Below are 224480 nucleotides of genomic sequence, written 5' to 3'. Positions count from 1 at the left end.
TGCTGCGCGACGTCTTCAACCGCGGCAACCAGGCCGCAGGCACCCAGAAGCAGGCCCTCGCCGGCTCCATCGCCGCCTTCGCCACCCACCTGCTGGAGCACCCGGACCGGCGGCCGGACGCCCTGCTGAGCCGGATCGCCCACAAGCACGCCTCGCTGGGCGTGGCCCCCGAGCAGTACCCGGTGGTCCACGAGCACCTCTTCGCCGCCATCGTCGAGGTCCTGGGCGAGGCCGTCACGCCCGAGGTCGCCGCCGCCTGGGACGAGGTGTACTGGCTGATGGCCAACGCGCTCATCGCCATCGAGAAGCGGCTGTACGAGGAGAGCGGCAGCACGCGACGGCGGCCCTGGGAGGTCGTGGAGCGCGTCGAGGAGACGGCGGACGTCGCGACCTTCCGGCTGCGGCCCGCCGACGGCGGCCCGGTGCGCGGCTTCCGCGCCGGCCAGTACGTCTCCGTCCAGGTCGAGCTGGCCGACGGGGCCCGGCAGATACGGCAGTACAGCCTGTCCGGCGCGCCCGGCGAGTCGCTGCGCCAGTTCAGCGTCAAGCGTGTGCAGGGCGACGACACGACGCCCGACGGCGAGGTGTCGAACCACCTTCACGCGCGCGTGCGCGAGGGCGACGTCCTCGACCTCTCCGAGCCGTACGGCGACCTCGTGCTCGGCGACAGCGCCGGCCGGCCGCTCCTGCTCGCCTCCGCGGGCATCGGCGTGACCCCGATGATCGCGATGCTCGCCGCACTGGCGGCCGACGGCCACGGCGCCCCGGTCACGGTCGTGCACGGCGACCGCTCCCCCGCCGACCACGCCCTGCGCGCCGACCACGAGGCGTACGCCGCCAAGCTCCCGGACGCGTCCACGCACTTCTTCTACGAGCGTGACGCCGAGCCCGGCACCCGCACCGGCCTGGTCGACCTCGCCGACGTCCCCGTGCACCCCGGCACACGCGCGTACCTGTGCGGACCGCTGCCGTTCATGCGCGCGGTGCGGTCACAGCTGATCGAGCAGGGCGTGGCTCCGGCGGACATCCACTACGAGGTGTTCGGGCCGGACCTCTGGCTCGCCCAGGGCTGATAGGGCGGCGCGGGCCACCGCCACGCGGGCCGTGCGTGGCGGTGGCCCGCGGGTTCTCAGGCCCCGAAGCGCCGTGCCCCCTCCCGGCCGATCTCCTGGTTCTCGGTCACGTACGGGCGCAGTTCCTGCTCGTAGGACGCGAAGGCCTTGGCGTGGTCGTCACAGGCGGCGAGGTGGCGGGCGAGGGTGCGGGCGCCGATCAGGGCCTGGGAGGTGCCCATGCCGGAGGTCGGGGCGGCGCAGTGGCCCGCGTCGCCCACCAGGACCACGCGGCCCTCGGACCAGCGGTCCAGGTGCACCTGGCAGGCCGAGGAGAAGTAGAAGTCGGTGGCGGCGGACATGTCCTCCAGCAGGCGGGGCAGCAGCCAGCCCGCGCCGGCCATCCGGTCCCGGGTGATGCGCTCCTGTTCCGCGCGGTCCAGCAGGTCCAGCGCCGGGGAGTCGCAGGCGAAGGACAGGCTGACGGACATCCGGTCCCGGTCCGCCGCGCTGAACATGTAGACCGCACGGCCCGGGGTCTGCCACAGCGCTCCCCGGTGGTCCAGGCCGAGGTGGTTGGCCGTGCTGAAGCCGACGCCCGAGAGGCCGAGGTGGCGGATCGCCTCGGAGTGCGGGGCGAAGACCAGGCGGCGCACCACGGAGTGGACGCCGTCGGCGCCGACCACCAGGTCGTACGTGTCCGGGGCGGCCCGCTCGAAGCCGACCCGGACACCGGTCGTGTCCTGTTCGATGCGGTTGATCGAGTCGTCGAAGACGTATCGCACCGTCCGAGCCGTGTGCTCGTGGAGGATGCGGGTCAGCTCGCGCTTGGGGACCTCCAGCTCACCGGCGAAGGTCTCGGGCGGCAACGCGCCGACGCGGTCGCCGTCGGCGTCCAGGAGGTCGGTGCCCGTCATCCCGGTGGCGTGCGCGCGGACCTCCTCCAGGATGCCCAGTTCCTCGAGCACCTCGAAGGCCGGCCCCCGGAAGTCGACGGCGTAGCCGCTGTCGCGCAGGGCCGGGGCCCGCTCGACGACGGTCACCTCGTGACCGTCACGGTGCAGGAACCAGGCCAGGGCAGGACCGGCGACACTCGCGCCGGAGATCAGGATCTTCATACGTACCCCCGTTGTCGATCCATGCGGAGGTCCCAGCTTTCACGAGGCCCGAGCCGGCGATCAACGGCCGTTTCCGGTCAAACGGCGGCCCTTCAGTCGCCCCGCGGTCCCCTGGAGATGCCCAGCAGCAGGGGCCCGGTCGGTTCCGCCACCATGTCCCCCACCGTCACCGGGTCCAGCGTCGCGAAGAACGCCTCCTGGGCCCGGCGCAGGGCGCCCCGCAGGCGGCAGGCGGAGTTCAGGGGGCAGGGGGTCGTGCCGCCCTCGCAGTCGACGACGTCACCGTCCCCCTCGAAGGTGCGCACGACCGTACCCACGGAGGCCGTACGGCCCCGTTCGGTGAGGGCGAGGCCGCCACCCCTGCCGCGGCGGGCGTCGACCAGGCCCAGATGCTGGAGTTCCGCCACGACCTTCGCGGCGTGCGTGTACGGCACGTCCATGTCCGCCGCGACCTGGCGGGTCGTGGGGGTGGCGTCACCGGCGACGGCGAGCCGCATGAGGACTCGCAGGGCCAGGTCGGTGGAGCGCAGCAACCGCATACCGCGAGGGTAGGTAATGCGCATCCTGGGTTCAAATTATCCGGTTGCGGCGCCCTCCCTACGGACAGGCGCTCCTTGCGCACTACGATCAGCGAGCCCCACCGTCCACGTCCGTTTCCCCCAAGAAGGACACCTCATGGGTTCCGCCAAGAACAGCAGCAGCGCGGCGCGCAAGGCGCGCATCGAGGAGTTGCGACGCGCCGAGCGTGCCCGGGAGCGCCGCAACCGAGCGCTCACCATCGCCGCCAGCGTGGTGGTCGTCGGCGGTCTCGTCGTCGGCGGTGTGGTCCTCGTGAACTCGCAGTCGGACAACTCCGGCAAGAACAACACGGTCTCCAGCGGTGACGCGAAGAACTCCGGGGACTCCGGGCACTTCACCACCGGCAAGGACGGCGTGAAGACCTGGTCCGGGAAGCTGGCGCGGACGCACGTGACGACCAAGGTGTCGTACCCGATGCACCCGCCGGTCGGCGGCAACCACAACCCGGTGTGGCTCAACTGCAACGGCGACGTCTACACCAAGCCGGTGCAGGACGAGAACGCCGTGCACGCGCTGGAGCACGGCGCGGTCTGGGTGACGTACACCGGCAAGGCGCAGAAGGCCGACGTGGACGCGCTCGCGGCCAAGGTGAAGAAGACGCCGTACTCGCTGATGAGCCCGTACGAGAACCAGGCCGCCCCGCTGGTCCTGTCGGCCTGGGGCCACCAGGTGAGCGTGAAGAGCGCGAGCGACCCGGAGGTGGACAAGTTCTTCGCCGCCTACGTTCAGGGCGCCCAGACGCCCGAGCCGGGCGCCTCGTGCACCGGTGGGGTCATGAAGTGAGGCGGCAGCACATCGGCTGGGTGGCGGGCGCCGCGGCGGCGGTGCTCGTAGCGGCCGGGGCGATCACGTACGCGGTCGCCGAGGACGGCGGATCGGACCCGAAGACGCCCACGGCCGCGTCCGCCGACGCCGGGTTCGCGCGGGACATGGCCGTCCACCATCAGCAGGCCGTCGAGATGTCGTACATCGTGCGGGACCGCACGAAGAACGAGGAGGTGCGGCGGCTCGCGTACGACATCGCGCAGACGCAGGCCAACCAGCGCGGGATGCTGCTGGGCTGGCTGGATCTGTGGGAGCTGCCGAAGGTGTCGGCCGATCCGCCGATGACCTGGATGGGCATGGGCGACATGCCCTCCGGCAAGGACGGCGCGCTGATGCCGGGCATGGCGACCAACACCGACCTGAAGAAGCTCCAGTCGCTGAGCGGGAAGCAGGCGGAGATCCTCTATCTCCAGCTGATGACGGACCATCACAAGGGCGGTATCCACATGGCCGAGGGGTGTGTGGCCAAGTGCACCGTCGGGGTGGAGAAGCGGCTCGCGCAGGGCATGGTCGACGCGCAGCAGTCGGAGATCGAGCTGATGGCCGGCATGCTCAAGGAACGGGGCGCACAACCCCGTTCGTAAGCCGCCGTACGGACGAAAGCCTCAAATCACCCTGGATTACGGTTACTTGAGCTTCTCTTGACCTTTGCGTTCCCCTGGCATGAACGGTTCATCGAAAGAGTGGCCCCCATCGTGTGATCCCTTCGCGGGCCGACGCCGCCGCGGGCCGGTGTGCGGATCCACGACGTACCGACCACTACATGCATGCGAACCGCATCGCAGGGGGTTCTATGAGATCCAACCGCGCCAAGGTGCGCGCCGGCGTGAGCATGGCAGCGACACTGCCCATGATCGCCGGGGCGCTGGCGTTCGGTATATCCGCGGCGCACGCCGCGGACACCCCGGCCCGTGACGCACTGGCGGGCACCAAGCCCGCGTGGGCCACGGCCAAGGCGGACAAGGGTGCAACCGCCGACAACGCCCAGGTCAAGGCCCGCGTTTACCTGGCCGGCCGGGACCGGGCCGGACTCGCCGCCTACGCCAAGGCCGTGTCCGACCCCAGCTCGCCGCAGTACGGCAAGTACCTGAGCGCTAAGAAGGCGCAGGCCCGCTTCGGGGCCACCAAGGCCCAGGTGGCCGCGGTCAAGTCCTGGCTGAAGGCCGCCGGGCTCCAGGTCACCGAGGTCACCTCGCACTACGTGGCCGTCTCCGGTGACGTCGCCGCCGCCGAGAAGGCGTTCGGCACCCAGCTGCACAACTTCGTCAAGGGGTCCAAGACCTACCGCGCCCCGGCGAAGACCGCCTCGGCGCCGGCCGGTCTGCAGGGCGCCGTCCTGACCGTCACCGGTCTGGACAACGCCCCGCACAAGTCGACCCACGACGACCAGCTGCCGCCCCCGGACGCCGTGTTCAAGAACTCCGGGCCGTTCTCCTCGTACTTCGGCTCGAACATCGCGACCACGCTGCCGGACGCGTACGGCCAGAAGATCCCGTACGCGATCAAGGGCTACACCGGCAAGCAGCTGCGTGCCGCCTACGGCGCGGGCGACTACACCGGCAAGAACGTGCGCATCGCGATCACCGACGCGTACGCCTCGCCGACCATCGCCTTCGACGCGGGCAAGTATGCGCTGAAGAACGGTGACGCGGGCTGGAAGACCGGCCAGCTGCACCAGGTGCTGCCGAAGAACTACACCAAGACCAAGGAGTGCGGCGCGGCCGGCTGGTACGGCGAGGAGACCCTCGACGTCGAGGCCGTGCACGCGGTCGCGCCGGCCGCCGACGTCACCTACGTGGGCGCCGCGTCCTGCTACGACGACGACCTGCTGGACTCGCTCAGCAAGGTCGTCGACAACCACCTGGCCGACATCGTCTCCAACTCCTGGGGCGACATCGAGGCCAACCAGACGCCGGACCTCGCGGCCGCCTACGACCAGGTCTTCCAGCTGGGCGCGGTCCAGGGCATCGGCTTCTACTTCTCCTCCGGTGACAACGGCGACGAGGTCGCCAACACCGGCACGAAGCAGGTCGACACCCCGGCCAACTCGGCGTGGGTGACCGCGGTCGGCGGTACCTCGCTGGCCGTGGGCAAGGGCGACACGTACCAGTGGGAGACCGGCTGGGGCACCGAGAAGGCTCTGCTGTCGGCCGACGGCAAGAGCTGGACCAACTTCCCCGGCGCGTACACCTCGGGCGCGGGCGGCGGCACCAGCAAGACGGTGGCGCAGCCGTACTACCAGAAGGGCATCGTCCCGGACAAGCTCGCCAAGGCCAACAGCGCCGACGGCAACCGCGTCGTCCCGGACATCGCGGCCATCGCCGACCCGAACACCGGCTTCCTGGTCGGCCAGACCCAGACCTTCCCGGACGGCACCGAGCAGTACAGCGAGTACCGCATCGGCGGCACCTCGCTGGCCGCCCCGGTGATCGCCGCGGTCCAGGCCCTGGCTCAGGAGGCGCACGGCGGCAAGGCGCTCGGCTTCGCCAACCCGGCGATCTACGCCAAGTACGGCAAGAAGGGCGCGTACCACGACGTCACGGACAACCCGACCGGCTCCGGCCTGGCGGTGGCCCGTATCGACTTCGTGAACGGCCTCGACGCCTCCGGCGGCCTCGCGACCTCGGTCCGCAGCCTCGGCAAGGACAGCTCGCTGTCCGCGGTGAAGGGCTACGACGACGTCACCGGCGTGGGCTCGCCCGCGGGCGGCTACGTCCAGTCGTACCGCCGTCACTGATCCGCTGACGCGGTAGGCCCGCAGGGGGGGCGTGGGGTATACAACACCCCACGCCCCCCATTGCGTCGCTCTGACGATTACACTGGGCGCGTGCCTCCGTTGAACTTCTGGTCGATCTATCAGCATGGCTTCGCACGCGTCGCCGCGTGCACGGGTCACACCGTCATCGCCGACCCGCACGCCAACGCCGAAGCAGTCCTGCGCCACGCGCGCCGGTGCGCCGGGGAGGGAGTCGCCGTCGCCGTCTTCCCGGAGATGGTGCTGTGCGGCTACTCCATCGAGGACCTGCTGCTGCAGGACGCGCTGCTCGATCAGGTGGAGGAGGCGTTGCAGCAGGTGGTCGCCGGGTCGGCCGAGCTGCTGCCGGTACTGGTCGTCGGTGCCCCGCTGCGCCACCGCAACCGGATCTACAACTGCGCGGTGATCGTGCACCGCGGCCGTGTCCTCGGTGTCGTGCCCAAGTCGTACCCGCCGAACTACCGGGAGTTCTACGAGCGCCGGCAGATCGGCGACGGCGCCGACGAGCGCGGCGGGTCGATCCGCGTCGGCGGCGAGGCCGTACCGTTCGGCGTGGACCTGCTGTTCGCGGCGGACGACGTTCCCGGTCTCGTGCTGCACGCGGAGATCTGCGAGGACATGTGGGTACCGGTGCCGCCCAGCGCGGAGGCGGCCCTCGCCGGTGCGACCCTCCTCGTCAACCTCTCGGGCAGCCCCATCACGGTCGGGCGGGCCGAGGACCGCAAGCTGCTGTGCCGCTCGGCGTCCTCCCGCTGCATCGCCGCGTACGTCTACGCGGCGGCCGGACTGGGCGAGTCGACCACCGACCTGTCCTGGGACGGCCAGACCATGATCTACGAGAACGGCGCGCTGCTCGCCGAGACCGAGCGGTTCCCGCTCGGCGACGAGTACGCGGTGGCCGACGTGGACCTCGACCTGCTGCGGCAGGAGCGGCAGCGGACGGGCACGTTCGACGACAACCGGCGTACGCACCGCGCCCGGACCGACGACTTCCGGACGGTCGGGTTCGAGCTCGATCCTCCGCACACCGACCTGGGGTTGCGCCGCCGTCTGGAGCGCTTCCCGTTCGTGCCGGCCGACGCCGACCGTCTCGCTCTGGACTGCTACGAGGCGTACAACATCCAGGTCGAGGGCCTCCAGCAGCGACTCGCGTCGATCGGCGGCCCGAAGGTGGTCATCGGGGTGTCCGGCGGCCTGGACTCCACGCACGCGCTGATCGTCGCCGCCCGGGCGATGGACCGCGCGGGCCGCCCGCGCAGCGACATCCTGGCCTGGACCCTGCCCGGCTTCGCCACCAGCGACCACACCAAGGACAACGCCCACGCGCTGATGCGGGCGCTCGGTGTGACCGCGGCCGAGCTGGACATCACGCCGACCGCGCGACTGATGCTGAAGGAGATGGAGCACCCGTTCGCCTCCGGTGAGCCCGTGTACGACGTCACCTTCGAGAACGTGCAGGCCGGACTGCGCACCGACTATCTGTTCCGGCTCGCCAACCAGCGCGGCGGCATCGTGCTCGGGACCGGTGACCTGTCGGAGCTGGCGCTCGGCTGGTCCACGTACGGCGTGGGCGACCAGATGAGCCACTACAACGTCAACTCGGGTGTGCCGAAGACACTGATCCAGCATCTGATCCGCTGGGTCATCAGCAGCGGACAGTTCGACGAGGAGACCGGCAAGATCCTCGCCGCGATCCTCGACACGGAGATCAGCCCGGAGCTGGTGCCGGGCGAGGAGATGCAGTCGACGGAGTCGAAGATCGGCCCGTACGCGCTGCACGACTTCACGCTGTTCCATGTGCTGCGGTACGGGTTCAGGCCGTCGAAGATCGCCTTCCTGGCGTGGCACGCCTGGCACGATGCGGAGGACGGCGCCTGGCCGCCGGGGTTCCCCGAGGCCAAGCGGGTGGCGTACGACCTGCCGGAGATCCGGCGCTGGCTGGAGGTCTTCTGTCGCCGCTTCTTCGGGTTCGCGCAGTTCAAGCGATCGGCCATGCCCAACGGGCCGAAGGTCTCGGCCGGCGGTTCGCTCTCACCGCGCGGCGACTGGCGCGCGCCGTCGGACAGTTCGGCACGGGCCTGGCTGCGGGACCTGGCCCGGTTCGACATCCCGGAGGCCTGAGGGTACGGGCCCACTGGGCCCCTGGTTCACCTCTTGAGCGAGGCGACGAAGGGGGCCCAGGCGGTGGTGGTGAGGACGAGGGCGGGGCCGTGGGGGGCCTTGGAGTCGCGGACGGGGACGAGGTTGGGGATGTTGGGGGCGACTTCGACGCAGTTGCCGCCGGCTTCGTTGCTGTAGCTGCTCTTGAAACCAGAGAGCTTCACTCAAGTCGATCCGGTTGCTTGCCATTTCGGTAATCCTCTACCGCTGCCTTGATCATGTCGACCGAACCTGTCAAACAGGCGAAGGACCAGGCCCGAGCGGCAGGCGACGTGCCGATCATCTGGTACGTCTCTGACGAGAGAGCGGAGCGCAGTGGACCCGGGCCGTCGTCGACCTGTGCGACGCCCGGCTGTCCACGGCAACGGACGTACGCCCGCTCACCGGTGCGGACACCGAGGACGGCATGGCCTGCCTCGACGCGGTCGTGGCCGAGATCGAGGCAACCCGGTTCCTGGCTCCTGACGTGCGGGCGGCGCTCGTCGACTGCGCGCGCCGGTGCACTCCGGACCTGGCCTTCCGGGTGCTGCTGAGAGCGATCAGCTGCGCCACGGATGTCTCGCTGTCCCCCGACCAGTACACGAGGTTGGAGGCCATCGGATCGGCTCTCCAATACGGCGAATTCGTCGTGGACTTCGTCAAGTACCTGGTCGAGAACGACTAGCCGGCGGCTGGAACCTGGGCGTGTTACGCCTAGTCGTGCGGCGTCAACAAGCGCGTAGCCCGTCCCGTACGCAGATGCAGCGCCGTACGCCCCCTCCGCTGCGTCGTCACCAGCCCCGCTCCCCGCAGGGCCCCCAGGTGCTGTGACACCGCGCTCGGGGTGATGCCCAGGCGCTCGGCCAGGGTCGCTGTCGTCAGGGGTTCGGCCAGGGCCGTGAGCAGGGCCGTCCTGGTGCGGCCCAGGACCGGGACGAGGCCCGCCAGGGTCGGTGGGGGCGGTTCCCAGAGCAGGCCGACGCCCACGGCCGGGTAGCGGATCGACGCGGCGGTGAGCGGTGACTTGTCGACGCCCACGTGCGGCCAGTTGAAGACACTGGGCAGCAGGACCAGGCCGTGCCCGCCCGTGTCCACCGTCCAGACCGAGTGCGGGGTGCGCCGGCCGTGCACCACCAACTGGCCGCCGTCCCATGCGATGTCCCGGTGCAGCTCGGCGAAGAGCGCCTGGACCCCGCCGTCCACCAGGGTGAGCGCGCGCCTGCCGATGTCCGCCTCCAGAACGGCCCGCATCCGGGCCCAGTGGGGTGCAACGACCAGTTCGTAGCAGCGGTGCAACGCTGCGGCGAGCAGCGGCAGTACGGCCTCCGGCTCGGGTGCCTCCTCCTGCGGGACGCCCAGGACCGCCGCGTACTCGCGCCGGAAGAAGGCAGCCTCCGTGGCCCGCAGCACCTCCAGCTCCGCCGCCATCGACGGCAGCCGCTCCTGCGGCACCGGGAACAGGAACGACGGCAGCGGCCCGGCGATCAGCGCCCGCAGCAGCGGCAGCTCGCGCTCGCCCGCCAGCAGCGGCCGGGCCCCGCGCACCCATGGCTCGTGCACCGCGTGGCCACCCGTACCGAGCAGGATCCGCAGCGCCAGCACCGTCTCGCCCAGCGGCGAGAGGGCGAACCGCACCTTCGCGACCGAGGCCGCGGTGAACCGGATCTCTACCGCCATGCCGCCATCCGTGCCGTCCCATCGTCCCCATCATGTAGCCGGAGCTAAAAGATAGTTGGAAGCCGATCGTCGGCCCCAGGCTGCCCGGCATGGACTTCTTCACCTCGTACGACGGCACGAAGCTCGCCTACCACGCGACCGGCGACGGCCCCGCTCTCATCTGCCTGCCCGGCGGGCCGATGCAGGACTCCGCCTGTCTCGGCGACCTCGGCGGTCTCACCGCCCACCGCCGGCTGATCCGGCTGGACCTGCGCGGTACCGGGCGGTCGGCACGGCCCGAGGACTCCGCCACCTACCGCTGCGACCGGCTCGTCGGCGACGTGGAGGCCCTGCGCCGCCATCTCGGCCTCGACCGGATCGACCTGCTCGCGCACTGTGCCGGCGCCAATCTGGCCGTGTCGTACGTGAGCCGCCACGCGGAACGGGTCGGCAGGCTCGTGCTGGTCACGCCCAGCGTCCTGGCCGTCGGCGTCACGATCGACGGAGAGGACCGACTCCGGGCCGCGCGGCTGCGCAGCGACGAACCCTGGTTTCCGGAATCGTTCGCAGCCCTGGAAGCGGTCGTCGCCGGGCAGGCGACGGACGCTTCCTGGCAGGCCGTCGCCCCCTTCTGGTACGGCCGCTGGGACGACACGGCACGCGCCCACCAGGCCGTGCAGGACGAGCAGCGCAACGCCGAGGCAGCGGCCGTCTACGCGGCCCCCGGCGCCTTCACCCCGGACACCACGCGTACGGCCCTGGCACGCTTCCGCTCGCCGGTGCTGGTCCTCGCCGGGGAGGCCGACGTGGCGGGCCCGCCCCACGCGATGGCCGAGGTGGCCGCGCTCTTCCCACAGGGCCGGCTGGTGGTCCAGCCCGCGACCGCGCACTTCCCCTGGCTGGACGACGGGGACCGGTTCACGGCGACGGTCGGGGGTTTCCTGGGAGGTTCTTGACCGACCGGGACGGGTGGGCGGGCAGACTCAGTGCTGCAGCGCGCCCGACTGCTCGGGTACGTGAGCAGCGACGACCCGGCCCGCCGAAGCAACCTCCCGACGCCGGTCCACCAGGTGGGCCGCACTCGCCACACCCAGTCCGAGGACAGCCAGCGCCGCCCCGGCAACCGCAGGCGACGTGACCCCGAACCCCGCCGCCAGCGCCAGCCCCCCGATCCAGGCGCCGCCGGCATTCGCCAGGTTGAACGCCGCCTGGTTGGCGGAGGAGGCGAGGGAGGGAGCCGCGGCGGCCTTCTCCATGACCATCAGCTGGAGCGGGGATCCGGTGACGAACGCCGCCATGCCGAGCAGCGCCACGGCGAGGGCCGCGCTCCACTCCGCCCGCATCAGCAGGGGGAACAGAAGCAGTACGGCCACCAGCGAGGCCAGCCCGCCGAACAGCGTGCCCCGCATCGACTGGTCGGCGAGGCGGCCCCCCAGCAGGTTGCCCGCCGTCGCGCCCACGCCGAACAGCGCCAGCAGCACCGTCACGCTGCCCTCGGCGAACCCGGCGGAGTCCGTCAGCATCGGGGTGACGTAGCTGTACGCCGCGAAGAGCGCGCCGAAGCCCGCCACCGTCGTACCGAGGGCCAGCCAGACCGGCAGGGACCGCAGGGCGGCCAGTTCGCCGCGCAGGCCCGTGGCGGGGGCGGCGACGCGGTCGTGCGGGATCAGGAGGGCCAGCGAAGCTATCGCCGCGAGGCCGATCGCGCTCACGCCGAGGAAGGTCGCCCGCCATCCCAGGTGCTGTCCCATCAGCGTGGCGACAGGAACGCCCGCGATGTTGGCGACGGTCAGGCCGAGGAACATCAGCGACACGGAGCGGGCCTTGCGCTCCGGCGCGACCATGTTCGTGGCGACGACCGCGCCCACGCCGAAGAAGGCGCCGTGCGGCAGGCCGCTGAGGAAGCGGGCGGCGAGCAGGGAGTCGTAGCCGGGAGCGAACGCCGAGAGCGCGTTGCCGGCGACGAACAGGGCCATCAGACCGATGAGCACCGTGCGGCGGGACATGCGGGCGGTGAGCGCGGCCAGCAGCGGGGCGCCGATGACGACGCCCAGCGCGTACGCCGAGACCAGATGGCCGGCGGTGGGGATCGAGATGTGCAGGTCGTCCGCGACGTCGGGCAGCAGGCCCATCATCACGAACTCGGTGGTACCGATACCGAAAGCGCCGACGGCCAGTGCGAGCAGGGCCAGGGGCATGAAGGGCCTGTGCCTTTCGAAGTAAGAGAGCGGAGTTCCGTCACCAGTTTATGTTCAACTGCGGAACAAAGTCTCTCGGGCCCAGTATTCCAGCCGGTTACGAGGACGTGTCCACCTTCACACGAGCAGCCACCGGGAAGTGGTCACTGTTCGTGCGCGGCAGCGTCCAGGAGCTCTCCGGCTCGACACCCTTGACCATGATCTGGTCGATGCGCGCCATCGGGAACGACGCCGGCCAGCTGAACCCGAAGCCGCTGCCCGCCGCGCCCTGGGTGGAGCGCAGCTGGGAGGTGACGGCGTTGAGCGAGCGGTCGTTCATCGTGCCGTTCAGGTCGCCGAGCAGCACGACCCGCTGCAGCGTCTCGTGGGCGATGGCCTCGCCGAGCGCGTCGGCGCTCTTGTCCCGCTGCCGGGCGGTGAAACCGGCCTCCACCTTCACCCGCACCGAGGGGAGATGCGCGACGTAGACGGCGATCGGGCCCTTGGGGGTCGTCACGGTCGCGCGCATCGCGCGCTTCCAGCCGAGCTTGATGTCGACGTCCTCGACGTCGGTCATCGGGTACTTGCTCCACAGGCCGACCGTGCCGACGACCGAGTGGTACTTGTACGTGGACGCGAGCGCCTTCTCGTACACCGGGACGGCGGACGCGGGCAGTTCCTCCAGCGCCAGCAGGTCGGCCCCGGACGCGGCGACGTCCTGGGCGGTCGCGGCCGGGTCGGGGTTGTCGGCGTTCACGTTGTGGGTGGCGACCATCAGGTCGCCGCCGGCGGCCGTCCTGTCGGTGAGCAGTCCGCCGAAGAGGTTCAGCCACACGATCGCCGGGAGGAGGATCGTGAGCAGGGCGGTCGCCGACTTCCGGAGCACGCCGAGGACCAGCAGGACCGGGATGGCCAGGCCCAGCCAGGGCAGGAAGGTCTCCGTGAGGCTGCCCAGGTTGCCCACCCGGTTCGGGATGTGCGAGTGCAGCAGCAACACCAGGGCGAGCAGCAGCGCGAAAACGGCGAGGACGATGCCCCGGCGCCAGATGCGTGGATCACCGCGCCAGCCGCCGAACAGGCGGTGCATCAGGCGCCGAAGCCGGGATCCCGGTCGCTCGGGCCCCGAGCCGCCGTTGTCCGTCTCCGTCATGTACGCCTGCTGCGCCATACCGTCTGCCTCACTGCCTGCCGTGCACACCGTCGTTCCCCTGCGTTCATCCGACCCTAGGGGATGATCGACCCTGATCCCGCCGTCCCATGACGGCCGTACGGAAGACGAGGACGAACGAGTCGGCGCCCGGGGTTCCGGTTACCCCCGGGAGCGGCGTGGTCTGTGACGAAACGTGCACATACGTGCTACGAGCCTGTCGAGCTGACGGGTCGTAGGCCTTCCAGGACGGTGTCGACGATCTGTTCCGCGAGTCCTTCGGGCAGATCGTCGTCCGGGCGCATGACGGAGCGCACGAGCATGGGGCCCATGAACATGTCGTTGGCCAGCTCCAGGTCGACGTCCGCCCGCAGTTCGCCGCTCTGCCGTGCGCGGCGCAGCACTTCGAGGGAGAGGGCGCGCCGGGGCGCTATGACGTTGGCGTGGTACGCCGCCCAGATCTTGGGGCTGCTCTTCATCTGGGCGTACACGTTGTGCAGGATCGCCGACGAGCGGCTGGCGAGGCCGCGTTGGCGCAGGGACTCCAGCAGCACGACCAGGTCGTCGCGCAGGGAGGTGCCGGGGAGCACGGGGTCGGGGGGTTCGGCGGCGCGCACGACGTCGACGAACAGCTCCTCCTTTCCGCTCCAGCGGCGGTAGATGGTGGCCTTGCCGACCCCGGCCGTGCGCGCGACGCGCTCGATGGAGAGTTCGGCAAGGGGTACGCCGTCCTCCAGGAGCTTCACGACACCCTCCAGGATGGCGCGTTCCACGGCCTCACTGCGCGGTCGGCCCCGCACGGGCCCGTCCGGCCGGGGCTTGCTGTCGGCAAGGCTCACTCGTCCGTCCTTTCACTGTGCTGCGGGAATTCTCCCGCAACAGCCTCCTTCCCCCGTGGACCAGTCGGTTTCGGTCAGTCCGCGGCTACGACCAACTCCTGTTCCTTCTCGCCCTCCTGACCGACCGGCGGCTTGCCGGGCAGGAAGAGGGCCGTCACCAGGGCGCCGACGAGCGCCACGCCCGTACCGCACAGGGCGGTGACGTGCATGGCGTGCAGGAAGGCGTCGTTGGCGGGGGTGACGAGGGCCCTGCCCGGCGCGCCGAGCTTCTCGGCGACGCCGAGCGTGGCCTCGATGGACTCGCCGGCCGTGTCCCTGAGGCCGGGCGGCAGCAGGCCGAGCTTGCCCTCGATGCCGTTGCGGTACGAGGTGGAGAGCACCGAGCCGAGCACGGCGATACCGAGGGCGCCGCCGACCTGCCGGAAGGTGTTGCTGAGCGCGGAGGCGGAACCGGCCTTCTCGCGGGGCAGGGCCTGCATGATGACGACGGAGGTCGGCGTCATGATGTGCGCCATGCCGGTGCCCATGAGGAAGAAGACGACCTCCAGCACCCAGATCGGCGTGTCGGCCTCGAAGGAGGAGAACGCGGCCAGCGTCGCCGCGATCAGCACCAGGCCCGCGGTGGTCGTGGCCTTGTTGCCGAACCGGTCGACCAGCAGCCGGGCCCGCGGCGCGAAGATCAGCTGGGCGGCGGCCAGCGGGAGCAGCAGCAGACCGGACTGCAGCGGCGAGTAGCCGCGCACGCTCTGGGTGTAGAAGACCGAGAAGAACGTCACGCCCATCAGCGCGAAGAAGACGAGCGCGATGGCGGCCATGGCGGACGAGAACACCTTGTTCTTGAAGTAGGTGACGTCCAGCGACGGGTGGTCGCTGCGCTTCTCGAAGATCACGAAGCCGGTGAGGACGGCGAGACCGGAGACGATGGTCGCCAGCACCTTGGCGTCGGTGAAGTCGGCCAGCTCGCCGCCCTTGATGATGCCGTAGACCAGCAGGACCAGACCGACGACGGACAGGACCACGCCGACGGGGTCGAGCCGGCCCGGCCGGGGGTCGCGCGAGTCGGGCACGAGCCACACCATCAGGGCGAGCGCGATGATCACGATCGGCACGTTGATCAGGAAGACCGAGCCCCACCAGAAGTGGCCGAGGAGGGCGCCGCCGGTGATCGGGCCGATGGCGATGGCGAGGCCGACACCGCCGGCCCAGATACCGATGGCCTTGGGCTGCTCCTCGCGCTCGAAGACGTTCATGAGCACGGCGAGGGTGGCGGGCATCACGAAGGCGGCACCGAGGGCCATCAGGGCACGGTAGGCGATCAGCTGGCCCGGGGAGCCGGACTCGGCGGCCAGGGCCGAGCCGATGCCGAACACGACGAGGCCGCCGAGCAGGACCTTCTTGCGGCCGAGGCGGTCGCCGACGAGGCCGGCGGTGAACAGCAGGCCGGCGAAGACCAGGGTGTAGGCGTTGATCGCCCACTCGATCTCGCTCTGGGTGGCGCCGAGGCCGGTGGGCGCCGGGGTGGAGATGGTCTTGATCGCGACGTTCAGGATCGAGTTGTCGAGCACCACGATGAGCAGGCTCAGCATGAGCACGCCGAGGATCGCCCATCGGCGCCGGTGCACCGCTTCCGGTATCCGGGAGGCAGGGACGGAACTTGTCATGCGTTCGAGCCTACGGCCATTTCAATACGGAACCGTCTCGTATCTTATTCCTTTACCGATGCCTTACACAGCGGGGCCGCAGCCGTGACTCGCCGAAGGGATCACAGGGGGCTCCTCTGGCCCTCACTGGCACGAGGTGCCACCATGGAAGCGATCCGGGGACGCCGTCAGGGCGCCTCGAGATGACTGAAGGAGCCGTTGCCATGACGCAGCTTTCGGCTGCCCAGAACAAGCCTTCCGACGGCAGCAAGGCGCTGTACGGGGGGAAGGGCACCCGCCGCATCACCGTCCGCGACATCGCCCTCGCCAAGGAACGCGGCGAGAAGTGGCCCATGCTCACCGCCTACGACGCGATGACCGCGTCCGTCTTCGACGAGTCCGGGATCCCGGTGATCCTGGTCGGCGACTCGGCGGGCAACTGCCACCTCGGGTACGAGACCACCGTGCCCGTCACCCTCGACGAGATGACCATGCTGTCGGCGGCCGTCGTACGCGGCACCCAGCGCTCCCTGATCGTGGGCGACCTGCCCTTCGGCTCGTACCAGGAGGGTCCGGTGCAGGCGCTGCGCTCGGCGACCCGGCTGGTGAAGGAGGCGGGCGTCGGAGCGGTCAAGCTGGAGGGCGGCGAGCGCTCGCACGAGCAGATCCGGCTCCTCGTCGAGTCCGGCATCCCGGTGATGGCGCACATCGGGCTGACCCCGCAGTCCGTCAACGCGATGGGCTACCGCGTGCAGGGCCGGGGCGAGGAGGCGGCGGCGCAGCTGCTGCGCGACGCGAAGGCCGTGCAGGACGCGGGCGCGTTCGCGGTGGTGCTGGAGCTGGTTCCGGCGGAGCTGGCGGCCGAGGTGACGCGGGTGCTGCACATCCCGACCGTGGGCATCGGCGCCGGGCCGGAGACGGACGCACAGGTGCTGGTGTGGACCGACATGCTGGGGCTGACGTCCGGTCGCGTCCCGAAGTTCGTCAAGAAGTACGCGAACCTGCGTGAGGTCATGGGCAACGCGGTGAAGGAGTTCGCCGAGGACGTCGTCGGGGGGACGTTCCCGCTGGAGGAGCACTCCGTCCATTAGCCATTGCGGCACCACCCTCGGACAGCCCGTCGATCTTCCCCCGTCGACGGGCTGTCCCCTTGTGGGGGCTGATGTCCCTGGGGCTCCGCCCCAGACCCCGCCTATGCCCACCCACCACCCGACTCGGTCGGCTGAAATCAGTGCGACGGCTTGTCGGCACCTTGTCGGTGGCTGTCGGTCAGCTGTAGGTGGTTTGTCGGTGGGGCCTGACACCTTCATGGGCATGACGCGAATCGATGACAACCCCGCCGGCGGGCGTGCCGCCGTGGCCGTTCGGGGACTGGTCAAGCACTACGGCGAGACCAAGGCGCTGGACGGGGTCGACCTGGATGTGCGGGAGGGCACCGTGATGGGGGTGCTCGGGCCGAACGGCGCCGGGAAGACCACCCTCGTACGGATCCTCTCCACCCTGATCACGCCGGACGCCGGGCAGGCCACCGTGGCCGGCTACGACGTCGTACGGCAGCCCCGGCAGCTGCGCCGGGTGATCGGGCTGACCGGGCAGTACGCCTCGGTCGACGAGAAGCTGCCCGGCTGGGAGAACCTCTACATGATCGGGCGGCTGCTCGACCTCTCCCGCAAGGACGCCCGCGCCCGCGCCGACGAGCTGCTGGAGCGGTTCTCGCTGACGGAGGCCGCCAGGCGCCCGGCGAGCACGTACTCCGGCGGTATGCGGCGGAGGCTGGACCTGGCCGCATCGATGATCGGCCGGCCGGCCGTCCTGTACCTGGACGAACCGACCACCGGGCTCGACCCGCGCACCCGCAACGAGGTGTGGGACGAGGTCAAGGCGATGGTCGGTGAGGGGGTCACCGTGCTGCTCACCACCCAGTACATGGAGGAGGCCGAGCAGCTCGCCTCCGAGCTGACCGTCGTGGACCGCGGGAAGGTCATCGCGAACGGCGGCATCGAGGAGCTGAAGGCCAGGGTCGGCGGGCGCACGCTGCGCGTGCGGCCGTTGGACCCGCTGCAGCTGCGGCCCCTCGCCGCCATGCTGGACGAGCTGGGCATCACCGGGCTCGCGGCCACCACCGTGGACCCCGAGTCCGGGACGCTGCTGGTGCCGATCCTCAGCGACGAGCAGCTGACCGCCGTGGTCGGCGCGGTCACCGCGCGCGGCATCACGATCTCCTCCATCACCACCGAACTGCCCAGCCTGGACGAGGTGTTCCTGTCCCTCACCGGCCACCGTGCCGGTGCCCCGCAGGACGCCGCGCCCGCCGACACCCGCGAGGAGGTCGCCGTATGAGCGCCGCCACTCTGACCCCGACCGCCGCTGCGTCGAAGGGCGACACGCCCATCCCGCTGCGCGCCCACCTGCGCCACACCGGCGCGCTCATCCGCCGCAACCTGCTGTGGATCCGGCAGGACCCGGAGTCGATGTTCGACGCCATCCTGTTCCCGGTCATCTTCACCCTGCTGTTCGTGTACGTCTTCGGCGGCTCCATCGGGCAGTCCCTGGGCGGCGGTCAGGACCGGTACGTGCAGTACGTCGTGCCCGGCCTGATGGCCATGATGGGCATGAACATGGCCCAGGGCGTGGGCACCGGCTTCAACCAGGACTTCAACTCCGGCGTCATGGACCGCTTCCGGTCCCTGCCGATCGGACGCGGCTCCGTGCTGTTCGCCAAGATCGCGGTGGAGCTGATGCGGATGCTCTTCGCGACCGTCGTGCTCATGATCGTCGGCGTGCTCGTGGGCTTCCACATCACCAACTGGCCGGGGCTGCTCGCCTCGGTGGGCCTGTCCGCGCTGTTCGGCTCTGCCCTGATGTGGGTGTTCCTCACCCTCGGCGTGGTGATGAAGAGCGCGCAGTCCGTGCAGGCCATGGGCTTCCTGGTGCTGATGCCGCTGCAGTTCGGCTCGTCGATCTTCGCGCCGACCGCCTCGATGCCGGGCTGGCTGCAGAACTTCACCGACTACAACCCGCTGTCCGCCCTGGCGGACGCCGCACGCGGCCTGATGGTCGGCGGACCGGTCGCACACGGCCTGTGGGTGACCCTGGTCTGGTCGGCCGGCCTCACCGCGGTGATGGCCCCGGTCGCGATCCACAAGTTCCGCACGAAGAGCTGACGCACGAAGAGCAGACGTACGAAGAGCCGACGCTCAGCGGCTCACAGCAGGGCGGTGGCCTCCGCGAGGGAGAGGCCGCCGCCCTCGGCGTACGCGGCCGCGTACGCGGGGCCGTCGAGCGTCTCGCGGATCCGGGACTCGGTCAGCTCGTACGTCCGGCGCTCCACACCGGAGGAGACGTGCTCGGCCGGGAGCAGGGCGTCCGCGGCGGCCAGGCAGCGGGCGGCGTCCGCGGCGCGGGTGCCGCCGTCCACGCTCGCCAGGGCCATCGCCCCGATGGTGAGGCAGATGGAGCCCAGATGCGGGGTGACCACCTGGGACAGCGGATCGTCGGCGCGCTGCAACGCCGTGCGGACGCGGTCCAGGGACTCCTCGGAGCGGCGGTCCAGGGCGTCCAGCCAGGCCTCCTGAGCGAGGATCATGGCGTCGAAGACGACGAAGTGGGCGATCGTGAACTCTTCGCGCAGCAGCCGGAGTTGCTCGCGCGCCTCCTCGGTGCGCTCGGTCAGGCCGAGCCGGGCGGCGAGGAAGAGCCGGGCGGCCGGCATCGCCTCGTTGACGGCGCCCTCCTGGCGGGCGATGACGTCCCGCAGCATGCGTTCGCCGCGTTCGGCGTCGCCCCCCTCCAGGAGCACGCTGCCGAGCCGGGCGCTGAGCACGGCCATCTGGGCGCGGGCGCCGAGGCGTTCGGCGTGGACGATGGCCGCCTCGTAGTCGGCGGCGGCCGCGCGGTAGGCGCCCGTACGCTCGTTGGCCTCGCCGCGCGCGGACAGCGCCTCGGCGATGCCCCACTGGTCGCCGAGGCGGCCGTAGATCTCCAGGGCCTCGTCGGCGTCGCGGGTCGCGTCGCCCGCCCAGGCGGTGCGGTTGGCCAGCAGGTTGGCGCGCAGCTGCAGGGCGCCGGCCAGCTCCCACTCGAAGCCGGGGGTGTCCCGGCAGGTCCGTATGGTGGCGTCGGAGATCGTGCGCATCCGGTCCGCGCCGTCGGTGAGGATGACGGCGTAGAACCATATGGCGCCCGGGGCGCGGCAGGTCTGCGGCAGGCCGGGCTCGTAGACCTGGGCCATGACCCGCAGCTTGGCCTGTGCCTCGGGGGTCTGCCAGCTGTTGATCTCGGTGTCCATGCAGGCGAGATGGGCGAGGTGGACGCCTCGCCGGGCCTCGGCGAGGAGTTCGCCGGTGAACGGGGGCGGGGTGTCGGTGCAGCGCTCCCAGACCGGGAGGGCGGGGCGGGCCGGCTCGGCGAACGGGTCGGGGCCGAGGGCCATGGCCTCCTCGCACCAGGTGCGGCACTCGAGGCGCAGGTCGCGCATCTGCCAGTACCAGACCAGGGACAGCACCAGGCTGAGCGCCTCCTGCTCGTCGCCGAGGGCGACGGCGTGCCGCAGGGCGGTGCGCAGGTTCTCGTACTCCAGCTGGAACCTGTCGATGGCGGCGCGCTGTTCGCCGCCGCGCAGCAACGGGTCGGTGGTGCGGGCGAGTTCGCGGTAGTACGTCAGATGGGCGCGCTCGGCCTCGGCCCGGAGCCCGGTCTCGTCCAGCCGTTCGGCCGCGTACTCGGCGACCGTCTCCAGCAGCCGGTAACGCATCCCGCCGTCCGCCGACGGGGAGGCGACGACCAGGGACTTGTCCACCAGGGAGCCGAGCGCGTCCAGGGCTGAGCGGCCTCGGGATGCGGGGGCGTGCTCCACATCCCCGAGGCCGCTCAGCGGGCCGCACACACCCTCGGCGGCGGCCAGGTCGCAGCCGCCCGCGAAGAGCGACAGGCGGCACAGGACGTCCCGTTCCTCCGCGTCGAGCAGGTCCCAGGACCAGTCCACGACGGCGCGCAGGGTCTGCTGGCGGGGCAGCACCGTGCGGCTGCCACTGGTGAGCAGCCGGAAGCGGTCGTCCAGCCGGTCGGCTATCTGGCGCGGGGTCAGCATGCGCAGGCGGGCGGCCGCCAGCTCGATGGCGAGAGGCAGCCCGTCCAGTCGCCGGCAGATCTCGGCACAGGCCTCGGGGTCTTCCTCCAGGCGGAATCCGGACCGGGCCGCCGCACCCCGGTCGGCGAACAGCCGCAGCGCGACCGGTTCGGGCAGCGGCTCCACGGGTCGCACCAACTCCCCGGGCACGCCGAGCGGTTCGCGGCTGGTGGCGAGCACGGTCAGCTGCGGGCAGCGGGCCAGCAGCCGCTCGGCCAGCCGGGCGGCCGCCTCGACGACGTGCTCGCAGTTGTCGAGGATCAGCACCATCCGGCGGCGGGCGCAGTACTCCACGAGCCGGTCGACCGGGTCGTCCACGTCGGTGATCGCGCGCATGGCCTCGACGCCGGCGCCGTGCAGCACGGTCTCGCGGGCGCCGATCGCGGTCAGCACGGCCTGCGGCACGGCGTCCGGGTCGTCGACGGGTGCCAGTTCGGCCAGCCACACCCCGTCCCGGGCGGTGTGCCGTACGGCCTCGGCGGCCTCCTGGGACAGCCGGGTCTTGCCCGCTCCGCCGGGCCCGAGCAGGGTGACCAGCCGGGCGGCCGCGAGGTCGGCGCCGATGGCCGCGATGTCGGCCTCCCGGCCGACGAAGGAGGTGAGCCGGGCGGGCAGGTTGCCGAGGGCGGCGGGCGGCGCGGGCTGCGGCTCCCGCTCGGCCTCGGTGAGCAACGCTGCGTGCAGGGTGCGCAGTTCGGGGCCGGGGTCGGAGCCGAGCCGGTCCGCGAGGAGCTGTCGTACGTCCTCGTAGGCGGCCAGCGCCTGGGCCGGGCGGCCCGCGTCGCGCAGTGCGCGCAGCCGCAGCGCCTGGAGCGGCTCGTCCAGGGGATGGCTGTCGCACAGCGCGGCCAGCTCGGGCAGGGACTGCTCGGCGTGGCCGAGGGCGAGGGCGGCGGTGTGCCGGGCGCGCAGGGCGTCCAGGCGGCGGGTCTCCCAGCGGGCCGCGTCGGCGGTGTGGTCGGGCAGGTCGGCGAGGGCGGGCCCGTGCCACAGGGCGAGCGCGTCGTCCAGGACGGCGGCGGCCTTGGCGGGGTCGCCGTCGGCCAGGGCGCCGAGGCCCTCACCGGTCAGCCGGTCGAACCGGCCCAGGTCCACGTCGTCGGGGGCGGCGGCGAGCCGGTAGCCGCCCTCGGCGGAAGCGACCGCGTCGGCGCCGAGGGCCCTGCGCAGCCGGCCGACCAGCGCCTGCAGCGCGCCCGTGGCGTCGGCGGGCGGCTCGGCCCCCCACACCTCGTCCACCAGCAGATCGGTCGGGACGGTCCGGCCGGCCCGCAGCGCGAGCACGCTCAGCAGGGCACGCAGGCGCGCCCCGCCGACCGGGACGGGCGTGCCGTCGGGGCGGAGTGCCTGGGTGGGGCCGAGGAGGCGGTAGCGCACGGGGTTCATTGTCTCCGGAGCGGTCGGTACGGGTCACCGGGTTCAGGCGGCGTGCCGCCCGGGACCGCCGGGGTCGTCCGGGATTTCCAGGGTGACGAGGACGCCGACGGCGCGGCGGACGCGGTACGGGACCTGGCGCGGAGGCTGTTCCTCCTCCTCGAAGCCCCCGAACCACTTCGGACACTTGTCGACGGGCTCCAGAGTCCGTGCGCCGGGCACCGGCTCCAGTCTGCGCCCGGTCGACCGGAAGATCACCGTGCCGGGCTCCGCGTCGGCGAGCTCGGCGGGTTGCGTGGCGCGCGGGTCGTGGTGGGCGGCGTACTCCTGGTGCACCACGTCGATGGAGCGTACCCGGCCGACGGTCTTCTGCTTCGGGCCGCCGTGGTTCTCCACCCACGCCTCGGCGCCGTACGTGTGGCCGCCCCGGGCTTCCTCCTCGTCGACGGCGACCAGTCGCCAGCCGACTTCCTGGCCCACGCCGAACGGCCTGCCGCAGCACTCCATCTGCCAGTCCTCGTAGAACACCCTCATCTGTGCCATTCCCCCACCCTCCTGGAACCGGACGGCCACCGCGAGACGTTTTCCTCCCGAGTTCCCGGCCGGTACGGTCGGCCTCCCGACCGTACCCGCCCACAGGAGCCGCTCATGACGACCGCCACCACCCGCCACGGCGAGCGCCGGATCAGCCCCGTGTTCGTCGGGATCCTGGCCGTCACGGCGGTGACCGGCTGGGCCACCTGGACCGGGTTCGCCGAGCAGCCGGGTATCGCGGTGTTCCTGTTCGTGACGGCGGCCTGGATCGTCTCCCTGTGCCTGCACGAGTACGCGCACGCGCGCACCGCCCTGCACAGCGGGGACATCACGGTCGGCGCGAAGGGCTACCTGACGCTGAACCCGCTGAAGTACACGCACGCGCTGCTGAGCATCGTGCTCCCGGTGCTGTTCGTGATCATGGGCGGGATCGGCCTGCCGGGCGGTGCGGTCTTCATCGAGCGGGGCCGCATCCGGGGCCGCTGGCGGCACAGCCTGATCTCGGCGGCGGGCCCGCTGACGAACGTGCTGTTCGCGGCGGTGTGCACGGCGCCCTTCTGGTTGCACGCGCTGGACGGGGTGCCCCGCGACTTCCGGTACGCGCTGGCGTTCCTCGCCCTGCTCCAGGTGACGGCGGCGATCCTGAACTTCCTGCCGGTGCCGGGCCTGGACGGGTACGGGGTGCTCGAGCCGTGGCTGTCGTACCAGGTGAAGCGGCAGGTGGAGCCGTTCGCGCCGTTCGGACTGCTGTTCGTGTTCGCACTGCTGTGGGTGCCGTCGATCAACAGCGTGTTCTTCGACGCGATCGACGCGATCCTGCGCGGTCTGGGCATCGACGACTTCAACCGCTACTGCGGCCAGGAGCTCTACCGCTTCTGGCGCGGCACCCCGGAGATCTGCACGATCAGCCCGTGACCGACTTCTGCTGCGCCGCGGCGGCCCGGCCGCGCTTGACGTAGTACCAGGTCATGTTGGACGACAGGCCCGCCAGCAGCACCCAGACGATCCCCAGCCAGCTGCCCTGGGCGAACGAGACGACCGCGGCGGCCACGGCGAGGAGGCAGACGACGAGGGTGTAGAGAGCGATGCGGGGCATGGGGGTCGGCTCCTTGCGGGGGACACTGCTACGACGACCAGTGTCCCCCATGCCCTCAGACGTCCGTGACGCGGAGCCCGGCGTGTGCCTTGTAGCGGCGGTTGACGGAGATCAGGTTCGCCACCAGTGACTCGACCTGGTGGGCGTTGCGCAGGCGGCCCGCGAAGATGCCGCGCATGCCGGGGATGCGTCCGGCCAGTGCCTGGACGAGCTCCACGTCGGCGCGCGCCTCGCCCAGCACCATCACGTCGGTGTCGATCTCCTCGATGTCCGGGTCCTGGAGCAGCACGGCCGACAGGTGGTGGAAGGCGGCGGCGACCCGGGAGTCCGGCAGCAGGGCGGCGGCCTGCTGCGCCGCGCTGCCCTCCTCCGGCTTCAGCGCGTAGGCGCCCTGCTTGTCGAAGCCGAGCGGGTTCACACAGTCGACGACGAGCTTGCCCGCCAGCTCCTCGCGCAGGGACTCCAGCGTCTTGCCGTGGCCGTCCCACGGTACGGCGACGATCACGATGTCGCTGCGGCGCGCGGTCTCGGCGTTGTCGGCGCCCTCGACGCCGTACCCCAGCTCCTCGGCGGCGGCCTGGGCGCGCTCGGTGGCGCGCGAGCCGATGATCACCTTCTGGCCGGCCCGGGCGAGCCGGTAGGCGAGGCCCTTGCCCTGCGGGCCGGTGCCGCCGAGCACGCCGACGACCAGCCCGGAGACGTCGGGCAGGTCCCAGGGGTCCTTGGCGGGGGCCTTCGCGGGAGTCTGTGCGCTGTCGGTAGAGGTCATGGGCCGACTCTAGTGCCCCGGCAGGCAACGTTCGCCCGTCAAGGAGCGGCGTCCGGTGCGTGCTCTCGGCGTGCCGGCCGGAAGTCCTCGTACTGGACGTACTTGGGCTTTCGGCCGGTGCGGCGAGAGGGCGTGCCGGGCGTCGCGACGGGGCGAACGTTGCCTGTCGGGGCACTGGTCCGTGGGGCGGGCGGCACCGGGTCAGGTGAGCCGCGTCACGGGCACCCGGCGGAAGGTGATGGTCTCGTAGGCGCTGAAGTCCCCTGTCTCGTAAAGGAGTCCGACCGTGCCCCGGTCGATGCGGACCAGGTCGGAGTAGGCGGCGGGCAGTCCGTCGACGGAGAGGGCCTTGCGCCAGGTGGTGCCGCCGTCGCCGGAGGCGCGGATGGTCATCAGGGCACGGGCGGCGGGGTCCGCCGGGGCGGAGAAGAGCAGCAGGTCGGGATCGCGGAGCTGCAGGACGGAGGCCTCGCAGACCGGGGTGGTGAGCCCGGCCTGCGGGCGGAAGGGCTTGACCAGCGTCCTGCCGCCGTCCTTGGAGTGGGCGTCGGCGCGGTTGCCGGGCGAGGGCGAGTCGTTGCGGGTGTTGAAGTAGACGCGGCCGTCGGGGAGTTCGGCGGCGGTGGTCTCGTTCACGTTGATGTAGCCGTCGGTGTTCTCGTCCAGGTAGCCGAGGAACCAGGTCTCGCCGCGGTCGTCGCTGAGCAGGCAGTGGCCGCTGTTGTACCTGGCCTCGGCGCCGGTGTCGGTGCCGGTGGGCGGCAGGGTGTGGTTGCCGGGGACGAGCACACGGCCGGAGCGGAGCTGGAGGGCGTGGCCGGGGGTGGTGGCGTACCAGCGCCAGCCGGGCTTCTTCACCTGCGCGGTGATCTCCTTCGGCTCGGACCAGGTCGCGCCGTCGTCGTCGCTGTGCTGCACCCACACCCGGCGGCCGTCGGCGTCGCCGATCCGGCCGCGCAGGATGGCGGCCTCGGTGGCGTCGGCCGCGGCACGCACGTGCACGAGCAGGATCCGGCCGGTGTCGAGGACGACCGGGGCGGGGTTGCCGGCGAGGTTCTTCCCGTTGCTCGCGGCGATCTTCAGCGGGCCCCAGGTACGACCGCCGTCCGTGGACCGCTTCAGCACGATGTCGATGTGCCCGTGGTCGGCGGCGGAGTCGACCCGCCCCTCGCAGAAGGCGAGCAGCGTGCCCTTGCCTGATGCGACGACGGCCGGGATACGGAAGCCGGCGTAGCCCTCCTGGCCGGCACGGAAGGGGACGGACACATCGGTCATGGGGGGCGGCTCCTCACGCAGAAACGGACGGTGACGGGCCGTCAACATCCCCAGGTTGGGCGAATTCGGGGTGAACTCCGCGTCACGAGTGACCGGCTGGGGCAGGATGCGGTCGCATGGACGCCGTACGGGTCGCGCTGCTGCGCGAAGTGCTCGCCGGGACCGAGTGGTTGGGGGCCACCCGGCGGTTCGCGGGCATGTTGCGCGGGTCCGTGGTGGCGCACGGGGGCGGGCTGCTGCTGGTGGGCACGCCCGCGTACGAGCCCTGGCATCTGGCCGCGCATCTGGTGGACGAGGCGGCCTGGTCCGGCACTCCGGAGCTGGCTCCGACCCTCGTACGACACCACGCGCGCCCCTCCGATCCCGCGCACCTCGCGGTCGGACCCGGTCGGATCGAGGAGGCACGGCGCGGCGAGACCCTGCTCGTGGTCGCCCCCGAGGAGCCGGCGGAGCTGCTGGAGCGGGTGCACGCGGCTCGGCGGGCCGGGGTCACGGTGCTGGCCCTCGGTGCGGGCGGGCCCGAGCTGTCCGCGATGGCCCACGACACGCTGGCCGTACCCGAGGGGGCGGAGCTGGACCTGGACAGCGTGCAGCACCTGGTAAGCGCAGCGGCCGGCGAAAACGGAGGCGGGGCCTCTCCGAGGGTTCGGCGGGGTTTCCGTGACCGTCTGTCGAGACTGGCGGAAATCCTGACGGCACCGCCGGCTGCCCCCTGGTGATTGCCCGCCCACCCGCCTGACTCGGTCGGCTGAAATTCGCTCTACCGAAGGCAGGTTGTCACCCGAGACGGGCGAGCGAGTGAGCGAGTGGGGAGACCGATCTGGCCCCCTCCCAGCCAACCGAGACGGCCGGTGAGCGGGAAAAGAAGTTGCCCCCGGCTCCCCCCGAGCCGAGCATGCCGCAGTGGCTTCAGCTCTCCTCCCCGACCTCGCCCCCTGGAAGGCCTCCGCCGACTTCCGCAGACTCTGGGCATCCGGTCTGATCAGCAACTTCGGCAGCTTCCTGACCTTCGTCGCCCTGCCGGTCCAACTGAAGGACCTCACCGGCTCGGCCGCGGCCGTGGGCGCGATCGGAGCGGTGGAACTGATCCCCCTCATCGTCTTCGGCCTGTACGGCGGCGCCCTCGCAGACGCCCTCGACAAGCGCCTGCTGATCGTGTGGACGGAGGCCGGCCAGGGCCTGCTCAGCGCCGCCCTGCTGGTCAACGCCCTGCTGCCCGGCCCCGCCGTCTGGCCGCTCTACCTCATCGCCGCCCTCTCCTCCGCCCTGGTCTCGGTGCAGCGCCCCGCCCTGGACTCCCTGCTCCCCCGGATCGTCGCCCACGACGACCTCCCCGCGGCGTCCTCCCTGAACTCCCTGCGCTGGACGGTCGGCGGAGTGGCCGGCCCGGCGGTCGCGGGCGTGGTCGTCGCCTACGCGGGCCTCGGCTGGGCCTACGCCGCCGACCTGCTGACGTTCGCCGTGTCCCTGCTGTTCGTCGTCCGCATCGCCCCCTCCCCCGCCGCATACGAGGCCGCGAGACCGGACCTGCGGGCCATCGCCGAGGGCGCCCGCTACGCCTGGAGCCGCAAGGAACTCCTCGGCACCTACATCGTCGACCTCGCCGCGATGTTCCTGGCCATGCCCCTCGCCGTCCTGCCGTTCCTCGCCGACGAGCTGCACGCCGAGTGGGCGCTCGGCCTGATGTACGCGGCCGTCCCGCTGGGCGCGATGGTGGTCGGCCTGACCAGCGGCTGGACCTCCCGGGTGCACGGGCACGGACGCATGGTGGTGCTGTCGGCCGCGCTGTGGGGCGTGGCGATCGCGGCCGCGGGAGTCGTCGGCAACGTGTGGCTGGTGCTGCTGCTCCTGACCGTCGCCGGCGGCTGCGACATGGTCAGCGGGGTCTTCCGGGCCGCGATGTGGAACCAGACGATCCCCGACGAGCTGCGCGGCCGCCTCGCCGGCATCGAACTGCTGTCGTACTCGGTGGGCCCGACGCTGGGCCAGGTCCGCTCGGGCGGGGTCGCCGCGTGGGCGGGCGTACGCACGTCCGTGTGGTCGGGCGGACTGCTGTGCGTGGGCGCGATGGGGCTGCTGGCCCTGTGTCTGCCGGGACTGATGACCTACGACGCCCGGACCAACGAGCACGCGGTGCGGCAGCGCGAGCAGCGCACCGTCACCGCACCCACGCAGGTGTGATCAGTCCTGGTCGGCGTCCTGGTCACCGCGTGCCGAGGCGTCGTGCCAGCGGGGGTCGGTGTCCCACTCCAGGTTGCGCTCGGCCGCCGTCTCCATGGCGTGCTGGGCCTCCGCCCGGGAGGCGTACGGCCCGAAGCGGTCCTTGCCCGGGCACTCCGGGCCCTCTTCGACCTTCTTGTGCTCCAGGCAGTAGTACCACTCGCCCGGCTTGCCGACGGTGCGCTTCTTGAACAGGGCCATGGACAGCTCCTCTCGCCACGGACATGTTCCCCCATGCCCGCTGGTTAGACTCGCTGGCATGTCTGGCCAGTCGCTGCTCGTACCAGGGGAGCTGTCTCCCACCCGTTCGGTACCCGGAAACATCCGTCGCCCCGAGTACGTCGGCAAGCCCGCGCCGACGCCGTACACCGGACCGGAGGTGCAGACCCCCGAGACCGTCGAGGCGATGCGCGTCGCCGGCCGTATCGCCGCGCAGGCGATGGCGGAGGCCGCGAGGATCATCGCGCCGGGTGTGACCACCGACCAGCTGGACAAGGTCGCCCACGAGTACATGTGCGACCACGGGGCCTACCCGTCCACGCTCGGCTACCGCGGCTTCCCGAAGTCGCTGTGCACCTCGGTCAACGAGGTCATCTGCCACGGCATCCCGGACTCGACGGTCCTCAACGACGGCGACATCGTCAACCTGGACGTGACGGCGTACATCGGCGGGGTGCACGGCGACAACAACGCCACGTACCTCGTCGGTGCCGTGGACGAGGAGTCGCGGCTGCTGGTGGAGCGGACCCGGGAGTCACTCAACCGGGCGATCAAGGCGGTCCGGCCGGGCCGGCAGATCAACGTCATCGGCCGGGTCATCGAGTCGTACGCCAAGCGCTTCGGCTACGGGGTCGTACGGGACTTCACCGGGCACGGCATCAGCTCGTCCTTCCACTCGGGCCTGATCATCCCGCACTACGACAGCCCGCACGCGACGACCGTCATGCAGCCCGGCATGACCTTCACCATCGAGCCGATGCTGACGCTGGGCACGCACGAGTACGACATGTGGGACGACGGCTGGACGGTCGTGACCAAGGATCGCAAGCGGACGGCCCAGTTCGAGCACACGCTGGTCGTGACGGACACAGGTGCGGAGATCCTCACCCTGCCGTAACCCACCGCCGCCCTCCCCCGGCCCGCAGCCCGCCCTGACCGCCAGGGCGGGCTTTTCTCTGCCCCGATGCCTTTCCGACAGCCTGTCGGTAAACTTACCGACAGCAGGTCGGCAAACCGAGGAGAGCCCATGGAGTCGTTCTCGTCCCTCATCCGCACGGCGTCCCACGAGCAGCACGTGGAGGCGGAGACGTCGACGTTCATGAGCGACCTGCTCGGCGGCCGGCTGTGCGTGACCGCGTACGCCCGTTACACGGAGCAACTGTGGTTCGTGTACGAGGCGCTGGAGAGCGCGGCCGAGCGGCTGGCGGCGGATCCGGTGGCGGGGCCGTTCGTACGCCCCGAGCTGTTCCGGCTGGCCGCGCTGGAGCGGGACCTGGCGCATCTGCGGGGGTCCGGCTGGCGGGCGGGACTGAGCGCCCTCCCGGCGACGCGGGCGTACGCGGACCGGGTGCGGGAGTGCGCCGGGCGCTGGCCGGGCGGGTACGTCGCCCATCACTACACCCGCTACCTCGGCGACCTCTCCGGCGGGCAGATCATCCGCGACCGGGCGGAGAAAGCATGGGGCTTCGCCAGGAAGGGCGACGGGGTCCGCTTCTACGTGTTCGAGGGGATCGCCAACCCGGCGGCCTTCAAGCGTGACTACCGGGACCTGCTGGACGGCGTCACCGCGGACGACCTGGAGAAGCAGCGGATCGTGGCGGAGTGCAAGAAGGCGTTCACGCTGAACACCTCCGTCTTCCGGGCCCTGGGCGAGGAGTTCCCGCTGAGCGCCTAACGCTCCAGGAAGACCCGCCCCCCGATCTCCACCCATCCGTGCGGCTGAGGTGCCGTGAGGATCTGGGACCCCTTGCCCTGCGTGATGTTCAGCGCCCGCCCCAGCCGGTCGGTGAGGAGCAGCGCGGCCGCGCCGGTCGCCTCGTCCTCCTCGATCCCGTCGCCGCGCCCGGGGAAGCCGCGGGCGCGGATCCGGCCGGCCGCCTCGTCCTCCCACGCCCAGGCGTAGACCCACTCGCCGGGCGACGGCACGTCGAGGGCATCGACCTCGGCGGCGGTGGGGTACTGGCGCAGGGTGCGCGGCGGCGCCCACTCCGCGCGGGCCTCGATCCAGCTGAACTCGCCGTCCAGCCGGGCACCCACCACCCCGGCGGGCGTGACCAGTTCGGGCACGTCCAGCAGCCAGGCCGCACCGACGCACGGATAACCGGCGAAGGGCAGCCGCAGGGTGGGGGTGTAGATGTCGATCACCCCGCGCTCGGGGTCGTCCACGAACACGGTCTCGCTGAAGCCTAGCTTCGCGGCGAACTCCTGCCTCTCGCTCCGCTCGGGCAGCACCGATCCGTCCCGGACGACACCGAGTTCGTTGCCGTAGCCGCCATTCGGCGCACAGAACACGCGGAGCACGTCGTAATCAGTCACTCCGGAATTGAAACATCGCGGCACCGGTGAACTCACCCTTGACCATCTCTTTACTTTTCCTTGGGGTCCCTTTTGAGCCGTCGAGATCAAGCCGTGCCTGTGAGATTTCCGTGAGAGCTGAATCACGACCCGGGCGGGTAGTGGTGAGGTAAGCCTCATGTAAGTTAGGCCAGCCTCACCACACCGTTCCCGCTTGGAGCCTGCATGCGAGCCGTCCGACTCACCGTCACCGCTGCCGCCACCGTGGCCGCTCTGACCGCCCTCTCGGCGTGCACGGCAAAAAGCGACGCCAAGGACGGTGACGCGATCCAGGTGACCGCCGCCGACTCGAAGTGTGAGACCTCCGCCAAGTCGGTCCCGGCCGGGCAGGTCACGCTGAAGATCGAGAACAAGGGCTCGAAGGCCACCGAGGTCGAGATCCTGTTCCCGGACGACCGGATCGTCTCCGAGAAGGAGAACATCGGCCCGGGCACCAAGTACACGCTGACCGCCGAGGTCAAGGCGGGCTCGTACGAGATCGCCTGCGTCCCGGGCATGAAGGGCAAGGGCGTCCGGCAGAAGCTCACGGTCACCGGCTCCGGCAAGGCCGCCGAGCGGGACCCGCAGCTGGACAAGGCGGTCGCCGACTACCGCGCCTACGCCCAGGAGCAGGCCGACGCCACGCTGCCGCTCGTCGAGACCTTCGTGAAGGCGGTCAAGGACGGCGACGTCGAGGCCGCCAAGAAGGCGTACGCCCCCTCCCGCCTCGGCTGGGAGCGCACCGAGCCGGTCGCCGAGTCCTTCGGTGACATCGACCCGAAGGTCGACGTCCGCGAGGACGGCCTGGAGGACGGTCAGAAGTGGACCGGCTGGCACCGCCTGGAGAAGGCCCTCTGGGCGGACAAGAAGATCGGGGCCGAGGAGAAGACCCTCGCCGACCAGCTGGTGACCGACCTCAAGGACTGGCAGGGCCGGGTCGGCAAGGCCGAGATCACCCCGACCTCCATGGCCAACGGCGCCAAGGAGCTGCTCGACGAGGTCGCCACCGGCAAGGTCACCGGCGAGGAGGAGCGCTACTCGCACACCGACCTGGTCGACTTCAAGGGCAACGTCGAGGGCGCGCAGAAGTCGTACGAGCTGCTGAAGCCGGTCGCCTCGAAGAACGACGCCGCGCTGACCAGCGAGCTGGACAAGCAGTTCGCGGCACTGAACACGCTGCTCGACAAGTACCGCACGGACAAGAACTCGTACGACTTCACCTCGTACGACAAGGTCGGCAAGGACGAGCAGAAGCAGCTCTCGGACGCGGTGAACGCGCTCGCCGAGCCGCTGTCCAAGCTCGCCGCCGCGGTTGTGAAGTAAGGGGAGGAACGTCATGACCGAGACCCAGGAAAGCCAGGACAGCCAGAGCGGCTCCTCCCCCTCGCGCCGTGCGCTGATCGGCTGGGGCGGTGCCGGCCTCGCGCTCGGTGCCGCCGCGGCCGGCGGTGCCGTGGCGGCGGCCAAGGCGGGCAACGACGTGGAACCGGCCGCCGCCGAGGTGGGCGCGGCCGTGGAGTTCCACGGCGCCCACCAGGCCGGCATCGCCACGCCGGTGCAGGACCGGCTGCACTTCGCCGCGTTCGACGTGAAGACCGAGGACCGCGCCGAGTTCGTGCAGATGCTGAAGGACTGGACCGAGGCCGCGCGCCGGATGACCGCCGGGAAGGCGGTCGGTGAGGGCGCGTACGGCGGGCTCGCCGAGGCGCCGCCGGACGACACCGGTGAGGCCCTGGGTCTGAAGCCCTCGCGGCTGACGCTCACCATCGGCTTCGGACCGTCGTTCTTCGACAGGTTCGGGCTGTCCGGCAAGCGGCCCGAGGCGCTGGTCGACCTGCCCAAGTTCCCGGGCGACAACCTCGACAGGACGCGCACCGACGGTGACCTGTGCGTCCAGGCCTGCGCGGACGACCCGCAGGTCGCCGTGCACGCCATCCGCAACCTGGCCCGCATCGGCTTCGGCAAGGTCGCCATCCGCTGGTCCCAGCTCGGCTTCGGCAAGACCTCGTCGACCACTCCGGACGCCCAGACGCCCCGCAACCTCATGGGGTTCAAGGACGGCACCCGCAACATCGCGGGCACCGAGACGGACCGGCTGAAGAAGTTCGTGTGGGTCGGCGAGGGCGACGGCACGAAGTGGATGACCGGTGGGTCGTACCTGGTCGCCCGGCGCATCCGGATGAACATCGAGACCTGGGACCGGACCTCGCTGCAGGAGCAGGAGGACGTCTTCGGTCGCGACAAGGGCGAGGGCGCCCCGGTCGGCAAGGTCAAGGAGCACGACAAGCCGTTCCTGAAGGCGATGAAGCCGGACGCGCACGTGCGCCTCGCGCACCCCGACTCCAACAACGGGATCACGATCCTGCGCCGCGGCTACTCCTTCACGGACGGCACGGACGGCCTCGGCCGCCTCGACGCGGGTCTGTTCTTCCTGGCCTACCAGCGTGACGTGCGCAAGGGGTTCATCCCGCTGCAGCGACAGCTGTCGGCCAAGGACGCGCTCAACGAGTACATCCAGCACGTGGGTTCGGCCGTCTTCGCCGTCCCGCCCGGCGTCCGGGGCAAGGACGACTGGTGGGGCCGCACGCTGTTCTCCGAGGAGGCGTAGCCGTGTTCTCCAACTACCTGATCGGCCTGCGCGAGGGCCTGGAAGCGTCGCTCGTCGTCTGCATCCTCATCGCCTACCTGGTGAAGACGGATCGCAGGGACGCCCTGAAGCCGATCTGGATCGGCATCGGCATCGCGGTCGCCATCGCGATGGGCTTCGGCTGCGCCCTCGAATTCGGCTCGCAGGAGCTGACGTTCGAGGCGCAGGAGGCGCTGGGCGGTTCGCTGTCCGTCGTCGCCGTCGTCCTGGTGACCTGGATGGTGTTCTGGATGCGGCGCACCGCCCGGCACCTGAAGTCCGAGCTGCACGGCAAGCTGGACGCGGCCCTCGCCATGGGCACGGGCGCGCTGGTCGCCACCGCGTTCCTGGCCGTCGGCCGGGAGGGCCTGGAGACCGCCCTGTTCGTGTGGGCCTCGGTGCACGCGGCGAGCGACGGCACCCCGCGCCCGCTGATCGGCGTGGCGCTCGGCCTCGCCACGGCGGTCGTCCTCGGCTGGCTGTTCTACCGGGGCGCGCTGAAGATCAACCTGGCCAAGTTCTTCACCTGGACCGGCGGCATGCTGGTCGTGGTCGCGGCGGGCGTGCTCGCGTACGGCTTCCACGACCTGCAGGAGGCCAACTGGATCCCGGGCATCCGGGACCTGGCCTTCGACATCAGCGACACGATCGAGCCGGACAGCTGGTACGGCACGCTGCTGAAGGGCGTGTTCAACTTCCAGCCCGACCCGACCGTGGTCCAGGTCACGGTGTGGCTGCTGTACCTGATCCCGACACTCGCGGTCTTCCTCGCCCCGGTAGGGTTCCCCTCCGGGAAGGGGAAGGTGAAGGCACCTCATGACCAGGGAACGCAGCCGTCGAACGCTCCGCAGGCGTGACCGGAACGCACTCATAGCGGTCTCACTGACCGCCATGTCACTGACGGCGAGCGGATGTGTGGTGGTGCACGGGGAGCGCGAGATGCTTCCCGCCACCACCCGCGCCGAGGCCGCCAAGGCGCTCACCCAGTTCACGGACGCGTACAACAAGGCCGACAAGGCCTACGACCGCTCCCTGGACGAGGACCATGTCACCGGCGCCCTCGCCGGCATCGACGGCGCGCGGCTGAAGGCCGGGCACGCCAACAGCCCGTCGGGCAACGCGCATCACGTGCAGCTCACGCTGACCGACGCCGACTTCACGATCCCGAAGAAGGCCGGCTGGCCGCGCTGGTTCGTCGCGGACGCCAAGGGCAACCTGGGGAGCAGCAACGCCCGTTGGCTGCTGGTGTTCACCCGCGACGGCCTCGGCGATCCGTGGCAGGTGGCCTATCTGACGCTGGTCGCGGCCGGTGACGTACCGGAGTTCAAGAAGGACAAGGACGGCTGGGCCGAGGCCGTGCCCGCCGACTCCACGCAACTGGCCGTGCCGCCCGCCGACCTGAGCAAGAACTACGCGGCCTATCTGAAGAACGCCGGGACGACGTTCGCGGACGGCCGGTACACCAGCGGCCTGCGCACGGACCGCAAGAAGCAGACGACGAAGCCGGGCCTGGTCCGGCAGTACATCGACGAGCCGCTGACCCACGGCGACTACGCGCCGCTCGCGCTGCGCACGGCGGACGGCGGGGCGCTGGTCTTCTTCACCACGCACCACTACGAGAAGCAGACCGCCGCCGCGGGCACCTCCGTGCCGACCCCGAACAAGGACGTGCAGGCCCTGACCAAGGGCGAGATCAAGCAGTCGCTGACGCTGGAGATCATCTCCAACGAGGCCGCCCTCGACCCGGCGGGCAGCGGTCCGGTGTCGATCCTGGGGCGGGTGCAGGGCCTGACGGCGGCACAGGGCGAGTAAAGCGCCCTAAAGGGGCGCGGGGAACTGCGCGACCAGCCACAACGGACCCTCCGCCGCCCGACGGCCTATCGCGGCACCCCGTGAAGCGCCCGCCTCTCCCCGCGGAGCGCTCAGTGCCGCAGCGGCCAGGCGGCGCTCGTGTGGTCGGCCTCGGCGCCGGCGTGGCGGGCGCAGGCGTCCGTGAGCGTCTCCAGCAGGCTCAACGGGTCGGGCAGCGCGTGCTCCGGGCCGCGGGCCCAGCGCACCTGCTGGTCGTCGCCGGGCAGCCGGGCGGGCGGTACGAGGACGTAGGAACCGCGGCAGTGCCAGCGCAGCCCCGGATGCTCGTCCATGGTCTCCGGGTGGCAGTCCAGCTCGCAGGGCCACCACTCGTCCTCGTCCTCGGGGGTGCCCCGGGTGAGGGTGAAGAACAGCATGCGGCCGTCGTCGCTCTCGGCGACCGGACCGACCTCCACACCGGTGCCGAGGAGGCGGTCCAGCGCCTCCCGGCCGGCCTCCAGGGGCACGTCGAGGACGTCGTGCACCATGCCGGTGGCGGTGATGAAGTTGGCCTGCGGCTGGTGCCGGGCCCAGCGCTCGATCTGCGCGCGGTCCGTCGTGGACTGGGTCTGCCAGGCGAACGACACCGGGTGCCGGGCCGGGGTGGGACAGCCGACGCGGTCGCAGGAACAGCGGTAGCCGGGGGCGGGGTGCGCGGCGGGTGCCAGGGGCAGTCCCGCTGCGGCGGCGGCGAGCAGCAGGGCCTCACGGCCGCCGTCGTCGGCGGCGGTCTCCTTCGGGCGGCGTCCGAGCAGCCACTGGGAGAGTTTGCCCTGCCGGCCGGTCCGGCCGCCGAACGTCGCGCTCATCTAGCCCCTCAGACTCGTGGTCGCCTCGATGGTGTGCGGACAGCATGCCCTATCGTCCCATCTTCCAATGCTTCGGGGGGTCGGAGCGGCGATCCGGAGGAACCGGACGAGACGTACCTCACCGCACCTCAGCGGGGGGCGAGGCCGTGCAGGGCGTAGTCGACCAGGGTGTCCGTGTACGCGTACGAGATCGGCCCGGTGTGCTGCAGCCAGCGCTGGGCGAGCGGTGAGACGAACAGCTCCAGGGCGATGCGCGGGTCGACGTCGGGGCGCACCGCGCCGCTGTCCTGCGCGGAGCGCAGCCGGTCGACGTACAGCCGGAGCTGGGGTTCGAGGAGCTTGGTGACGAACTCGCGGCCGAGCTGCTCGTTGACCACGCCCTCGGCGGCCAGCGCGCGGCTGGGTGCCTCGAAGCGGGGGTCGTACAGCTCGTCGACGGTGGCCCGCAGCACCGCCTTGAGGTCGGCGGCGAGGTCGCCGGTGTCCGGGATGGCGTACGGCTCCTGCCCCGCCGCCCGGGCCGCCTGCTCGCCGAGGTCCAGGAAGGCCTCCATCAGCACGTCCGCCTTCGACGCCCACCACCGGTAGATGGTCTGCTTGCCGACCCCGGCACGGGCGGCGATCCCCTCGACCGTGGTCTTCGGGTATCCGACCTCGGCGACCAGGGCGAGGGCGGCGTCGTAGATCGCTCTGCGGGACTTCTCGCTGCGGCGGGTGGCGTCGGGGGCGGGCTTCTTGACCATGGGGTGACGCTACAAGCTCCGCCGGTTCAGCAGTGCGGTGGGAAGTGCCGTGCTGTGCCGTCGATCGGCTGCGGCGTCACCGTGGCTGGTCGCGCAGTTCCCCGCGCCCCTTCAGGGCGCTTCCTTACCGCGGCGGCCAGGCGTCGCCCCAGTCGGCGTCCCGGGCCACCTTGTACAGGTCGCCGTGGCGCTTGGTGACCGTCGTGCGGCGCAGCTGCTCGTCGGCCTCGCACAGGTCGAGGAGTACCTGGCCCTTGCGGATCTGCGGGCGCCGGACCACCCGGGCGGGGGCCGGCTCGGCGGGCAGTCGGGTGGCGGCGACGTAGCTGAACTTCTCGTCCTCGTACGCCAGGGAGCCGCCCTTGACCTGGCGGTGCAGGGAGGAGCGGCTGACCCGGGCGGAGAAGTGGCACCAGTCCGTGCCGGGGACGATGGGGCAGGCGGCGCTGTGCGGGCAGGGCGCGGCGATGCGGAACCCGGCGCGGACGAGGCGGTCGCGGGCCTCGATGACCCGGGCGTAGCCGGCAGGGGTGCCGGCCTCCACGATCACGACGGACTGCGCGGCGGCCGCGGCCGCGTCGACGAGGGCGGTGCGGTCGGCCTCGGCGAGTTCGTTGAGGACGTACGACACCGTGACGAGGTCGGCGTTGTCGAGGGTGAGCGCCGTGCCGATCCGGGCCCGCTGCCAGCGGGCGTCCCGCAGCGCGGGGTTGGCTTCGGCGATCTCCCGGCCGAGGGCGAGCGCGGGTTCGGCCCAGTCCAGCACGGTGACGCTGCGCTCGCCGGGCCAGGTCGCGGTGACGGCCCAGGTGGCGGCGCCGGTGCCACCGCCGACGTCGACGTGGCTGCCGGGCGTCCAGTCGGGCACGGCGTCCGCGAACGCCTCCAGCGCCGAGCGGACCGCCTCGAAGGTGGCCGGCATGCGGTAGGCGGCGTACGCGGCGACGTCGGCGCGGTCGCGCAGGATCGGGGCGTCGGTCGGGGTGGCCCCGCGGTAGTTGGCGATCAACCGTTCCACGGCGCCGGCGGCTTGCTTGGGCGGAAGTCCGTCCAGGAGGTGGGCCAGGGAGGCGCGGAGGGCGTCGGCCGGGTCGGCGGGGGCGTTCACCCTGCGATTCTCTCAGGTACCCGACGAGGTCCGAGCCACGCGTCGGTCAGGCACCACGTACCGCTCGCGCCAGGTACGTCGCCGCAGCCGCTCTCGGCCTGCTGTTCGGAGACCGTCTCCTCGGATGCACCGTGTTGGCCAGCAGCACCAGGAACGTGTCCGTCGCCGGATCCAGGACCAGCGAGGTCCCCGTGAACCCCGTGTGCCCCGCCGCTCCCCTGCCCGCCAGCTCGCCCATGAACCACGGCTGGTCCAGCGCGAAGCCCAGGCCCGGCGGGGTGAACAGGAGTTCCACGAAGTCGGGGCCGAGGACGCGCGCGGGGCCGTACGCGCCGCCCGCGAGCAGGGCGCGGCAGAAGACCGCCAGGTCGTGCGCGGTGGAGAAGAGGCCGGCGTGGCCCGCCACCCCGCCGAGCGCCCAGGCGTTCTCGTCGTGGACCTCGCCGCGCAGCATTCCGCGGTCGGCCTTGGCCCAGGGCCGCCGCTGGTCCTCGGTGGCCGCCGCGCCGGGGCAGGGGCCGAAGGCGGTCGCCGTCATCCCGAGCGGGCGGGTGATGCCGTCCTCGATCAGGACGTCGAGAGGACGGCCGGTGATCCGCTCCAGGACGAACTGGAGCAAAATCATGTTCAGGTCCGAGTAGAGGTACCGGCCGGGCTCGGACGTGGGGGCCTCCGCGCGGAGCATCGCGAGGCGGGCCATGGCGTCCGGGCAGTCGTACAGCGGGAGTTCGGGGCGCAGCCCGGAGGTGTGGGTGAGCAGCTGCCGTACGGTGACGCCGTGTTCGGCGGCCGCGGTGAACTCGGGCAGGTAGGCACCGATCCGGGCGTCCATGCCGAGGGTGCCGCGCTCGATCTGCTGCACGGCGGCGACGGACGTGCACAGCTTGGTGAGGGAGGCCAGGTCGAACGGGGTGTCGACGGTCATCGGGACCCGGGCGGCGGGCGGCAGTTCGACGCCGGTGTCGGTCTCGGGGTCGTAGGAGGCGTAGCGGACCGCCCAGCCCGCGGCCTCGGCCACCGCGATGACGGGCCCGCGTCCGGCCATGACGACGGCACCGGCGGCCCAGGGGCGTGCTCCGGTGGTGAGGGCGTGCACCTCGCCGACCAGATGCTCGAGTTCCTCGGGGTCGAGCCCGGCGCGTTCGGGTGTGCCGGCGCGCAGTCTGGGTGCGCTCAGTTGTCCTCTCCCTCCGACCCCGCACGGGTGTTCCAGGGACGGCACATTCCCACGAAGCAGGCCGCCGCTACCAGTGCTCCCGCCAGTTGGACGACCGCCATGGGCACGGCGGTGTGCTCCCCGGCGACGCCGACGAGCGGGGAGGCGACCGCTCCGACCAGGAAGGAGGTGGTGCCGAGGAGGGCGGAGGCGGAGCCCGCGGCGTGCCGGGTGCGCAGCAGGGCCAGGGACTGGGCGTTGGGCAGGGTGATGCCCATCGCGGACATGAGGACGAACAGGGCGGCGGCGATCGGCGCCAGGCCGACCTCGCCGAAGGTGCCCGTGGTCATCAGCAGCAGGGCGGTCGCGGCCAGCACGATGATCGCGAGGCCGGTGCCGAGCACCTTGTCCAGGCTGACCCGGCCCACCAGGATCCGGCCGTTGACCTGCCCGGCGATCATCAGCCCGACCGAGTTGACGCCGAAGAGCAGGCTGAAGGTCTGCGGGGAGGCGCCGTAGATCTCCTGGACGACGAAGGGGGAGGCGGATATGTAGGCGAACAGCGCGGCGAAGGCGAAGCCGCCGGCGAGCGTGTAGCCGGTGAAGGGCAGGTCGGCGAGCAGGCCGCGCATCGAGCGCAGTGCCTGCCCCACTCCCCCGCCGTGCCGATCGGCGGGCGGCAGGGTCTCGGGCAGCCGCAGCCAGACGAGGGCGGCGAGCGCGGCTCCGACCCCGGTGAGGACGACGAACACGCCCCGCCAGTCCGTCACGCGGAGGATCTGCCCGCCGATCAGGGGCGCCACGATCGGCGCGACCCCGGAGATCAGCATCAGGGTGGAGAAGAAGCGGGCCATGGCCACGCCGTCGTAGAGGTCTCGTACGACGGCCCGCGCGATGACGATGCCGGCCGCTCCCGCGAGACCCTGGGCGAGGCGGAAGGCGACCAGCGCCTCGACATTGGGCGCGAACGCGCACAGGGCGGTGGCGAGGAGGTAGACGGCGAGGCCGGTGAGCAGCGGGCGGCGACGGCCCCAGCGGTCGCTCATCGGGCCCACGACCAGCTGCCCGAGTGCCATGCCGGCCAGGCACGCGGTGAGGGTGAGCTGGACGGTGGCGGCGGGGGCGTGCAGGGAGCGGGTGACCTCCGGCAGGGACGGGAGGTACATGTCCATCGCCAGCGGGGGTGTGGCGGTGAGACCGCCGAGCACGAAGGTGACGAGCAGTCCGGTGCGGCGGGTGGCGGCGACCGAGACGGGTGCGGTGGTGGACTGGCGCTCCGTCTCCGGTGTCGGTGCCGCCGCGTGCTCGGGCATGTGTCCCTCCCTCTCCTACTGGATCGGCCTCTATGCTCGCAGCTCGTACACACTGCCGTGGCACACATGAACGAGGGCGGGGCGGGATGGCGGAGCAGAGCGTGCGGTGGGGGATCCTGGCTACCGGCGGGATCGCGGCCGCGTTCGCGGCGGACCTGGTGGACCTGCCGGACGCGGAGATCGTGGCCGTGGCCTCGCGCAGCCAGGAGTCGGCCCGGGCGTTCGCCGAGCGGTTCGGGGTGACGCGGGCGTACGGCGACTGGGAGTCCCTGGCCGCGGACGCGGACATCGATGTCGTGTACGTCGCCACCCCGCACTCGGCGCACCGGGCGGCGGCCGGGCTGTGCCTGGCGGCCGGGCGGAACGTGCTGTGCGAGAAGGCGTTCACGCTCAACCTCCGCGAGGCCGAGGAACTGGTGGCGCTGGCGAAGGAGCACGACCGCTTCCTGATGGAGGCGATGTGGATGTACTGCAACCCGCTGGTGCGGCGGTTGAAGGCGCTGGTGGCGGACGGGGCGATCGGCGAGGTGCGCACGGTGCAGGCCGACTTCGGTCTCGCGGGCCCCTTCCCGCCGGCGCACCGGCTGCGGAATCCGGCACTGGGCGGCGGGGCGCTGCTGGACCTCGGTGTGTATCCGGTGTCGTTCGCGCACTTGCTGCTGGGCGAGCCGGACGAGGTCGTGGCACGGGGGGTGCTGTCCGACGAGGGCGTCGACCTCCAGACGGGCGCGCTGCTGTCCTGGGAGAGCGGGGCGCTGGCCTCGGTGCACTGCTCGATCGTCGGCGGTACGGGGGTCACCGCCTCGGTGACCGGCTCGCGCGGCCGCATCGACATCCCGTCCGGCTTCTTCCACCCCGACCGCTTTGTACTGCACCGCGACGGCCGTGCCCCCGAGGAGTTCACCGCCGACCCGGCCGACGGCCTGCGCACCAGCCTCCGGCACGAGGCCGAGGAGGTCATGCGGGCGCTGCGGGCGGGCGAGAAGGAGTCGCCACTGGTGCCGCTGGCGGGCAGCCTCGCGGTGATGCGGACGCTGGACGCGATACGGGAGCGGATCGGGGTGCGGTATCCCGGGGAGGCTCTCGGGGAGGCCGTGGCCACCGTCACCGGGTAGCCGTATGGCGGACATTGCATTCCGCATCCCGGACTTCCCGCCTACGCTGCGGACCCATGACTGACAGGCAATCGAAGATCGCGGTGGTGACCGGCGCCGGCTCCGGCATCGGGCGGGCCGTCGCCGTGGAGCTGTTGCGCGCCGGCTGGACGGTGGCGCTGGCCGGCCGGCGGGTCGAGACGCTGGAGGAGACGGCGGCGCTGGTGCCCGGGGCGCCCGCGCTCGCCGTGCGCACCGACGTGTCCCGGCCCGAGGACGTGGAGGCGCTGTTCGCGGCGGCCGTGGACCGGTTCGGGCGCATCGACCTGCTGTTCAACAACGCCGGGACGTTCGGCCCGGGCGGGGTGCCCGTCGAGGACCTGCCCTACGAGGCCTGGCGGCACGTGGTGGACACCAACCTCAACGGGGCGTTCCTGTGTGCGCAGGCGGCGTACCGGCGGATGAAGGAGCAGGATCCGCAGGGCGGCCGGATCATCAACAACGGCTCCATCTCCGCCCACACGCCCCGCCCGCACTCGGTCGCCTACACCGCGACCAAGCACGCGCTGACCGGCCTGACCAAGTCACTGTCGCTGGACGGGCGGCCGTACCGGATCGCGGTCGGGCAGATCGACATCGGCAACGCCGCGACCGACATGACGGCCCGGATGCAGACCGGGGCGCTGCAGGCGAACGGCGAGGTGGCCCCGGAACCGGTGATGGACGTGGCCGACGTGGCCCGCACGGTGCGGCACATGGCCGAGCTGCCGCTGGAGGCGAACGTGCAGTTCGCGACGGTCTTGGCGACGGCGATGCCGTACATCGGGCGGGGCTGACGACGGACCGGAATCAAATTCCTCAAGTTACACAAACGGAATTTCAACGTCCGCACTATTGCGGCCCGTCGGCCGCATATGCTCAACTTTCCTCCACAAGAGCTTCACACTTGGAGCACAGGAGTTCCGTAGCCACACCGAGGGGGGAGTCGGCAGCCGTTCCACCGGACCGGAGTTGGGGGTGGACCTCGCGTGGGACCGCGGGGTACGCACCGGTCGGTGGAACGGCTGCCGCTGTACGCATCCCGGCCGCTCAGCGCCGGTGCCGCCCCCCGGACTCGGACTCCGACCCCGTCTCCATCTCCATCTGCGCCTCGGCCGCGGCCTCCGCCCGAGCCGCCTTGACTCGCACCACGCGCCGCCGCAGTGCCCACGCACCCGCTCCCAGCAGTGCCACGGTCCCGGCCGCGCCCTCCAGCAGCCGCCACGACGAGGGGTGCCCGGAGGACGCCGAGGCGGGAGCACCGGCCGCGGCCCGGGCCGCCTTCCCCGCGGGCGCCGGGCTCGCGCTCGCCCCGCCCTCGCTGAGCGGTTCGACGAGCGTGCCCACCGCCTGCGCCGAACGCCCGGCCCCGAAGCCCCAGTCGAGCAGCGCGGCGGTCTGCTCGTAGACGGCGTTGCTGCCCTCGGTCGGATGCATCACGGTGACCAGCAGGGTGCGGCCGTCCCGGGTGGCCGCGCCGGTGAAGGTGTTGCCGGCGTGGCTGGTGTAACCGTTCTTCACGCCGATCAGGCCGTCGTACGTGTGCAGTCCCCAGGCCCCCGTGAGCAGCCGGTCGGTGTTCTGGATCTGGAAGGTCTTCTTGCCGCCGGCCGGGAAGTCGGCGGTCCTGGTGCCGCAGTAGCCGCGGAAGTCGGCGTTCTTGAGGCCGTGCCGGGCGAAGAGCGTGAGGTCGTACGCCGAGGAGAGCTGGCCCTTGTGGTCGAAGCCGTCGGGGCTGACCACATGGGTGTCCAGGGCCTGCAGGTCCTCGGCCAGGGCCTGCATCTCGGCGACCGTCTTGGCCACACCGCCGTTCATGTGCGCGAGCACATGCACCGCGTCGTTGCCGGAGCGCAGGAACACGCCCTGCCACAGCTGCTCGACGGTGTAGGTGATGCCGGGCTTGACGCCGACGAGGCTGGAGCCGGCCGGGATGTCGGCGAGGTCGGCGTCGGTGACCTTGTACCGCTCGGTCCGCTCGAACTTCTTCAGCACGGTGTCCGCGAACAGCATCTTCAGCGTGGACGCGGGCGCCAGGCGCCGGTGCGCGTCGAACGAGGCGAGCACCTCACCGGTCTCGCCGTCGGCGACCAGCCACGAGCGTGCGGTGAGCTTCTTGGGCAGGCCGCCGGCGCCGCGCACCTGGACTCCGGTACGGGCCAGCCGCTCACCGCCGATCACGGTCGCGGCGGAGGCGGGGGCGGCCACGGACAGGGGGAGGGCGGCGGCCGTCAGCCCGAGGGCGGCACGCCGGCTGAGCCGGGAACATTCACGCACCCGGGGACCGTACACCGCACCCAACAGGCATTTCCTGGCAGGAGGCCCTCCCTGGCATAGGAATTTGCTGTCTTATGAAAATTTGACCCCCCATCCTGCTTTCTCAGCTCTGACACATCCTTTACTCAGCGCGCCTCAAAGGTTCCTCCCTAGCTTGTGGCCGCGCCCACAGCGGGCGCCAAGAACCTTCGAGGAACGGGATGTTTGGCATCTATCTCAAGCGTGAGCTGAGCCGCCGCAAGAAGGCCGCTCTGGTCATCGCGATGGGTCTGGCGCTCGGTATCGCGCTGGTCATCACCGTCAACTCGGTGTCGGCCGGTATGACGCAGGCGCAGGACAAGGTCCTGAAGTCGCTCTACGGCCTCGGCACCGACATGACGGTCACCAAGGCGCAGTCGGCGCCCGAGGCCGGCGGCTCGCAGGGCCCGAACTTCAAGTTCGACGCCAAGTCCAGCAGCAAGAGCTCGCAGAGCTCGGACCGGGTGATGACACAGGGCGGTCAGGCCCTGAAGTCCTCGCTGGTCGAGAAGGTCGCCGCGCAGAAGGGCGTGGCGAGCGCGGTGGGCGCCCTCTCCCTGAACGTCACCAAGGTCGACGGCTCCTTCACCCAGGGCAAGGCGAAGTCGTCCACCTCGTCGTCCGGATCCCAGCAGCAGGGCGGCCCGGGCGGCGGCAGCGGGCAGCCGCAGGTCCAGGGCGGCGGCGCCAACTTCGACGTCAACAGCTACTCGGTGGCCGGCGTCGACGTCACCGACCAGGCCCTCGGCCCGCTGGCCACGATGAAGATCACCTCCGGGAAGACCTTCACCTCGGCGCAGACGAACGCGAAGGTCGCGGTCGTCAGCAAGTCGTACGCCAAGGAGAAGAAGTACAAGGTCGGCACGGCCTTCAAGGTCTCCGGCACCAAGTACACGGTCATCGGCATCGCCACCCCGGACAGCAGCGAGTCCACCACCGACGTCTACCTGCCGCTGAAGCAGGCCCAGTCCCTCGGTGACGCCAAGAACAAGGTCACCACGATCTACGTCAAGGCGACCGACTCCAAGCAGATCTCCACCGTCAAGAAGACGATCCAGAGCAACATCTCCGGTACGACGGTCACCACCTCCTCCGACCTGGCCTCCACCGTCTCCGGCTCGCTGTCCACGGCCTCGAACCTGGCCGGCAGCGTCGGCAAGTGGCTGTCGATCACCGTCCTGGTCGCCGCCTTCCTGGTGGCCGCGCTGCTCACCTCCTCGGCCGTGTCCCGGCGGGTGCGCGAGTTCGGCACCCTGAAGGCGCTCGGCTGGCCGAGCCGCAAGGTGACCCGGCAGGTGGTCGGCGAGTCCATGGTCAACGGCCTGATCGGCGGCGGCCTCGGCATCGCCCTGGGCCTCGCGGCCGCCTACACGGTCACCGCGATCAGCCCGAAGCTGCAGGCGGAGCTGGGCAGCAGCGGCGGTGGCGGCATGGGCGGTGGCATGGGCGGCGGCCCCGGCCGGCAGGCCACCAAGAACACCCTGGAGATCGCGCTGACCGCACCCGTCTCCCTGACCACCATCGCCCTGGCCGTCGGCCTCGCGGTCGCCGGCGGCCTGATCGCCGGCGCCATGGGCGGCTGGCGCGCCTCCCGGATGCGCCCGGCCGACGCCCTGCGCAGCGTCTCCTGACCCACCCTTCTGTTCACTCACGGAGCACCCATGTACAGACTCACCGGCGTCACCAAGCGGTACACGCGGGGCAAGGAGACGGTGGAGGCGCTGCGCGGCGTCGACCTCACCATCGCCGACGGCGACCAGCTGGTCATCCAGGGCCCGACGGGCGGCGGCAAGTCCACCCTCCTGCAGATGATCGGCGGCCTCGACCGCCCCTCGTCCGGCAGCGTCGAACTGGACGGCGTCGACCTCGCCACGATCAGCGAGGCCAGGCTGACCCGGCTGCGCGCCGAGAAGATCGGCATCATCTTCCAGGCGTTCAACCTCATCCCGACGCTCACCGCGCAGGAGAACGTGGAGACGGCCCTGGTCCCGCTCGGCGTGAAGCCGGCGGAACGGCGCGAGCGGGCGGCCGAGGCGCTGCGCTCGGTCGGCCTCGGCGAACGCCTCACCCACGTCCCGTCCGAGATGTCCGGCGGCCAGCAGCAGCGCGTCGCCATCGCCCGCGCCCTGGTGAAGAAGCCGAAGGTGCTGCTGGCCGACGAGCCCACCGGCAACCTCGACGAGGGCACCCGCGACGACATCATGGCCCTGCTGGAGGGCCTGTGGCGGGAGCACGGGCTGACCTTCGTCATGGTCACCCACGACTCCTCCATCGCCCGCCGCGCCCCGCGCCTGGCCACCATCAAGGCGGGCCGGATCACGCTCACCGAGCAGGGCGGGGGTGGGGCGGCACGGCAGCAGGCGTACGGCGGGCAGGCTCACGGTCAGCACGCGTCGCAGGAGCAGTACGCGCAGCAGCAGTACGGCGGTTACGGCTACTGACCCTCAGTCGTACGGCCCGTCGGGGCCGCTCGTCGCCCGAGCAGGCGGTCGATCTCGGCCAACTGTTCTGCGGTGAGCGGCCCTTTCGCGATCGCGCCGGCGTTGTCCTCGGCCTGGGCGACGGACCGGAAGCCCGGGATCGGCACGGTACGCGGGCTACGCGCCCACAGCCAGGCCAGGGCGCCCTGGGCGGGGGTACGGCCGTCACTGGTGAGGATGTCCCGCAGGGCTTCGACCCGGCTCACCCACTCGGGATCGGCACCGGACCCGTCGCCCCCGAAGCCCTGGAGCCAGGAGGGCGGCCTGCTCCGGATGTCCCCGGCCTCCAGGGAGGTGTGCCGCTTCCCGGTCAGCAGCCCCATGGCAAGCGGACTCCGGTTGATGCTGGCGAGCCCCGACTCCTCGCACAGGGCCAGCATGTCGGGCGCGTCCTGGAGCACGTTGAGCGCGTGCTGTACGGCCGCGCAGTGCTCCCCCTCGGCGAAGACGGCGGCGCGGGCGGGGTCGTCGGTACTCCAGGCGTAGGCCCGGACGAGCCCCTCCTTGACGAACTCCTCGCATAGATCACGGAGTTGAGCCGCCTGCTCCGGCTCGGCGTCGGAGAGGTGCAACTGGTAGAGGTCGACGTGGTCGGTACCGAGACGGCGCAGGGAAGCGGTCAGGGCCCGGCGGGCGTAGGCCGGGGAGTCGTCGGCACCAGTGAGGGTGCGGGTGTCCGGGTCGAAGACGTTGCCCCACTTGGTGGCGACGACGACCTGGTCCCTCCGCTTCCCCAGCGCACGACCGAGGATCTCCTCGCTGTGCCCGGTGCCGTAGACATCGGCGGTGTCGAAGAAGGTGATGCCGAGGTCGAGGGCACGGCGGATGGCCCGCACCGACTCCTCGTCGTCGACCTTCCCCCACCCGAGGGGCTGCCCGTCGGGTGCCTGCCACTCACCACCGATGGCCCAGCACCCGACCCCGAGGGCACTCACTTCGATCCCGCTGCGTCCCAGTGTCCTGCTGGTGGTCTCCATGCCGCAGAACGCTAGGAGTTGGAGCGCACACGAGGGCAAGCGGTTTCACAGGGGGATTACTCGGGGGGATTACTCAGGGGAGGATTACGCCTGCCCGGTCTCGAAGCGAGAGATCCTGCCGTCGTCCTCGATCTCGAAGTGCCACTTGGTGCGCATCTCGCCCCAGGCGTCGTTGCGGTAGCGGGCGATGAGGTCGCGGCCGCCCCGGGACTCGTTGTCGACATCGATGTGGCCGTTGGAGGTGAAGATCTCCCGGTCGATCCACTCGGCGAGGTCGCGGTCCGAGCCGTCGTCGGACATCGTCGCGCCCGGCGAGAGGAGGGACATGAAGCCCTCGCGGTCGTGCGAGTTCACGGCGTTGACGAAGGCCCGGACGGACGGATCGCTGAGCTTGGCTGGCTGAATCGTCATGGCGCCAGACTCACACCGCTCCCCCGCCCCCGCCACCCGAACGCCATCCACGACGAGCCCGCAGGAGCACGGGATGCGACGGTGACAAGGGACTTCATAGGCGCTGACAGGAGTGACGACCGTGACCTGTTACGACCGACGTGATCTGGGCCTGCTGCTGCTCCGGCTGGGGACGGGCGGGGTGCTCGTCGCACACGGCACGCAGAAGCTGTTCGGCTGGTTCGGCGGCCACGGCCTGGAGGGCACGGGCCAGTTCATGGAGTCCGTCGGCTACGCGCCCGGCAAGGCGAGCGCGACGGCGGCAGGCCTGGCGGAGGCGGGCGGCGGCACCCTGCTGGCGCTGGGCCTGGCAACCCCGGCGGCGGGCGCGGCGGCGGCCGGCGCGATGGCCGGAGCGGCGGCGGTCCACCAGCCCAACGGCTTCTTCGCCCAGGAGGGTGGCTACGAGTACGCGGCCAGCCTGGGCCTGGCGGCAGCAGGCCTGGCGATCGCCGGCCCCGGCCGCCTCTCCCTCGACCACGCGTCCGGGCATGTTTTCGACCGGGGGTGGATGGTGCCGGTGGCGCTTGGGGTGACGGCGGCGGCTACGGCGGTAGTAGTCGGGGCACGGAACCGGCGGGTGCGGGCGAAGGTGGAGGGCGAGCAGGAGGTCCTGTTCGAGGACTAGCCCCCCGGGGCATGCCAAGCTTCGGGGCATGAGCGACCAGGACACCTCCCCCGCCCTCTGGCCGACGATCGACGAACTCTGGGACCGCCTGGAGGCGACTCGCAGGCACGCCGGCCCGGAGGGCGTACTGCTCCGCATCCTCAAGCTGTCGGAGGAGGTGGGCGAGGTGGCCGAGGCGGTGATCGGCGCGACCGGCCAGAACCCACGCAAGGGAGTCACCCACACGTGGGAGGACGTCCAGGGCGAGCTGTGCGATGTGGCGATCACGGCGCTGGTGGCGCTGCGGACGTTGACGCCGGAGGCGCGAGAGGTCTTCGACGCACACTTGAAGGGTGTACGGGAACGACCGCTGACTCCTCCAGTCTGAGCACGCGCCCACGGCTGACCTCGGCCAACGAGGCAGCCCCGCGCTGACCGAGGGTGCCCGGCGCGTGCTCACCCCTTGACCGACCATTCCCCTCGAAGGAGCGCGTCGTCTCGTGTGGGCGGGAGATCGTGTAGAGCCTGATCAGCAGCGTCATCGAGAGGCGTCCAGGGAGCGTGCCCGGGGTCAGGGCACGGCCTGGAGGTGGCCGCTGGTGATGACGCCGTCGCTGACGTTGTAGATGCCGGTGAACCGTTTGACGGAACCGTCGGTCTGGGTCGCTGTCAGGTCGACGGAGGACTGGGTCGGGCCTGTGTCCTGCGCGGTGACGGCGTCGTGGGTGGTGGTGGCGAAGCCGTGGACGAACGAGGCGAAGCTGCCGCCGAGGTTGTCGCCGCCGAGTTTCCAGGCCGTGGTGTAGTCCTGTTTGTTGATGGCGGCGTAGTAGGCAAGGACGATGCCGGAGGGGCTGGTCGCGGAGGCCGATTCCGAGGGGCTCTTGGGAGAGGACGTCCCAGGGGAGAGCGACGGACTCGGTGTCGGCGGGATGGTGGTTGCCGCGGGGGCAGGCACTGGGCTGGTGACAGCAGGGGCGGGCGTGGTGGGGAGGGCGCGTGGGCGCTGCGTGTGGGCGCGGCTCGGGTGGTCGTTCGGCAGTAACCAGTGCACGACACCGATGGTGATGCCGGTTGCCGCGACGACCGCTGCGACTGCCGGCAGCCAGACGCTGCGGATGCGGAAGCCGCCGCCTCGTGGGGGCAGTGCGGGGATGCCGTGGCTGCTCGGCCCGGGGGTGACGGAGCCGGCTGTTGATCCCCCTTTTCGGAGGAGGGCGAGCCGGTCGTGCGCCGGCCCGGCGGTGACGGTCCTGGCATCGGCGAGCGCGGTGCGCTCCGCTGAGGGCGATGGGAGTGTGGACGCCTCCGTGACTTCCTCGCGGCTGACGTCACGGCCGTCGGTCGCAGGTGCGGCCCGGTGTCTGAGTGTGTCGGGGTGACAGGTGTGCGCCGGCGGGGTGCCGTCGGGCGCGGCCGCGCCCAGTACCGCCGCCGCGCTCAACGCCGCGGCGGCGAGTTTGGCCGCCGGGTCGGCGAGGTGCAGCGTGACGTCGGGCACGGGCACCGTGCCGGAGGCAGACGCAGGGATCTCCCGCGCGGCGGGCAGGCGGAACCTCGCGTCGTCCGGCGGTACGAGCGCTCCCAGCGCGGCCGCCTCCTCGGGGCGGTCACAGACGAAGGCCGTCAGTCCCAGCTCGGTGCGCACCCGGTCGGCCGCACCCGGGAGCAGCGCGGCCTGCCCGGTGAGGTAGACCGCGGCGAGTCGTCCCGGCCCCAGGGCCGCGTGATCGATGCCGGACGCGCTCTCGTCGATCACCCGGCGGCGGGCCTGGTCGAGTCGGCCGGGCCCGGCATCGTCCGGCGTCATGCCCGGGAAGATGTCCTGGGCCACCGGCTGCAGGCCGGTGGCCGTATGGCTCTGCACGGAGACCTCGGCGGACTTGCGGCGCGCGTCGTAGACGGCGAGGCAGGCCCCCTCCGGCAGGGCGAGCCGGGCGCGGAAGTACCTGGCCAGCGCCGACGCGCCCGACGTGAAATGTGGATCGGGCAGATCCGCGGCGCGCGCCTGAAGCTGCGCCTGGCTGAACTCCGCCTCCGTCCAGCCGAGCGGGTGCACGATCACCAGTCCGGCGACCGTGTGACCGCCGGCCGCGGCCGTCTCGGCCGCGGTGCGAAGCAGTTGCTCAGCCGTGGCCACCGGGCCGTTCAGGTCCAGCGCCGTGATCCGTCCGTGCGCCGCGATGGCGGCGCACGGACGGAGTGCGGTGGCATCCACGGCGAGCTTCCACTGAGCCATCGCGCTCGTCCCCCCAGAGTGGTCGATGGTGTCGGCGGCCTCAGCCGCCGAAGAGCCTGAGGACGACCGCCTGCAGTTTCGCCAGCGAGTCGACCAGGGTGGTGGCACTCGCGGCCAGGGTGCCGCCGGCCGTGGTCAGCGAGGTCGCCGAGGTCAGGGCGTCCACCGCGAAGGAGAGGTGACGCCGGATCACACCGGGCCGTGGTTCCTCCTGAACCACCTCGTCCCCCACCCGGTCGAGCGAGCAAAGGGCCTCGTCCGCCTCGTCGTCCGGGAGGGCGCCGACGCCCGTCTCCCGCAGCCGCGCCAGATCGTCGCGTACGGCCTGGAGCGCGGTGAGCAGGTCAGCGACGGTGACCTGCTCGGGCAGGGTGGGCGGGGCGGCGAAGTGCTGGGTGAGGGTGTTGCGCTCCCCGACAGCCTGGTTGCCCTGGTTGGGGGAATCGATGTTGACGATGCCGGGCTGGTGCTGCCAGCCCGGTGCGGTCGGGTCGGGATGCACGAAGCTCCTCCACGCGGGGGATCGAATCAAGGGACCTTGGTCTGGCGCAGGTTGTTGACCTGGCCGACGGCCTGGTTCCCGGAGTTGGGCGAGTTGACGTTCTGGATCCCGGTGCTGATGTTCATGTTCCCGGCGACGAGCAGCTGGACAGCCTGCTCGAACTCCGAGGTGTCGTACCCCGCACGCCGTAGCTCCGCGAGGACCGCGGTGAAGGCCCGCTCTCGGATGCTGGTGAAGAACCTGCGCACGTCCAGCTCCTGGAAGAGCTGCTGGTAGTACGGCTCGGCACCGAGCTCGCGCAGGCTGACCTGGGGGCTGTGGTCGACCGGCCGACCGAGCTCGTGCATCCGCCGGTACCAGCGGCGGCGGCCGGCGGTACGGACCGCCGACCGGAGTATCGCCCAGGGCTCCACGGCGGCGGTGCACACGTCCAGGGCGAAGGAACGCACCGCACGCCACAGCGCGTAGCCGCCGTCCTCCAGCGGACGGGGAGGCAGGATGTCGTCCACCACACGGTACCGCTCGGCCACCGGCGGCAGGAGAAAGGCCAGGCCCTCTACCTGGAGCAGGCCGCCCTGGACGTTGGCACGCAGGAAGAGCGCCGCGACCAACTGACGCTGCCACAGCTCGGCGCGCACCTCGAGGAAGTGCCGGATCCGCTCGTGCGATCCGAGGTCCAGCAGGTCGGCCCAGGCAGGCGCGAGTGTCTGCACGCCGGATACCGGGTCGGCGACGCTGAGGGCGCCGTACCAGTTCTCGGGCGCGTCCGGTCGTCGTCCGGCGCGGAAGACCCGGTCCCGCACCGTCAGATGGTGTAGGAAATCCCCGGGGTAGAGGTCACCCTGCGAGAGCTCGGCCACAGCCGCGGTGATGCTGCGGTGCAGGGTGGGAAGTTCGAGGGGTACCAGTGGGGCACTCCCGTTGCGCTGCTGTGTGCTGGGGCGCAGCTCGATGGGGAACGACCACCCCTCGTGCTCCAGACGCAGGCCGGCACCGACGAACGGGGAGAAGTCGCTGTAGAGAGTCTCGGCCTCGGCAGGGCGTTCCTGGAGGCGGGCGAAGACCGGCGAGAGACGTGTGGACTGCGGGCCGGGCTTGGTGCCGCCGGGCTCATGCAGGGCGGCCAGGTGGAGGTGCCGGCGGTAGCGCAGGACGGTGCCGATGGCGACCCACGCCAGCAGGAAGGCGGCGATGCCCAGCAGTGACGGGTTCCACGTTGCTTCTCCGGCCACCGCTCCGCCCGAGTCCGGGGGCACTCCGGTGGTCGTTGAGGAGAGTCCTTGGCCGATGGCTGCGATCACCAGGAGGACCAGGCCGGCCGAGAAGAGGAGGCACAGGCCCAGAGCGGCCAGGCCTCGGCGGAGCAGCAGCCGCCAAAGGGTGCCCCGGTCGAATCTGCCCTTGCCGATGAACGGTCCGAACGACCAGGTGACGGCGCGGACGAGGAGCACCACGAGCAGTGCGAGGGCGAAGTCGGCACGGTCGGTGAGCAGTCCGACGAAGGCGACCAGGATGATCAGGCCGCCGGCCACCGCGCCCTCCCACCGCGCCCGCAGGCAGGCGGCGAGCACCGCCGCCATGTCGACCCCGGGCGACGCGGCCGGCACCCGGTGCTGCTCCTCCACCAGTTCCCTGATGGCCGCCTGACGGAACGTCCGGTCCAGGAAGGCCGCCGCGCACAGGTGCCGCGTCGCGTCCCCGCCGGGTGGTCCGGCCTGGTGTTCCAGCAGATCGCGCGCGTCTGCGGGACCGGGCCACCCCGAAACGGTCCCCATTGGCATGCCCATAGGTCGGTACCCCCGCATCCCCATGGTGCGCACACGCGTGACGCACACAGAACAAATCGCCTGATCCCCGCGAAGAGGACGGGTTCGGCCAACTCAGAGTAGAACCGATCTGTGGGCGCAGAGAGGGATTCGACGCACTTTCCGTCCCAGATGGAACACCGCGACGCCGAGTGGTGCCCTGTGGCGGCGCTTTCACGCACCGTCGATCTGACGGGACACCAGATCCTTTATGAAAAACCGGTGTTGGGCCGGTTCTTGGGCAGGAAGGCACTGGAGCGCCTGTCTGCCACAGGCCGCGTCGGTGCAGCCGATCGCGTATACCTGGCAGGAACCGGGAGTCGGCGGCGGTGACCTGAGCGGTCGCCACGTCCGTGCTCACGTTGACGCCGTCGGCCGTGCAGGTGCGCAAGCGAGGTCCGTGGTCCTCAGTACCGGATCTGGACGACGCGCCCTTCCACGTCCAGCTCGGGCATCTCAGGAATCCGCCCCGCGACCCCCAGCCCGATCCGGTACGCCGACCAGGCCGCCGCAGCGGCATCGAGGACATCGTCCACCGGAACACGATCCGCCTCGCCGAGTTCATCCGGCAGCACGATCCCAGCTGCGGCCAGCAGCCGGCGACGTGCACTCTGCCCACGCCACGTCTTCTTGGCGTGGTCCAGCGGCACCCCTCCGGCCAGGGCGCAGAAGGACACCTCGGGGTGGACCTCGTGGATCCGTTCGTCGGCGAGCCAGCACGCGCGGGCCTCGAGGAGTTTCGGAGCCAGCGCCCACGCTTGTCGGCTCAGTCGATGGCCGGTGAGTTCATGGCAGCGGTCGCCGGCCGTCGCGTAGTCCGGCTCTCGCCATGCCGGGCGCGGTGCCACGAGGAAGACGCTGTTGCGCCGTGCCCTCAGGAGTGCCCTCGCGCCGAGATCCGCTGCGCGCCAGCCCTTCTCGATCAGGCCCAGCGGCATGTCCACCGCGATCGCCTCCACCCCGGCGGCACGCTCGATCAACGCATCGAGACGGACGTCCACGAGGCTGCCCGCGAACGTGCCGTCCGTGAGTCTGATCCCTGTCCAGCCCTGCCTGCCGCAGGCATCGACCCCGAGGACTTCCATCCCGCCTCGCCTCTCGTGCAAGAGGAACGACTCGTGCAAGAGGAACAAGAGAAAGAGGCAGACGAGTCGGGCTGTACGCCGGGTTCTGTTCTCCGGGGTCCTCGCGGACCTCGAAGCGACGGCCATCCATCTAGGACCGACGTTGCCGTCGGCCTCGTGCGGTCTACCCGCGGACTCGGGCGGGCAGCCCTCGAACGTCCGCGCAGAGCCGCCTTTTACAGCGGCTCCTCTTGACCTTGCTCCGGGTGGGGTTTACCTAGCTGCCCAGGTCACCCTGGGCACTGGTGGTCTCTTACACCACCGTTTCACCCTTACCGAGGGCCGAAGCCCCCGGCGGTTTGCTTTCTGTGGCACTGTCCCGCGGGTCACCCCGGGTGGCCGTTAGCCACCACCCTGCCCTGTGGAGCCCGGACGTTCCTCGGGAAGCCCCCTAGGGGGACTCCACGCGGCCGTCCGCCCGGCTCGTCTGCCGTGTCGACCATGGTACCGGGCGTGCGGGGCGGCGTGGGCCGGCGGTCGCCGTGGCCAGTACCGAGCCCGCCAGGATCAGGGTGAAGGCGACCGCGATGCCCGTCGTCAGGGATTCGTCCAGGAACAGCGCGCCCGCCGCCACCGCCACCGCCGGGTTGACGTACGTGATGACCGTCGAGCGGGTCGGGCCGACCTCCTTGATCAGTTCCAGGAACGCCACGAAAGCCAGCGCCGTGCAGATGACGCCCAGGCCGGCGAGGGAGGCCAGGACCTGGCCCGACGGTACGGCGGACGGCCAGGTGGCCGCTGCCGCGGGGGCGTAGACCAGGGCGGCCAGGGTCAGGCACGGGGCCGTGAGCTGGAGGGTGGGGACGTCCTTCAGCCACCGCGCGGCTATCAGCGGGGCCGTCGCATAGCCCAGGACGGTCAGCAGGACCTCGCCGAGCGAGCGAGCGTCGCCGCCGGTGAGGTGGGGAACGGTGAGGACCGCCACGCCGGCGAGGCCCAAGGCCAGGCCCGCGACCCGCCGCACGCCGAGGCGTTCCGTGTCGCCGAAGAAGCGGGCCAGGAGCACCCCGCCGATCGGTACGCCTGCGATCAGCAGACCCGCCGTGGAGCTGGACAGGTGCCGTTCGGCGTCGGTGAGGGTGAACCACGGGCCGATGATCTCGATGCACGCGAAGGCCAGCATGGGACGCCAGTGAGCGCGGACGACACGGATCAGGTCGCCCTGGCGGATCGCGAACGGGAGCAGGAGGAGCGCGCCGAGCGCACAGCGCGTGAACACCACCATGGCGGGGGACAGGTCACCCACCGCCACCTTGATCATCAGATAGGGAATGCCCCAGACCACTCCCATCAGGGAGAACAGGAACCAGCCACGTGCAGTCATGGGGTCGAGTTTCGGTCGTCCCCTCGTCAGGTGTCTTGAACGCTGTTGCGGTACGCCGCCGGGGTCACCCCCAGTACGCGGCGGAACCAGCGGGTCAGGTGCGCCTGGTCGGCGAAGCCCACCAGGCCCGCCACCTCGGCCGGGTGCAGTCCGGCCTCCAGCAGGCCTCGTGCCCGCGTCACCCGGTGCTGGGCCAGCCACGCGTACGGCGGTACCCCCATCGCCGTACGGAACGCCCGTAGGAGCTGGTAGCGGGAGAGGCCGAGGTCGGACGCGAGTAGGGCCAGGGAAGGCGGGGCCGTCAGTTCGTCCGCCAGGCGGTCGCGGACCGTCAGGGCAAGGGTGGCCGCGCCGGGGATGTGGTGCGAGACCGGTCTTGCCGTGGAGTGGCGGTGGGACAGGGCCGTCAGGAGCCAGGGGAGGCGGGATTCGACTTCCAAGGGGTCGGGGCACGCGCTGAGTTCCGTGTGGGTCACGCGCAGGGCCTTGGCCAGTTCGGGGTCCTCCAGGAGTGGTTCGCGGAAGTGCGGGAGGGTGCCCAGGGTGCCGTCCGCCAGTAGGGACGGCTCCGCGTACAGGGCTCGGTACGCGTAGCCGTCGGTGGGGGTGCCTGGGCCGCCCGTGTGCATCTCGCCGGGTTCGAGGACGACGATCGTGCCGGGGCCGGTGCGGATGTGGCCGCCGCGGTAGTCGATCACCTCGGAGCCGCCCACGCAGACGCCGATCGTGTACTCGTCGTGGGCGTGCGGGGCGTAGGTGTGCCGGTGGAAGTTCGCGGTCAGGAGGTCGAGCGGGGGGCCGCAACGGCCCAGTCGCGCTCTCGTCCACAGCGCCTGTTCCGCCATCGCACGCTCCCCTGCCGTACTTCCTGCTAAGGGTGCAACGCCTTCAGGCCCCGCTTCCATGCCGCGTCCAGGTCGGCGTCGGCCGGAAACCGGCCGTGGATCTCCAGGATCACCATGCCGTGGGCGAAGGCCCAGGCCGCGCGGGCCAGGTCCAGGTCCCCGGCGCAGGCCCGCAGCAGGGGAAGGGCGGCCCGGTCTTCGAGGCCTTCGGGGAGTTCGGTGCGCGGGAGGGGCTGTTCCGTGGCCAGGCAGTACAGGTGGGGGTGGGTGAGGGCGTAGGCGCGGTAGGCCTCGGCCAGCGCTTCCAGGGAGCCGGGGGTGTGGGCCTCGGCCGCCTCCAGGGCCTCGGCCGATTCCGTCAGCATCTGTGCCGTCAGCTCGACCTCTACTGCGTGCTTGTCGGGGAAGTGCTTGTAGAGGGACGGGGCCTTGATACCGAGGCGGTCGGCCAGGCTGCGCATGGTGAGGGCGGCGGCCCCGGACTCCTCCAGGAGGGCCCGCGCCGCCGTCGCGATCTCTCGTGCCCTCGGCGTCAGACGCTCAGCCACGCTGGAAGCCCTCCTTCGTCCGCAGTCCGTATCCGAAGGCGCGATCGTACGAGATGTGGGCCAGCCAGCCGCACAGCGCCGCGAAGGCGGGGGCCCAGGTGAAGGGGCCGAACGCGTACGCCGCCATGAGCGCCAGCGGGACCAGGGCCCGGTGCATCGCGTTGTAGTACGGCACCGCGCGCGGCGCCAGTTGACCCTTCGCCATGTGCGGTGCCGCGTCCAGCGCGACCAGGAAGGTGAGGTCCGGCAGGACGAGGAGGACGAGCGCGAGGGTGCCGGCGAGCCAGCCGTGGTTCATGGCCTCCAGCACCGCGAAGGCGGACCAGAACAGGGCTCCCGCGAGCCAGGCCGTGCGGCACAGGACGGTGAGGGGTGAGGTGGCACTCGTGGTCGTGGCGGACATGGCTGCCTCCGGGGTCGTACGGCGCGGGGCCGGATTGGCTAACGTCGTTAGCCATGACGGTATGGCTAACAGCGTTAGCCGTCAAGGGGGCGGCGGCCAGGGGTCGACCGAGGGAGTCGACCGAGGGAGTCGACTAGGAGGTCGCCCGCTCCAGCGCGGCGAACGCAGCCTCCAGCCGGGCGTGGTGATCCTCCGCGACCTCCTCCACCGGATCCCCGGCCATCAGCCGGCGCGCCGAGGTGACGTACACCGTGCGGTACGCGGCGACCGTCAGGGCGGCCAGCAGGTACGGGTCGGCCACTTCCGTTTCGGCCAGGGCCGCGGCCAGGGCGGACTCGACCTCCTCGACCCCCTCGCGGGCGCGGGCACGCAAGGCCGGTGAGTCGATGACGACCCGCCAGAAGTGCACGAACCTCTCCGCCACGGCACTCAACGGGTGCCGCTCGTCGAGGAGTCGGAGCGCGAGGCGGTGCAGGGCGGCCAGCGGGGGCTCGCCGGGGGCGCGGTCGCGTACGGCCACGGCGAACAGTTCGGCCGCCTCGGGGATGCGGTCGAGGAACAGGTCCTCCTTGCGCGGGAAGTAGTTGAAGACGGTCATGGTGGACACGCCTGCCTCGCGGGCCACCTCGGCGACCGTCACCGCGTCGAAGCCGCGTTGCGCGAAGAGCAGCGTGGCGATGTCCGAGATCCGCTGCCGCGTCTCCCGCTTCTTGCGCTCCCTCAGAGAAGGCTCTGGACCCCGGCCCTTGTTCATGGAAAAAACTATAGCCGCTCGAAATTTTTAGTGACTACAGTGAAACCATGACGGCGAGCGAGAACATGACGACGGATTACGACGTGGTGGTGGCCGGCGCCGGCCCGGTGGGGCTCTTCCTCGGCTGTGAGCTGGGGCTCGGCGGGGCTCGGGTGCTGGTCGTGGAGAGACTGACCGAGGTCGACGAGACGATCAAGGCGGGCGCGGTCAACATCCCGAGCGCGGTGGCGTTCTACCGGAGGGGCCTGCTGCCGGAGATGGCGGCGGTGTGGGAGGCGGCGCTGGAACGGATGCGCACCTTCCGGAAGGACGGCGGCGAAGGCGACCGGCCCCGCGTGCCCCCCAAGTTCGCCGGGCACTTCGCCGGGATCATGATGGACCCCGATCTTTTCGACGGGTCCGACCCGCTGTGGGCCGAGGTCGGCCCGGCCGCCGAGGCCGGTCTCGGTGTGCCGCAGGCCGAGCTGGAGCGGATCCTGGCCCGGCGGGCCGCACAGCTGGGCGTCGAGGTGCGCCGGGGCGTGGAGCTGACCGGCTTCACGGCGGACGCCGACGGGCACTCGGACGGGGGCGGGCACGGCCACGCGGAGGGGGACGCGGACGGGCACGGGGCGACCGTGCACATCCTTGATCGCGAGAGTGGCCCCGAGGAGATCCGGGCCCGCTGGCTCGTGGGGTGCGACGGCGGTCGTAGCACCGTCCGCAAGCTCGCCGGGTTCGACTTCCCGGGTACGGACCCGGAGATCACCGGCTACCAGGCGGTGGTGGAGATGACCGGCACCGAGCGACTGGGCGCGGGCTGGAACACGACCGACGTCGGGACCTACGTCCACGGGCCCTTCCCGGGCCGCGTCCTGAGTGTGGAGTTCGACGGGCCCCCGGCCGACCGGTCGGCGCCCGTCACCGCCGAGGAGCTGCAGGCCAGCCTGCGCCGGGTGTCGGGCGTGCCGGAGGTGAGCATCACGAAGGTGGTCACGGCGACCCGGTTCACCGACAACGCCCGCCAGGTCACGGACTACCGCAGGGGCCGGGTGCTGCTCGCCGGCGACGCGGCGCATGTGCACTCGCCGTTCGGCGGGCAGGGGCTCAACCTCGGCATCGGGGACGCGATGAACCTCGGCTGGAAGCTCGCTGCCGTGGTGCGCGGCCGGGCGCCCGAGGCGCTGCTGGACACCTACACCGCCGAACGGCACCCGCTCGGTGCCTGGGTGCTCGACTGGACCCGCGCCCAGATCGCGCTGATGCGCCCCGACCGGCACGCCCGGGCCCTGCGCCGGGTGGTGACCGACATGGCCCTGACCACCACCGGCACCACCTATCTGGTCACGCAGATCTCCGGGGTCTGGCAGCGGTACGACCTGCCCGGCGACCATCCGCTGACCGGCCGCAGCGCCCCCGACCTGGAACTCGCCGACGGCACCCGGCTCGGCGAGCATCTGCACACCGGCCGGGCCCTGCTGCTCGACCTCGCGGACGACTCCGAGCTACGCGCCCGCGCCGAGGGGTACGGCGACCGGCTGGACATCCTTACCGTTGCCTGCCCGGGCCGGCCGGACCTGGCCGCGCTGTTCATACGGCCCGACGGGTTCACGGCATGGGCGACGGACGGACAGGAGGGCGGCAAGGCCCTGCCCGAGGTCCTGGAGCGCTGGCTCGGCGCACCCACCGACACCGCCCGGCCCGCCGCTTGACCCTGCCGCGACGTCAACGCCTGTACGGGTCCCATGCGGATCGGAGAACTCGCCTCCGCCGTCGGCGTCACGACACGCGCGGCGCGGCACTACGGCGAGCGTGATCCGTCTGCACGCCGAGGACCCGGACGGCCTCGTACGGGCCCTCACGCGGGTGTGAACAGGATCTTCGCCCTGCCCGGATCCGCTCGGACGAGGCGGACCCGCAGGCGTTCGCCGAGCGGCAGGTGCTCACCCTCGATCCGGCCGATCACGGCCGGGGACTCCAACTGCACGGTGCCGACGGTCGGTTCGTGGTCGGAGAGGTCGACCACGCAGCCGTCGAAGACGTCTCCGACCCGGTCCTTGAGGAGGGCTGCCTCGACGATGTCGACGCACTCCCGCTCGACCGTGCCCGCGCGGCGGGTGCCGTCGGCCATCTGCTGGGGCAGGGCGTCGAGTGCGGCAAGGACCCAGTCGGGCGGGGTGCGGCCGGCGGCGGCCGCGAGGCAGAGTTCGGCGGCGTAGCGGTCGGCGAGGCGGCGCAGCGGGGCGGTGCAGTGGGCGTAGGGGGCGGCGACGGCGGCGTGGGTGGTGATCGCGGGCAGGTTGCCGTCCCGGAAGACGGTGTAGCCCGCGCCGCGCAGCAGGGTCGTGCACTCCTGGAGGAAGGCCGCATGGCGCGGGTCGTGCGGGTCGAGGGTGCGGATCAGCGCCGCGTACGACACATGGTGCGGCCAGTCGATGCGCAGGGCGACCGCGGTACGGCGCAGCCGGGCCACGGCGCCGTCGGGCGCGGCTGGGAGGGTGCGCAGGATGCCGGTGCCGGTGGCCGTCATCAGGTCCGCCGCGGCCATGCCGGTGAGCAGGGAGAGCTGGGCGTTCCAGCCGTCGGCGGGCAGCGGGGCGCGAAAGGCCAGCTCGTAGCCGTGGTCCCGTTCGGTGATCTCCTGCTCGGGGACGCCCAGCGAGATGCCGCCGCGCTCCACCTCCAGGCGCTCCCGGGCCAGCCCGATCTCCTTGAGCAGCGCGACCGGCTCCTCGGCCGTGCCGCTGTCGATCTGCCGCTGCACGTCCGCGTAGTCGAGCTTCGCCCGGCTGCGCACCAGGGCCCGGCGCACGTCGACGGCGACGGTACGGCCCTCCGCGTCCAGGTCGAGCGTCCACAGCACGGCGGGCCGGGTCCGGTCGGGCAGCAGGCTCCCGGCACCCTCGCTGAGCACGGCGGGGTGCAGCGGGACCTTCTGGTCGGGGAAGTAGAGGGTGTTCACCCGCTTGTGCGCCTCCGAGTCGAGGCGTCCGCCGGGTACGACGAAGGCGGCGACGTCGGCGATGGCGTACCGGACCCGGAAGCCGGTGCCCTGCCGGGAGAGGTGCGTCGCCTGGTCGAGGTCGGTGGAGCCGGGCGGGTCGACGGTGAAGAAGGGGAGGTCCGTGGCGTCGTACGACGGGAGGGTGGGCGCCTGTGCCGACCGCTCGGCCTCCGCCTGGACCTCGGCCGGGAAGACGTCCGGTATGCCGAGTTCGGCGCGGAGCGCGGCGAGGGCGGCCCGGAGAGGGACCTCGGGGGCGCCGGTCACGCGGATCTTGCGGCGGGGCATGTGTCGAGCGTAGGTCGAAGGCGCTGGGGCAGCACCCCGTACCCTGGCGCAGAACCGGAGAGAAGGAGTACCACCCGTGCTTGTCCTGCTGCCGCCCTCGGAAGGCAAGGCGTCCTCGGGCCGTGGCGCCCCGCTGAAGCTGGAGTCGCTGTCCCTGCCGGGGCTGAGCGACGCGCGGGAGGCGGTGCTCGCGGAGCTGGTCGAACTGTGCGCCGGGGACCCCGAGCAGAACGAGAAGGCGCGCGAGGTGCTCGGGCTGAGCGAGGGGCTGCGCGGCGAGGTCGCGAAGAACGCCGGACTGCGCACGGCCGGGGCCCGGCCCGCCGGGGAGATCTACACGGGTGTGCTGTACGACGCCCTCGACCTGGCCACCCTCGACGCGGCCGCGAAGAAGCGGGCCGCACGGTCTCTGCTGGTGTTCTCGGGGCTGTGGGGCGCGGTGCGCGTCAACGACCGCATCCCCTCCTACCGGTGCTCGATGGGCGTGAAGCTGCCGGGGCTCGGGGCGCTGGGCGCCCACTGGCGGACGCCGATGGCCTTGGTGCTGCCCGAGGCCGCCGGGGACGGGCTCGTCCTGGACCTGCGTTCCGCCGCGTACGCGGCCGCCTGGAAGCCGAAGGGTGAGGTGGCCGGGCGTACGGCGACCGTACGGGTGCTGCACGCGCCGACCCGGAAGGTCGTCAGCCACTTCAACAAGGCGACGAAGGGGCGGATCGTACGGAGCCTGCTGTCGGCCGGAGCCGCGCCGAAGGGTCCGGCCGAGCTGGTGGAGGCGCTGCGGGACCTCGGGTACGTCGTGGAGGCCCAGGCGCCGGCGAAGGCGGGGCAGGCATGGTCGCTGGACGTGCTGGTGGAGGAGATCCACTGAGCCTTCCCTGACACCCCCCTTGAGTGTTGCAACATATGCAATGCCCTTTGCGTAGCCTGCATCACGTCGGCAGGATGAGCGGCATGCCCTCGTCTGTGCTGGACCTCGCGCCCGTCGTGCCCGTCGTCGTCATCGAGGACGCCGCCGACGCCGTACCGCTCGCCCGTGCGCTGGTGGCCGGCGGGCTGCCCGCGATCGAGGTGACGCTGCGGACGCCGGCCGCGCTGGACGCGATCCGCGCGGTCGCCGGTGAGGTGCCGGACGCGGTGGTCGGGGCGGGCACGGTGATCGCGCCGGAGCAGGTGGGCGCATGTGTGGCGGCCGGGGCGCGGTTCCTGGTCAGCCCCGGCTGGACGGACGTGCTGCTGACGGCGATGCGGGCGTCCGGGGTGCCGTTCCTGCCGGGGGTGTCGACCACCTCGGAGGTGGTGGCACTGCTGGAGCGCGGGGTGCGCGAGATGAAGTTCTTCCCCGCGCAGGCGGCGGGCGGTACCGCCTACCTGAGGTCCCTGGCCGGTCCGTTGCCGCAGGCCCGCTTCTGCCCGACGGGCGGGATCGGGCCCGCGACCGCGCCGGAGTATCTGTCCCTTCCCAACGTCGGCTGCGTGGGCGGGAGTTGGATGGTCCCGGCGGACGCGATGGCCGCCGGGGACTGGGCCCGGATCGAGGAGCTGGCGCGGACCGCCGCCGGGCTCAGGGACGCAGGTGGGACGTGTCGTTGAACAGCCGCACGCTCGCGTTGCCGTCCGCGTAGTAGGCCACCGCCGACAGGGAGGCGGCGGAGAGTTCCATGCGGAACAGCGATTCGGGCGGGGCGCCCAGGGCAAGGCGCACGAGGGTCTTGATCGGGGTGACGTGGGTGACCAGCAGGACCGTGCGGCCCGCGTGGGCCGCGACCAGCTTCTCCCTGGTGGTCTCCATCCGGGTGGCGGTCTCCGCGAAGCTCTCGCCGCCGCCGGTGGGGTGGGCCTCGGGGTCGGCGAGCCAGGCGTTCAGGTCGTCCGGGTGGCGCTCTCGGACCTCGCCGAAGGTGAGGCCCTCCCAAGCACCGAAGTCGGTCTCCCGCAGGCCGTCCTCGATCGTGACGTCCAGGCCGAGGCGGGCGGCGACGATGCCGGCGGTCTCGCGGGTGCGGGCGAGAGGGGAGGCGAGGATCGTCTGGATCGTGCCTCGCCTGGCGAGTGCCTCTGCTGCTCGGTGGGCCTGCTCGCGGCCCGCGTCCGAGAGGGAGGGGTTGGTGCCGCCGCTGCCCGAGAAGCGTTTCTGGGGGGTGAGGGGGGTTTCGCCGTGGCGGAGCAGGACGAAGGTGGCGGGGGCGCCGAGGTCGGGAGCGGCGCTCCAGCCGGGGGTGCTGGTGCGGTGCTGCTCGTCGGGGGTGGTAGGTCGCTGCTCGCTGGGAGGTGCGCCTTCCTTTGGGACGGGCGCCGCCCCAGCGGCACGGCTGCCCGCAGCTGCGTCGGCTGCACGGCTGCCCGTAGCTGCGTCGGCTGCTGCGGCATCGGCTGCCCGGCCTTGCGCCATTGCCGCCCGCGCCTTCGCCGCGCCCGCTGCCGCGTCCCCCGGTGGGCCCGAGGGCTCGGGGACGGGGCGCGGGGTATCCAGGGCAGCCCTGGACCCGGACGAGGACCACTGGCCGCCCTTGGCTCCCGCGTCCATGGCCTCGTTGGCCAGGCGGTCGGCGTATTTGTTCTGTTCGCGGGGGATCCACTCGTAGGTGATCCGGTCCGCGGGGAAGACCTGGCCCGCCTCCGCCGCGAGGGGCTTCATGGAGGGGTGCTTGATCTTCCAGCGGCCCGACATCTGCTCGATGACGAGCTTGGAGTCCATGCGGACGTGGATCCGGGCGGTGGGGTCGAGAGCGTGCGCGGCGCGCAGGCCGGCCAGCAGGCCCCGGTACTCGGCCACGTTGTTCGTGGCGATGCCGATGTACTCCGCGACCTCCGCCAGGGCCTCCCCCGTCGCCGCGTCGATCACCACGGACCCGTAGCCCGCGGGCCCCGGGTTGCCCCGCGACCCGCCGTCGGCCTCGACGATGAACTCCCGCACCGCCCCGGCCCCTTACAGACCCGACTCGGCCGTACGCACCAGGATGCGGCGGCAGTTCTCGCAGCGGACCACCGTGTCCGGCGCCGCCGAACGGATCTCGTTCAGCTCGGTGATGGCCAGCTCCTGGCGGCAGCCCTGGCAGGTGCGGGCGTACAGCTTGGCCGCACCGATGCCGCCCTGCTGCTCGCGCAGCTTGTCGTACAGCTTGAGCAGGTCCGCGGGGACGGAGGCGGCGATGACCTCGCGCTCCTTGGTCACCGAGGCGACCTCACCGTCGATCTCCTCGAAGGCCGAGTCCCGGCGGGCGCCCGCGTCGTCGATCTTCGACTGCACGGACCCGACCCGCCCGGTCAGCTCGGTCACCCGCTCCTGCGCGCTCTCCCGGCGCTCCATGACCTCGAGGACGATGTCCTCCAGGTCGCCCTGACGCTTGGCGAGGGAGGTGATCTCGTGCTGGAGGTTGGACAGGTCCTTCGGCGAGGTCACGGCGCCGGAGTCCAGGCGCTGCTGGTCGCGGGCGGCGCGCTGGCGCACCTGGTCCACGTCCTGCTCGGCCTTGGTCTGCTCGCGGGCGCAGTCGCTCTCCTCGGTCTGCGCGGCAACCAGCAGGTCGCGCAGCTGCGTCAGGTCCTTGTTCAGCGACTCGATCTCGGCGTGCTCGGGCAGCGACCTCCGCTTGTGTGCCAGCTGCTGCAGGCGGACGTCTAGGGCCTGGACGTCGAGGAGTCGGATCTGGTCGGCGGGCGCGGCGTTCAGTTGGGGGCTCCCGGTTAGCTAGTGGTGACGTTGGACGCCGCGTGGGCGGTCCAGGGGTCGGTGACCGTCTTGGACACGTGGACGCGCAGGTCCCAGCCGTGGCGGTCGGAGATCTCGTCGAGCTGGGTTGCGGCCAGCTCGCACCAGGGCCACTCGGTGGCCCAGTGCGCCGCGTCGAGCAGCGCGAGGGGGCCGTGGGCCACCGCCTCGGAGGCGGGGTGGTGGCGCAGATCGGCGGTGAGGAAGGCGTCGACACCGGCCGCGCGGACCTGGTCGAAGAGGCTGTCGCCGGAACCGCCGCTGACGGCGACCGTGCGGACGACGGCCTCGGGGTCGCCGGCCACCCGGATGCCCTGGGCGGTGGCGGGCAGCCGCTCGGCGGCGCGGGCGGCCAGCTCGCGCACGGTCAGCGGGTGGTCGAGTTCGCAGACGCGACCCAGGCCCCGGCGGCCCTCGGGGTCGGTCGGGTCCGGCACGAGGGGGCGTACGACACGGAGGTCGAGCGCGCCGGCGAGGGCGTCCGAGACGCCCGGGTCGGCGGTGTCGGCGTTGGTGTGGGCGACGTGCAGCGCGATGTCGTTCTTGATCAGCTTGTGCACGATCCGGCCCTTGAAGTGCGTGGCCGCGACCGTGGTCGTACCGCGCAGGTAGAGCGGATGGTGGGTGACGAGCAGGTCGGCGCCCAGCTTCACCGCCTCGTCGACGATGTCCTGCACCGGGTCGACGGCGAACAGGACCCGGGTGACCTCCTGGTCGGGGTCGCCCACGACCGTGCCGACCGCGTCCCAGGACTCGGCCCGCTCGGCGGGCCACAGGTTCTCCAGCGCGGCGATGACTTCAGACAGACGGGGCACGGGGAAAAGGCTACCTGGCCGTTCTGCCGGGCTGTACCGCATCCGCTCCCGCTGGTCCCGCTCAGCACAAACGCCCCGACCTCCTCAGAGGAATCGCTTCTGCACCACCCGTATGTGTGAAGCCGGGGCCGGGCGATCCCACGCCTGCGCGTGCGATAACTAGCTTCGTCGCCGGAGGTGACCGAACGATGACTGCCTGTGCGATCGAACCCCCCTCCACCGGCGAGGACGACGGTGTGCCGGGGAAGCGGTGCGCCATCACGGCGGACGGCGCGTACGCGGCCCGTCTCGCGCTGGGCGGCGACTCCTGGTTCCCGGAGCGCTGGACCCTGGACGGCCCGGAGCCGTACGCGGTGCCGCTGCCCGGCAACCAGCCGGAGGAGCCCGGCACCCAGGTGCAGCCGATGGCGGACGGACGGGTGCTGATCCAGCGGCTGGTGGAGCGCCGGCACACCTTCTCGCTGCTGTACCCGACCGGCCCCGACACCGGCGAGCTGCCGCTGGGCGCGGTGGAGTGTCCGGAGCCGGGCACCCGGCTCACGCTGCTGCCGCCGGCGCCGGGCGGGGTGCGCGCGTACGCCCTCGCGGTCGGTCCGCGTGCGAGCGCGGTGTGGCTGGTGGCTGGCGGCACCTTCGGGCCCGAGCAGCTGGCGGAGGTGCCGGGGCGCTGCTCGGGCGGGGTCTGGCTGGACCGTGGCGGGCGGATGCTCGCGGTGGACCGGGAACTGGGCGGGCGCACCAAGACGGTCGTGATCGACCTGGAGCGCGGCGGCGAGATCTCGCCCCTGCTGCAGATCACGGAGGGCAGCGACGACCGGTTGCTGCTGGCCGACCCGGACAGCGGGCTGCTGCTGATCTCCTCGGACGCGCCCTCCCCCGGGCAGGAACGATTGGGCTGGGGGGTCATGGGCAGCATGTTGCCGGTGCGCTTCCCGGAGTGTCTGCGGCTCCAGGACTGCGCGGTGACGCCGTTCGCGATCCAGCCGGGGCAGGTGCTGATGCCGGAGAGCTGCGCGGTGGCGCTGCGTATCGAGGGGCCGTTCGGCGGCTGGGTCGGCATCTGGCGGCCGGCCGAGCGACAGGTGCGTCATCTCCCAGCGCCCGAGGGGTGGTTGACCGGGGCCGGGCTGTGGACGCAGGACGGGGTGCTGCGGCTGCCGTACGCCACGGGGGAGGTCCCGTGCGGCGTGGCGGAGCTGACGGCGCCCATGGAGGACGCGGGTCCGGGGGATCCGGTCCGGAACGGCACGGCTGCCGGGGTGCCCGAGGCGCCCTGGGAGGCGGCGGAACCGGAGCCTCCGGGACCGGTGACGGTCCGTCCGGTACCGCTGCAACAGGCGCCTCTCGGGGGCGAGTAGAAACCGCGCGGAGAGCGCAGTTCGGCGTCACATGATGTGGCACCCGGGCTGACGGCTGGTCGCTGTGGCGCGTGGATGAGGTGAGTGCCCCAAGGGTGGGGTTCGTGCGCTCGGATGTGGAGCGGTTCTCGGAGCGGTACAGCAGAGTGTGCCCTGCGTCCGCGAGGCGCGGGGCGAACTGGTGACCGAGGAGCCGGAACAGGCCGAAGATCATCGGTCCAGGAGCGCCGTCATCTGCGCGACCGGCAGCGACGGGCTGGTGGCCCCGGCCCCGCCCACGTGGGGCAGTGCGCACGCGGCCACCGCGTCCGAATGGCTCACCGCACCGGGCCTACAAGAGGCGCGGGCCGACGGTGGCACCTACCTTCACCAGAGGGCGACAGCTCCCGCAATTCTGACAAAGGTGCAAGGGGCGCGAGGAGACGGGACATGGCGGAGAGACGACCGGGTGCTCGCCGGGGGAGAAGACGGCTGAGCCGCACCACAGGGGCCTGCGTGCTGGCCGCGGGGTTGGCCTTCGCCATCTGCTCGCCCCCCGCCGCGGCCGGTCCCCGACCGGACCGGCCGCGGCTGTGCGCGACGAAGCCCGCTCCCCCGACCGGCAGTGCGACCACCCCGCCGCCGATCACTTCGGGCAGCGACGTGTGGAGCTTCGTCTCCGCGCCGGAGCTTCACCCTCAGAAGGTCACGGTGACTGCGCACAAGCCCGGAACGGCGCCCGGCAAGATCTTCGTCGGCCCCTATGCCATCGGCGCCCCCGTGGTCGGTCAGACGGGGGCACTGATCTCCGACAACTCCGGCGATCCGGTCTGGTACCGCCCCCTGTCCTCCCCCGACCTCCAGAACGCCGACTTCAAGGTTCAGACCTATCACCATCCCGAGAGCGGCAAAGCTCAGCCGGTGCTGACCTGGTGGCAGGGATCCATCGCCATTCCGCCCACGTACACGAACCTGCCGGGCGGCGCTCCCGAACCGGGCGGGTGCTACTACATCTACGACAATCACTACCGCCTGATCACCACGGTCTCCGCCCAGCACGGCTTCAACGCGGACGAGCACGAATTCCTCCTGACCCGCAGGGGGACCGCACTGTTCATCGCGACCAAGCCGGTCCCCATGGATCTCCGCCCCTACGGGGGTCCGAAGGACGGGGCCATCCTGGACAGCGAGATCCAGGAAGTCGACCTGAAAACAAGGAAGCTCGTCTTCTCATGGGACCTGCTGGACCACCTGGACCCCGCCGATTCCGAGGTGCCGGCCTCCGACGCGGCGACGTCAGGCGGGGTATGGGACGCCTACCACCTGAACTCGGTCGACGAGGGTTCCGGAGGTGAGCTGTTGATCTCGGTCCGGAACTTCTGGGCGATCTACGACATCTCCGGGAGGACGAAAAAGATCCGGTGGCAACTCGGTGGCAAGAAGAGCGACTTCACCTTCGGACCCGACGCGAAATTCTACTGGCAGCACGACGCGCGATTCCGGCCGGGAAACCGGATCAGCCTGTTCGACGACGGCTGCTGCAACCAGCCGGGCGGCTCACCGGAACAGGAGTCCCACGGCCTGATCCTGGACCTGGACTTCGACAACCACACCGCGACCGCCGCGCGGACCTACTATCACCAGCCACCGCTGTTCTCGGCATCCCAAGGGAACACCCAGGCCCTCGCCAACGGCAACGAGTTCATCGGATGGGGCCAGAGTTCGTACTACTCGGAATACGCCCACGCGGGGAACACGGAGGGCAACGGCTCGAAGAACCTGCTCTACGACGTGAAGCTGCCGGGTTCGAACATCTCGTACCGGGCCTTCCGGAACACGTGGGTGGGCGAGCCCTACTATCCGCCGAGCGCGGCGGCGAAGACCGACGGCGGGCACAGTGTCGTCTACGCCTCCTGGAACGGTTCGACGCAGACCAGAGCGTGGCGGGTGCTCGCGGGACCGGACCCCGCTTCCCTGTCGGTGGTCGAGCGGCACGCCGCGCGGACCGGGTTCGAGACGGCGGTCCCGACGGCCGATCCAGGACCGTACTTCCAGGTCAAGGCGTTGGATGAAGAGGGGCACGTCCTCAAGTCCTCCGACGTCGTGACCCTGACCCGTTGACGGCCGGCCCTTCGAAGACGGCGATCCTGCTCGGCGACGACCGCCCTTCTCGGCCGACTTGTAACGAAGTAGCACCGGTCGGCGTGCCCGCCTGGATTCGGCCCGCGGTGTGCCGGTTACACTCGCCGCGCTGTAAGAGATCTTGTTGACGGGGTGAATTCTTCCGATGAGCGACACCAGCACGACTCAACCGCTGTCTGCCGACTCTCAGGACGCGGCCGGACACGGCCGACACCGGGGCCCGATCGCGGCCCAGGACGGAGAGACGGCGCCGCGTGGGCGTCACCGTAAGCCGGCTCAGGAGACCGCCGAGGCGGCTGCCTGACGGTAGTGGAAAAGAGGGGGTGCCCGTCGACCGGCGGGCACCCCCTCTCCCGTTCTCCCGTTCTCCCGTTCTCCCGTTGTGTCCAGCCGCGCTCGAGGCCCGGTCCTCAGCCGCGTTTGAGACCCAGCACCTCGGCCGCGGCGAACGTCTCCTGCGGCGGCCGCTGCGCGTAGTGCGGGGTGAGCAGCGCGTCCAGCTCGTCGTGGGTGAAGGTCTCCTGCTTGCTGTCGAACTTCGCCTGCACCCGCGGCCGTTCCACCACGGCGACCATGCCGCCGTGGACGACGAGCAGCTGCCCGTTGACCCGGGCGGCGGCGGGTGAGGCGAGGTAGCAGACGAGCGGCGCGACGTGCTCGGGGGCGAGCGGGTCGAGGCTGCCCTCGTCCGGTTCCTGGAAGCCCTCGAAGACGTCCGCGGTCATCCGGGTCCGGGCGCGCGGGCAGATCACGTTGGCCGTGACGCCGTACTTGGCGAGGGCGAGGGCGGTGGAGGTGGTCAGACCGACGATCCCGCCCTTTGCGGCCGCGTAGTTGGGCTGTCCGGCCGAGCCGGCCAGGAACGCCTCCGAGGAGGTGTTGACGATCCGCCCGTACACCTCCGCCCCGGCCGCCTTGGCGCGGTCCCGCCAGTGTGCGGCGGCGAAGTGGGTGGTGTTGAAGTGTCCCTTGAGGTGGACGCGGATCACCGAGTCCCACTCGTCCTCGGTCATGGAGAAGATCATGCGGTCGCGCAGGATGCCCGCGTTGTTGACGAGGATGTCCAGCTTGCCGAACTCGGCGATCGCCAGGCCGACGAGCTCCCGGGCCTGCTGGAAGTCGGCGACGTCTCCGGTGTGCGCGACCGCCCGGCCGCCGCTCTCGCGTATCTCGGCGGCGACCTCCGCGGCGGGGCCGGCAGAGGACTCGCCGGAGCCGTCGCGGCCCGGCTGTCCGTAGTCGTTGACGACGACGGCCGCGCCGAGCCGGGCGAGTTCGAGTGCCTCGGCCCGGCCGAGACCGCGCCCGGCGCCGGTGACGACGGCGGACAGTCCCTCAAGTGGCAGTGGCATTCCGTTCCGTCCTCAGATCTCGATGCACGTACGCAGGGCCGTCCCGGTACGCATCTGGTCCAGGGCCTCGTTGATCTCCGCCAGCGGCACCCGGTGGGTGATCAGGCCCTCCAGGTCGACGCGGCCCGCCCGCCACAGGGCGATGGTGCGCTCGTAGGAGCTCAGGACGTCCCCGCCGCCGTACATGGACGGCAGGATCCGCTTCTCGTCGAAGAACAGCTCGAACATGTTGAGCTGCAGGAAGTCGTCCATGGCGCCCGCGCCGACCACGACGAGGGTGCCGCCGCGCCGGGTGTTCTCGTACGCGGTGCGGGCGGTGGCGGACCTGCCGACGACCTCGAAGACGTAGTCGAAGCCCTCACCGCCGGTGACCTGCTGCTTGGCGTCGGCCAGCTCCTCCGGTGAAACGGCCTTCGTGGCACCGAACTTCAGCGCGGACTCGCGCCGGGAGGCGACCGGGTCCACGGCGACTATCTCGGCGGCGCCCTTGAGCCGCGCCCCCTGCACCGCTGAGATGCCGACGCCGCCGCAGCCGATGACGGCGACCGACGAACCGGCCTCCACGTCGGCGGTGTTGAGGGCGGCACCGAGTCCGGTCGTCACCCCGCAGCCGATGAGGGCGGCGATGTCGAAGGGCACGTCGTCCGGGATCGGCACCGCGCAGCCGGCGTCCACCACGACCTCCTCGGCGAAGGTGCCGGTGCCGGCGAAGCCGAAGACGTCACCGCCGGGGCGCTTGAAGTTGGGGGTGCCCGCGTTCATGAACCCGGCCAGGCACAGCTCGGTCTGGCCGCGCTTGCAGGCGGGGCAGGCGCCGCAGGCGGGCAGCCAGCAGATGACGACCCGGTCGCCGGGCTTCAGGCGGGTCACGTTCTCGCCGACTTCGAGGATCTCGCCCGCGCCCTCGTGACCGGGCACGAAGGGGGCCGGCTGGGGCAGCACCCCGTTCATCGCGGACAGGTCCGAGTGGCACAGTCCGGTGGCCCGCACCCGGACCCTCACCTTGCCGGGGCCAAAGCCCACCGCCTCGATGTCGTCGAGGATCTCCAGCTTTTCCTGGCCGATCTCGTGCAGTACGGCTGCGCGCATGGTGCGGCTCCCCTCGGAGGCTCTTCAGGAGTGCTGAACGATGGTGTCGGCCAGGACGGGCGCGTCCTCCCGCTCGAGTGCGCTCACCGCGACCCGCACCTGGCCCTGCTCGCGCCACATCCGGATGCGCAGGGTCTCGCCCGGGTAGACGACCCCGGCGAACCGCGTGGTGTACTCGCGCACCCGGGTCACGTCGCCGCCGAGCAGCGTGTCCACGACCGCCTTGAGCGTGATGCCGTAGGTGCACAGCCCGTGCAGGATGGGCCGGTCGAACCCGGCGAGCTTGGCGAACTCCGGGTCGGCGTGCAGGGGGTTGTAGTCGCCGGAGAGGCGGTAGAGCAGCGCCTGGTCGGCGCGGATCGGGCGCTCGACGGTCCGGTCGGGCTCGCCGGTGGGCGGCTCCGGTCGGGTGGAGGGGCCGCGGTCGCCGCCCCAGCCGCCTTCCCCGCGTACGAAGATCTGGGCGTCGTTGGTCCACAGCGGGCCCTCGGCGTCGGCGACCTCGGTGCGCATGACGAGGACGGCGGCCTTGCCCTTGTCGTACACGGCGGCGATGCGGCCGGTGGCGGTGGCGGTGCCCTCGGCCGGCAGGGGCCGGTGGATCCGCAGGGTCTGGCCGCCGTGCAGGACCCGGGCCAGGTCCACGTCGACACCGGGCACGGACAGGCCGCTGATCACCCCGGGCGAGCCGGCGCCGGCGACGGTGGCGAAGCTGGGCAGCACGTGCAGCCGGGACTCCAGGGTGTAACGCAGCTCGTCGGGGTCGGTGGCGGGGCTGTCCTTGTCCGGGTTCGCGCCGGCGCCGATGCCGAGGTGGTAGAGCTGGACGTCCTTGGTGGTCCAGGTGATCTCACCGGTCCGGGGCTCGGCGGCGAGGGCCAAGGCTGCGTCGATGGGCATGGGGCTCCTGACGGGTCTCAAGACCTCGGTGCGGACGTCCGCACCGTCGGCCGCACCGAGGTCGTCCACGGGCGGATCTAGAACGCGTTCCAGTCCGGCGCCCCCTGTATAGCCCAGCACTCCGCACTTGTGAAGGCTACTGACACTGTGTCAGGTGATCGGGCGATGACATTTGTACTGCCCGAGTGCGGACATCCGCATCTGCCGGGGACCGGTCCCGGACTCCTACCGTCGTAGGCATGACCCGGACGCAGCGTGCCGCGCCCGGTGCGATCATCGTGCTGACCAACTGGCCGCCGGCGTTCGCTTCGTACGCTGTGCTGCCGCACCGCCGCGAGGCGGGGACCATCTGATCGGGGGACGAAGAGATGTCGTGGTGGACGCGGGTGAGATGCCGGATCCGGGCCGTACGGGAGGCACGGGCCCGGTGGCAGGCGGACATGGAGCGGTTCCGGGTCGCGCAACGGGCCGCCCGGAAGAACGGGAACGCCGCGGACGTCGACCATCCGGGCCCGCCGCCCACCGGCTTCGCGCTGCTGCCCTGGCTGCTGATGGGGATGGGGTCCTTCTCCAACCTGCTGCAGGGCAGGACCCCGAACCCGTGGATCGGCGGCCTGGGGCTGCTCGCCTTCAACTCGCTGTACGTCTACGTCACCTTCCGCGCCTTCGACCGGGAGAAGCGCGAGGCGGTCTCCACCCGGGTGGCGCTGGGGCTGATGGGCCTGCTGACCACGGGCCTGGCCGTCGGATACGGCGGCAACTGGCTGATGTTCTTCCCGCTGCTGGGCCTCGCGACCGGCGCCACCCTGCGCGGCCCCTGGCTGGGCCGCACCGGCGTGCTGCTCTCGGTGTACGCGGGAGCCGTCTCCGGCGTCCGCGACGGCTGGGGGGACGCGACGAACATCGGCTACGCGACCTTCCTGTCGAGCATGGTGACCGCCGCGATCCTCGGCCTGTCCGAGGCCGTGCGGGAGCTGCGCGCCGCCCGGGAGGAGCTGGCCCGGCGGGCGGTGGAGAAGGAGCGGCTGCGCTTCTCCCGCGATCTGCACGACCTGCTCGGCCACACCCTGTCGGTGATCGTGGTGAAGTCGGAGGCCGCCCGGCGGCTTGCCCCGCGCGACATGGACGCGGCGCTCACCCAGATCGGCGACATCGAGTCGGTGGGCCGGCAGGCGCTCACCGAGATCCGCGAGGCGGTGACCGGCTACCGCGAGGGCAGCCTGGCCACCGAGCTGACCCGGGCCCGCTCGGCGCTGTCCGCGTCCAGCGTGGAGCCGGTGGTGCGCCAGTCCGGGACGCCGCTGGCCCCGCAGACCGAGGCGCTGCTCGGCTGGGTGGTGCGCGAGGCGGTCACCAACGTGGTCCGGCACAGCGATGCCACCCGCTGCGAGATCACCATCGAGAGCACGACCGAGCAGGCCCGGCTCACCGTCACCGACAACGGCACCGGCAAGGCCGTCACGCGCCCTGCCGAGGGCATCGGCGGCACCGGTCTGACGGGCCTGACCGAGCGCCTCGCGGCGGCGGGCGGCTCCCTCAGGGCCGGCCCGTCGCCGCGCGGCGGCTTCGCGGTCACCGCCGAACTCCCGGTGGAGCCGACGGAACTGACCGCCGTGGGTGCGGCTACGGCGCCCAGGGCGGGCTGACCGCCCAGCTGACGTCGTCGCTCCACGAGGTGCTGCTGTCCCAGGCGTTGGAGCCGCCGTTGCTCGCTATGTAGACGTTGAGGTTGTAGTGGCGCAGGTATCTCGTCGGGTAGTTGTACGAGGCGAACGAGGTGCCCGTGCCGCTCCTGCCGGTCTGCGGGCAGAAGGTGGCGTCGGCCCGGAACTGGCTGGTGCCGTCCATGGGCTGCCGGTAGAGCCGGTAGTTGTAGTGGCGCAGGAAGTCGCCGGGGTAGTTGCGCGACTCGAAGGAGACACAGGAGCTGTCGGCGAGCCCCCGGCGCACGATCCAGGTCGCGTCGCTCTTGTCGAGGGACGAACTGCCGGACGTGACCGAGGAGATGACGGCCGCGTCGTTCTGGTGGCGAACGTAGTCGGTGGTGCAGCAGGAGGTCGTCGCGCGCAGCGAGATCTCCGAGCCGGCACTGAGCGTGCCGGTGCTGCCGGTCGGGCCGCCGTAGCCCACGGAGACGATGTCGGACTGGACGGCGTCGTCGGCGGCGTCCGTCGGGATGCCGGAGGTCATCACGCCCTCGAAGAAGGACCCGATGGAGCCGTTGCTGTTGTCGCCGCCGGTGCCGAGGACGATCGCGCCCTCCTGGTGCATCGGCGAGTAGCCACTGGTGGTCGGCTCACCGCCGGAATAGGTGGTGGTGAGCCCGCCGGATTGCGCATTGCCGTATTTCAGCGCGAAATGGTTCTGCCCGTTGTTCTTCAGCAGCGCGGTCACGAACGGCAGCGGTCCGGTGCCGGTGTTGGACGTGTTCTTGCTGTACCCGGCGTCGGACTGGAACAGCCCGTTCTCCAGGTCGGCCTGCACCCACGGCCCCTGCCCGTAGCAGGGCGAGAACCAGCACTCGGTACCGAAGTTGATGGCGTCCATGTGGCCGTTGCCGGTGTCCAGGTTGTTCGTCTCGGCGTTGCCGTAGTCGAAGCAGCAGCGACCGTTGACGTGGGTGCCGGAGGTCACCATGTACATCCCCTCGGCCTGCCCGTTCACGGCCACACCCGAGGTGGAGTTGTCGCGGTAGCCCATGCCGGCGGAGATCTCCAGGCCGTAGACCTGGTGTCCGCCGACAGTCACCGGCAGGGCGTCCGCGGGCGCCCCGACGTCGGCCGCGCCGGCCCCGCCCGCACCCTCGACGGTGAGGTCGTTGTGGCGCGGGGACTGGTCGTAGATCTCGGTGATGATGCAGGTCGTGCCGGAGCAGAACGAGTCCTGGGCGGCCGCGTCGGCGTAGCCGCCGGTGGCCAGCAGGCCGATGTTCGCGGTGGCGCCGTCGGAGGCTCGCTTCACCTGGTAGAGCGAGCCGCTGTACGACGAGTACAGCGCCCGGACCAGGCTGTGCGCGGCGACGCAGGGCGTGCCCGCGGCCGCGTAGACGTCACAGGGCAGCGAACTCGCGGCGGCGGCCTGCGGGGCGCCGACGCCGACGACGAGCGCGGCGATGGTGGCGAAGGCCGCGAGTACGGACAGGGCGGCTTTTCTGAGCCGCCGCGGACATGAGCGCAGGAGTGTGGGGAGCACGTGCACCTCTTCGGTTCCTCGTAGGGCGGTGCGGGGGGGGAGCGGCCGAGTGGGTCGATATACCGAACGTCGTTCGATCGAAATACCGAACCCATTCGACGTCGAAATGCCGAACAATTACCGGAAATGCAGAGGCGATTGTTTGCGGGCCCCCGTGGGCCGTCAACCCCTGCGGACTCGAACCATGACGATTCTTTAATTTCCCGCCCTTGGCTACGCTGGGGCCGTGAAGAACATCCGGGTCCTCCTCGCCGAGGACCAGGGCATGATGCGCGGCGCGCTCGCCCTGTTGCTCGGCATGGAGGACGACATCGAGGTGGTCGCCCAGGTCGCGACCGGTGACGCGATCGTGGCGGCCGCACTGCTGCACCGGCCGGACGTGGCTCTGCTGGACATCGAACTCCCGGGCATCAGCGGCCTGGACGCGGCCGCCGAGCTGCGCGAGCAGGCGCCGGACTGCCGGGTGCTGATCCTGACGACCTTCGGCCGGCCCGGCTATCTGCGCCGGGCCATGGAGGCCGGAGCGGCCGGATTCCTGGTCAAGGACGGGCCTGTGGAGGAGCTGGCCCAGGCGATCCGGCGCGTGCTCACCGGGGAGACCGTGGTCGATCCGGCGCTGGCCGCGGCCGCGCTCAGCGCCGGGCCGAATCCGCTGACCGCCCGGGAGTGCGATGTGCTCAAGGCCTCGGCGGACGGGGCGACGGTCGCCGACATCGCCGGCCGGCTCCATCTGTCCGAGTCCACGGTCCGCAACTACCTTTCGTCCGCCATCGGCAAGACGGGTACGCGGAACCGGGCGGAGGCGGTGCGGGAGGCCCGGCAGCAGGGGTGGCTTTGAGCACCGCCCCGCCCGGCTCGCCCTACTGGATCACCTCCGCCGACTCGTAGCTGGTCCCCTCCGGCGCCACGCACCCGAACCAGCTCATCGGAAAGCCGGCCGCCCGCTGAGGCAGATCCACGGTGCTCGTGCCGTCCTTCCAGGTGCACTTGACCTGCTGGGCGGTGTTGGCGACCATGCCGATCACCAGACGGCCGGAGCTCTCGGGTTCGTACCCCAGACGGGTCGCGGCGGCCTCCAGGTCCTTGCCCGAGAAGCGCTCCAGCTTCTTCACCGTGTTGAACATCACCTGCTGCGGGCGGTGGTCGCCGTAGGCCCGGGTCACGAAGAACGAGACCTTGCCGATCAGGTCGGCGGGCTTGTGGACCTCCGCCGGCTCGAGCCCCAGCCTGTCCATGGCCTGGAACTGCCGGGCCGCTTCCGCCTGGTCGCGCGGCGCTCCCCACAACTCGACGGCGGCAAGCCACTGCTTGCCGCGATACATCCCCCGGGCCAGCTCGGTCCGCTGCGGCTCGTACACATGCCGCTCCTTTGCCGTCGGCGGCCGAGTGGCCACCACCGCCCCCCGGTCGCCGTGACCGCTGTCCCCGCCCGGCAGCCCCGTCACCGCCAGGGCCCCCGTCGACCCGGCCACCACCAGCGCCGTGGCCGTCGCCACCGCCCAGCGCCGTGCTCTGCGCCGCCGGCCGCCGCGCATGACCGCCTGCACCGGGGCTATACCGATCTCGACCTCGTCCGCGGCGTCCGCGAGGAGGAGGGCGATGTCCGTCTGGCTCATGTCGTGGTTCCTGTTCCGGTCCGCGCTCATCACTTCCGCCCTCCCTGCGTCACCATCTCGGCCAGTCCCGGTATGGCGCGGAGTTTCGCGATCCCCTTGGCCGCGTTGCTCTTCACCGTGCCGACCGAGCAGCCCATCGCCTCCGCCGCCTGGGTCTCCGTCAGGTCCTCCCAGTAGCGCAGGACGACCGCCTCCCGCTGCCGCGGGGGCAGTTGGGCGAGCGCCTTGAGCAGGGCGCTGCGGTCGTCGGCCTGCGCGATGCGGTCGCCCGTGTCGGGCACCTCGTGCACCAGGCCCGAGTCGTCCCTCGGTGCGAGGAACTCCTTCAGCCTTCTTCTGTGTTTGCGCGCATGCGCGTTGATCATCACGCGCCGTACGTACGCCTCCGGGTCGTCGGCCGAGCCGACCCTGCGCCAGGCCACGTAGACCTGTTCGAGGGTCGACTGGACCAGGTCCTCCGCGGCGTGCTGCTCCCCCGTGAGGAGAAATGCCGTACGCATCAGCCGGGGCCAGCGGCCGATCATGAAGCTCTGGAACTCCTCGTTCCGAGCCTGCTTCCCGTCCCCCATGGGCACCTCCTAGATGTCAAAAGGAGTCCATGGGCCGCCCGGACCGTTGCCTCACCTCACGGAACTCGCCGAAATTTTCTTCGGCAGCCACAGCAGCATGAGCACCACCCCGCCCAGCAGCACCCCGGTCCCGGTCCGGAAGGCCAGCGCGTACCCCTCGGTCAGGGCCTCGGCCCCGACGCCGCTCCCGGTGTGCGCCGTACGCGTCGCCGCGATCGTCGACATCACCGCGAGCCCCAGCGAACCGCCCATCGTGCGGGAGGTGTTGACCAGACCGGACACCAGCCCGGCGTCGGAGGGCGACGCCCCCGAGGTGGCGAGCGCGGCCAGCGGCGTCGCCGAGAGCCCGGCGCCCAGCATCATCAGGATCCCCGGGCCCATGACGGAGGTCAGGTAGGCGCCGTGCGCGGTCATCGTCGACTGCCACGCGAACCCGGCGGCCGCGATCAGCGCCCCCACCACGGCCACGGTGCGCGCGCCCAGCGTGGGCAGGAAGCGGGGTGCCAGCTTGGAGCCGAGCACCACCGCGAGGGAGCTGGGCACCAGCGCGAGTCCGGCCACCAGCGGCGAGTAGCCGAGCACGTTCTGCGCGTACAGCGTCATGAAGAACCACATGCAGAACATCGCCGAACCGCTCAGGAACATGGCCGTGTTCGCCGACGCCACCGAGCGCAGCCGGAACAGTCCGAGCGGCATCAGCGGGGCCGGAGTGCGGGCCTCGACGGCGAGGAACAGCCCGACCAGCGCGAGCCCGGCGACCAGCGGCACCAGCGTGGCCGCCGCCGTCCACCCCTCGCTCTCGGTCCGCGAGATGCCGTACGCCAGCGTGGCCAGACCCGCCGTCACCAGCAGCGCGCCCGGCAGGTCGAGCCGCCGCCCGTCCCCCGCGCGGCTCTCCGGCAGCCACCGCAGCGAGCCGGCGAGCACCACCGTGCCGACGGGCACGTTGATCAGCAGTACCCACCGCCAGTCCAGCACGTCCACCAGGGCCCCGCCGACCAGTCCGCCCGCGGCACCGCCGCCGGCGCCCACCGCGGTCCAGGTCGCGATCGCCCGGGCCCGGGCCGGCCCCTCGGGCACCGCGGCCGTCAGCAGCGTCAGGGTCGAGGGCGCCAGCACTGCCGCGCCCAGCCCCTGCACGGCCCGCGCCAACAGCAGCTGCCAGCCGTCCTGGGCCAGCCCGCCGCCCAGCGACGCCAGCGTGAACAGGCCCAGCCCGACGAGGAACATCCGCTTGCGGCCGTAGAGGTCACCGGCCCGCCCGCCGAGCAGCATGAACCCGGCGAAGGCGATGGCGTACGCGTTCACCACCCACTGGAGGCCCGCCGTGCTCAGCCCGAGGTCGGTGCGCATCGACGGCAGGGCGACGTTCACCACGGACACGTCGAGCACGACCAGGAACTGTCCGGCACAGGCCAGCGTCACCACCAGCCAGGTGGGCAGGGCGACGCGGCGGGATATGAGGGGCGAGGTGTCGGCGGCTTCCAGCATGGGTGTCATGCTCTCAACCCAATTACGGTCCTTGCATCGGCATTTCGGACCACCGGGTCCTGGGTCGTACGACCTACACCCGGCCTACGCCGCCCGCAGCAGTGTGACCACCGCCGCCCCGCCCAGACCGATGTTGTGGGCGAGGCCGACCCGGGCTCCGCGCACCTGCCGCTCCCCCGCCTCGCCGCGCAGTTGCCAGACCAGCTCGGCGGCCTGGGCGAGGCCGGTCGCACCCAGCGGGTGCCCCTTGGAGATCAGCCCGCCGGAGGGGTTCACCACCCAGCGGCCGCCGTACGTCGTCGCCCCCGACTCCACGAGCTTGCCGGACTCGCCCACCGGGCACATGCCGAGCGCCTCGTAGGTCAGCAGTTCGTTGACGGAGAAGCAGTCGTGCAGCTCCACGACGTCCACGTCCTCGATGCCGAGCCCGGCCCGCTCGTACGCCTGCCGTGCCGCCTCGCGGGACATCGGCTGTCCGACGACGTCGATGCACGAGCCGGACGCGAACGACTCCTCGGTGTCGGTGGTCATGGCCTGCCCGGCGATCTCGACCAGGCCGGTCAGCGAGCGCTCCTCGGCGAACCGCTCCGACACCACCACGGCCGCCGCCGCGCCGTCCGAGGTCGGCGAGCACTGCAGCTTGGTCAGCGGCCGGTGCACCATGCGCGCGGCGAGGATGTCGGCCACCTCGTACACGTCACGGAACTGGGCGTAGGGGTTGTGTGCCGAGTGGCGGTGGTTCTTGGCGGCGACCCCGGCGAGCTGGGCCTCGGTGGTGCCGTACCGCTCCATGTGCTCGCGGGCCGCGTCGCCGAAGATCTGCGCGGTCGGCGGGGTCATCTCGAAGCCGTGCCGCGCGGCCATGATCCCGTAGTGCCGGGCGACGGGGGACGTCGAGAAGTCGCCCCCGTCCGCCCCTCCCCCGAGCGCCCCCTTCTTCATCTTCTCGAAGCCCAGCGCCAGGACGCAGTCGGCCGCCCCGCCCTCCACCAGCTGGCGGGCCAGCATCAGCGCGGTGGCGCCGGTCGCGCAGTTGTTGTTGACGTTGTAGACGGGGACTCCGGTCAGGCCGAGTTCGTAGGCGGCGCGCTGGCCTGCGGTCGAGGGCTGGAAGCAGTAGCCGACGGGAACCTGTTCCACATCGGTGTACGCGACCCCGGCGTCGGCGAGCGCCACACCACCCGCCTCCCGCACCATGTCCCAGTACTGCCATTCCCGGGTCTCGGGCTTCTCGAAGCGGGTCATCCCGACCCCGGCGACATAGGCCTTCATGGCGCGCCAGAGTAGAACGTGTTCCACCAACACACCAGAGCCTGACGCCAGATCAGAAACCCATGAGCCGGTCAAGGATTCATTAGAGGCCCGAAGCAACGGAATAGTTGCCTGTGCATACGAGGTTTACCCACCACTTATGTCACGCGGGAGGCCTCACTCAATGACGCACACGACGACCGCCCAGCCCCACCGGAGGGCCGGCGGAGCCGTGGTCCCGGTGCTCGCCTTCGCGGGCATCGTGGTCGCGGTGATGCAGACGCTGCTGGTACCGGTCATCAAGGACCTGCCGCAGCTGCTGGACACCGCCCCCAGCAATGCCACCTGGGTCCTCACCTCGACCCTGCTGTCCGGCGCCGTGGCCACCCCGATCATGGGCCGGCTCGGCGACCTCTACGGCAAGCGGCGCATGCTGATCCTCAGCCTCTCCGTGATGGTGGTCGGCGCCCTGGTCAGCGCACTCACCAGCCAGCTGCTCACCATGATCGTGGGCCGCACCCTGCAGGGCTTCGCCATGGGCGCGATCCCGCTCGGCATCGGCCTGATGCGGGACATGCTGCCGCGCGAGAAGCTCGGCTCCGCCATGGCCCTGATGAGCTCCTCGATCGGCGTCGGCGGCGGCCTCGCGCTGCCCGCCGCGGCCCTGGTCGCCCAGCACATGAACTGGCACGCCCTGTTCTACGGCGCCGCCGGCCTCGGCGCCCTCTCCATCGTCGTGACCCTCCTCGTCGTACCGGAGTCCCCGATGCGCGCCGAGGGCTCCTTCGATCTGCTGGGTGCGATCGGCCTGTCGACCGGCCTGGTGCTGCTCCTGCTGCCCATCACCAAGGGCAGCGACTGGGGCTGGTCCTCCGGCACGACGCTCGGCCTGTTCGCCGCGTCCGTCGTCGTCCTCGTCCTGTGGGGCCTGTTCGAGCTGCGCGTCAAGGCGCCCCTGGTCGACCTGCGCACCACCGCCCGCCGTGAGGTGCTGCTCACCAACCTCGCCTCGATCATGGTCGGCGTCAGCTTCTACGTCGTCTCGCTCGTCCTGCCCCAGCTGCTCCAGCTGCCGAAGGCGACCGGCTACGGCCTCGGCCAGTCCATGGTCGTCGCGGGCCTGTGCGTGGCCCCGCTGGGCCTGACGATGATGTTCACGGCGCCGGTGTACGCCCGCCTGTCGGCACGCTTCGGCCCCAAGGTCACCCTGATCATCGGCCTGCTGATCATCGCCATCGGCTACGGCGGCGGCCTCGGTCTGATGGACGCGGCCTGGCAGACCATCGTCACGTCCGTGGTCCTGGGCGCGGGCATCGGCCTGGCCTACTCCTCCCTCCCCGCGCTGATCGTCGGCGCGGTCCCGGCCTCGGAGACCGGCGCGGCCAACGGCCTGAACACCCTGATGCGCTCCATCGGTACGTCCGTCTCCAGCGCCGTCATCGGCATGGTGCTGGCCAACACGGCGAACAACGTGGGCGGGCTGGAGATCCCGACCATGCACGGCTTCCACGTCTCCTTCCTGATCGCGACGGCCGCGGTGGCGGTGGGCCTGCTGCTGGCCCTCTTCCTGCCGAAGCCGGACCGCGCACCGCAGCTGCGGGCGAGCAGCGAGGAGGACACGAACCTGAAGCGCGCGGAAAAGGTCCTGCGCGGGTTCCGCGGGAGGGTCCTTGACGCCGAGGGGAATCCGGTCGCCCGGGCGAAGGTCACGCTGATCGACCGTCGGGGCCGGCAGGCGGGCGCCACCCTCTCCGCGGAGGACGGCACCTACGCCCTCGGCGTCCCGGCCCAGGGCGCCTACGTCCTGGCCGCGAAGGCCACCGGGCACGGGCCGCACGCCTCGTCCGCCACCCACACCGGGGACGAGCGAGCGGTGGAACTGGACCTCTCCCTGCCCGGTGAGACGGTGACCGCCTGAGAGACATGCCACTCGTACCCCCTGTCGCTTCGGTGCCAGGGGGTACGACAGCATGGGGCGCCGAACACATCAGACACCCCTGACACGTCGTGCAGCCTCGACACGTCGCACAACCGAAAGGCCCCCCATGCCCGCCGCACCCAAGCCCCAGATCCTGGCCGCGTTCGAGGCGGCGAAGGGTTTCATGCCCGTGGACGAGGGGCTGGCGCTGTACGCGGCCGCGGTGGAGGCGGGCCGGCTGGGGCTGCCCCTGCTGGAGGTCGGGACGTACTGCGGACGCTCGACGGTCCTGCTCGCGGACGCGGCCCGGGAGGCCGGCGTCACCGCGCTCACCGTCGACCACCACCGGGGCAGCGAGGAGCAGCAGCCCGGCTGGGACTACCACGACCCGGAGACCGTCGACCCCGAGATCGGCCTGATGGACACGCTGCCGACCTTCCGCCGGACCCTGCACAAGGCGGGCCTCGAGGAGCACGTGGTGGCGCTGGTCGGCCGCTCGCCGCAGATCGCGGCGATCTGGAACTCCCCCCTCGGTTTCGTGTTCGTCGACGGCGGCCACACCGACGAGCACGCCACCGCCGACTACGAGGGCTGGGCACCGCACGTCGCCGAGGGCGGCCTGCTCCTCATCCACGACGTCTTCCCGCACCCCGAGGACGAGTTCACCGGCCAGGCGCCGTACCGCGTCTACCTGCGCGCGCTGGAGTCGGGCGCGTTCACGGAGGTCTCCGTGACCGGATCGTTGCGCGTACTGCGGCGGACCGGGACGGGCATCTGACCTGGGCTCGCCCTTGATCACCGGGGGATCCGCAGCGGAGGGATGCGACTGCGGACTTTCTGATCGGCGTGTACCTGGCCGTCCTCGTCGTCGCCGGGTGGCTGATCGACCGTAGTTTCCGAGTCGTCCGCGGTGTCCGATGCGTCCGGGCCACCCGCTCGGCCCTCTCGGCCATGTGAAGGGCCTGAGTGGCCGCTAGGGTGGCAGGCGTGTCGTACGTAGGCCCGGACTTCGATCCCCCGCAGCCCCGCCGGCCCAGGCGAGGGCCGCTGACCGTCGCGCTCGCAGCGCTCGTGCCCGGTGCTCTGCTGGGCTGGCTGGTGTACGAGGCGGTGGGCGGGTCCGGGAGTTCGGGCTCCGGCTCGGACACGGCGGCCCCGCAGACCTCCACCGCCGCGCCGAGCACCGCCAAGCCCTGGTCGGCGCCGGCCACCGACGACGGCAAACAGAAGAGTCCCTCGCCGTCGCACACGTCGCCCACGTCGACCGCCGACGGCCCCCTCAAGGGCAAGGTCGTCGTCATCGACCCGGGCCACAACCCCGGCAACTTCTCTCACACGGCCGAGATCAACCGCCAGGTGGACATCGGCACGAACAAGAAGGAGTGCGACACCACCGGCACGTCCACCAACTCGGGTTACACAGAAGCCCGGTTCTCACTGGACGTGGCCCACCGGCTGCGCACGATCCTGGAACAGCAGGGCGCCACGGTGAAGTTGACGCACGACGGCGACTCCCCGCCCTGGGGCCCCTGCGTCGACGAGCGGGCCCGGATCGGCAACACGGCGCATGCGGACGCCGCCATCTCCATCCACGCCGACGGCTCCGCGGAGGGCGACCGCGGCTTCCACGTCATCCTCCCGGCGTCCGTGCACGCGGGCGCCGCCGACACCCGCCCGATCGTCGCCTCCTCGCGTGACCTCGGCGAGCGCGTCGCGGGCAACTTCCTTCGTTTCACCGGTGAACCGCCGTCCAACTACGTCGGCAAAGGTACCGGTCTCGTCACACGTCAGGACCTGGGCGGTCTCAATCTGTCAACGGTTCCCAAGGTCTTCATCGAGTGCGGCAACATGCGCGATAGCAAGGACGCGGCACTGCTGACCAGCGGCGCCTGGCGGCAGAAGGCCGCGCAAGGGATCTCTGAGGGAATCGTGAGTTTCCTGCGCGAGTCGTGACCGGCGGGCGGAACCGGCCGGACAGCGGGATCTTGTGGACGATAGTGTCTACCGACGACGAGACGACTCACGAAGGACCTGTTGTGAATATCCGCTCCCTCACTAGAGGCGACGGCGTGGTGATCGGAGCAGCGGTGTTGCTGTTCATCGCGTCGTTCCTCGACAACTACTCCGTGGACGGCGCACCGGACGACTACGATCTCCCGAACCTCTGGGCAAGCGGACCGGTCCTGATGAGCGTTGTCCTGGCAGGGATCATCGGCGCCGCGCTCGTCGTCGTCGCCCGGGCCCTGCCGCAGCCGCCCAAGGTCGTTGGCCTGGACCTCGGTCAGTTCGGCGTCGCCTTTGCGGTGTTCGCCGCGTGGAGCGCCCTCGGTAACATCATCGACCCGTCCGGCGGTGCGAACAACGTCGGCGGCGGCTCCAGCGGCGGCCCCAGCGCCGGCACGGGCCTGATCCTCGCCCTCATCGCCACCCTGGTCATGGCCGCCGCCGCCATCGCCACCCCCCTGGTCCCGGCCCTGCAGGCCGGCCTGGTCCCGGCTCCCAAGCCGACCGCCCCGCAGCCCTACGGCGCCCAGCCGCCCGGTGGTTACGGCTACCCGGGCGCCGCCCAGCCGCAGCAGCCGTACGGTGCCCAGCCGCAGCCGGGCCAGCCGTTCGGTCAGGCGCCGGCCCCGCAGGCCGCCGCCGCCCCGGCGCCACAGCCGGCCCCCGGCGCGGACTTCTCGCCGTTCTGGTTCGCCGTGCCGGTCCCCCGGCAGCTGTTCGCCGAGGACGGTTCGCCGACGCCGATCGCCGAACTGGCGCCGGGCACCTGGTACTTGGCCGTCGAGCAGCGCGGTGCCGCGCTGGTGGCGCAGACCCAGGACGGTCGCCGTGGCGTGCTGCAGGACGCCTCCGGGATCCAGCGCGGCTGAGTCCCACCCGTACCGTCGCCGACGGCCCCTCGCCCTTCCGGGCGGGGGGCCGTTGCCGTACAGTCGCCTCCCGCGCATTGACTGACGGAGCGTCAGGAGGCAGGCATGCGGCTCGGTCTCGCACTCGGCTACTGGGGCCGCGGTCCTTCCCCGGACCATGTGCCCCTCGCGCAGGAAGCGGAACGGCTCGGCTATCACTCCGTGTGGACGGCCGAGTCCTGGGGCTCGGACGCCTTCACCCCGTTGACCTGGATCGCCGCGCAGACCTCGACGATCAGGCTGGGTACGGCCGTTGCCCAGATGGCGGCGCGCTCGCCGACCGCCACCGCGATGCACGCGCTCACCCTGGATCATCTCTCCGGGGGGCGGATGATGCTGGGGCTGGGGCTGTCGGGGCCGCAGGTGGTGGAGGGCTGGTACGGCCGTCCGTTCCCGAAGTCGCCGCTGAGCGCGACCAGGGAGTACGTCGACGTCGTACGGCAGGTGCTGCGGCGGGCGGCGCCGGTGGAGTCGGACGGCCGCTTCCACCCGCTGCCGTACCGGGGGCCGGACGGCACGGGACTGGGCAAGCCGCTGAAGTCGATCACCCATCCTCTGCGGCACGACCTGCCCGTCCTGCTGGGTGCGGAAGGCCCCAGGAACGTGGCGCAGACGGCCCGGATCGCCGACGGTTGGCTGCCGCTGTACTGGGCGCCGAGCCGACCCGAGGTGTACGGGGACGTGGTGCGGGAGCTGCCCGAGGGGTTCCTGGTGGCGCCGATGGCCCGGGTGAAGGTGTGCGACGACGTGGCCGAAGGTCTGCTGCCGGTGAAGGCCATGCTCGGCTTCTACATCGGCGGAATGGGCCACGCGGCCCGCAACTTCCACGCCGACCTCATGGCGCGCATGGGCTACGAGGAGGAGGCCCGGCGGATCCAGGAGCTGTTCCTGGCCGGGCGCCGTGAGGAGGCCGTGCTGGCCGTGCCGGACGCCTTCGCCGACGAGATCTCCCTGGTCGGCCCGCGCGAACGGGTCGCGGAACGCCTGGAGTTGTGGCGCAAGGGTCCGGTGACGGACCTGCTGGCCCTGTCACCGGACCCGCACACCCTCAGGGTGCTGGCGGAGCTGAACGCCTAGCCGCCGCTCAGCTGCGAGGCGGACGGCACCTTCTCCTTGACGGTGGCGCCGGCGCTCTGGCCCGCGTCCTTCACCTTGTTGATGACGTCGTCGAAGGCACCGGCCGCGCCCTCGTCGCCGCTGCGCAGCTTGGACGGCAGGCTCTTCAGGCTCTCGATGCCCGCGGTGAGCGGCGCCAGGGCCTTGGAGAGCAGCGGATCGCCCTGGGCGTTCTTCTGGGCGGCCTTGAGCCGGTTGTAGGCGAAGGCGCCGGCCAGGCCGGCCTTCACCAGGGTCAGCTTGCGGCTCTTGGCGCCCTTCTTGAACTTGCCCGCCTTCCAGGGCTTGACGATCCACTGGTAGACCGCGCCGGCCGCCAGGCCCGCGTTCGCCACGAACCGGGCCTTGGCGAACTTCTGGCGCTCGGCCGACGTGCTCGGACTGGGCGTGGCCGCATCGAGGGCGGCCACCTGCGAGGTGTCCTTCGTAGTGGTCTTCTCGCTGCTGCCGCAGGCGGCGGAACCGGCCAGCAGGGCGCAGCACAGGGTGAGCGCCACACAGAGACGCCGTATCGGTACGGCCACGAGGTCCTCCGGACGTGTCTCCCCGAGCGGGTGTTTCCTCCGGAAGCCTCACCCGGACGGCCGGTGTCCGCCACTCGGGCGACGCCGTCCGGGTTCCCGCTCGTGGGTCAGCGGCAGCAGTCGGGGTCCAGGCCGGCAGGCAGGTGTTCCCCTCCGAAGACCGCGCAGGTGGCGTCGTGGCCGCCCAGGGCGGCGACGGCCAGCAGGAGGGAGCCCGCCGTCCAGGTGGTGAGCTCGCGGGGCCAGATCGCGTCGTCGTCGAAGACGTAGCCCGTCCAGTACAGGCCGGTCTCCGCGTCGCGCAGGTGCTGGATGGACTGGAGGATCTCCAGGGAGCGGTCGGACTCGCCCATCGCCCACAGGGCCAGGGCCAGCTCGCTGGACTCGCCGCCGGTCACCCAGGGGTTGGGGACCACACAGCGCACGCCGAGGCCGGGTACGACGAAGCGGTCCCAGTCCGCCTCGATGCGGGACTTGGCCTCCGCTCCGGTCAGGGCGCCGCCGAGGACCGGGTAGTACCAGTCCATGGAGTAGCGGTCCTTGTCGAGGAAGCGCTCGGGGTGGAGGCGGATCGCGTGGCGCAGGGCGCCCACGGCCAACTCCCAGTCCGGCTGCGGCTCCTCACGCTGCTCGGCGATGGCGAGGGCACAGCGCAGGGCGTGGTGGATGGAGGAGCTGCCGGTGAGCAGCGCGTCCGTGGTGGGCGTGCCGTCGTCGTCGCGGCGCCAGCCGATCTGGCCGCCGGGCTGCTGCAGCCGCAGCACCCACTCCATGGCCGCGTAGACGGTGGGCCACATGCGGTCCAGGAAGGTGTCGTCGCCGGTCGACAGGTAGTGGTGCCAGACGCCGACCGCTATGTAGGCGACGAAGTTCGACTCGCGGGCGCGGTCGGTGACGTCGTCGTGGGCGCCGTCGGCGTAGGCGGCGTACCAGGAGCCGTCCTCGTTCTGGTGGGTGGCGAGCCAGGTGTACGCCCGCTCGGCGGCCTCGTGCTCGCCTGCCGCGTCCAGTGCCATGGCGGCCTCGGTGTGGTCCCACGGGTCGAGGTGGTGACCGCGGAACCACGGGATCGCGCCGTCCTCCCGCTGTACGGCGAGGATGCCGTGCACGGTCGCGGCGGCCTGCTCGGAGGTGAGGACCCCGGGCAGGACGAGGTGTTCTGTCCGGGGCGTCGTCACTTGGCGGCCGCCCCGTCGGTCTCGGCGAGCCGGGGCAGGTGCGGCTTGGTCGCGTAGGCCACGAAGCTCTTGCCGATCAGCGGGTTCAGCGCCTGCTCGGCGACCCGGGTGGCGAGCGGCTTCTTCATGATGTCCCAGACCAGCAGCTTGTGGTACGCCCGCACCGGCAGCGCCTTGTCGTTGTCCACGCCGAACGCGCACTTCAGCCACCAGTACGGCGAGTGCAGGGCGTGCGCGTGGTGGGTGCCGTACGGCCTGAGGCCCGCCTCGCGGATCTTGGCGAGCAGTTCGTCGGCCTTGTAGATGCGGATGTGGCCGCCCTCGACCTCGTGGTAGGCGTCGGAGAGCGTCCAGCAGACCTTCTCGGGGCCGTAGCGGGGCACGGTGATGGCGATGCGGCCGCCGGGCTTGAGCACGCGGACCATCTCGGCGAGCACGCCCTTGTCGTCGGGGATGTGCTCCATCACCTCGGAGATGATGACGACGTCGAAGGACTCGTCCGGGAAGGGCAGCGCCAGCGCGTCGCCCTCCATGGCGGTGGCGGTGGCGCCCGCGGGTGCCTCGCCGGCCTCCTTCATCGCCGCGAACCACTTGGCGACCTCGCGGATCTCCTCGCCGTTCTGGTCGAGGGCCACGACCTGCGCGCCGCGCCGGTAGCACTCGAAGGCGTGCCGGCCGGCCCCGCAGCCGAGGTCCAGGACACGGTCGCCCGGGGCGAGCGGGAACCGGGAGAAGTCGACGGTCAGCACGTGGCCCTGCTTTCGGAAGAGATGCCGGTGTCGGTCGTGGCGGCTGCCGGGGCAGCACTCGCTGCGGTCACGGAGCGGCCGGGTTCTCCGACCGCGGAGCGGTGGACGCCTGCCGCGGAGCGGCCGGGGGCCTTACCCGCGGCGCCGGCGATGGCCTCGCGGTACCGGGACACCGTTCCCTCGGCGGCGCGGGCCCAGGTGAACCGCTCCAGCACTCGCTCGCGGCCCGCCGCACCGAGCCGCACCCGCAGCTCCGGGTCTCCCAGCAGCCGGCCGAGCCCGGCGGCCAGTGCTCCCGCGTCGCCGGGCGGTACGGCCAGGCAGGTCTCGCCGTCGCGTCCGGCGACCTCGGGGATCGCGCCGCCGGTGGTGGCGACCAGCGGGGTACCGGTGGCCATGGCCTCGGCGGCGGGCAGCGAGAAGCCCTCGTAGAGCGAGGGCACGCAGGCGACCTCGGCCGAGCGGATCAGGTCGACGAGTTCGGCGTCGGAGATGCCCTTGACGAAGTCGACGGCGCCTTCGAGGCCGTAGCGCTCGACGGCCTGGGCGACCGGACCCTCCGTGGGGCGCTTGCCGACGACGACCAGGTGGGCGGCCGGGTGCTCGGTGCGCACCTTCGCGAGGGCCTCGACGAGGAAGACCAGGCCCTTGAGGGGCACGTCCGCGCTGGAGGTGGTGACGATCCGGCCGGGCACCTCGGCCACGGCCGGATTCGGCGCGAACAGGTCGGTGTCGGCGCCGATGTGGACGACGTGGATGCGGTCGCCCCGGACGCCGAGGTGGTCGACGATCTCCTGGCGGGAGGTGCCGGAGACGGTGAGCACGGAGGGCAGGCGGCGGGCGACGCGCTTCTGCATCCGGGTGAAGGCGTACCAGCGGCGCACCGAGTAGCGGCGCTGCCAGCCCTCGGCCGCGTCCAGCTCCAGCTGCCGGTCGACGGTGATGGGGTGGTGGATGGTGGTGACCAGGGGCGCGCCGATGTCCCCCAGCAGCCCGTATCCGAGCGTCTGGTTGTCGTGGACGACGTCGAACTCGCCGCGCCGGGCACGCAGATGGCGCAGGGCGCGCAGGGAGAAGGTCAGCGGCTCGGGGAAGCCGCCGGTCCACATGGTCGCGACCTCGAGGGCGTCGACCCAGTCCCGGTACTCGTCCCGCTTGGGGGTGCGGAAGGGGTCGGGCTGGCGGTAGAGGTCGAGGCTGGGCAGCTCGGTCAGGGTCAGGCGCTCGTACCCCTCGTCCAGGACGGGATAGGGCTGTGAGCCGATGACCTCCACCCGGTGACCGAGGCGGGCCAGCTCGCGGGAGAGGTGTCGTACGTAGACGCCCTGGCCGCCGCAGAACGGGTTCCCTTTATAGGTGAGAAGCGCGATGTTGAGCGGTCGCTCGCCGTCGGCTGCGAGGTCCGGTCGGGGACCCGCCTGACTGGCCTCAGCGGTCACTCCGGGCCCCCTTCTCCCTGCACTGTCCCGCGAGACTACGACGGGACGCTAATCTAGAACAAGTTTCAGACTTGATCGTTCAAGAGGCTCTGAATCTACCGGCAGGTAGGGGCCCTGTGAGCAGTGGATCAGGTGATTCACGCCACGACGCGGACCCCCGCCGTGCAGGATGATCACAAGCCCTACAGACACCCTCACCGACTGTCACGGAACGGGACCCATGCCTGCGGAATCCAAGCTGGAAGCCAGTAGCGTCCGGCCCCCTTCGGCGCCGCTGACCGAGCGGCAGGAGGCCCGCCGCCGCCGGATCCTGCACGCGAGCGCGCAGCTGGCCAGCCGGGGCGGTTTCGACGCCGTACAGATGCGCGAGGTCGCCGAGTCCTCGCAGGTGGCCCTCGGCACGCTGTACCGCTACTTCCCGTCCAAGGTGCATCTGCTGGTCGCCACGATGCAGGACCAGCTGGAACACATGCACGGGGCGCTGCGCAAGAAGCCGCCGGCGGGCGACACGGCGGCCGAGCGGGTGGCGGAGACCCTGATGCGGGCCTTCCGCGCGCTGCAGCGCGAGCCGCATCTGGCCGACGCGATGGTCCGCGCCCTGACCTTCGCCGACCGCAGCGTCTCCCCCGAGGTCGACCAGGTCTCCCGGCAGACCACGGCGATCATCCTGGACGCAGTGGGCCTGGAGCACCCGACCCCCGAGCAGCTCTCCGCGGTCCGCGTCATCGAGCACACCTGGCACTCGGCCCTGATCACCTGGCTCTCGGGCCGCGCCTCCATCGCCCAGGTGAAGATCGACATCGAGACGGTGTGCCGGCTGATCGACCTGACGGAGCCCGACGCGACGCACCGTCGCTGAACGCACGAAACCTACGAGACGGGTTCCCTTCGCCGGCATGGTCCGGATCAGGTGATGGGGGTCGCCGTCCAGCCTGACTGCTGCTTTTCGGCCTCTCAGCCCTACCGTCGCTGTCGGCCTCGGCGGATGCTTGCGCGTCTCGCCAAAGTCGGCTACTCCGGTCGGACTCCCTCACTCGCCTCGTAGGCTGCTTCCAGGATAATCCCGATATCGCACGAAAGAACCAGGCGAATGGGATTATTTTCTGCCGTGGTGCCGACCTGCGGTCACGCCCAGCGGCGGGCCTCCGACTCGGGAGCGGCCAGGGACACGCTCTGTGCTCCCGCGTGTACCGTGCGCCCCCGGCCGGTACGAAGATCTTCGGAGCCGCAGGGACCTGCCCTGCGGCTCCGACACCCCTAGTCCTCGGGTGGGAACACCTGCTCCGCGCTGCCCACCAGCGTGATCATGATGGCCTCCACCGGGCAGCTCTCGGCGGCCTCCAGGACCTGTTCGCTCGCGTCGGTGTCCGGTTCGACCGGGTGGGACTGGCGGGCGGAGTCGAGACGGAAGCCGTCCGGGGCGTGGTGGAGGCACTGGGCCGAGCCGATGCACACGGACCGGTCGACCTCGACGTGCCAGCGGTCGCCCATCCCTACGCCCCCGCCGGCAGGTGGATCATCTTGTGTTCGAGGAACTCGCCGTAGCCCTCGGGGCCGAACTCCCGCCCCAGCCCGGAGTTCTTGTAGCCGCCGAACGGGCCGAGCATGTCCAGGCTGAAGGTGTTGACGGAGTAGGTGCCGGTGCGGACCTGCCGGGCGACCTCGACGCCGTGCTCGACGTCGGCCGTCCACACGCTGCCGGACAGGCCGTAGTCCGAGTCGTTGGCGATCTTCACGGCCTCCTGCTCGTCGCCGTACGGCAGCAGGCAGATCACGGGGCCGAAGATCTCCTCGCGGGCGATGCGCATGGAGTTGTCGACGTCGCCGAAGAGGGTCGGTTCGACGTACCAGCCGCGCTCCAGACCGGCCGGGCGGCCGCCGCCGGTGAGGATCTTGGCGCCCTCCTCCTGGCCGATACGGATGTAGTCGAGGTTGCGCTGCTGCTGGCGCCGGGCGACCAGGGGGCCGACCTGGGTGGCGGGGTCGAGCGGGTCGCCGACCTTCAGGGCGTTCGCCGCCTGCGCGAAGGCGTCCGCGAACTCGTCGTAGCGGGTGCGCGGGACGAGGATGCGGGTCTGGGCGACACACGCCTGCCCGTTGTTCATCCAGGCCGCCGGGACGATGCCCGACACGGCCGCCTGGACGTCCGCGTCCGGGAGCACGACCGCAGCCGACTTGCCGCCCAGCTCCAGGGTGATCCGGGTGAGGTTGCGGGCGGCCACCTCCATCACCCGCCTGCCGGCCGCGACCGAGCCGGTGAAGGAGACCTTGTCGACGCCGGGGTGCCCGACCAGGTACTCGCTGACCTCGCGGTCGGCGGGGAGGATGGACAGGACGCCCTCGGGCAGCCCGGCCTCGCGCGCGATCTCGCCGAGGAGGTACGCGTCCAGCGGCGACTCCGGGGACGGCTTGAGCACGACCGTGCAGCCGGTCAGCAGCGCGGGCGCGAGCTTGGCGGCGGCGACGAACTGCGGCACGTTCCACGGGACGACGGCCGCGACCACGCCGACCGGTTCGCGCGTCACGAGGATCGGGCCGAGGACGCCGTCGCGGCGCTCCTCGTACGGGAAGTTCTGCGCGACCTTGATCGCCGAGTCCCACACCATCATCGCGCCGAGCGCCTGGGCGAGGACGCTCCAGGAGGACGGCGAGCCGTTCTCCGAGGAGATCACGCGGGCGATCTCCTCGTGCCGGGCGAGGATGCCGTCCTTGATCCGGGTGACGACCTCGATCCGCTCGGCCAACGAGGCGCGCGGCCAAGGGCCTTCGTCGAAGGCGCGGCGCGCGACGGCCACCGCCCGGTCGACGTCCCCCTTGGAGGCGTGCGGCACCCGGCCGATGACCTCCTCGGTGTGCGGGGAGATCACCTCGATGACGTCCCCGCCCAGCGGGTCGGTCAACTCCCCGCCGATGAACAGCTGTCCGTGTTCCACGAGCTCGGTCATGGCCGACTGCCTCCCGCCGCACCGCCTGTTTCTGACGCTGTTTCAGAACTGATACCAGTTCTAGTCGCGGTAGGCCAGACGTCAGAGGTCGAGCTGGTACTCGAACGTCGTGTGGGTCGGCGCATAACCGAGCGCGTCGTTGATGCGCATCATGTGCGGGTTGTTGTCGGCGGTGTCGGTCAGCAGGCCGCCCAGATCCGGGTGCCGTTCGAGGGCGTGCCGGATGGAGGCGGCCTTCATCCAGCGGCCGAGGTCATGGCCGCGGTGCCGGGGCAGGACGCCGGTGCCGTAGTGCTGGCCGTCGCCCTTGCCGTCGCCGGGGACCACCAGTTCGGTGAACCCGGCGATCGAGCCGTCCGACTCGTCGACGGCGGCGACGGTGTGCAACAGGTCGCCCCGCTTCTCGACGTCCGCGGCGGCGGCCCTGACCCGCTCCAGGTCCCAGGTCACCGTGCCGAAGTCGGTGCTGCCCATCGGCATGTCGTCCATGGCGTGACGCGACTCGACATAGGTCTCGGCGAGGTCGTCGGGAACCGTGCCCTCCCAGGAGGTCAGCCGGTAGCCGGGATGCGGCTCCTCGATGATCCCGGTGAGAGCCGTGATGTCCGCCTCGGCCAGCGGGAGCCGCGTGAAGACCAGGGTCAGGACCCTGCGGAAGCCCCGGGCCGGCAGGAACCCGGCACCGGGAGAGCCGGCCTCGGCCTGGGTGATGACGCAGCGCCGGCCGTCCTCTCGCGCGGCGGCCACGGCCGCCTCCAGGAGGCGGGAGCCGGTCCCCTTCCGCCGCTCGGCCGGGTGGACCCGCAGCTCCAGTTCGGCGAGATGCTCCTGTCCGGTCCTGGTGAAGAGGCGCAGGAACGCCGACCCGACGGGCACTCCGTCGGCGCCGGAGGCCAGCCACGCCAGACGGCGGGAGGACAGTCCGGCGTCGGGATCGGTCAGCGGGGTGATGCGTATGGTCAAGCTGTCTCCATCGGCCCGGGTGATCGGCGGCCCGGAGAACGTAGTCGCTTCGGCTCGGACGCGGCAAAGGGTTAAACCGGGGGCACCTGGAGTATCTGACGATCAGTCAGATCTGGTTATAGTGGGCAACGGTCGTGGGGTGCGGGCGGCGGGGTGGAGGACACATGACGGAGACGTTCGATCACGGCGGGGGCGTACGGTCCATCCAGGTCCCCATTCCGGACAACCCGCTCGGATACACGCTGGTGTACGTCGTGGACACCGACCGGGGTCCGGTGCTGGTGGACTCGGGCTGGGACGATCCGACGTCCTGGGAGGTCCTGTCCGCCGGGCTGGCGGCCTGCGGCACCTCGGTCGCGGAGGTGCACGGGGTGGTCGTCACCCACCACCACCCGGACCACCACGGGCTGACGGGGCAGGTCCGCGAGGCCTCCGGGGCGTGGGTGGCGATGCACGCGGCCGACGCGGCCATCGTGCGCAGGACCCGCGAGACGCGTCCGGAGCGCTGGTACGCGTACATGGCCGCCAAGCTGACGGCGGCGGGCGCGCCCGAGGAACACGTCGCTCCCCTGCGCGCCCGACGCGGCCGCCGCACCTTCCCCGGACTCTCCCCCGCCCTGCCCGACCGCGAGATCGTCCCCGGCGAACTCCTCGACCTGCCGGGCCGTCGGCTGCGCGCGATCTGGACCCCGGGCCACACACCCGGCCACGTCTGCCTGCACCTGGAGGAGGAGCATCCCGCCCGGCTCCCAGGAAGCGGCCGCCTGTTCTCGGGCGACCACGTCCTGCCGGAGATCACCCCGCACATCGGCCTGTACGAGGACCCCGACGACGCCACGGTGACCGACCCGCTCGGTGACTACCTGGACTCCCTCGAGCGGGTCGGCCGCCTCACCCCGGCCGAGGTGCTCCCCGCCCACCAGTACGCCTTCACCGACGCACCGGCCCGGGTACGGCAGTTGCTCACCCACCACGAGGACCGCCTCACCGACCTGCTGGCCCTCCTCTCCGAGCCGCTCACGCCCTGGCAGCTGGCCGAGCGCATGGAGTGGAACCGCCCCTGGCGGGACATCCCGTACCCGTCGAGGAACATCGCGGTCTCGGAGGCCGAGGCGCACCTGCGGCGTCTGGTGAAGCTGGGGCGGGCGGAACCGGTGGCGGGGAGCGAGCCGGTGGCGTACGTGGCGGTGTAACTGGATCGCCGTGGGGAGAGCGGGGCTGTTGGATGGCCTCATGGACCCTTTGGAGCAACTCCTCGGCGAACGCGCCTGCGAGCGCCTGATCCTCGACTTCGTCCAGCGGCTCGACCTCGGTGAACCGTCGTCCGTGGACGAGCTGTTCACCGAGGACGGCAGCTGGGCGTGGCCGGAGGGCGGGCGCCTGGTCAAGGGTCGGGAGGCGCTGCACGAGTACTTCGGCTCCCGCCCGGCCGACCGGCTCTCGCGCCGCCTGATGTCCAACGTCCTCGTCACCGTGACGTCCCCGGACACCGCCACCGCCACCTCGTACTTCTCGACCTACCGCGTCGACGGCCATCGGGGCGGCCTCGTCCCCGCCGAACCGCCCGTCCAAGTGGGCCACTACAACGACGCCTTCCGACGGATCGACGGCCGATGGCTGCTGGAGACCCGCGTCCTGCACCTGGCGTTCGCGGGCCCGACGCCGAAGGTCAGCTGAGCCCGGCCGCTTCCCGTTCGGTCCGGCTCAGCGGCGGGCCGGGCAGGGGGCCCCTGCGGGGGCCGAAGCAGATGGTCCACAGCATGTCGGGGGCGAAGAGGCGGGCCGGCGGGGTCTTCAGGCTCATCACGTCCAGCAGGCCGCACAGGGCGCGCGGGTTCCCGGAGCCGGCGGCGACCGCCTTGTCGACGTACGCGGTGAGCAGCCGTTCGACGGCGGTCGGCGGCTGGGGCGCCGCGCCGGGGTAGTACGCGTCCTGGCCCACGGCCAGGTTCCAGGCGTTGGCGACCGGCCGGGCCACCGCGCGCTGGATGCGGCGGGCGGTGCCGGGTGCGGTGGGGCCGTGGCGGTCGAGGACCCGGCCGAGTGCCTGCACGCTCTGCGCGGCTACGGAGAGGCCGTGGCCGTAGACGGGGTTGTAGCCGGCGACGGCGTCCCCGATGACCGCGAAGCCGTCCGGCCAGGTCTCGGAACTCTCGTAGTAGCGGCGGCGGTTGGCGGTGCTGCGAGTGGTGACCGGGTCGGTGAGCGGCTTGGCCCCGGCGATGAGGTGGCCGATGATCGGGTCCTTGAGCCCGGTGAGCGCGAAGTGCTCGAACTCGTCGGGGTCGGCGGTCGGCCGGCCGCCGCGGGTGCCCGAGAGTGTGACCAGCCAGCGACCGCCCTCGATCGGTACGACGACTCCGCCCCGGCCGGGCGCGTCGCGCGGGTCGGCCTGGACGTTCACGACGGGGTAGCGCAGGGCGGCCGTGCCGTCGGGTGCCGCGTAGACCCGGCTGGCGTAGGCGACGCCCGCGTCGACCACCCGCTCCTCCACCGGGGCGTGGCCCAGCTCCCGCAGCCACTTGTGCGCCTGGGAGGCACGGCCACCGGCGTCGATCACCAAGTCGGCGTGGAGGGTGGTCAGTTGCCCGTCGGGACCGTCCGGCACACGGATTCCCGTCACCCTTCCCTTGTCGCCCGCGAGGTCCGACACCCGCGTGCCGTCCCGCAGCGTGATCCGGCGCCGCCCGAGGACGTCGGCCCGGATCACCGCGTCCAGCAGGTCCCGGCTGCAGACGATCATGTGGTGCCGGGAGTCGGTGAACCGCCGGAACCACTGCCCCGAGGGCGCCTTGCTCACCAGGTCGGTCATCACGTCGATCAGCCCGGCGCCCTTGCCGACCAGCTCCCCGGTGACACCCGGCAGCAGCTCCTCCAGCGCGGCCACTCCGCCGGACCACAGCAGGTGGGCGTGGCGGGCCTGCGGCAGCCCCTTGCGCGGTTCGGGGCCCTCCGGCAGCCGGTCCGCCTCCACGATCGTGACCTCGTGAAAGCGGCTCGCGAGCACGGAGGCGGCGAGCATGCCGGCCGTACTCCCGCCGATGACGATCGCGGTACGGCGGGCGGTGGCTCTGTCAGGCATGAATGGTGAGACCTTCTGTGGCGACCGCCTCTCGGCGGAACGTTTCGACAACCGACGAATGGAACCGCAGGGCGCGCGCGATGCACTCCAGCTCGCTGTCGCGCTCCGGGCTGCCGCCGGAGACGGGGTCGGGCCTGCACCCGGATCCGCCCGCGGGCTCCTGCTCCATGGGCCCGGTCTCCGGCGGCTCGTCCCCGATCCCCGGTGAGCGCAGGATGTCCGTGGCGATCAGGATGTCCACCGCTCCGGCGATGCCCCGGGCCGCGGAGTCGGGGTATCCGGCCGCCGTTGCCGCCTGGTGGGCCCGGTGGCGGCGGGAGGGGCTGAGGTGCGGGGAGAGTTTGAGGAGGCCGTCGTTGATGGCGGCTCGGCGCAGTTCCAGGCGCAGGGCGGCGCCGCTGACCCGGCCGGTCGCCGGGGCGGCCGGGGGCGTGACGGTGAGCATCGCCTGCCACAGGGGCTTGAGGCGCCGGTGGGTGCGGACGAGGTCTCGGCGCTCGTCGGCGACCGGGCCGGCCTGCCCGGCGATGAAGCCCACGGCGACCAGTCCCGCCTCGGCGATGGCGAACGGCGGGGCGACGTACGTCGACAGCCAGTCCCAGTCACGGCCGCTCCAGCGCGCGCCGATCGCGGCGAGCTTGGCGACGTCGAAGATGAGCCCGAGCGCGTAGGCGACCTGGAGGAAGACCACGGCCCGGCGCAGCCAGGTGTCCTCGACCTCCTTGAACCAGGCCCACAGGATGCCCGCCGCGACCAGCGCGGACACCATGTGCGCGACCAGGTAGAGCAGCGCGAACTCACGCATCCAGGGCGTGTTGGCGTAGTAGGTGTCGAGGTCCCGCAGCCGCTCCACGTGGTGGTCGCCGAGCAGGAACGTCGTCCACAGGCCGAGGATGATGGCGCCGTAGAACAGCCAGACCGTGCGGGTACGCCGGCTGCGCACCGCGGACGGGGGCTCGCGCCAGGTGATGATCAGCCAGAGGCAGGCCCCGCAGTAGGCGGTGAGGAGTGAGTAGACCCAGAGGCCCGCGAAGTTGGGGATGCCGGTGATCTCGTTGAGGCGGTGCAGGTTGCCCGGCGGCAGCGAGGCGAAGACGACCGCGCCGATGCCGAGCAGCAGTGCGGTGGCCCGCAGGATCGGGTCCTGCCAGGCGCGTCGCAGCAGCGGCAGCTTGATGACGAAGGCCACCGCGAGCAGCACCGCGGGGACGGCGTAGGCGGCGAACGAACCCGCCATGTCCCAGCGCATCACGGCCCGCCGATGTTGCCCAGCGAGGACGACAGCCGCCCGGTCAGGGTGTCCTGGGTCGTCCGCCCGGCCGCCGCGCGCGGACCGACGACCTTGGAGAACTTCGCCGCCAGCCGCAGCCCGCACTCCTCGGCCTCCCACTCCGCCTCGGCCGCCGCCGCGGCGGGCGACCGGGTGGCCATGGCGACCACCTGGTCCCAGGGGATGTCGTCCTCGGCCTGGGACAGCAGCCGGCGCGCCGCGGCGGGCATGCCGGCCGGGTAGTGCACGTCCAGCGTCTGGTAGTGGATGTGGCCGATCTCGTGCCCCGCGATGACGAACTTGTGCTCGTCGGGCGCCCGGTCCTCGACCACGACCACGTACTGCTCGTCCATGGCGAAGGTCACCCCGGAAACGTCCAGGCCCGGCGGGAAGTTGACGAACTTCAGCCGGACCGGGCGGTCCAGCTGCGGGCTGAGCGTGGCGCAGACCGCGTGCAGGAACGCCTTCGGCTCGGTGGGCGGGGTCAGTGTCCGGGCGGTGTCACGGACGAGCCGGTCGAGGAACCGCTTCGGCGACCTGGCCGGTCTGCGGGACTTCGGCGATCTGTCGGGGCTCATGCGTCGTCCTTGCGGTCGGCGGGCGTGCGGCGACCATAAGGCGGGAAAGACGGTAACGGCGCGTTCCCGCACCCGCAACGATCATTTACGGCCAGATCTGGATCAGTTACGGCCGGAAGCACATCAGGCACGCCCGGCGCCCCTCAGGTCCGCGCCCTTCGCGTCCCCGGCCGTCGCCTCCCCGGCGCCCTCGGCCTGCTCGGACGTGATGATCATCTCCGCCAGGTCCGCGAGCGTGGCCAGCTGGCGCGCGTTCATCTGCGGGGCCCGCGCGGCCAGCCGGACCAGCCCGCTCTCCCTGAGCCGCAGCAACGGGTCCGCCTCCGCCTCCAGGACCTGCAGCACCGGCCGCAACGCCTCGTGCAGCGCCTCCTGTTCGTCCGCGGTGAAGAAGCCCGCGGGCAGACCGAAGAACCTGCGCAGCCGGTCGGTGTGTTCGAGGCTCGGCATACCGCTCTTGCGCCACTCGCTCAGCCACTGCCGGCTGGTTCCGGCGATCCGGGCCAGCTCGTCCAGCGAGTACCGCTTGCCGTCGGGCCGGCGCCGGGTCTCGCGGATGAAGTCCAGGCGCTGCCGCACCCGTTGGGCCAGGCAGCCCTCCGGCGCCCGGCCGCCCGAGAGCAGCTCGACGACGACGCCGACCGGGATGCCGGTGCGGTGGGAGAGGCCGGCGACGTCCAGGACCTCCGGCAGCCGGCCGGGCCGGCCGGTCAGCTCGCCGAGACGGTCGAGTGCGTCGGCCAGCGGGGCGTAGGCGTCACTCACCGAGGTCCCCCCTGGGCGTGTCGTCCGTATCCGTGGCTGAGCTGACGCGAGGCTACCCGGTCGCCCGTGCGCCGACCAGACGTGACAACCCCCGCTGCGGAATTAGGCAGCAATCGTTGACAGTTGAGGGTGCGGTGGGTGAGGATCGGGGCACAGAGAGCAAGATCGACCCGCCTCGGGTGCTGCCTATGGGGGAGCAGCATCCGGGGCGTACCTCTGTCCGCCTTCTCCCCACGAAGGTGAGCCTCCGATGCCGCATGCCGTCCTACTCCTCGGAGTGAGCCACCGGGCCGCGTACGACGCGTACCCACTGGAGCGGATCGCGGCGGTCCACCCGGTGGTGCTGGTCGACCCGTTCCCGCCCGTCTGGGCACGCCCGTACCTGGCCGGCCACATCGCCGCGGACCCCGGCCAGGAGGCGGCCACCGCGGAGGCGGTCGCGCACTACGCATTACGGCACCGGGTGAGCGGCGTACTGACCTGGACCAGGGAGTACCTGCCCGCCGCCGCACGCATCGCGGCCCGGCTGGGCCTGCCCGGCATCCCGTACGAGACGGCCGCCGCCTGTGCCGACCCGACCGCGTCGCAGCTGCTGCTCGCCCGGCACGGGATTGCCCCGGCCGGCCGGGAGGACGCCGAGGCCCCGCTCGTCCGCGCCGAGACCGTCGTCCTGGACGACGAGGTCCGCATCGCCGCACTGACACGTACGGCACCGGGCCCACCGCCCGCCCGGCAGCCGCTGCGGCACTGCGTGCACGCCCACGACGGGCTGCTGCACAACCGCTTCCTGCGGCAGACGGTGGAGCGGACCGTGCGCGCGCTCGGTCTCACGCACACCGTCGCCCACATCGGCCTGCGGCTCACTGCCCGCGGCCCCCGCGTCACGGACGTCGTCCCGCACCTGCCCGGCGATCTGATCCCGCTGCTGGTCGAGCGGGCCACCGGCGTCGACCTCGCCCGGGCCGCCGCCGCTCTGGCCGTCGGCCGGCTCCCGGACGTGGCGCCGACCCGGCAGCGGGCGGCTTCGATCCAGTTCGCCTACCCGGCCACGACGGGCCGGCTGACCCACCTGGACATGGACCCGGCCGCCGCGTACGAGCCGTCCGCCGAACGCATGGTCCTCACCCGGCAGCCCGGCGACCACGTCACGGCGGCCGCCCACGCGGACCCCGAAGACCGCCTCGCGCACTGGGTGGCGGAGGGCGAGACCCCGACGGACTGCGCGAACACCCTGCGCCGCATGGCCCGCCACCTGACCGTGGCCGTCACCCCGCCGGCCCGGCCGTACGCGGCCTGAGCGGTCTCGGGGAAGTGGGGTGCGTTTCCGCGTCGTCCGGTGCGGCGCATCGGCGTGCTGCGGCATCGCCCTCGTACTGGACGTACTTGGGTGATGCGGCAGTGCGGCGAGGTGCCGTGCCGGGCGGCGCGGGGGCGTGCCTCACTTCCCCGAGGCCGCTCAGCGGGCCAACACCCGTGGCAGCCACACCCCTTCGACCCCATGCCCGTCGGCCGGGCGCGCCGCCTCCCGCACTCTCCCCGCAGCCGCCCCGACCGTGACCCCGGTCACCGTCTCCGTGTGCCCACAGCCACCCCTCGGGCCGCGCACGGCTGCCGGTAAAGTGGCGTCGTCGTCATCACACCCGTACGGGGGGAAGCCGGTGCAATTCCGGCGCTGACCCTTCCCCAAGCTCTCGACTTCGCTCGAGCAGGGGATACCCCAATCGTGAACCGCCCGCCCCCGGACGGTGAGCCGGACTGCCCCGCACGGGACGTTGACCGGCTCGCGTGCGCGGCGACCCGCAGCGCACGGCACCGTCGAGGTTTACGGAGCCGAGCCGCCCGGGTGTTCCCGTGCGCTGCCGGTTCCCAGCAGGAGAGGCAGTCGCCGACCATGAACGTCCGCCGCAGTGCAGCGGCTCTCGCCGCCGTAGGTGTGCTGGCAGCCGCCGCACCCGCCATGGCCGCCGGCCCGTCCCCGTCCGCGCCCCCGAAGGTGACGATCCCGGCCGGGCTGTTCGGCAAGACCGACCCCACGTACGACGGAGTCTGGCGCCAGTCGCTCGCCCTGCTCGCCCAGCGGACGCTCGGCTACCGCCCGGCCGACTCGGCCGTCGACTGGCTGGTCGGGCAGCAGTGCGACAAGGGCGGCTTCGCCGCGTTCCGGGCCGACACCACCAAGCCCTGCGAGGGCAAGGGCGGCGTCCAGCCCGACACCAACAGCACGGCCGCCGCCGTCCAGGCGCTGCAGGCGGTCGGCGGTCACGACGCCGAGGTCCGCAAGGCCCTGGTCTGGCTGACGACGCTGCAGAACAAGGACGGCGGCTGGGGCTACTCGTCCGGCGCCCCGAGCGACACCAACTCCACCGGCGTCGTCGTCGGCGCGTTCGCCGCGGCCGGCCAGGACATCGCCGAGCTGCACCTCAACGGCAAGAACCCGTACGACCTGCTGGCCAAGTGGTCCCTGCCGTGCGACGGCACCGGGGGCGGAGCGCTCGCCTACCAGCCGGACAAGAAGGGCAAGCTGGCCGCCAACGCGGACGCGACGGCGGCCGGCGTGCTGGGCGCGCTCGGCAAGGGGTTCGCGCCGAAGGCCGGGAAGGCCCCGAAGCAGGGCTACATCTGCGCCAACTCCGACAAGCAGCTCACCCCGGCGGAGGTGGCGAGCAACGGCTCCGCCTACCTGGGGGAGGCCATGAACCCCGACGGGTACCTGAAGTCCGCCCTGCCCGGGGCCAAGGACCAGCCCGACTACGGCAACACGGCGGACTCGGTCGTCGCGCTCGCCGCGAACGGCTGGATGCGCCAGGCGAAGAAGCCGTACGCCTGGCTGGAGAAGAACGCGGTGAAGTGGGCGGAGCAGAGCGGCCCGGCCGCCTACGCCGAGCTGGTCTTCGCCGCGCACGCGATGGGTGACGACCCGCACGACTTCGGCGGCACGGACCTGGTGCAGGCGCTCGACGCGACGGGCCCGGCGCCGCAGAAGGCCGCCCGCACCGCCGAGCCCGGCAAGCGCGCCGAGCACGACTCGGGCATCGGTGTCTGGTGGATCGTCGGTGCCGGTCTCGTCTTCGGCGTCGGCATCGGCATCCTGCTCAGCGGCCGCCGGAAGCGGCAGCAGCTGTGACCGCCGTCCGCCGTGCCGCGGCCCTGCCGGCCGCCGCTCTCGTCCTCGTCGCCGGTGCCGCCCAGGCGCACGCCACCGGTTACCGCTACTGGTCGTTCTGGGAGCGGGACGGCGGCCGCTGGACGTACGCCACCCAGGGCCCGTCGACCGCGCGTCCCGACGACGGCGCGGTCCAGGGCTTCCGCTTCGCGGTGAGCGAGGACTCCGCGGACGCGAGCCGGCCGCGCGGCACGGCGGACTTCGCCACGATCTGCGCGGGGACACCCGCGAAGGCGGGTACGAAGCGGGTCGCCCTCGTCATCGACTTCGGCACGCCCGCGGACGCCCCGTCCGGCGAGACCCCGCCCACCCGCCGTTCGGCCTGCGCGCGCGTCTCCCCCGACGCGACGACGGCCGAGGCCCTGGCAGCCACCGCGAAGCCGCTCCGCTACGACACCAACGCCCTGTTGTGCGCGATCGCCGGGTATCCCCGCAAGGGGTGCGGGGAGCAGGTGTCTGCCGACAGCACGCAGAAGAAGCCGGCGGCTGCCGACGAGGAACCCCGGCAGAAGGACAGCGACCCCTCCCTCGGTCTGCCGATCGGCGTGGGCGCGGTCGTCCTCCTGGGCGGGGCGGCGGTGTGGCAGGCCCGGCGGCGCAGGAATGCGTAGTCCGCGGGTGCGGGCCGGTGGTGGCCGGTCGCGCCCACGCGGCGGAGCCGCACATCGATCCGGCCCGCGCCTCCTCGGGGCGCGGGTGGCCCCGCTCCACCCCGGCGCCTGGTGGCTCTGGTCCCTCGGGCTCGGTACGGCCGCCACCCGGACCACCAACCCGCTCCTCCTCGGCCTCCTCATAGCCGCGGCGGGCTACGTGGTGGCCACCCACCGCTCCAGCGCGCCCTGGGCCCGTTCCTACGCCGCCTTCGCCAAGCTCGCCGTCGCGGTGCTGCTGATCCGCCTCGCGTTCACGGTCGTCCTCGGCTCCCCCGTCCCCGGAACGCACGTCGTGCTCGCCTTCCCCGAAGTGCCCCTCCCCCACTGGGCGCAGGGCATCCAGCTCGGCGGTGACGTCACCGCGGAAGCGCTGCTCTTCGCCGGCTACAACGGCCTGAAGCTCGCCGCCCTCCTCATCTGTGTCGGCGCCGCCAACGCCCTGGCCGCCCCGGCGCGTCTGCTCAAGTCCCTGCCCGGTGCCCTGTACGAGATCGGCGTGGCCGTGGTCGTCGCGCTCACCTTCGCGCCGCACCTGATCGCCGACGTCCAGCGGCTGCGCGCCGCCCGCCGGCTGCGCGGCCGCCCGGACCGCGGGGTACGGGGCCTGCTCCAGGTCGGGCTGCCGGTCCTGGAGGGCGCGTTGGAGCGTTCGGTCGCCCTCGCCGCCGCGATGGACGCCCGCGGCTACGGCCGTACCGCCGCCGTCCCCGCCCGGGTGCGCCGTACGACGTCCGCACTCACCCTCGGCGGCCTGCTCGGCGTGTGCGCGGGGACGTACGGGCTGCTCACCGCGGAGGGCGGCACGTACGGACTGCCGGTGCTGGGGGCCGGGGTCGTCGCCGCGCTCGCGGGCCTGCGCCTCGGCGGCCGCCGCACCCCGCGCACCCGGTACCGCCCGGAACCGTGGGGTGTTCACGCATGGCTGGTCGCGGGCTCGGGCGCCGCGGTCGCCGCGCTGCTCGCGCTCGCCTCCGCGCGCGACCCGGACGCGCTGCACCCCGGCGTCGTACCCCTGGTGGCCCCCACCCTGCCCCTGTGGCCCGCGGCCGCGGTCCTGCTGGCCCTGCTGCCCGCCTTCATCGTCCCCAAGGAACCCCAGGACCCCGAGGAGCCGTCGTGATCCGCTTCGAGGAGGTCAGCGTCACCTACGAGGGCGCGGCCGAACCGACCGTCCGGGGCGTGGACTTCGAAGTCCCCGAGGGCGAACTCGTGCTGCTCGTCGGCCCGTCCGGGGTGGGCAAGTCGACGGTGCTGGGCGCGGTCAGCGGGCTGGTCCCGCACTTCACCGGCGGCACCCTGCGCGGCCGTGTCACGGTGGCCGGCCGGGACACCAGGACCCACAAGCCGCGCGAACTCGCGGACGTGGTCGGCACGGTGGGGCAGGACCCGCTCGCGCACTTCGTGACGGACACGGTGGAGGACGAACTCGCCTACGGCATGGAGTCGCTGGGGCTCGCTCCGGAGGTGATGCGGCGCCGGGTGGAGGAGACGCTGGACCTCCTGGGCCTGGCCGACCTGCGCGCCCGCCCGATCGCCACGCTCTCCGGCGGACAGCGGCAGCGGGTCGCGATCGGCTCGGTCCTCACCCCGCACCCGCGGGTGCTGGTCCTCGACGAGCCGACCTCGGCGCTCGACCCGGCCGCCGCGGAAGAGGTCCTGGCGGTCCTGCAGCGCCTGGTCCACGACCTGGGCACGACGGTCCTGCTGGCCGAGCACCGCCTGGAGCGCGTGATCCAGTACGCCGACCGGGTCGTGCTGCTGCCCTCCCCCGGCGCCGCCCCGTTGTACGGTGACCCGGCCGAGGTGATGTCCGTCTCCCCGGTGTACCCACCGGTGGTGGACCTGGGCCGCCTGGCAGGCTGGACCCCGCTGCCACTGACCGTGCGGAACGCCCGCCGCCAGGCCGCTGACCTGCGGGAACGGCTGATCCAGGCCCAGCAGACCCGCGCGACACCGCCCACCGGCGAGCCACCGAGCAGACCGGCACCCGCCACCGAGGACCGGCCGAGTGCGCCCGCGCCCGCCACCAAGGACCAGCCGAACGCGACAGCACCCGCCACCAAGGGCCGGCCGAGCACGGCAGCACCCGCCACCAAGGACCAGCCGAACGCGACAGCACCCGCCACGAAGGGCCGGCCGAGCACGGCAGCGCCCGCCGCCGGACCCCGGCCGAGCAGGCACGCACCCACCTCCGAAACACAGCCGCCCGGGCCGACCCCCCTTGCAGAAGCACGCCTGCCCAAGCCGACCTCCGCCCCCGAAACCCGCCACACCCCGCTCCCTTCCCCCCGGCGCCGACTCTTCCGCCGGGCGGCAGCCCCCGTCTCCGCCACTCCCCCGCAGATCGCCGAGGTCCGCTCGCTGGCCGTCCGCCGGGGCGGGATCACGGCGCTGCGGCACATCGACCTGACCGTGGCCCCCGGTGAGACGGTCGCGCTGATGGGGCGCAACGGCGCCGGGAAGTCCACGCTGCTCGGCTCCCTCGTCGGGCTGGTGGAGCCCACCGCCGGTTCCGTCCGCGTCGGCGGGGCCGTACCGCATCGGACTGCGCCCCGGGACCTCGTGCGCCGGGTCGGTCTCGTGCCGCAGGAGCCGCGGGACCTGTTGTACGCGGACACGGTGGCCGCCGAGTGCACGGCCGCCGACCGGGACGCGGGCGCCGCGCCCGGCACCTGCCGGGCCCTGGTCTCCGAGCTGCTGCCGGGCATCACGGACGACACCCACCCCCGCGACCTCTCCGAGGGCCAGCGTCTGGCGCTCGCCCTGGCGGTCGTACTCACCGCCCGGCCTCCCCTTCTTCTGCTCGACGAGCCGACCCGGGGCCTGGACTACGCGGCCAAGGCCCGCCTGGTCACCGTGCTGCGGGAGCTGGCCGCCGAGGGACACGCGATCGTGCTGGCCACGCACGACGTGGAGCTGGCGGCGGAGATCGCGCACCGGGTGGTCCTGCTCGCCGACGGCGAGGTGATCGCCGACGGCCCGACGGCGGAGATCGTGGTCTCCTCCCCCTCCTTCGCCCCGCAGGTCACCAAGATCCTGGCCCCGCAGCCCTGGCTGACCGTCGCCGAGGTCCGGGAGGTGCTGGCATGACCGCCACCTCGCGGGCCCGGGTCCGCGCCGTCCGGCTCGGCCCCCGCTCCCTAGCCGCCCTGTTCCTGGTCAGCGCGGTCGGCGTGGCCGGCTTCTTCTGGCCCTTCCTCGCCCCGCCCGGCTCGCAGATCGGCGCGCACGCCGAGGACGCGCCCTGGCTGTTCGCGGGCCTGCTGATCCTGCTGGTCGCGGTCGTGTCGGCGACGATCTCCGAGTCCGGTCTCGGCCCGAAGGCCGTCGCGATGGTGGGCGTGCTGGCCGCGACCGGGGCGGCGCTGCGCCCGGTCGGCGCGGGCACGGCCGGGATCGAGCCCATGTTCTTCCTGATGGTGCTGAGCGGGCGGGTGCTCGGCCCCGGCTTCGGCTTCGTACTCGGCTCGGTGACGATGTTCGCGTCCGCGCTGCTGACGGGCGGGGTCGGCCCGTGGATGCCGTTCCAGATGCTGGCGATGGGCTGGTTCACCATGGGCGCCGGGCTCCTCCCGGGCCAGGTCAGGCTGCGCGGCCGGGGCGAGCGGCTCCTGCTGGCGGGCTACGGCTTCTTCGCGGCCTTCGCCTACGGCACGGTCATGAACCTGGCCGGCTGGCCCTTCATGGGTGCCCTGACCTCGAACATCGCCTTCGACCCGGACGGGACGGTCCGCGCCAACCTGGCCCGGTTCGTCGCCTACTGCCTGACCACCTCCATGGGCTGGGACCTGGGCCGGGCGGTCTGCACGGTCGTCCTGACCCTGGTTCTCGGTCCGGCGCTGCTGCGCGCGCTCCGCCGAGCCACCAGGCGTGCCGCTTTCGAGACCGCGGTCACATTCGACGCACCCGCTGAGTGAGGGGTCGCATCCGGACCGTCAGCTCCCCGGTGAAGCACCCCACATGACGCAGGTCACCTACGATCCGGGATCGTTGTTCGTTATGTCCGATTAATCCCTTAGTGCACCCCTTCTGACCTGCACTTTGAGACCCACGCCACACAAACGACCTTTCCCCCCGATCCGGCCACAACTAGTAAAAGGGGTCATTGCGGACCCGCCCCGAGCCTGGTTCTGTTGAGGACGTCGCCAGGCGCCACGAGCCCGAACGGGTCGCGGCGCCGACGTATGCGGCAGGCCCCCACACCGGGGCTGCGACATACAGGCGATTCCTTGTCCCCGACGTAAGAGGTTCTCCGTGTCCGTCTCCTTCATCCGCCGCATCGCTTCCCCGAAGAAGGCCCTCACCGCCGCCGCCGTGGCCGCCGCCACCGCCGGTCTGGCCCTGACCGCGGCGCCCGCCCAGGCCGCCACGACCCAGGCCTCCTCCGCCCAGGCGATCGCGCACAAGATGATCCCGGACGCCGCGCAGTTCAACGCCTTCAGCAAGATCGTCGAGCACGAGAGCGGCTGGAACCCCGCCGCCACCAACAGCTCCTCCGGCGCCTACGGCCTGGTCCAGGCCCTGCCGGGCTCGAAGATGTCCGCCGCCGGTTCCGACTGGAAGACCAACCCGGCCACCCAGATCAAGTGGGGTCTGGACTACATGAACTCCCGCTACGGCAGCCCGGTCCAGGCCTGGAGCTTCTGGCAGGCCAACGGCTGGTACTGAGCCACCCGGCTCCCGGCCCCCCGGCCCCAGGCCACCCGGCCTCAGGCCACCCCGCGCCAGGCCGCCGCGCCGCCGAAGAAGCGCGCGATGCCGGCCAGCGCCGCCCGGTACGACCCTCCGTGGTCGACGGGCCCCATATCCAGCACCCGCACCCTCGCCCCCTGCTCGGCGAGGGTGCGCGCGCATGTCCGGGCGTTGCCGATCGGCACGTCGGTGTCGTTGTCGCCGGCATACAGCCGCACCGGCACATCGGGCTTCCAGTCGCAGGTGTGGTCGTTGGCCCGCAGCGCCTCGCGGAAGCCGCCCGTCGGCCGGGTGAGCTGCCGGTAGAAGTCGTCCGTCAGCAGGTCCCGCACGTTCGGGGCGAGCTGCCGGACGATGTCCTCCTCCTCGTGCCGCCCGTCGAAGAGTCCCTCGACCCGGTCCGCGTACGGCGCCCGGAACACCTCGGACGGATCCTTGTATATGGGGTGCAGCCGGTTCTGTGCGACGAGGAAGTAGGAGATGGAGAGCACTCCGCTGATGTCGTTGACCCGCCCGTCCGTGAGCGCGGGCACCTCGGTACCCGCCAGGTCGTACGGCCCCGCCACCGGCGCCAGCGCCTTCAGTCGGAATCCGGGCGCGTCCCCGTGCTGCACCGCCCGCCCCACGGCCATCGCGACCTGCCCGCCCTGCGAGAAGCCGGTCGCGTACAGATCCCCGTTCACCGTGCGCCCGAGTCGCCCCGCCGCCGTCCGGGCCGCCCGCAGCATGTCGACGGAGGCGGTGACGGCGGACCGTGTGTCCATGTACGGATGGCGGCCCGGCCCCTTGCCCAGCCCCAGGTAGTCGGGCGCGGCGACGGCATGTCCGGCCGAGGCGAAGAGGTACGACTGCGCCCGCGCGTCCTCCGCGACGGAGGGTGCGTAGGCGCGGTCGGTCATGGTCCCGTGCGTGTCGGAGACGAGGTCCAGGGTGCGCCCGCCGCCCTCGGGCAGGGTGAGCAGACCGGTCGCGGTGGTGGGCCGCCCGTACGGGTCGACGGTGCGGTACGTCACCCGGTACGCGCGGACGCCGTACCTCAGCGAGTCGGTCCCCACCTGAAGCTCCTTCAGGCCGCGGGCGACCTCGGCACGGCTGTGCCGGGCGACCGGCACGACGGACACCACCTCTCCCCGACGGTCGCCGCGCGGCCCGGCGACGGCGGCCGGAGCGGCGGCCATACCGGCGAGCAGCGCGACAGCCGCGGCCGCACCCATCTTCCGCATACGCCAACTGGGCTGCTTTTCCACTGATTTGCGCGTGTCTTCTGTCATGTTCCGAACGCTACGGACGCACGCTTCGCCGGGACATCCGAGAGTCCCCCGCGCCCGTGGTGGACCTGTCACCACCCTGCCCGTCCGGCTGACCGGAGGAAGCATGACGACGCCGTCACCGCCCCTGCCCGACCCGGAGGCGCGGGGGGTGCGGCTGGTGGTCGTGCTCCTGGTGCTGACCGTGGTCAGCGGCCTGATCGACGCGGTCAGCTATCTGGGCCTGGGCCGGGTCTTCACGGCCAACATGACCGGCAACGTGGTGGTGCTCGGCTTCGCGGCGGCCGGCGCTCCCGGCTTCTCCGTCCCGCACACCGCGACCTCGCTGGCGGCCTTCCTGCTGGGCGCGGTGGCCGGCGGCCGGGTGGCGGCCCGGCACGGCAAGGGCTCGCGGCGCAAGTGGGCCCGGCTGACCCTGGCGGCGGAAACACTCCTGGTCGGCGCGTCGGCGGTGGTGGCCTTCGCCTGGCCGGACACGGCCGGCACCCGCTACGCGCTCATCGCTCTCACCGCGTTCGCGATGGGTCTGCGCAACGCGACGGTCCGCAAACTGGGCATCCCCGACCTGACGACCACGGTCCTCACCATGACCCTGACCGGCCTGGCCTCCGAGTCCCGCCTCGGCGACGCCACGGGCCACCGCTCCCCGCGCCGCACGGCGTCGGTGATCGCGATGCTCGCGGGCGCCGCCCTGGGCGCCTGGCTGGTCCTCCACCACGGCCTGGGCATCCCCCTGTTGATCGCGGCGGCACTGTCGGGGGTGCTGGCCGTGGTGGCGTCGGGCCGGGAATAGCTCGACTGTTCGGAGTAGTAACCCGGGCACACCGAGATGCAGGGCATGAGCATGGCGTCATGGGACTCAGACCTCCCGCGCACCTCCGCGGAAAGATATCCGGCGCCCTCATGATCGCCGGCCTCGTCGCGGCTTCAGCCGTGCTCATCTGTTTGGGACGGCAGGACATCATTCATGCACTGTCCTACGCCGGCCGGCTTGCCGGGGGCCTTCTGGTCGCCGCGGGACTGACGGCCCTCGTCGCGGCCGTCTGCGTCGTCGTGGACAGGCTCCTCGGACGCGGAACGAAATACACGACCGCGATCACTCTCTTCGGAGCACTGGCCGTACTGGGCGCCGGTCTACTCCTTCTGACGGTTCAGATCGGGGAGTACACGCACTGGCTCTGGCTCTGGCTCGGCCTCGTGGTGTGGGCGTGCTGGGCACTCTGGGATCTCCTTCATCGCCGGCAAGCGTGGCGGGAAATCACTTTTCGACGCAACTTCGCGGCCATTGTCTCCTTCACTGCACTCATCACCGCCGCCAACTTCGTCTACTCGCAGATCTACGAGCCCTATTCGTCGCCCATGACGGTCGTCATGTCCGCGAAGATCGGAAGCATTCACAAGGACGAGAACACCACGTATGTGCCGGTGACGTTCGAGTTGGAGAACACCGGCAAGGTAGGCGCGTACGTGGTCGGGGCGAGCTACTCGCTCACCGGGGTCGACTGGAAGTCGGCCTACGAGAACCCCAGAGACCTGAAGCAGTGGGAGAAGGACATAGACACCGACGCATTGACCGATCTACATACGTACGCCGACAAGCAGCAGACTTACACCGTCAGCATCGGATTGCTCCAGACGCCCGGCATTTACGATTTGAATCCGGGCGAAAAATCCACACAAGAGAAAATCATCGAATTGCCCACCAAGACGTTCCGGGCTGTCCAGATCACAAGCGAGGCTTATTTGCTGAGGAAGGACAGAATGACGTACAGCACCGCCCCGACCACCTATTACTCATGGTCCGGCAAGAGAGAAATAATTCCCAAGTGGGTCACGGACTACGCGGGGGCGGACGCCGGTTCCGACTACATCAGGTACCAGGTGCCCGTCCATTACAGCAATCAGATCCTGAACTTCACGAGAAGGTCCAGGCATATCACTGTGTGGTGGGTACTGGGCAAGGAGAACAGTACCCCCGCCAAACCACTGGTCGCCGATCTGGAGACTCCGGGAGGAGAGCAGACGGAACCGACCTTTTCCGAATGGGATCAGGAACGGGAGAAGTATGGATTCACCTATCTGGTCAGCGGACCCACGGAGGCGGTCCTGTAGCCGACCACCTCCGGAAGGCTGTGCTGACTTCAGCGTTTCCGCTGCGCGGCGCTCAGCCGCTCGACCTGCTTGCGGATCAGGTCGGCCGGGAACGAGGCGTGCTTGCCGAGGTCCTGTGCCTTGAAGGTGACGACGACGGAACCCACCCGGACCACGGTGTAGTCGTACTGGTTGAGCCGTTTGTCCTCCGGCATGGGGATGGCGAGCCGGTAACGCACGGCTTCGTCCCCCAGGCGGGGTGCCTTCTCGGGTGTCAACTCCGCCTTGTACGGGCCGACCCAGCCGGTGCCGGTGTAGGACCGGCAGGTCTTCAGACCACTCCGAAGACGCCCGAAGGCCGTGTTCGCCTTGCCGCCCTCATAGGACGCGAGGGTCGAGTTCCCCGGCCAGATGCTGTTCTTCCAGTTGAAGATCTGCGAGATCCGGGCGAACGACCCCTTCGCGTCACGGGCGTCGATCACGACCTGGCACTCCGGATCCGACACCGGAGGGAACGTCCTGCCCCCGCCGGCCTCCGGCTCGAACGGAACCTGACCACCGCGCACCTGAGGCACTTCTCCCTCGTGGAAGGCGAGGGCCTTGAGCTGCCGAACGCTCAGCGGCGCTCCATCCGCGGCATGAGAGGCCCGCGCTCGGGCCGTCTCGGTCGCGCTCGGCCGCCCCTGCCCGTCCCCACACCCTGCGACCAGAACAGCCGCGATCATGACGAGCACCCCGTGTCTCGCCGCCCGGTTCCCCACGTGCACACTCCCCCTGTGACCGGGATCGCCACCCCCGGGCGATCCATCGGGCCCAGACTCTAGCGTTGTTACCGAACGGGAGTTTGAACTTGGGTACTTGTCCGCGCAGAGCCTGGCCGCTCGCAGCGCTCGCCGCGCTGGTTCTGAGTGCCTGCGATCCGGGGGGCCTGGATCCCACGGACCCCAGCAACTTCAGCTCGGTCGTCTTCGTCAACGGCACCGGCACCCCGGCCGTCCTGTTCGAGTGCGGCGACAGTCGTGGGCATGGCTGCCACGACATGAGCGGTCGGCTCGCTCCCGGAGAACGCTCCGAGCAGCGGGTGTACTGGGGGGCGGGTTCCGATCCCTGGCAGGTCCGGGACACGCGGGGGCGGATCGTCGGCTGGCTGCTCGTGAGCACACCGCGCCGTGAGTCCGGAGCCGTCTACGACCTCGGCGATGCCGAGCCCCGGCCCAGAAGGCCGACGACTCCGCGCGTCTCGCCGCACCCCGACCTCGGGGGAGGCAGGAACCGGGCATAGGGACGAGGTGTTCCTGCCTCCCTCGGGGTGGGCCGGCGGCGCCGGGAGCCGTCGGCCCCGATCGGTGGGTCAGGCCGTGGTGACCTGGAGTTCCTTGACGCCGTTGATCCAGGCCGAGCGCAGCCGACGGGGGTCGCCGACCAGGCGGAGGTCCGGCATGGCGTCGGCTATCGCGGTGAAGATGAGGTCGATCTCCAGGACCGCCAGGGACTTGCCGAGGCAGAAGTGGGGGCCGCCACCGCCGAAGCCGAGGTGGGGGTTGGGGTCGCGGGTGATGTCGAAGGCGTCGGGCGAGGCGAAGACCTCCGGGTCGTGGTTGGCGGAGGCGTAGAAGAGGCCGACCCGGTCGCCCTTCCTGATGTGCACTCCGCCGAGTTCCGTGTCCTGGGTGGCCGTGCGCTGGAAGGAGTTGACCGGGGTCGCCCAGCGGACGATCTCCTCGGCCGTCGTCGCCGGGCGCTCACGCTTGAAGAGGTCCCACTGCTCGGGGTGGGTGAGGAAGGCGTGCATGCCGTGGGTGATGGCGTTGCGGGTCGTCTCGTTGCCCGCCACCGCCAGCATCAGCACGAAGAAGCCGAACTCGTCGGAGTTCAGGTTGCCTTCGTCCTCCGCGGCCACCAGTGTCGTCACGATGTCGTGGGCCGGACACTGCTTGCGCTCGGCGGCCATGTTCATCGCGTAGGCGATGATCTCGGTGGCCGACTGCGCACCGACCTCCTCGGTGATCGCGTACTCGGGGTCGTCGTAGGCGATCATCTTGTTGGACCAGTCGAAGATCTTGGACCGGTCCTCCTGCGGTACGCCGATCAGCTCGGCGATGGCCTGCAGGGGCAGTTCGCAGGCGACCTCGGTGACGAAGTCGAAGGGCCCGGAGCGGGCGCGGGCCGCCTCGACGATCGCCCCGGCGCGCGCCCGCAGGCGCTCCTCCAGGGCGCGGATGGAGCGGGGCGTGAATCCGCGCTGCACGATCTGGCGCACCCGGGTGTGCTCGGGCGGGTCCATGTTCAGCAGGATCAGCCGCTGGGCGTCGATCGCGTCGCGTTCGATGTGCTCGTTGAAGCGGATGATCGCGGTGTTGAGGGTCGAGGAGAAGATCTCGGGGTGCGTGGAGACGTACTTGACGTCCGCGTGCCGGGTCACGGCCCAGTAGCCGTCGTCGGCGAAGCCCGCCAGGCCGTGCGGCTGCGGGATCCAGCGGACCGGCTCGGTGCGGCGCAGCTCGGCGAACTCCGGGAAGGGCACACGGTGGTGCAGCAGGTCGGGGTCGGTGAAGTCGAACCCGTCGGGCAGCGCGGGGCAGTGCATGGGCGACTCCCAGCCATCTGACGGTCCATCAACAAGTGTCGTGAACGTAGTAACGGGTTCTAAAACTGGCAAGGGGCACGGCACCCCCAATCCGTGCGGAGTTCGTGCAGATCGCGACTTCGGCACCTGCAAGACCCTTGCGGTGATGGACATCACGTCAGCAGACTGCACAGAGAACTAGAACGCGTACCAGTTCTGGAGGAGAGCCCTCTCGGAGAGGACCCGCACCCATGGCCGCCGAACCCGTGATCGTCGAAGCCGTACGCACCCCCATCGGCAAGCGCGGCGGCGCGCTCGCCAATCTGCATCCCGCCTATCTCCTGGGCGAGACCTACCGTGAACTCCTCGGCCGCACCGGCATCCCCGCCGACGCGGTCGAGCAGATCGTCGGCGGCACGGTCACCCATGCCGGCGAGCAGTCCATGAACCCCGCGCGCACCGCCTGGCTGGCCATGGGGCTGCCGTACGAGACCGCGGCGACGACCGTCGACTGCCAGTGCGGCTCCTCGCAGCAGGCCTCGCACATGGTGGCCAACATGGTCGCGGCGGGCGTGATCGACGTGGGGATCAGCTGCGGGGTCGAGGCCATGTCGCGCGTACCGCTGGGCTCGGGCTCCAAGCACGGCCCGGGAAAGCCGTTCCCCGACGAGTGGAACGTCGACCTGCCCAACCAGTTCGAGGCGGCCGAGCGGATCGCCCGACACCGCGGTCTGACCCGCGAGAACGTGGACGCGCTGGGCCTGCTCTCGCAGGAGCGGGCGGCGCACGCGTGGGCGGAGGAACGCTTCAAGCGGGAGACCTTCGCCGTGCAGGTGCCCACCACCGAGGAGGAGCAGCACGCCGGGCAGGGCATGTGGCGGCTCGTCGACAAGGACGAGGGGCTGCGGGACACGTCGATGGAGGCGCTCGGCGGACTGAAGCCGGTGATGCCCACGGCCGTCCACACGGCCGGCAACTCCTCGCAGATCTCGGACGGCGCGGCCGCGATCATGTGGGCCTCGAAGCGGATGGCCCGCGCCCTGAAGCTGAAGCCGAGGGCGCGGATCGTGGCGCAGGCTCTGGTGGGTGCCGACCCGCACTTCCACCTCGACGGGCCGATCGACGCCACGAAGGCCGTGCTCGGCAAGGCGGGCATGTCCCTGAAGGACATCGACCTGGTCGAGATCAACGAGGCTTTCGCGTCCGTGGTGTTGAGCTGGGCCCAGGTGTTCGAGCAGGACCTGGAAAAGGTCAACGTGAACGGCGGTGCGATCGCGCTCGGACACCCGGTCGGGGCGACCGGGGCTCGGCTGATCACCACGGCGCTGCACGAACTCGAGCGCGCCGACAAGGAGTTCGCGCTGGTCACGATGTGCGCGGGTGGTGGGCTGGCCACCGGGACGATCATCCAGCGGCTGTAGCGGACGACTGCCGCGTATTCCCACAAGCCGGTGACGGAGAGTACCCGAGGGATTACTGTGCTCGGCATCGCGGTCGCCGGGGGGCGTTTCACCGGGGGGTGAAGGCGCGACGACCGCGTGGTGCGCGTAGCGGGTGATCCGACTTGGGGGGACTACGCATGGCGCTGCTCGACGAGATGACGGCTCTGGCGCAGGCCGGAGCAGCGGCGGTCCTGGCGGCGGGGCACCGGTTCAGCGACCGGGCCGCGCTCCTCCTCGGACGGGGCGATCCCGCTCTGGAGGGCGCGGCCGCCGACCGTCTGGACCGCACGGCCGCCGCCCTGCGAGCCGCCTCGGACGAGGACGAGCGGGAGCGGGTGCGGGCGGAGCACGCGGAGCAGTGGCGCGTGGAGTTCGCGCACCTGCTGACCGAGGCCGGGGCTGCGGAGCGCACGCACTTGATGGGCGAACTCCGGCTTTTCGCCCGGGAGTTCGGGACGGCGGCCGGCGAGGCCGCGGGGCCCGTCATGTCCGGCAACACCTTCCACGGGCCCACCAACGTCCAGGTGGGCCATCACAGTCACCAGGAGATCCACTTCGGGTCGGCGGGATGACCGACGCGAACCCGTCGGTCCACAACGAGTTCCACGGACCGATGATGTCCTTCCTGAAGGACGCCCACGAACGCAACCTGCTGCACGCGACGGGCCCGGGTGCACCAGTTCCGCCATGCCCGCCTGCAGGAACGGCTGGCCCGGCCGGCGAAGTGATCAGCCGGCCGCTGTGGTCCAACCGATGAACGCGTCGAAGGCCTCGGGCTGGAAGGCGAGCCGCGGGCCCGTGGGGTTCTTGGAGTCGCGTACGGCCACGGTGGCGCCGGGGAATTCGGCGATCTCGACGCAATCACCGCCCTGGTCGCTGCTATAGCTGGACTTACGCCAGTTGCTCTCCATAGCGGTCCTCCATCACGCGCCGGATCAACTCCGCCGAGTCCCTGAGGGACAGAGCAGCGGCTTGAAGATGATCGTATCGGAGCGAGCAGTCCTTGACGGTGTCCGGATTGGCCGTCGGATGCCCACTGCCGTAGCCCTCCGTATAGACGATGGTCGGGTCACCGGCGAAGCGGTAGACGTTGAACGAGCCTGTCAGTCCGGCATGCGCCCCTGCCGCGAACGGCAGGATCTGGACGTTGATCCGAGGGTTGCCCTCGGAGGACAACAGATGGGCCAGTTGGCCGCGCATGGCTTCCGCACCGCCGATCTCCTGGTACAGCGCGGCCTCGCTGAGGATCATCCAGAAGACCGGTGGTTCCTCCTTCTCGAAGATGCGCTGACGTGCCAGTCGTACAGCGGTCCGGTCGTCGAGGTTGGTCTCGTCGATCGTGCCGAGTGTGGCCCGTGCGTACGCCTCGGCCTGAAGGAGGCCATGGACCATGCCCATCTGAAAGGTGCAGATCTCAGTGGCTCGTGCCTCCAGCTCCGCCACATGCTGGAACCACGCCGGAAGTTGACTCCTCATCACCAGCGTGACGAGCCGGGACAGTAACCCACCCGTCTCCAGTGCCACATCCGCCCGCTCGCTGAACTCCGGTGTCGGCAACTTCCGGGCCGTCTCGATCTGGCCGACAAGAGACCCCGTGTAATTGAGGATGTCCCCGAGCTGCCGCTGCGTCAGTCCGGCTGCTTCTCTGCAGCGGCGCAGCTCATAGCCGTAGTAGTCGAGCGGGGAAGCTCCCGGGTCGAGGGCGTTGATGTGGGCCACGGCGGTCCCCTCTCGCGCAACTCGGTCCACGGCGGGACCTGTTGTATCCGATCCATAGCCGAGCGTAGTCACGCGAGGTCAGTCTCGTACCGTGAACTACCACATCCCCCACTACCGCATGAGCCTCACCGTCGGCGAGCACTCGGTGCGACACATCCGCCGTGTCGTCCGCTCGCTGCTGCACGAGTGGGAGCTGACGGAGCTGACGTTCGCCGTGGAACTGGGCGTGAGCGAACTGGTCACCAATGTCGTACGGCATGTGCCCGACCGCCGCTGCACGCTCGTCGTGGCACGGCAGACAGCGGGCGTACGGGCCGAGGTGACCGATGGTTCCGCCCGACTCCCCCGCCTGGAAGCCGACTCGGACCGGGAATCGGAAGGCGGGCGGGGCCTGGGCCTGCTCGATGCCGTGGTCGACAAGTGGGGCGTGGCGCCAGGACCCGGCGGCGGGAAGACGGTCTGGTTCGAGTGCGGTGCCGGAAGGGGTCAGGAGTGGATCCCGGTCAGCGGCATCCCCCGGCCGGGCGGCGTGGAGTGATGTCCGATGCGCGCCACAAGCCGGTCGGCCTGCGCTGTCTGTTGGTAGTAGACCTTGCTGCCCTCACGCGTCCGGTGGAGCAGGCCTACTCGGTACAGCCGAAGCAGATGGTAGGAAACGGTCGACGGGCTCATGTGGTGGCGTTCGGCCAGCTCCGAGGTGGTTCGGGGGCTGTCCAGGTCCGACAGGAGGAGAAGCCGCGCCTGCCCTATGACCTCACCGAGCGGGTCGGATACCGGTTCGTCCGCTCGATGGCCGTGTCCGGAGCGGTTTCCCACCGGATAAGCCAGGTGCGTGCCGCCTTCACCCCACGGGTCGTTGCTCAGCGACCACGACGACTGAAGCGGCGACGGGTGCAGCACGATGCGCCGGGGCTCGTACACCCGCCAGGTCCGCTCGTGGTGGATGCGCAGCGCCCCGAACTCGTACGAGAAGGAAGGGTGCAGGGCGCCGAGGACTGCTCGCAGGCCGGTACTGGCCATACCCATGGCCCGGTGCCGTATGTCTCCCTCCATCGCGGCACGCATCTCGTTCCAGCGGGCCACCATGACGGCCGACCAGAACCGGTCCAGCTCCCCGGCCAGGCGCTGCACGAAAGCGCGCTCACCCGCTTCCAGGGCGCCCAGTATCCGTCGCAACTCGACGGAGATCGCGCGGCCCTGCGGGTGGGCACGACTGAGGAAGTTGTTCATCTGACGGGCCACCACACTGCTCGGTGTCGAGGCCACCCGATGCAGCTCCGCTGTGACAGAGCCCTGCTCTGTCTCGCCGCCGAACAGAAACCCCGGCGCATGCCTGTGCATTTCTCGTCGGATGGCCATCAAGAGACGCAGGTCATGCCGGACCAGGGCCCTTGTAATGGGCGCTTCCATCCTCCGCCGATCACCCCCGGCGGTCCTGCCCACGTCCAGCAGTAGACACATCTGCGCCAAAGGGGAAATCGCGAACTTCACGCCCACGAGAGCCTCGGCACCAAAACAGACAGAAATCACACATCCCCCTGTTGCCGTTCAATACGTCCGTAACCTGGTCAGGATCACGGAACAACAGTCCGACCAGCATGCTCACACACAGCACTCGCCGGCCAGGATCAGCTTCTTACCCTGTCACGATATGAGGGGGACTGAAATGCAGAAGAGGGGTCTTCCAGGTCAGTGCCGACGGAGTACGGCCCGGGCAGCCGCGAGGTAGCGCTCTTTGGCTGACGCCAAGCGCTCGAAGTACGTCTTGTGCTGCCGAATTCCCCGCTCCTGGATCGCCCGTTCGGTGTCGCTCAGCACTTTCACCAGACCGAACCGCTCCTTGCACGACACATCGGCCACCGCGGCCCTCTTCTCGGCTGCCGACGGTCTGCGGCCCTTGGCCCATCGCGGGTCGGAGTCCACGGCGTTGACGTCCTTGTACCGGTAGCCCTTCTCCGCCATACACCGTGACCAGTTGCGCATCACCGAGACCACGCGAGGGCTTTTGTACGCATCCTGGAGACTGCGGTAGTTCAGGTTGTTCACCAGGTTCTCGTCCTCCTGGTTCCCCTTGGCGAGCTGCAAGTAGGACAGCTTGTCGCAGCCGTCGGCGGGATCCAGCGCAGCCCCTCTCGCCTCCGGGCTCAGCCGCTTCTCGCGGTCCATCTTCTGCACCGTGACATCGGTGGATCCGAGCAGCCGGTCATTGGCCCGGTACCCCATCTGCCGGGCGACGGGCATTTCGATGACCCCGTAACGGCGGCGGTTGCGCAGATCGGCATACCGCTTCCGGTCGCCGATGACCTCCCAGTCGTATCCGCGCTTCTTCATACAGTCCCGGGTCAGCAGATCCTGCGCGCTCTCGATGAGGTAGATCTCGTTGACCGACAACTGGTAGTGGTCATAGGGGAGAATCAGATTTCTGACTGCCTTTGTCGGCTCAGGAGCCCACGCGAGCACGGTCTTGGGTGGTTCGCCGGGTGCAGCCGCGCACCCTGTGGCCACGATGGCCAGGGCTGCCGCACCCACCAACCGGTATCTGGTCATTCCCTGCCTCGGATAGGAAGGCGGCGGCGCCGGCGCGGCCGACGCCGCCCGGAGCACTAGAGGAACTTGACGCAGCTCGCCTTGTTGTCGAAGCCGCCGTGGCCGTCGTCCGGGTTGTTCCGGAAGGTGGAGTCCTCACTGTGCGGCTTCGCCGTGTACGAGACACCCGTGCACCTGGTGCCGATGTCCCACATGCCGACGTAGTCACCGGTCTCGTTGCGCATCGAGCTGCCGCCGTTCTGGGCGAACGCAGAGGTGCTGCCGTCCCAGTACTTGTTGTTCAGCTCGATGTCACTGCCGTGGAAGGTGGCGTGACGCTGCTTGAAGTCCTCGCCCTCGTAGAGGATGAAGGCGCCCGCGTGCGGCCCCGTCCCGGCCGCCTGCGCCGGCGCCGTCATGCCGAGCGCGCTTCCGGCGCAGATCGCGAAAAGACCGACGGCCATGCCCAACTTGCGCTTCATGCTGTTGTCTCCCGTTTGCGTGGTCGTGTTCGGTGCGGCAGATCCGCTCCGACACGGACACTCCACAGGAGCGCGACGATCGGCGTACAGGTGTTTCGAACGAGTTCGAATGTGCCGAATTGCCCCGGTCGGGCGCGACAAGGATCACAGTGCGGGGCCCGGCTAGGGCCATGGGAGCGGGCACACGTAGCTGCGTAGAGCACGTTTAGCTGCAGTATGCATCGATTCGCGTACGACACGTAACGGGGTGAAGTGCTCCTAAGGTCGTTTTCCGTCCCGTCCCCGTCGAAAGGCAGGCGAGCCCCGTTTTGGCGACCGCCACAACCGTCACCCCGTATCCGAAGACCCCGCGGGCCGCACAGGCCCACGCCGACGTCACCGTCACCGACCCCGCCCTCGTCCGGCGCGCCGTGAAGGCGGCCGCGCTCGGCAACGCGATGGAGTGGTTCGACTTCGGTGTCTACAGCTACATCGCGGTCACCCTGGGCAAGGTCTTCTTCCCCTCCGGCAACCCGACCGCACAGCTGCTCTCGACGTTCGGCGCCTTCGCCGCGGCCTTCCTGGTACGCCCGCTCGGCGGCATGGTCTTCGGCCCGCTGGGCGACCGCGTGGGCCGCCAGAAGGTCCTCGCCCTCACCATGATCATGATGGCTGCGGGTACCTTCGCGATCGGCCTGATCCCGTCGTACGCGACGATCGGCGTCGGAGCGCCGCTGCTGCTGCTCGCCGCCCGCCTGGTGCAGGGCTTCTCCACCGGAGGCGAGTACGCGGGCGCGTCGACCTTCATCGCCGAGTACGCGCCGGACAAGAAGCGCGGCTTCTTCGGCAGCTGGCTGGAGTTCGGCACGCTGGCCGGCTACATCGGCGGCGCGGGTCTGGTCACCCTCATGACCGCTCTGCTCTCCTCCGACGACCTGCTCTCCTGGGGCTGGCGCGTCCCGTTCCTGATCGCGGGTCCGATGGGCATCATCGGCCTGTACCTGCGGATGCGCCTGGAGGAGACCCCGGCGTTCGCCGCCGAGGTCGAGAAGGCGGAGGCCGCCCGGCCGAAGGTGCCGCTGCGCGAGATGGTCGCCGGTCAGTGGAAGGCGCTGCTGATCTGCATGGGCCTGGTGCTGGTCTTCAACGTCACCGACTACATGCTGCTGTCGTACATGCCGAGCTATCTGACCAGTGAGCTGAAGTACGACGAGACGCACGGCCTGCTGGTGGTGCTCGGCGTGATGGCGCTGATGATGATCGTGCAGCCGTTCGCCGGCGCGCTGACCGACCGGGTCGGCCGCCGTCCGGTGATCGCGGCGGGCTGCGCGGGCTTCCTGCTGCTGTCCGTCCCGGCACTGCTCCTGATCCGCGAGGGCAGCCTGCTCGCCGTGGCGCTCGGCATGGGGGCGCTGGGTCTGCTCCTGGTCTGCTTCACGGCGGCCATGCCGGCCGCGCTGCCCGCTCTCTTCCCGACCCGGGTGCGCTACGGCTCCCTGTCCATCGGCTTCAACGTCTCGGTGTCCCTGTTCGGCGGTACGACCCCGCTGGTCGTCACGGCGCTGATCGGTGCTACGGGGAACATGATGATGCCCGCTTATTACATGATGGCCGCGGCTGTTGTGGGTGGGTTCGCGGTGTGGCGGATGGCGGAGTCGGCGGGGCGGCCGTTGCCGGGTTCGGCGCCGTCCGTGGAAGCGGCGGGGTAAGCGCCGTTGGGCTGCAGGCCCGGTCTTCGTCTGCGGGCGCGTGGGGGCTGGTCGCGCCCACACGACGGAGCCGCATACCGACACAGCCCCGCGCCCCTGGGGAGTTGCAGCCCCGTCGGCGCCGGTAAGTGGACCCACCCCCGCCCGGCTCCGGTGCCGGAACCGATCACGTACCGGCACCGTCTGTAGCCCCGTGAAACGCGGCCGCATACTCGCAGTTGTCCTCGCCCTCCTCGGCGTCCAGCTCAGCTGGCTGATCGCGCCGGCCTACGCCTGCGGGTGCGGTGCGATGGTCCCCTATCCCTCGCAGCGGATCGCCGTCTCCAGCGAGCAGTCCGTGCTGCGCTGGGACGGCCGGCAGGAGCAGATCGTCATGCGGCTGACGGTCGGCGGCGACGCCGACCGCGCTGCCTGGATCATGCCGGTCCCGCACCGGGCGACGGTCCGCCTCGGCGACCCGGGCCTCTTCGACCAGCTGGCCGCCGCGATGGCCCCGGTGCACCGCACCCGGTACCACTTCTGGCCGGAGAACGGTGACTGGCCCTTCGACAGCCGCGACGAGGTCGGCGCCGCCCCGCCCCCCGCGGCGGGCGGCGTCGGCGTGGTCGGCCGGCAGCGGCTGGGCGCCTTCGACGTGGCCCGGCTGACCGCGACCGACCCGGCCGCGCTGGACACCTGGCTGCACGAGCACGGTTTCACCTTCCCGGCGAGGCTGAAGACCGCACTGCAGCCGTACGTCGACCGCCACTGGGAGTACGTGGCCGTACGGCTCGCCCCGAAGGCCTCGCGCGCCCCGCTCCACGGCGCCCTCGACCCGCTCCACCTCACGTTCGCCAGCGACCGCGCGGTCTACCCGATGCGCCTGTCCCGCCTGGCCCGCACGCCGCAGTCCCTCGGCCTGTACGTACTCGCCGCACACCGTATGGAGACCCGCACGACGATCGGCGGGGCGCAGCCCGAGGTCGTGTTCGCGGGCCGTCTCGACAAGCCGGGCGGCACGCTGGGCAGGCTCGCCGAGGGGACGCCGTACCTGACGGCCCTGACCCAGCAGTTCCCGGACCCGGCCCGGATCTCCGGCGACCACGAGCTGCGCCGCGCGGCCGTCGACACCCGGGTTCAGAACGTGATCTACGAGGACCGGCTGCGCGAGGTGGCCGGGATCCCGGCGTGGCTGATCACTGTCGGTGGGGGGTTGTCGGCGGCGCTCACAGTCGTCGCGCTGGTCGTCGTACGACGCTCGCGGCGGCCGGTGACTCCCCCGCCGTCCGTGCAGTCCCCGCCGCCGTTGCCCCCGTCCGTGCCGCTGGGCTGAGACCATGCAAGGTGTAGCCAAGGAGCCTCGGGAAGAGACCCGAGGGGACACTCGGGAAAGGCAGCAGGCGATGAGCGGGTCGCAGCTCTGGGACGACGTCGACTTCTACTTCAGCAGCCATCTCTCACCGGAGGACGATGTGCTCCAGGCGGCCCTGCGCGACAGCGAGGCCGCGGGGTTGCCGCACATCAGTGTCACGGCCCCTCAGGGCAAGTTCCTCCAACTGCTCGCCGAGATCCAGGGTGCCCGGAACATCCTGGAGATCGGCACGCTCGCCGGTTACAGCACGATCTGGCTGGCCCGCGCCCTGCCGGAGGACGGCAGACTGATCTCGCTGGAGTACAGCGCGAAGCACGCCGAGGTGGCGACCCGCAACATCGCCCGTGCGGGCCTGGACCGGATCGTGGAGGTGCGGGTGGGCCCGGCCCTGGAGTCGCTGCCCAAGCTCGCCGACGAGAACCCGGCCCCCTTCGACCTGGTCTTCATCGACGCCGACAAGGCCAACAACCGGCACTACGTGGAGTGGGCGCTGCGGCTCTCCCGCACGGGCAGCCTCATCGTCGTGGACAACGTGGTGCGCGGCGGCCGGATCGCCGACGCCGACAGCACCGAGCCGGACATCCTCGGCACCCGGGCCGCCATCGAACTGATCGCCGCCCACCCCCGGCTGACCGGCACCGCGGTCCAGACGGTGGGCAGCAAGGGGTACGACGGCTTCGCGCTGGCCCGGGTGTTGGGCTGACGGCCCGCAGGCCCTTGCGGGCCGGGGCTCATGCCTCGTGGTAGAAGCCCACGTTGATGCTGCGCGGCGCGGTGCGGTCCTGCACGATGACCTCGCCGGAGCCGCCGCGCGGCAGCGCCACGACCCCGCCGTAGGCGACGGTCTGCGCGTACTCCCCGACGATCAGCCGGACTTCGGCGGACGGCTCCGCCTGCGAGCCGCGCAGCCAGGACAGTTGCCAGCCGCCGTCGGGGCCGCACAGGAACTCCAGGTGGACCCGGGAGACGAACAGCCAGTCCTCGGGCGTGACCAGCCGGCACACGGACGCGTCCCGGCCCACCCGGAGCACGGCGCCCGCCTCGCTGGGCGCGTCGGCCATCGTCATACCGGCCGTGGCGCCCGCGTCGGCCCCGGAGACGGTGGCCATGGTCAGTTCGAGCACGTGCGTTCCCCCTGGAGGACCCGAATAAGCTGAGACGTCGGAAACGTCCTTGTGCGGTGTCTGTGTGCACCGCCGCCGCATGATAAAACGCCCGGCCGGGCCGCGTCCGGCACAATGGGTTCATGACCGAGCGAAAGCCACCGGGTGTCCCGTTCGAGTCCTGGGTCGATCACCAGATCCACGACGCCCAGCAGCGGGGTGAGTTCGATCATCTGCCGGGCGCGGGTCGGCCGCTGCCCGCCGACCTCGACTCCACGTACGACGAACTGTGGTGGGTCAAGCGGAAGATGGCCCGCGAGGGGCTGGCGGTGCTGCCGCCGGCGCTGGCGTTGCGCAAGGAGGCCGAGGACGCGCTCGCGGCGGCCTACGCGGCGCCCTCGGAGCGGATCGTCCGGAAGATCATCACCGACGTCAACGTGAAGATCCGCGACATGATGTTCAAGCCGCCGCCCGGCCCGCCGCTGGGCAAGAAGCCGTACGACGTCGAGGAGGTCGTACGGGAATGGCGGCAGCGGAGGGCTGCCGCCACGGGGGACGTTCCTCGGGCGCAGGGGTAGCGGGTCAGAAGTGCAGCAGGCGTCCGGCCAGCTCCTCGTAGTCCCGCAGGGCCAGGCGCAGCTGCTCGGTGTCGCTCTCCACTCCCTCCTGCCAGGACATGCGCAGGGTCCGGCGGCGCCGCGTCACGGCCTCGGTGAACCGTGTGGCGATCTCCTCCAGCTCCCGGTCGGCCTCCTCGACCGCGGCGCGCGGCGCGTCCACGAACCCGGCCGCCGTCTGCAGCAGCCGTGTCTCCCACTGCTCCCGCTCCCCGTGCGGCAGCAGCGGGACGCGCAGCCCGATGTCCCCCGGGCCGGGCGGCGCCGGCCAGGCGTCCGCCGCCCGGCCCTCCGTCGTCGCCGCCTCGCGTGCGGTGATCCCACCCGGGGAGGGCACGCCGAGCCCGTCCTCGGGCATCTCGTCGTCCATCGCGTCGGCCCGCCGATGCGGCGCGACGGTACCCAGGGCCTGCTCCCCACGCGCATCCTCCGCCAGGCCTTCCACGGCGGGTGCGGGCCGCACGGGCCCGGCCTCCCGGTCCTTGGCCATGGCCCACCTCTCCTTCGGCCGGTTCTCCCCCTCCCGGGTGACCCCGGCAGCCGGGCCGCAAACGGCCGTCAGGGCGCGAAGCGGCGCAGTCCGGTCACCGACCACACGGTCGCGATGCGCCCGTCCACCACCTCGAACAGGTCGATGCCGCTCTTGTGGACCCCGCCCGGCCCGGTCACGTACCAGCGGGAGGCAACCTGCCCCAGAGCACCGTCCACCAGTGGGGTCCCCTCGACGGCGTACCTCAGCCCCGGCCTTTCCGTGCGGAAGTCGGAGATGAAGGCGACGATGCCGGCCGGGCCGTGGATCTCGTCGGTGGCCGCGTTCTCGGGGTCGTTGCCGAAGCGGATGCGGAAGTCGGGCGCGAGGAAGGCCTCCGGGTCGCTGAAGTCGCCGTTCCACAGGGCGGTCCAGCGCTCGAAGAGGGTGCTGCCGGTGGTGGGGGTGAGGGTGCAGGTCGTCGGGTTCGGGGATGCCGTGGTCGTCATTTCCGGTGCCTCCGGTGTGGGTAGTCACTGATCCGAACGGGCACCAGCCTCCGCCTCGCCCGCGACACCCCCCTGTCGGTGATTGCCGTCACATTCCCAGCTCGCCGAGGGGGACGAGGTCCGAGCCGAGGGTGTCGAGCGCGGCCAGGTCGACGGCGCGCTCCGGAGCCCGCTCGTCGAGCGCCGTGACCGTACGGATGCGGTCGAGGCGGAAGCCGCGTGGGGCATCCCGCAGCCGGCACCAGGCGGCCAGGTACCAGTGCTCCTCGCCGCCGAGGAAGGCGAGCGGTTCGACGTCGCGGGCGGTGGCGGCGCCCGTCGCGTCGGCGTACTCCAGGCGCAGCACCTTCCCCGCCGACAGCGCCTCCCGGAGTACGGCGGGCACCACCGGCTCGGCGCTCCGGGCCGGGCGTGCGGCCGGTACGAGCAGCCGCACCCGCCCGGCCAGCTCCGCCGTCGCCCGCCGCTCCCGGCCGGGCATCACGGCCAGCACCTTGTGCAGCGCGCTGCGCGCGTCCGCCGCGAACGGCGTCCCGGCGAGGGCGTGCAGCCCGACGGCGAGGGCGGTCGCCTCGGCCGGGGTGATGGTCAGCGGGGGCAGGGTGCGCTCCCGGTCGAGCACGTACCCGCCGGTGCGGCCCGGCTCGGCGTGGATCGGCACCCCGGACTGCTGCAGTGCCAGCAGGTCGCGCTCGACGGTGCGGACGCTGACCTCGAAGCGCCGGGCCAGCGCGCGGGCACTGCGCGGATGGGGTGCGGCGGCGCGCAGCTCCTCGACCAGGGCGTAGAGACGGTCGGTTCGGTTCACGACGGACAGTCTCCGGAAATTCCCGCGACCGGTGTGTCGATTCCGCGGCACGGCGACCCGGGCGATCTCGGCGAGAAGCACATCGAGTGGCCCAGGACGCAGGTGCCGGGCTCGCCGGAGGTCACGCATATTCGCTTGCGGAGGGTCCGCGACGGCGCCTGAGAATGGCCCGCATGACCTGGACCATCGCCCCTGAACCGTACGACTGCCCGGCCGCCGCCGCACTGTGGCGGGCGTACTACACGGAGGTCAGCGACCGCTGGTACCTCCTGCACGAGGGGCACCGCACCGACCCGGACGAGCTGGAGCGCGAGATCGCGGCCCGGACCGGCGCCGAACTCGCTCCGCCCGCCGGGCGGTTGCTGATCGCCCGGTACGACGGTGCGCCGGCCGGCTCGGCGGGCGTACGGCTGCTGGACGCGGACACGGCCGAGCTCACCCGGGTGTTCGTGTACGAGGGGATGCGCGGCCGGGGCGGGGCCGCGCTCCTGGTCGGCGCCGCCGAGGAGGCCGCCCGCGCCCTGGGCGCCCGGAAGCTGATCCTCGACACCCGCAGCGACCTGGTGGAGGCCCGCACCCTGTACGCCCGTCTCGGCTACGCGGAGACCGGGCCCCACAACGACGACCAGTACGCCGAACACTGGTTCCGCAAGGACCTGTCGGCCCCCGAGATCGTCAACTGAGCCCGGTCGACGCCTCGTCGCGGGGTCGCTCGCGCTCCAAACCGCACAGTTCGCCGGTGAGTTCCCTCACCAGCTGGACCAGGTCGGTGGAGCGGCCCGGCTGCCACCAGTCGCCGAGCAGCTCGGCCAGGGACTCCTCGCGGGCCTTGGCGAGGTGTTCGGCGACCTCACGGCCGGACTCGGTGAGCGTCAGGTCCAGGCCTCGGCGGTCGACCAGGTGCCGCTCCTCGATCTGGCGTTCGGCGGCGAGGACGACCTGCATCGGGACGTCGGTGCGCTCGGCGAGCCGCCCCGGCTCCACCGAGCCGTACCTGCGGATGCGCAGCAGCATCCAGCTGGCGGCGGGCAGCAGGTCGTACCCCGCCCGCTCGGTGATCTTCCGGTAGATCTCGCGGCGCCCCTCGCGGGTGCCCAGCACGGACAGCGCGCGGCACACCTCGTCGTAGGAGGAGCGCTCGACCGGGTTGGGCGCGATGGTCTCGGAGACGTCCGGCGCGGTGACCGAGCCGCGCAGCCGGTCCTCCTTCAGGAACCACGCCAGCACGAAGCCGAGGAAGGCGACCGGGGCGGCGTACAGGAAGACGTCGGTGATGGAGGACGAGAAGGCGTTCAGGGCCGCCGGGCGCAGCGAGGCCGGCAGGGCGGCGATGCCGCGCGGGTCGGACTGGAGCGCGTCGGCCGAGACGCCGGGCGGCAGAGGCACGCCCCGGAAGGCGTCGGCGAGATTGCCGCCGAGGCGGCTCGCGAAGACGGTGCCGAAGATGGCGACGCCGAAGGAGGCCCCGATCGAGCGGAAGAACGTGGCGCCGGAGGTGGCGACGCCCAGGTCCTCGTACGAGACCGCGTTCTGCACGATGAGGATGAGGACCTGCATGACCAGGCCGAGGCCCAGGCCGAACACGAAGAAGTAGACGCTCATCACGGCGGTCGAGCTGTGCGCGTCCAGCCGGTGCAGCAGGAGCAGGCCGATGGCGGTGACGGCGGTGCCCGTGACCGGGAAGACCTTCCAGCGGCCGGTGCGGCTGACGATCTGCCCGGAGGCGGTCGAGGACAGCAGCAGGCCGATCACCATCGGCAGCATGTGCACGCCGGACATGGTCGGCGAGATACCGTGCACGACCTGCAGGAAGGTCGGCAGATAGGTCATCGCGCCGAACATGGCGAAGCCGACGATGAAGCTGATGACGGCGGCGAGGGTGAAGGTCCGGATGCGGAACAGTCCCAGCGGCAGGACCGGTTCGGCGGCCCGCCGCTCGACGGTGACGAACGCGACGGTGAGGACGACACCCAGCACGGCGAGCCCGATGATCTGCGGCGAGCCCCACGCCCACGTCGTACCGCCGAGGGAGGCGACCAGCACCAGGCAGGTGGCGACCGCGGCGATCAGGAAGGTGCCGAGGTAGTCGATGACGTGGTGCGCGGCCCGGCGCGGGATGCGCAGGGCGGTGGCGATCACGGCGAGGGCGACGACGCCGACGGGCAGGTTGACGTAGAACACCCAGCGCCAGCTCAGGTGCTCGGTGAGCAGTCCGCCGAGCAGCGGCCCGAGCACGCTGGTCGCACCGAACACGGCACCGAACAGCCCCTGGTAGCGGCCGCGTTCACGCGGCGGCACGATGTCGCCCACGATCGCCATCGACAGCACCATCAGCCCGCCGCCGCCCAGCCCCTGCAGCGCCCGGAAGCCGATCAACTGCGGCATGTTCTGCGCCATGCCGCACAGCGCGGACCCGATGAGGAAGATCACGATCGCGGTCTGGAACAGCTTCTTGCGCCCGTACTGGTCACCGAGCTTGCCCCACAGCGGGGTGGCGGCGGTCGAGGCGAGCAGATACGCGGTGACGACCCACGACAGATGTTCCAGCCCGCCCAGGTCGCTGACGATGGTGGGCAGCGCGGTCGACACGATGGTCTGGTCGAGCGCGGCGAGCAGCAGTCCGAGCAGGAGCGCACCGATCGGGACGAGGACGTTGCCGGGGACCTGCTCGGCGGCCTTCATCTCCTTGGCCGTGCCGTGCGTTTCCAGGGTCATGGAGACCTCCCGGGGCTCAGGGGCACCTACCATCCTCGGCGGTGTGGCCGTTTATGGCCTGTTGAGACCCCTCTGTGGCCGATTTGCCGCGTGTCCCGGTTCGGTGGATGTGGAGGACGTCTGCATAAACTCGGGAGTTCCCGAGGGGAGGGGACTTACGCGTGACGGAACCGACGGGCCACACCTGCCCGGAATGCGGGGCGCCGAGGGGGGCGGACAACACCCCGTCCTGCGACTGCACCCAGCGGGCGTCGGACGCCCTGCGCGAGGCGCGTACGGCGCAGGCGGCAGCGGCGGAGGACTTCAACCCGCTGCGCATCCGCCCGTATGTGGAGGTCGCGGGCGCGGGTGCCTCCGACGAGGGTGCGGCGGCCGAGACGCGCCCGGTGCCGGCCGTCGAGGCCACTCTTCCCCTGCGCCCGATGCCCGGCGCGAGCACCGCCGACCTGAGCCTCTTCGAGCAGGAGCCACCGTACGAGCCCGAGGCGGGCCCGGCGGAAGAGGAACCCCGGCGTCGTTCCCGCCGTACGGTCCTGCTGTCCGTCGCGGGTGCGGCGATGGCGGTCGTGGCGGCGGCCGGTATGGCGAGCGGGCTGTTCTCGTACCACCCGCCGGCCCGGGACCGGGCGGCCCAGGAGGTACGCCCGAGCGTCCCCGGGACGACGACACCGGGCACCTCGTCGGCCCCGGCACCGCCTGCCTCGCCCCACCCTTCCTCACCGCCGGTCTCCCCGTCGCCGAGCGACCCGAGCCCGACGCCGACCGTCACGTCCGCTTCTCCGACCCCCACCCGCTCCCAGAGCCCGTCCCCCACCGCCTCCCCCACCCCCTCGGCGACGACCATGGGCACCCCGAACGCGGCGCCCACCGCCTCCGCGCCGGTGCTGCAGCGTGGCGACAAAGGTCCGGAGGTCACGGAACTCCAGCTCCGCCTGCAGCAGTTGAACCTCTACGACGACCAGGCGAACGGCATCTTCACCCGCACCGTGGAGGACGCGGTACGCACGTACCAGTGGGCCCAGGGCATCACGGACGACCCCCTCGGCGTGTACGGGCCGGCCACCCGGGAGAGCCTGGAGTCGGAGACGACCGAGCCCTGACCCACAGCCCCAGGGGGCTCCGCTCCCTGGACCCCCGGCCTATCCCCATCCACCACCCGACTCGGTGGGTCGAGAAGCGGGCGAAACCCCGCTTACCCCACATGCAGTCGAACAGACCCGTCCCCCACGGCCTCGACCCGCACCTGAGTGAGGTCCCGTACGACGACATCGGGCCCATGGGCACCGGCCCGCGGCCCTACGCCGACGACCCGCATCCCAGCGGCCCGCCCAGCGGCGATACCCGCACCGGAGTCCTCGAAGACCACGCACTCCCCCGGCTCGATCCCCAGCTCGGCGGCCCCCTTCAGGAAGCCCTCGGGGTCGGGCTTGCTCGCGCCGACCGACTCGGCCGTGATCCGCACCTCGGGCAGCGGCAGCCCCGCGGCGGCCATGCGCGCGGTGGACAGGGCGACGTCGGCGGAGGTGACGAGCGCGTGCGGCAGACCGCGCAGCGAGGCGAGGAAGGCGGCCGCACCGGGGACCTCGACCACACCCTCCACGTCGGCGGTCTCCTCCGCGAGCATGCGGGCGTTGTCGGCGAGGTTCTGCTCCACCGGACGGTCGGGCAGCAGCACCGCCATCGAGGCGTGGCCCTGTCGCCCGTGGACGACCTTCATCACCTCGTCGCCGTCCAGCCCGTGCCGCTCGGCCCAGCGCCGCCAGATGCGCTCGACCACGGCGTCCGAGTTGACGAGGGTGCCGTCCATGTCGAGCAGGAGGGCGCGGGCGGTGAGGACGGTGAGGGCAGTGGCCGGCATCGGCAGCTCCAAAAGGGGAGAACGAAACAAGGCGGCCCCGCCCGCCGGTCAGGGAGAACGGGCGGGAGCCACTTTGTTCCTCTACGGTACAAAACATGGCCGGGGTCCGCCACCGCCTCGGGCGAGGGTTCACCAGCCGTTCAACTCAGCCCGCCACGCCCTCGTACAGGCTCCACACGCCGAGCCCCGCCATCAGCAGGGCCGCGATCTGCGTGATCAGCCGCAGCGGCACCCGCTTCATCAGGGCTTTTCCGCCGACGATGCCGAGACCGGCCACCGCCCACAGACCCAGGACCGCGCCGAGGCCGACGGAGATGGGGTCGTCATAACGGGCGGCGAGGTTGGCGGTCATGATCTGGGTGAGGTCACCGAACTCGGCGACGAGGATGAGCATGAAACCCGTGCCCGCGACCTTCCAGAAGGACTGGTCGGCCGGCCTGCGGATCGCCTCGTCGTCATCGACCCCGCCCTTCTGCATCAGCAGCACCGCGGCGCCACCGAGGAAGAGGACACCGGTGATCGCGTGCACGATCTGCTGGGGCAGCAGGGTCAGCACGCTGCCCGCCGCGACGGCGAGCACGACATGCAGCAGGAAGGCGGCGGCGACGCCCGCGAAGACGTACGAGGCGCGGTAGCGGGTGCCGAGGACGAGGCCGGCGAGGGCGGTCTTGTCGGGCAGTTCGGCAAGGAAGATGACGCCGAACACGAGCGCCGTCACGGTGATGCTGATCAACATTCCTCAATCGGTCGGGAGCTGCCCCGCCGAGAGTGCTGAACCTCACATGAGACACCTCGGCATGGCAGCACACTCGGCGCCCATGCCGTAGGGCACGGGCGTGCACTGCTTGCCGAAGGTCTCGCTGGACGGTCCTGGAAGGATCCGCCTCCGGGCGCCGGCTCAGGCTGGCTGAGCAGTATGTCGACGGTCCGGCGAAGAGCTACTCCCCTTCTGCGCATCCCATAGTACGCGACGCGAAAGTTCCACAGTAAAGCTTGTCGTGTCATGCGCACGTCACTAAGTTCTTACCGAGCGCTCACCCTCTGGCAACACGGCACCGCGAGCATTCCCTCGCTCGCGCTCCAACACCCCCACCCCACTAGGGAGTTCGCATGCCGAAGTTCTACGCGCGTCGACGCCTGAGCATACTCTCCGCCCTTACCGGACTCATAGCTTCCGTCGCCCTGTTCAACTCTCCGAGCGCCTCCGCCGCCCTCCCCACACCGGTCAGCGCCGCCACCGCCCGCAGCTACCTCTCCCAGCTGACCGTGGCCACCGAGAACCGCACCGGCTACAGCCGCTCCCTCTTCCCGCTCTGGATCACCATCAGCGGCTCCTGCAACACCCGCGAGACGGTCCTCAAGCGGGACGGCTCGAACGTCGTCACCGACTCCTCCTGCGCGGCCACCAGCGGCAGCTGGTACTCCCCGTACGACGGCGCCACCTGGACCGCCGCCTCCGACCTGGACATCGACCACCTCGTCCCGCTCGCCGAGGCCTGGGACTCCGGCGCCAGTCAGTGGACGACCGCCCAGCGCCAGGCCTTCGCCAACGACCTGACCCGCCCGCAGCTCCTCGCCGTCACCGACAACGTGAACCAGGCCAAGGGCGACCAGGACCCGGCCACCTGGGTGCCGTCCCGCTCCGCGTACGTCTGCACGTACGTCCGCGCCTGGGTGCAGGTGAAGTACTACTACGACCTCTCGGTCGACTCCGCGGAGAAGACCGCGCTCACGAACTACCTGGCGAGCTGCTGATCGCTGCCGCTCCTCCGCCCTCCTCGACCTCCGCCCGCGGGCGGGCCGTCGCGGAGGGCGGCCTGCTGTCCGGACGGCTACGCCGGCCGCCGCCGCATCAGGAAGCCGGCCGCGGCCCCGGCGCCGAAGAGCGCCGCCACCGACACACCCGTGGCCAGCCAGGTGGCGCCCAGCCAGCGGGCGCCGTAGTAGCCGAGGGCGACGCTGTAGGCGGCCCAGGACAGGCCCGCCAGGGCGGACCAGGGGACGAAGTCGCGAGCACGGCGGTGGGCGGCGCCCGCACAGAACGAGACGACCGAGCGGCCGGCGGGGGCGAAGCGGGCCAGGACGACCAGGGCGCCGCCACCGCGGGACAGGGCCTCGCCGAGACGTTCCTGCGCGGCGGTCAGGCGGCGGGACCGGGCGATCGCGCGGTCCAGGCGCTCACCGCCCCGCCAGGCCAGCCGGTAGGCCACCAGATCACCGAGGACCGAGGCGGTCGCGGCGGAGAGGATCAGGGCGAAGATGTCCGGCACGTCACCCGTCGCCGCGCCCGAGCCCGCCGCCGCCGCCGTGGCCGCCGTGATGACGAGCACTCCGCTCGGCAGCACGGGCACGAAGACGTCGAGCAGTACCGACAGGGCCACCATGGCGTAGATCCATGGACCGGAGGCCAGTGACCCCACGCTCTCCCACACGACGACTCCCCCGTTGCTCCCCCATGACAGCCATACAGCGTACGCCGGGGGTGTGACAGGAGGTTCGCGGGGGGGCACATGTGATCGACCCAGCGTGTTCGCGCACGCACTCACGCGCGAGCGCGCCCCTCCCTCTCCTGCGCGACGGCGCCCCTCCCCGCACAGCGGGAGAAGGACGCCGTCACCGGACGGGGGCGGTCAGGCCGCCATCGGGGCCCGCTCCGCGGCCGACTGCTGCGGCTCACCCGCACGCCGGGCGAACAGCCGGTCCAGGCCGAAGGCACCGGAGCCGGTGAAGACCAGCAGGAAGAAGGTCCAGCAGAACAGGGCCGACAGCTCGCCGCCGTTCTGGATGGGCCACAGGGCGGCCTGCTGGTGGACGTCGAAGTACGCGTACGCCATCGAGCCGGAGGCGATCAGCGCGGCACCGCGGGTGCCGAGGCCGAGCAGGACCAGACCGCCGGCGACCAGCTGGATCACGGCCGCGTACCAGCCGGGCCAGGTGCCGGACGGGATCGTGCCGCCTTCGGTGCCGACGGCGCCGCCGAGGACGCCGAAGAGCGAGGCGGCACCGTGCACGGCGAACAGCAGGCCGATGACGATGCGGAAGACGCCGATGACGTACGGCTGAGCGGAGTTGAGACGCGCGGACATGGGGGTGCTCCTCTTCGGTGTCGGTGTGGCCGGCCGGCCGGGGACAGGCCGGTCGTGGGGGCGGCGGTACCGAACGAGGGACCCAGGTTAGGCGGACCTAATTCATGCTTGCAAGTTCAACATTTGGCCATGGTTCCGCTTCCGCTTGCGGTTCCGCATCGGCCGCGACCGCACGTAGGACGGCTCGCGCCACCGCGTCGGCATCCGAAAGCGTGACCGAATCCACCCCTGGACGGGCGCCCGCGGCGGTCACCCAGTGCACGCCCTCGGTCGGCACACCGAAGGCGAACCGCCTTGCGTGTATCCGATTTTGACGGTCAATCAGACAATAGGGGCGCGGTGTCACATCCAGCCCTCCGGTTTCGTAACCGTCCACAGTGTGCGGCCGGCAGGCGCCGCTCGCCAGCAGCCTCGCGAGCAACTCGTCGGCCGTCCGCCGCAGATCGGGTTCCGGAAGACGCGCCTCTATGAGGGTCGTCACACGCACCGCCGGCCCCGGCACGTCCGGCGAGTGCGCCGCCCAGGCCCCCTGCTCGGCCCGCACCTCCAGACGTGGCCCCAGCACCTCGACCACGCCCGCCTCGACCAGGGCCGCCAGTTCCTCGATCCGGCGCCGGGGCGGGCCGATGGACAGGAAGGCGTTGAGCGGGGTGTACCAGCGGTCCAGGTGCGCACGCCGGGAGTCGCCGGTCAGGCCGCCGTGGTCCACCACCAGGCGTATCTCGTTGCGCAGGTCGCGCAGTACGTCCAGCGCCGCCTTGAGCGGTCCGCGCACGTTGCCCAGGGCGGCCTGCGCCGCGTCCTCGCGCAGATACGCCAGCAGCCACGCCCGCCACTGCCCGGCGTCGGTGAACTCCCGCTCCCCGTACGGCCGGGAGACCAGCTCCCAGCTCCAACGGTCCTCGGCGCCGACCCCGAACTCCTCCAGCAGCACCGCCTCCCGGGGGTCGCCGTGCGGCACGGCGAGGAAGCGGTCGGCGAAGTCGGGCCGGCCGGTCAGCGTGCCGTAGTAGACCGTTTCCACCTCCTTCGCGACCAACGGCCATATCTCCGTGCGGAAGTCGGGCGCCTCACCGGAGTCGGCGCGTTTGCGGAAGCCGGTTATCACCTCGGGGGTGAGCACCAGTGGGAGATGACGGCCGTACGGGCCCTTCGCGTTGTCGCCGCGCGCCTGGTACGGCACCCCGCGCCGCGAGCCCGCGTAGATGCGCGGCTCCCGTCCGGAGGGCCGGTAGTGCAGGACGCCGCCGGCAGCGCGGACGAAGCGGCCGCCCCGGCCGGTGGTCAACAGGGCCATGTGGTCGAAGAAGTTGAGGCCCAGGCCGCGCAGCAGCACCGGTTCGCCGGGCGCGAGCGGGGAGAGGTCGACGTCGGCCGGATTGGCGGGGGGTATGTGGCGCAGGCCGTGCCGCTCGGCGTGTCCGGCCGCCCGGTCCTGTTCCGCGTCCGCCGCCGTCGGCAGGTGCCCCTGGGCCAGGACCACCGCGGTCAGCCCGGACAGCACCCGGCCGTCGTCGAGAGTGAGCGTCTGACCGCCGCCGGGGCCGTCGTCCAGCCGTACGGCACGAGCCCGGTGGATCTCGACGCGCACCGCCCGTGGGGCCGCCCGGACGGTCCGCGCGAACACCCACTCCAGATAGCGGCCGTAGTGGGCGCGGGTGGGGTAGTCGTCCGGGCCCAGCTCGCCCTCCGCCCACTCGTGCAGGCTGGGGCCCGGGCGGATCGGGCCCGAGCAGTCGACGCTGGCGTCGGTGAACAGCGTCACCTGGCTCGCCACCGTGTTCATCAGCAACTCGGCCGACTGCGCGGTCCGCCAGACCCGGCCCGGGCCGGGCGGCGCCGGGTCGATCACGTGGACCGTCAGCCGGACGCCCGCCGGAAGGAGTTCCGGTGCGGAGGCGCAGAGGCGCTCCAGGACGCTGGTTCCGCGGGGTCCGGCCCCGACCAGGGCGACGGAGACCGTGGGGGATTCCTGGATCGGTGCAGACAACGGCGTGACTCCCGGGCGTGTGGGGCGCATGGCAGCAGACCGCCCACAGGAAGCGGACGGTCCGCCTCATCATGCCTGTCCGGGATTCGGCGGGCGGGTGGACCCCTGGCCCCACCCGCCCCAAGACACGTTTCACCGGCCCGAGTTGTCCGTCATTCCGGTCATGGATGCACACTCAGGGCGCGACGGCCGCCCGCTCCTGGCCGTACTCCCGAGCATGCACATGCCCGTCGAGCGGGAAGGCGGGCGGCGCCGCCGGCAGCAGCCGGGCCAACTCGTACCCGCACTTCTGCGCGACCCGGCACGAGGCCGCGTTGTCCGCCTGGTGGAGCAGTTCGAGGCGGGTCAGCCCGTCACCGCCGAAGGCCGCGAAGGCCCAGTCGGTCAAGGCGTGCAGCGCGCGCGGTGCCACTCCCCGGCCGCGTGCGGGGGCCGCCGTCCAGTACCCGACCTCGGCAAGGGGGGCGCCCGGGGCCTCGGTGAACTTCAGGACCGCGTGCCCCAGCACCCGCTCCGGCTCGGGGCCGGACTCCACGACGGCGAAGGCGAACCGGCGCCGCTCCTGCCACCCACGCGCCTGATCCTCGATCCACCGGGCCGCGCCCGCCTCGTCCTCCACCACCCCGCTGGTCCAGCGGCGCAGGGCGTCGTCGCGGTACGCCTCGACCAGCGCGGCCGCGTCTCCCGGGCACCACGGCCTCAGCAGGAGAGCGGGGCCCGAGGGAGTGGCGGCCACTTCCAGACGTGCCGTGGGCATACGGTCCTCCCGATCGCTCGACGGCCCTGTCACCGGGCCGTTCCCGTGCTCAGCGCCTCAACTGCCCATTCGATCACGGGAGTCAGCGGATCCGGGGCGGGCCAGCCGTTGACCAGGGAGAGGAGTCGGGTGTACCGGTCCCAGCGGGGGTCGTTCACCGTGGCCAGGTGACGCACCAGCCAGGCGCGCAGCTCGGCGTCGTCGGGCCGGCCGACGGCGCCCGCGCAGGCCGCGGTGAGGCGTGTGACGACGGGCCCGGCCTGCGGCGACCCCGGATCGACCCCCGAGGACACGGCTGTCGCCACGACATCACGGGTGACGGCGACGACGTCCGGCCGTGGCGGCACGGCGGCGCCGTCGGACCGTGCGCCTGCCTGCTCCTCGACCAGCCCCCGCAACCGGGCCCGGAAGTCCGGGTCCAGGGACAGCTCCGCCAACTCCACCCACGCCGTGACCTGTTCCTCCGTGGGCCGGTCGGGCAGTTCGGGAGTCAGCGACCGCAGGGCGGCCGCGGAAGGGCCCGTACGATCCGCCCCGCCGCCGAAGACGGCGCCGAGGAAGTCGTCGATCAGGCGCCGGCGTTCGGCTTCGGACAGGGTGGCGAGCTGGTGCATGCGTTCCATCTCCTCGAGGGTGGCCTCGCGCCCGGCCGCCGCGACCAGCACCGCCCGCCGCAGCCGCAGGATGCCGATCTGCACGTCCAGGGCAGCGGCGTGCTCCGCGGCGACCCGGCCGAGCGGGAGGTCCCGGTCGAGGACACGGCGGATCGTGTCGAGGCCGAGCCCCAGCTCGCGCAGGGTCCGTACGAGGGCGAGTCGGGCGACGGCGTCCGGGCCGTAGCGGCGGTAACCGGCGGGCGTGCGGTCGTCCGGCGGCACCAGGCCGCGATCGGAGTAGAGCCGGATCGTCTTGACCGTCAGCCCGGTACGCCGGGCCAGCTCACCGATCGAGTACAGGGTGCCGCCGTCCATGACCCCACCTTCGCGTCTCCCCCTGCGGGAGACTCAAGTGCCCGACGACGGCACGGGCAGCGCGACCGGCCCGGGCGGCGGCCGGCCGCCGCCGCGGGCACCTGCGAACGCGGGCCCCTACCCCGCCGCCCCGCGCACGGACTGTCCCCGCACCTCCAGCCCGCCCAGCAGTTCCGCCGTGGCCTCCGCCACGGCCTGCACGGCCTGTTCGAACACCTCGCGGTTGTGGGCGGCGGGCGCCCGGAACCCCGAGACCTTCCGCACGTACTGCAGCGCGGCGGCGTGGATGTCGTCCTCGGTGGCCTCACCGGGCAGTACGGGCGGACGCAGCGTCTTGATACTCCGGCACATGCCCCCAGTCTCACGCACGGCGCGCGCCCCTGCGAAGATCCCACCGAAGGCGGCCACCGATTCCCGGGGCCGACCGACGAGAGGAACATCCTCATGACGAAGCACACCGTGGCGATCCTGGGCCCCGGCGGCACCGGCGGCCTCCTCGCCGCCCTCCTGTCCCGCGCCGGCCACCGCGTCGTCTGCCTGGCCCGGCAGGCCACCGCCGACACCCTGCGCGGCACCGGAATCCAGGTCCGCAGCCGCCAGTTCGGGGACTTCACCGCGCCCGTGGAGGCGGACACCGAGCTGCGCGAACCGGTGGACGCCTGCGTGATCGCCGTCAAGCACACCACCCTGGACACCGCCCTGACCCGCGTCCCGCCCGCCGTCCTCGGCGACGCCCTCGTCGTACCGCTCCTGAACGGCGTCGAACACCCCGCGGCCCTGCGCACCCGCTACCGTCCCGACCGCGTGGCCCCGGCGGTGATCCGAGTGGAGTCGACCCGCCTGACCCCCGGCCTGATCGAACACGGCAGCGACTTCGTGGACATGGACCTGACGGGCGACACCGCCCCCCGCCCCCGCCTGGAAGCCCTGGCCGCCACCCTCTCCAGCGCGGGCGTGACCACCCGCGTGCTCGAGGACGAGACGACGGCCCTCTGGTCGAAGATGTCCTTCCTGGCGCCCTTCGCCCTGCTCACCACCCGCTACGACCTCCCTCTCGGCGAGATCCGCACCCGCCACCGCGAGGAGCTGGAGGCCCTGGTCGCCGAGACCACCGCGGTCAGCCGGGCCTGCGGGGCCCCCACGGACCCGGCCCGGGCCCTGGCCCGGTACGACACCTTCCCGCCCGCCGCCAAGTCCTCCATGCAGCGCGACGCCGAGGCGGACCGCCCGCTCGAACTCGACGCCATCGGCGGGGCGTTGCTGCGCGCGGCGGACCGGCACGGCGTGCCGGTGCCGGTGGCGGCCCGCCTGGTGCGGGAACTGCGCGCCGCCGGCCACTGAGCCGGGAGCGCGGGCACTTACTCGTTCGCGTGAACCTCACAGCCGAACTCGCCACCCAAAATCGAACAGGCGTAGCATTGCCGCGTGGCTACGACCTATGAATTCCCCAGTGACCTCCTCGCCGGTCAGGAGGAGCTGCATCAGGTCCGGGCCGAGCTGTCGGCCCTGCTCAAGCGGCTGCCCTGGTCGGTCGAGCCGATGGACGGCTTCAGCGACGACAACGGCTGGCGGAAGGTGGAGCGGCCCGCCTCCCCCGGTTGGACGGCGGACGAGCAGGCCGAGGTGGAGAAGCTGCGGCAGCGCGAGCACGAGCTGGCGGTGTTCGTCAGCGGCCACCGCTTCTGGTCCGAGGTCACGGCGGCGGAGCGGGTCGAGGCCCGCACGAAGCTGAAGCACGCCCACGAGGGGGCGGCCGAGGACAAGGAGTGAGCCGAGGACGCCGAGGACAAGGAGTGACACGAAAGCCCCCCGACCGGGACCGGTCGGGGGGCTTCTCGCTTCTTCTGGTGGGCGCGGACGGTTTCGAACCGCCGACATCCTGCTTGTAAGGCAGGCGCTCTACCCCTGAGCTACGCACCCGGGACAGGTCGACAGCCTACATGGCCAGGGGGGCAGTGCCGCAAACCCCGTCCGGGGCGGGGACGGCTCCCGGCCGGACGGAAAGTGACGGTGCACACGGCGAACTGACCGGCCCGTGTGTTCGTCCTGAACGGGTGGGAGAATGACACCACCCAGGGCGAACAACGGCACGGGAGAGGGATGTGACGGCGACACCGGGCACGCCGGCGACGAGGTCGTACCCTCCTTCGGGCGCTCCCTCGGCTCTGCGCGACACCCTCACCCTGATGAGCCTGCCGGTGCTCGTCGCGCTCGCGCTGCCCGCCGCGTTCGCCGGCGGTGGCACCCGGCGCTGGTTCGGCGGCCGCGCGGAGAGCCAGCGGGCCGAGGCGCAGGCCGCGAAGGACGCCGCCGCGGCCGCGTTCTACGAGCTGGACACGGCCCAGCGGGACCTCCGGATCTCCATCGAGACCATCTCGGCCGTCGACGACTCCCCCGCCGCCCGGCGCGCGGTGGCCGACTTCGCGGCGCTGGGCGGCCGGATCGACGAGGTCAGTCAGCGCTACATCCAGGCCGTGGACGCCCATGACCTGGACCGGGACGACCTGGAGGCCGCGGCGGCCGCCCGGGCGCGCGGCGAGCTGACCGCGGCCAAGGACGAACTGGTTCGGGTCAAGCAGGAGCTGGACCGCTTCGGCAGCTCGCTCGGGCCGCTGCTCGGCAAGGCCGAGACCCAGCTGGCCCGGCTCGCCCCGGCCGTGGAGCGGGCCCGGCAGGCGCTGCTGGGCGCGAGCAACGCGCTGGACGCCGTACGGGAGAAGGGCCTCAGGGCCGACGACCTCGCCGCGCGGCTCGCCGTGCTCGCGCCCGAGCTGACCAGGCTGAACCAGGGAGCCGGTCAGCACGGGGTGGCCCCGACGCTGGAGCGGGCCGAGCGGGTGCAGCGGGAGGCCGCGGCGATCCGGGCCGAGGCGGAGCGGCTGCCGGAGAAGGCGGCCGAGATCGACCACCGGCTGGTGAGCCTGCGCACGCGGGCCCAGGCGCTGACCACCCGGGCGGGCCAGGTGGACCCGGTGCTGAGCGAGCTGCGGCGGCGGTTCGCGGCCGCGTGCTGGCAGGACCTGCAGCAGGTGCCCACGCAGGCCACGGAGAACGTGCGGCAGGCCGAGCTGAAGCTGCGCGAGGCCCAGGCCGCCCGGGACGCCCAGCGCTGGCCGGACGCCACCTCGCTGCTGTCGACGGTACGGGCGCTGCTGAACACCACGGACGAGGCCGTGTCGGCCGCCGGTGACCGGCTGACCCGGCTGAACGCCGTGCAGAAGGATCCGGAGCAGGAGATACAGCGGACCCGGTTCGCGATCCGGGACGCCCAGCGGCTGGCCATGACCGGCCGTACGACCCCGGATCCGCGGCATGCGCGGCCACTGGACGACGCGGTGGCGCGGCTGGAGCGGGCGATCGGCACGCTGGAGGGCCGGCACCCCGACTACTGGCACTTCCTGACCGAGACCGACGCCGTGCGGCAGACCACGGCCCGCGTGGTGGCACAGATCCGGGAGGAGCGCGGGGGCCCCGGGCACTGAGCCGTTGCCGCCGAGCCGCGCCGGGCGGATATTGGGTGGAGGTACGTAGGGCCGCCGCCAGCACGCACAGGGAGGCGAAGATGGCCTCACACACCATGCACACGGAAGCACGTAACCGGATTCGGTTCGACGACCATCTCCCCGTCGACCATCGCCTGAACAAGGTCTACCGGATCGGCGCGGGCCTGATGGGCCTGTTCCTGCTCGCCTTCGGCATTCTCGGCCTCACCGACAACATCGGCTTCTTCGACACCGGCGGGAACACCGCCCTGGGCCTGAACACCAACGGCACGCTCAGCGTCCTGTCCGTCTGTGTCGGGCTGCTGCTCTGCGTCGGGATGGTGATCGGCGGGAACTTCGCGTCGACGCTGAACATGACGCTCGGCATCCTGTTCATCCTGAGCGGCTTCCTGAACCTGGCCCTGCTCGACGGCGACTACAACTTCCTGGCCTTCAAGATCCAGAACGTGCTGTTCAGCTTCGTGGTCGGCGTGCTGCTCATGGTGTTCGGGATGTACGGCAGGGTCGGTTCGACCCTGCCGCACGACAACCCGTACTGGCGGGCCCGCCACCCCGAAGCGGAGCAGCGGGCCGGTGCACCCGGGGATCAGGTGCGGTAGGCGTAGAAAGCCGCGCTGGGGTACGACGCGACGAGGCTCGCCACCGACCGGTTGTAGGTGTTGTTGGAGTGGTACGTCACGTACGGCACGCCCTGCGGGCTGCGGTACGTGACGATCATGGAGTGGTCCTTGGACCCGTCCCTGTTGAAGTCCATCTGCAGCACGTCACCGATGTCCAGCTGGTAGACGTTGGCCAGGCTGGTGACGCGCTTGGAGGACAGGGCGAACCAGGAGAACTCGTTGACGCCGACGAACGAGTCCGACTGGATGTCGGCGTTGCCGAACCACTTGTGGAAGTCGTTCGTGTAGCCGGGCACGTGCTTCCAGCCGCCGGCCTTCAGGGACTGGCTGACGAAGTTGGTGCAGTCGCCGCCCGCGCCCTGCCCGTTGTAGTCCGGGTAGTCCGGGTTGTAGTTCCGCCAGTACTTGGTCGCGTACGCCACCATCGCCTTGTAGTCGTAGGCGCCGGTGGTGACGTTCTTCTGGTTGGCCGGCGCGGGCCACGTGGTGGCCGCACGGGGCGCCTCGGGCGGACCGTCGTCGGCCGGGCTCGCCTTCACGGAGGACGGCTTCGCGATCTGGTTCACCGCGAGGTAGCCGCCGTCCGTGTCGCGGACACCGGTCAGCTGCCAGCTGCCCTGCTGGTCGGCCTTGAAGGTCAGTTCGTGGTGGGCCTGGAAGCCGGTGGTCTTCGGCTCGGGGCCCTTGACCTTCGCGTAGGTCAGCGTCGTGGTCTCGGTGACGTCGGCCTTGGCCGTGCGACCGGTCACGCGCGTCGCGTCCAGCGTGACGCGGGTGCTGGCCTTGCTGTACTTCTCGCCCAGCTTCGCGAGGCGGGACTGGCGGCCGCGCAGTTCGGTCAGCGCGGAGTTCTCCTGGCGCGACTGCCCGGAGGACAGCTTGACGTCTCCGGAGAAAGTGGAGGCCAACGGCTTGGACCGGTGCTGGTCGCTCCGGTCCACCAGGGCATCCGTGCGGTCCGTGAAGACCGCGTCGGCCAGCCGCTGGAAAGTCGCCTTGGTCGCGGCGTCCACCGTCGGGTCGTCCACGACCGCCGCACCCGCGCTCCAGTTGGGCACCAGGGCCACACCGGCGACGACCGAGGCGGCCGCCACCGAGACTATGCCGGCGCGACGCCCCTTACGGCTCAGTTTTCTCGATTTCAATGATGTTCCCCTCTACACCGGCACACCGACCGGGCGAGGGCATCTTCGCATGACGTGTGCGCCAGTTGTGAAGGGGGTTGCACAAGTGGAACTTGCGGCGCACGAAGGTCACTTGACCACGGTGGACCAGTCACGCGGCGACTGCGCAGGGTCAAGGGCGCGCAGCTGCTCCAGGGTCGCCGGCTTCTGCACGTCGAGCCAGTCGGACAGTTCCTTGAAGGACACGCACTTGACGCCCTTCTTCGTGCACACGTTCTTGACGACCTGGTCGATGGCCTTCATGTAGATGCCGCCGTTCCAGCTCTCGAAGTGATTGCCGATGAACAGCGGTGCCCGGCTGCCGTAGTACACGCGGTTGAAGCCGGCCATGTAGGTGTCGACGGTCTCCTTCTCCCACTGCGGGTAGTCGGCCGGGTTGCCGTCGGTCTCGCCGTCGGACTGGTTGGCGAGGAAGTTGAAGTCCATCGACAGGCCCTGGTAGTCGCCGCCCTCGTAGGGGAGCAGCTGCAGCGGGAAGTTCCAGACGCCGTTCTTCTTGGCGGGCCATATCTGGAAGTCGCCGGTGGAACTGGCGTCGTAGCGCCAGCCGTAGCCGTAGGCCTTGATGGCCTTCAGCAGGTTCTTCTGGCCCTCCAGGCAGGGCGCGCGGCCGCCGGCGACCTCCTTCTTGAAGTCGAAGGGCAGCGCCGCGACGTCCTTGAAGCCGGTGTTGGTCTTCCAGTGCTCCACGATGTCGTAGAACTGGTCGATCTCGCTCTTCCACTCCTCGACGCTCCAGTCGCCGCCGCCCTTCTTCTCGCAGAAGTGGCCGTTGAAGTGGGTGCCGATCTCGTTGCCCTGGTCGTAAGCCTCGCGGAGCTGCTCCAGGGTGGTGCGTATGTGGTCGTCGGTGGCGTAGTCGATCGCGGCGTCGCCCGGGTCGTGCTGCGGACCGTGGTAGAGGGTCTTCTTGCTCTTGGGCAGCAGGTAGATGCCCGTGAGGAAGAAGGTCATATGGGCGTCGTACTCCTTGGCCAGCTCCCGGTAGTGCGAGAAGAGGTGGTCACTGCCCTCCAGAGCGCCGTCCCAGGAGAAGACGACGAACTGGGGCGGCTTCTCACCGGGCTTGAGCGGCTTGGGTACCAATTGCCCCTTCTGCGGGCCGGTGTAGGAGGTGGAGCCGTCGCCGAGGATCTTCGTCTTGCCGTCCCACACGGGCGTCTTGCCGGGCTTCGGCGCGGCGGTTCCCCGGGTGTCCTTGCTGGAGGCGGTGGGCGCCGTGTTGTCCCGGTGGTTGAGCACCAGGTAGCCCGCGATCGCCGACGCGACGGCGAGGAGGGCGGCCAGAGTCCGCATCCCGAGGCCGGTGGGACGGGGGTGGGCTTTGGCCCGACGGCGACGGCCGGTCGGCGACTTCTTGTTCATGCGGCGGCTCATTCTGGTGCGAGGAGGAGGGGGGTCGGCGCGGGGTCTCGGGGGTCAGCCGAGGCCCGTGGCGTGCGCCCAGATGCCGTACGGGACGTCGACGTCGTCGGTGGTGGTTCCGGCGAACCCGTCGAGCGACAGGGGTTCCAGGGACTTGGTCAGGTCGATGCGGTAGACGACGACGGAGGTGGACACGGACGCGGAGGTGCCGACGTACCAGGCGGCGCTGTCGTCGTCGGTGGTGCCGGCCTTGCCCGACACCTGGGCCGTGCTCGTCGGGTGGGCGAGGCGGTACGACTCCGCCAGCGCTCGCTCGACCTTCTCGGCGACGTCCGCGCCCACCGCCCGTTGCGGGCGCGGGGTGGCCAGAGACACCTGGGTGCCGTTGCGGGTGATGCGGCGCACCGAGTACGGCTCGGTGTGCGTGCCCGAGGCGGCGAAGGTGGCGTATCCGCTCGCCATCCGGATGGCGCTGGGTGTGGAGTTGCCCATCGACAGGGCGGGCACCTGCGGACCCATGCTGGAGGAGAGCAGGCCCGCCGCCACGGCGGTCTCGCTCACCTTGTCCAGACCCGTGTCCATGCCGAGCTGCATGAAGGGCGTGTTCACCGACTGGGCGAGAGCCTTGTCCAGGGTGATCTGCCCGTAGGACTTCTCGCCGTCGTTGTGGGCGGCGACCTTCTTGCCGCTGCGGTCCCAGTAGGGACCCTCGGGCGTGGTGACGGGGACGCCGTCGTCGCCGTCGTAGACGGTCTCGGGCGTGACGGGCGTCGCGGGTCCGCCGCGGGTCTTGTGGACCCCGTGCTCCAGACCGGCGGCGTAGACGAAGGGCAGGAACGCCGAGCCGGCCTTGACGGTGGTCGCGTTGGACTCGTTGTAGCCCTGCTTGCGGTGGTCGGGACCGCCGTAGACGGCGAGGATCCGGCCGTCGGCGGCGACCGAGGCGGCGCCGTAGTGGGCGGTCTTCGCCTGCTCGGGGTGCCCCTTCCTCCCCTGCTCACGGGCCTTGGTGACGGCGTCCGTCAGCGCGGTCTCCCGCTTGCGGTCGAAGGTCGTGTAGATCTGGTAGCCGCCGAGGTCGAAGTCCCGGTCGGAGATGTGGGCGGCCTTCTTGGCGTACTGCTGGGCCAGCTCCACCAGATAGTCGCTCTGCGTGCCGGTGTCGTAGACACGGCCCGACTTGAGCGGCTCGGGGAAGGTCTTGTACTTGGCCCGCTCGGCCGGCGACAGCTTGCCGATGTCGACCATCCGGTCCAGGATCCAGGACCAGCGCTCGACGGCCCGCTTGTGGTTGGCCGCGCTGAGGGTGGGGTCGTAGAGCGCGGCGCCCTTCAGCATGGAGGCGAGCACGGCCGCCTCGCTGGCGTTGAGCCGGCTGACGTCCTTGCCGTAGTAGGCCTGGGAGGCGCGCTGGATGCCGTAGGTGCCGCGGCCGAACCAGCTGGTGTTGAGGTAGCCCTCCAGGATCTCGTCCTTGCTCATCTTGTTGTCGAGCTTGAGCGAGATCATCGCTTCCGTGAACTTGCGGCTGACGGTCTGGTTCTGATTCAGGTAGACGTTCTTGACGTACTGCTGGGTGATGGTGGAACCACCCTCGGTGTCCCCCTGTCCGACGGTGCGCCATATGGCGCGGGTGATGCCTTTGACGGAAATACCGGGATCCGTGTAGAAGCTCGCGTTCTCCGCGGCGAGCACCGACCAGCGGACCTGCTCGGGTATGTCCTTGAGGGGCATGTCCTGGCGCCGCACCCAGCCGGTGCGGGCCATCGGCGTCCCGTCGGACCAGAAGTAGACGTTGTCCTGCTGGGTGGCGAAGGTGTTGAGGTTCTTCGGTATGTCCGTCATCTCGTAGGCGATGAACAGGAACAGGCTGATCGCGGCGAAGCCGGACAGCACGGCGCCGAGCCACTGGCGCCAGGAGGGTATCCAGCGGCGCCAGCCGATACGGCCGGGGCGCGGGTACAGCGGCCGGAGGCGACGGACGTACGGGGCGAGCGGCGCGAGCCGGGGGCCCGCGACGGCACGCAGCCGGGCGAGGGCGGACGTGGCGGCGACGGTGAGGCGGGCGCGCGCCGGAAGGCGGGCGCTGCGCCGGCGCTCCGCGCGGCCCCCGGCGGCGGGAGGCTCCGGCGGCGGAGGCACACGCAGCTGCATGGTGACGTCCGCACGGAGGGCGTCGACCTTCAGATGCAGAGTGGCATCCGCCTCCTGCGGCTGCCGCCGCTCCTCGGGCCGGGGACTCTTGTCGTCCCCGCTGCCCTCCGGCCGCTGCCATGACTTGGCCAAGGCTGCGTCTCCCCTCGCACTGGTCCTTGCGCGCGCGGTTCAGACTCAGCAAGGTGGACACCGCCGCAATGTTCTTCGCGGCTCGGTGAACCCCCCTTTTCCCCCGGTCTTACGGCTCCTCGCGGCTAAGCTAAGTTATCAGCGATCTTTTCAAAACCTCCGCACAAGTTTCGGGCAGAAGCGAACACTCATAAAACTTTGAGGTGCTGTGACAAGCGCCACTCCGGTTAACCTGTGCGCATGCCTCGCTATGAGTACCGCTGCCGTACGTGCGGTGACACCTTCGAACTGAGCCGTCCGATGGCGGAGTCCGGCGCGCCGGCCGCCTGCCCCGCGGGCCACGACGACACGGTCAAGCTGCTGTCGACGGTGGCCGTGGGCGGCACGTCCGCCGCGCCGGCCCCGGCGCCCCGGGCGGGCGGGGGCGGGGGCGGCTGCTGCGGCGGAGGCTGCTGCGGCTGACGCCGGCCGTGCGGGTCAGGCCTTCGGGCGGGAGGCCCGCAGGAACTCGCGAACGATCCGCTCCCCGGCCAGCACGCCACGCTCGGGGAGCGCACTGATCTCCGGTGCGCTCCAGCCGCTGTCGGCCAGCTCGCCGTGGCCCGGGCGCCAGCCCCGGTCGGCCGCCAGCAGCAGGTCGGCGTCGAGCAGGGAGTCCCCGGCGGCCAGGGTGAGGTGGGCGCCGGTGCGCCGGGCGACCTCGCGTACGGCCGCGCTCTTGGTGAGCGGCTTGGGGACGGCGTAGATCTTGCGGCCCTGGAGCGAGACCGTCCAGCCCCGGTTCTCCGCCCAGGCCGCCAGCTCCTTCACCCACTCCTCGGGCAGCAGCTCGCGTTCCACGACGAGATAGGCGAACAGGTCCTCGGCGACCCGGTGCTTGCGCACCCAGAGGGGGTCGGCGGAGGCCATCAGGTGTTCGCGGACCTCCTCCAGCGGCGCGCACTCTTCGGCGAGCCTGGCCAGCACCTGTGCGTGCCAGTCCTGGTCCGTGACGCCGTCGACCAGCAGGTGCCCGCCGTTGGCGCAGATCGCGTAGGCCGGCTGCGGACCGGGCAGGTTGATGCGCTGGTACTGCTTGCGGGTGCGGGTCGTGGTCGGCACGAAGACGGCCGTGTCGCCCAGGTCGGTCAGCAGCTGGGCGGCCGTCTCGGTCATGTAGGACAGCGGCCTGCTCTCGTGGACCTCGACGCACAGCAGCCGGGGCGCCCGCGCGTCCGGCATGGTCAGCGCGAGGGCCGCCGAGGAGTAGATCAGCGTGCGGTCGAGGTCGCTCGCCACCAGCACCGGCATCAGACGTTCACCGCCTTGCCGTCGGCGCCCGTGGCGCCCCGGGTGTACTTGGGGTGGATCAGCCCCACGCAGGTGTACGGCAACTCGCCGACCTCCTCCACCGGAACCCCTCTCTGCTCGGCCAGCAGTCGCACATGGTCGAGGTCGGCGCCCGCACCCGCCTTGGCCAGGATCTTCCATGGCACCCGGCGCAGCAGCACCCGGGTGGTCTCGCCGACGCCGGGCTTGACCAGGTTGACGTCGTGGATGCCGTACTCCTCACTGATCCGCTCGACGGCCCGCCAGCCCTCCCAGCTCGGGGTGCGGTCCTCCGCCATCAGCTCCTTGGCCGCCGCGTCGACGGTGTCGGCTACCTCGGGGAAGCAGGCGGAGACGGCGTCGAGGAAGGCCACGGAGACATCGGCGCCGGCGAGTTCGCGGTAGAACTTCGCGCCGTGGAAGTCGTTCGGGCCGACCAGGTCCGCGCGCAGGACCGTACGCGAGATCAGCCCGGAAACGGTCGAGTTGAGGCAGGCGGACGGTATGAGGAAGTCCTCGCGGGTGCCGTAGGTGCGCACGCACGAACCCGGGTCGGCGAGTACCGCGATCTCCGGGTCGAAGCCGGTGATGCCCTCCTTGTCCTCGAACTCCTCAATGGCCTGGGCGAGTTCGCGGGTGATGGCGCCCTTGCCGGTCCAGCCGTCGACGAAGACGACGTCCCGGGGGTCGTGGTGGGCGGCCAGCCAGCGCAGGGCGTTGGCGTCGATGCCGCGGCCGCGGACGATCGAGACGGCGTAGTGCGGGAGTTCGAGGCCGTGCCGGAACCGGGCCCAGCGGCGCATGAGCACGCCGACCGGGGTGCCGGCGCGGGCCAGGGAGACCAGCACCGGGCGGGGCGACCGCTCGGCGATGACGGTCTCGGTCACGACACCGACGGCCTGGGCGATCCGGGCGGCGGAGGCGTCCAGGGCGCTGTGGAACAGCTCCTGGTACTGGTCGCTGGGCTGGTACTCGACCGGCAGCGACTCGGCGTAGTGGGCGCCGCCGCTCTGGATGGCCTCCTCGCGCTCCTCGGTCGGCGCCTCCAGGGTCACGTCCGAGAGGTCCTGCAGCAGCCAGCCGACCTCTTCGGGGGCGTACGAGGAGAAGGCGGGGCCGCGGAGGGGCTCGGGCAGCATGGCCGGCCTTTCGGGGGAGGAGAGGGGCTCGGGGACGTACGAGGGGACGACCGCGAGCAGGACGTGCGGGGTGTGTGCGGCCAGGCGGGCCGGCAGGCCGTCGGGGGCGTGCAGCGCGGGGGTGTCGGCGACCGAGTCGACCACGGCGACGACGGCGTCGAAGCCGGCACCGGCGACGTTGTAGGCGTACCGCTCGCCGGGGCCGTCGGCCGGGTCGTCGTGGGCGGGGAAGACCAGGCGGGTGCGTATCGCGTAGCCGGGGTCGTCGACCGCGAGGACGGGCGAGCGGGTGGTGGTGGAGAAGCGCACCTCGGCGAGGATCACCTGCTCCAGCTCCCGGGCGATCCGCAGCGGGGCGTACATCAGCTCCTCGAAGCCGAGCACCAGCACCCGCCGGGCGTCGGCGGGCAGCGCCTCGGCGACCCGCGCGGCCATGGCAGGCAGCGCGGCCTCCAGCCGGGCCCGGTGGGCGGGGGTGAACCCGTGCCGACCACCGTCGGGGAGGCCGGGGGGCCAGTGGAGGTCGACGCGGGTGATCTGTCCGCCGTGCCGAGGCGACGGCGCCCATGCGACGTGGTCCGGCTGGTGCGCCCCTTCAGGGGCGCGGGGCGAGGCATCATGCGGCTCCGCCGCGCGGGCGCGACCAGCCACAACGGACCCGCACCCGGCCGCCGACGCCTCCTCGGCAGACGCGTACCGCGCAACCAGCTCCTGCCCCTTCTCCAAGACACCGTCCGGCAGCCGCACGGTCCCGGACGCCGTGGCGACAACATCCACCCGCGCCCCGATCTCCGTGGCGAACCGGGCCAGGCGGGCAGAGTCCTCAGCAGAACGCATATCGACCAGGGCCACCACCACATACCGCCGCCGCGGATAACGTTCATGCAGGTCACGGATGGTGTTGAGCACCGTGTTCCCGGTGGAGAACTCGTCGTCGACCAGCACCAACGCCCCATCTCCGGCCAGGAGCCCCGCGTCCTCGGGGAGCAGCAGGTGGGAGGTGGCGTGGGAGTGGGACTCCTCGAAGCCGCCCGCCCGGGCGACCCCGGCCACCGGGCGGCGCGTGGAGTGCAGGTACGGGGCGAGGCCCAGGCCGTCGGCGACCGAGTGGCCGAGGCCGGTGGCGGTCTCCGCGTAGCCGAGGACGACCGCCGAGGCGGCCTCCGTCTCGCCGAGCAGCTCGCGGACCCGGCGGCCGAGGCGGAAGCCGTGGCCGTAGACCACGGACGGCGACTGCGGTACGTGCTTGCCGAGCACGTGGGAGACCAGCAGGTGGGCCCGCTTGGGGTTGCGCCGCAGCGCCAGCCCGAGCAGGGCCTGGAGCCCGTCGTCGCCCTCGAGTCCGACTCCGAGCCGCTCGGCGACCCAGGTGCCGGACCAGACCCCGTCGTTCACTGCGTTCTTCATGCGTTCCTTGGGTTGAAGAGGGTCAGGCGGGTATGCCGGCGGCGAGCAGTTCCACGAAGCCGACGTCCTCGCGTGCGACGCCGAAGACCTCGGCGCGGAGCAGGGTCCGCTCGGCCCAGGCGCGATGCGGCTTCACTTCATTCATCTTGTTCGTGTAGGCCGACCGGAGTACACCCCCGCCGCCGCGTTCCGGCCGCAGAATGTCCTGGGCGTCACTGAACTCCTCGTGACTGACCACGGACAGCGCGTGCACGGGCAGCACGTGGGAGGGGTGGATGCAGGTCTTGCCGAGCAGGCCGTTGGCCTGGTCGAGGGAGATCTCCCGCAGCAGGCCGTCCATCGCGTGCTCGATGAGTTTCTCGCGCAGCTCGACGGCCTGGACCTCGAGGAACGGGCTCTGCCGCAGCTGCGGCTTGAACATGCGCTCGGGGACCCGGAAGTACTCCCAGACCGGCCCGGTCACGGTGAAGCCGGTGCCGTCCGCCCGGCCGAGCATGTTGACCACGTCGGCGATCACGGAGGCGACGACCTGGACGTCGTAGGCGGTCATGTCGGGAGCCCGGCGCAGGCCGTAGGAGGAGCAGAAGTCGGTGACGCCGAGGCGCAGGGCCAGCACGCGGTCGCGGAACTTGTCGACCGCGCGGGCGATGCCCTCCAGGGTGTCCACCCGGGACTCGCGGTACAGCAGCTCGGGCGACTCCAGGACCGGCATGGCGAACAGCCGGCGCCCGCTCTCGGCCTCGGCGGTGGTGAGGGCCTCCAGGAACGGGAGGCCGCGCTCCTCGGTGAACTTCGGCATGACGAAGCCGGACAGCAGCCGCGCGGTGGCGCCGAGGCGCCGTACGAGGTCGGGGATCTGCTCGGGGGCGCGCACCCGGATGAAGAGCAGGGGCGGTTCCGCTCCCGCGCGGGAGTCGAGGTCGGCGAACTGCCGGACGAGGTTCTCCTCGCCGGCCACGACGTCCGCGTCGTCGATCGAGTCCTCCAGGCACAGCACCATCGAGACCACGCCGTTGCCGGTCTGCTTGACGATGTCGTCGGCGAGCCGCGGCCGGGTTGCCGGGCTGTAGAGCGTGGCGCCCAGGGCCGCGGAGAGCAGCCGGGCCGGGGAGTCGGCGGTGAACTCGCACGGCTCCTGGTGGAAGAGGCGCTGCCGTACCTCGGGGGCGATGTGCCCGAAATGACGCATATGACTCCTCGGTGCGCGCAAGCCGAGCTTGTGGAATGGGTAAAGGGTGGCCGGTAATAGTACGTAGGGATCCATGTCGGAGGTTCCCCTCGGGCATGAATTTCCGGTAACTCGCCCGTGTCGGCAGCAACACCCCCCGCATTGTCGTGGCCAGGACCAAGAAGGCAGGATGACCGCATGACGCACGCGATGCTGAAGGGGTCGAACGTCCCGCTCGAAGCCACCACGGTGCGGGCCGTGCTGCGCTGGACCCCCGGGCAGGGAGTCCCGGACGTGGACGCCTCGGCGCTGCTGCTGGGCACCGACGGCCGGGTGCGCTCCGACGAGGACTTCGTCTTCTACAACCAGCCCCGGCATCCCTCGGGCAAGGTCTGGCGGCTGGGCAAGAAGCGGATCACCGAGGGCCTGACCGACACCATCCAGTCAGATCTCTCCGGGGTCGAGTCCGGCGTCGGCCGCATCCTGCTGGTCGCCTCCGCGGACGGCGAGTCCTTCGACCGCGTCCCGGCCCTGTGCATCGTGCTGTACGACGCCGCCGTCGTCGACGGCGAGCCACTGGCCCATTTCGAGATCAAGCCGGAGACGGGCGCGGAGACCGCCATGATCTGCGGCGAGCTGTACCGGCGCGGGGAGGGCTGGAAGTTCCGCGCGCTGGGCGAGGGCTACTCGAACGGCCTGAAGGGCCTCGCCACGGACTTCGGCATCTCGGTGGACGAGTCGGAGCCGGAGGAGGAGGCGCAGCAGCCCCAGCCGCTGCCCGAAACCACGTCCCAGCCCCTGCCCCCCGAGCAGCCGACGACGGTCCCGCCCCAGTCGGCCTACGGCTACCCGCAGCCGACGTCACCCCAGCAGCCGGCCTACGGCTACCCCCAGCCGACGTCACCGCAGCAGCCTGCCTACGGCTATCCCCAGCCGGCCCTGACAGCCCCGGACCCGAACTTCAACCTGCCCCCTCAGGGACCACAATTCATCGGCCGCTAGGGGACGGCCAACCCAGGGGCGCGGGGAACTGCGCGAGAAACCACGACGGACCCGCACCCGCCTCCGCACCGGGCACCCCGAGTTCTTGGGCGGACCGGCGTCGGCGCGGCGTCACTTCTCCACCTTGGACTTGTACCCGCGCCCCCACGTCAGCCCCCACCCATACAACCGGTCCAGCTCCCCCTGGAACCCGTACACGAACTTCACCTCACGCCGGACGACCAGCTCCCCCTTCACGTTCTCGATCATCACAACCGCACATGACCGGGCCTGAGGATGCCGCTCGTCCAGGCCTATCTCGATACGAGGACCATTGCTCGGGTAAAGGGTCACGATCGCGTGCGTACGGTCGAACGCCGGCGTCTGGTCGTAGATGTACACGAAGACCAGCAGCCTCTTGATCGCGTCCCGGTGGTCCAGGTTGATGTACATCGTCTCGCCGGACGCCGACCCGAACCGGTCGTCCCCGCTGAGCTTGATGTACGGCGGTGCGTTGACATCGCCGAGGTAGCCGCCGAGCGGCTGGACGACCCCCTTGGTGCCGTCGGTCAGCTCGTACAGACAGCCCAGGTCGAGGTCGACGTTGACCATGCTCTGCCCGTGCCCGAGCACCTCCGGCGGCTTGAGCGCCTTGAAGGGGTGCCGGAAGAGGCTGGTGCGCTGGTTGCTGTCGAAGTCGGTGGTCCGCATCCGCCAGGTCAGATTGACGCGCAGATGGCCGGTGGCCGCGTCCTGCTTGGTGAGCGACACCTGGTGGTGCCGCCGGGTCAGCTCGATCGCGTTGCTCGCCGCGCTGCCCGAGTCGAACTCGGCCCGGCTGCCCCGCAGCCCGTCGAAGAACCCCATTCCCGCCCCCACGTACTCGTCCCGAACGCCGTCGGGGCGGCCGACCACGTCGGCCGCCCCGAACAGAGCGTTCCTCACCGGACGGGATGCCACACCCCGTCACGTCCCTGATCTTGCCCGTAGGGGGCGCTCAGGGGCCGCCGGACGTCAGACTCCGGACGGGATCTCGGCCTTCTCGTCCGAGCCCGCCTCCCCCTCCGCGGCCGCCAGTGCGCGGTTGCGGCGGACGGAGGACCAGAAGGACCAGGCGATCAGGACGACGCCGACGAGACCGGTGACGACCTCGTTGATCTCGTACTGGATGGTGACCATGAGGATCACGGCCAGCGCGCCGATCGCGTAGTGGGCGCCGTGCTCCAGGTAGACGTAGTCGTCGAGGGTGCCCTGGCGGACCAGGTAGACCGTCAGCGAACGGACGTACATCGCGCCGATGCCGAGGCCCAGCGCCATCAGGACGATGTCGTTGGTGATGGCGAAGGCGCCGATCACCCCGTCGAAGGAGAAGGAGGCGTCCAGGACCTCGAGGTAGAGGAACATGAAGAACGCGGCCTGGCCGGCCAGGACCACCGGAGAACGTTTCTTCCCGGTGCGGGCGGCCTCTTCCTCCTCCTCGTGCTCACGCTCCTCCTCTTCCTCCAGCTTGTCCTCGAAGTAGCCGGAGAGCCCGCCGACGATCATGTACGTGATCAGACCGGCGATGCCGGCGATCAGCACCGTCTGCGCCTTGTCGACGTGGGCGCCGCCGTGCTGGTGGGCATGGGTGGCGAAGGTGAAGGAGGTGATGAGCAGGACGATCAGGGCGATGCAGACCGACAGCATGTCGACCTTGCCGAGCTTGGCCAGGGGCCGCTCGATCCAGCGCAGCCACTGGATGTCCCGGTCCTCGAAGATGAAGTCGAGGAAGATCATCAGCAGGAACATGCCACCGAAGGCCGCGATCGCCGGGTGGGCGTCCGTGACCAGCTCCTGGTAGCGGTCCTTGTTGTTGAGAGCGAGGTCGACGGCCTCGATCGGGCCCATCTTGGCGCTGATCGCGACGATGACGACGGGGAAGACCAGCCGCATGCCGAAGACCGCGATGAGAACGCCGACCGTGAGGAAGATCTTCTGCCAGAAGGCATTCATCTTCTTCAGGATTCCGGCGTTGACCACCGCGTTGTCGAACGAGAGCGAGATCTCCAGGACGGAGAGGATCGCCACGATGCCGAAGGCCTCCCACCCCCCGTAGAAGACCGCAGCGACCAGACCGATCGCGGTGACCGCGAACGACCAGCCGAAGGTTTTCAGAAGCACTGGCTACCCCATCGTGTTGGTACGGGTCTCCCCCGCGCCGTACTCGGCTTTACGAAACGTTGACTCCGAAGTCTAGAGCGATGCCGCGCAGCCCGGACGCGTACCCCTGTCCCACCGCACGGAACTTCCATTCGCCCTGGTAGCGGTAGAGCTCTCCGAAGATCATGGCGGTCTCGGTGGAGGCGTCCTCGCTGAGGTCGTAGCGGGCCAGTTCCTGGCCGTCGGCCTGGTTGACCACGCGGATGAAGGCGTTGGAGACCTGTCCGAAGGTCTGGCCGCGCTCGTCGGCCAGGTGGATCGAGACGGGGAAGATGACCTTCTCGCACTGGAGCGGGACCTTGGTCAGGTCCACCAGGATCGATTCGTCGTCGCCCTCGCCCTCACCGGTGAGGTTGTCGCCGGTGTGCTCGACCGATCCGTCGGGGCTCGTGAGCTGGTTGTAGAACACGAACCACTCGTCGCCCAGCACCCGGTTCCCGGCGCCGCACAGCAGGGCGCTGGCGTCCAGGTCGAAGGGGGCGCCGGTGGTGGAGCGCGCGTCCCAGCCGAGCCCGATCATGACGTTGGTGAGGTTCGGTGCGGCCTTGGAGAGGGAGACGTTGCCTCCCTTGGCGAGCGTGACGCCCATGATGCTGGTCCTCCCCTTGTGGTGCTTCCCTGGTTGTCCTGCACGTCCGGCGCCGACCGTAAACGGTGCGGCGCCGGACGGTAAGGGCGTCGGAACCCTGCTGGGATCAGACGTTGACGCCGAAGTCCTGGGCGATGCCGCGCAGGCCGGAGGCGTATCCCTGGCCGATGGCGCGGAACTTCCACTCCGCGCCGTGCCGGTACAGCTCGCCGAAGACCATGGCGGTCTCGGTCGAGGCGTCCTCGCTGAGGTCGTAGCGGGCGATCTCCTGCCCACCCGCCTGGTTGACGACGCGGATGAACGCGTTGCGGACCTGGCCGAAGGACTGCTGGCGGTTCTCTGCGTCGTAGATCGAAACAGGGAAGACGATCTTGTCGACGTCGGCCGGGACGCCGGCCAGGTTGACCTTGATCTGTTCGTCGTCGCCCTCGCCCTCACCGGTGAGGTTGTCACCGGTGTGCTCCACGGAGCCGTCGGGGCTCTTGAGGTTGTTGAAGAAGACGAAGTGCTGGTCGCTCGCGACCTTGCCGGAGGTGTTCAGCAGCAGCGCACTGGCATCGAGGTCGAAGTCGGTGCCGGTCGTGGTGCGCACGTCCCACCCCAGACCGACGATGACGGCGGTCAGGCCCGGGGCCTCCTTCGTCAGCGATACGTTGCCGCCCTTGCTGAGGCTGACTCCCACGAGTCCTCCATATGGTGTCCAGGGGCGGGGAGCCCCGTCGTGCTCGGATATGGGATCAACGTGCCGATCCTAGTGACGGGTTCCCGCCCCCCGCAGACCCTGGACCCGATGACTCACAGGTGTCGGCCCCGAGGCCGGATCACAGGGTGTCGAGCGCCTTCACGTACTCGTTCAGGTCGCGCGCGTCCGGCAGGCCGTTGATCACGGTCCACCGCACGACGCCCTCCTTGTCGATGATGAAGGTGCCGCGGACGGCGCAACCCTTGTCCTCATCGAAGACGCCGTAGGCACGCGAGACGTTGCCGTGCGGCCAGAAGTCGCTGAGCAGCGGGTACTCCAGGCCCTCCTGCTCGGCGAAGACGCGCAGGGTGTGGATGGAGTCGTTCGAGACGGCGAGCAGCTGGGTGTCGCGGTCCGAGAACTGCGGCAGGTTGTCGCGCAGCTCGCACAGCTCGCCGGTGCACACGCCGGTGAAGGCGAAGGGGTAGAAGAGCACCACCACGTTCTTCTCGCCGCGGAAGTCGGAGAGCTTCACGGTGCGGCCGTGGTTGTCCTTGAGTTCGAAGTCGGGCGCCTTGTCGCCGACCTGGATCGCCATCGTCCTGCATCCCTTCGGTGGGCTGATCGGGTGAGAGCGAGCAAACGCTCGGGAACCACCCTACGCAGCGATCACCGCAGGTTCAGCGCGGACTTTCGGACGGGCCGGGTACTCCCGGCCCGTCCGACGCCCTCAGAGACGAGGCGGTCTACTTCTTGCCGGACTTCGCGGCCTTCGGCGTCGCCAGACGCGAGCCGCTCCAGTCCTTGCCGACGCTGACGCTCTTCGACGCCGTCAGACCGGCAGTCGTCGCGGCTTCCGAGATGTCGCTCGGCTCCACGTACCCCGTACGGCCGGTCTTCGGCGTGAGCAGCAGGATGGCGCCGCCCTCTTCGATGTACGTGGTGGCATCGACGAGCACATCGGTCAGGTCGCCGTCCTCGTCACGGAACCACAGCACGACGGCGTCGGCCACGTCGTCGTAGTCCTCGTCCATCAGGTCGCCTTCGATGGCTTCCTCAATGGCCTCGCGGAGCTCCTGATCGACGTCGTCGTCGTAGCCGATCTCCTGGACCACCTGCCCGGGCTGGAAACCCAGCCTGGCGGCAGGGTTAGTCCGCTCCTCCGCGTGGTCCGCGGTCGCGCTCACGGGTTGCCTCCTGATCATGTCTTGGTGAATATCTCAGCCACGCGCGTGCGCGAAGCATTGGCCGTAGTCCACACGGGCGGGACGGATCGCGCAAGTACCCGGCCGTTCAGACCGCCGAAACGGTGACGATCCCGGCCGTGTCGTCGCAACTTCTGGCACCGTACCCCGATTCGCCATGACCCACATCACACCGATGTGCCCGCTTTGCGCCGTTCGGAATCATCCGGCACTACGAGCCTCGAACAAGTTTGCCAAGTCCGTCACAGCCCGGGCGTATCGTTGCGTTTTGACCGGACCCACGCCTCGGTTACCCCGCGGTAGAGATGACGTACGTCTTCCCGAGGTACACGATGGGGATCGGTGCAGGCACTAGGAAAAAAGTGGCCCTCTGACAGGTAAGGAACAGCGTGGCTTCCGGATCCGATCGCAATCCGATCATCATTGGCGGCCTTCCGAGTCAGGTTCCTGACTTCGATCCCGAAGAGACCCAGGAGTGGCTCGACTCCCTCGACGCCGCCGTGGACGAGCGGGGCCGTGAGCGGGCCCGCTACCTCATGCTGCGCCTGATCGAGCGGGCCCGCGAGAAGCGCGTGGCCGTGCCCGAGATGCGCAGCACGGACTACGTCAACACGATCCCCACCCGGGCCGAGCCGTTCTTCCCCGGCAACGAGGAGATCGAGCGCCGGATCCTCAACGCGACCCGCTGGAACGCGGCCGTGATGGTCTCGCGCGCGCAGCGCCCCGGCATCGGCGTCGGCGGCCACATCGCCACCTTCGCCTCCTCCGCCTCCCTGTACGACGTCGGCTTCAACCACTTCTTCCGCGGCAAGGACGAGGGCGACGGCGGCGACCAGGTCTTCTTCCAGGGCCACGCCTCCCCGGGCATCTACGCGCGCGCGTACATGCTCGACCGGCTCAGCGCGGACCAGCTCGACGGCTTCCGCCAGGAGAAGTCGAAGTACCCGAACGCGCTGTCCAGCTACCCGCACCCGCGCTCCATGCCGGACTTCTGGGAGTTCCCGACCGTCTCCATGGGCCTCGGCCCGCTGGGCGCGATCTACCAGGCCCGGATGAACCGCTACATGCAGGCCCGCGGCATCGCGGACACCTCCAAGTCGCACGTGTGGGCGTTCCTCGGCGACGGCGAGATGGACGAGCCGGAGTCGCTCGGCCAGCTGACCATCGCCGCGCGCGAGGGCCTCGACAACCTGACCTTCGTGGTCAACTGCAACCTGCAGCGCCTGGACGGCCCGGTGCGCGGCAACGGCAAGATCATCCAGGAGCTGGAGTCGGTCTTCCGGGGCGCCGGCTGGAACGTGATCAAGCTGGTCTGGGACCGCACCTGGGACCCGCTGCTCGCCCAGGACCGCGACGGCGTGCTGGTCAACAAGATGAACACGACCCCGGACGGCCAGTTCCAGACCTACGCCACCGAGTCCGGCGACTACATCCGCCGGCACTTCTTCGGCGACGACCACCGGCTGCGTGCGATGGTCGAGAACATGACCGACGACCAGATCCTGCACCTGGGCCGCGGCGGTCACGACCACCGCAAGATCTACGCGGCCTTCAAGGCGGCCGTCGAGCACAAGGGCCAGCCCACGGTCATCCTCGCGAAGACGATCAAGGGCTGGACGCTGGGCCCGAACTTCGAGGGCCGCAACGCCACGCACCAGATGAAGAAGCTGACGGTCGACGACCTCAAGGGCTTCCGGGACCGCCTGCACCTGCCGATCTCCGACAAGGAGCTGGAGTCCGGCCCGCCGCCGTACTACCACCCGGGCCGGAACTCGGAGGAGATCCAGTACATGCACGACCGGCGCAAGGGGCTCGGCGGGTACGTCCCGACGCGCGTCGTGCGCTCCAAGCCGCTGCAGCTGCCCGACGACAAGACGTACGCGACCGTGAAGAAGGGCACCGGTCAGCAGTCCATCGCCACGACGATGGCCTTTGTCCGGCTCCTCAAGGACCTCATGCGGGACAAGGAGATCGGCCGGCGGTTCGTGCTGATCGCACCGGACGAGTACCGCACGTTCGGCATGGACTCCTTCTTCCCGAGCGCGAAGATCTACAACCCGCTCGGCCAGCAGTACGAGGCGGTCGACCGCGACCTGCTGCTCGCGTACAAGGAGTCGCCGACCGGCCAGATGCTGCACGACGGCATCTCCGAGGCGGGCTGCACGGCCTCCCTGATCGCGGCGGGCTCGGCCTACGCCACCCACGGCGAGCCGCTCATCCCGGTCTACGTCTTCTACTCGATGTTCGGTTTCCAGCGCACCGGCGACCAGTTCTGGCAGATGGCCGACCAGTTGTCGCGCGGATTCGTGCTGGGTGCGACCGCGGGCCGCACGACCCTGACCGGTGAGGGCCTCCAGCACGCGGACGGCCACTCCCAGCTGCTCGCCTCGACGAACCCGGCGTGCGTGGCCTACGACCCGGCGTACTCGTACGAGATCGCGCACATCGTCCAGGACGGCCTGCGTCGGATGTACGGCAGCGACGCCGAGCACCCGCACGGCGAGGACGTCTTCTACTACCTCACCGTCTACAACGAGCCCATCCAGCACCCGGCCGAGCCGGCGAACGTGGACGTCGAGGGCATCCTCAGGGGCATCCACAGGATCGGCGAGGGTACGGCGGGCTCGGTCCCGGCGCAGATCATGGCGTCCGGTGTCGCGGTGCCGTGGGCGCTGGAGGCGCAGAAGCTCCTGGCCGAGGACTGGAACGTGAAGGCCGACGTCTGGTCGGCGACCTCCTGGAACGAGCTGCGGCGCGAGGCCGTGGCGGTGGAGGAGCACAACCTGCTGCACCCGGAGGAGGAGCAGCGGGTGCCGTACGTGACGCAGAAGCTGAGCGGTTCCGAGGGGCCGTTCGTGGCCGTGTCCGACTGGATGCGATCGGTTCCGGACCAGATCGCCCGGTGGGTGCCCGGCACGTACCAGTCGCTGGGCGCCGACGGCTTCGGCTTCGCGGACACCCGTGGCGCGGCCCGCCGCTTCTTCCACATCGACGCCCAGTCGATCGTGGTGGCGGTGCTGACCGAGCTGGCCCGGGAGGGCAAGGTCGACCGGTCCGTGCTGAAGCAGGCCATCGACCGGTACCAGCTGCTGGACGTCTCGGCGGCGCATCCGGGCGCGGCGGGCGGCGACGCGTAGCTCTGCGCGGCTTGAACGGTCGAGGGGGCGGTGCCTGTGCACCGCCCCCGTTACTTTTTCTTTACTATGCGGCCATGAACGAACAGTCGGCGCAGGCCCGTTGGGAGCAGCGCACCCAACGACCGCTGCTGGCGCTCGCGGTGGCGTTCGCCGTCGCGTATGCCGTACCGATCGTGGACAACCCCGCCAGCCGCGCCCTGACGGTCGCGTGCACAGCCACGGAGTGGGCGGTGTGGGGGGCGTTCGCCGTGGACTACGTGATACGGCTGGCGCTCACCCGGCGGCGCCGGGAATTCGTCCGGACGCACTGGATGGATCTGTGCGCCGTGGTGCTGCCGCTGCTGCAGCCGCTGCGGTTGCTGCGGATGGTGTCGACGCTGCTGCTGGTGGGGCGGCGGGCGCGGATGGCCTCGCAGATCCGGCTCACGACCTATGTCGGCGGGTCGGTGGTCGGGCTGTTGATGTTCGGGTCGCTCGCCGTACTGTCGGTGGAGCGGGAGTCGCCGGACGGGAACATCCGGACGCTGGGTGATGCGGTGTGGTGGTCCTTCACGACGATGACGACCGTGGGGTACGGGGATCACGCGCCCACCACCGGACTGGGGCGGATGATCGCCGTCGGGCTGATGCTGTCCGGGATCGCGCTGTTGGGTGTCGTCACCGCGAACATCGCCGCGTGGTTCATCTCCCGGTTCGAGAAGGATGACGTGGAGGAGCGGCGGCAGACGGAGGCGATCGCTTCGCTGACGGAGGAGGTTCGCTTGCTGCGAGCGGAAGTGGCTCGGTTGGCTGCGAACCACGAATCACAGCGGAGTTGACTCGGCGCCCGGTGCTGTTGCCGGCCGGGGGCAGGTACGTACGGTGCGTATGCGGCCGACGGGGCTGCAACTCCCCAGGGCGCGGGGCAGTGTTTGACATGCGGCTACCGCCGCGTGGGCGCGACCAGCCCCCACCGACCCGCAGACGAAGCACGGCCGAATCGCCGAAGGCGAAGGCGCGCGCAGCCCCCTCCGCAGCGCGCGCCGCGGCCCGGTCGTCCTCCCATGTCCTGCGGAGGACTTGACCCACTGTGACCCGCGGCGCGCGCCGAGTGCGAGGAATCTTTAGCGGAGTCACCCTGATAGGGGAAATCCGCCCCGGACGGGACCTCAGATGTGGCCGACTCCCGCGCCCGCCTCCCCGTTCTGCCCCCGCTTGGTGAGCAGCGCGACGAGGACGGCGACCGCCGCCACGCCCGCCGCCACCAGGGACGCGAGGCTCATGCCGGAGATGAACGTGTCATGGGCGACGCCGGTGATCTTCTCGACGATCGGCTCCGGGGTGCCCTTGGCGACCGGGGCCACACCGACCTGAACGGCCTCGGAGGCCTTGTCCAACTGAGCCGGGGTCAGCTGCGGCAGCCCCGCACCGGTCCAGTTGCCCGGCAGGTCGCTGTCGACCTTGGAGGCCATCACGGCACCCAGCACCGCCGTACCGAGGCTGCCGCCGATCTGCATGGCCGCCTGCTGGAGGCCGCCCGCCACACCGGACAGCTCCATGGGCGCGTTGCCGACGATGACCTCGGTGGCGCCGACCATGACCGGTGCGAGGCCGAAGCCCAGCAGGGCGAACCAGATCGACATCACACCGCTGCCGGTGTCGGCCTCGAGCGTCGACATGCCGTACATGGCGATCGCGGTCGCGGCCATGCCGCCGGCCAGCGGGATGCGCGGGCCGAGCTTGGTGATCGCGGCGCCCGCGAGCGGGGAGCCGACGATCATCATGCCGGTGAGGGGCAGCAGGTGCAGACCGGCCTTGATGGGGCTCATGCCGTGCACGTTCTGGAGGTAGAACGTCACGAAGAACAGACCGCCCATGAAGGCGATCGCCATCAGGACCATCAGCACGACGCCCGCGGACAGCGGCACCGAGCGGAACAGACCGAGCGGGATCAGGGGTTCGGCGACCCTCGTCTCCCAGAAGGCGAAGAAAGCGAAGAGCAGCGCCGAGGCGGCGATGAAGAGCCAGGTGCGGCCGGAGCCCCAGCCCCAGCTCGGCGCCTTGATCAGGGCCCACACCAGGCAGAACATCGCGCCGGAGAGCAGGACGATGCCGAGGATGTCGAAGGAGCGCGGGGCGCTGTGTCCATTTTCCGGGCTCCGCCCGAGGGCGGCGCGGTGGTCGCGCAGGATCAGCACGCCCAGGACCAGGGCCAGCAGACCGACCGGCACGTTGATGAAGAACACCGACTGCCAGTTGACGTGCTCCACCAGGACACCACCGAGGATCGGGCCGCCCGCGGTGGAGGCGCCGATCACCATGCCCCAGATGCCGATCGCCATGTTGAGCTTCTCGGCCGGGAAGGTGGCCCGCAGCAGGCCGAGCGCGGCCGGCATCAGCAGCGCGCCGAACAGGCCCTGGAAGACGCGGAAGGTGACCACCGCGGCGATGCTGTTCGACAGCCCGATGGCGCCGGACGCGGCGGCGAAGCCGGTCACACCGATGAGGAAGGTCTGCCGGTGGCCGAAGCGGTCACCGAGCTTGCCCGCGGTGATCAGGGAGACCGCGAGGGCGAGGAAGTAGCCGTTGGTGATCCACTGGACGTCGGCGAAGCTCGCCTTGAGGTCCTTCTGGATGGCCGGGTTGGCGATCGCCACGATGGTGCCGTCGAGGGCCACCATCATGACCCCTACGGCGACGGTGATGAGGGTGAGCCACGGGTGCCCGCGCAGCCCCGCGGCCGGGGCCGCCTCCGACGGGGCTGCCGGCGCCTTGTCCCCCGGCCCCGTCGTGTCGATGGTGGTCTGACTAGTCATGCGTTCGAGGCTAGTGACAGCCGCTGACAATTGACAAACCAATTCACAAGTCGGTAACTGACACATTATGGAAACACTGCGTGAGCGCAAGAAGCAGCGCACCCGGAACGCTCTGCTGCGCTCCGCCCTCGAACTGTTCACGACCCAGGGGTACGAGCGGACGACCGTCGACGAGATCGCCGAGGCCGTCGATGTCTCGCAGCGCACCTTCTTCCGCTACTTCGCCGGCAAGGAGGACGTGGCCTTCGCCGTCCAGGACCTGGCGGAGGCCCGCTTCGTGGCGGCGGTGCGGGAGCGGCCGGCGCACGAGACCCCGATGGAGACGCTGCGGCAGGCCGTGCTGGAGGGCTGGGACGGGCTGCGCGAGGCCGTCGAGGCGGTCGTACCGGTCGAGTTGTACGTGCGCATGTACCGGACGATCGAGTCGACCCCGTCCCTGCTCGCCGCCCATCTGCTGCGCTCCGTGGCCACGGAGGAGACCCTCGCGCGGCTGCTCGCCGAACGGGAGGGCGTCGACGTGGACGCCGACCCGCGGCCGCGGCTGGCCGTGGCCGTCTTCGGCGGGGTGATAAGGGTCACCGAGCGGCAGTGGAGCACGGGCGACGACTTCAGCCTGGAGGCGATCCGCGAACTCACCGCGTCGTACCTCGATCAGGTGGGTTCGGCACTCACCGGGAACTGGCGTATCACCTGAGGCCGTTCGGGGTTCGTTCGACGTCTCACGAAACGTGATACCTGTCACTCGGTTACCCCGAGACCCTCCCGTTCTCCTAGTGTGTCCTCCCAGTGACTTCCTTCGATACCTCCCCGCAACTCAACGTCTGGCGCATGCTGCTCGCGCTGGCCGTGGTGTTCGTGATGCTCGCGACCACTGGCTGGACCGCGCTGCGCAGTCACCGGGAAGCGAGCGAGCTGCAGGCCTCGCTCGCCAAGTGGGAGCACGGCAGCATCCACGGCCTGCACCTGCCGGACCCCGAGGGCTCCCCCGCGCGGCTCGCCCGCTTCTTCGCCTCGCTCACCCCGCACGAGCAGGACCGCCTCGCCCACCGCTACCCCCTCGCGGTCGGCAACATGAACGGCGCGCCCGTCTCGCTGCGCTACCGCGCCAACCACGTCGCGCTGGAGCAGGCGCGCAAGGTCGAGAAGAAGCGCATGCACGACAGCCGGCTCAGCGCGGCCGGGCAGCAGGAGGCGGGCCGCCGTATGCACCGCTACGAGTCGCTGCTGAACCCCGAGCGGCAGATCCTCGCCTTCGACCCCGAGGGGTCGGGCCGGGTCGCCGAGGTGTTCGGGAACCTGACCAGGGCCGAGCGGATCTCCGTCGTCGTCCCCGGCGTCGACACCGACCTGCTCACCTTCCAGCGCACGAACCGCAGGTACAGCGCCCCGGTCGGCATGGCCAAGGCCCTGTACGCGGCCGAGCGGGAGCAGAGCCCCACGACCCGTACGGCCGTGATCGCCTGGGCCGACTACACCGCGCCGGACGGACTCGGCGTGGACGCGGCCACGGGGCATCGTGCCGCGGAGGGCGCCCTGCGCCTGAACGCGCTGCTGGACGCCCTGCCCGGCAAGGCTCCGGTGTCGATGTTCTGCCACAGCTACGGCTCGGTGGTCTGCGGGGTCGCCGCGCACGGCATGCCTCGCCGGGTGACCGACATAGCGGTGGCCGCGAGCCCCGGCATGCGGGTCGGCCAGGCCTCCGGCCTGGGCACCTCGGCCCGGGTGTGGGCGATGCGGGACGCCACCGACTGGGTGCAGGACGTGCCGTACCTGGAGGTCGGCGGGCTCGGGCACGGCGCCGACCCGGTCTCCTCGTCGTTCGGCGCGCGGGTACTGTCGGCGCGGGACGCGCAGGGTCACGCAGGCTATTTCCAGCCTGGTACGGACAGCCTGCGCAACCTCGCCGACATCGGGGTGGGCGCGTACGACGCGGTCACCTGCGCACGCGAGAACGATGCGTGCCGGGCCGGTCTGCCCCGCACGTCGATGGCCCAACGCGCGTAGAAACAGCAGGAAGTGCGGTCTGCGCGGGTGGCGACGGAGGAGCACGTGCCGCATACGATGAGCCGCATGGGTGACGTACTGGCGGGTTTTCATGCCGTCTGGGAGTTCGAGTCCGACTCCGTGCTCATCCGCTACGAACGGGGGATTCGAACACCGAAGCTGTTCCAGGCGCTGGGCGAGCGGCGGATCCCGCTGTCCGCGCTCGAGGAAGTGACTCTCACGCCGGGCAAGCGCGGCACCGTCGCACTGCGGCTGCGGCCGCGCGTCGGGGCCGACCCACTGTGGGAGGCGGCGGCCGGGCAACTGCGCGAGGGATCCGACCCGTACCGGCTGGCGCTGCCGGCCGAGCGGTCGACGCTCGCCGAGTACTACGCCGACGAGCTGAAAGTACTGCTGACCGAATCCGGTCCCACCGACCGGTACCTGGTGGCCGCGCCGGAGGCACCGCTGCAGTTCAAGGCGTACGACGGGAAGGCGTCCTTCGACGGGACGACCGTGCAGTTCCGGTGGTCCTGGACGGGGGCGTCCTCCACGAAGTGGAAGGCCGGGGACCAGAGCTTCGCGGTCGCCGGCCTCAGCGGGGTGGAGTGGCGGTCGCCGGAGGTCTTCGAGGGACATCTACGGCTGCTGCCCCGCGAGGGCGGCTCCGCCCGGCCGACGCAGCCCGACCAGGATCCGGCGTCCGTGGTCTTCGGGCTCGGATACGGCCCGGTGCACGAGTCGCTGCCGTTCGCGGCGGCCGTCCTGGAGGCCGTACGCACCCGTGGTCCGGTCCCGGCGGTACCGGCCCCGGCACGCCGGGACCCGGCCGACATCGCCGAGCGGATCCGCCACCTCGGGGAGCTGCACCAGGCGGGGCTCCTCACGGACGAGGAGTTCTCGTCGAAGAAGGCGGAACTGCTGGCCGAGCTGTAGTCAGCGCTCCGTGGAGTAGAAGCTGATCTTCCGGTCCAGCACCGAGAGGGTGTCGTGCAGCTCCGCGATCCTGGCCAGCACGTCCCGGCGGGTCGATTCCAGCAGGGCCTGGCGTTCCGGGTAGGTCGTCTCGCCCTCGCGCACCAGTTCCGCGTAGCGGACCATGTCCGCCACCGGCATGCCGGTCAGGCGGAGCTTGGTCACGAAGTCCAGCCAGTCCAGGTCGCGGTTGCTGTAGCGGCGCTGGCCGGTGTGGGAGCGGTCGATGTGGGACATCAGCCCGATCCGCTCGTACCAGCGCAGGGTGTGCGCGGTCAGGCCGGTGAAGGCGACGACCTCGCTGATCGTGTAGCGGTCCTGACCGTCGGGGCGGGGGTGGCGCCGGGGCGGGGCTGCGCAGATGTCGGTACTGCTCGCGTTCTCCTCGGTCTGCATCACCGTCATGGCCCCCACGCTATGGCCTTCGAGTGCACTCCAAGCAAGCAGAACCCGGTAAGAAATACCCACGACGGGCCCGGGGTGCGGTCGTTGGCGTGCGGGACATGACTCTCGTACGCAGGGCGCTGCCCGAGGACGCCGAGGAAGTGCTGCGACTGCGGCAGGTGATGATCGATTCGATGGCGGGCGCCGACCCTTCCACCGACTGGCACGAGGGGGCCGGGACGGTCGACTACCGGATCGGGAAGGCGGGCGATCCGTTCGGGACGGTCGGGTTCGTCTTCAGTGTGGCCACCGATCCGGGCACTCCCCCACGCTCGAATTCGCTCGCGCGGGAGGTACCCCCATCGCCGGGGGTACGCGCGCGTGCATGGACACGCTGCTGGACTGGTTCCGCGAGCGCGGCGCCGGTCGCGTCCACCTCACCGCGTCCGCCGAGGCCGCGCCGCTCTACGCCGACCTCGGCTTCCTCCCCAAGCACGACCCTTTGATGGAGCTGAAGCTCTGAGCGCTTAGGCTCGACGGCATGTCGCTGAAGAGCCTCGCGTTGATCGAGAACTGGCCGGTTCCCACCGCCGCGGCCGGTGCCGTACGGGCCGACGGGACCGTCCTCGGGACCCATGGGCCCGTCGGGCACCGGTTTCCGCTGGCCTCGGTGACCAAGCCGCTGGCGGCCTACGCGGCGCTGGTCGCGTACGAGGAGGGTGCCGTCGAGCTGGACGAGCCGGCCGGGCCGGCCGGGGCGACCGTCCGTCATCTGCTCGCGCACACCTCCGGGCTGGCCTTCGACGAGCACAAGGTGATGGCGCCTCCCGGGGAGCGGCGGCTGTACTCCAACGCCGGGTTCGAGCAGCTCGGGGATCACATCGCCAAGGCGACGGACATTCCGTTCGCGGAGTATCTGCGGCAGGCGGTGCTGGAGCCGTTGGGGATGACGCAGACCTCACTCGACGGGTCCCCCGCCAAGGACGGCGTTTCGACGGTGGACGACCTGCTGCGGTTCGCGGCGGAGGTGCAGGCACCCAGGCTGTTGGACCCGCGTACGGTTGCCGAGGCGATGACGGTGCAGTATCCGGGGACGAAGGGTGTCCTCCCTGGCTACGGGCACCAGAACCCCAACGACTGGGGACTGGGCTTCGAGATCCGTGACTCCAAGTCGCCGCACTGGACGGGGTCTTCGTCCTCGCCGCGCACCTTCGGGCACTTCGGCCAGTCCGGTACGTTCCTGTGGATCGACCCGGATGCCGGGGTGGCCGGCGTTGCCCTGACGGACCGCGCGTTCGGCCCCTGGGCGATCGAGGCGTGGCCGGTGTTCACGGACGCGGTGCTCTCCGAGCTGCGCGGCTGACCTTTCGACTGCGGGCCGGTGGGGGCTGGTCGCGCAGTTCCCCGCGCCCCTGGGGAGTTGCAGCGCCCGTACCAGCATGCGCAGCGGCACCCCCGCCGGCGCGGGCAGGCGAAACCCACCCCCGCCCAACAGCCCCCAGGCACCCGCAGCCGAACGACCCCCTTACGGCGCCATCTCCCACAGCAGCAGTTCCGCCGACGTGACCCCGACCGCTTCCACACCTTCCGCGGCCGTGATCCGGGCCGAGTCCCCGGAGCCCAGCGTCTCCCCCGCCAAGCGGACCTCGCCGCGCACGACGTGGACGTACACATGCGCCGCGTCCGGCACAGCCGTCCGCTCCCCCGGGGCCAGGCGGCGGACGTGGAGCATCGCGCCGGCGGCCGGGACCGCGTACGGGGTGGAGTCGGCGATGCCCGGGACGATCGCGTAGGACGGCTCTCCGCCGGGGGCCAGGGGGGCCAGCCACATCTGGAGGAAGGTCAGGGGGGTGGAGCCGTCGTTGCGCTCCACGTGGCGGACGCCCGCCGCCGCGCTGAGGTGCTGGACGTCTCCGGGACGGACCCGGGTCTCGTGGCCCGTGGAGTCGCGGTGGGTCAGTTCGCCCTCGACGACCCAGGTGACGATCTCCGTGTGGCTGTGCGGGTGCTCGTCGAAGCCGGCGCCGGGGGCGAGCCGCTCCTCGTTGCAGGCGATCACCGCGCCGAAGCGCAGGTTCTCGGGGTCGTAGTGCGGGCCGAAGGAGAAGGCGTGGCGGGTGTCGATCCCGGTCCCGGGGTCCCCTCCGGGGTAGCGCTCTGCGGCGCGCCGTACGTCCATCACGGCACCACCGTAGACCGCACGCACACCTCCTCGGCCCGGCGGGGCGTCTCACCTGCTGACCCCGGCGACGCACGCTCAGGTCCGGATAAGGCAGTCTTGTCCACGTGCCCGAACCCGAATCCCGTCACAGCGAACCCGCAGCACACGTCCTCCACCCGCACTCCGCGACCCTGAAGCGGCTGGAGAAGTCCTCCGGGAGCCTCGCCGCGCAGGCCATCGCTCGCATGGACGAGAGCCTGCCGTGGTACCGGGCCATGCCCCCGGAGAACCGTTCCTGGATCGGGCTCGTGGCCCAGGCGGGCATCGCCGCCTTCACCGAGTGGTTCCGGCATCCCGATGCTCCGCAGGCGATCTCGACGGATGTCTTCGGGACGGCGCCCCGTGAGCTGACCCGGGCCATCACGCTGCGGCAGACCGTGGAGATGGTGCGGACCACCATCGAGGTCATGGAGAGCGCCATCGACGAGGTGGCGGCGCCCGGCGACGAGAACGTGCTGCGCGAGGCGCTGCTCGTGTACGCCCGCGAGATCGCCTTCGCCACCGCCCAGGTGTACGCCCAGGCCGCCGAGGCACGCGGTGCCTGGGACGCGCGGCTGGAGTCGCTCGTCGTCAACGCCGTGCTGAGCGGGGAGGCCGACGAGGGGGCCGTCAGCCGGGCCGCCGCGCTCGGCTGGAACTCGCCCGAGCATGTGTGTGTCGTACTCGGGACCGCTCCCGACGGGGACAGCGAGCTGACCGTGGAGGCGATCAGGAGGGCGTCGCGGCACGCCAAGCTCCAGGTGCTCACCGGGGTGCTCGGCGACCGGCTCGTCGTCATCGCAGGTGGGAGCGCGAATCCGCTGGCCGTCGCCAAGTCGCTGATCGGGCCGTTCGCGGCCGGACCGGTCGTCGCCGGGCCCGTCGTACCCGATCTGCTGGCCGCGACGCGGTCCGCGCAGGCCGCCGCCGCGGGGCTGAAGGCATGTTCCGCCTGGCAGGACGCGCCGCGGCCGGTGCTGGCGGACGATCTGCTGCCGGAGCGCGCCATGGCGGGCGATCCGGGCGCCCGCGAGCAGCTGGTGGAGGAGATCTACAGACCGCTGGAAGAAGCTGGTTCGGCGCTCCTGGAAACGCTGAGTGTCTACCTGGAGCAGGCGAGCAGCCTGGAGGGCGCGGCCCGGATGCTCTTCGTTCACCCGAACACCGTGCGCTACCGGCTCCGACGTGTGACAGACGTCACCGGCTGGTCGCCTTCGGATGTACGATCCGCCTTCACACTGCGGATCGCGCTGATCCTGGGGCGTCTGGCCGAAGGAGACGCCCAACCCTAGGCTTTTGTCGGGGGCCCACAAAAGCCCCCCGTGTTCTTCGTCCCTGTCCTCACGGGCGGCCGTGGCCGTCCCCAAGAGAGAGTGTGAGAGTGCTCGTACTCGTCGCTCCCGGCCAGGGCGCCCAGACGCCCGGCTTCCTGACTCCCTGGCTCGACCTCCCCGGTGCCGCCGACCGTGTCGCCGCATGGTCGGACGCCATCGGACTGGACCTGGTCCACTACGGCACCCAGGCCGACGCGGACGCCATCCGCGACACCGCGGTGGCGCAGCCGCTGCTGGTCGCCGCCGGCATCCTGTCCGCCGCGGCACTCGGTGACATCTCCGAGATCGCCCCGGGCGCCGTCGCCGGCCACAGCGTCGGTGAGATCACCGCCGCCGCCTTCGCGGGCGTCCTGGACGACACCGCCGCGCTCGGCCTCGTCCGCAGGCGCGGTCTGGCCATGGCCGACGCCGCCGCGATCACCGAGACCGGTATGTCCGCGCTGCTCGGCGGTGACCCCGAGGTCTCCGTCGCGCACCTGGAGAAGCTGGGCCTGACCCCCGCGAACGTCAACGGCGCGGGCCAGATCGTCGCCGCGGGCACGCTGGAGCAGCTCGCCGTGCTGAACGAGGACATGCCCGAGGGCGTCCGCAAGATCGTCCCGCTGAAGGTCGCCGGCGCCTTCCACACGCACCACATGGCTCCTGCCGTGGACGCGCTGGCCAAGGCCGCCGCGGAGCTGTCCCCCGGCGACCCGAAGGTCACCTACGTCTCCAACAAGGACGGCCAGACCGTCGCCACCGGCGCCGAGGTGCTGGAGCGGCTGGTCGGCCAGGTCGCCAACCCGGTGCGCTGGGACCTGTGCATGGAGACGTTCAAGGCACTGGGTGTCACCGCGCTCATCGAGGTGTGCCCCGGCGGCACGCTGACCGGCCTGGCCAAGCGGGCCCTTCCGGGCGTCAAGACGCTGGCCCTGAAGACCCCCGACGACCTCGACGCGGCCCGCGAGCTCATCGCAGCAGCAGCTGATTCCGCTGCTGCCGCAGCGGGCGCCGACGCTTAAGGAGCCGTACCGATCATGGCGAAGATCAAGCCCAGCAAGGGCGCCCCGTACGCGCGCATCCTCGGTGTCGGCGGCTACCGGCCGGTCCGGGTCGTGCCCAACGAGGTGATCCTGGAGAAGATCGACTCGTCCGACGAGTGGATCCGTTCGCGCTCCGGCATCGAGACCCGGCACTGGGCCGGCCCCGACGAGACGGTCGCCGCGATGGCCATCGAGGCCTCCGGCAAGGCGATCGCCGACGCGGGCATCGCCGCCGAGCAGATCGGCGCCGTGGTCGTCTCGACCGTCTCGCACTTCAGCCAGACCCCGGCCGTCGCCACCGAGATCGCCGACAAGCTGGGCACCGACAAGGCCGCCGCCTTCGACATCTCGGCGGGCTGCGCGGGCTTCGGCTACGGCCTCACCCTCGCCAAGGGCATGGTGGTGGAAGGTTCCGCCGAGTACGTGCTCGTCATCGGCGTGGAGCGGCTGAGCGACCTGACCGACCTGGAGGACCGGGCCACGGCCTTCCTGTTCGGTGACGGCGCCGGCGCGGTCGTGGTCGGCCCCTCCCAGGAGCCGGCGATCGGCCCGACCGTGTGGGGCTCCGAGGGCGACAAGTCCGAGACCATCAAGCAGACGGTCCCCTGGGACCGCTTCCACGTCGGAGACCTCTCCGAACTGCCCGTCGACAGCGAGGGCAACGTCAAGTTCCCTGCGATCACGCAGGAGGGCCAGGCGGTGTTCCGCTGGGCCGTGTTCGAGATGGCGAAGGTCGCCCAGCAGGCGCTGGACGCGGCCGGAATCACCCCGGACGACCTGGACGTCTTCATTCCGCACCAGGCCAACGTGCGGATCATCGACTCGATGGTGAAGACGTTGAAGCTGCCGGAGCACGTCACGGTCGCCCGTGACATCCGCACCACCGGCAACACCTCGGCCGCCTCGATTCCGCTCGCGATGGAGCGGCTCCTGGCGACCGGGGAGGCGAAGAGCGGCGACACCGCGCTCGTCATCGGATTCGGGGCGGGTCTCGTCTACGCCGCCACGGTCGTTACCCTCCCCTAGGCACTCCGTGCCGGATCATGCGAACCGGTACGGGATCATCTGCCACAAACCTCTGGATTATCGAAGAAGGAGCGCCAACATGGCCGCCACTCAGGAAGAGATCGTCGAAGGTCTCGCCGAGATCGTGAACGAGATCGCCGGCATCCCGGTTGAGGACGTCCAGCTGGACAAGTCCTTCACCGACGACCTGGACGTCGACTCGCTGTCCATGGTCGAGGTCGTCGTCGCCGCCGAGGAGCGCTTCGACGTCAAGATCCCCGACGAGGACGTCAAGAACCTCAAGACCGTCGGCGACGCCACCGACTACATCCTCAAGCACCAGGCCTGAGCCACCCCTTAGGTCACAGCTGCAAGGCCCCGCCACCCGGCGGTGGCGCCGTATGAATCCCGCATCCGTTGGAGAAAGAATTCCCGTGAGCCCGACCAATCGCACCGTGGTCGTCACCGGTATCGGCGCAACCACACCGCTGGGTGGCGACGCAGCTTCGTTCTGGGAGGCCCTGCTCGCCGGCAAGTCCGGCGTCAGCGTCCTCGAGCAGGACTGGGCGGCCGAACTGCCGGTCCGTATCGCCGCGCAGATCGCCGTCGAGCCGGGCGAGATCATCCCCCGCCCGCAGGCCCGCAAGCTGGACCGGTCCGCGCAGTTCGCGCTGATCGCCGCTCAGGAGGCCTGGAAGGACGCCGGATTCACCGCCAAGGCCGGTGAGGACGTGTCCGTGAACCCCGACCGGCTGGGTGCGGTCATCGCCTCCGGAATCGGCGGTGTGACGACGCTCCTGGACCAGTACGACGTGCTCAAGGAGAAGGGCGTACGCCGTGTCTCCCCGCACACCGTGCCGATGCTGATGCCCAACTCCCCGGCGGCCAACGTCGGAATCGAGCTGGGTGCCCGCGCCGGTGTGCACACCCCGGTCTCGGCCTGCGCCTCGGGCGCGGAGGCCATCGGGTACGCGATCGAGATGATCCGCACCGGGCGTGCGGACGTGGTCGTGGCCGGTGGTACCGAGGCCGCCATCCACCCGCTTCCCATCGCCGCGTTCGGCAACATGATGGCGATGTCCAAGAACAACGACGACCCCGAGGGCGCCTCGCGTCCGTACGACTCGGGCCGCGACGGCTTCGTGCTCGGCGAGGGCGCCGGTGTGATCGTCCTGGAGTCCGAGGAGCACGCGAAGGCCCGCGGTGCCCGGATCTACGCGGAGGCGGTCGGCCAGGGCATCTCCGCCGACGCCCACCACATCACGCAGCCCGAGCCGTCCGGCAACGGGATCGCGCACGCGCTGCAGAACCTGCTGGACAGCACGGACCTGAAGCCGGCCGAGATCGTGCACGTGAACGCGCACGCCACCTCCACGCCGCAGGGTGACGTGGCCGAGATCAAGGCGCTGCGGAAGGTGTTCGGCGACGACGTCGACCACATGGCGATCTCCGCCACCAAGTCGATGACGGGTCACCTGCTGGGTGGCGCCGGTGGTATCGAGACGGTCGCCTCGATCCTGGCGCTGGTGAACCGTACGGCTCCGCCGACGATCAACGTGCGCGAGCTGGACCCCGAGGTCAACGCGGACGTCGTCGTCGGTGAGGCGCGTCAGCTGCCCGAGGGACGGATCGCCGCGCTGAACGACTCGTTCGGCTTCGGCGGACACAACGTGGTCCTGGCGTTCCGGACCATCTGAGAGACGTGAGCGAAGGGCCCCCGCCGACAGGCGGGGGCCCTTCCTCGTGTTCCGGTACTCACACCACCTGGTGCAACCACCGCACCGGTGCTCCCTCTCCCGCGTACCTGAAGGGCTCCAGTTCGTCGTCCCACGGCTTGCCGAGCAGCTTGGAGAGTTCTGCTTCCAGGTCGGTCTCTCCGCGCTGGCTGCGGAGCAGGGCCGCGCGGAGGCGGTCCTCGGGGATGAGGATGTCGCCGTGGATGCCGGTGACGGCGTGGAAGATGCCGAGGTCCGGGGTGCAGCTGTAGCGCTCGCCCTCGGCGGTGGGGCAGGGCTCGGCGGTGACCTCGAAGCGCAGCAGGTGCCAGCCGCGCAGGGCGGAGGCCAGCTTGGAGGCCGTGCCCACCTCGCCCTGCCAGGAGAACTCCGAGCGCCAGGTGCCGGGGGCCGCGGGCTGCCGGATCCAGTCGAGGTTGACGCGCGTGCCGAGCACCCCGGCGACGGCCCACTCGACGTGCGGGCACAGCGCGCGCGGCGCGGAGTGCACGTACAGAACTCCACGTGTCGTCACCGGAACCTCCGGGCAGAGCGGGACATCTTGCGGACTGGCTGGGCGGCAGTGGCGCGACGGCCGCGTTGATGGCGAGGCTACCCTGCGGCGGCGCAAGGAGTGTGACGTACCGTCGGTCCCAGTGCCAGGAAACTCCCGCCATTCACCCAGGGGGACGCTTGTACGGGGGTGAGCCGTTCCAAGGTCCCCGGGCCGGGAACCCTCGCGCGTTGTTATGGGAGGGAGCACTGCACGTCGAGCGAGGGGATCAGCAGGGATGCGGAAGCGAAGCCACCGTGCGCGGGCTGCCCTTGCCGTCGTGGCGGCGGCCGTGCTGAGCACGGCGGGGTGTGACGCCTTCGGTGGTGGCGGTGACGGTACGAAGGATTCCGGGGCGAGCGCGTCCCGCCCCTCGCCCCGGCCCACGCCGGTGTGGAACCGCAGCCCGGACTCGATCGCGGCGGTCGGGGACTCCATCACCCGCGGGTTCGACGCGTGCACGGTGCTCTCCGACTGCCCCGAGGTGTCGTGGGCGACGGGCAGCGACGCCAAGGTGGACAGTCTGGCGGTGCGGCTGCTGGGGGTGACGGGGGCGGCGGAGCGCAGCTGGAACTACGCGGTGACCGGTGCCCGGATGGCCGACCTGCCGGAGCAGATGGGCCAGGCAGCCGCCCGCGCCCCCGAGTTGGTGACGGTGATGATCGGCGCGAACGACGCGTGCCGCTCGTCGGCCCGGGCGATGACCTCGGTGGCCTCCTTCCGCGCGGACTTCGAGGAGTCGCTGGCCACCTTGCGCGCGGCGCTGCCGAAGACGCAGGTGTACGTGGCGAGCGTGCCGAACCTGAGGCGGCTGTGGTCGCAGGGCCGGACGAACCCGCTCGGCAAGCAGGTGTGGAAGCTGGGCATCTGCCCGTCGATGCTGGGGGACGCGGACGACCTGACCGGCAAGGCCACGCTGCGCCGGGACAAGGTGCAGAAACGGGTGGAGGCCTACAACGCGGTGCTGAAGGACGTGTGCGCCAAGGACCGCCGCTGCCGCTTCGACCGGAACGCGGTCTTCGACTACCGCTTCGACATGGAACAGCTCAGCCACTGGGACTGGTTCCACCCGAGCCGGACCGGCCAGGCACGGCTCGCCGAGATCGCCTACCGCACGGTGACCGCGGAGCAGCGGTGACCTAGGGTTTCTCACATGAGCGAACTTTTCGGCACACTTTCCGACGGCACCCCGGTGCACCGCTGGACGCTGGAGCGGGCCGGGGTGCGGGTGCGGGTGTTGTCGTACGGCGGGATCGTGCAGTCGGTCGAGGTCCCGGACCGGGACAGGCGTTCGGCGGACGTGGTGCTGGGGTTCCCGGGGCTCGACGGCTACCTGGAGCATCCGGAGCCGTTTCTCGGCGCTCTGGTCGGCCGGTACGCCAACCGCATCGCGGGCGGCCGCTTCCCCCTGGACGGCTGCACGTACGCGCTGGAGCGGAACAGCGGTCCCAACTCGCTGCACGGTGGCGCACAGGGGTTCGACAAGCGGGTGTGGGAGGTCGAGCCCGTCGAGGACGGGCTGCGGCTGAGCCGGGTGAGCCCGCACGGCGAGGAGGGGTTCCCGGGCCGGCTGGAGGTGACGGCCACGTACACACTGGACGCGTCCGGTGCGCTGCGGATCGCCTACGAGGCCGTCACGGACGCGCCGACGGTCATCAACCTCACCAACCACACGTACTGGAACCTGAGCGGCTCCGGCCACGCGGGCGGCCACGAACTGCGGCTGGCCGCCTCCCGCTACACCCCGGTGGACACCGACCTGATCCCCACCGGAGCACTGACGGACGTCTCCGGCTCCCGCTTCGACTTCCGTACGGCCCGCAAGGTGGGCTCCGGCTACGACCACAACTACGTGCTGGACAAGGGTGTGACCGAGGCGGCCGAGGACGTGGCCGAGCTGTACGACCCGGCGTCGGGCCGGGTGCTCACCGTGGCCACGACCGAGCCCGGCCTCCAGCTCTACACCGCCGATCACCTCGCGGCCCCCTTCGCCCCCGGCGACGGCATCGCCCTGGAGACCCAGCACTTCCCGGACTCCCCGAACCACCCGGACTTCCCGAGCACCGAGCTGCGACCGGGCCGGGCCTTCCGCTCGGAGACGGTGTACGGCTTCGGCGTGCGGGGCTAGCAGCGGCGGCGCTGCCTGACCGCACGATTGCCCCGGTCCAGGGGTCAGGTCCCGGACCGGGGCGGTTCGTGGGGGCTTTGTCCCCGGTGTGTGGGGACTGTCCCGGATCAGACGTTAATCGGCGCGGTGAGCTTGTGGTCGGCGATCGAGCGGGCAGCGGTGATCTCGTACGAACCCTTCACACATGCCCACGCCTTCGCCGTGTCGTCCCAGACCTCGAAGGCGCGGCGGGGCAGTTCGACCCTCACCTCGACGCTCTCGCCGGGTCCGGCCTCGGCGCCCGCGAATCCGGCCAGGAAGCGTGCCGGGCGCCGGGGGCCGGGCTCGGCCGGGGCGACGTAGATCTGGACGACCTCGCGGCCGGGCCGGCCGCCGGTGTTGCGCAGCCGGACGCGGGCGGTGGTGCCGTCCGTCTCCAGGGCCTCGTAGGTCCAGTCGGTGTAGCCGAGGCCGTGGCCGAAGGGGTACGACGGGGTGCGGTCGGCCTCCTCCCAGGCGCGGTAGCCGATGAGCAGGTCCTCGGTGTAGGGCAGTTCGCCGTCGGCGGGGACGACCTGGGTGACGGGGGCGTCGGCGAGGGAGCCCCAGGTGGTGGGGAGGCGGCCGCCGGGCTCGTGGGCGCCGGTCAGCACGTCGGCGAGGGCGGCGCCGCCCTCCTGGCCGGGGAACCAGGTCAGCAGCACGGCGGCGACCTCGTCGCGCCAGGGCAGTTCGACCGGGGAGCCGGAGTTGACGATCACGACGGTGTTCGGGTTGGCGGCGGCGACGGCGCGGACCAGGTCGTCCTGGCGGCCGGGGAGACGGAGGTCGGTGCGGTCGAAGCCCTCGGACTCGACGCGGTCTGTGGTGGCGACCATGACGACGGCCGTGTCGGCGCCGCGGGCGGCCTCGACGGCCTCGGCGATCAGCTCGTCGGGGTCGCGCTGGGGGCCGGAGTGGGCGAGGCCGAAGGTGACGACCTTCATGCGGATGTTCTCGGGGAACCGGACCACGTAGGTCAGGGAGACGTCGACCGGTTCGCCCGCGACGAGTTCGGCCTGGGCACGGGGCACCGGGGGCGCGAAGAGGGTCTCGAAGGGGCCCTCGCTCTCGGGGCGCTGGACGTCGTCGTAGTACGTCGTCCCGTCGACGGTGAGGGTGAAGGCGCCCATGCCCTTGATGCCGAGGGTGTGCGGGCCGGACTCGTGCGGGGTGAACGTGCCGGTCAGCTCGACGGTGTGCAGGGTGTCGTGTGTGACGCCCTCGGGGAGGTCGGCGCCCATCCACTGGATCTGGCCGCCCGGGGCGGTACCCGTGCCGATGACGTTGCCGTCGGTGTCCCGGCAGACCGCGCGGAGCGTGAAGCCCTGGCCTGCGGGGGCGAGTTCGGTGGACGGGTCGGCGCCGACGGCGTAGGTGAGGGTGCCCTCGGGGAGGGCGGCGGTGAGGCCGTCGAGCGGGGACACGATCCGGGCGGGGAAGACGGTGGCGGAGCCGCCGCCGAGGACGCGGGCGTCGCGGGCGGCGGCGCCGATCAGGGCGACCGTGCCGGACGTCAACGGGAGTGCGCTGTTCTCGTTGCGCACGAGAACGAAGGAGCGGCGGGCGATCTCGCGGGCCAGGGCCTCGCCGTCGACCGGCGCGGGCGGCTCGGCGACGACGGGTTCGGCGCCGTCCAGGATGCCGACGCGGGCCGCCAGGCGCAGTACCCGGCGTACGGCCGCGTCGACGGTGGCCTCGGCGACCCGGCCGTCCCGGACGGCCCGGGCGAGGGCCTCGCCGTAGACGGTCTCGGGGCCGGGCATGGCGACGTCGAGGCCGCCCTCGATGTCGCCGACGGTGTCGCGGGCGGCCATCCAGTCCGAGACGTTGAAGCCGTCGAAGCCCCACTCGCCGCGCAGGACTTCGTTGACCAGGTAATGGTGCTCGGTCATCGTCGTGCCGTTGACCTGGTTGTAGGCGGTCATGATCCCCCAGGGGTGGGCGTTCGCGACGATCGCCTCGAAGGGGGCCAGGTACAGCTCGCGCAGCGCGCGTTCGGAGACCAGGTTGTTCACGGTGAAGCGGTCGGTCTCGGCGTCGTTGGCGACGAAGTGCTTGACGGTGGCGCCGACGCCGCCGGACTGGACGCCGGTGACATAGCCGGAGCCGATCTCGCCGGTCAGGTACGGGTCCTCGCTGTACGCCTCGAAGTGGCGGCCGCCGAGCGGGGAGCGGTGCAGGTTCACGGTCGGCGCGAGCAGGACGTGGACTCCCTTGCGGCGGGCCTCCTGGGCGAGCAGCACGCCTGCGCGGCGGGCGAGGGCCGGGTCCCAGGTGGCGGCGAGCGCGGTCGGCGAGGGCAGGGCGACGGAGGGGTCGTCGGCGGTCCAGCGCACGCCCCGGACGCCGATCGGGCCGTCGGACATGACGAGGGACTTCAGGCCGATCTCCGGCAGGGCGGGCAGGGTCCACATGTCCTGCCCGGCCAGCAGCCGTGCCTTGGCGTCGAGATCGAGCCGTCCCAGCGCGGCCTCCACGACCGTCTCACGGGCCTCGTCTGCGCGCGCCCTGCCTGTCTCCGCCACGGCGGTACCTCCTCGCTGAGTGCCTTGGACCCTCCTCATCCTGCATCCGTCACCTGTAGAGCGGTAGGTTTTGTCATCTTGTCGTTATATTGACGGGGTGGGGATGTCGTACGGTGACGTCATGAACGCGAGGGTCAGGAGCGAGGAGCGGCGCGCGGAGATCGTGGGGGCGGCCCTGGAAGTGATCGCCGAGCGCGGCTACCGGGGGGCGAGCCTGGCCGCCGTGGCCGAGCGGGTCGGGCTGACCCAGCAGGGGCTGCTGCACTACTTCCCGACGAAGGACGCCCTGCTGGTGGCCGTGCTCCAGGAGCGGGACCGGTGGGACGCGGTGCCGGACACCCGGTGGCGGGTCGACCTGCTGGCCTCGCTGGTCGAGTACAACGCGATGCGCCCGGCCATCGTCCAGACGTTCTCGGCGCTGCTCGGCGAGAGCGTGACGGAGGGCCACCCGGCGCGCTCCTACTTCACCGAGCGCTACGCCCAGGTCCGCGAGAGCATGACGGCGGTCCTGCGCACCGAGTACGGCGACCGGCTGCCGGGCGGCCTCACTCCCGAGCGCACCGCCCCCCTGCTCATCGCGGTGATGGACGGCCTCCAGTACCAGTGGCTGCTGGACCCGGAGTCGGTCGACATGCCGGGCGCGTTCCGTGACTTCCTGCGCCTGCTGGGCGAGCCGGTGGAGTGAGAGACCCTTCCTTCCACGGGCACCCTGGGCTGCTGCCGGCCGAGGCAGGATGGCCGGATGCGGCCGACGGGGCTGCAACCCCTTAGGGGCGCGGGGAACCGCGCGACCAGCCCCCACCGGCCCGCACCATGGCGTGGACCACTCCCCCCACGCGATACTTCCGCCGTCCCTCGCACCACGCGTCCCGCAGCGACGGAAGGACTCCAACTCCCGTGACCTCGTTACGTATACGGACCGCCGTGCTCGGCATGGCCCTGCTGGCCGGGCTGTCGACTCCCGCCACGACGGCCTGTGCCACCCAGGCTGCCGCCTCCTCCCCGACCGTCGAGGAGCAGCGGCTCGACAAGGCCGTGCCGCAGGAGATCCTCCGTCGTTCCGGATTCGACGGCGTGGCACCGGAGTTCGCCGACGCTCTGGAGCGCGCGCACTCCTACACGCAGGCCCGCCGCATCGTCGTACGCGAGGGGTCCGCGCTGTGGCGACGAGCCGTGGAGCGGGCACAGGGGCAGGGGCCGGTGGGCGGTGACCTGAGCCGGGACGACGACCGGCCGCTGTACTGGGCGCGTCTCGGGATGACCCGGGAAGTGCGCACCTGGACGCCGGAGTTCAGTCTCACCGACACCCAACGGTTCGCCCTGATGGATCAGTTGGAGCGCACCTCGCGCGGTCAGACCGACATCCGCTATCCCGGGCAGCCGCGCCTCAGGCGCGTCCTCCTCACCGGTTTCGACCCCTTCACGCTCGACCGGGACATCCGTATCTCCAACCCCTCCGGGGCGAGTGCGCTGGCGCTGGACGGCACGGTGATCGAGACGGCCGAGGGTCCGGCCCGGGTGGAGACGGCCGTGTTCCCCGTGCGCTGGCAGGACTTCGCGGACGGCACGGTGGAGCGGACGCTCCGGCCCTACCTGCCGGAGGTCGATCTGTTCACCACCGTGAGCCAGGGCCGGGTCGGGCGCTTCGACATCGAGCGCAGCAACGGCGCCTGGCGGGGCGGCTTCCCGGACAACGACAACATCTCCCGCACCGAGACCGTCCCCGTCGCCGATCCGGCCGCACAGCCCCAGTGGACGACCACGACCCTGCCGTACGCCGCCATCACGGCCGCGGACACGGGCCGGTTCCCGGTGTACGACCACACGGAGGTGACCGAGGTCCCGGCGGGCGGCACCGATCCCGTCGTACGGCCGGACGGCCCGACCGCCGGCTCGACGGCCCGCGCGGGAGGCGGCGGCAACTACCTCTCCAACGAGATCGCCTACCGCGCGACCCTGCTCCGGGACCGTCTCGGCCTGCACGACACGCTGCCGGGCGGCCATGTGCACACACCCGTGCTGCAGTTCGGCACGAACAACACCGACCCGGCCACGGGCACGGTGACCGACCCGGAGTTCGTCCGGAACCGGCTGGACATCATCGCGCAGGTGCGGTCGATCGTGACCGTGGCGGCCGAGGCCACGTTCAGGAGGTGACCCGCTCGCCGTCCTCGGCGTCCTCCTCCTCGGCGCTCTCCTCGCCCAGCAGGTCGCGGGCGAGGAGGGTCGCCCCCGCGACCGCGCCCGGCATCAGGAACACCGCGACGAACGGGACCAGGAAGGCCAGGCCGAGGGGCGTGCCGAAGCCCCAGACCAGGGACTTGCGGGAGCGGAGCAGGGTGAGGCGGGCGCGGAGTTCGACCCCGCGGCGCTGGAGGGCCACGGCGGTCAGTTCCTCGGTGAGGAAGAAGCCGGTGACGAAGAAGCCGAGCACCGGGACGACCGTCTGACCGACCACGGGCAGGAAGCCGAGACCGAAGAGGAGGACGCCCCACAGCAGGGCCCGGACCAGGATCCGCAGGCTGTCACGGGCCGAGATCCACAGCTCGCGCCAGAGCGGGAGGCCGGACCGGGGTGCGGTGCCGTCGGGCGAGACGTCCTCGTCGACCTTCTCCGACAGGCTCTCGTAGAAGGGCTGGCCGATCAGCAGGGTGACGGCCGTGAAGGTGAGGACGGCCAGCAGCAGGCCGAGCGCGAAGAGGACGACCGTGAGGAAGCCGCGGAACAGACCCTGCCAGGGGCTCGACCAGTCGTCCGCGAACGGGGTCGCCCAGGCGACACCGCCCTCGCCCCACACGGCGAGCGCGACCAGCGCCGCCGCGTACAGGACCAGCGTGATCAGGCCGGGCAGCAGGCCGAAGCCGTACTGCTTGCCGTGCCGGCCCACCCACCGCTGGCCCTTGAGGAGATAACCGAAACCCACCCCGAGATCGCGCATGGGGAAACCCTATCGGGGACGCCGTTGGCTTGTTCATGACCTTGTCCGGGCCTGCGGGCGGGCGCTACGCGTCCAGCATGCGGCGCAGCAGGTCCCTGAGGGAGCTTCGCTCCTCGTCGGTGAGGCCGGCCAGGGGCTCGCGGGCGAAGCGCAGGCCCTCGCGCAGGTCGCGGGCGACCCGGAGGCCCTCGTCGGTGGGGGCGGCCAGCTTCACCCGGCGGTCGGCGGGGTCGGGGCGGCGCGCCACCAGGCCGCGCACCTCCAGGCGGTCCACGATCCCGGTCACGTTCGACGGCTCGCATTTCAGCTTCTGGGCCAGCTTGCGCATCGGCAGCGGCTCCAGCGACAGCAGGCTGAGCAGGCGCGCCTGCGGACCGGTCAGTGCGTGCTCGCCCGCCGCCAGCTCGTAGTCCGCGTAGAAGCGGGCCACGACATCCCCGATCAACTCGACGACCTCCATGGTCACGGCGTCGGGGCGGCGGGTCTTCTCTGGGGTGGACATGGAGTCCAGGATACCCGGTTACTTGACATCATGAAATATTCAGGCGCATGGTTGTTTCAGATACTGAAGTAAATCTGAAAGGCACTGTCATGATCAACCGCGAATGGCACCTGCTCAGCCGCCCGGTCGGCTGGCCGAAGCCCGAGGACTTCGCCCTGGTCGAGACGGAGGTCCCGACGCCGGGTGAGGGCCAGGTTCTGGTACGGAACAAGTACCTCTCCGTGGACCCGTACATGCGCGGCCGGATGAGTGCCGCGAAGTCGTACGCCGCCCCCTTCGAGCTGGGCAAGGTCATGCAGGGCGGCGCGGTCGGCGAGGTCGTCGCCTCCAACGCCGAGGGCATCGCGGTCGGCGACCACCTCCTGCACTTCTTCGGCTGGCGGGAGTACGCGGCCTTCGATGCGCAGCACGCCGTCAAGGTCGACCCCGCGGCCGCACCGCTGTCGACGTACCTCGGCGTGCTCGGCATGACCGGCCTGACCGCCTACGCCGGCCTGCTGCGCACCGCCTCCTTCAAGGAGGGCGATGTCGTGTTCGTGTCCGGCGCCGCGGGTGCCGTGGGCAGCCAGGTCGGGCAGATCGCCAAGCTCAAGGGCGCCTCGCGGGTCATCGGCTCGGCCGGCTCCGACGAGAAGGTCAAGCTGCTGGTGGAGGAGTACGGCTTCGACGCCGCCTTCAACTACAAGAACGGCCCGGTGGCCGAGCAGCTGCGCGAAGCCGCTCCCGACGGCATCGACGTCTACTTCGACAACGTCGGCGGCGACCACTTGGAGGCGGCCATCGGCTCGCTCAACCAGGGCGGCCGGATCGCGGTCTGCGGCATGATCTCCGTCTACAACAACACCGAGCCCGCCCCCGGCCCGAGGAACCTCACCCGGCTGATCCAGACCCGCGGCCGCATCGAGGGCTTCCTGGTCGGCGACCACTACGACCTGCAGCCGCAGTTCGTGGCCGAGGTCGGCCCCTGGGTGGCCTCCGGGCAGCTGAAGTACCGCGAGACCGTCGTCGAGGGCATCGAGAACAACCTGGAGGCGTTCCTCGGGGTCCTGCGCGGCGACAACACCGGCAAGATGATCGTCAAGCTCTGACAAGCCCTGACCCCTGGCCTGAGCTTTCCGGCATGCGGTAACTTCTTTCCGAAATCTGCCGTCGATCGTGGGCGCGAGTCACGGCGGACCGAGGAGGAAGACAACCGCATGCCCATCCAGCAGTCCGACGTCCTGTACACCGCCGTCGCCACCGCGGAAAACGGCCGCGACGGCCGGGTCGCCACCGACGACGGCAAGCTCGACGTCGTCGTGAACCCGCCCAAGGAGATGGGCGGCAACGGCGCCGGCACCAACCCCGAGCAGCTGTTCGCCGCCGGGTACAGCGCCTGCTTCCAGGGCGCGCTCGGCGTGGTCGCCCGGCAGGAGGGCGCCGACGTCTCCGGCTCGACCGTCACCGCGAAGGTGGGGATCGGGCGGAACGAGGAGGGGTTCGGGATCATCGTGGAGATCTCCGCGAACATCCCGAACGTCGAGGAGAGTACCGCGCGGGAGCTGATCGAGAAGGCGCACCAGATGTGCCCCTACTCGAAGGCGACGCGTGGCAACATCACCGTGACGCTGGTCTGAGAACCGTCGTTGCGTACAACGGCAGCCGCATCCTTGGACGTGGGGTGCGGCTGCGCTGCGCCGGCTTTGGCGCGGGTGGCGTCTGCCGGGTGCGGTGAGAGTTCGGGTGCGGGTGCGTCGTGGCTGGTCGCGCAGTTCCCCGCGCCCCTTAGGTAGTTGGCGCTGCCCGGTGTGTCGTCGCCACGAACCTTTCGTTTTCTGGGGCCGCCCCTCCCGGGAAAGCGAACCGTCGGCGCGTGTAGCCGTAGGCCAGGCCGCTGCGGGGGTCCGCGAAGGCCTGGGAACCTGCTGCTCCGCTGTGGCCGATCGCGCCGGCGCCCAGGAACGGGTACCAGGTGTCGGCCGTGGCCTGGAAGCCGAGGCCGTACGACTTGTGGGTGCGGGCCACCAGGTCGTACCCGACGGAGTGCAGCTGGCCGAACTCCGCGACCGTGTCCTCCTTCAGCAGCGGCGCCTTGCCGTCGATCTCGCTGATCATCGCCGCGTACATCCCGGCCAGGCCGCGCGCCGAGGCGACACCGCCGACCGAAGCCGGGCCCTTGGCGCGGACGCCGCGCTCGTTCGGCAGGGCGACCAGGTCGGTCGGCTCGGGCGCGTGCCGGTTGAAGGCGATCGCGGAGAGGCTGTGCGGTCCGGACGGCAGCGCGTCGAGCACCGCCTGCTGCTCGGGGGTCGGCAGCATCGGCTGGACCGTACGGAAGCGGGGCTCGCGGGAGACCGGCAGGCCCAGGTGGAAGTCCAGGGCGTAGGGGGCGCGCACCCGCTCCTCGTACAGCTCCTGGATCGTGCGGCCCGTCGCCCGCCGGACCACCTCGCCGGTCAGCGCGCCGATCACCAGCGCGTGGTAGCCGAAGGCCGTGCCCGGCCGCCAGAACGGGCGCTGGTCGGCGAGGCGTTCGGCCAGCGCACGGTCGTCGGCCAGCTCGGCCGCGCTGAAGCCGGTGTCGGTGCCGACCAGGCCGGCGCGGTGCGCGAGGACGTCGCGCAGGGTCAGCGCGCCCTTGCCCTCGGCGCCGAACTCCGGCCAGTAGTAGGTGACTTTGCGGTCCAGCTCCAGCGTGCCGTCCTGCACGAGCAGGGCGGCGACGAGATGGGCGGCGCCCTTGGTGGACGAGAACACGCCGTACAGCGAGTCCCCGTCGGCGCCCTCGCCCGCCCACAGGTCGACGACCCGCCGGCCGTGGACGTAGGCGCACAACTGGCCCTCGTAGTCGTCCCGCTCCGCGGCGACGAAGGCGGCGAACTCCTCGCGCACCGCTTCGAATCCTTCGGCGACCGTGCCGTGCACGGTGATCTCCTGCGTCATCCGCTCTCCTCCACTGAGCTGCTGCTCGCTGCTCGCTGCCCCCCCTGTGCACAACGCCCGTTCCGCCGTCGCGCGTTCCCTGGATCGTGTACGGCGAGATGTACCTGTCCGACTCAACCGCCCGGAAGGCGGGTTGGTGTCGTCGATACCCCGGATGGCCGATGGCACGGGGTGGTACGTGACAGGGGGGATCCCGGTGAGGGATCGAAGGAGGGGTCGGCGGTGCGGCGCGCCGGGAAGCGGCCGCCTACGTGCACCACCACAGGAAGCGGTTGCACGTCTTCGTCGGCGACGGCAGCGGAGTCGGGTCCGAGGTCGTCGGGTCGGCCGTGGGAGTGGACGTCGGCCGGGAGGTGGCCGGGGCGGTCGGCGCCGCGCTCGGCCCGCCCGCGCCCGACGTGGCCGACTGCTCCGCCTGATCCGTGGCGGACGGGGACTTGGAGGCCTTGTCCTTCGGTGACTTGGAGGCGGAGGCCGAGGCCGAGGCGTCCGCGGAGGCGGAGGCGCCCGCCTTCCCCGCGGCGCCCGAGACGTCGTCGAGGGGGTTCGCCGTCCGGTCCGGGGACGCGGAGGAGGTACCGCCGTCCGCCGACGTGTCCGCGGACGTCGCCGGCTCGTCGCTGGAGAAGGGGGAGAAGGGGGCGTCGGTGCCGAGTTCGGCGACGCTGAGGCCGCCGGCCGCCAGCACGAGGCCGGCGGCGATCAGCACGGTACGGCGACGACGGCGCCGGTGCGCGGCGGCCTTGCGATCGCGACGGCTGGCGTCGGCGGCGCCTGGGCCGCTGTCCGCCTCGCCGCCGCCCGTGGCTCCACCGCGGCCCCGGCCGCGCGACTGCCGCCGGGCGGCACGGCCCCCGGGCTCGCCGGGGGCGTCATCGGCGTCGCCCTGTGCCTCGTCATGAGCGTCGTCGGGGAAGTCCTGTTCGGCGTAGTCGTGCGAGCCGGTGCGGCTGTCCGCTCCGTCGTACGCGTACCCGTCCGGGCCCGCGGACGCGTACGCGTCCGCGGCCTCCGCGGCGCCGAACTGCGTGGGCACGCGCGGGGCCTCGTGGGGGTAGTAGGCGGCCTGTCCGGCGTAGTGCTGGGCCGCTGCACTCGTGAAGGTTTCCTGACCGTACGGACTCGCCGTCGCACCCCCGTGTCCGTGCGCGACGGGCGCGTCCGCGCGCGCGGCGAGAGAGGGCGCCGGCGCCCCGCACCCGGGGCAGGCCAGGGCGCCGTTGAGGTGCCGTTGGCACGGGTGGCAGAAGTCCATGACGCCGGAAGACTAGATTCCCCGCCGGTCACGTTCCTAGGCGCGACTGTGAAGGTTTCGTGCGGGACCGAAAAGGTTCTCGAAAGTCTTGTCGAAACCGTTACCCGTTCGACCCATTGACACCCCTACCGCGCCATCCTTACTGTCACGCCAGCATTTCGAACGTGTGACGAAATCTCGAACAGCTGAGGGGCAACTGCCGTGCGTATCACCGGAATCAGCACACACGTGGTCGGGACGCCCTGGCGCAACCTGACCTACGTCCAGGTGCACACCGACGAAGGGATCACGGGAGTCGGCGAGACCCGGATGCTCGGTCACACCGACGCGCTGATCGGCTATCTACGGGAGGCCGAGGCCAACCACATTCTCGGATCGGACCCGTTCGCTGTCGAGGACCTCGTCCGCCGCATGAAGTACGGCGACTACGGCCGGGCGGGCGAGATCGTCATGTCCGGCATCGCGGTCGTCGAGATGGCCTGCTGGGACATCAAGGGCAAGGCCCTCGGCGTACCGGTGTGGCAGCTGCTGGGCGGCAAGGTCACCGACAAGGTCAAGGCGTACGCCAACGGGTGGTACACGACCGAGCGAACGCCCGAGGCGTACCACAAGGCCGCCCAGGGGGTGATGGAGCGCGGGTACAAGGCGCTCAAGATCGACCCGTTCGGCACCGGGCACTTCGAGCTGGACCACGAGCAGACCCTGTACGCCGTGTCGCTCATCGAGGCCGTGCGCGACGCCATCGGTCCGGACGCCGAGCTGATGCTGGAGATGCACGGCCGCTTCTCCCCCGCCACCGCCGTCCGGCTCGCCCACGAGCTGGCGCCGTTCAAGCCGGCCTGGCTGGAGGAGCCGGTGCCGCCGGAGAACCTGAAGGCGCTGGAGAAGGTCGCCGCCAAGGTGGACATCCCGGTCGCCACCGGTGAACGCATCCACGACCGGATCGAGTTCCGCGAGCTGTTCGAGAGCCAGGCCGCGGACATCCTCCAGCCCGACGTCGGCCACATCGGCGGCATCTGGGAGACCCGGAAGCTGGCCGCCACCGCCGAGACCCACTACATGCTGGTCGCCCCGCACAACGTGGGCGGGTCCGTGCTGACCGCCGCCTCGCTCCAAGTCGGCTTCACCTCCCCGAACTTCAAGATCCTGGAGCACTTCAACGACTTCGCGGACGCGGAGATCAAGAAGGTGGTCAAGGGGGCGCCGGAGGTCGTGGACGGCTACTTCCACCTCTCCGACAAGCCCGGTCTCGGCGTCGAGCTGGACACCGCCGCGGCCGCCGAGTTCCCGCAGCAGCAGGCCCGGTTCGACCTGTGGGCCGAGGGCTGGGAGCAGCGCAGGCCGAAGGACTCGAAGTGAGTTCCCAGGTCCTGATCGAGGCGCCGGGCGCACACCGGGTCGAGGAGCACATGCCCCGCGATCCCGGTCCCGGCGAGGCGCTGGTCGCCGTGCACGCGGTGGGCATCTGCGGCAGCGACCGCGAGGTGTACCAGGGCAACCGGCCCGAGGGGTACGTGCGTTACCCGCTCACGCCCGGCCACGAGTGGTCGGGGACCGTGCGCGCGGTGGGTGCGGGCGTGCCGGCGAGCCTGGTCGGCCGCAAGGTCGTCGGCGAGGGCTTCCGCAACTGCCAGGTGTGCGACCGCTGCCACGCGGGCGAGACCACGCTGTGCACGGCCGGGTACGAGGAGACCGGATTCACCCAGCCGGGTGCCATGGCCGCCACGCTCACCCTGCCCGCCCGGCTGCTGCACCCGCTGCCGGACGACGCCGACCTCACCGCCGCCGCCCTGCTGGAGCCCGCCGCGTGCGTCGCGGCCGCCGCACTGAAGGCGAAGGCCCAGCCGGGCGAGCGGGTCGCGGTGGTCGGCACGGGGACGCTCGGGATGTTCGCCGTGCAGTTCCTGAAGGCCATCTCGCCGGTGGAGCTGCTCGTCGTGGGCACCCGGAACGACCGGGAGGCACTCTCCCGGCAGTTCGGGGCGACCGACTTCCGGCTCAGGGACCGGCCACTGCCCGACGACTTCGACGTCGTGATCGAGACCGCCGGGTCCGCGTCCGCCGCGCGCACCGCCGCCTCCCTGCTCAGGCGCGGCGGACGCCTGGTCCTGACGGGCATCCCGGCGCCGGGCGCCGACGGGCTCGACCCGACCGATCTCGTCGTACGCCAGCTGGAGGTGCACACCGTCTTCGGGGCGCCGCCGGACGCCTGGGCGCACACCGTGCGGGTGTTCGGCGCCGGGCTGCTGGACCCGCTGCCGCTGGTCACGCACGAGCTGCCGCTGACCGAGTTCCCGCGCGCCATCGAGTTGGTGGGAGCCGGCGATCCGAAGGTGGGCAAGGTGCTGCTCCGTCCCTGACCGTACGCCGGTCGGGGCGCGACCTGACGGCGCCCCGACCGGCGTACCACCAAGGCCTTTTTCTACCCAGAGCCGCGAACCTTGTCCGAAATACCGAACACGAAGGACAGCTTGTGACCGACGCTTCCGCCCCGGCAGCCCGCAGGCCCGGCGAGCAGGTGCTCGCCGCACTCGGCCTGGGCGCGCCCGCCCTCGACCCCGCCGACACCTCGGCCCACAGCTTCCCGGGCGGCGGTCGCTGGCGCACCGAGATCCCCTCGTGCGAGGGTCCCGAGGCGCTGGCGGTCGTACTGAAGGAGGCCTCCCGCCTCGACGTGCCGATCCACCGGATCAGCCAGGGCAGCGGCGTGTGGATGCTGACCGACGCCGAGATCACCGAGATGGTCGACGCGACCGGCGAACGCGACATCGAACTCTGCCTGTTCACCGGCCCGCGCGGCACCTGGGACATCGGCGGCTCGGTGCGCTCCGACTCGCGGGGGGCCGGACTGCGCGCCCGCGGCCACGACGCCGTCGCCGGCTGTGTCGAGGACGCCGTCCGCGCCACCGAACTGGGCGTCAAGTGCCTCCTCGTCGCCGACGAGGGCGTGCTGTGGACCCTGCACCGGGCCCGCGAGGCGGGCATCATCCCGGCCGACACCACCCTGAAGGTCTCGGCACTGATCGGACCGGTCAACCCCGCCTCGTATGCGGTGTACGAGGGGCTGGGGGCCGACTCCGTCAACGTGCCCAGCGATCTGACGCTGGATCACCTCACCGAGATCCGCCGGGTGTCCGGCGCCCCCATGGACATGTACATCGAAGCTCCCGACGACCTCGGCGGCTATGTGCGGATGTACGAGGTCGCCGAGCTGATCCGGCGCGGCGCACCGCTCTACCTGAAGTTCGGCCTGTCCAAGGCTCCCGGCATCTACCCGTGGGGCACCCATCTGCGGGACGTGACCCTGGACACCGCCCGGGAGCGGGTGCGGCGCGGCCGGCTCGCCCTCGACCTGCTCGCCCGGCACGGCGCGGACGGCGACATGGCGCCGCTCGGCTCCCGCCTGCCCGGCCCGCTCAACCGCTTCCCCAGCAACGCGTGACCCCTCTCAACGACGAGACGAACAAGGACTGATCACATGCGCAACCGCAGAGCCGCTCTCACCGCGATAGCCGGAGCCGCCTCCCTCGCCCTCACCCTGTCCGCCTGCGGCCAGAGCGGCGAGGGCGGCAGCAAGGAGGAGAAGGGCAGCGCCAAGGGCGGCACCATCGGCATCGCCATGCCGACCAAGTCCTCCGAGCGCTGGATCAACGACGGCAACAACGTCGTCAAGAACCTCCAGGCGGCCGGCTACAAGACCAAGCTGGTCTACGGCGAGGACGACCCGGACACCCAGGTCTCCCAGATCGAGAACCTGATCACGCAGGGCGTCAAGGGCCTGATCGTCGCGGCCATCGACAACAAGTCCCTCAACAACGTACTCCAGGAGGCCGCGGACGCCGACATCCCGGTCATCGCCTACGACCGTCTGATCCTCGGCACCAAGAACGTCGACTACTACGCCTCGTTCGACAACACCAAGGTCGGCGTACTGCAGGGCACGTACATCGTGCACAAGCTCGGCCTGGACAGCGGCAAGAAGGGCCCGTTCAACATCGAGCTGTTCGCCGGCTCGAACGACGACAACAACACCAAGTACTTCTTCGGTGGCGCGATGAGCGTGCTCCAGCCGTACATCGACAAGAAGCAGCTGGTGGTCAAGTCCGGCCAGACCGCGCTCAACAAGGTCACCACCCTGCGCTGGGACGGCGCGACCGCGCAGAAGCGCATGGAGGACATCCTCACCTCCTCCTACAAGTCCGGCAAGGTCGACGCGGTGCTCTCGCCGTACGACGGCATCTCCATCGGCATCCTCGCCGCGCTCAAGTCGGACGGCTACGGCTCAAAGAGCCAGCCGCTGCCCGTCATCACCGGCCAGGACGCCGAGCTGGCCTCGGTGAAGTCGATCATCGCCGGCGAGCAGACCCAGACGGTCTACAAGGACACCCGTCAGCTCGCCAAGGTCGCCGCGACCATGGTCGACGACGCACTCAAGGGCAAGAAGCCGCAGGTCAACGACACCAAGACGTACAACAACGGCACCAAGGTCGTCCCGGCCTACCTGCTCCAGCCGGTGAGCGTCGACAAGTCCAACTACGAGGACGTGCTGGTCAAGGGCGGCTACTACACGGACGCCGAACTCAAGTAATCCAGACGAACCCGGCCGAACCTCACTGATTGGAAGGCACGACCATGGCGGGACCCGTCCTGGAAATGCGCTCGATCGTCAAGACCTTTCCCGGTGTCAAGGCGCTGTCGGACGTCACCCTGACCGTCCGGCAGGGCGAGGTCCACGCCATCTGCGGCGAGAACGGCGCCGGCAAGTCCACCTTGATGAAGGTGCTCTCCGGCGTCCATCCGCACGGCACGTACGAGGGCGACATCCTCTTCGAGGGAGAAGTCTGCCGCTTCAGGGACATCAGGGCGAGCGAGCAGCACGGCATCGTCATCATCCACCAGGAACTGGCGCTGTCGCCGTACCTCTCCCTGGCGGAGAACATCTTCCTCGGCAACGAGCACGCCAAGGGCGGGTTCGTCGACTGGAGGGAGACCCTGCGGCACGCCACCGAGCTGCTGCGCCGGGTCGGTCTCGACGACCACCCGGAGACCCGCGTCGCCGACATCGGCGTGGGCAAACAGCAGCTGGTGGAGATCGCGAAGGCGCTGTCGAAGAAGGTGAAGCTGCTCATCCTGGATGAGCCGACGGCGGCGCTGAACGACGAGGACAGCGACAAACTCCTGGGTCTCATCCTGGAGTTGAAGAAGCAGGGCATCACCTCGATCATCATCTCCCACAAGCTCAACGAGATCCGCAAGGTCGCCGACTCGGTGACGATCATCCGCGACGGCCATTCCATCGAGACGCTGGATGTGAAGTCTCCGGAGACGACCGAGGACCGGATCATCAGCGGCATGGTGGGCCGCGACCTGGACCACCGCTTCCCCGAGCGCACGTCGTACGACGGCGAGCCGGACGCGGCCCCGGCCCTGGAGATCCGCAACTGGACCGTGCACCACCCGATCGACCAGGAGCGCACGGTGGTCGACGACGTGTCGATCAGTGTGCGCCGAGGGGAGATCGTCGGCATCGCCGGCCTGATGGGCGCGGGCCGCACCGAGCTGGCGATGAGCGTGTTCGGGCGGACGTACGGCCGGTACGCGGGCGGCTCGGTCCTCAAGGACGGCACGGAGATCCGTACGAGGTCCGTCGCGGAGGCGGTCGGCCACGGCATCGCGTACGTCACCGAGGACCGCAAGCACTACGGCCTCAACCTCATCGACACGATCAACCGCAACGTCTCGCTGACCGCGCTGAAGAAGGTCGCCAAGCGGGGCATCGTCGACGAGCACGAGGAGCGGCGGGTCTCCGAGGGCTTCCGCAGGTCCATGAACATCAAGGCGCCGACCGTGTTCGAACCGGTGGGCAAGCTGTCGGGCGGCAACCAGCAGAAGGTCGTCCTCAGCAAGTGGATCTTCGCGGGTCCGGACGTGCTGATCCTGGACGAGCCCACGCGCGGCATCGACGTGGGCGCCAAGTACGAGATCTACACGGTCATCGACCAGCTGGCCGCCCAGGGCAAGGCGGTCGTCTTCATCTCCTCCGAGCTGCCCGAGCTGCTCGGCATGTGCGACCGCATCTACACGATGGCCGCCGGACGGCTGACCGGTGAGGTGCCGCGGGCCGAGGCCACGCAGGAAGTGCTGATGCGTCATATGACGAAGGACAAAGAGGTAACGCGATGAGCACCGATGTCACCGACAAGATCCCGGCCTCGGCGCCGCCGGGCAGGAGCGGATCGGCCTCCGGCGCCGGTCTGCTCCAGCTGATGCTGGACGGGCTGCGCCGCAACATGCGCCAGTACGGCATGCTGATCGCGCTCGGCCTGATCGTCGTCCTCTTCACCGTCTGGACCGACGGGGACCTGCTGCTGCCGCGCAACGTCTCCAACCTGGTGCTGCAGAACAGCTACATCCTGATCCTCGCGATCGGCATGATGCTGGTCATCATCGCGGGCCACATCGATCTGTCGGTCGGCTCGCTGACGGCGTTCGTGGGCGCGTTCGCGGCCGTGCTGACCGTGCAGCACGGCGTGTCGTGGCCGATCGCCCTGGTGCTGTGCCTGCTGATCGGCGCGGCCGCGGGCTCCGTCCAGGGCTTCCTGATCGCCTATCTCGGCATACCGTCGTTCATCGTCACCCTCGCGGGCATGCTGCTCTTCCGCGGCCTGACGGAGATCCTGCTCAAGGGGCAGACCCTCGGCCCGTTCCCGGACGGCCTGCAGAAGATGGGCAACGGCTTCCTGCCCGAGGTCGGCCCGAACACCAACTACCACAACCTGACCCTGCTGCTCGGGCTCGCCCTGATCGTGGCCGTGGTCTGGCAGGAGGTCCGCGACCGCAGCCGCCAGCAGGAGTTCGCGCTGGACGTGCTGCCCACCCGGCTCTTCCTGCTGAAGCTGGTCGCCCTGGTCGCCGCGATCCTCAGCCTCACGATGCTGCTCGCCAGCTACAAGGGCGCCCCGATCGTGCTGATCATCCTCGGCGCGCTGGTCGTCGGCTACGGCTACGTCATGCGCAACGCGGTGTTCGGCCGCCACATCTACGCGATCGGCGGCAACCTGCCGGCGGCCAAGCTGTCCGGCGTGAAGGACAAGAAGGTCACCTTCTACGTCTTCCTGAACATGGGCGTGCTCGCGGCCCTGGCGGGTCTGGTGGTCGCCGCCCGTCTGAACGCGGCCTCTCCGAAGGCGGGCGTCAACTTCGAACTCGAGGCGATCGCCTCGTCGTTCATCGGTGGCGCGTCCATGAGCGGCGGTGTCGGCACCGTCCTCGGCGCGATCATCGGCGGTCTCGTCCTCGGCGTGCTGAACAACGGCATGAACCTCCTCAGCGTCGGCACCGACTGGCAGCAGGTCATCAAGGGCCTCGCCCTGCTGGTGGCGGTCGGATTCGACGTGTGGAACAAGCGCAAGTCCGGTTCGTAAGTCAGATCGGGCCCCACCGGAAAGCCGGTGGGGCCCCTCCTTTTACGGGAGCCGCACATGGAACTGAACAGACGCACGGTCATCGCAGGCGCCGCGGCAGCGGGCCTCGCCGCCACCACCCTCGGCACAGGCACCGCCGAGGCCGCCTCGGGAGGCAGGAAGCCGGTGAGGGAACCCTTCGGAAAGCTCGCCGACGGCACGAAGATCTACCGCTGGTCGCTGGAGAACGGCGGCACGCGGCTGAAGGTCCTGAACTGGGGCGGCGTCGTCCAGAGCCTGGAGATCCCCGACCGGCACGGCCACTACGCCAACGTCTCGTTGGGCTTCGACAACATCGACGACTACGTGGCGAAGACGCCGTACTTCGGCGCCCTGATCGGCCGCTACGGCAACCGCATCGCCAAGGGCCGGTTCACCCTCGACGGCAAGAGCTACCAGCTGTCCGTCAACGACGGAGTGAACAGCCTGCACGGCGGCAAGCAGGGCTTCGACAAGCACGTGTGGGACGTGGAGCCGTTCACCAAGGGCACCGACGTCGGCCTGCACCTGCACTACACCAGCGTCGACGGCGAGATGGGCTACCCGGGCACGCTCAAGGCGACGGTGACGTACACCCTCACCAGGCACGGCGAGTGGCGCATCGACTACGAGGCCACCACCGACCAGGCGACCGTCGTCAACCTCACCAGCCACGTCTACTGGAACCTGGCCGGCGAGGGCAGCGGCACCATCGAGGACCACGAACTCCGCATCGCCGCCTCCCGCTACACCCCCACCGACTCGGGTCTGATCCCCACCGGTGAACTGGCCGTGGTCGCGGGCACCCCCTTCGACTTCCGGCACGCCAAGCCGATCGGCCGCGACATCCGCGCCGGCCACGAGCAGCAGGTGCAGGCCAAGGGCTACGACCACAACTGGGCCCTGGACAAGGGCATCACCGCCAAGCCCGAGCCCGTCGCCACGCTGCGCGACCCGCGCTCCGGCCGTACCCTGAAGATCGCCACCGACCAGCCGGGCCTGCAGTTCTACTCCGGCAACTTCCTCGACGGCACCCTGACCGGCACCGGCGGCCGGACCTACCGCCAGGGCGACGCCCTGTGCCTGGAGACCCAGCACTTCCCGGACTCGCCGAACCACGCGAACTTCCCGTCGACCGTGCTGCGGCCGGGCCAGACCTACCGGACGACGACGGTCCACACGTTCTCGGCGTGAAGCGGCTCACACAGCAGGTGAGTTGAACGCCACTGCTGTGTCCTCCGTATCCATGGGTGGCCCGGGCTCCCCCGCCCGGGCCACCCTTCGACGGAGGTTCCCTTGCCTGACAACGTCACCTCGTTGTTCCGCAACACCGCAGCGCACAGCCCTTCGATGGCGGCGCTGACGCGGGAGAGCGACGGGTCGGGCCCGGTGGACTTCTGTATCCCGTGCAATCCGTACTTCCCCACTCCCGCCATGTTCGAGGACATGGCGGTCCGGCTGCGCGAGATCGTCACGTACTACCCGAGCAGCGCCGACACCATCACGGCCGAGTTGTGCAGCCTGCTCCAGCTGCCGCCGCAGTGCGTGGCGATGGGCAACGGCTCGACGGAGCTGATCACCTGGATCGACCATCTCCTGGTCCGCGAGTCCCTGGCCATCCCCGTTCCGACCTTCGGCCGCTGGACCGACCAGCCGATGGAGACCGGCAAGCGGGTCGACATGTTCCCGCTCCAGGAGGCGAACGGCTTCGCGCTGGACCTCGCCCAGTACGCCGAGTTCATCCGCGCCCGCGGCACCCGCGTGGCGGTCATCTGCAACCCGAACAACCCCGACGGCGGTTATCTGCGCAAGCAGTCGGTGGTGCAGTTCATGGACGCCATGGCGGACCTGGACCTGGTGGTCGTGGACGAGTCGTTCCTGGAGTTCGCCGACGCGGAGGCCGACCCGAGCGTCGTCCAGGAGGCCATGCTCCGGCCCAACGTGGTCGTGCTCCGCAGCCTCGGCAAGAACTTCGGCCTGCACGGCATCCGCTTCGGCTACCTGGTGGCGAACCCGGCCCTGGCCGGCCGCGTCCGTTCGATGCTCCCGAAGTGGAACCTCAACTCCTTCGCCGAGCACGTGGTGTTCATGCTGAAGGAGCACGGTGCCGAGTACGCGCAGAGCCTGATGCAGGTGCGCCGGGATCGACTGGAGATGGCCAGCCAGCTCTCCGCCCTGCCCGGCCTCACGGTCTATCCCTCCCAGGGCAACTTCCTTTTCGTGCGCCTCCCCGTGGGAGCCGAGGGCACGGTGGTCCGGGACCGGATGCTCACCGAGCACCGGATCCTGGTCCGCGAGTGCGGCAACAAGATCGGCTCCTCCAGCCGCTTCCTGAGACTCGTGGTGCGCCCCCAGGTCGACGTGCGTCGCCTGGTGTCCGGCCTGGAGCAGGTGCTCTACGGGTCCAGGAGGGGAGCCGCCGTACCCGAGCTGGGCACAGGGACCAGCTACAGCTCGGGTACGGCGGCCGTGGACCGGCTGGTCAGCACGACCAACGGCGCCGGAATGCCGGGGCTTGCCGCGCAGGCCGTCGGCACCGGCGCCGCCCCGGCCGTCGGCACCGGCATGCCGCTCCCCGCCGCCACAACGCCGACCGGCGGCGGGATGCCGATGCCGGCGGCAGCTCAAGCGATGCCGGTACAGCAGCCGGCGCCGGCCCAGCCGGTACCGGTACAGCAGCCGGTGGCGCCGGCACCGGTGCCGATGCCGGCGCCTGTCCCGACTCCGGTGCCCGTACCGGCGCCGTACCCGACACCGGTACCCGCACCCGCGCCTGTCCCCGCTGCTCCTGTCCCCGCGGCTCCTCCTGTCCCGGTCGCGGCCCCGGCCGCCGCGCTCGGTCCCACCCCGCCGGGTGTTCCGGCCCGTGGGGGCCTCACGGCGGCCCAGGTACGCGGCATGACGGCCCCGGGCACCCCGGCGGCCGGTCTGACCCCGGCCCCTGCGACCGGCTGGCCCAACGCACAGAGCTGGCCGAACGCGGCGGGCATGGGGCAGGCGGGCTAGCAGGCCTCAGCGCAGAGGCAGGGCCTTGGCGCCCGAGAGGAGCGGGATGGGCTCGTAGGCGGCGATTCCGGGGCCGCAGTCGGGCGTGGTGTCAGCGGTGCCCGACACCTCGGACCCGGCCGCGTACGGCCCGTCGCCCGCCACCGTGGTGAAGTGGTCGGTGTGCGCGGCCGAGTAGTACAGGCACTGGTGCAGGTTCACGTACGCGCCCGCGGTCAGGTCGAGTGCCCTGGCGTAGGACAGGGCGGGGACGAGGAAGTAGTTTCCGTCGCCGCCACCACAGCCGGGTGTGCGTCCGCCGTGCCGGAGACGTTGGTCCCGGCGGCGAAACGGCCGTCGCTGCTCGGCACCACGGTGTTGAAGTAGTTGTCGGCCGAGGACGAGTAGTACGTGCACTGGTGCGGGTTCAGGCACCGGCCGCTGCGCAGGTCCAGCGTCTTGACGCCCGACAGGAGCGGGACGAGGCCGAAGTTCCCGTCGCCGCCACCACAGCCGGGTGTGCGGTCCACCGTGCCGGAGACGTTCGTGCCGGCGAGGAAGCGGCCGTCCCTGCTCGGCACGAACGTGGTGAAGTGGTCGGAGGCGGAGGCGGAGGCGGAGTAGTACAGGCACTGGTGCAGGTTCAGGTACGGGGCAGGAGCTTCGGCGGCGGCCGCGTCGGCCAGGCCCGGGCCGAGCGACAGTGCGACGACACCGAGCGCTGCGGTGAGCCGCTTGTGGACCGGGTGCGCGCCCGGCGCTAGTACGCCACCGGCCAACCCGTGCTCCAGTTCAGCAGGTTGATGCCGAGCTTCGGGGTGCCGTTGTCGTTGCCGTCGTAGTAGTGGTAGACGATCAGGTCGCCGTCGGTGTCGTTCATGACGGACTGGCCGCCGGGGCCGATGACGCTGCCGTGCGACTCCAGGACCGGGGTGCCGCCGTTGTCGGTCATCGCGACGCCGTTCTTGTCGTAGTAGGGGCCGGTGACGGAGGTGGCGCGGCCGACCTTCACCTTGTACGTCGAGCTGGTGCCCTGACAGCAGACGTCGTAGGAGGCGAAGAGGTAGTAGTAGCCGCCCCGCTTGACGACGTACGGCGCTTCCACGGCCTTGCTGCCGGTCGGGCGGGAGGCGAGGGAGTACCGGGTGGTGTCGCCGGCGTACTGCTTCCCGGTGGACGGGTCGATGCGGATCATCTTGATGCCTGTCCACCAGCTGCCGAAGGACAGCCACCACCTGCCGTCGTCGTCCACGAAGAGGTTGGGGTCGATGGCGTTGTAGTCGCTGGAGGTGGTGGAGGTGTAGACGGCGCCGTAGTCGGTCCAGGAGCCCGGCAGGCCCGTCGTCGAACCGGCCAGTCCGATCGCCGACTTGTTGGAGCCGAACGTGGAGACCGCGTAGTACATGAGGTACTTGCCGCCGTGGTACGAGATGTCCGGCGCCCAGGCCTCGGTGGCGTACGACGACCACCAGCTCGGCTCGGCGGAGAAGGCGTCGGAGCCGGCGGTGAAGGAGATGCGGTCGGTGGAGGTCCTGTAGGCCAGTCCGCCACCGGTGGAGTAGAGCAGGTAGCGGCCGGCGGAGGTACGGATCATGGTGGGGTCATGGACTACGACGTCGCCGGTGACCGCGCCGGGGTTGGGATACGCCGACGCGCTGCTCGGGACGAGGGCGAGCAGGATCGCGGCGGGGACGGCGAGGAGTGCGGTGCGCTTCATTCCAGTCTCCTCTCTATTCGATATATCGAACTCCGATCGGCAATTCGGACGGACCGTAGAATCGAATGGTTTGCGAGTCAACAGTTCTCGCATCAACCCTCCTGTCTCATCAGGCATCTTGACGACCCGTCGCTTTACCCGACTGACAGCCTGCGGACAGCAAGCGTTTCTACGGTGCCGTGTCCATGACAGAACACTCAGATGCCCGCCCGGTCGGGCGCCGCACCGTACTGATCGCCACCGGCACCACGGCCGCCGCTCTGACCGTGGGTGCCGCGACGGCCCAGCAGGCCCCCGCGGCCACCCGCACCCCCGACACCGCGCCGGCCGCCGCGGCGGCCGCCGCGGCGGCCGTCTGCACCCTCACGAAGGAGATGACCGAAGGCCCCTACTACCTCGGCGGAGCGCTCGTCCGCTGCGACATCACCGAAGGCAAAGCGGGTGTCCCGCTCAAGCTCGCCCTGACCGTCGTCAACACCGCCTGCACCCCGATCGACAACGCCCTGGTGGAGATCTGGCACGCCGACGCGCTCGGCGAGTACTCCGGCTACGTCGGCAACAACGGCCACCACGAGTCGGACGACGGCACCTTCCTGCGCGGTGGCGTCCTCACCAACTCCAGTGGCGTCGCCGACATCACCACGATCTACCCGGGTTGGTACCGGGGCCGCTGCATCCACATCCATGTGAAGGTCCACACCGGCGTCACACTCACCTCCGACGGCTCCTTCACCGGCGGCTCCACCCTCCACACCGGCCAGCTCTTCTTCAGCGAGACGATCACGACGGCGGTGGCGAAGGTCTCCCCGTACTCGACCAGCACCGTCACCCGCACCACCCTCTCCCAGGACTCCGTCTACGACGGCGGCGGCGCCTCCTCCGGCCTGCTGACCCTCACCGCCCTGGGCAGCTCGGCCTCGTCCGGCTACACCGGCACCCTCACGCTGGGCGTGTCCGGCTGACCGGAGGCCCCTGAAACGACAGCCCCTTGGAGCCGGGCCCAGCCGGGCTGGGCCCGGCTCCAAGGGATCTCGCGGCGCCGCAGCTCGCCGGTTCCCCCGGACCCGATCTTGGATACACACAGATCTCTTGCCACAACTAGTTTGTGATGCAAAGCTGACTGCATGACAGATGCTTCGGTGCCGTCGTCGGGCACTCCTCACGAAGTCCTGGCCGGCCTGGGCGAGTTGACCCGCAAGGTCCGCACCGCCCAGCGCGGCGCATGGTTCCCCCTCCTGCTGCTCGGCGTGCTCACGCTGGGCGGGATCCTGGTCAGTCGCTTCACCTTCAAGGTCGAGACCGCTCCCTGCCCGGCGACCGCCCCCGCGGCAGGCCCCGGCTGCACCGTGGTCACGCAGGTCACGCAGGGCTCGCCGGTCTACTGGCCCCTCGGACTCGCCCTCGCCTACACCGCGACGGCGTACTTCTACATCCGCCGCTCCCGCAACCGCGGAGTCGGCACCCCGGTGCGGCCGTACATCCTCACCGGGATCGCTCTGGTCGGCCTGGTCACCGCCACCGAGATCTGGAGCATCCGTCAGGGGATGCCCCGGCCCGGCGCCCCGATCGACTTGTGGGGCCTGCACCTCGACCCCACCTCCGGGGTGACGATGTTCCTCGTGCGACTCACCGGGAACACCACAGCCGTCGGGCTGCCGCTACTGGTGCTGGCCTGGGTGGAACGCAGCCGCACCCTGCTGCTGCTCACCGCGGTGTACCTGGCCGTCGAGCTGGTACCGCTCACCACCGGCTGGTCGGGGATCCCCTTCACCTCGCCCTGGTCCGCCGTGCCCCGCTTCGGCGTCCCCGGCGTGCTGCTCCTGCTCGGCGCGCTCGGTTTCGGCCTGGCCGAGCTGTCCCGCCGGCGCGACGCCTCATGACCGATCAGCCCGATCCGCACCCCGTCACCGCACTGGACGACGTCGTCCACCAGCGCGTCCGCCTCGGCATCCTCACCGTCGCCCACCAGGCGCGCCGGGTCGAGTTCGGCTTCCTGCGCACGGCCCTCGGCCTCACCGCCGGAAATCTCAGCCAGCACCTGGCCGTCCTGGAGAAGGCCGGACTGGTCGACATCGAGAAGGGCTACGAGGGCAAACGTGCCCGCACCTGGCTCTCCCTCACCCCGGCCGGCGACCGCGCCCTGCAGGACGAGGTCGCCCAGCTCAAGCGGCTCATCCACCAGATCGAGCAAGGCAGCTCGGCCCCGGAGTCCTGATCCGGACTCCTGCACACCGTGGTGAGCCGTGAGCGGCTCCCGCCGACGTCCGGCGAACCCGGACAGCACGCCGAACACCGTCCAAGAAACCGGGGAGGACCCGTGACCATCACATCGGTCACCAAGACGGACTTGACGCGCCGTCACATGCTCGCAGTCGCGCTGGCGGCAGGGGTCGGGGCCGCCGTGCCGATCGGCGCAGCGCGCCAGGCGTGGGCGGCTCCGACCGCCTCCGGCTCGTCTCGACTCATGCTGCCCAGGCCCACCGGGCCGCACCCTGTGGGCACGGTGCCGCTCCACCTCGTCGACACCTCACGCCCGGATCCCGTGGCCGGCCCCGGGCATCACCGCGAGTTGATGGCCGGCGTCTGGTACCCCGCACGCGAGGCCGATGACCTGCCGCGCGCCCCCTGGATGACCGAGGGCGCGTTGCGGGCGCTCCTGGCCGACGTCGGATTCCCCCTCGACCCCGCCCTCGGCCCGCTCACCGCCGCGCAGCTGGGCGCGCCCGTGCACCGGGCCGGCCACCGCCTGCCCGTCATCGTGTACTCGCACGGCTCGGGCAGCCACCGCGGCGACCGCACCATCATGGTCCAGGAACTCGCCAGCCACGGCTACGCCGTGGTCACCGTCGACCACACGTACGACGCGTTCAGCGAATTCCCCGACGGCCGGCTCACCGTCCCGGCAGAGGTCCCGCCGTTCCTGAGGCCACGGGACTTCGCCACGGACATCCGGTTCGTGCTCGACGTCGTCGAGGACCTTGCCGCCGGGCGCAACCCCGACGTCGACGGCAAGCCACTGCCCCGGGGCCTGCTCGGCGCTCTCGACCCGCAGCGCATCGGCGCGTTCGGCTGGTCGAAGGGCGGCACCGCCACCGCGCTCACCATGCTCGCCGACCAGCGCGTCCACGCCGGGCTCAGCCTCGACGGCCCGATGCAGCCGACCATCACCGCCGACCTGAACCGGCCGTTCATGATGATGACCGCCTCGTTCACCCGGGCCGCCATGCCGGACGTCGCCGAGTTCTGGACACACCTTCGCGGCTGGCGGCTCGACATCCAGGCAGACGGGGCCATCCACCCCTCATACGGCGACAACGCGACACTGATCCCGCAAGCGGGCAAGATCCTCGGCATGACCGACCAGCAGATCCAGGACATGATCGGCACCCTCGATCCGGCCCGGGCGGTACGGATCCAACAGGCCTACCCGCTCGCGTTCTTCGACCTGCACCTGCGGCACCGCGGGGGGCATCTGCTGGACGGCCCGAGCGCGGCCTTCCCAGAGGTGAAGTTCATCCCGTGAAGCGTCGGACCGCCAGGAGGGTCAAACACTCATAGTGATCGACTTACGCCGAGGCAGCGGCAGGTCGACCTCGGCCCGTACGGTCTTCCCCGGCGGGTCGCGGTCCACCACGTCCCACCGATCCGCCAACGCGTCGACCAGCACGAGCCCGCGCCCCGCCTCGGCGAGCGGCGCGGGCTCGCACACGTCCCGGGGGCCGGGCGGGCGGCGTTCGGCCCGCGTGTCGGTCACCTCGACCCGCACCCGCCCGGGGAGCAGGGAGAGCCGCAGCTCGAAGTCCCGACCGGGTACGCGCCCGTGGATCACGGCGTTGGCGGCCAGCTCGGCGACGATCCCCGCCACGGCGTCGGCGGTGTCGGTGCCGTGCGGGATCCCCCAGGCGTCGAGTTGAGCGAGGGCGAGGTGCCTGGCCAGGCGGGCGCCGCGGGGAGTCGGGCTGAGGCGTTGGGTGAGCATGAGCCCAATGTGGGGCGTGCGAACAGGGCTTCACCAGGTGCGGCGCGCGTACGCTCCGCGAGCGTACGCGGTGACGGACTGGACAGTACTCGTCACTGGCCGTGACCATGGGCGCGGGAGGTGACCGTGGTGGTCGACGGGCGGGTGGGCGAGCCGGAGTCTTCGGACAGCATGCGGACGTTCGGGGCGGTGGTGCAGGCGCTTCGCGAGTATCACCAGTTGAGCAGGGAGGATCTGGGCCGGCATGTGGGCTTCTCGAAGCACACTGTCGCATCGGTGGAGTTGGGAAGGCGGATGCCGGATGCGGACTTCGTGGAGGCCGCCGAGGAGGTGCTGGGGAACACCGGGGCTTTGAGGAGGGCAGCGGGGTTTCTGGAGCGGCAGCCGGGGTTGGCGTCCTGGTTTCGGCGGTGGGCCGAGCAGGAGAAGACGGCGATCAACCTCTTCAACTACGAATGCCGAATGCTTCCCGGACTGTTGCAGACGGAGGCATTCGCAAGGCAGCTGTTCACCGACGAGCTGCCACCACTGAGCGACGAGCAGATCGAGGCCAGCTGGACCGCTCGGGCTGAGCGTCAGCGCCTGCTGTGCGAGCGACCGAACACCGCCTTCAACTTCATCATCGAGGAGCAGGTGTTCCTGCGACGCACCGGCGGGGTGGAGGTGACGCGTGAAGCCATCGACCACGTGCTCGATATGGCTCAACTACGCAACGTAGAGGTCCAGATCATGCCACTCGTCCAGGCGTCGCACGCAGGGCTGCACGGGCCCATTTCGTTACTGGAGAACCCGCAGCACAAGTGGTTCGCGTACAGCGAGGGGCAGGAGAGCGGACAGTTCATCGCCGACCCAAAGGTGATCAGCGTGCTTCAGAGTCGGTATGCCAGGATGCGTTCACAGGCTCTCACCATCCGGGACTCCGTGAGCCTGTTGCAACGGATGCGAGGAGACCTATGAGCACCTCCGAACTGGCATGGTTCAAGAGCAGCTACAGCAGCGGTTCCGGCGATAACTGCATCGAGGTGGCCCACACTCTCACCACCATCCACATCCGCGACTCGAAGGACAAGCAGGGCCCCCAGCTGGCCCTCTCCCCCACCACCTGGGCCGACTTCCTCACGTACGCCGCGAAGCGACGGGCATGACCGGCAACACGGCACTCGCCGACATCCTCGACCGCGGCGCCGCAGCGACCGAGGCGGAGCAACTGCTCGCCGCCCTCGCCGACCACGGCGTCTTCGTGCCCGTGCAGGCGAACGGGTCGGTGATGTTCCTTCGGAACGAGGACGGCAGCCCCGCCCTCCCCGGCTACGTCAGCGAAGCGTGCCGCGTCGAAAAGCTCCCTCAGGCCTTCGGCGCGGTCCACTGCGACGCCCTGCGGCTGATGGACATCGCCCAGCAGACCGGCGTCGGCGTCCTTGCGCTCTTCTCCACCGCCAACTGGGCTCGCGTACCGATGCCGTTGCTGTACCGGACGATGCGTGAGCGCGGTCAGCAGGCCGGCGGGCAGCAGCTGAGGCTCACCTGGTCGACGCATCCCGTCGCCGTGGCGCTGCGAGATGCCCTGGCCCGGCGGATACGGGAGTTCCCGCCCGTCCGTACGGTCTGGGTGTCGCAGGCGCGTCGCGTGGACACCGGCTTCGAGCACCTGATGCTGCACGTGGCCGTCGACGAGCCGCTGCCGTCGGCCTCCGCGCACCGGCTGATGGAGACGCTGCTCGGCGGGGAGGTGGTGCTCGGCGACGGCAGCCCCCAGGTGGCCATGCTCCCGCTGAACACCACCGAGCACGCTGCCACCATCGCCGAGTTGGAGCGCATGGGCCTGGACACCGTACGGTCCGACCCGGCCACAGGGCGGGTCGAGGTGGTGTCCCGCGAGTACGACGCCCCGGACGCGAACTAGGCGCTGCCGGCGTTACGGCACGACGCGGTAGTGGGTCGTCAGGCGCCGCTCGTCGTCCAGGATGTGGAAGGCGATGCCGGGCGGCTGGTCCGCGACCGGCTCCCCGGCTTCCCAGGGCAGGCGCAGGTTCCAGGTGATCGCGGGAGCGACCAGCAGCGGGCGGCCGGCGAAGGTGGAGGCCGCCGCGGTGTGCGCGTGGCCGGTGAGGACGGCTACGACCTGGGGGTGCGCGGCCAGCAGTTCGGCCAGGTCCTCGGGCTGCTGCAGGCGGCTGTCGTCCGGGAGCGGGTGGTGCAGACGGACCGGCGGCTGGTGGAAGGCGATCAGGGCCGGGATGTCGTCGTCCAGGCCGTCGAGCGCCGAGGCCAGCCACTCGACGGTCTCCGGGGCGAGGAGTCCTTCGTCCCGGCCCGGGATGGTGGCGTCGCACATGAGGATCGCCGTACCGGCCACGTGGTGCAGACGGTTGACGGGGCCGTCCGATGCGGGCTCGCGCAGGAGGGCCTTCCGGTAGGCCTGGCGCACGTCGTGGTTCCCGGGGCAGGTCAGGACCGGGAACGGTCCGGTGAGAATGCCCGCCGCCTGCTCGTACTCGCTCTCCGCGCCGTGATCGGCGATGTCCCCGGTGACCAGCACCGCGTCCACGGGCCGCTCCCGGCCGGCGAGGTAGTCCATGACTCGGGTGGCGCGCTCGGTCGCGCGCTCGGTGCCGTCGAGATGGAGGTCGCTGATCTGAGCCAGAACAACCAAGGTTCGTTCCCCTCCTGCTACTACCGAACGGAAAACGCGTCGTTTTCCGTTAGAGACCGTAGGGCAGGGAAGGTAATGTGATCAAGGGGCACCGGAGGAGGGAGGTCGCATGGAGCGTTATCTGGCCCTGGAGTTGGCCGGCACGATCCGCCACGACGGGCAGGGCGGAGTGGCGGACGACCTGTCCACCACGCAGGGCCTCGCCACCTGGGTCGACGCGCAGGCCGACCTGCTCGGCCGCTACGGCAGCCGGCCGGACTTCGCCACCGACGAAGAGACCAGACGCGAAGTCGTGGCCGTACGCGAGGCCGTGCGCGCCCTGTTCGCCCGGGTGGTGAGCCCCGCGCCTCCGAGTCCCGCGGACACGCACCGGCTGCTGCCCGCCGATGAGGCCGTCGCCCGGCTCAATGCCGCCGCCTCCCGGCGCGGGGTCGTCCCGCACCTCGACTGGCCCCACGATGGCCCCGCACAGCTGCGCTTCCGATCGGCCGAGCCGGACGCGCCGACCGGGCCGGCGGCCGTGCTCGCGCACGCGGCGATCGACTTCCTGACCGGTCCGCAGCGCGACAACCTACGGGCCTGCACGGCCCCCCGCTGTGTCCGGTACTTCCTCAAGACGCACGGCCGCCAGGAGTGGTGCAAGCCGTCCTGCGGCAACCGCGCCCGCGCCGCCCGGCACTACCAGCGTCACCGCGCCTCCGAGACGCGTACGTGAGCACCGTCCGGACGACGCGGTCACGCGTCACGCCCGGCTACGAGCCCGGGCAGTGCTTCCACGCGAAGTGGTACACGGTGCTGATGTCCCCGTCGGTCGAGTCCATCGTCATGAAGCTCACCTTGCTCGGCGTGCTGCCCGCGGTCACCCGCAGCTCGGTGTTGATGTTGAAGTTGCGCAGGACTCCACAGGGGGCCCAGACCAACTGGGACCAGTCGGTGCTGTCGGTGGCCTGCCAGTCGTCGTTGTAGGGGCCGCTGAAGGGGTGGGTCTTGGCCGCGGTGTTCGGGGAGCCCTGGAAGTAGTACGACGCCTTCTGCGTGCCCGACGCGCCCGGCTGGAGCGAGAGGAAGCCCCGGTAGTCCGCGCTGGCGACGGCGTAGGTGAAGCCCTGCGGGACGTGCACGACCAGGTTGAGCTGGCAGTTCTTGCGGAAGGCCGTGGGGTCGGAGTTGCCGCCGGCCTGGGCGAGGTAGTTGCTGTAGGTCACCGTGAAGGCGGTGTTGTCCGGGGAGACGGCCACGGCGGCCGTACCCGCGGGACAGCCGGAGCCGTTCACCGTGGCCACGTCGATGACGATCTTGTCCGGGGGCGGGTCGTCGAAGACGGGGGAGGAGGTCGAAGCGGGTATCGCGGTGGTGAGAAGAGCGGCTACGGCACCGCTCAGGAGGAGTCCACCAGCCATGCTTTCTCCAGTTGTCGAGTGGGGGGTTTCGGCCTCCGGTCCGTCCGTTCAACCTTGAAGAAGCTGTGTGGAACCTGTGAAGGAAGGGGAGGCGAGGGAATCGTAGGAAGCCCCGCTCCGCCCCGGCAGGGCGAACTCCGGCCATTCACTTCGGACCGTTCACACGCCGCTCGGCGGGCTACGGGTTCTCCCACGCCGCCGGCTCCGCCGCCAGTGCCCGTACCGGTCCCGGCAGCGCGTCCGCCGCGAGGTCGGCGATCGTGACGCCCTCCAGGATGCGGCGGACGTTGGCGCGGAGGGCGATCCACAGCGGCAGCAGCGGCTGGGCGGTGCCCGTGTAGGACAGGTCCGTCGGACGTTCTCCGCGTACCGACACGATCGGGCCGTCCACCGCCCGGATGACGTCCGCCACAGTGATCGCGGCCGCGGCCCGGGCCAGCCGGTAGCCGCCACCTCCGCCGCGTCGGCTGTCGACGATTCCGGCACGCCTGAGATCACCCAGGATGCCCTCCAAGAACTTGTGCGGAATGTCCTGTACAGCGGCGATTTCCTCGGCCTTCATCGGCGTGTCACCCTCCCGTACGGCCAGCTCCAGCACCGCCCGTACCGCGTAATCCGCCCGCGCCGAGATCCTCATGGGTCCATTGTGGGGCGTATCTCCATGGAGAATGGCCGGACCGCGCCCCCGTAAGATCGCCCGGGAGGATCCACCTTGGCGCTCAGCAGACGTACCTTCAGTGCCCTGGCCGGCTCGGCCACGCTCGGCTTCGCCCTGGGCGGCAGCGGCGGCCCCGGGGCGCCCTCGGCGTACGCGGCGCGCAGTGTGCCGACCGGTCCGGCGCCCGCCCCGCCGCGCGCCGACGGGGAGCGTCACACCATCGGGTACGACCACTACTCGCTGCTGGTCGACGGCCGGCGGCTGGTCGTGTGGTCCGGCGAGATGCATCCCTTCCGGCTGCCGAGTCCGTCCCTGTGGCGGGACGTGCTGCAGAAGATGCGGGCGCACGGGTACAACGCCGTGAGCATCTACGTGTCGTGGAACTACCATTCCCCCGCGCCCGGCCGGTACGACTTCACCGGGGTCCGGGATCTCGACCTCTTCCTGCGGACGGCCGCCGAGACCGGGCTGTACGTCATCCTGCGGCCCGGCCCGTACATCAACGCCGAGATCGACGGCGGCGGCTTCCCGGGCTGGCTGACGGCGACGAAGGGCACGGCCCGCACCGCCGACCCGACCTATCTGTCGCACGTCGACGAGTGGCTGACCCACGTGAACCGGATCGCCCGCCGGCACCTGTTCACCCAGGGCAAGGGCACGGTCCTGCTCTACCAGATCGAGAACGAGTACGACTCCCACGTCGACGAGGCGACCGGCCGGGACTACATGTCCCACCTGTACAAGAAGGTCAGGGCGGACGGGATCGACGTCCCGCTCTTCCACAACGACAAGGGCAGGAACGGCCACTGGGTCCCGGGGTCGTTCGACACCGGCAAGGAGAGCGGCGGCTGGCTGTACGGCTTCGACGGGTATCCGTCGCCGTCCCAGACGCCGCCCGACTGGGGGACCTTCGGGCCCGGCGGTGCGACCGGCGGCTCCACCGCCTCGCCGCGCACGCCCGGGTTCATGCCCGAGTTCGGGGGCGGCTGGTTCGACCCGTGGGGCGGGTCCTGGTTCGACGGCAAGGGGTACGCCGAGTCGCGGCGCACCCGGGACGCCGCCTACGAGCGCCGCTTCTACCTCACCAACCTCGCCAACGGCATCACCCTGCACAACGTGTACATGACGTTCGGCGGGACGTCGTGGGGCTGGCTGCCCGCGCCGGTCGTCTACACGTCGTACGACTACGGGGCCGCCATCGACGAGGCGCGCAACGTCACCGACAAGATCGCCCCGATGCACCAGCTGGGGCATCTGCTGCAGCGCGTGCCCGACTTCGCCCGGCTGGACCGGGCGGCGGAGGTCGAGGCCGAGGGACTGAAGGTCTACCACCTCTCCAACCCGGACACCGGCGCCCATGTGTACGTGGCCCGCAACGACGGGACCGAGCCGGTCACCACCGACCTGCCCACGGACGCGGGGAACCTGAAGATCACCGTGCCCGCGCGCGACGCCCGCATGCTGACCACCGGGCTCCGCCTGGGCCATCGGACGCTGAAGTACTCCACCGCCCAGCCCATGCTGTGCGTGACGGCCGGGCGGCAGGACATCGCCGTGTTCGCGGGCCGCCGCGACGACATGGCGGACCTGGTCCTGAAGTGCCCGGAGGAGCCGTTCGTCACCCGGCTCGACCCGGAGGGCGCGTGGGCGTACGACGGCAACGATCTGCACGTCAACGCGATCCTCGGACAGGGCGGCCTCACCCGGGTGCTGGTCGCCAAGGGCGAGAGCGACATCCCGCTGCTGCTGCTCTTCGCCGACGACGCCACCGCCGTGCGCATCTTCCCGTACGACACCCCGTCCGGCACCCTGCTGGTGTACGGCCCGTCGCTGCTGCGCCACGCCGAGGTGCGCGGTTCCGAGGTCCACCTGACGGGTGACGTCGTCGGGGAGACCAGCGTGGAGGTGTGGGGGCCGCGCGGGATCACGAGCCTGGTGTGGAACGGGCGCAAGGTGCCGACCCGGATCACCATGTCCCAAAGCGTGATGACCACCGGGATGCTGCCCTCCGTACCGGAGGTGGCGCTGCCCCGACTGGGCCGCTGGCGGATGCGGACCGAGAACCCGGAGGCCGGGCCCAACTTCGACGACTCGTCCTGGAAGAAGGCGGACAGGACGTCGTCGTACAGCGTCACTCCGGTCCCGGACGGCCGGCCGGTGCTGTTCGCGGACGACTACGGCTTCCATTATGGGGACGTCTGGTACCGGGGCACGTTCAGCGACTCCTCCGGCGTCGAGGAGGTCTCGCTCGCCTACACCACGGGCACCCAGGGCCTGCTGATGGCGTGGCTGGACGGGGAGCCGCTGGGCACCCACCGGATGCCGGTGCCGGACAAGAACACCACGGTCAGGAAGGGCAGTTGGGACGCCACCGCGGTCTTCCCGGTGGACGAACGACTGCGCTCGCCCGGCCGGCACGTGCTGTCGGTCCTGGTCCGGCGCATGCAGCACGACCAGGACGGCAAGGCGCTGGACACCCACAAGGTGGCCCGCGGCCTCACCGCCGCCCTCTTCAAGGGGGCCTCGCCGAAGGTGACCTGGCGGATCCAGGGCGAGGCGGCGCCCGACCCGGTGCGCGGACCGCAGAACAACGGCGGCCTGTACGGCGAGCGGGAGGGCTGGCACCTGCCCGGCTTCGGTGACCGGGGCTGGAAGGCGGTGACCTTCCCGCGGGCCGAGCGGCGCCAGGGCGTGACCTGGTACCGGACCACCTTCCGGCTGTCGGTCCCGGCCGACATCGATGCCTCGATCGGCCTGACCCTGGAGGACGACCCGTACCGGGCCTACCGGGCGCAGATCTTCCTCAACGGCTGGAACATGGGCCAGTACATCAACAACGTCGGCCCGCAGCACACCTTCGTCCTGCCGAACGGCATCCTGCGCACCCGGGGCTCCAACACCCTGGCGCTGGCGGTCCTTTCGGAGTTCACCACGCTGTCCGGCCCGGGGAACGTCCAGCTGACCCTGCTGGGCCGGGCGACCGGGGGGACACCGGTGACTCCGGTGCTCTCCCCCGGCCGCTGAGACCGCTCAGGCGAGCCTGATCACGTTCCAGGACAGGGGCTCCAGTACGGCGGTGAGGGTGCCGTCCCGCAGGGCGGTGCCCTCGACCGGGTGCGGGGTGACCCGCTCGGGGTCGTCCAGGGTGTTGCGGGCGTCGGGGTCGGCGTCCGCGAGCGCGCTGTGCTCGACGACGGACGTCAGGTCGAGGCCGTTCAGGGCGACTTCGAGCGGGAGCGGCCCGGTACGGCCGCGGTTCACGGCGAAGACGGTGACCGTGCCGTCGGCCGCGCGGACCGCGGTGGCGTGCAGCAGGTCCGTCTCGCCGTACTTCCGCGTCTCGTACGTCGGCGAGTCCACGCGGACGTCGAGGACCTCGCCGCGGCCGTGCCGGGAGGCCTGCGCGAACGGGAAGAACGTCGTCTGCCGCCAGGCCGGGCCGCCCGGCTCGGTCATGATCGGCGCGATCACGTTGACCAGCTGGGCGAGGCAGGCGACGGTGACGCGGTCGGCGTGCCGGAGCAGGGCGATGAGGAGGGAGCCGAAGACGACGGCGTCGGTGACGCTGTAGTTGTCCTCCAGGAGGCGGGGGGCCTGCGGCCAGCCGGTCCGGTCGATGGTCTTCGCGTACTCCTCCCAGCGCGAGAGGTACCAGACGTTCCACTCGTCGAAGGAGAGGTTGATCCTCTTCTTGGACTTGAGGCGGGCGCCCACGTGGTCGGCCGTGGCCACCACGTTCTCGATGAAGGACTCCATGTCGACGGCCGAGGCGAGGAAGGAGTCCAGGTCGCCGTCGACCGGCTCGTAGTAGGCGTGCAGGGAGATGTGGTCGACCAGCTCGTACGTCTCCTGGAGGACGGTCGCCTCCCATGCGGCGAAGGTGGGCATGGACTGGCTGGAGGAGCCGCAGGCCACCAGTTCCACGGAGGGGTCGATCTGGCGCATGGCCCGGGCCGTCTCGGCGGCGAGACGGCCGTACTCCTCGGCCGTCTTGTGGCCGGTCTGCCAGGGGCCGTCCATCTCGTTGCCGAGGCACCAGAGCTTGATGCCGAAGGGTTCCTTGTCGCCGTGGGCGGCCCGGAGGTCGGAGAGGGCCGTGCCGGAGGGGTGGTTGGCGTACTCCTGGAGTTCCAGAGCCTCGGCCACGCCTCGTGTGCCGAGGTTGACGGCCATCATGGGTTCGGCCTGGGGGCCGATCTTCTTCAGGAAGGCGATGTACTCGGAGAGGCCGAAGCGGTTGGTCTCGGTGGAGTGCCAGGCCAGGTCGAGGCGGCGGGGGCGGTCCTCGACCGGGCCGACCGAGTCCTCCCACTTGTAGCCGGAGACGAAGTTGCCCCCGGGGTAGCGGATGGTGGTGACGCCGAGTTCACGGACGAGGTCGAGGACGTCGGTACGCAGGCCTTCGGCATCGGCCGTGGGGTGGGTCGGTTCGTAGATGCCCGTGTAGACGCAGCGGCCGAGGTGTTCCACGAAGGAGCCGAAGAGGCGGGGGTTTACTTCGCCGATGGTGAAGGCGGGGTCCAGCGTGAAGCGGGCGGGGTGCATGTGCGCCTTTCGGGGTGGGTGGCTTGGGTCTCGTCGGCGAGTGCGGGTGATTCGTGGCTTGTCGCGCAGTTCCCCGCGCCCCTAGAGCAACTCCGGCCAGCCCCTACCAGTCCAGCTGAGCTTGTTGAGCCCCAGCTTCGGGGTGCCGTTGTCCGTTGCGTCGTAGTAGTGGTAAGCCAGCCAGGTCTTGCCGTGCGTGCGGAACGTCGACTCGCCGCCGGGGCCGATGTAGCGGCCGTGCGATGCGAGGAACAGGTCTCCGCCTCCCTCCAGCATCGGCTTGCCCGTGCTGTCCACGTACGGCCCGGTCACCGACGTCGAGCGGCCCACCCTGATCTTGTACGTCGAGTTCACGCCCGCGCAGCAGGCGTCGTACGACGCGAAGAGGTAGTAGTGGGCGCCGTGGCGGAGGATCGACGCGCCCTCCACCGCATAGGGGGCGTCCGGGCGGGTCGCCAGGTGGTGGACCGGGGCGTCGGGGAGCGCCTTGCCGGTCCTGCGGTCGAGTTCGACCATGCGGATGCCGGTCCAGTACGAGCCGAACGCCATCCACAGCTTGCCGTCGGCGTGGATCACGGCCGGGTCGATCGCGTTCCAGGCGTCCGTCTTCTCCGAGGTGAAGGCCTTGCCGTGGTCGGTCCAGGTGCCGGGGAGGCCGGTGGGCGAGGTGGCCACGCCGATCGCGGAGCGATTGGTGCCCCAGGAGGAGACCGCGTAGTAGAGCCAGTAGCGGCCGTCGCGGTAGGTCAGGTCCGGGGCCCAGGGGTCGGCCGTGGAGTTGTAGTCGTACCACCAGCTCGGCGGGGTGGCGAAGGCGTTGCCCGCGTCGTCCCAGCGGTGGAGGTCGGTGGAGAGGCGGGCGCCGATGATGCCGCCGGTGGAGTAGGCGACGTACTGACCGTTCTCCAGCTGGTGGACGGTGGGATCGTGGACGATCTGCCGGCCGGTGAGGGGGAGGGGGTCGGGGTACGTCACGTCCGCCCGGGCCGTGGCGGGCAGCAGGGCGAGGGCGGCCGCGGCGAGCAGTGCGGCGAGTCCGAGGCGCTTCAACTCACTCTCTCCTCACTGGCCGGCCAGGCCCGTGTGGGCCACGCCCCGCACGATCTGGCTCTGGAAGAAGACGAAGGCGATGATCAGCGGCAGGCCCGCGACGAGGCCGCCGGCCATGAGCTGGGGCCAGACGATGCCGAAGGCGTTCTGCACGGTGGCGATGCCGTTGGGCATGGTCATCAGGTCGGGGTTGTTGGTCACCATGTACGGCCAGATGAAGTTGTTCCACGAGGCGATGAAGGTGAAGATCCCGACCGCCGAGAGGGACGGCTTCGACAGGGGCAGGACGATCGTGAAAAAGATCCGCCAGCGGCCCGCGCCGTCGATGAAGGCGGCCTCCTCCAGTTCCTTCGGCAGGGACTGGAAGAACTTGTAGAGGATGTAGACCATCGCGGCCGGGGCGCACTGCGGGAGGATCATGCCCCAGTACGTGTCGACCATCCCCAGCGACTGCACGGTGGTGAACAGCGGGACGCCGAGGATCGCCGGGGAGAACATCAGGCCCGCCATCGTGACCGCCATCAGGGCCGACTTGCCGCGGAACTCGGTGCGGGCGAAGCCGTATCCGGCGAGGGAGGCGACGAGCAGCACGATCACGGTGACGCAGACGGACACCACGACCGAGTTGACGAACCAGTTGGGGATGTTGCCCGCCTCGAAGACCTTGCCCCAGGAGCCCGGGGTGAAGTGGTCCGGGATCCAGTGCGGCGAGGTGACGGACTCCGTCGGGGTCTTCAGCGAGGTGGACAGGGCCCACGCGAGGGGCGCCACCCAGATCAGGGAGAGGACCGCGGCGACGACCGTGAGGGCGATCTGGCCCGGGGTCCAGGTGCTGCGGGGCCCCCGCAGGACGGGAGTGGTCATCGGGCAGCGCCCTCCTCGCGGTTGCGCAGCAGCCACATCCGGCCGAGTGCGACGACGGCGATGATGAGGAAGAGGATGAAGGAGATGGCGGAGGCGTAGCCCACGCGGTAGCTGGTGAAGCCCTGTTCGAGGGTGTACTGGACGAAGGTGCGGGTCGATTCCTCGGGACCTGGGCCGAACTGGTACATGACCACGGCCTGGTCGAAGACCTGGAGCGAGGCCAGGATCTGGAGGGCGAGGACGAGCCCGGTGATGTGGCGCAGGTTCGGCACGGTGATGTGGAGCATGCGCTGGAACGCGTTCGCCCCGTCCAGCTCGGCCGCCTCGTAGAGGTGTTGGGGGATGTTCTGCAGGGCCGCCAGGTAGAGGAGGAAGCTGAAGCCGACCGTCCACCACAGGGTGGCGACGACGACCGCGAGCATCGCCGTCGACTTCTGGGTGAGCCAGGGCGTGTCCAGGCCGAGGACGTGGTTGACCATGCCGTTGGTGGGCTGGAACAGCCACCACCACAGGTTGCCGACGACGGCCGACGGGAGGAGGAAGGGGGCGAAGAAGCACAGCCGCCACAGCCACTTGAAGTGCACCGTGTGGTGGGCGATCAGTGCCATCAGCAGCGCCACGACGACGATGCACGGCACGACTTCGAGGGTGAACCGGACGCTGTGCCACAGCGAGTCCCACACCAGGCGGTCCTTGAGGGCCTCACGGTAGTTGGAGAGGCCGATGAAGCTGGTGTGGTCGCCGGAGATGTTGGCGTCGGTGAAGCTCAGGTAGAGACCCCGGACGACGGGCACGACCACGAACAGCCCGTACAGGACGAAGAACGGGGCGACGAACCAGCCGCCGTGCTGGAGGCGGCGGCTCCAGCGCAGCCGGGCGGAGTCGGCAGCGGTGGCGGCACGAGGGCGCACCGCTTTGGCGCCCACGACGGTGGTGCTGCTCATGCGCCCGCTCCCTTCAGCTCCTGGGCGGCGGTCCGGCCGTCCATGGGGTTCTTGGCGGCAAGCAATTTCTGCAGTTCGGACTTCATACGACGGGCGGCGGCGTCCGGCTTGACGGAGCCGACGTTGGAGGCGGCGACGACCGGGCCGATGCGCTGGGCGAGGATGCCGGTGGAGCCGGCGAACCAGATGTGGGGTTCGGTGGCCGGGTGCTCCATGGCGGGCCTGGAGTACTCGTTCTGCGGGGCCAGCTCGAGGTAGGCCGGGTCCTTGAAGGTGGGCAGGTAGGCGGGGACGTGGCCGCCGCCCGCCCAGGCGGTGGCGTGCTTGACCATGTAGGCGGCCAGCATGTGTGCGCCCTCGTCGGCGGCGCCGCCGCGGTCGGCCTGGTGGGGCAGGACGAACGAGTGCGACTCGGCGTGGGTGGCCGGGGTGCCGAAGACCGGGGGCAGCGGCTGGGCGCCGTACTCGATCTTCTCCCCGTTGAAGTAGGGCACGGACCAGTTGCCCTCCCAGGTGAACGGCGACCCGGCGATGAAGGCCTCGCCGTCCGCCGCGCCGACGGTGACGTAGCCCTCGGTGACGTTCCTGCGGAGGAACTCCAGGACCTGGGTGGCCCTGTCGGCGTCGAAGGTGACCCGGGTCTGGTCGTCGTCGAAGTAGGTGCCGCCGAGCTGCTGGTAGAAGGCGACGAAGAACCACCAGGAGAAGTTCTGGTCGTTGGCGTGCAGGCCGAGGGTCTGCACGCCCTTCTTGAGCTGTCCCTTGGCCGCCTTGAGGATCTCGAACCAGTCGTCGGGGGAGGTCGCGGCCGGCAGCCGGCCGTCGGCGTCGAGCAGGCCCGCCTTCTTGCAGACGTCCTTGCGGTAGAAGTTCAGCTGGACGTGGATGTCGAGGGGCAGGGCGTAGAGCTTGCCGTCGACGATGCCGCGCTTCCACAGCACGGGGTTGAAGTCGGCCTCCCTGACGCCGTACTTGGTGAGGAGGTCCATGTCCCAGGGGTCCAGGAGACGGCCCGGCGCGAAGCCGGGGACGCGGCCCTGGTGCATGACCGCGAGGTCCGGGGCGCGGTTGCCGGCGGCGGCCATGGCGAGCTTGGTGTAGTAGGGGCCGCCCCACGTCAGGGTGAAGGCCTTGACCGCGACGTCCGGGTTGGCCCGGTGGAAGGCGTCCACCATCGCGACCATGTTGCCGCCGTCGCCGCCGCTGAAGAGGTTCCAGTAGCGCACCCGCGTGCGGGCACTGGAGGCGAGCGCGTCGGCTCCGCTGCCGAGGGCGGCGAAGCCGAAGCTCGCGGCCACCGCCAACCCTCCGGCCGCCCCTAGAAGTTGCCTGCGATTCAGGCCAGGTTGTCCCATACCTTGCCCCACTGTTCGGGATATCGAATATTGCCCGTAACTTCGAACGGGACCGTAGAATCGAAGCGCTTGCGCGTCAATGGGTTGGACGCAGGCTTTCGCTCGCCACGGGAGCGGAGGTGGTCGTTCCGCGTTGAACAACGGTCGTCCGATCACCTGACGCGGACACATCCAGGCGCGTACGCTCGGACGAACCGCACACCGGCGGTGAGAAGGGGGACCGATGACCATCGCGGGTGCGCGGCAGCGGGCGGCACGGCTGGCCGCATGGCTGTGCGGCTCCCGCCCGGGCCCGGCGATGCGCACCCTGGCCGCCGACCTCGCCACCGCCGTCCGCGCACGACCGCAACCACCCGACGGCGTACGAGAGTTGTGCCATGCGCTGTGCGAGGAGATGACCGCGCGGCGGGCCGGACGGCCGGTGGAGCTGCGCTTCGAGCGCTTCCCGGACGAGATCGAGGTCACCGGCCTGTGGGTGGAGTTCCAGGACTTCGACCTGGTCATCGTGGAGGAGCGGGCCGAGGCCGTGCAGCAACTGGTCATCCTCGGACACGAGTTGTGGCATCTGCACACCGGGCACCGGCACCACCACCTGGCCGGGGCCGCGGCGGCCCGCGCACTCGCGGGCGAGCCCCGCTGGCGCGACACGGCCCTGACGGTGGCCGCCCGCAACGGCTCCCGCGAGGTGGACGAGGCCGAGGCCGACGACTTCGGCCACCGCCTGGCCACGCTGTTCCGGCCCTGTCTCACCGGTCCGGGCATGGGCACGCCGCTCGATCCCGTCCAGCGGGTCCAACGCTCCCTCGGCTATCGCGGACGTGGAGGAGTCACGCGGTGACCGTGCTGGCGCTGGACCCCTCACGCCTCCTCGACGAGTTCTACATCTCCTTCTGGATCCCCACCGCGGTGCTCACCGCCGCCCTGGTGTTCAAGCTGCCCACGATCATCCGGTTATGGCGGGACCCACTGCTGCGCGGGGTCGGCGGAGTGCTGCTGCTCGCCTGTGCGGTGTTCGTGTTCTGCGCGCCGTCCACCATCGCCCGGGTCAACCGGCTGATCGGCGTGCCCAACGTCTCGGCGCCTTGGTGCTATTCGCTCATCACCGCGATGTGCGGCTCCTGCCTACTGCTGGTCATCACCTGGCGCAACGGCCTGTCCGACCGCTCGGCCGCCACCCGGCGTGCGGTGCGCTGGGTGATCTCGGTCTACTCCGGGGTGATCGTCGCGCTGTGGGTGCTGTTCCTGCTCGCCGACGCGCCCGAGGAGCGGTTGCGGGACCTGGACACGTACTACGCCACCACCCCGTTCATGCGCGAGGAGATCCTGCTCTACCTCGTGGCACACGCCGTGGCCGTCCTGATCACCTCCCAGCAGATCTGGAACTGGGTGCGCACCGAGGGACTGGACGGCTGGCTGCGCTGGGGCCTGAAGCTCCTGGGCGCCGGCTACGTCCTCAACCTCATCTTCAACGTGTCCAAGCTGACAGCTGTCTTCGCCCGCTGGTGGGGGCAGGACCTGGACTGGCTGAGCACGAATCTCGCCCCGCCGGTCGCCTCGCTGTCCGCCATCCTTGTCGCGGTCGGTTTCGTCCTGCCGCACGCCGGCCAATATCTGCACGACCGCTGGCGGGTCCGGCTCGCCCACCGCGAACTGCGGCCGCTGTACCAGCTGATGCGGTCCGTGAGCGGGGAAGGTGTGCCGTTCGTGCTGCGGGCCACGCCCGAGCTGCGGCTGACCCGACGAGAGACGTTCATCCGGGATGTTCTGCTGTCGCTGGCCCGGCACATCGACGCCGGCCTGGGCAGGCGGTCGTACGACGCCGCCCTCGGCCTCGGGCACCCGCCTGAGCGGGCCCGGGCGCTGGCGGCCGCGGTGGGCATCCTCGACGCGATCGAGACGAAGGGACGTGACCCCGAGCCGGCCTGGGGGTCCCCCCAGGCCCTTGAGGCACTGGGGGAGGCCACCGGGCCCGACACCACGAGCCTGCTCCGGGAGATCGGGGCAGTCTCCCGGACCCTCCGCCATCCCGACGACATCGAAGCGGTCCGCGCGCATGCGGCTGCCCAGCAGAGCGTTGCCGCACACGATTGACATGTCCCGCATGGCCGTCTTCGCCCACGCGCGAACGGTGTCCTGTGGCACGGCTGCGCCCACTGGGCCCGCCGGCAGCACCCGACCGACCCGGTGACGCACGGCCCGCCGGGTGGTGGATGACCTCCTCGGCTTTGCGATGTACGGTTCCGGTCAGCCCTCGAACGCCGGTTGCGGCAGCCCCTTGCCCGCGCCCGGAATCACCAGCACCGAGCCCGACATCGGATGCGGCGCCGACAGTCCCGTGCGAGCCGTCGTGATGTACAGGTCGGACAGGTCCGGGCCGCCGAACGCGCAGGCCGTCGTGCGCGGAGTCGGCAACGTGAGCACGCGGTCCAAGTCGCCGGACGGCGTGTAGCGGCGGATCGCTCCCCCGTCCCACAGCGCCACCCACACACAGCCCTCCGCGTCGACCGTCAGACCGTCGGGGAAGCCGGCGCCCGGCTCGATCTCCAGCAGCGTGCGCCGGTTGCGGATGCCCTCGGCGTCGTGGTCGAAGACGTCCACGCGCCGGGTCGGGGTGTCGGCGTAGTACATGAGGCGGCCGTCGGGGCTCCAGCCGATGCCGTTGCTGACGGTGACGTCGGGAAGGGCGAGCCGTACGTCCCCGTCGCCGGTGAGGCGGGACAGCGTGCCGCCCCCCGTCGCCTCGTCGTAGCGCATCGTGCCCGCCCAGAGGGACCCGTCGGGCGCGACGGCGGCGTCGTTCGCGCGGCGGCCGGGGACGGGCTCGTGGTGGAGCCAGCGGAAGGTGCCGTCGGGGTCGAGGAGCCCGATGCCGTCGCGCAGGTTCAGCGCCAGGCCACCGCCCGCGCGGGGCTTCGCCGCGCCGACGTGCTGCTGCGTCGTACGGATCGTGCGGCGGCCGGAGGAGGGGTCGTAGGTGTGGACGCGCATGCCCAGGACGTCGAGCCAGATGAGGCGGCCCGTCGACGGGTCCCAGGTCGGGCCCTCGCCGAGCGCCGCCTCCGCCCGCACGGCGACCTCGTACGACGTCATGCCACGCCCCGGTGGCCGAGCCGCTCCGACAGCTCCGCCGCGCCCTTCACGACCAGCTGCTCCAGCTCGGCCCGCCGCTCCTCGCTCCAGCGGATCATGGGGACCGAGATGGAGAGGGCGGCGACCACATGGCCCGCGCGGTCGCGCACGGGGGCGGCCACGCACGACACGTCCGGGTTGGACTCGCGGCTCTCCACCGCGATGCCCCGCTGCCGGATCTCCGCAAGGGTCTCGCGCAGCGCGGCCGGATCGGTGATGCTGTTGGGCGTCATCGCGGTCAGCTCGGCGCCGTCCGGGATCCGCGCCGCCAGCTCCTGCTCCGGCAGCGAGGCCAGCAGCATCTTGCCGACGGAGGTGCAGTGGGCGGGCAGCCGGCGGCCGGCGGCCGAGACCATGCGCACGGCGTGCGTGGAGTCGACCTTGGCGATGTAGATGACGTCGGTGCCCTCGAGGATGGCCACGTGGACCGTCTCGTCGCAGGTCTCCGCGACCGAGCGGGCCACCTGCTGGCCCTCGGCCGCGAGGTCGAGCTGCTCGGCATAGCGGCTGCCGAGCTGGTACGGGCGTACGCCGAGCCGGTACCGTCCGGGCTGTCCCGGCACCTGCACGATGTACGAGCGTGCGGCGAGCGTGGTGACCAGCTCGTGCACGGTGGTGCGCGGCAGCTGCAGCTTGCGCACGATGTCGGGGGCGGAGAGCGTCCCGTCCCCGTCCAGGAACAGCTCAAGAATGTCGAGAGCCCGGGTCACGGCAGGCACGAGACGTCCCACGTCCGGCCCCCTCCCTTGGGTCTAAGCGCCTGTGTTCGAGATTTCAACAGACGATCGGCATGACGAACACAGGCTAGTCATCGCGGGGTGCGCGGGCAATGGGCGGGAGCGAGCCGGGCACCATGGGTCCATGCAACTCGACTTCCAGCTGGTGCTGCTGCGCCGCATGGCGGACCACAACCCGGACCTGGTCGAGGACGCCCGGCACACGCTCGGCGCGTCGATCGCGGACATGCGGGAGGCCAACAAGCGGTGGCAGGCGATGGTCCGGTCGCCTCGGTCGCGGTCCGCGGCCGCCCGCTACCGTTCGGTCCTCGGGGAGCCCGAGGCCGTCGTCCGGCGCCGCCTCGGTGACGTCGACTGCGAGGCCCGGCGGTGGGCGCTGCCCCTGTGGCCCGGTCTGCGCTTCGAGGCGCTGGTCTCCCCCGACGGCGCGGTCTGGAACGAGTGGCTGGTGCGCGCACCCGGCGCCCCGGCGCCGAAGCTGGAGACCCTGGACGACCTGACCCCTTGGTCCTGCACGGTGGACGAGGCCGCCCGCGCCTTCGCTCCGGCCCGCCCGCTGGAGGGCACGGCCCCCACCCGCTGGGGGCTGGCCTTCACCGCCCCGGACCGGGACGGCGTACGGCACGAGGTCGTCGCCGAGTTCACCTGGGGGCTGCTCCAGCGGACCGCGATCCGCACCTGAACGGGCTCCGGGGGCTCCCCGGGCCCTGAAGGGGCCTACGCGTCGAAGGCCGTTGCCCTGGCCTGCTTCTCCCAGGCCGCGAGGTCCTCGCGGACCTGGTCGAGGTGGGTCAGGACGGCGCGACGAACCCGCGGGTCTCGCTCACCCTGGCGTACACCCCGCTGTCCGCGCTGACCCCGGCCCGGGCGGTCTCCATCAGCGAGGTCCGGAACCCTCCCGGATCCACGATCAGCACCTTGACGAGGGACGACCACTGGTCCGGGCCTACGCCGAGGCCTGCCGCGCCACGGTCGGGTCCGGCCCAGGGCCCGATGCGCCGGACAGGCTCTAGGCCTCTGCGGCCGCGGCCAGGATGGCCTGCGTGACGCGTGGCAGTGAGGCCGGGTGCAGGAACAGGAACAGGTTCGGCTCCACCAGCTCCAGTTCCATCACGCGCGGCCGGCCGTCCTCCCCGTCGACGAGGTCCACGCGCGCGTACAGGAGCCCCCGCGTGTCGGGTACGGCCGTCAACGCCTTCTCGGCCACGGCGAGTTCGGCGTCCGTGGGCAGCCAGGGCTCCAGGTCGGGGTGGGCCACCTTGTCGGCGTCGTAGGGGGTGCCGGGCGCGAGGACGGCGCCCTTGCGGCTGGCGTGCAGCAGACCGCCGCCGAAGAACTGCAACGCCCGCTCCCCGCTGACGTCGATGTCCCGCACGTACGGCTGCACCATCGCGGTGAAGCCCTCCGCGTGCATCCGCGCCAGCTGTCGTACGGCCGTCTCGTGCTCGGCGGGTGCGTAGCGGGCGGCGAACCGGGCGCCCGCGCCGGAGGTCGGCTTGATCACGTACTCGTGGTCGACGGGCAGGTCGGCGGGCTCGCCGGGAGCGATGTAGCGCGTGGACACGGTCGGCACACCGGCCGCCGCCAGCTCGCCGAGGTAGCGCTTGTCGGAGTTCCAGCGCACCACGGCCGGCGGATTGGCCAGGCGCGTCACGGCGCCGACCCGCTCCACCCACGCCCCGAACTCCTCGGCGCGCCAGCTGTAGTCCCAGGTCGACCGGATGACGACCAGGTCGTAGGCGCCCCAGTCGGCGTCCGGGTCGTCCCAGTGCCGGGCCTCCGCCTCGGCCCCGGCGTCCGTCAGCGCCCGCACCAGCACCGGCAGGTCGCTGTCCTTGCTCGGCTCGGCTCCGGGGTCGTAGGTGGCGAGCGCTACTCGGGGCACGGCGGGCTCCCTGTCGTACGACGGTTCGATCGGCTGTGAGGCTAACAAGCACAGGAGGAACCACGACAGCGCATTTGACCTTCACCTTTGGTGAAGCCCCAGCATCGGTGGCGGACGACGAGGAGCGCGAGGAGCCCCATGGAGTTGCTGACGATCGGTGCCTTCGCCAGGGCGAGCCGGCTGTCGCCCAAGGCGCTGCGGCTGTACGACCAGCTGGAGTTGCTGCGGCCCGCCCGGGTCGACCCCGGCACCGGGTACCGGTACTACGCCGCCGGGCAGCTTCGGCAGGCCCGGCTCGTGGCCTGGCTGCGGCGGCTGGGCATGCCGCTGGCCGAGATCCGCGCCGTGTGCGCCCTGGACCCGCCGGATGCCGCGGCGGAGATCCGGGCGTACTGGGCGCGGGTCGAGGCGGACACGGCCGTACGGCGGGATCTCGCCGCGTTCCTCGTCGACCAGCTGACCGGAGAGACGAGAAGGGATCACACCACCATGCTGGAACTGCGTTATTCCGCCCACTCCGACCGTGGACAGGTTCGCCCGGCCAACCAGGACACGGTGTACGCGGGCCGCAGGCTGCTCGCCGTGGCCGACGGGTTCGGGCCGGCGGGGGCACCGGCGAGCAGCGCGGCCGTGGAGGCGCTGAGGTTTCTGGACGAGGGAGAGGAGATCGCGGCCGGCAGCGTGCTGAACCTGCTGGAGGACGCGGTACGGGGGGCGAGCGAGGCCGTCCATGACCTCGCGGAGGGCGGCGAGGAGAACGGCACCACGCTGACCGCGCTGCTGTGGACGGGGTCGAAGCTGGCGCTCGTGCACATCGGGGACTCGCGGGCGTATCTGCTGCGAGACGGCGCGCTGTTCCGGATCACCCACGACCACAGCGTGGTTCAGTCCCTGATCGACGAGGGGCGGCTGACGCTGGAGGAGGCTTCGAGTCATCCGCAGCGGGCTCTGCTGATGAAGGCCCTCGGCGGCGGTATGGCACCGGTTACGGATCTGCGGCTGCACGAGGCTCGGGTCGGTGATCGGTATCTGCTGTGCTCCGACGGGCTGACCGGGGTCGTCCCGGACGAGCGGATCAAGGAGCTGCTTGCCTGCGAGGGTGCGGGGCAGTTGCTGATCGATGAGGCCAATGCGGCGGGGGGTCCTGACAACGTGAGCTGTGTTGTCGCTGACGTTGTTCTGCCCACCCGCCCACCCGTCTCGGTCGGACAGAAGTGAGGCTAGTCTCTCGGCTTGAGGACGCCCGGGCCCCAGCGTGGGTCCGGGCGTCGTCGTGCATTCGTCTCCCACTATGCGTTCTCGTCGATGTATGTGTGTCTCCGCCGACGGACACATTCGGCCAAAGGCCCTCCACTGTGCCAAGTACCGCGTTGCTTCCGGCAACGTACCGATGTGATGATCCCGGGCATGGCTGATCACGGGGGTGGCGCCGACTCGTCGGG

General features: G+C 71.0%; 215 protein-coding genes, 1 tRNA gene, 1 other RNA gene, 2 pseudogenes and 1 riboswitch (1 of these 220 running past the window's edge). Of the genes and pseudogenes, 105 read left to right on the top strand and 114 right to left on the bottom strand.

The features are described 5' to 3' along the window. Positions 1-1073, top strand: partial view of a globin domain-containing protein gene (locus ACIF83_RS30030; RefSeq protein ID WP_398137240.1) — the 3' portion only. Its footprint begins 115 nt before the window's first position; the window shows 1073 of its 1188 coding nt (coding positions 116-1188); its start codon lies beyond the left edge, outside the window; its stop codon occupies positions 1071-1073. 56 nt (positions 1074-1129) lie between these two features. Here the strand turns inward: ACIF83_RS30030 and ACIF83_RS30025 are convergent, their stop codons facing one another. Next, positions 1130-2170, bottom strand: coding sequence for an FAD-dependent monooxygenase (locus ACIF83_RS30025; RefSeq protein WP_399731537.1), 1041 nt, complete (start codon positions 2168-2170; stop codon positions 1130-1132). 92 nt (positions 2171-2262) lie between these two features. After that, complete coding sequence (locus tag ACIF83_RS30020; protein WP_393465968.1) at positions 2263-2709, bottom strand: RrF2 family transcriptional regulator; 447 nt, start codon at positions 2707-2709, stop codon at positions 2263-2265. A 136-nt stretch (positions 2710-2845) separates the two neighbouring features. On the opposite strand from ACIF83_RS30020, the gene ACIF83_RS30015 reads away from it, so the two are divergent. The 4 genes from ACIF83_RS30015 to ACIF83_RS30000 all read left to right on the top strand — a co-directional run bounded on the left by ACIF83_RS30015 (position 2846) and on the right by ACIF83_RS30000 (position 8450). Then, positions 2846-3532, top strand: coding sequence for a DUF3105 domain-containing protein (locus ACIF83_RS30015; protein ID WP_393465965.1), 687 nt, complete (start codon positions 2846-2848; stop codon positions 3530-3532). Next, complete coding sequence (locus ACIF83_RS30010) at positions 3529-4158, top strand: DUF305 domain-containing protein (protein ID WP_393465962.1); 630 nt, start codon at positions 3529-3531, stop codon at positions 4156-4158. The genes ACIF83_RS30015 and ACIF83_RS30010 overlap by 4 nt, the downstream gene beginning before the upstream one ends. 209 nt (positions 4159-4367) lie before the next feature. Beyond that, complete coding sequence (locus tag ACIF83_RS30005) at positions 4368-6311, top strand: protease pro-enzyme activation domain-containing protein (RefSeq protein WP_399731527.1); 1944 nt, start codon at positions 4368-4370, stop codon at positions 6309-6311. Between the two features lie 90 nt (positions 6312-6401). After that, a complete protein-coding gene (locus tag ACIF83_RS30000; protein WP_399731524.1) occupies positions 6402-8450 on the top strand; it encodes an NAD(+) synthase in 2049 nt (682 codons plus the stop codon). A 26-nt stretch (positions 8451-8476) separates the two neighbouring features. Here ACIF83_RS30000 and ACIF83_RS29995 read toward each other — a convergent pair whose 3' ends face one another. Then, complete coding sequence (locus ACIF83_RS29995; RefSeq protein ID WP_399731521.1) at positions 8477-8653, bottom strand: DUF397 domain-containing protein; 177 nt, start codon at positions 8651-8653, stop codon at positions 8477-8479. A gap of 242 nt (positions 8654-8895) precedes the next feature. Between ACIF83_RS29995 and ACIF83_RS29990 the strand changes: the two genes are divergently transcribed. Next, complete coding sequence (locus tag ACIF83_RS29990; protein ID WP_399731518.1) at positions 8896-9153, top strand: hypothetical protein; 258 nt, start codon at positions 8896-8898, stop codon at positions 9151-9153. 29 nt (positions 9154-9182) lie between these two features. Here the strand turns inward: ACIF83_RS29990 and ACIF83_RS29985 are convergent, their stop codons facing one another. Continuing rightward, positions 9183-10145, bottom strand: a complete 963-nt coding sequence (locus ACIF83_RS29985; RefSeq protein WP_399731515.1) for a DUF5937 family protein — start codon at positions 10143-10145, stop codon at positions 9183-9185. 89 nt (positions 10146-10234) lie between these two features. On the opposite strand from ACIF83_RS29985, the gene ACIF83_RS29980 reads away from it, so the two are divergent. After that, entirely contained in the window at positions 10235-11080 is an 846-nt protein-coding gene (locus ACIF83_RS29980) for an alpha/beta fold hydrolase (protein ID WP_393465931.1), read from the top strand. A gap of 27 nt (positions 11081-11107) precedes the next feature. Here the strand turns inward: ACIF83_RS29980 and ACIF83_RS29975 are convergent, their stop codons facing one another. The 4 genes from ACIF83_RS29975 to ACIF83_RS29960 form a co-directional block, all read right to left on the bottom strand. Further along, a complete protein-coding gene (locus ACIF83_RS29975) occupies positions 11108-12322 on the bottom strand; it encodes an MFS transporter (protein WP_399731511.1) in 1215 nt (404 codons plus the stop codon). A gap of 97 nt (positions 12323-12419) precedes the next feature. Then, on the bottom strand, positions 12420-13388 hold the full coding sequence (locus ACIF83_RS29970; RefSeq protein ID WP_399731701.1) for an endonuclease/exonuclease/phosphatase family protein: 969 nt from the start codon (positions 13386-13388) through the stop codon (positions 12420-12422). 269 nt (positions 13389-13657) lie between these two features. Continuing rightward, the gene (locus tag ACIF83_RS29965) at positions 13658-14287 is read right to left on the bottom strand and encodes a TetR/AcrR family transcriptional regulator (RefSeq protein ID WP_398137252.1); all 630 of its coding nucleotides are present in this window, start codon (positions 14285-14287) and stop codon (positions 13658-13660) included. 74 nt (positions 14288-14361) lie between these two features. Beyond that, complete coding sequence (locus ACIF83_RS29960; RefSeq protein ID WP_393465923.1) at positions 14362-15948, bottom strand: MFS transporter; 1587 nt, start codon at positions 15946-15948, stop codon at positions 14362-14364. 203 nt (positions 15949-16151) lie between these two features. Between ACIF83_RS29960 and panB the strand changes: the two genes are divergently transcribed. The 3 genes from panB to ACIF83_RS29945 all read left to right on the top strand — a co-directional run bounded on the left by panB (position 16152) and on the right by ACIF83_RS29945 (position 19091). Further along, positions 16152-17018, top strand: coding sequence for a 3-methyl-2-oxobutanoate hydroxymethyltransferase (panB, locus tag ACIF83_RS29955; protein WP_393465921.1), 867 nt, complete (start codon positions 16152-16154; stop codon positions 17016-17018). 223 nt (positions 17019-17241) lie between these two features. Beyond that, a complete protein-coding gene (locus ACIF83_RS29950; RefSeq protein WP_393465918.1) occupies positions 17242-18267 on the top strand; it encodes an ATP-binding cassette domain-containing protein in 1026 nt (341 codons plus the stop codon). Further along, positions 18264-19091: an ABC transporter permease gene (locus ACIF83_RS29945; protein WP_393465915.1), complete on the top strand. Its 828-nt coding sequence runs from the start codon at positions 18264-18266 to the stop codon at positions 19089-19091. Before ACIF83_RS29950 ends, ACIF83_RS29945 begins: the two co-directional genes overlap by 4 nt. A gap of 41 nt (positions 19092-19132) precedes the next feature. Here the strand turns inward: ACIF83_RS29945 and ACIF83_RS29940 are convergent, their stop codons facing one another. Then, positions 19133-22441 carry a BTAD domain-containing putative transcriptional regulator gene (locus tag ACIF83_RS29940; RefSeq protein ID WP_393465912.1) on the bottom strand — a complete coding sequence of 1103 codons (3309 nt, stop codon included), beginning with the start codon at positions 22439-22441 and terminating at the stop codon, positions 19133-19135. A 33-nt stretch (positions 22442-22474) separates the two neighbouring features. Next, positions 22475-22972, bottom strand: coding sequence for a DUF6578 domain-containing protein (locus ACIF83_RS29935; RefSeq protein WP_398137255.1), 498 nt, complete (start codon positions 22970-22972; stop codon positions 22475-22477). Positions 22973-23077: 105 nt separating this feature from the next. Here ACIF83_RS29935 and ACIF83_RS29930 point away from each other — a divergent pair, with 105 nt between their 5' ends. Then, complete coding sequence (locus tag ACIF83_RS29930) at positions 23078-23878, top strand: site-2 protease family protein (RefSeq protein ID WP_399731504.1); 801 nt, start codon at positions 23078-23080, stop codon at positions 23876-23878. On the opposite strand, the gene ACIF83_RS29925 is transcribed toward ACIF83_RS29930, so the two are convergent. The 3 genes from ACIF83_RS29925 to ACIF83_RS29915 form a co-directional block, all read right to left on the bottom strand. Next, positions 23868-24110: a hypothetical protein gene (locus tag ACIF83_RS29925; protein ID WP_393465905.1), complete on the bottom strand. Its 243-nt coding sequence runs from the start codon at positions 24108-24110 to the stop codon at positions 23868-23870. The two genes, ACIF83_RS29930 and ACIF83_RS29925, sit on opposite strands and share 11 nt — an antisense overlap. A 4-nt stretch (positions 24111-24114) precedes the next feature. Further along, positions 24115-24828: an NADPH-dependent F420 reductase gene (gene npdG, locus ACIF83_RS29920; protein ID WP_398137258.1), complete on the bottom strand. Its 714-nt coding sequence runs from the start codon at positions 24826-24828 to the stop codon at positions 24115-24117. 201 nt (positions 24829-25029) lie between these two features. Further along, on the bottom strand, positions 25030-26103 hold the full coding sequence (locus ACIF83_RS29915; RefSeq protein ID WP_393465900.1) for an exo-alpha-sialidase: 1074 nt from the start codon (positions 26101-26103) through the stop codon (positions 25030-25032). A gap of 116 nt (positions 26104-26219) precedes the next feature. On the opposite strand from ACIF83_RS29915, the gene ACIF83_RS29910 reads away from it, so the two are divergent. Further along, positions 26220-26822, top strand: coding sequence for a hypothetical protein (locus tag ACIF83_RS29910; RefSeq protein ID WP_398137260.1), 603 nt, complete (start codon positions 26220-26222; stop codon positions 26820-26822). Positions 26823-27006: 184 nt separating this feature from the next. After that, positions 27007-28284: an MFS transporter gene (locus ACIF83_RS29905; protein ID WP_393465896.1), complete on the top strand. Its 1278-nt coding sequence runs from the start codon at positions 27007-27009 to the stop codon at positions 28282-28284. Here ACIF83_RS29905 and ACIF83_RS29900 read toward each other — a convergent pair whose 3' ends face one another. Further along, positions 28285-28524: a hypothetical protein gene (locus tag ACIF83_RS29900; protein ID WP_393465893.1), complete on the bottom strand. Its 240-nt coding sequence runs from the start codon at positions 28522-28524 to the stop codon at positions 28285-28287. It abuts the gene before it with no gap. Positions 28525-28582: 58 nt separating this feature from the next. On the opposite strand from ACIF83_RS29900, the gene map reads away from it, so the two are divergent. Continuing rightward, entirely contained in the window at positions 28583-29440 is an 858-nt protein-coding gene (gene map, locus ACIF83_RS29895; RefSeq protein WP_393465890.1) for a type I methionyl aminopeptidase, read from the top strand. 129 nt (positions 29441-29569) lie between these two features. Continuing rightward, positions 29570-30217, top strand: a complete 648-nt coding sequence (locus ACIF83_RS29890) for a heme oxygenase (biliverdin-producing) (protein WP_399731497.1) — start codon at positions 29570-29572, stop codon at positions 30215-30217. Here the strand turns inward: ACIF83_RS29890 and ACIF83_RS29885 are convergent. Further along, positions 30214-30858 carry a PhzF family phenazine biosynthesis protein gene (locus ACIF83_RS29885; protein WP_399731494.1) on the bottom strand — a complete coding sequence of 215 codons (645 nt, stop codon included), beginning with the start codon at positions 30856-30858 and terminating at the stop codon, positions 30214-30216. The genes ACIF83_RS29890 and ACIF83_RS29885 overlap by 4 nt on opposite strands. A gap of 204 nt (positions 30859-31062) precedes the next feature. On the opposite strand from ACIF83_RS29885, the gene efeO reads away from it, so the two are divergent. Genes efeO through ACIF83_RS29865 form a run of 4 tightly spaced genes read left to right on the top strand, consistent with a single transcriptional unit; the run spans position 31063 to position 35314 of the window. Then, positions 31063-32199 (top strand): iron uptake system protein EfeO, encoded by a 1137-nt coding sequence (gene efeO / locus ACIF83_RS29880; protein ID WP_393465883.1) that lies wholly within the window; start codon positions 31063-31065, stop codon positions 32197-32199. A 13-nt stretch (positions 32200-32212) separates the two neighbouring features. Then, complete coding sequence (efeB, locus tag ACIF83_RS29875; RefSeq protein ID WP_399731491.1) at positions 32213-33484, top strand: iron uptake transporter deferrochelatase/peroxidase subunit; 1272 nt, start codon at positions 32213-32215, stop codon at positions 33482-33484. Between the two features lie 2 nt (positions 33485-33486). Continuing rightward, complete coding sequence (efeU, locus tag ACIF83_RS29870; protein ID WP_393465878.1) at positions 33487-34359, top strand: iron uptake transporter permease EfeU; 873 nt, start codon at positions 33487-33489, stop codon at positions 34357-34359. After that, a complete protein-coding gene (locus tag ACIF83_RS29865) occupies positions 34319-35314 on the top strand; it encodes a hypothetical protein (protein ID WP_399731487.1) in 996 nt (331 codons plus the stop codon). The genes efeU and ACIF83_RS29865 overlap by 41 nt, the downstream gene beginning before the upstream one ends. 110 nt (positions 35315-35424) lie before the next feature. Here the strand turns inward: ACIF83_RS29865 and ACIF83_RS29860 are convergent, their stop codons facing one another. From ACIF83_RS29860 to ACIF83_RS29840, 5 genes are all read right to left on the bottom strand, one after another. Beyond that, positions 35425-36162 (bottom strand): bifunctional DNA primase/polymerase, encoded by a 738-nt coding sequence (locus ACIF83_RS29860; protein ID WP_399731484.1) that lies wholly within the window; start codon positions 36160-36162, stop codon positions 35425-35427. A gap of 128 nt (positions 36163-36290) precedes the next feature. Beyond that, the gene (locus ACIF83_RS29855; protein ID WP_393465869.1) at positions 36291-36905 is read right to left on the bottom strand and encodes a TetR/AcrR family transcriptional regulator; all 615 of its coding nucleotides are present in this window, start codon (positions 36903-36905) and stop codon (positions 36291-36293) included. Positions 36906-37029: 124 nt separating this feature from the next. Then, the gene (locus ACIF83_RS29850) at positions 37030-38013 is read right to left on the bottom strand and encodes a small ribosomal subunit Rsm22 family protein (RefSeq protein WP_399731481.1); all 984 of its coding nucleotides are present in this window, start codon (positions 38011-38013) and stop codon (positions 37030-37032) included. Positions 38014-38059: 46 nt separating this feature from the next. Beyond that, positions 38060-39235, bottom strand: coding sequence for a serine hydrolase domain-containing protein (locus tag ACIF83_RS29845; protein WP_393465863.1), 1176 nt, complete (start codon positions 39233-39235; stop codon positions 38060-38062). After that, complete coding sequence (locus ACIF83_RS29840) at positions 39187-40482, bottom strand: multidrug effflux MFS transporter (RefSeq protein ID WP_393465860.1); 1296 nt, start codon at positions 40480-40482, stop codon at positions 39187-39189. Before ACIF83_RS29840 ends, ACIF83_RS29845 begins: the two co-directional genes overlap by 49 nt. 86 nt (positions 40483-40568) lie before the next feature. On the opposite strand from ACIF83_RS29840, the gene ACIF83_RS29835 reads away from it, so the two are divergent. Together ACIF83_RS29835 and ACIF83_RS29830 are read left to right on the top strand one after the other, a co-directional pair. Further along, a complete protein-coding gene (locus tag ACIF83_RS29835; RefSeq protein WP_398137266.1) occupies positions 40569-41597 on the top strand; it encodes a Gfo/Idh/MocA family protein in 1029 nt (342 codons plus the stop codon). Positions 41598-41653: 56 nt separating this feature from the next. Next, positions 41654-42412, top strand: a complete 759-nt coding sequence (locus ACIF83_RS29830; protein ID WP_398137267.1) for an SDR family oxidoreductase — start codon at positions 41654-41656, stop codon at positions 42410-42412. A gap of 253 nt (positions 42413-42665) precedes the next feature. Here ACIF83_RS29830 and ACIF83_RS29825 read toward each other — a convergent pair whose 3' ends face one another. Further along, on the bottom strand, positions 42666-43892 hold the full coding sequence (locus tag ACIF83_RS29825; protein ID WP_393465854.1) for a D-alanyl-D-alanine carboxypeptidase family protein: 1227 nt from the start codon (positions 43890-43892) through the stop codon (positions 42666-42668). Positions 43893-44092: 200 nt separating this feature from the next. Between ACIF83_RS29825 and ACIF83_RS29820 the strand changes: the two genes are divergently transcribed. Both ACIF83_RS29820 and ACIF83_RS29815 read left to right on the top strand, forming a co-directional pair. Beyond that, on the top strand, positions 44093-45541 hold the full coding sequence (locus tag ACIF83_RS29820; RefSeq protein WP_399731476.1) for an ABC transporter permease: 1449 nt from the start codon (positions 44093-44095) through the stop codon (positions 45539-45541). 30 nt (positions 45542-45571) lie between these two features. Next, positions 45572-46351: an ABC transporter ATP-binding protein gene (locus tag ACIF83_RS29815; RefSeq protein ID WP_399731473.1), complete on the top strand. Its 780-nt coding sequence runs from the start codon at positions 45572-45574 to the stop codon at positions 46349-46351. Here the strand turns inward: ACIF83_RS29815 and ACIF83_RS29810 are convergent. Both ACIF83_RS29810 and ACIF83_RS29805 read right to left on the bottom strand, forming a co-directional pair. Beyond that, on the bottom strand, positions 46345-47367 hold the full coding sequence (locus tag ACIF83_RS29810; RefSeq protein ID WP_399731470.1) for an aldo/keto reductase: 1023 nt from the start codon (positions 47365-47367) through the stop codon (positions 46345-46347). The genes ACIF83_RS29815 and ACIF83_RS29810 overlap by 7 nt on opposite strands. A gap of 84 nt (positions 47368-47451) precedes the next feature. Next, on the bottom strand, positions 47452-47778 hold the full coding sequence (locus ACIF83_RS29805) for a nuclear transport factor 2 family protein (RefSeq protein ID WP_393465844.1): 327 nt from the start codon (positions 47776-47778) through the stop codon (positions 47452-47454). 121 nt (positions 47779-47899) lie between these two features. Here ACIF83_RS29805 and ACIF83_RS29800 point away from each other — a divergent pair, with 121 nt between their 5' ends. Further along, complete coding sequence (locus tag ACIF83_RS29800; protein ID WP_393465842.1) at positions 47900-48445, top strand: DoxX family membrane protein; 546 nt, start codon at positions 47900-47902, stop codon at positions 48443-48445. Between the two features lie 28 nt (positions 48446-48473). Then, entirely contained in the window at positions 48474-48812 is a 339-nt protein-coding gene (locus ACIF83_RS29795; RefSeq protein ID WP_393465839.1) for a MazG-like family protein, read from the top strand. Between the two features lie 183 nt (positions 48813-48995). On the opposite strand, the gene ACIF83_RS29790 is transcribed toward ACIF83_RS29795, so the two are convergent. The 10 genes and pseudogenes from ACIF83_RS29790 to ACIF83_RS29745 form a co-directional block, all read right to left on the bottom strand. Beyond that, positions 48996-50663, bottom strand: coding sequence for a hypothetical protein (locus ACIF83_RS29790; RefSeq protein WP_399731466.1), 1668 nt, complete (start codon positions 50661-50663; stop codon positions 48996-48998). A gap of 40 nt (positions 50664-50703) precedes the next feature. Continuing rightward, positions 50704-51165 (bottom strand): hypothetical protein, encoded by a 462-nt coding sequence (locus ACIF83_RS29785; RefSeq protein ID WP_399731463.1) that lies wholly within the window; start codon positions 51163-51165, stop codon positions 50704-50706. Between the two features lie 26 nt (positions 51166-51191). Further along, complete coding sequence (locus tag ACIF83_RS29780; RefSeq protein ID WP_399731461.1) at positions 51192-52940, bottom strand: hypothetical protein; 1749 nt, start codon at positions 52938-52940, stop codon at positions 51192-51194. 437 nt (positions 52941-53377) lie between these two features. Then, on the bottom strand, positions 53378-54055 hold the full coding sequence (locus ACIF83_RS29775; protein WP_399731457.1) for a DUF429 domain-containing protein: 678 nt from the start codon (positions 54053-54055) through the stop codon (positions 53378-53380). A 58-nt stretch (positions 54056-54113) separates the two neighbouring features. Next, an RNA gene (rnpB, locus tag ACIF83_RS29770) (RNase P RNA component class A) lies at positions 54114-54520 on the bottom strand. A gap of 118 nt (positions 54521-54638) precedes the next feature. After that, a pseudogene (locus ACIF83_RS29765) lies at positions 54639-55355 on the bottom strand (DMT family transporter); the annotation flags it as partial. An 89-nt stretch (positions 55356-55444) separates the two neighbouring features. Next, positions 55445-56263 carry an AraC family ligand binding domain-containing protein gene (locus ACIF83_RS29760; RefSeq protein WP_399731454.1) on the bottom strand — a complete coding sequence of 273 codons (819 nt, stop codon included), beginning with the start codon at positions 56261-56263 and terminating at the stop codon, positions 55445-55447. Positions 56264-56289: 26 nt separating this feature from the next. Continuing rightward, a complete protein-coding gene (locus ACIF83_RS29755) occupies positions 56290-56799 on the bottom strand; it encodes a TetR/AcrR family transcriptional regulator (RefSeq protein WP_393466989.1) in 510 nt (169 codons plus the stop codon). Between the two features lie 4 nt (positions 56800-56803). Then, positions 56804-57214, bottom strand: a complete 411-nt coding sequence (locus ACIF83_RS29750) for a DUF4260 family protein (protein ID WP_399731452.1) — start codon at positions 57212-57214, stop codon at positions 56804-56806. Positions 57215-57347: 133 nt separating this feature from the next. Beyond that, positions 57348-57968, bottom strand: coding sequence for a TetR/AcrR family transcriptional regulator (locus ACIF83_RS29745; RefSeq protein ID WP_399731449.1), 621 nt, complete (start codon positions 57966-57968; stop codon positions 57348-57350). 47 nt (positions 57969-58015) lie between these two features. Between ACIF83_RS29745 and ACIF83_RS29740 the strand changes: the two genes are divergently transcribed. Next, entirely contained in the window at positions 58016-59659 is a 1644-nt protein-coding gene (locus ACIF83_RS29740) for an FAD-dependent monooxygenase (RefSeq protein ID WP_399731446.1), read from the top strand. A gap of 146 nt (positions 59660-59805) precedes the next feature. Here the strand turns inward: ACIF83_RS29740 and ACIF83_RS29735 are convergent, their stop codons facing one another. Next, entirely contained in the window at positions 59806-61239 is a 1434-nt protein-coding gene (locus ACIF83_RS29735; RefSeq protein ID WP_399731443.1) for an RNB domain-containing ribonuclease, read from the bottom strand. A gap of 76 nt (positions 61240-61315) precedes the next feature. On the opposite strand from ACIF83_RS29735, the gene yaaA reads away from it, so the two are divergent. Beyond that, positions 61316-62107 carry a peroxide stress protein YaaA gene (gene yaaA, locus ACIF83_RS29730; protein ID WP_399731440.1) on the top strand — a complete coding sequence of 264 codons (792 nt, stop codon included), beginning with the start codon at positions 61316-61318 and terminating at the stop codon, positions 62105-62107. 74 nt (positions 62108-62181) lie between these two features. After that, positions 62182-62829 (top strand): bifunctional 4-hydroxy-2-oxoglutarate aldolase/2-dehydro-3-deoxy-phosphogluconate aldolase, encoded by a 648-nt coding sequence (locus ACIF83_RS29725; protein WP_399731437.1) that lies wholly within the window; start codon positions 62182-62184, stop codon positions 62827-62829. On the opposite strand, the gene ACIF83_RS29720 is transcribed toward ACIF83_RS29725, so the two are convergent. From ACIF83_RS29720 to ACIF83_RS29710, 3 genes are read right to left on the bottom strand one after another with little or no spacing between them, the layout of a single operon-like run. Then, positions 62801-64153 (bottom strand): bifunctional RNase H/acid phosphatase, encoded by a 1353-nt coding sequence (locus ACIF83_RS29720; protein WP_399731434.1) that lies wholly within the window; start codon positions 64151-64153, stop codon positions 62801-62803. The genes ACIF83_RS29725 and ACIF83_RS29720 overlap by 29 nt on opposite strands. Before the next feature lie 12 nt (positions 64154-64165). Next, positions 64166-64909 carry a zinc ribbon domain-containing protein gene (locus ACIF83_RS29715; RefSeq protein WP_393466986.1) on the bottom strand — a complete coding sequence of 248 codons (744 nt, stop codon included), beginning with the start codon at positions 64907-64909 and terminating at the stop codon, positions 64166-64168. Between the two features lie 14 nt (positions 64910-64923). Continuing rightward, positions 64924-65763 (bottom strand): Nif3-like dinuclear metal center hexameric protein, encoded by an 840-nt coding sequence (locus ACIF83_RS29710; protein WP_398137280.1) that lies wholly within the window; start codon positions 65761-65763, stop codon positions 64924-64926. Positions 65764-65951: 188 nt separating this feature from the next. Between ACIF83_RS29710 and ACIF83_RS29705 the strand changes: the two genes are divergently transcribed. Next, complete coding sequence (locus tag ACIF83_RS29705; protein ID WP_398137281.1) at positions 65952-67121, top strand: hypothetical protein; 1170 nt, start codon at positions 65952-65954, stop codon at positions 67119-67121. A gap of 429 nt (positions 67122-67550) precedes the next feature. Next, a complete protein-coding gene (locus tag ACIF83_RS29700) occupies positions 67551-69221 on the top strand; it encodes an arylsulfotransferase family protein (RefSeq protein WP_399731430.1) in 1671 nt (556 codons plus the stop codon). Between the two features lie 431 nt (positions 69222-69652). Here the strand turns inward: ACIF83_RS29700 and ACIF83_RS29695 are convergent, their stop codons facing one another. Genes ACIF83_RS29695 through ACIF83_RS29685 form a run of 3 tightly spaced genes read right to left on the bottom strand, consistent with a single transcriptional unit; the run spans position 69653 to position 72583 of the window. Next, positions 69653-70594, bottom strand: coding sequence for a 3-oxoacyl-ACP reductase (locus tag ACIF83_RS29695; protein ID WP_399731427.1), 942 nt, complete (start codon positions 70592-70594; stop codon positions 69653-69655). Positions 70595-70606: 12 nt separating this feature from the next. Next, entirely contained in the window at positions 70607-71683 is a 1077-nt protein-coding gene (locus ACIF83_RS29690) for a Zn-dependent alcohol dehydrogenase (RefSeq protein WP_393465802.1), read from the bottom strand. Positions 71684-71707: 24 nt separating this feature from the next. Continuing rightward, positions 71708-72583 (bottom strand): MaoC/PaaZ C-terminal domain-containing protein, encoded by an 876-nt coding sequence (locus ACIF83_RS29685; protein ID WP_399731423.1) that lies wholly within the window; start codon positions 72581-72583, stop codon positions 71708-71710. Between the two features lie 368 nt (positions 72584-72951). On the opposite strand from ACIF83_RS29685, the gene ACIF83_RS29680 reads away from it, so the two are divergent. After that, positions 72952-74229, top strand: coding sequence for a sensor histidine kinase (locus ACIF83_RS29680; protein ID WP_399731420.1), 1278 nt, complete (start codon positions 72952-72954; stop codon positions 74227-74229). Here ACIF83_RS29680 and ACIF83_RS29675 read toward each other — a convergent pair. Next, a complete protein-coding gene (locus tag ACIF83_RS29675) occupies positions 74207-75775 on the bottom strand; it encodes an alpha-L-arabinofuranosidase B (RefSeq protein ID WP_399731417.1) in 1569 nt (522 codons plus the stop codon). The genes ACIF83_RS29680 and ACIF83_RS29675 overlap by 23 nt on opposite strands. A 226-nt stretch (positions 75776-76001) precedes the next feature. Between ACIF83_RS29675 and ACIF83_RS29670 the strand changes: the two genes are divergently transcribed. Beyond that, positions 76002-76613 carry a response regulator gene (locus ACIF83_RS29670; protein WP_386572306.1) on the top strand — a complete coding sequence of 204 codons (612 nt, stop codon included), beginning with the start codon at positions 76002-76004 and terminating at the stop codon, positions 76611-76613. Between the two features lie 22 nt (positions 76614-76635). On the opposite strand, the gene ACIF83_RS29665 is transcribed toward ACIF83_RS29670, so the two are convergent. From ACIF83_RS29665 to ACIF83_RS29650, 4 genes are all read right to left on the bottom strand, one after another. After that, on the bottom strand, positions 76636-77391 hold the full coding sequence (locus ACIF83_RS29665) for a hypothetical protein (protein WP_393465791.1): 756 nt from the start codon (positions 77389-77391) through the stop codon (positions 76636-76638). 29 nt (positions 77392-77420) lie between these two features. Then, positions 77421-77960, bottom strand: coding sequence for a SigE family RNA polymerase sigma factor (locus tag ACIF83_RS29660; RefSeq protein ID WP_393465789.1), 540 nt, complete (start codon positions 77958-77960; stop codon positions 77421-77423). Between the two features lie 51 nt (positions 77961-78011). Then, on the bottom strand, positions 78012-79460 hold the full coding sequence (locus tag ACIF83_RS29655; RefSeq protein ID WP_393465787.1) for an MFS transporter: 1449 nt from the start codon (positions 79458-79460) through the stop codon (positions 78012-78014). Positions 79461-79535: 75 nt separating this feature from the next. Continuing rightward, on the bottom strand, positions 79536-80723 hold the full coding sequence (locus ACIF83_RS29650) for a lipid-transfer protein (protein ID WP_399731412.1): 1188 nt from the start codon (positions 80721-80723) through the stop codon (positions 79536-79538). A gap of 163 nt (positions 80724-80886) precedes the next feature. On the opposite strand from ACIF83_RS29650, the gene ACIF83_RS29645 reads away from it, so the two are divergent. The 5 genes from ACIF83_RS29645 (at position 80887) to ACIF83_RS29625 (ending at position 86609) form a co-directional block, all read left to right on the top strand. Beyond that, positions 80887-82620, top strand: a complete 1734-nt coding sequence (locus ACIF83_RS29645) for an MFS transporter (protein ID WP_393465781.1) — start codon at positions 80887-80889, stop codon at positions 82618-82620. Positions 82621-82747: 127 nt separating this feature from the next. Further along, complete coding sequence (locus ACIF83_RS29640) at positions 82748-83398, top strand: class I SAM-dependent methyltransferase (RefSeq protein WP_398137290.1); 651 nt, start codon at positions 82748-82750, stop codon at positions 83396-83398. Between the two features lie 209 nt (positions 83399-83607). Then, complete coding sequence (locus ACIF83_RS29635) at positions 83608-84573, top strand: N-acetylmuramoyl-L-alanine amidase (protein WP_393465776.1); 966 nt, start codon at positions 83608-83610, stop codon at positions 84571-84573. 83 nt (positions 84574-84656) lie between these two features. Next, positions 84657-85493 (top strand): hypothetical protein, encoded by an 837-nt coding sequence (locus ACIF83_RS29630; protein ID WP_399731407.1) that lies wholly within the window; start codon positions 84657-84659, stop codon positions 85491-85493. A 105-nt stretch (positions 85494-85598) separates the two neighbouring features. Continuing rightward, positions 85599-86609: an LLM class F420-dependent oxidoreductase gene (locus ACIF83_RS29625; protein ID WP_398137293.1), complete on the top strand. Its 1011-nt coding sequence runs from the start codon at positions 85599-85601 to the stop codon at positions 86607-86609. Here the strand turns inward: ACIF83_RS29625 and ACIF83_RS29620 are convergent. From ACIF83_RS29620 to ACIF83_RS29605, 4 genes are all read right to left on the bottom strand, one after another. Continuing rightward, positions 86606-87172 carry a hypothetical protein gene (locus ACIF83_RS29620; RefSeq protein WP_393465768.1) on the bottom strand — a complete coding sequence of 189 codons (567 nt, stop codon included), beginning with the start codon at positions 87170-87172 and terminating at the stop codon, positions 86606-86608. The genes ACIF83_RS29625 and ACIF83_RS29620 overlap by 4 nt on opposite strands. A gap of 107 nt (positions 87173-87279) precedes the next feature. Further along, complete coding sequence (locus ACIF83_RS29615; RefSeq protein WP_393465766.1) at positions 87280-88350, bottom strand: prenyltransferase; 1071 nt, start codon at positions 88348-88350, stop codon at positions 87280-87282. After that, complete coding sequence (locus tag ACIF83_RS29610; protein WP_393465763.1) at positions 88347-89099, bottom strand: class I SAM-dependent methyltransferase; 753 nt, start codon at positions 89097-89099, stop codon at positions 88347-88349. The genes ACIF83_RS29615 and ACIF83_RS29610 overlap by 4 nt, the downstream gene beginning before the upstream one ends. Then, positions 89093-90538, bottom strand: a complete 1446-nt coding sequence (locus tag ACIF83_RS29605) for a glycosyltransferase family 4 protein (protein WP_399731402.1) — start codon at positions 90536-90538, stop codon at positions 89093-89095. The genes ACIF83_RS29610 and ACIF83_RS29605 overlap by 7 nt, the downstream gene beginning before the upstream one ends. Before the next feature lie 220 nt (positions 90539-90758). Between ACIF83_RS29605 and ACIF83_RS29600 the strand changes: the two genes are divergently transcribed. Then, complete coding sequence (locus ACIF83_RS29600) at positions 90759-91397, top strand: TetR family transcriptional regulator (protein WP_393465758.1); 639 nt, start codon at positions 90759-90761, stop codon at positions 91395-91397. Between the two features lie 7 nt (positions 91398-91404). Then, a riboswitch (TPP riboswitch) is annotated at positions 91405-91580 on the bottom strand. 215 nt (positions 91581-91795) lie between these two features. On the opposite strand, the gene ACIF83_RS29595 is transcribed toward ACIF83_RS29600, so the two are convergent. The 3 genes from ACIF83_RS29595 to ACIF83_RS29585 all read right to left on the bottom strand — a co-directional run bounded on the left by ACIF83_RS29595 (position 91796) and on the right by ACIF83_RS29585 (position 94446). Further along, positions 91796-92029: a ferredoxin gene (locus ACIF83_RS29595; protein ID WP_399731399.1), complete on the bottom strand. Its 234-nt coding sequence runs from the start codon at positions 92027-92029 to the stop codon at positions 91796-91798. A 2-nt stretch (positions 92030-92031) separates the two neighbouring features. Beyond that, positions 92032-93483, bottom strand: a complete 1452-nt coding sequence (locus ACIF83_RS29590) for an aldehyde dehydrogenase (RefSeq protein ID WP_399731396.1) — start codon at positions 93481-93483, stop codon at positions 92032-92034. A gap of 81 nt (positions 93484-93564) precedes the next feature. Next, positions 93565-94446, bottom strand: a complete 882-nt coding sequence (locus tag ACIF83_RS29585) for a GNAT family N-acetyltransferase (protein ID WP_393465752.1) — start codon at positions 94444-94446, stop codon at positions 93565-93567. A 164-nt stretch (positions 94447-94610) separates the two neighbouring features. Between ACIF83_RS29585 and ACIF83_RS29580 the strand changes: the two genes are divergently transcribed. Both ACIF83_RS29580 and ACIF83_RS29575 read left to right on the top strand, forming a co-directional pair. Beyond that, on the top strand, positions 94611-95639 hold the full coding sequence (locus ACIF83_RS29580; RefSeq protein WP_393465749.1) for an MBL fold metallo-hydrolase: 1029 nt from the start codon (positions 94611-94613) through the stop codon (positions 95637-95639). Between the two features lie 40 nt (positions 95640-95679). After that, complete coding sequence (locus ACIF83_RS29575) at positions 95680-96123, top strand: nuclear transport factor 2 family protein (RefSeq protein ID WP_399731392.1); 444 nt, start codon at positions 95680-95682, stop codon at positions 96121-96123. Here ACIF83_RS29575 and ACIF83_RS29570 read toward each other — a convergent pair. The 4 genes from ACIF83_RS29570 to ACIF83_RS29555 all read right to left on the bottom strand — a co-directional run bounded on the left by ACIF83_RS29570 (position 96116) and on the right by ACIF83_RS29555 (position 100141). Next, a complete protein-coding gene (locus tag ACIF83_RS29570) occupies positions 96116-97528 on the bottom strand; it encodes an FAD-dependent oxidoreductase (RefSeq protein ID WP_399731389.1) in 1413 nt (470 codons plus the stop codon). The two genes, ACIF83_RS29575 and ACIF83_RS29570, sit on opposite strands and share 8 nt — an antisense overlap. Next, the gene (locus ACIF83_RS29565; RefSeq protein ID WP_399731697.1) at positions 97521-98777 is read right to left on the bottom strand and encodes an MAB_1171c family putative transporter; all 1257 of its coding nucleotides are present in this window, start codon (positions 98775-98777) and stop codon (positions 97521-97523) included. The genes ACIF83_RS29570 and ACIF83_RS29565 overlap by 8 nt, the downstream gene beginning before the upstream one ends. Next, positions 98777-99376 (bottom strand): hypothetical protein, encoded by a 600-nt coding sequence (locus ACIF83_RS29560; protein WP_393465744.1) that lies wholly within the window; start codon positions 99374-99376, stop codon positions 98777-98779. The genes ACIF83_RS29565 and ACIF83_RS29560 overlap by 1 nt, the downstream gene beginning before the upstream one ends. Before the next feature lie 123 nt (positions 99377-99499). Next, the gene (locus tag ACIF83_RS29555) at positions 99500-100141 is read right to left on the bottom strand and encodes a helix-turn-helix domain-containing protein (RefSeq protein WP_399731386.1); all 642 of its coding nucleotides are present in this window, start codon (positions 100139-100141) and stop codon (positions 99500-99502) included. Positions 100142-100391: 250 nt separating this feature from the next. Here ACIF83_RS29555 and ACIF83_RS29550 point away from each other — a divergent pair, with 250 nt between their 5' ends. From ACIF83_RS29550 to ACIF83_RS29520, 7 genes are all read left to right on the top strand, one after another. Then, complete coding sequence (locus ACIF83_RS29550) at positions 100392-101438, top strand: hypothetical protein (RefSeq protein ID WP_399731383.1); 1047 nt, start codon at positions 100392-100394, stop codon at positions 101436-101438. Positions 101439-102032: 594 nt separating this feature from the next. After that, on the top strand, positions 102033-103265 hold the full coding sequence (locus ACIF83_RS29545) for a prenyltransferase/squalene oxidase repeat-containing protein (protein ID WP_399731381.1): 1233 nt from the start codon (positions 102033-102035) through the stop codon (positions 103263-103265). Further along, a complete protein-coding gene (locus ACIF83_RS29540; protein WP_399731378.1) occupies positions 103262-103915 on the top strand; it encodes an SCO2322 family protein in 654 nt (217 codons plus the stop codon). Before ACIF83_RS29545 ends, ACIF83_RS29540 begins: the two co-directional genes overlap by 4 nt. Then, positions 103908-105077, top strand: a complete 1170-nt coding sequence (locus ACIF83_RS29535) for a CbiQ family ECF transporter T component (protein ID WP_399731375.1) — start codon at positions 103908-103910, stop codon at positions 105075-105077. Before ACIF83_RS29540 ends, ACIF83_RS29535 begins: the two co-directional genes overlap by 8 nt. Further along, positions 105074-107047 carry an ATP-binding cassette domain-containing protein gene (locus tag ACIF83_RS29530; RefSeq protein ID WP_399731372.1) on the top strand — a complete coding sequence of 658 codons (1974 nt, stop codon included), beginning with the start codon at positions 105074-105076 and terminating at the stop codon, positions 107045-107047. Before ACIF83_RS29535 ends, ACIF83_RS29530 begins: the two co-directional genes overlap by 4 nt. Next, positions 107044-107874 carry an ECF transporter S component gene (locus ACIF83_RS29525; protein ID WP_398137305.1) on the top strand — a complete coding sequence of 277 codons (831 nt, stop codon included), beginning with the start codon at positions 107044-107046 and terminating at the stop codon, positions 107872-107874. The genes ACIF83_RS29530 and ACIF83_RS29525 overlap by 4 nt, the downstream gene beginning before the upstream one ends. 337 nt (positions 107875-108211) lie before the next feature. Then, entirely contained in the window at positions 108212-108625 is a 414-nt protein-coding gene (locus ACIF83_RS29520; RefSeq protein ID WP_094218056.1) for a transglycosylase SLT domain-containing protein, read from the top strand. 41 nt (positions 108626-108666) lie between these two features. On the opposite strand, the gene ACIF83_RS29515 is transcribed toward ACIF83_RS29520, so the two are convergent. After that, positions 108667-109920 (bottom strand): alpha/beta hydrolase family protein, encoded by a 1254-nt coding sequence (locus ACIF83_RS29515; protein ID WP_399731367.1) that lies wholly within the window; start codon positions 109918-109920, stop codon positions 108667-108669. A 103-nt stretch (positions 109921-110023) separates the two neighbouring features. Between ACIF83_RS29515 and ACIF83_RS29510 the strand changes: the two genes are divergently transcribed. Together ACIF83_RS29510 and ACIF83_RS29505 are read left to right on the top strand one after the other, a co-directional pair. Beyond that, the gene (locus ACIF83_RS29510) at positions 110024-110710 is read left to right on the top strand and encodes a YoaK family protein (protein ID WP_399731364.1); all 687 of its coding nucleotides are present in this window, start codon (positions 110024-110026) and stop codon (positions 110708-110710) included. 59 nt (positions 110711-110769) lie between these two features. Then, entirely contained in the window at positions 110770-112029 is a 1260-nt protein-coding gene (locus ACIF83_RS29505) for a hypothetical protein (RefSeq protein WP_399731361.1), read from the top strand. A gap of 29 nt (positions 112030-112058) precedes the next feature. On the opposite strand, the gene ACIF83_RS29500 is transcribed toward ACIF83_RS29505, so the two are convergent. Continuing rightward, positions 112059-112514 (bottom strand): hypothetical protein, encoded by a 456-nt coding sequence (locus tag ACIF83_RS29500; RefSeq protein WP_399731358.1) that lies wholly within the window; start codon positions 112512-112514, stop codon positions 112059-112061. A gap of 344 nt (positions 112515-112858) precedes the next feature. Between ACIF83_RS29500 and ACIF83_RS29495 the strand changes: the two genes are divergently transcribed. Next, a complete protein-coding gene (locus ACIF83_RS29495) occupies positions 112859-113290 on the top strand; it encodes a hypothetical protein (RefSeq protein WP_393465723.1) in 432 nt (143 codons plus the stop codon). Positions 113291-113359: 69 nt separating this feature from the next. Here the strand turns inward: ACIF83_RS29495 and ACIF83_RS29490 are convergent, their stop codons facing one another. Next, the gene (locus ACIF83_RS29490) at positions 113360-114595 is read right to left on the bottom strand and encodes a cytochrome P450 (protein ID WP_393465721.1); all 1236 of its coding nucleotides are present in this window, start codon (positions 114593-114595) and stop codon (positions 113360-113362) included. A gap of 230 nt (positions 114596-114825) precedes the next feature. Here ACIF83_RS29490 and ACIF83_RS29485 point away from each other — a divergent pair, with 230 nt between their 5' ends. Together ACIF83_RS29485 and ACIF83_RS29480 are read left to right on the top strand one after the other, a co-directional pair. Beyond that, positions 114826-115995, top strand: coding sequence for a steroid 3-ketoacyl-CoA thiolase (locus ACIF83_RS29485; protein ID WP_393465719.1), 1170 nt, complete (start codon positions 114826-114828; stop codon positions 115993-115995). Between the two features lie 158 nt (positions 115996-116153). Then, positions 116154-116588: a hypothetical protein gene (locus tag ACIF83_RS29480; protein ID WP_399731353.1), complete on the top strand. Its 435-nt coding sequence runs from the start codon at positions 116154-116156 to the stop codon at positions 116586-116588. A gap of 156 nt (positions 116589-116744) precedes the next feature. Here the strand turns inward: ACIF83_RS29480 and ACIF83_RS29475 are convergent, their stop codons facing one another. Both ACIF83_RS29475 and ACIF83_RS29470 read right to left on the bottom strand, forming a co-directional pair. Continuing rightward, complete coding sequence (locus tag ACIF83_RS29475; RefSeq protein ID WP_398137313.1) at positions 116745-116927, bottom strand: DUF397 domain-containing protein; 183 nt, start codon at positions 116925-116927, stop codon at positions 116745-116747. Next, positions 116908-117735, bottom strand: a complete 828-nt coding sequence (locus ACIF83_RS29470; protein ID WP_398137314.1) for a helix-turn-helix domain-containing protein — start codon at positions 117733-117735, stop codon at positions 116908-116910. The genes ACIF83_RS29475 and ACIF83_RS29470 overlap by 20 nt, the downstream gene beginning before the upstream one ends. Positions 117736-117826: 91 nt before the next feature. Between ACIF83_RS29470 and ACIF83_RS29465 the strand changes: the two genes are divergently transcribed. Then, the gene (locus ACIF83_RS29465) at positions 117827-118273 is read left to right on the top strand and encodes an ATP-binding protein (RefSeq protein ID WP_393465707.1); all 447 of its coding nucleotides are present in this window, start codon (positions 117827-117829) and stop codon (positions 118271-118273) included. Here ACIF83_RS29465 and ACIF83_RS29460 read toward each other — a convergent pair. The 3 genes from ACIF83_RS29460 to ACIF83_RS29450 all read right to left on the bottom strand — a co-directional run bounded on the left by ACIF83_RS29460 (position 118222) and on the right by ACIF83_RS29450 (position 120743). Next, positions 118222-119232 carry a winged helix-turn-helix domain-containing protein gene (locus tag ACIF83_RS29460; protein ID WP_393465704.1) on the bottom strand — a complete coding sequence of 337 codons (1011 nt, stop codon included), beginning with the start codon at positions 119230-119232 and terminating at the stop codon, positions 118222-118224. The two genes, ACIF83_RS29465 and ACIF83_RS29460, sit on opposite strands and share 52 nt — an antisense overlap. 192 nt (positions 119233-119424) lie before the next feature. Then, entirely contained in the window at positions 119425-120339 is a 915-nt protein-coding gene (locus ACIF83_RS29455) for a hypothetical protein (protein WP_393465701.1), read from the bottom strand. Next, on the bottom strand, positions 120339-120743 hold the full coding sequence (locus ACIF83_RS29450) for a hypothetical protein (protein WP_399731348.1): 405 nt from the start codon (positions 120741-120743) through the stop codon (positions 120339-120341). The genes ACIF83_RS29455 and ACIF83_RS29450 overlap by 1 nt, the downstream gene beginning before the upstream one ends. A 308-nt stretch (positions 120744-121051) precedes the next feature. Between ACIF83_RS29450 and proP the strand changes: the two genes are divergently transcribed. From proP to ACIF83_RS29435, 3 genes are all read left to right on the top strand, one after another. Continuing rightward, positions 121052-122431: a glycine betaine/L-proline transporter ProP gene (gene proP / locus ACIF83_RS29445; protein WP_393465696.1), complete on the top strand. Its 1380-nt coding sequence runs from the start codon at positions 121052-121054 to the stop codon at positions 122429-122431. 193 nt (positions 122432-122624) lie between these two features. Further along, on the top strand, positions 122625-123743 hold the full coding sequence (locus ACIF83_RS29440) for a DUF2330 domain-containing protein (protein WP_399731345.1): 1119 nt from the start codon (positions 122625-122627) through the stop codon (positions 123741-123743). A gap of 70 nt (positions 123744-123813) precedes the next feature. Further along, on the top strand, positions 123814-124485 hold the full coding sequence (locus tag ACIF83_RS29435; RefSeq protein ID WP_393465690.1) for an O-methyltransferase: 672 nt from the start codon (positions 123814-123816) through the stop codon (positions 124483-124485). A gap of 28 nt (positions 124486-124513) precedes the next feature. On the opposite strand, the gene ACIF83_RS29430 is transcribed toward ACIF83_RS29435, so the two are convergent. Then, the gene (locus ACIF83_RS29430) at positions 124514-124906 is read right to left on the bottom strand and encodes a hypothetical protein (protein WP_393465689.1); all 393 of its coding nucleotides are present in this window, start codon (positions 124904-124906) and stop codon (positions 124514-124516) included. Positions 124907-125028: 122 nt separating this feature from the next. On the opposite strand from ACIF83_RS29430, the gene ACIF83_RS29425 reads away from it, so the two are divergent. Next, positions 125029-125463 carry a DUF1992 domain-containing protein gene (locus ACIF83_RS29425; RefSeq protein WP_393465686.1) on the top strand — a complete coding sequence of 145 codons (435 nt, stop codon included), beginning with the start codon at positions 125029-125031 and terminating at the stop codon, positions 125461-125463. A gap of 4 nt (positions 125464-125467) precedes the next feature. On the opposite strand, the gene ACIF83_RS29420 is transcribed toward ACIF83_RS29425, so the two are convergent. The 3 genes from ACIF83_RS29420 to ACIF83_RS29410 form a co-directional block, all read right to left on the bottom strand. Continuing rightward, positions 125468-125992, bottom strand: a complete 525-nt coding sequence (locus ACIF83_RS29420; protein ID WP_393465684.1) for a hypothetical protein — start codon at positions 125990-125992, stop codon at positions 125468-125470. 68 nt (positions 125993-126060) lie between these two features. Then, positions 126061-126480, bottom strand: coding sequence for a nuclear transport factor 2 family protein (locus ACIF83_RS29415; RefSeq protein WP_393465681.1), 420 nt, complete (start codon positions 126478-126480; stop codon positions 126061-126063). A gap of 88 nt (positions 126481-126568) precedes the next feature. After that, complete coding sequence (locus ACIF83_RS29410; RefSeq protein ID WP_393465679.1) at positions 126569-127288, bottom strand: helix-turn-helix transcriptional regulator; 720 nt, start codon at positions 127286-127288, stop codon at positions 126569-126571. Between the two features lie 173 nt (positions 127289-127461). On the opposite strand from ACIF83_RS29410, the gene ACIF83_RS29405 reads away from it, so the two are divergent. After that, entirely contained in the window at positions 127462-127971 is a 510-nt protein-coding gene (locus ACIF83_RS29405; protein ID WP_393465676.1) for a GNAT family N-acetyltransferase, read from the top strand. Here ACIF83_RS29405 and ACIF83_RS29400 read toward each other — a convergent pair. After that, entirely contained in the window at positions 127964-130003 is a 2040-nt protein-coding gene (locus ACIF83_RS29400) for a DHA2 family efflux MFS transporter permease subunit (protein ID WP_398137324.1), read from the bottom strand. The genes ACIF83_RS29405 and ACIF83_RS29400 overlap by 8 nt on opposite strands. A gap of 161 nt (positions 130004-130164) precedes the next feature. On the opposite strand from ACIF83_RS29400, the gene ACIF83_RS29395 reads away from it, so the two are divergent. After that, positions 130165-131103, top strand: a complete 939-nt coding sequence (locus tag ACIF83_RS29395) for a peptidoglycan-binding protein (RefSeq protein ID WP_399731338.1) — start codon at positions 130165-130167, stop codon at positions 131101-131103. A 92-nt stretch (positions 131104-131195) separates the two neighbouring features. Here ACIF83_RS29395 and ACIF83_RS29390 read toward each other — a convergent pair whose 3' ends face one another. Further along, on the bottom strand, positions 131196-131861 hold the full coding sequence (locus ACIF83_RS29390) for an HAD-IA family hydrolase (protein WP_393465669.1): 666 nt from the start codon (positions 131859-131861) through the stop codon (positions 131196-131198). 145 nt (positions 131862-132006) lie between these two features. Beyond that, positions 132007-132594 carry a TMEM165/GDT1 family protein gene (locus ACIF83_RS29385; protein WP_393466981.1) on the bottom strand — a complete coding sequence of 196 codons (588 nt, stop codon included), beginning with the start codon at positions 132592-132594 and terminating at the stop codon, positions 132007-132009. Positions 132595-132971: 377 nt separating this feature from the next. On the opposite strand from ACIF83_RS29385, the gene ACIF83_RS29380 reads away from it, so the two are divergent. Next, the gene (locus ACIF83_RS29380) at positions 132972-133616 is read left to right on the top strand and encodes an HNH endonuclease family protein (protein WP_393465666.1); all 645 of its coding nucleotides are present in this window, start codon (positions 132972-132974) and stop codon (positions 133614-133616) included. 77 nt (positions 133617-133693) lie between these two features. On the opposite strand, the gene ACIF83_RS29375 is transcribed toward ACIF83_RS29380, so the two are convergent. The 6 genes from ACIF83_RS29375 to ACIF83_RS29350 form a co-directional block, all read right to left on the bottom strand. Beyond that, complete coding sequence (locus tag ACIF83_RS29375) at positions 133694-134293, bottom strand: DedA family protein (RefSeq protein WP_393465663.1); 600 nt, start codon at positions 134291-134293, stop codon at positions 133694-133696. Between the two features lie 198 nt (positions 134294-134491). Next, entirely contained in the window at positions 134492-134947 is a 456-nt protein-coding gene (locus ACIF83_RS29370) for a DoxX family protein (protein ID WP_398137326.1), read from the bottom strand. 97 nt (positions 134948-135044) lie between these two features. Continuing rightward, on the bottom strand, positions 135045-136967 hold the full coding sequence (locus tag ACIF83_RS29365; RefSeq protein WP_393465657.1) for an FAD/NAD(P)-binding protein: 1923 nt from the start codon (positions 136965-136967) through the stop codon (positions 135045-135047). Positions 136968-137112: 145 nt separating this feature from the next. Next, the gene (locus ACIF83_RS29360; protein WP_398137328.1) at positions 137113-137694 is read right to left on the bottom strand and encodes a GNAT family N-acetyltransferase; all 582 of its coding nucleotides are present in this window, start codon (positions 137692-137694) and stop codon (positions 137113-137115) included. Positions 137695-137723: 29 nt separating this feature from the next. Continuing rightward, a complete protein-coding gene (locus tag ACIF83_RS29355; protein WP_399731334.1) occupies positions 137724-138665 on the bottom strand; it encodes a MerR family transcriptional regulator in 942 nt (313 codons plus the stop codon). Positions 138666-138782: 117 nt separating this feature from the next. Then, entirely contained in the window at positions 138783-139016 is a 234-nt protein-coding gene (locus ACIF83_RS29350; protein ID WP_393465650.1) for a DUF2277 domain-containing protein, read from the bottom strand. Positions 139017-139109: 93 nt separating this feature from the next. Here ACIF83_RS29350 and ACIF83_RS29345 point away from each other — a divergent pair, with 93 nt between their 5' ends. Together ACIF83_RS29345 and ACIF83_RS29340 are read left to right on the top strand one after the other, a co-directional pair. Then, positions 139110-140006, top strand: coding sequence for a ketopantoate reductase family protein (locus tag ACIF83_RS29345; RefSeq protein ID WP_399731330.1), 897 nt, complete (start codon positions 139110-139112; stop codon positions 140004-140006). Between the two features lie 84 nt (positions 140007-140090). Further along, positions 140091-140435, top strand: coding sequence for a hypothetical protein (locus tag ACIF83_RS29340; RefSeq protein ID WP_399731327.1), 345 nt, complete (start codon positions 140091-140093; stop codon positions 140433-140435). Between the two features lie 75 nt (positions 140436-140510). Here the strand turns inward: ACIF83_RS29340 and ACIF83_RS29335 are convergent. Further along, positions 140511-140585, bottom strand: a tRNA-Val gene (locus ACIF83_RS29335). Positions 140586-140767: 182 nt separating this feature from the next. Here ACIF83_RS29335 and ACIF83_RS29330 point away from each other — a divergent pair. Then, positions 140768-142147 (top strand): hypothetical protein, encoded by a 1380-nt coding sequence (locus tag ACIF83_RS29330; protein WP_393465641.1) that lies wholly within the window; start codon positions 140768-140770, stop codon positions 142145-142147. A gap of 80 nt (positions 142148-142227) precedes the next feature. Next, positions 142228-142767 (top strand): DUF4383 domain-containing protein, encoded by a 540-nt coding sequence (locus ACIF83_RS29325; protein WP_393465639.1) that lies wholly within the window; start codon positions 142228-142230, stop codon positions 142765-142767. On the opposite strand, the gene ACIF83_RS29320 is transcribed toward ACIF83_RS29325, so the two are convergent. From ACIF83_RS29320 to ACIF83_RS29310, 3 genes are all read right to left on the bottom strand, one after another. Then, positions 142755-143882, bottom strand: a complete 1128-nt coding sequence (locus tag ACIF83_RS29320; protein WP_399731323.1) for an amidase domain-containing protein — start codon at positions 143880-143882, stop codon at positions 142755-142757. The genes ACIF83_RS29325 and ACIF83_RS29320 overlap by 13 nt on opposite strands. A 159-nt stretch (positions 143883-144041) precedes the next feature. Beyond that, positions 144042-145337 carry a hypothetical protein gene (locus ACIF83_RS29315; RefSeq protein WP_393465633.1) on the bottom strand — a complete coding sequence of 432 codons (1296 nt, stop codon included), beginning with the start codon at positions 145335-145337 and terminating at the stop codon, positions 144042-144044. A gap of 54 nt (positions 145338-145391) precedes the next feature. Further along, a complete protein-coding gene (locus ACIF83_RS29310; protein ID WP_393466979.1) occupies positions 145392-147530 on the bottom strand; it encodes a transglycosylase domain-containing protein in 2139 nt (712 codons plus the stop codon). A 333-nt stretch (positions 147531-147863) separates the two neighbouring features. On the opposite strand from ACIF83_RS29310, the gene ACIF83_RS29305 reads away from it, so the two are divergent. Beyond that, on the top strand, positions 147864-148085 hold the full coding sequence (locus ACIF83_RS29305) for a zinc ribbon domain-containing protein (protein WP_393465631.1): 222 nt from the start codon (positions 147864-147866) through the stop codon (positions 148083-148085). Between the two features lie 15 nt (positions 148086-148100). On the opposite strand, the gene ACIF83_RS29300 is transcribed toward ACIF83_RS29305, so the two are convergent. Genes ACIF83_RS29300 through ACIF83_RS29290 form a run of 3 tightly spaced genes read right to left on the bottom strand, consistent with a single transcriptional unit; the run spans position 148101 to position 152666 of the window. Then, complete coding sequence (locus tag ACIF83_RS29300; RefSeq protein WP_393465628.1) at positions 148101-148913, bottom strand: HAD family hydrolase; 813 nt, start codon at positions 148911-148913, stop codon at positions 148101-148103. Further along, positions 148913-151477, bottom strand: a complete 2565-nt coding sequence (locus ACIF83_RS29295; protein ID WP_399731318.1) for a phosphoribosyltransferase — start codon at positions 151475-151477, stop codon at positions 148913-148915. Before ACIF83_RS29295 ends, ACIF83_RS29300 begins: the two co-directional genes overlap by 1 nt. Before the next feature lie 22 nt (positions 151478-151499). Beyond that, the gene (locus ACIF83_RS29290) at positions 151500-152666 is read right to left on the bottom strand and encodes an HpcH/HpaI aldolase/citrate lyase family protein (RefSeq protein WP_393465624.1); all 1167 of its coding nucleotides are present in this window, start codon (positions 152664-152666) and stop codon (positions 151500-151502) included. 177 nt (positions 152667-152843) lie between these two features. On the opposite strand from ACIF83_RS29290, the gene ACIF83_RS29285 reads away from it, so the two are divergent. Continuing rightward, positions 152844-153647 (top strand): TerD family protein, encoded by an 804-nt coding sequence (locus ACIF83_RS29285; protein WP_393465621.1) that lies wholly within the window; start codon positions 152844-152846, stop codon positions 153645-153647. Positions 153648-153758: 111 nt separating this feature from the next. Here the strand turns inward: ACIF83_RS29285 and ACIF83_RS29280 are convergent, their stop codons facing one another. The 6 genes from ACIF83_RS29280 to ACIF83_RS29255 form a co-directional block, all read right to left on the bottom strand. Next, positions 153759-154493, bottom strand: a complete 735-nt coding sequence (locus tag ACIF83_RS29280; protein WP_393466976.1) for a Tellurium resistance — start codon at positions 154491-154493, stop codon at positions 153759-153761. Positions 154494-154640: 147 nt separating this feature from the next. Next, on the bottom strand, positions 154641-155786 hold the full coding sequence (locus ACIF83_RS29275; protein WP_393465618.1) for a DUF475 domain-containing protein: 1146 nt from the start codon (positions 155784-155786) through the stop codon (positions 154641-154643). 49 nt (positions 155787-155835) lie between these two features. Further along, positions 155836-156414 (bottom strand): TerD family protein, encoded by a 579-nt coding sequence (locus tag ACIF83_RS29270; protein ID WP_393465615.1) that lies wholly within the window; start codon positions 156412-156414, stop codon positions 155836-155838. Positions 156415-156520: 106 nt separating this feature from the next. Beyond that, positions 156521-157096, bottom strand: coding sequence for a TerD family protein (locus ACIF83_RS29265; protein ID WP_393465612.1), 576 nt, complete (start codon positions 157094-157096; stop codon positions 156521-156523). Between the two features lie 139 nt (positions 157097-157235). Beyond that, on the bottom strand, positions 157236-157694 hold the full coding sequence (locus tag ACIF83_RS29260) for a peroxiredoxin (protein WP_390850520.1): 459 nt from the start codon (positions 157692-157694) through the stop codon (positions 157236-157238). 148 nt (positions 157695-157842) lie between these two features. Next, the gene (locus tag ACIF83_RS29255; RefSeq protein WP_186581706.1) at positions 157843-158283 is read right to left on the bottom strand and encodes a DUF3052 domain-containing protein; all 441 of its coding nucleotides are present in this window, start codon (positions 158281-158283) and stop codon (positions 157843-157845) included. A gap of 407 nt (positions 158284-158690) precedes the next feature. Here ACIF83_RS29255 and aceE point away from each other — a divergent pair, with 407 nt between their 5' ends. Further along, entirely contained in the window at positions 158691-161438 is a 2748-nt protein-coding gene (gene aceE / locus ACIF83_RS29250; protein WP_399731312.1) for a pyruvate dehydrogenase (acetyl-transferring), homodimeric type, read from the top strand. 74 nt (positions 161439-161512) lie between these two features. Then, entirely contained in the window at positions 161513-162256 is a 744-nt protein-coding gene (locus ACIF83_RS29245; protein WP_393465605.1) for a potassium channel family protein, read from the top strand. Positions 162257-162586: 330 nt separating this feature from the next. Here the strand turns inward: ACIF83_RS29245 and ACIF83_RS29240 are convergent, their stop codons facing one another. Then, positions 162587-164233, bottom strand: coding sequence for an MFS transporter (locus ACIF83_RS29240; RefSeq protein ID WP_393465602.1), 1647 nt, complete (start codon positions 164231-164233; stop codon positions 162587-162589). A 67-nt stretch (positions 164234-164300) separates the two neighbouring features. Between ACIF83_RS29240 and ACIF83_RS29235 the strand changes: the two genes are divergently transcribed. From ACIF83_RS29235 to ACIF83_RS29225, 3 genes are all read left to right on the top strand, one after another. Continuing rightward, positions 164301-164927 carry a TetR family transcriptional regulator gene (locus ACIF83_RS29235; protein WP_393465600.1) on the top strand — a complete coding sequence of 209 codons (627 nt, stop codon included), beginning with the start codon at positions 164301-164303 and terminating at the stop codon, positions 164925-164927. A gap of 92 nt (positions 164928-165019) precedes the next feature. Then, the gene (locus ACIF83_RS29230) at positions 165020-166237 is read left to right on the top strand and encodes an alpha/beta hydrolase (protein WP_393465597.1); all 1218 of its coding nucleotides are present in this window, start codon (positions 165020-165022) and stop codon (positions 166235-166237) included. 66 nt (positions 166238-166303) lie between these two features. Beyond that, the gene (locus tag ACIF83_RS29225) at positions 166304-167152 is read left to right on the top strand and encodes a DUF4429 domain-containing protein (RefSeq protein ID WP_393465595.1); all 849 of its coding nucleotides are present in this window, start codon (positions 166304-166306) and stop codon (positions 167150-167152) included. Here ACIF83_RS29225 and ACIF83_RS29220 read toward each other — a convergent pair whose 3' ends face one another. Continuing rightward, a complete protein-coding gene (locus ACIF83_RS29220) occupies positions 167153-167596 on the bottom strand; it encodes a MerR family transcriptional regulator (protein ID WP_393465592.1) in 444 nt (147 codons plus the stop codon). Positions 167597-167694: 98 nt separating this feature from the next. On the opposite strand from ACIF83_RS29220, the pseudogene ACIF83_RS29215 reads away from it, so the two are divergent. After that, a pseudogene (locus tag ACIF83_RS29215) lies at positions 167695-168098 on the top strand (GNAT family N-acetyltransferase). An 18-nt stretch (positions 168099-168116) separates the two neighbouring features. Continuing rightward, complete coding sequence (locus tag ACIF83_RS29210; RefSeq protein WP_393465589.1) at positions 168117-168938, top strand: serine hydrolase domain-containing protein; 822 nt, start codon at positions 168117-168119, stop codon at positions 168936-168938. Between the two features lie 162 nt (positions 168939-169100). Here ACIF83_RS29210 and ACIF83_RS29205 read toward each other — a convergent pair whose 3' ends face one another. Further along, positions 169101-169754 carry a pirin family protein gene (locus tag ACIF83_RS29205; protein ID WP_393466973.1) on the bottom strand — a complete coding sequence of 218 codons (654 nt, stop codon included), beginning with the start codon at positions 169752-169754 and terminating at the stop codon, positions 169101-169103. A gap of 107 nt (positions 169755-169861) precedes the next feature. Between ACIF83_RS29205 and ACIF83_RS29200 the strand changes: the two genes are divergently transcribed. From ACIF83_RS29200 to fabF, 5 genes are all read left to right on the top strand, one after another. After that, positions 169862-171067 carry a PucR family transcriptional regulator gene (locus tag ACIF83_RS29200; protein ID WP_393465587.1) on the top strand — a complete coding sequence of 402 codons (1206 nt, stop codon included), beginning with the start codon at positions 169862-169864 and terminating at the stop codon, positions 171065-171067. Positions 171068-171156: 89 nt separating this feature from the next. Beyond that, positions 171157-172110 (top strand): ACP S-malonyltransferase, encoded by a 954-nt coding sequence (locus tag ACIF83_RS29195; protein ID WP_393465584.1) that lies wholly within the window; start codon positions 171157-171159, stop codon positions 172108-172110. Positions 172111-172125: 15 nt separating this feature from the next. Next, on the top strand, positions 172126-173157 hold the full coding sequence (locus ACIF83_RS29190) for a ketoacyl-ACP synthase III (protein WP_393465581.1): 1032 nt from the start codon (positions 172126-172128) through the stop codon (positions 173155-173157). A 79-nt stretch (positions 173158-173236) separates the two neighbouring features. Next, positions 173237-173485 carry an acyl carrier protein gene (locus ACIF83_RS29185; RefSeq protein WP_046425089.1) on the top strand — a complete coding sequence of 83 codons (249 nt, stop codon included), beginning with the start codon at positions 173237-173239 and terminating at the stop codon, positions 173483-173485. Positions 173486-173570: 85 nt separating this feature from the next. Continuing rightward, positions 173571-174833 carry a beta-ketoacyl-ACP synthase II gene (fabF, locus tag ACIF83_RS29180; protein WP_393465578.1) on the top strand — a complete coding sequence of 421 codons (1263 nt, stop codon included), beginning with the start codon at positions 173571-173573 and terminating at the stop codon, positions 174831-174833. 58 nt (positions 174834-174891) lie between these two features. On the opposite strand, the gene ACIF83_RS29175 is transcribed toward fabF, so the two are convergent. Further along, positions 174892-175386: a DUF3145 domain-containing protein gene (locus tag ACIF83_RS29175; protein WP_145883325.1), complete on the bottom strand. Its 495-nt coding sequence runs from the start codon at positions 175384-175386 to the stop codon at positions 174892-174894. A gap of 256 nt (positions 175387-175642) precedes the next feature. Here ACIF83_RS29175 and ACIF83_RS29170 point away from each other — a divergent pair, with 256 nt between their 5' ends. Further along, positions 175643-176542: an SGNH/GDSL hydrolase family protein gene (locus ACIF83_RS29170; RefSeq protein ID WP_393465575.1), complete on the top strand. Its 900-nt coding sequence runs from the start codon at positions 175643-175645 to the stop codon at positions 176540-176542. 15 nt (positions 176543-176557) lie between these two features. Continuing rightward, positions 176558-177532 (top strand): aldose epimerase family protein, encoded by a 975-nt coding sequence (locus ACIF83_RS29165; RefSeq protein ID WP_398137336.1) that lies wholly within the window; start codon positions 176558-176560, stop codon positions 177530-177532. Between the two features lie 107 nt (positions 177533-177639). Here the strand turns inward: ACIF83_RS29165 and ACIF83_RS29160 are convergent, their stop codons facing one another. Continuing rightward, a complete protein-coding gene (locus tag ACIF83_RS29160; RefSeq protein ID WP_399731302.1) occupies positions 177640-180117 on the bottom strand; it encodes a glycoside hydrolase family 3 protein in 2478 nt (825 codons plus the stop codon). A gap of 64 nt (positions 180118-180181) precedes the next feature. Here ACIF83_RS29160 and ACIF83_RS29155 point away from each other — a divergent pair, with 64 nt between their 5' ends. Further along, entirely contained in the window at positions 180182-180763 is a 582-nt protein-coding gene (locus ACIF83_RS29155) for a TetR/AcrR family transcriptional regulator (RefSeq protein ID WP_393466970.1), read from the top strand. A gap of 212 nt (positions 180764-180975) precedes the next feature. Further along, positions 180976-182235, top strand: a complete 1260-nt coding sequence (locus ACIF83_RS29150; RefSeq protein WP_399731299.1) for a pyroglutamyl peptidase — start codon at positions 180976-180978, stop codon at positions 182233-182235. Here the strand turns inward: ACIF83_RS29150 and ACIF83_RS29145 are convergent. Further along, positions 182225-183016 carry an EI24 domain-containing protein gene (locus ACIF83_RS29145; protein WP_393465566.1) on the bottom strand — a complete coding sequence of 264 codons (792 nt, stop codon included), beginning with the start codon at positions 183014-183016 and terminating at the stop codon, positions 182225-182227. The genes ACIF83_RS29150 and ACIF83_RS29145 overlap by 11 nt on opposite strands. Positions 183017-183080: 64 nt before the next feature. Then, entirely contained in the window at positions 183081-183518 is a 438-nt protein-coding gene (locus tag ACIF83_RS29140) for a MarR family winged helix-turn-helix transcriptional regulator (RefSeq protein ID WP_399731296.1), read from the bottom strand. Positions 183519-183607: 89 nt separating this feature from the next. Between ACIF83_RS29140 and ACIF83_RS29135 the strand changes: the two genes are divergently transcribed. Both ACIF83_RS29135 and ACIF83_RS29130 read left to right on the top strand, forming a co-directional pair. Then, positions 183608-184606, top strand: a complete 999-nt coding sequence (locus ACIF83_RS29135) for an NADP-dependent oxidoreductase (RefSeq protein WP_393465562.1) — start codon at positions 183608-183610, stop codon at positions 184604-184606. 108 nt (positions 184607-184714) lie between these two features. After that, positions 184715-185134 carry an organic hydroperoxide resistance protein gene (locus ACIF83_RS29130; protein WP_399731293.1) on the top strand — a complete coding sequence of 140 codons (420 nt, stop codon included), beginning with the start codon at positions 184715-184717 and terminating at the stop codon, positions 185132-185134. 148 nt (positions 185135-185282) lie between these two features. On the opposite strand, the gene ACIF83_RS29125 is transcribed toward ACIF83_RS29130, so the two are convergent. After that, positions 185283-186440 (bottom strand): serine hydrolase domain-containing protein, encoded by a 1158-nt coding sequence (locus ACIF83_RS29125; RefSeq protein ID WP_393465557.1) that lies wholly within the window; start codon positions 186438-186440, stop codon positions 185283-185285. 247 nt (positions 186441-186687) lie between these two features. Beyond that, entirely contained in the window at positions 186688-187695 is a 1008-nt protein-coding gene (locus ACIF83_RS29120; protein ID WP_399731290.1) for a hypothetical protein, read from the bottom strand. 201 nt (positions 187696-187896) lie between these two features. Here ACIF83_RS29120 and ACIF83_RS29115 point away from each other — a divergent pair, with 201 nt between their 5' ends. The 8 genes from ACIF83_RS29115 to ACIF83_RS29080 all read left to right on the top strand — a co-directional run bounded on the left by ACIF83_RS29115 (position 187897) and on the right by ACIF83_RS29080 (position 198143). Beyond that, on the top strand, positions 187897-189054 hold the full coding sequence (locus ACIF83_RS29115) for a mandelate racemase/muconate lactonizing enzyme family protein (protein WP_399731287.1): 1158 nt from the start codon (positions 187897-187899) through the stop codon (positions 189052-189054). Positions 189055-189104: 50 nt separating this feature from the next. Next, complete coding sequence (locus tag ACIF83_RS29110) at positions 189105-190055, top strand: zinc-binding dehydrogenase (RefSeq protein ID WP_399731692.1); 951 nt, start codon at positions 189105-189107, stop codon at positions 190053-190055. Between the two features lie 113 nt (positions 190056-190168). After that, positions 190169-191137 carry a hypothetical protein gene (locus ACIF83_RS29105; protein WP_398137342.1) on the top strand — a complete coding sequence of 323 codons (969 nt, stop codon included), beginning with the start codon at positions 190169-190171 and terminating at the stop codon, positions 191135-191137. A 36-nt stretch (positions 191138-191173) separates the two neighbouring features. Further along, complete coding sequence (chvE, locus tag ACIF83_RS29100) at positions 191174-192283, top strand: multiple monosaccharide ABC transporter substrate-binding protein (protein ID WP_393465544.1); 1110 nt, start codon at positions 191174-191176, stop codon at positions 192281-192283. 44 nt (positions 192284-192327) lie between these two features. Next, a complete protein-coding gene (gene mmsA, locus ACIF83_RS29095) occupies positions 192328-193878 on the top strand; it encodes a multiple monosaccharide ABC transporter ATP-binding protein (protein ID WP_398137344.1) in 1551 nt (516 codons plus the stop codon). Then, the gene (gene mmsB, locus ACIF83_RS29090; RefSeq protein ID WP_393465538.1) at positions 193875-195119 is read left to right on the top strand and encodes a multiple monosaccharide ABC transporter permease; all 1245 of its coding nucleotides are present in this window, start codon (positions 193875-193877) and stop codon (positions 195117-195119) included. The genes mmsA and mmsB overlap by 4 nt, the downstream gene beginning before the upstream one ends. A gap of 57 nt (positions 195120-195176) precedes the next feature. Beyond that, positions 195177-196331 (top strand): aldose epimerase family protein, encoded by a 1155-nt coding sequence (locus ACIF83_RS29085; RefSeq protein WP_393465536.1) that lies wholly within the window; start codon positions 195177-195179, stop codon positions 196329-196331. 102 nt (positions 196332-196433) lie between these two features. Then, the gene (locus tag ACIF83_RS29080; RefSeq protein WP_399731281.1) at positions 196434-198143 is read left to right on the top strand and encodes an aminotransferase class I/II-fold pyridoxal phosphate-dependent enzyme; all 1710 of its coding nucleotides are present in this window, start codon (positions 196434-196436) and stop codon (positions 198141-198143) included. A gap of 6 nt (positions 198144-198149) precedes the next feature. Here ACIF83_RS29080 and ACIF83_RS29075 read toward each other — a convergent pair whose 3' ends face one another. Genes ACIF83_RS29075 through ACIF83_RS29065 form a run of 3 tightly spaced genes read right to left on the bottom strand, consistent with a single transcriptional unit; the run spans position 198150 to position 199839 of the window. After that, positions 198150-198344 carry a hypothetical protein gene (locus tag ACIF83_RS29075; protein ID WP_399731278.1) on the bottom strand — a complete coding sequence of 65 codons (195 nt, stop codon included), beginning with the start codon at positions 198342-198344 and terminating at the stop codon, positions 198150-198152. A 14-nt stretch (positions 198345-198358) separates the two neighbouring features. Then, a complete protein-coding gene (locus ACIF83_RS29070; protein ID WP_399731275.1) occupies positions 198359-198901 on the bottom strand; it encodes a hypothetical protein in 543 nt (180 codons plus the stop codon). Then, entirely contained in the window at positions 198883-199839 is a 957-nt protein-coding gene (locus tag ACIF83_RS29065) for an arabinan endo-1,5-alpha-L-arabinosidase (RefSeq protein ID WP_393465527.1), read from the bottom strand. The genes ACIF83_RS29070 and ACIF83_RS29065 overlap by 19 nt, the downstream gene beginning before the upstream one ends. Positions 199840-200024: 185 nt before the next feature. On the opposite strand from ACIF83_RS29065, the gene ACIF83_RS29060 reads away from it, so the two are divergent. The 4 genes from ACIF83_RS29060 to ACIF83_RS29045 all read left to right on the top strand — a co-directional run bounded on the left by ACIF83_RS29060 (position 200025) and on the right by ACIF83_RS29045 (position 203362). Continuing rightward, on the top strand, positions 200025-200801 hold the full coding sequence (locus tag ACIF83_RS29060) for an intradiol ring-cleavage dioxygenase (RefSeq protein WP_399731272.1): 777 nt from the start codon (positions 200025-200027) through the stop codon (positions 200799-200801). A 162-nt stretch (positions 200802-200963) separates the two neighbouring features. Beyond that, the gene (locus ACIF83_RS29055; RefSeq protein ID WP_399731269.1) at positions 200964-201719 is read left to right on the top strand and encodes a hypothetical protein; all 756 of its coding nucleotides are present in this window, start codon (positions 200964-200966) and stop codon (positions 201717-201719) included. Further along, positions 201716-202054, top strand: coding sequence for a winged helix-turn-helix domain-containing protein (locus ACIF83_RS29050; protein WP_393465519.1), 339 nt, complete (start codon positions 201716-201718; stop codon positions 202052-202054). Before ACIF83_RS29055 ends, ACIF83_RS29050 begins: the two co-directional genes overlap by 4 nt. Before the next feature lie 102 nt (positions 202055-202156). Further along, the gene (locus ACIF83_RS29045; protein ID WP_399731266.1) at positions 202157-203362 is read left to right on the top strand and encodes an alpha/beta hydrolase family protein; all 1206 of its coding nucleotides are present in this window, start codon (positions 202157-202159) and stop codon (positions 203360-203362) included. Positions 203363-203383: 21 nt separating this feature from the next. On the opposite strand, the gene ACIF83_RS29040 is transcribed toward ACIF83_RS29045, so the two are convergent. Continuing rightward, positions 203384-203818 carry an ATP-binding protein gene (locus ACIF83_RS29040; protein WP_391336288.1) on the bottom strand — a complete coding sequence of 145 codons (435 nt, stop codon included), beginning with the start codon at positions 203816-203818 and terminating at the stop codon, positions 203384-203386. A gap of 129 nt (positions 203819-203947) precedes the next feature. On the opposite strand from ACIF83_RS29040, the gene ACIF83_RS29035 reads away from it, so the two are divergent. Genes ACIF83_RS29035 through ACIF83_RS29025 form a run of 3 tightly spaced genes read left to right on the top strand, consistent with a single transcriptional unit; the run spans position 203948 to position 205721 of the window. Next, positions 203948-204775 carry a Scr1 family TA system antitoxin-like transcriptional regulator gene (locus tag ACIF83_RS29035; protein WP_399731689.1) on the top strand — a complete coding sequence of 276 codons (828 nt, stop codon included), beginning with the start codon at positions 203948-203950 and terminating at the stop codon, positions 204773-204775. Beyond that, positions 204772-204963: a DUF397 domain-containing protein gene (locus tag ACIF83_RS29030; RefSeq protein WP_399731263.1), complete on the top strand. Its 192-nt coding sequence runs from the start codon at positions 204772-204774 to the stop codon at positions 204961-204963. The genes ACIF83_RS29035 and ACIF83_RS29030 overlap by 4 nt, the downstream gene beginning before the upstream one ends. Further along, positions 204960-205721 (top strand): hypothetical protein, encoded by a 762-nt coding sequence (locus ACIF83_RS29025; RefSeq protein ID WP_399731260.1) that lies wholly within the window; start codon positions 204960-204962, stop codon positions 205719-205721. The genes ACIF83_RS29030 and ACIF83_RS29025 overlap by 4 nt, the downstream gene beginning before the upstream one ends. Positions 205722-205733: 12 nt before the next feature. On the opposite strand, the gene ACIF83_RS29020 is transcribed toward ACIF83_RS29025, so the two are convergent. Continuing rightward, the gene (locus ACIF83_RS29020; RefSeq protein WP_399731257.1) at positions 205734-206471 is read right to left on the bottom strand and encodes a metallophosphoesterase; all 738 of its coding nucleotides are present in this window, start codon (positions 206469-206471) and stop codon (positions 205734-205736) included. Positions 206472-206580: 109 nt separating this feature from the next. Here ACIF83_RS29020 and ACIF83_RS29015 point away from each other — a divergent pair, with 109 nt between their 5' ends. After that, positions 206581-207186 carry a CGNR zinc finger domain-containing protein gene (locus ACIF83_RS29015; RefSeq protein ID WP_399731254.1) on the top strand — a complete coding sequence of 202 codons (606 nt, stop codon included), beginning with the start codon at positions 206581-206583 and terminating at the stop codon, positions 207184-207186. A 37-nt stretch (positions 207187-207223) separates the two neighbouring features. Here the strand turns inward: ACIF83_RS29015 and ACIF83_RS29010 are convergent, their stop codons facing one another. Both ACIF83_RS29010 and ACIF83_RS29005 read right to left on the bottom strand, forming a co-directional pair. Continuing rightward, positions 207224-207871, bottom strand: a complete 648-nt coding sequence (locus ACIF83_RS29010; RefSeq protein ID WP_393465502.1) for a DUF4360 domain-containing protein — start codon at positions 207869-207871, stop codon at positions 207224-207226. 178 nt (positions 207872-208049) lie between these two features. Continuing rightward, positions 208050-208508 (bottom strand): RrF2 family transcriptional regulator, encoded by a 459-nt coding sequence (locus tag ACIF83_RS29005; RefSeq protein WP_393465499.1) that lies wholly within the window; start codon positions 208506-208508, stop codon positions 208050-208052. A gap of 75 nt (positions 208509-208583) precedes the next feature. Here ACIF83_RS29005 and ACIF83_RS29000 point away from each other — a divergent pair, with 75 nt between their 5' ends. After that, entirely contained in the window at positions 208584-211553 is a 2970-nt protein-coding gene (locus ACIF83_RS29000; RefSeq protein ID WP_393465496.1) for a beta-galactosidase, read from the top strand. Positions 211554-211559: 6 nt separating this feature from the next. On the opposite strand, the gene ACIF83_RS28995 is transcribed toward ACIF83_RS29000, so the two are convergent. The 5 genes from ACIF83_RS28995 to ACIF83_RS28975 form a co-directional block, all read right to left on the bottom strand. Next, complete coding sequence (locus tag ACIF83_RS28995) at positions 211560-213074, bottom strand: alpha-N-arabinofuranosidase (RefSeq protein WP_398137358.1); 1515 nt, start codon at positions 213072-213074, stop codon at positions 211560-211562. Positions 213075-213155: 81 nt separating this feature from the next. Further along, positions 213156-214124, bottom strand: a complete 969-nt coding sequence (locus tag ACIF83_RS28990; protein WP_399731249.1) for an arabinan endo-1,5-alpha-L-arabinosidase — start codon at positions 214122-214124, stop codon at positions 213156-213158. A 12-nt stretch (positions 214125-214136) separates the two neighbouring features. Continuing rightward, the gene (locus ACIF83_RS28985) at positions 214137-214988 is read right to left on the bottom strand and encodes a carbohydrate ABC transporter permease (RefSeq protein ID WP_399731246.1); all 852 of its coding nucleotides are present in this window, start codon (positions 214986-214988) and stop codon (positions 214137-214139) included. Further along, on the bottom strand, positions 214985-215932 hold the full coding sequence (locus tag ACIF83_RS28980) for a carbohydrate ABC transporter permease (RefSeq protein ID WP_393465485.1): 948 nt from the start codon (positions 215930-215932) through the stop codon (positions 214985-214987). Before ACIF83_RS28980 ends, ACIF83_RS28985 begins: the two co-directional genes overlap by 4 nt. Then, complete coding sequence (locus tag ACIF83_RS28975) at positions 215929-217287, bottom strand: extracellular solute-binding protein (RefSeq protein WP_399731242.1); 1359 nt, start codon at positions 217285-217287, stop codon at positions 215929-215931. The genes ACIF83_RS28980 and ACIF83_RS28975 overlap by 4 nt, the downstream gene beginning before the upstream one ends. Positions 217288-217510: 223 nt before the next feature. On the opposite strand from ACIF83_RS28975, the gene ACIF83_RS28970 reads away from it, so the two are divergent. Both ACIF83_RS28970 and ACIF83_RS28965 read left to right on the top strand, forming a co-directional pair. Further along, positions 217511-218125, top strand: coding sequence for a toxin-antitoxin system, toxin component family protein (locus ACIF83_RS28970; RefSeq protein ID WP_399731239.1), 615 nt, complete (start codon positions 217511-217513; stop codon positions 218123-218125). Continuing rightward, positions 218122-219378: an MAB_1171c family putative transporter gene (locus ACIF83_RS28965; protein ID WP_393465477.1), complete on the top strand. Its 1257-nt coding sequence runs from the start codon at positions 218122-218124 to the stop codon at positions 219376-219378. Before ACIF83_RS28970 ends, ACIF83_RS28965 begins: the two co-directional genes overlap by 4 nt. Positions 219379-219531: 153 nt before the next feature. Here ACIF83_RS28965 and ACIF83_RS28960 read toward each other — a convergent pair whose 3' ends face one another. After that, positions 219532-220377: an SMP-30/gluconolactonase/LRE family protein gene (locus tag ACIF83_RS28960; RefSeq protein WP_399731235.1), complete on the bottom strand. Its 846-nt coding sequence runs from the start codon at positions 220375-220377 to the stop codon at positions 219532-219534. Further along, positions 220374-221147: an IclR family transcriptional regulator gene (locus tag ACIF83_RS28955; protein WP_399731232.1), complete on the bottom strand. Its 774-nt coding sequence runs from the start codon at positions 221145-221147 to the stop codon at positions 220374-220376. Before ACIF83_RS28955 ends, ACIF83_RS28960 begins: the two co-directional genes overlap by 4 nt. Positions 221148-221277: 130 nt before the next feature. Here ACIF83_RS28955 and ACIF83_RS28950 point away from each other — a divergent pair, with 130 nt between their 5' ends. Further along, positions 221278-221835, top strand: a complete 558-nt coding sequence (locus tag ACIF83_RS28950; protein WP_399731229.1) for a hypothetical protein — start codon at positions 221278-221280, stop codon at positions 221833-221835. 327 nt (positions 221836-222162) lie between these two features. Here the strand turns inward: ACIF83_RS28950 and ACIF83_RS28945 are convergent, their stop codons facing one another. Further along, entirely contained in the window at positions 222163-223038 is an 876-nt protein-coding gene (locus ACIF83_RS28945) for a RimK family alpha-L-glutamate ligase (protein ID WP_393465465.1), read from the bottom strand. 138 nt (positions 223039-223176) lie between these two features. Here ACIF83_RS28945 and ACIF83_RS28940 point away from each other — a divergent pair, with 138 nt between their 5' ends. Further along, on the top strand, positions 223177-224256 hold the full coding sequence (locus ACIF83_RS28940; protein WP_399731226.1) for a MerR family transcriptional regulator: 1080 nt from the start codon (positions 223177-223179) through the stop codon (positions 224254-224256). The last annotated feature ends 224 nt before the right edge of the window (positions 224257-224480 follow it).

Origin of the sequence: Streptomyces sp. NPDC085866 (genome assembly GCF_044541035.1) — a bacterium.
Taxonomy (GTDB): domain Bacteria; phylum Actinomycetota; class Actinomycetes; order Streptomycetales; family Streptomycetaceae; genus Streptomyces.
This window is presented reverse-complemented; position numbering and strand designations above follow the sequence as displayed.

Bases quoted from the DNA above. Each gene is read 5' to 3' on its own strand.
- chvE (WP_393465544.1), top strand. From the start codon at position 191,174: ATGCGCAACCGCAGAGCCGCTCTCACCGCGATAGCCGGAGCCGCCTCC.
- ACIF83_RS29245 (WP_393465605.1), top strand. From the start codon at position 161,513: ATGAACGAACAGTCGGCGCAGGCCCGTTGGGAGCAGCGCACCCAACGA.
- ACIF83_RS29960 (WP_393465923.1), bottom strand. From the start codon at position 15,948: ATGACAAGTTCCGTCCCTGCCTCCCGGATACCGGAAGCGGTGCACCGG.
- ACIF83_RS29775 (WP_399731457.1), bottom strand. From the start codon at position 54,055: ATGGAAGTCCTCGGGGTCGATGCCTGCGGCAGGCAGGGCTGGACAGGG.
- ACIF83_RS29695 (WP_399731427.1), bottom strand. From the start codon at position 70,594: ATGCCACTGCCACTTGAGGGACTGTCCGCCGTCGTCACCGGCGCCGGG.
- ACIF83_RS29165 (WP_398137336.1), top strand. From the start codon at position 176,558: ATGAGCGAACTTTTCGGCACACTTTCCGACGGCACCCCGGTGCACCGC.
- ACIF83_RS29130 (WP_399731293.1), top strand. From the start codon at position 184,715: ATGCCCATCCAGCAGTCCGACGTCCTGTACACCGCCGTCGCCACCGCG.
- ACIF83_RS29985 (WP_399731515.1), bottom strand. From the start codon at position 10,145: ATGGCGGTAGAGATCCGGTTCACCGCGGCCTCGGTCGCGAAGGTGCGG.
- ACIF83_RS29190 (WP_393465581.1), top strand. From the start codon at position 172,126: ATGGCGAAGATCAAGCCCAGCAAGGGCGCCCCGTACGCGCGCATCCTC.
- ACIF83_RS29235 (WP_393465600.1), top strand. From the start codon at position 164,301: ATGGAAACACTGCGTGAGCGCAAGAAGCAGCGCACCCGGAACGCTCTG.
- ACIF83_RS29665 (WP_393465791.1), bottom strand. From the start codon at position 77,391: ATGAGCCAGACGGACATCGCCCTCCTCCTCGCGGACGCCGCGGACGAG.
- ACIF83_RS29505 (WP_399731361.1), top strand. From the start codon at position 110,770: ATGGGACTCAGACCTCCCGCGCACCTCCGCGGAAAGATATCCGGCGCC.
- map (WP_393465890.1), top strand. From the start codon at position 28,583: ATGTCTGGCCAGTCGCTGCTCGTACCAGGGGAGCTGTCTCCCACCCGT.
- ACIF83_RS29580 (WP_393465749.1), top strand. From the start codon at position 94,611: ATGACGGAGACGTTCGATCACGGCGGGGGCGTACGGTCCATCCAGGTC.
- ACIF83_RS28960 (WP_399731235.1), bottom strand. From the start codon at position 220,377: ATGACGTCGTACGAGGTCGCCGTGCGGGCGGAGGCGGCGCTCGGCGAG.
- ACIF83_RS29435 (WP_393465690.1), top strand. From the start codon at position 123,814: ATGAGCGGGTCGCAGCTCTGGGACGACGTCGACTTCTACTTCAGCAGC.
- ACIF83_RS29220 (WP_393465592.1), bottom strand. From the start codon at position 167,596: ATGACGGTGATGCAGACCGAGGAGAACGCGAGCAGTACCGACATCTGC.
- ACIF83_RS29810 (WP_399731470.1), bottom strand. From the start codon at position 47,367: ATGGAGACCACCAGCAGGACACTGGGACGCAGCGGGATCGAAGTGAGT.
- ACIF83_RS29295 (WP_399731318.1), bottom strand. From the start codon at position 151,477: ATGAAGAACGCAGTGAACGACGGGGTCTGGTCCGGCACCTGGGTCGCC.
- ACIF83_RS28975 (WP_399731242.1), bottom strand. From the start codon at position 217,287: ATGGGACAACCTGGCCTGAATCGCAGGCAACTTCTAGGGGCGGCCGGA.
- ACIF83_RS29420 (WP_393465684.1), bottom strand. From the start codon at position 125,992: ATGGCCAAGGACCGGGAGGCCGGGCCCGTGCGGCCCGCACCCGCCGTG.
- ACIF83_RS29950 (WP_393465918.1), top strand. From the start codon at position 17,242: ATGACGCGAATCGATGACAACCCCGCCGGCGGGCGTGCCGCCGTGGCC.
- ACIF83_RS29160 (WP_399731302.1), bottom strand. From the start codon at position 180,117: ATGAGGAGGGTCCAAGGCACTCAGCGAGGAGGTACCGCCGTGGCGGAG.
- ACIF83_RS29910 (WP_398137260.1), top strand. From the start codon at position 26,220: ATGGACGCCGTACGGGTCGCGCTGCTGCGCGAAGTGCTCGCCGGGACC.
- ACIF83_RS29660 (WP_393465789.1), bottom strand. From the start codon at position 77,960: ATGGGGGACGGGAAGCAGGCTCGGAACGAGGAGTTCCAGAGCTTCATG.
- ACIF83_RS29815 (WP_399731473.1), top strand. From the start codon at position 45,572: ATGTACAGACTCACCGGCGTCACCAAGCGGTACACGCGGGGCAAGGAG.
- ACIF83_RS29485 (WP_393465719.1), top strand. From the start codon at position 114,826: ATGGCCGCCGAACCCGTGATCGTCGAAGCCGTACGCACCCCCATCGGC.
- ACIF83_RS29300 (WP_393465628.1), bottom strand. From the start codon at position 148,913: ATGCCGGTGCTGGTGGCGAGCGACCTCGACCGCACGCTGATCTACTCC.
- ACIF83_RS29840 (WP_393465860.1), bottom strand. From the start codon at position 40,482: ATGCCCGAGCACGCGGCGGCACCGACACCGGAGACGGAGCGCCAGTCC.
- ACIF83_RS28940 (WP_399731226.1), top strand. From the start codon at position 223,177: ATGGAGTTGCTGACGATCGGTGCCTTCGCCAGGGCGAGCCGGCTGTCG.
- ACIF83_RS29750 (WP_399731452.1), bottom strand. From the start codon at position 57,214: ATGTCCGCCACGACCACGAGTGCCACCTCACCCCTCACCGTCCTGTGC.
- ACIF83_RS29935 (WP_398137255.1), bottom strand. From the start codon at position 22,972: ATGGCACAGATGAGGGTGTTCTACGAGGACTGGCAGATGGAGTGCTGC.
- ACIF83_RS29915 (WP_393465900.1), bottom strand. From the start codon at position 26,103: ATGACCGATGTGTCCGTCCCCTTCCGTGCCGGCCAGGAGGGCTACGCC.
- ACIF83_RS29210 (WP_393465589.1), top strand. From the start codon at position 168,117: ATGTCGCTGAAGAGCCTCGCGTTGATCGAGAACTGGCCGGTTCCCACC.
- ACIF83_RS29525 (WP_398137305.1), top strand. From the start codon at position 107,044: ATGACCGCCACCTCGCGGGCCCGGGTCCGCGCCGTCCGGCTCGGCCCC.
- ACIF83_RS29790 (WP_399731466.1), bottom strand. From the start codon at position 50,663: ATGGCTCAGTGGAAGCTCGCCGTGGATGCCACCGCACTCCGTCCGTGC.
- ACIF83_RS29545 (WP_399731381.1), top strand. From the start codon at position 102,033: ATGAACGTCCGCCGCAGTGCAGCGGCTCTCGCCGCCGTAGGTGTGCTG.
- ACIF83_RS29645 (WP_393465781.1), top strand. From the start codon at position 80,887: ATGACGCACACGACGACCGCCCAGCCCCACCGGAGGGCCGGCGGAGCC.
- ACIF83_RS29085 (WP_393465536.1), top strand. From the start codon at position 195,177: ATGGAACTGAACAGACGCACGGTCATCGCAGGCGCCGCGGCAGCGGGC.
- ACIF83_RS29570 (WP_399731389.1), bottom strand. From the start codon at position 97,528: ATGCCTGACAGAGCCACCGCCCGCCGTACCGCGATCGTCATCGGCGGG.
- ACIF83_RS29835 (WP_398137266.1), top strand. From the start codon at position 40,569: ATGGCGGAGCAGAGCGTGCGGTGGGGGATCCTGGCTACCGGCGGGATC.
- ACIF83_RS29725 (WP_399731437.1), top strand. From the start codon at position 62,182: ATGAGCGGCATGCCCTCGTCTGTGCTGGACCTCGCGCCCGTCGTGCCC.
- ACIF83_RS29285 (WP_393465621.1), top strand. From the start codon at position 152,844: ATGACGCACGCGATGCTGAAGGGGTCGAACGTCCCGCTCGAAGCCACC.
- ACIF83_RS29690 (WP_393465802.1), bottom strand. From the start codon at position 71,683: ATGCGCGCAGCCGTACTGCACGAGATCGGCCAGGAAAAGCTGGAGATC.
- ACIF83_RS29260 (WP_390850520.1), bottom strand. From the start codon at position 157,694: ATGGCGATCCAGGTCGGCGACAAGGCGCCCGACTTCGAACTCAAGGAC.
- ACIF83_RS29780 (WP_399731461.1), bottom strand. From the start codon at position 52,940: ATGGGGACCGTTTCGGGGTGGCCCGGTCCCGCAGACGCGCGCGATCTG.
- ACIF83_RS29025 (WP_399731260.1), top strand. From the start codon at position 204,960: ATGACCGGCAACACGGCACTCGCCGACATCCTCGACCGCGGCGCCGCA.
- ACIF83_RS29855 (WP_393465869.1), bottom strand. From the start codon at position 36,905: ATGGTCAAGAAGCCCGCCCCCGACGCCACCCGCCGCAGCGAGAAGTCC.
- ACIF83_RS29560 (WP_393465744.1), bottom strand. From the start codon at position 99,376: ATGAGCCCCGACAGATCGCCGAAGTCCCGCAGACCGGCCAGGTCGCCG.
- ACIF83_RS29990 (WP_399731518.1), top strand. From the start codon at position 8,896: ATGGCCTGCCTCGACGCGGTCGTGGCCGAGATCGAGGCAACCCGGTTC.
- ACIF83_RS29650 (WP_399731412.1), bottom strand. From the start codon at position 80,723: ATGAAGGCCTATGTCGCCGGGGTCGGGATGACCCGCTTCGAGAAGCCC.
- ACIF83_RS29925 (WP_393465905.1), bottom strand. From the start codon at position 24,110: ATGGGGGACACTGGTCGTCGTAGCAGTGTCCCCCGCAAGGAGCCGACC.
- ACIF83_RS29515 (WP_399731367.1), bottom strand. From the start codon at position 109,920: ATGACAGAAGACACGCGCAAATCAGTGGAAAAGCAGCCCAGTTGGCGT.
- ACIF83_RS29890 (WP_399731497.1), top strand. From the start codon at position 29,570: ATGGAGTCGTTCTCGTCCCTCATCCGCACGGCGTCCCACGAGCAGCAC.
- ACIF83_RS29315 (WP_393465633.1), bottom strand. From the start codon at position 145,337: ATGAACAAGAAGTCGCCGACCGGCCGTCGCCGTCGGGCCAAAGCCCAC.
- ACIF83_RS30005 (WP_399731527.1), top strand. From the start codon at position 4,368: ATGAGATCCAACCGCGCCAAGGTGCGCGCCGGCGTGAGCATGGCAGCG.
- ACIF83_RS29225 (WP_393465595.1), top strand. From the start codon at position 166,304: ATGGGTGACGTACTGGCGGGTTTTCATGCCGTCTGGGAGTTCGAGTCC.
- ACIF83_RS29065 (WP_393465527.1), bottom strand. From the start codon at position 199,839: ATGAAGCGCACCGCACTCCTCGCCGTCCCCGCCGCGATCCTGCTCGCC.
- ACIF83_RS29365 (WP_393465657.1), bottom strand. From the start codon at position 136,967: ATGCGCCCCACACGCCCGGGAGTCACGCCGTTGTCTGCACCGATCCAG.
- ACIF83_RS29745 (WP_399731449.1), bottom strand. From the start codon at position 57,968: ATGAACAAGGGCCGGGGTCCAGAGCCTTCTCTGAGGGAGCGCAAGAAG.
- ACIF83_RS29830 (WP_398137267.1), top strand. From the start codon at position 41,654: ATGACTGACAGGCAATCGAAGATCGCGGTGGTGACCGGCGCCGGCTCC.
- ACIF83_RS29405 (WP_393465676.1), top strand. From the start codon at position 127,462: ATGACCTGGACCATCGCCCCTGAACCGTACGACTGCCCGGCCGCCGCC.
- efeO (WP_393465883.1), top strand. From the start codon at position 31,063: ATGCGAGCCGTCCGACTCACCGTCACCGCTGCCGCCACCGTGGCCGCT.
- ACIF83_RS29980 (WP_393465931.1), top strand. From the start codon at position 10,235: ATGGACTTCTTCACCTCGTACGACGGCACGAAGCTCGCCTACCACGCG.
- ACIF83_RS29565 (WP_399731697.1), bottom strand. From the start codon at position 98,777: ATGCGCTGGGACATGGCGGGTTCGTTCGCCGCCTACGCCGTCCCCGCG.
- ACIF83_RS29575 (WP_399731392.1), top strand. From the start codon at position 95,680: ATGGACCCTTTGGAGCAACTCCTCGGCGAACGCGCCTGCGAGCGCCTG.
- ACIF83_RS29010 (WP_393465502.1), bottom strand. From the start codon at position 207,871: ATGGCTGGTGGACTCCTCCTGAGCGGTGCCGTAGCCGCTCTTCTCACC.
- ACIF83_RS29240 (WP_393465602.1), bottom strand. From the start codon at position 164,233: ATGACTAGTCAGACCACCATCGACACGACGGGGCCGGGGGACAAGGCG.
- ACIF83_RS29480 (WP_399731353.1), top strand. From the start codon at position 116,154: ATGGCGCTGCTCGACGAGATGACGGCTCTGGCGCAGGCCGGAGCAGCG.
- ACIF83_RS29600 (WP_393465758.1), top strand. From the start codon at position 90,759: ATGCCTGCGGAATCCAAGCTGGAAGCCAGTAGCGTCCGGCCCCCTTCG.
- ACIF83_RS29050 (WP_393465519.1), top strand. From the start codon at position 201,716: ATGACCGATCAGCCCGATCCGCACCCCGTCACCGCACTGGACGACGTC.
- ACIF83_RS29110 (WP_399731692.1), top strand. From the start codon at position 189,105: ATGCCCCGCGATCCCGGTCCCGGCGAGGCGCTGGTCGCCGTGCACGCG.
- ACIF83_RS29155 (WP_393466970.1), top strand. From the start codon at position 180,182: ATGTCGTACGGTGACGTCATGAACGCGAGGGTCAGGAGCGAGGAGCGG.
- ACIF83_RS29120 (WP_399731290.1), bottom strand. From the start codon at position 187,695: ATGGACTTCTGCCACCCGTGCCAACGGCACCTCAACGGCGCCCTGGCC.
- ACIF83_RS29685 (WP_399731423.1), bottom strand. From the start codon at position 72,583: ATGCCCATCGACGCAGCCTTGGCCCTCGCCGCCGAGCCCCGGACCGGT.
- ACIF83_RS29005 (WP_393465499.1), bottom strand. From the start codon at position 208,508: ATGAGGATCTCGGCGCGGGCGGATTACGCGGTACGGGCGGTGCTGGAG.
- npdG (WP_398137258.1), bottom strand. From the start codon at position 24,828: ATGACCTCTACCGACAGCGCACAGACTCCCGCGAAGGCCCCCGCCAAG.
- ACIF83_RS29535 (WP_399731375.1), top strand. From the start codon at position 103,908: ATGCGTAGTCCGCGGGTGCGGGCCGGTGGTGGCCGGTCGCGCCCACGC.
- ACIF83_RS29865 (WP_399731487.1), top strand. From the start codon at position 34,319: ATGACCAGGGAACGCAGCCGTCGAACGCTCCGCAGGCGTGACCGGAAC.
- ACIF83_RS29680 (WP_399731420.1), top strand. From the start codon at position 72,952: ATGTCGTGGTGGACGCGGGTGAGATGCCGGATCCGGGCCGTACGGGAG.
- ACIF83_RS29015 (WP_399731254.1), top strand. From the start codon at position 206,581: ATGGAGCGTTATCTGGCCCTGGAGTTGGCCGGCACGATCCGCCACGAC.
- ACIF83_RS29290 (WP_393465624.1), bottom strand. From the start codon at position 152,666: ATGCGTCATTTCGGGCACATCGCCCCCGAGGTACGGCAGCGCCTCTTC.
- ACIF83_RS29930 (WP_399731504.1), top strand. From the start codon at position 23,078: ATGACGACCGCCACCACCCGCCACGGCGAGCGCCGGATCAGCCCCGTG.
- ACIF83_RS29490 (WP_393465721.1), bottom strand. From the start codon at position 114,595: ATGCACTGCCCCGCGCTGCCCGACGGGTTCGACTTCACCGACCCCGAC.
- ACIF83_RS29060 (WP_399731272.1), top strand. From the start codon at position 200,025: ATGACAGAACACTCAGATGCCCGCCCGGTCGGGCGCCGCACCGTACTG.
- ACIF83_RS29625 (WP_398137293.1), top strand. From the start codon at position 85,599: ATGCGGCTCGGTCTCGCACTCGGCTACTGGGGCCGCGGTCCTTCCCCG.
- ACIF83_RS29945 (WP_393465915.1), top strand. From the start codon at position 18,264: ATGAGCGCCGCCACTCTGACCCCGACCGCCGCTGCGTCGAAGGGCGAC.
- ACIF83_RS29030 (WP_399731263.1), top strand. From the start codon at position 204,772: ATGAGCACCTCCGAACTGGCATGGTTCAAGAGCAGCTACAGCAGCGGT.
- ACIF83_RS28950 (WP_399731229.1), top strand. From the start codon at position 221,278: ATGCAACTCGACTTCCAGCTGGTGCTGCTGCGCCGCATGGCGGACCAC.
- ACIF83_RS29795 (WP_393465839.1), top strand. From the start codon at position 48,474: ATGAGCGACCAGGACACCTCCCCCGCCCTCTGGCCGACGATCGACGAA.
- ACIF83_RS29270 (WP_393465615.1), bottom strand. From the start codon at position 156,414: ATGGGCGTCACGCTCGCCAAGGGAGGCAACGTCTCCCTCTCCAAGGCC.
- ACIF83_RS29735 (WP_399731443.1), bottom strand. From the start codon at position 61,239: ATGCCCCGCCGCAAGATCCGCGTGACCGGCGCCCCCGAGGTCCCTCTC.
- ACIF83_RS28970 (WP_399731239.1), top strand. From the start codon at position 217,511: ATGACCATCGCGGGTGCGCGGCAGCGGGCGGCACGGCTGGCCGCATGG.
- ACIF83_RS29345 (WP_399731330.1), top strand. From the start codon at position 139,110: ATGACGAAGCACACCGTGGCGATCCTGGGCCCCGGCGGCACCGGCGGC.
- ACIF83_RS29145 (WP_393465566.1), bottom strand. From the start codon at position 183,016: ATGCGCGATCTCGGGGTGGGTTTCGGTTATCTCCTCAAGGGCCAGCGG.
- ACIF83_RS29655 (WP_393465787.1), bottom strand. From the start codon at position 79,460: ATGACACCCATGCTGGAAGCCGCCGACACCTCGCCCCTCATATCCCGC.
- ACIF83_RS29975 (WP_399731511.1), bottom strand. From the start codon at position 12,322: ATGCCCCTGGCCCTGCTCGCACTGGCCGTCGGCGCTTTCGGTATCGGT.
- ACIF83_RS29055 (WP_399731269.1), top strand. From the start codon at position 200,964: ATGACAGATGCTTCGGTGCCGTCGTCGGGCACTCCTCACGAAGTCCTG.
- ACIF83_RS29475 (WP_398137313.1), bottom strand. From the start codon at position 116,927: ATGGAGAGCAACTGGCGTAAGTCCAGCTATAGCAGCGACCAGGGCGGT.
- ACIF83_RS29140 (WP_399731296.1), bottom strand. From the start codon at position 183,518: ATGTCCACCCCAGAGAAGACCCGCCGCCCCGACGCCGTGACCATGGAG.
- ACIF83_RS28985 (WP_399731246.1), bottom strand. From the start codon at position 214,988: ATGACCACTCCCGTCCTGCGGGGGCCCCGCAGCACCTGGACCCCGGGC.
- ACIF83_RS29170 (WP_393465575.1), top strand. From the start codon at position 175,643: ATGCGGAAGCGAAGCCACCGTGCGCGGGCTGCCCTTGCCGTCGTGGCG.
- ACIF83_RS29820 (WP_399731476.1), top strand. From the start codon at position 44,093: ATGTTTGGCATCTATCTCAAGCGTGAGCTGAGCCGCCGCAAGAAGGCC.
- ACIF83_RS29360 (WP_398137328.1), bottom strand. From the start codon at position 137,694: ATGCCCACGGCACGTCTGGAAGTGGCCGCCACTCCCTCGGGCCCCGCT.
- ACIF83_RS28995 (WP_398137358.1), bottom strand. From the start codon at position 213,074: ATGCACCCCGCCCGCTTCACGCTGGACCCCGCCTTCACCATCGGCGAA.
- ACIF83_RS29390 (WP_393465669.1), bottom strand. From the start codon at position 131,861: ATGCCGGCCACTGCCCTCACCGTCCTCACCGCCCGCGCCCTCCTGCTC.
- ACIF83_RS29400 (WP_398137324.1), bottom strand. From the start codon at position 130,003: ATGACCCTGGAAACGCACGGCACGGCCAAGGAGATGAAGGCCGCCGAG.
- ACIF83_RS29205 (WP_393466973.1), bottom strand. From the start codon at position 169,754: ATGGACGTACGGCGCGCCGCAGAGCGCTACCCCGGAGGGGACCCCGGG.
- ACIF83_RS29900 (WP_393465893.1), bottom strand. From the start codon at position 28,524: ATGGCCCTGTTCAAGAAGCGCACCGTCGGCAAGCCGGGCGAGTGGTAC.
- panB (WP_393465921.1), top strand. From the start codon at position 16,152: ATGACGCAGCTTTCGGCTGCCCAGAACAAGCCTTCCGACGGCAGCAAG.
- ACIF83_RS28980 (WP_393465485.1), bottom strand. From the start codon at position 215,932: ATGAGCAGCACCACCGTCGTGGGCGCCAAAGCGGTGCGCCCTCGTGCC.
- mmsB (WP_393465538.1), top strand. From the start codon at position 193,875: ATGAGCACCGATGTCACCGACAAGATCCCGGCCTCGGCGCCGCCGGGC.
- ACIF83_RS29860 (WP_399731484.1), bottom strand. From the start codon at position 36,162: ATGAGCGCGACGTTCGGCGGCCGGACCGGCCGGCAGGGCAAACTCTCC.
- ACIF83_RS29380 (WP_393465666.1), top strand. From the start codon at position 132,972: ATGCCGAAGTTCTACGCGCGTCGACGCCTGAGCATACTCTCCGCCCTT.
- ACIF83_RS29305 (WP_393465631.1), top strand. From the start codon at position 147,864: ATGCCTCGCTATGAGTACCGCTGCCGTACGTGCGGTGACACCTTCGAA.
- mmsA (WP_398137344.1), top strand. From the start codon at position 192,328: ATGGCGGGACCCGTCCTGGAAATGCGCTCGATCGTCAAGACCTTTCCC.
- ACIF83_RS29805 (WP_393465844.1), bottom strand. From the start codon at position 47,778: ATGACGATTCAGCCAGCCAAGCTCAGCGATCCGTCCGTCCGGGCCTTC.
- ACIF83_RS29370 (WP_398137326.1), bottom strand. From the start codon at position 134,947: ATGTCCGCGCGTCTCAACTCCGCTCAGCCGTACGTCATCGGCGTCTTC.
- ACIF83_RS29185 (WP_046425089.1), top strand. From the start codon at position 173,237: ATGGCCGCCACTCAGGAAGAGATCGTCGAAGGTCTCGCCGAGATCGTG.
- ACIF83_RS30025 (WP_399731537.1), bottom strand. From the start codon at position 2,170: ATGAAGATCCTGATCTCCGGCGCGAGTGTCGCCGGTCCTGCCCTGGCC.
- ACIF83_RS29425 (WP_393465686.1), top strand. From the start codon at position 125,029: ATGACCGAGCGAAAGCCACCGGGTGTCCCGTTCGAGTCCTGGGTCGAT.
- ACIF83_RS29970 (WP_399731701.1), bottom strand. From the start codon at position 13,388: ATGCACCGCCTGTTCGGCGGCTGGCGCGGTGATCCACGCATCTGGCGC.
- ACIF83_RS29280 (WP_393466976.1), bottom strand. From the start codon at position 154,493: ATGGGGTTCTTCGACGGGCTGCGGGGCAGCCGGGCCGAGTTCGACTCG.
- ACIF83_RS29940 (WP_393465912.1), bottom strand. From the start codon at position 22,441: ATGAACCCCGTGCGCTACCGCCTCCTCGGCCCCACCCAGGCACTCCGC.
- ACIF83_RS29590 (WP_399731396.1), bottom strand. From the start codon at position 93,483: ATGACCGAGCTCGTGGAACACGGACAGCTGTTCATCGGCGGGGAGTTG.
- ACIF83_RS29040 (WP_391336288.1), bottom strand. From the start codon at position 203,818: ATGCTCACCCAACGCCTCAGCCCGACTCCCCGCGGCGCCCGCCTGGCC.
- ACIF83_RS29450 (WP_399731348.1), bottom strand. From the start codon at position 120,743: ATGAAGCGCAAGTTGGGCATGGCCGTCGGTCTTTTCGCGATCTGCGCC.
- ACIF83_RS29740 (WP_399731446.1), top strand. From the start codon at position 58,016: ATGACGGCGAGCGAGAACATGACGACGGATTACGACGTGGTGGTGGCC.
- ACIF83_RS30015 (WP_393465965.1), top strand. From the start codon at position 2,846: ATGGGTTCCGCCAAGAACAGCAGCAGCGCGGCGCGCAAGGCGCGCATC.
- ACIF83_RS29350 (WP_393465650.1), bottom strand. From the start codon at position 139,016: ATGTGCCGGAGTATCAAGACGCTGCGTCCGCCCGTACTGCCCGGTGAG.
- ACIF83_RS29415 (WP_393465681.1), bottom strand. From the start codon at position 126,480: ATGACGACCACGGCATCCCCGAACCCGACGACCTGCACCCTCACCCCC.
- ACIF83_RS29595 (WP_399731399.1), bottom strand. From the start codon at position 92,029: ATGGGCGACCGCTGGCACGTCGAGGTCGACCGGTCCGTGTGCATCGGC.
- ACIF83_RS29705 (WP_398137281.1), top strand. From the start codon at position 65,952: ATGACTGCCTGTGCGATCGAACCCCCCTCCACCGGCGAGGACGACGGT.
- ACIF83_RS29135 (WP_393465562.1), top strand. From the start codon at position 183,608: ATGATCAACCGCGAATGGCACCTGCTCAGCCGCCCGGTCGGCTGGCCG.
- ACIF83_RS29700 (WP_399731430.1), top strand. From the start codon at position 67,551: ATGGCGGAGAGACGACCGGGTGCTCGCCGGGGGAGAAGACGGCTGAGC.
- ACIF83_RS29760 (WP_399731454.1), bottom strand. From the start codon at position 56,263: ATGGCGGAACAGGCGCTGTGGACGAGAGCGCGACTGGGCCGTTGCGGC.
- efeB (WP_399731491.1), top strand. From the start codon at position 32,213: ATGACCGAGACCCAGGAAAGCCAGGACAGCCAGAGCGGCTCCTCCCCC.
- ACIF83_RS29325 (WP_393465639.1), top strand. From the start codon at position 142,228: ATGGCCTCACACACCATGCACACGGAAGCACGTAACCGGATTCGGTTC.
- ACIF83_RS29550 (WP_399731383.1), top strand. From the start codon at position 100,392: ATGCCGCATGCCGTCCTACTCCTCGGAGTGAGCCACCGGGCCGCGTAC.
- ACIF83_RS29355 (WP_399731334.1), bottom strand. From the start codon at position 138,665: ATGGACGGCGGCACCCTGTACTCGATCGGTGAGCTGGCCCGGCGTACC.
- ACIF83_RS29125 (WP_393465557.1), bottom strand. From the start codon at position 186,440: ATGACGCAGGAGATCACCGTGCACGGCACGGTCGCCGAAGGATTCGAA.
- ACIF83_RS29510 (WP_399731364.1), top strand. From the start codon at position 110,024: ATGACGACGCCGTCACCGCCCCTGCCCGACCCGGAGGCGCGGGGGGTG.
- ACIF83_RS30020 (WP_393465968.1), bottom strand. From the start codon at position 2,709: ATGCGGTTGCTGCGCTCCACCGACCTGGCCCTGCGAGTCCTCATGCGG.
- ACIF83_RS29640 (WP_398137290.1), top strand. From the start codon at position 82,748: ATGCCCGCCGCACCCAAGCCCCAGATCCTGGCCGCGTTCGAGGCGGCG.